The sequence below is a fragment of the Nisaea acidiphila genome, assembly GCF_024662015.1.
In the GTDB taxonomy this organism is placed as follows: domain Bacteria; phylum Pseudomonadota; class Alphaproteobacteria; order Thalassobaculales; family Thalassobaculaceae; genus Nisaea; species Nisaea acidiphila.
In genome coordinates, this window is record NZ_CP102480.1 from 1,302,834 (window position 1) to 1,533,519 (window position 230,686).

A 230,686-nucleotide genomic window follows, 5' to 3' on the forward strand; every position below is an offset into this window, starting at 1 on the left:
CGGCTCGCCGGTGCTTGAAGAACTGCTCCTGAGCCTTTTCCATATCGCGAAAGCGGACGGAGTCATCCACCAGAACGAACTCGCCTATCTGGAGCGCCTCGCCGAGATCTTCGGTTTCGACGAGACGGCCTTCCAGCGCATCCGCGCGGTCGCGGGCGACAAGGACGCGGAGGACCCCTACAGCGTGCTCGGCATTGCCCACGACGCGGAGGACGCCGAAGTGAAGCGGGTCTATCGCACCTTGATCCGCGAACATCATCCGGACCGGCTGATCGCCGAGGGCTTGCCGGAGGAATTCGTCGCCGCCGCAACGGAGAAGATGGCCGCCATCAATGCGGCTTACGACCGCATCACCAAGCAACGCGGCATGAGCTGATCCATGGCCCGAGCCTCTTCCGCCCCGCCGCTCGTGGCACTTCGGGGCGCGCGCCTGACATTGGGCGAGCGCGTGCTCTTCGAGAATGCTGACGTAACAGTCGCCAAGGGCGAGCGCATCTGCCTTGTCGGACGCAATGGTTCCGGCAAGTCGACGCTGCTCAAGTGCCTCGCCGGCATGGTCGATCTCGACCAGGGCGAACGCTTCGTCCAGCCGGGCGCCAAGATCGCCTACCTGCCGCAGGACCCGCCACTGCCGAAGGGAGTTCCAATCCGGGACCATGTCGCGGGCGGCCTCGCATCGGCGCCGGGCGAGCATCCTGCGGAATATCTCGTCGATGCGATCATGGCGCATCTCGGGATCGACGGAGAGCGCACGACGGACGGACTCTCCGGCGGAGAATCCCGCCGGGTCGCACTCGCCCGCGCCCTTGTTTCCGAACCGGACGTGCTGCTGCTGGACGAGCCGACCAACCACCTCGATCTGCCGACCATCGAATGGCTCGAAGACGAGCTCGCCGGCTTCAAGGGCGGCATCCTGCTGATCAGCCACGACCGGACGATTCTCGGCAAGCTCTCCAACCGGACCTACTGGATCGACCGGGGCGAAGTGCGCCGGAACTCCGACGGCTTCGCCGCCTTTCCCGACTGGGCGGACAAGGTACTGGCCGACGAGGAAGCAACCCAGCGCCGGCTCGACAAGCAGATCGCCGAGGAGACCCGCTGGCTCCGCGAGGGCCTGACCGCGCGGCGCAAGCGCAATATGGGAAGGGTCCGCACCCTGCTCGGGATGCGGCGCGAGAAGGCGGAACGGATGAAGCGCCCGGGCCTCGTCAATATGAGCGTCGGCGACGCCGAACAGGGCGGCCAGCTGGTGATCGAGGCGAACCATATCTCCAAGGCCTTCGCATTACCCGACGGCGGCGAGAAGGTGATCGCGACGGACTTCTCCACAATCGTGCGCCGCGGCGACCGGATCGGGCTCGTCGGCGCCAACGGCGCGGGCAAGACAACGCTGCTGAAAATGCTGATCGGCGAAGAGAAACCGGACAAGGGCCGGGTGCGCGTCGGCTTCGGTGTCGAGGCGGTCTATTTCGACCAGTACCGCGAGGCGCTCGACGGAGAGGCAACGCTCTGGTCGACGCTCTGCCCGGGCGGCGGCGACACGATCTTCGTCCACGGCAAGCCGAAGCACGTCGTCTCCTATCTCCGCGACTTCCTGTTCGAGGAACGGCAGGCCCGCGCCCACGTGAAGAACCTCTCCGGCGGCGAGCGTAACCGTCTGCTGCTGGCCAAGCTGTTCGCCGCGCCGCACAACTTGCTGGTGCTCGACGAACCGACCAACGATCTCGACATCGAAACTCTCGACCTCCTGCAGGAGGTCCTTGCCGAATATGAAGGCACCATCATCCTGGTCAGCCATGACCGCGACTTCCTCGACCGGGTCGTGACCTCGGTCATCGCGGTCGAAGGCGATGGAAGGATCGAGGAATTCGTCGGTGGCTTCAGCGATTACGCGGCTTTGCGCCGCCAGGAAGAGCCGGAGCCGGCATCCGCGCCGAAGAAGAAAGACAGCAAACCCGCCGCCGCGACGGAGAAACCGGCGCAGGCGAAGACCAAACTGAGCTACAAGGATCAGCGGGCACTGGAAATTCTTCCCAATACGATCGAGAAGCTTGGAACGGAAATCGCCGCATTAGCGGACAGGCTCGCGGATCCGGATCTCTTCACCCGCGACCCGGACGCCTTCCAGAAGGCGAGCAAGAGACTCGAGACGGCACAGGCCGAACTCGACGAGGCCGAAACGAAATGGCTTGAGTTGGAGGAAATGCGCGAAAATCTGGAGAAAGCCCGCGCTTCATGAAGCCACTCGACATTCTGATCGGCGTCATCGTCATGGTCGTCTGGGGGATGAACTTCGCCTTCGGCAAACTCGCCATGGCCGAGTTCCCACCGATGATGCTGATCGGGCTGCGCTATCTCCTGACCGCGCTCCTGCTCATCCCCTTCCTGAAGCCCCAGGGCATGAAATTCGCGCATATCTTCGCGCTTTCGATGACCCTCGGGGTGCTGCATTTCGCCTTCATGTTCACCGGCCTCCAGGGCACCGACGCCTCGCTCGCTGCGATCGCGGCTCAGATCCAGGTGCCGTTCGCCGTAATTCTCGCGGTCTTCTTCTTCCGCGAGCGGCCGACCCGGAAACAGATCCTCGGCATCGCCGTAGCCTTCGTCGGCGTCGCCATGCTGGCAGGCGCACCGAAGACCTCGAGCAGCCTGTTCCATCTCGGGCTCGTCATCGTCGCCGCCCTGCTCTGGGGGCTCGCCCACATTCAGGTGAAATGGATGGGCGCGGTGAATCCCTTCGTCCTGAACGCCTGGATGTCGGTGCTGGCGGCTCCGATGATGCTCGTCGCATCCTTCGCCATCGAGGACGGCCAGTGGGAAGCACTGCAGAGTGCCGGGTTCGCCGGTTGGGGCGGTGTGGTCTACATGGCGCTCGGCGTCACCATTTTCGGCTACGGGCTCTGGTACCGGATCCTGCAGAAATACGACGTCTCGCAGACCATGCCCCTGACCATCCTCGCCCCGCTGGTCGGGGCCGGTGCGGGAATCGTCATCCTCGGGGAACATATGGACGCCTTCCAGCTCGCGGGCGCCGCGCTTACAATCGTCGGTGTCGGCGCCGTCACCACGGGCGGCAAGGCGAAGGCGAAAGTGGAGGCCGAGGGTTAGGGACGAGATGACGGGCGTGCCAGAGATATTCGACCGCCCCTCCCCGAACCGCGATGCGCGGCCGGACGGAACCCAGATCGATATTCTGCTGCTGCACTACACCGGTATGCGGACCGCCGAGGCTGCGCTGGAGCGGCTCACCGATTCCGCCGCCAAGGTCAGCGCGCACTACCTGATCGAGGAGAACGGCACCTGCTGGCGCCTGGTCGGCGAGGAACAGCGCGCCTGGCATGCCGGCGTTGCCTCCTGGGCCGGCGCGAGCGACATCAATGCCCGCTCCATCGGGATCGAGCTGGTCAATCCGGGCCATCAGTTCGGTTACCGGCGATTCCCACCAGCGCAGATGCAGAGCCTGAGCGCGCTTTCCCTGGACATCATCGCGCGCCGCGAGATCCCGCAATCCCGGGTGCTCGGCCATTCCGACGTGGCGCCGGAGCGCAAGGAAGATCCGGGCGAGCTGTTCGACTGGGCCGGACTCGCGAAATCCGGCGTCGGTCTCTGGCCGGAGCCGTCACCCTCCAGCCGGTCCGATATGGCGTTCGAAGAGGCGATGCGGCTACTTTCTCATATCGGCTATGCAGCGCCGGAGACCCAGGTCATGAACGCGGGCGCGCGCAATATTTTGCTAGCGTTTCAAAGGCGTTGGCTCCCATCGGACCTGACCGGCGCACTCACGCCGGAGACCGCCGCCCGCATCCGGGATGTCCATGCGGCCCACAATCCTTCCTAGGCGCATTTTTTGCGCATGAAACTTCTTGCATTGCGCCGTCGAAACCGTCATATGGGCCCCACGACGCGCGCACGTGCCACTGGCCCAGGCATCACAGCCCCAGCAGGTTAAGCAACGACGAGGCGTCCTTTTTGTAACTCAGGTCCGATGCGGGCCGGTTCCGAGAGGGAAGCACCGATGCTTGAGCCGAAACGCGGCGTTGCCGCCGTTCAGCACTCCGACAACCAGAATTCCTCCATCCAGCTCGTCGAGCCGGCGCGTATGCCCGTAGCGCGTGCCGTCTCCATGGTATCGCCGCGCCTCGCCGACTATTTCGCCGCCGAGGCGATCGACGGCCCACGCGTCGCGGTGGATCTGGAGCTGGTCGAGGCCCGCTACAACACCTTGGCCGCCGCCTTCCGCGGCGCCGACATCTTCTACGCCATCAAGGCGAACCCGGCGCCGGAGATCCTCGATCGCGTCGCCGCGCTCGGCGGATGCTTCGATTGCGCGAGCATCGGCGAGATCGAGCTGGTGCTGTCCCGCGGCGTCAGCCCGAACCGGATCAGCTTCGGCAACACGATCAAGAAGGAGCGCGTCATCCGCCAGGCCTTCGAGTACGGCGTCCGCCTCTTTGCCTTCGACAGCATGGCCGAACTTGAAAAGCTGGAACGCTCCGCTCCCGGCGCGTCGCTCTTCTGCCGCATCCTCGCCGAGAATGACAGCGCCGACTGGCCGCTCTCGCGCAAGTTCGGCTGCTCGGTCGCCATGGCCGGCGACCTGCTGATCGAGGCCGACCGCCGCGGCATGGACGCATACGGCGTCTCCTTCCATGTCGGCTCGCAGCAGAAGAACCCGCGCGCCTGGGCCCAGGCCCTCGGCGATGTCGGCCGCCTGATGGCGCGCCTCGACGCCGCCGGCGTCGGCCTGCGAATGATCAATCTCGGCGGCGGTATGCCGGCGACCTACGACAACAGCACTCCGACCGACCTGCTGGAATATGGCGCGGTCGTCATCGCCGCCGTGCGCGAGCAATTCGGCACCCGTCCGCTCGATCTCATCATCGAGCCCGGCCGTGGGCTTGTCGGCGATGCGGGCGTGATCCAGGCCGAAGTCGTGCTCGTCTCCAAGAAGGACGACAGCGCCGCGCCGCGCTGGGTCTATCTCGATATCGGCAAGTTCAACGGCCTTGCAGAGACCATGGACGAAGCCATCCGCTACAAGATCGTTACCCTGCGCGACGGCGCGCCGGAGCCGGTCGTGCTCGCCGGCCCGACCTGCGACAGCGTCGACGTGATGTACGAGAAAAATCCGTATCCGATGCCGTCCGACCTTCAGCCCGGCGACAAGGTCTGGATCCTCGGCACCGGCGCCTACACGACGACCTACTCCGCCGTCGCCTTCAACGGCCTGCCGCCGCTCGAGAGCGTCTGCATCTGACGGTCCGGCGGAACGTCATCCCGTCATACCCCTTCAGTTGTCATTCCCGCGAAAGCGGGAACCCAGAGATCCAGGGCACAGCTCCACGCTCTCTGGGTCCCCACTTGCGTGGGTATGACGACCCTTGGGTGTTTGATCACTCCATCACCGCCAGCACCACCGGCTGGGTGGCGCGGCCGAGATAGCCGCACGTGTCGTAGAGATCGCTCGTGGTTATGCCGAGGCCGCTTGGGTTCCAGTGCGGCTCGGAATCCACCGCGAGCCACTCGCCCGCGATCGGGCGCTGCAGATGGATCGTGATCTCCGGGTTCGGGAACATGACATTGTTCTCGTCAACCCAGTCCGGGCGCGAGAGGCCCGTCGCCCAGTCGGCGAGCGAGAGCACACGGCAGAGGCCGCCCATATCTTCCACCACCGGATTTATGTGGCGCATCCAGATCCGCCCGCTCTCCTCGCGCCGCATCTCGCAGGCCTCAAAAAACCATGGCGCGTCCGTGACACGCCCGACATGGAAGGGCGCACCTCCGACCTCGGCCGGGAGGAGATCGCGTTCGGGAATGAAGGAAAGCGGCTCTTCGGCAAGAAAGAGAGCCGAGGCGGTCGCGCAGAGCTTGCCGCCAGCCATCAACTCGGCCGAGAGCTGGAGCGACCGGCGTCCCTGGCGCAGGGTGCGCACAGAGATATGAATCGGCTCCATAGGTGTCGGACGCAACAGGGAGAGCGACATCTGCAGCCCGGCACCCGCGCCCAGTTCCACCGCCCGCGTCTCCATCTCGGCCGCGAGCAGCCCTCCGGAGACACCGCCATGCAGGCCAGGAAACGGACCTTTGGCGAGGGGACCGGGAACCCAGTTTTCGCCGTCGAAAATGCAAACGGGGGAAGCTTTCATCCGGAAAGCTTCCCCCGTTGCAGGAATGAGGTCCAGTGCCCGGACGGAACGGAAGCGTTCGTCCGGGACCGGCTTGTGTGAGGGTTTATTCGGCCGCGACGGCGACGCCGGTCGCGTGGGCGCGGACCGTCGCCTCGTAGGCATCGACCAGCGTGCGGGTCATCTCGCCCGGGGTGAAACCGTAGGTGCCGATCTTGCCAACCGGCGTCACCTCGGCTGCGGTGCCGGTCAAGAAGCACTCGGTCGCGCGGGTCATGTCCTCGGGACGGATATGCCGCTCGACGACCTCGTACCCATTATCCTTGGCGAGCTGGATCACCGTGCGGCGGGTGATGCCGTCGAGGAAGCAGTCCGGCTTCGGCGTGTGCAGCCGGCCGTCATCCATCAGGAAGAAGATGTTGGCGCCGGTTGCCTCCGCAACATAGCCGCGATAATCGAGCATGAGCGCATCGTGGAAACCGCGCGCCTCGGCATCGTGCTTGGACATGGTGGCGATCATGTAGAGACCGGCCGCCTTGCTGTTGGTCGGCGCGGTGTCGGGGGCCGGACGGCGCCATTTGGCGATGTCCAGATTGATCCCCTTCATCTTCGCTTCCGGGTCGAAATAGGACGGCCATTCCCAGGCGGCGACGGCCAGGTGAATGGTGTTCTGCTGCGCAGACACACCCATCATCTCGCTGCCGCGCCAGGCGACCGGACGGACATAACCGTCGACGATACCCATCGAGTCGATCACCGCCTGCTTGGCATCCTCGATCGCGTCCACGTCGTAGGGGATCTTGAAACCGAGAATTTCGGCGGAGCGGTGCAGGCGCTCGGTATGCTCGCGGGACTTGAAAATGCGTCCGCTATAAACCCGTTCGCCCTCGAAGACCGAACTGGCATAATGCAGCCCGTGGCTCAACACATGGAGTTTGGCGTCGCGCCAGTCCAGAAGTGCACCATCCATCCAGATGGCGCCGTCCCGATCGTCAAAAGGAAGCAGGCTCATGAGGTTTCATCCCGGCAAGCTCCAAAGCCTAACCCGTTCGATTTATTCAACTTGACGGGCGCTTTGGATAGATTGTTACCCAAACACGGGCCGAGAACTAACATTCAGAAGGAAATATGTCAACATGGTTGACGTAAAAAGTATGGCCAATCCGCTCTTCCTCAGGGAGGAGGAGTTGCGACAGGGCATAGAGATGCTGTTTTTCGCCTATCGCGACTTCACCGGCGAGCCGGACGCGATCCTCGGCGAACTCGGTCTTGGGCGGGCACATCACCGGGTGATCTATTTCGTCGGACGCAATCCCGAAATCACCGTCACCGACCTTCTGAAGATCCTCAAGATCACCAAACAGAGTCTCTCGCGGGTGCTGAGCCAGCTCGTGAACGAAGGCTATATCAACCAGCAGACCGACCAGGGCGACCGGCGCAAAAAGCTGCTGACCCTGACGGAAAGGGGCATCGATCTGGAGCGAAAACTAACCGCAAATCAGCGCGCCCGCATCGCCCGCGCCTACCGGGCCGCCGGAGCCGAGGCCGTGCAGGGTTTCCGCGAGGTGCTCCGCGGCATCATCGATCCGGTCGATCAGGAGCGGTTCGAAATCGTCAACTCGAGCATGCCCGTTCCCCGGCGCAGGAAAGGCTAGCGGCAATGTCCGCCGCCGAGGACGATCTCCCGCATATTCTCGTCGTCGACGATGACAGCCGACTGCGCGAACTGCTCACGCGCTTCCTTTCCGAAAACGGCTTTCGCGTTACCGCCGCCGGCGATGCCGCCGACGCGCGGCGCAAGCTTGCCGCCATAGAATTCGATCTGATCGTGCTCGACGTGATGATGCCGGGAGAGACCGGGTTCGATCTGACCCGCTCGCTGCGCAAGACACGGGAACTGCCGATCCTGCTCCTGACCGCGATGGGAGAGGTCGAAAACCGGATCGAGGGGCTGGAGACCGGCGCCGACGACTACCTGACCAAACCCTTCGAGCCGCGCGAGCTGCTGCTGCGGATCCGCACCATTCTGAGGCGCACGCGCGCCGTGCCGGAAACCGCCGAGCAGCAGAGCCTGGTCGCCTTCGGCCCCTACAGCTACGACCGTGCGCGCAACGAGCTCACCAAGAGCGGAGAGACCGTGCACCTGACCGAGTCGGAAGCACTGCTCCTCGGATGCTTCGCCCAGGTGCCCGGCCGCACCCTCAGCCGTGAGGACCTTGTCGCGCGGAACGCCGTGAACGGACACGAACGGGCCGTCGACGTGCAGATCAACCGGCTCCGCCGCAAGATCGAGAAGGATCCGAAATATCCGCGCTTCCTGCAGACCGTGCGCGGCAAGGGCTATGTCCTGAAAGCCGGCCCCGCCGGAAGCTGAATCGCGCTTCGGCCGCTCGTCTATCCCAGCGGGTCGATTTCCCCTAACATGCCCGCATCCGGCTCCGCCGGAAGGTGAGAACAGAAAGAGCTCCGTCCGCCTGATGGCAACGCTTGCCGAAAACCCACCCCGCGCCCGCAAACAGTCCTGGCTGAAGCGCCATATGCCGAAGACCCTCTTTGGCCGGGCGCTGGCGATCTTCCTGACCCCGCTGATCCTGATGCAAGCGATCTCCACCTTCGTCTTCTACGACCGGCACTGGGACACGATGGTGCGGCGCCTGGCGACGTCCCTTGCCGGCGAGGTCGCCATGCTGGTGACCGAGGTCGAGGAGGATCCGAGCCCGGTCGCCCTCGCCCGGATCGACCGCAAGGCCCGGCTCAATCTCGGCCTGGTCGTGACCTACCGGGCCGGTGCCATCCTGGAAAACCGCACCGGCGATCCGCTCTTCGACCCGACGCTGCGGCAGATGCGTCGCTCCATGGAAGAACATGTCCGCCGTCCCTTCAATGTCGACCCGGATGCCGGCGAGCGGCAAATCGCCATCGAGGTGCAGCTCCCGGGCGGCGTGCTTGAGGTGCTGGCACACGAGAAGCGGCTCTACAGCTCGACGACTTACATCTTCGTAATGTGGATGCTGGGCAGCGCGCTGATCCTCTTCGCCATCGCGCTCATCTTCATGCGCAACCAGATCCGCCCGATCCGCCGTCTCGCGATCGCCGCACGCGCGTTCGGTCTCGGGCGCGAAGTGCCTGAGTTCAAACCGGAGGGCGCGAAGGAAGTGCGCCAAGCGGCGGAAGCCTTCCAGCAGATGCGAGCCCGCATCCGGCGCCAGATCAAGCAGCGCACGGACATGCTGAGCGGGGTCTCGCACGATCTGCGCACACCGCTCACCCGGATGAAGCTCCAGCTCGCCATGCTCGGCGACGACACCGCGGTGCGCGAACTGCAGGCCGACGTGCAGGACATGGAGCGGATGGTCGAGGGTTATCTCGCTTTCGCCCGCGGCGAAGGCACCGAGGCGACGGTCACGACCGACATAAAGTCCCTGCTCGGGGATTTTGCGATGGGTGAGCGCCGCGGGGGCATGCCGCTCGAACTGGAAATGACGGACGCGCCCATTCCGCCGCTTGAGCTGAAACCGCAATCGGTGAAACGGGCGCTGGCGAACCTCGTCTCCAACGCCCGCCGGCATGCGAAGACCGTCCGGATCACCCTGCAGGCGACGGAAGACGCGTTCGAGATTTTTGTCGACGATGACGGCCCCGGCATTCCGGAAGAGGATCGCGGCCGGGTCTTCAAGCCGTTCTACCGCGGTGATCCCTCGCGCAACCCGGAGACCGGCGGCACGGGCCTCGGCCTCACCATCGCGCGCGATATCGTGCACAGCCACGGTGGCGAGATCGGGCTTGAAGAAGCCCCGCTAGGCGGATTGAGGGTTCGGATCCGGATCCCGGTCTAGAACAGCCGCCCGCCGTTCGGCACCTTCAGGTCCGGGCCGAGCAATACCACGCCGCCCTCCTCGTCCGGAAAGCCGACGACGAGGCATTCGCTCATGAACTTGCCGATCTGTTTCGCCGGGAAATTCACCACGCCCGCGACCTGACGTCCCTTGAGTTCTTCGGGTGTGTAGTGCTTGGTGATCTGGGCCGAGGTCTTCCGCGTGCCGATTTCCGGGCCGAAATCGACCCATAGCTTGATCGCCGGCTTGCGCGCCTCCGGATAGGGTTCGGCATCGATGACCGTGCCGACGCGGATATCGACCTTGAGGAAATCCGAATACTCAATCGTCATGCTCTACTCCCGTTTGGAAACGGACCATAAGCCGCGTGTCCGAAGCCGTGAAGCCGATTTCCGTTCCGGCGCGATACCGCACAAACAAAGAGCCGCCGGCATCGGAGATGCCGGCGGCTCTTGGTCAGGTCTCGGGAAGGGGAAAGCTTATTTCTTGCCCGCGAGGCTCTGCAGTTCGTCGAGGCTCTCGGTGATGCGCTTGTTCAGCACGTCGAAAGCTTCCTGGTTCGACTTGGCGAGCATCTCGGAAATCTCGCGCATGTTGGAGACGGTCTGCTCGATCGTCTTCTTGACCGCTTCGGCCTGCTTGGCGACGCGGTCCTCCGGAGCGCCCTGGGACATCAGATCCCCGAGGGCCTTCTGGGACTCTTCAACCGCCTGCTGGAACAGCTCGGCCTGGCGCTTGCCGATGGCCTGCATGCCTTCCGCCGCGAGCTGATTGGCGTTGGTGATCGCCTCGATATTCTTCTGCTGGGCGTTCATCAGCGCATCGGCGTCGATGCCCGGCATCTTGAAATCGGTCATGATTTTCTGGAAGTCGACATTGAAGAAGGGATTTTCTTGCTTGGCCATTGGACGTCTCCACTTTGGTGATCATCTATCGCGCGCAGTCCGCAGCTTAACCCTGCGATGAATTACTGCAATGCAGCACGACTGTCGCCCGGCGTGATCCGCGATATATCGGGATTTTTAGTGAAAATGTCAAGCATCATGTTGCAATGCAACAAAACCGTCGCTTGCATGAAATACCGAATTTCCCGAGGGGATATTCAGCGCCCCGAGGGTATGGAAGCGACGAATTCGTCCAACCTGCGCAACCGGCCGTCGAGTGTCGACATGGTCGGGCCGAGATCATCGCTCTCGTCCTCCATCCACACCTTCAATACGGAAAGATAGAGCGCCCCCAGCACCTTACGGCGAATGCATCCGAACGGCCCCCGCGCCCCGAGTCCGCTCCGGTGCAACACGTCCCCCATAGCCGAATGAAGCCGCGGCGCTCCGCCGAGAGCCATGCAAGGATCGGAACAGGCCGCTTTGAGGAGCGCAACGTAGCCCGGACGGTTCTCCTGCAGCAGTTCGATCCGGGTCATCAGCGCGTCAAAAAGTCGCTCTGGCGCCGGCAGGTCCGGATCATCCGCATCAGGGTCGATGGCCGCTATCGCCTCCCTGTCGAACCGGTCGGCGATCGCGTCGAGCAAAGCCCGCTTGGTCCGGTAGCGGCGCTCAAGATCCGCGGCAGGCAGATCTGCGCGCTCCGCCACGTCGTGGAGATCCATCGCCCGCCAGCCTTTTTCGCCCGCTACGGCCAAGGCTGCGTCGAGAATTGCGTCGTTTTCGTCGGATGCCATACTTCGTCTCTCCGCACTCCCTTATTCGATATGGGACGCGGAAAGAGCGAAGCAAGAAAAGTGGGTCAGCCGGCGAGCTCGCGGGACCGGTCCGCGGCGGCCTTCAGCGCCCGCTCGAAAACCGGGCCGATACCATCCTCGGCCATCAGCACCTTCAGGGCTTCCGCCGTGGTGCCACCCGGGCTGGTCACGTTCTGCCGGAGTTGCGCTGCCGGCTCGTCCGAGAGACGAGCCAACTCGCCCGCTCCGGACACCGTCGCCGAGGCAAGCCGCATCGCGAGATCGGCGGGCAGGCCGAGTTTCTCACCAGCCGCGGCCATCACTTCGATGACGAGGAAGACATAAGCCGGGCCACTGCCCGACACAGCCGTGACGGCATCGATCAGATCCTCGTCTGGCACCTCTACTGCCTCGCCCACCGAGGATAGCAGGTCGCCGGCCAGATCCATCTGCGCCTTGCTTGCCGCCGAATTGCCGACATAGGCTGTAATACCGCGGCCGACAGCGGCCGGCGTGTTCGGCATGGATCGGATGATCGCCGCCCCCGCACCAAGCAGCTTCTCAAAATAGCCGATCGTCTTACCGGCCGCGATGGAAAGGAACGCGGTCTCCGGGCCGATATATCGCGAGAGCGGAGCCGCTTCGTCCATCACCTGCGGTTTAAGCGCCAGTATCACCATCCCGGGATGAAAGTCCGTCGGGATATCGTCCTGGTCGCGTACGATGGTCACACCATCGATATTCTCGAAATCTTTCGTCGCGGCTTCCGCGCGCTCAACCACGCAGACCCCGTGGGCGGCGTAGCCTTTTTCAAGCCAGCCTTGAAGAAGGGCACCGCCCATTTTGCCGCATCCAAGCAGCAGGAGAGATTTGTTCATTTGGAGTTATGCTTCTCCGACAACATCCAGCAAGGAGGCCTGCATCGCCTCTTCCGCCGATTTGCCACCCCAGATCACGAACTGGAACGCGGGGAAGAAGCGTTCGCATTCGGTCAGGGCGACGTCCACCAGATCCTCAAGCTGCTCGACGCTCGCCGAATGGGCGCCGCGCAGCAGGCTGGTCTGACGGAACATCGGCGTCCCGTCCTCGGTCGAGAGGTCGAAATGGCCGAGCCAGAGTTTTTCGTTGATCATCGCGAGCAGGGAATGGACCTCGCGCCGCTTCTCAACCGGAACCCGGCTTTCGAAGATGCACGAGAAGTGAAGGGCGCCCATATCCTCCTGCCAGAGGAAAAAAAGCCGGTAATCGGCCCAGCGGCCCTGGATTTCGACTGCGAGTTCGTCACTGCTTGCACGTTCGTGAGCCCAGTCGTTGGCTCCAACAATTTCCTCCATCAGGTCTAACGGGTTTCGGGGAACTTCAACCGTTTCGACGTAAGTCAGAGACATACTATCAAACCCCCTCTGAGAGGTGCGCTGTCCGGCGCTCCGGGACGATCGTAGACAGGGAAGCTTGGTCTAGCGAACCGCCCCTGACAGCACGACTAGATCTAGCGTGATGCCAATCGCCAAGCACCACGAGAAGTAGACTCTCATTTGAGAGTCACGCGATCAACCTATATTTCGTGGGTCGCCACGGAAAACTTGGTATATTTAGTTTTCTTTACAAAACAGGAGTTTATTTGTCTTTCGTCCCATTTTGGGTTGCCGGCTTGGCAGAAGCCGCTGTTTTGGCCTGTTTCGGCGCCCGCCGGGCGGGTTTGGCCTTGCCTTCCTTCAGCCCGGCCAGTTCCTTCTCCAGCGCAGAAATCCGCTTTTCCAGCGATTCCTGCGCCGCCCGCGCCGCGGCAGCCTGCTCCCGCACCGCGGCGAATTCCTCGTAGGTAACGAGGTCATGCTCGCCGAGGAATCGCTCGAACTGCTGGCGAATCATCTGCTCAAATTCTTCGCGGACCCCAGCCGCCGCCGACATCGCCCCGTTCGCCATCTTGGCGAGGTCGTCGAAAAACCTGTTGCTCGTCTGCATCGGAGGCTCCTTCCGTCCGGCTTCAGCGGCTTCCGGCCCCAGACCTACTACTTTCGAGCTTGCGAAAGCAATCCGCATCGGGCCAGAACACCCATATGGTGTCATGCGCCATGGCAAGGAAGGCATCGGTCCAATTGCCGCGGCGAGGAAGGAAGCGGACATGATAGTTGTCACCGGCGGCGCCGGCTTCATCGGATCGAACCTGGTGGCCGCGCTGAGCGAGCGCGAAGATACCGCCCGCGACATCGTCGTCTGCGACACGCTCGGCAGCGGCGAGAAATGGCGCAACATTGCCAAACGCGAACTTGCCGACCTGATTCCGCCGGAAGATCTTTTCGCCTTTCTCGACGCGCACAAGGGCCTGGTCCGGACCGTGTTCCATCTCGGCGCCAGCTCCTCGACGACGGAGCGCGATGCCGATTTCATCGTGAAGCAGAATTTCCGCACCTCGGTCGATCTCTGGAAATGGTGCGCCGAGAATGACGCGAGCCTGATCTATGCCTCCTCGGCCGCGACCTATGGCGACGGCGCCGAAGGTTTCGACGACGATGCCAGCATCGACGGCCTCTCCGGCCTGCAGCCGCTCAACCCCTATGGATGGAGCAAGCATCTGTTCGACCGCCGCGTCGCCCGGCTGATCGCGGAAGGCCGCAAGGCGCCAAGACAATGGGCCGGCCTCAAGTTTTTCAACGTTTATGGACCGAACGAGGCGCATAAGGGCGGCCAGCAGAGCGTGGTGGCACAGATCTACCCGCGCGCGGCGGCCGACCTGCCGGCGATCCTCTTCCGCTCGCACCATCCGGATTACGAGGATGGCGGCCAGCTCCGCGATTTCGTCTGGGTCGGCGACTGCGTCGACGTCATGCTCTGGCTGCACGATTCGCCGAACGTTTCCGGCCTTTTCAACCTCGGCACGGGCCAGGCGCGCTCCTTCGCCGATTTGGCCCGCGCGGTCTATGTCGCACTCGGCAAGGATCCGCGGATCGACTTCGTGGACACGCCCGTCGAGATCCGCGACCGCTACCAGTATTTCACCCAGGCCAATATGGACAAGCTGCGCACGGCGGGTTACCCGGGCCAGTTCACCTCGCTCGAGGAAGGCGTCCGGCGCTATGTTCAGGGTTTCCTCGATACCGAAGACCCCTATCGCTAAACGCCGGAGCGCGACGTCATGGAACAGACGGTCCTGCAGTTCCCGAATATCGATCCGGTGATCTTCTCCATCGGACCGTTCGCGGTCCGATGGTACGCGCTCTCCTACATCGCGGGTCTGATCCTCGGCTGGCGCTATTGCGTCTTTCTCTGCCGCCGTTCCCCGCGCTTCATGGAGCCGAAGGCGCTTGACGACCTGCTGGTCTACGCCACCTTCGGCGTCGTGCTCGGCGGCCGGGTTGGCTATGTGCTGTTCTATAACCCGGCTTACTATTTCGATAATCCGGCGCAGATCTTTCAGGTCTGGCAAGGCGGTATGGCGTTCCATGGCGGCATGCTCGGCACCGTCCTCGGGCTTGTGATCTTCGCCCTTCGGCGTGGCATCAATCCGCTCGCCGTCGGAGACATGGTCGCCGCCGCGGCGCCGATCGGCCTCTTCTTCGGCCGCATCGCGAACTTTATCAATGGCGAGCTGTTCGGACGGGTGACCGACGCGCCCTGGGCCATGGTGTTCCCAAACGGCGGGCCACTGCCGCGCCATCCGAGCCAACTCTACGAAGCCGCGCTTGAAGGTCTCTTGCTGTTCTCGATCCTCGCCTGGCTGATCTGGCGTACGGATATACGGCGCTATCCCGGTGCAGTGGGCGGGCTCTTCCTCGCCGGCTACGGCTGCGCGCGCTTCACGGTCGAGTTCTTCCGCGAACCGGACGCCCAGCTCGGCTATCTCTTCGCCGGTGCGACCATGGGTCAGCTGCTCTCGTTGCCAATGATTCTTGCCGGTCTCGCTATCGCGCTTTGGGCTCGCCGTCGCCCGGCCATTTCCGAGGGCGCATGACCGCCAATCCGCTTTCGGAACACCTGAGAAAGCTAATCGCCCGCAACGGCCCGCTGACCGTTGCGCGGTATATGGAAGAGGCCCTGCTGCATCCGGAGCACGGTTACTATACAGGCCGCGAGCCGTTCGGACGGCAGGGCGATTTCATCACCGCACCGGAAGTCAGTCAGGTCTTCGGAGAACTGACCGGGCTCTGGTGTGCCGCGGCCTGGCAGCAGATGGGATCGCCGGGGAAGATCGCGCTCGTCGAGTTCGGCCCCGGACGCGGTACGCTGATGGCGGATGCGCTCAGAGCCACGCGCATCGTGCCTGGTTTCGCCGATGCGCTCGATATCCATCTGGTCGAGGCCAGCCCGCGGCTGCGCGAACTCCAGCGGGAGACCCTGGCGGGCGTGGAGGTCACCTGGCACGAGACGCCAGACACCCTCCCCGCCCGTTCCGCTCTGATGATCGGCAACGAGTTCTTCGACGCACTGCCGATCCGCCAACTCGTGTTCCGGGCGGACGGATGGAAGGAACGCTGCATCGGCTGGGACGACAAGGAATCCCGCTTCGTCTGGACGGAGCAGCCGGCGGAGCCGGGACTTGCCGCACTGGTCCCGGCATCCGCAGGGCACCCACATCCCGGCGCCGTCTTCGAGATTTCCATCGCCGCCCGCGACCATATGAGCACAATCGCCGCGCATCTCGCGGCGCAAGGCGGCACGGGGCTCTTCATCGATTACGGACACGGGCGCAGCGCCTACGGCGATACCTTCCAGGCGGTGCGGGCGCACCGGCCGGTCGACGTGCTCGACGCGCCCGGCAGCGCTGATCTCACGGCACATGTCGATTTCGACGCTCTCCAGATCCGCGCCCATGCCGCCGGCTGCACCTGTTTCGGCACGATCACGCAGGGCAACTTCCTGACCGCGCTCGGTCTTGAAGCGCGCACGGAGCAGCTGCTGCGGAACGCGACGGACAGTCAGGCTGCGGCACTCCGCAGCGGCGCGCGGCGCTTGATCGAACCCGCCGAAATGGGCACGCTGTTTAAGGTTATTGCGGTCGCCGCGCCGGACATCGACGAATTGCCGGGATTCGGGCCGCCGAGAGACCTGGCACGGACGTAAAGGAGCCTTTCGAGGGTGATCCAGCTAGACGAGTTGAATTCAGGCAAGATCCGTCATGCCTTCTACTCCCGACGCGGCGGTGTCAGCCAGGGGATTTACCGTTCGCTCAATTGCGGGTTCGGCTCCGGAGACCAGCGCAAATCGGTCGCCGCGAACCGGGCGCGAACCATGGCGGCGCTCGATTGCGACCCGGACATGCTCTTCACCTGCAACCAGGTGCATTCCGCCGATGTCCATGTCATCGACAGTGACGAACGCCCGGACGAACCGCCGCGGGCCGACGGGATGGTAACGGCGCGAAAGAACGTCGCACTCGGCGTCCTGACCGCGGATTGCGCGCCTGTCCTGTTCGCCGATCCGGGCGACATGATCATCGGCGCCTGCCATGCCGGCTGGCGCGGCGCGCTGAACGGCGTGATCGAGGCGACGGTCGAGGCGATGATCGAACTCGGGGCTCGGGCGGACAATATTCAGGCTGCCGTCGGTCCCTGCATCGGCCGGGACTCCTACGAGGTCGGGCCGGAATTCCCGCACCCCTTCCTTGAGCAGGACCGCAACAACGCCGCCTTCTTCTCGTCCGGCACCCGCGAGGGACATTACCAGTTCGATCTCTCGAACTATTGTGTCTCGCGCCTCTCCAGGCTCGGACTGGGGGAAGTGTACCGGCTCGATTGCGATACCTGCCGGGACGAACCGAATTTCTTCAGCTACCGGCGATCCCGCCTCCGCGACGAGCGGGATTACGGGCGGCAGCTCTCGACCATCGTCATTTCGGAGTAGCGACGTGCTGCATTTCACCGAGGAAGAGCTCGCGGGGCGCCGCGCGCAGGCCATCGCCCTTATGGAAGAACGGGGGCTCGACGGCCTTCTGATGTTCCGCCAGGAGAGCATGTTCTATCTGACGGGCTATGACACGTTCGGCTTCTGCTTCTTCCAGTGCCTCTATCTCGGCGCCGACGGAAGGCTGGCTCTGATCACTCGGGCGCCCGATCTCCGCCAGGCCCGGAACACGAGCATGATCGGCGATATCCGGATCTGGGTCGATCGCGACGGCGCCACGCCGGCGACCGAGCTGAAAGCGATGTTGAGCGAGTTCGGCTGCGCCGGAAAGACCCTCGGGATCGAGTACGAAGCCTACGGCCTGACCGCACGCAACGGAATGGCGGTGAATGCCGAGCTCGACGGCTTCTGCACGCTGAAGGACGAATCCGAACTGATCTCGGAGCTCCGGGTCGTGAAGTCTCCGGCCGAACTTGCCTATGTACGCCGCGCCGCCGAACTCGCGGACGACGCGCTGGCGGCAGCCCATGCGCTGACCGGACCGGGCGTCTTCGAGGGCGACATCCTGGCTGCCATGCAGGGCGCGGTCTTCAAGGGCGGCGGCGATTATCCCGGCAACGAATTCATCATCGGCTCGGGATCGGACGCCCTGCTCTGCCGCTATTTCACCGGACGCCGAACGCTGGCTGAACAGGACCAACTGACCCTGGAGTTCGCCGGGGCCTACCGGCACTACCATGCCTGCATGATGCGGACGATACCGGTAGGGCCGGTAGGGCCGGTACGGGACGCCCAGATCGACATGCACTCAGCCTGCGTCGAGGCGCTGGAGGCCTGCCGCGAGGCGCTCCGGCCGGGGAACATCGTCGGCTCGGTCTTCGATGCCCATGCCGGCGTGATGGACCGGCGCGGCTACCGGCATGCGCGGATGAATGCCTGCGGCTACTCGCTCGGCGCCGTCTTCGCGCCGATCTGGATGGACTTTCCGATGTTCTACCACGGCAACCCGGTCGAAATCCGGCCCGGCATGGTGTTCTTCGCCCATATGATCCTGATGGACAGCGAGGCGGATCTGGCGATGAATGTCGGTGAGACCTTCATCGTCACGGAGGACGGCAACGAACGCCTTTCCAGGATGCCGACCGATCTGGTCTGCCGTTGACGAAATCCGCGGGAGCGCTCGGGCGATGCCTCATCTCCACATACTCTTCGCCGCCACTCTGCTCGGCTTGCTTGTAAGCTGCGTTCTGGTCGTTTAATCCGCCGCCCATGATTGACAGCAAAATCTTCCGGCCCGGCCGTACCAAGTCCATCGCGGCTCTCGCGCTGATGATTCTGGCGCTCTCCGGATGCGGCGACATTCCCCGCCCATTCGGCCAAGAAGCCTACGACAAGCATCACAACGACTTCCTCTTTGTGCAGGAGGCGGCCGGCATTCACGTTGAACCGGTCGACGGTCCGGTCGAATGGGTCGGCAAGGCGATGGCCTCGGCCATGTCAGAGGCGCTGGTCGAGCACAGCGTTGTGGCCAGCGACCGCGCGCGGAACCGCAGCAGCTACGTCCTGAAGAGTTCGGGCTATCAACAGATGCGCGATAGCGGACCGCCGGAACTCATCATGAAGTGGGTGCTGAACGATCCCTCGGGCGAGGTAATCGGCGAGAAGTCCTTCACTTCGGTGCCCCCGCTCGCCTTCTGGGAGACCCCGGAGCCGGCGCATTTCAAAGACATCGCCGACCAGACCGCACCGGAGGTCGCCGCCTGGCTGATCCCGGCGCTCGGCCCGCAACTCCTGGGCGACCTGCCGCCTGTCTATCTCGACCTGATCGACGGACCCGGCGGGCCCGGCAACGGGATACTGCGCCAGACCATGTTGCGCCAGCTTCAGTCGCGCGGCGTGGAGATCGTCGAGAGCAGCGCCATTCCGGAAGGCGCTCTCACGCTCGACGGCCGGATCGACATCAAGCCGCTCGACGGCAAAACGGATCGTGTCGCCATTTCCTGGCGGCTCGCCGATGCCAGCGAACGGGAAATCGGTACTATCGATCAGAGCAACGCCGTTCCCGCAGGGACAATGGACGAGTCCTGGCTCGGCGCCGCGCCGTTGATCGTGGACGGCGCGCTTGAGGGGCTCATGCCATTGCTCAAAGCCTATAAGCGCCAACGAATAGGCGGGAATGCTGTCACAAAGCGGCAATAACCCTTGCGCCATTTCGACCCGCGCTGATATGGTCCGCGCGCTTTCAGAGATGCCGATTTCCTGAGCATCCGGCTCAGCTCGATAGGGACTTCGCCGCACTTTCCCAACTCGCGACCACAGGGCACGAATGTCAGACGTTCGTATGAAGATACTGGCCTGCAACAGCAACAGGCCACTGGCGGAAGCGATCGCCGCCTACCTGAACATGCCGTTGACGAAAGCCGACATCCGGCGCTTCTCCGACATGGAAGTGTTCGTCGAAATTCAGGAGAACGTGCGCGGGGAGGACGTCTTCGTCATCCAGCCGACCTCCTATCCGGCGAACGACAACCTGATGGAACTTCTGGTGACGCTCGATGCGCTGAAACGCGCATCGGCCCGGCGCATCACGGCGGTCATCCCCTATTACGGCTACGCCCGCCAGGATCGGAAGTCCGGCTCCCGGACGCCTATCTCCGCCAAGCTGGTGGCCAACCTGATCACCACGGCCGGCGCCGACCGGGTGCTGACCATCGATCTTCATGCCGGTCAGATCCAGGGCTTCTTCGACATTCCGACCGACAACCTCTTCGCCGCCCCGGTGTTTCACAAGGACATCACAGAGCGCTACGGCGACGAGCAGATCACCATCGTCTCGCCTGACGTGGGCGGCGTGGTCCGGGCCCGCGCCCTCGCAAAGCCGCTCAATGCCGACCTCGCCATCATCGACAAGCGCCGCGAGCGCGCCGGCGTCTCCGAGGTCATGAACATCATCGGCGACGTGAAGGACAAGCGCTGCATCCTGGTCGACGACATCGTCGATAGCGGCGGCACGCTCTGCAACGCGGCTGAGGCGCTGATGGAATCCGGCGCGGTCTCGGTCGACGCCTATATCACCCACGGCGTGCTGTCCGGCGGCGCTGTCGCGCGCGTCACCTCCTCGCCGCTGCAATCGCTGGTCACCACCGACAGCATCGCGAGCACTGAGGCGGTCCGCGTGGCCCGAAATATCCGCCAATTGTCGGTCGCGCCGCTGCTCGGTGAGTCGATCCGGCGCGTGGCCGAGGAGCGCTCGGTTTCCAGCCTCTTCAACTTCTGACCGGTCCTGCATGGGACGCGGGTTTGCCCGCGTCCTAAAAGGCTGGCTTTTTCCACCGAAAGCCACTAAAACGCCCCGCTCATCCGTTCCGCTTGACGGGTCGGCACCCCTGGAGGTCGGCCGTGGGCGGAACTTTGTCTATTGGAGATACACAATGTCTGACGTGATCGAACTGAGCGCCCAGACGCGTGACCGGGTCGGTAAGGGGTCCGCCCGTGCCGCTCGTCGCGCGGGGCTCATCCCGGCCGTAATCTATGGTGATAAGAAAGACCCGGTTTCCGTGACCCTGGAAGAGCGGACACTGACCAAGCAGCTGCATCAGTCCGGTTTCTTCTCGACCCTGATCGACCTCGAGGTCGACGGCAAGAAGCACCGTGTCCTCGCACGTGATGTCCAGCTGCATCCGGTGACCGACCGTCCGGAGCATGTCGATTTCCTCCGGGTCAGCGCGAGCTCCACGATCACCGTCGCCGTGCCGGTCGAGTTCATCAACGAAGACAAGTGCCCGGGCCTCAAGGCCGGCGGTGTCTTGAACGTCGTGCGTCACGAAGTCGAAGTGAGCTGCCGTCCGGATCAGATGCCGTCCGCTCTGACGCTCAACCTCGAAGGCTGGAACGTGGGCGACAGCATCCACATCAGCGCCTTCGATCTGCCGGAAGGCGTAACGCCGACGATCACCGATCGCGACTTCACCGTCGTCACCATTGCCGCGCCGTCGGCGATGAAGGGAGCTTCCGAAGACACGGATGAGGAAGCCGGCGAAGAGGCCGAAGCCGAGGCTGCCGAAGAAGGCGAGTCCGAGGACTGATCCGCCACGTAACGCCGCGCTGGACACGGCGCGGCGTTTCGGAAAGGGACCGTGCGATGTTTTTGTTCGTTGGCCTTGGCAATCCGGGGCCGAAATACGAGCTGACGCGCCACAATATCGGCTTTCTCGTCGCCGACGAGATCGCCTCGAGCTACGGCTTCGGTCCCTTCCGTTCCCGCTTCCAAGCCCTTACCGCCGACGGCTCCGTCGGCGGTGAGAAGGTCCTTCTGATGAAGCCGACCACCTATATGAACGAGTCCGGCCGCGCGGTCGGCGAGGCGGTCCGCTTCTTCAAGATTCCCCTAGAGAACGTCATCGTCTTCTACGACGAGATCGACCTCGCACCGGGCAAGATCCGCGTGAAGCGCGGCGGCGGGGCGGGCGGTCACAACGGCATCCGCAGCATCGACGCGCATGTCGGCAAGGATTATTGGCGCGTCCGCCTTGGCGTCGGCCATCCGGGCGACAAGAACCGGGTGAAGGACTATGTCCTGCACGACTTCGCCAAGGCGGAACAGGAGGGCTGGCTTTCCAAGCTGGTCCCCGCGGTCGCCGACGAGGCCGACCTGCTGGTGCGCGGCGAGGATGGCAGCTTCATGAGCCGGGTCAGCCAGGCGGTTTTCCCGCAGCGCCCGAAACCGCCGAAACCGAAAAACCTGCCCAAGGCCGAAACGGCCGGCGGCGCCGAAGACAACAGTCAGGATCGATAGTCATGGGCTTCAAGTGCGGCATCGTGGGCCTGCCGAATGTCGGCAAATCCACCCTCTTCAACGCGCTGACCGAAACCGCGGCGGCGGAAGCGGCGAACTATCCGTTCTGCACCATCGAACCCAATACCGGCCGCGTCGCGGTGCCGGATCCGCGCCTTGACAAGCTAGCCGCCCTCGCCGGCTCCAAAGCGATCCTGCCGACGCAGCTCGAATTCGTCGACATCGCCGGGCTGGTCCGCGGCGCCAGCAAGGGCGAGGGTCTCGGCAACCAGTTCCTCGCCAATATCCGCGAGGTCGACGCCATCGCCCATGTGCTGCGCTGCTTCGCCTCGGACGACATCACTCATGTCGAGGGTTCGGTCGATCCACTGCGCGACGCCGAGACCATCGAGACCGAGTTGATGCTCGCCGACCTCGAAAGCCTGGAGCGCCGGGTCGCGCCGCTGGAGAAGAAGGCGAAGTCGGGCGACAAGGACGCGAAGGTCCATGTCGCGATTATGACCCGCCTGCTGGATGCGCTGCGCGACGGCAAACCGGCCCGGTCCATCGACGACTGGAGCACTGAGGAAAAGAAAATCGTCGCCACCCTGCAGCTGCTGACCACCAAGCCGGTGCTCTATGTCTGCAACGTCGATGAGGAAAGCTCGGCGGACGGCAACGAGTATTCCGCCAAGGTCTTCGAGATGGCCGAGAAGGAGGGTGCCGTCGCGGTGGTGATCTCCGCCGCCATCGAGTCGGAGATCGCCCAGCTCGGCACCGCCGAGGAAAAGGCCGAGTTCCTGGAGACCCTTGGCCTTGAGGAAGCCGGCCTCGCGCGCCTGATCCGCGCCGGCTACAGCCTGCTCGACCTGCTGACCTTCTTCACCGTCGGACCGAAGGAGGCCCGCGCCTGGACCGTCGGACGCGGCGCCAAGGCGCCGAACGCGGCCGGTGTGATCCACACGGATTTCGAAAGGGGCTTCATTCGCGCCGAGACCATCTCCTACGACGACTTCGTCGCCTGCGGCGGCGAACAGGGCGCCAAGGATGCCGGCAAGATGCGGGTCGAGGGCTCGGAATACCTGGTGAAGGACGGCGACGTCTTCCACTTCCGCTTCAACGTCTGACCTCCCGCGAGCCTCTACGCCGCTCCAGGGGCTGGCGCCAGCTTGCCTCGTGCCAGCGCCAGGAAGATCAGCCCGGTTCCGAACATGATCAGACTGTAGGTCGCAGCCGGGATCACATAGGCACCGCCTCCGAAGAGCAGCACGCCCACCGCGATGGCGAGCGTCCCGTTCTGCAGCCCGCATTCGATGCAGATCGAGATGCGCTGCGCCTGCCCGCTCCCGAGTGCCCGGGCGCCGAGGAAGGCAAGCAACATCATGATGACGTTTAGAGTCAGCGTCACCAGACCGGCTTCCGCGAAATAAGCGACGACGTTGTCGCGTTCCTGGAGGATCGCGCCCGCCAGCACCAGAACGAAGAAAGCTGTCGAGAGCTTCGTCGCAAACGGCGCGCACCGTTCGGTTACCGCGGGTGCGAAGCGCCTAATCAGCATGCCGAGCAGCACCGGTATGGTCACGACCAGAAAAATGCCGAGAGCGGTCCTGCCGATAGAGACCTCGCCTGCCAGCGCCTCTCCTACGATCCGCTCGTGAGACATCGCGAGGACCAGCGGAACCGTCACCACGCTCAACAGACTGGCGATGGCGGTCAGCGATACCGAGAGCGCTACATCACCCCGGGCGAGAGAGGTCAGATAGTTCGAAGTCACGCCGCCGGGCGCCACCGCGATCAGCATCACGCCCATCGCGATCTCGGGTGTCAGAGACCACATGGTGACCAGCAAAAACCCGACGGCCGGCAGCAACAGCAACTGGAATGCGATTCCGGCGAGCATGTCCCGCGGCTGTGTCAGAAGACGGCCGAAATCCTCTACCCGAAGGCCGAGCCCCAGGGTCAGCATCATGAAGGCAAGCACCAGAGGCAGGACGATATCCGTGACGATTCCCATTGACCCCTCCGGTTCTTGATCTGAGCGCCGCACTCTCGGTAACGGAAGATCCCGCCTTGTGAGGGGGCTCGCCATTCGGAGCACATTCGTCAATGCCCCAAAATCAGGCGCGAAATCAAGGTCCGCCGTGCACGACGACCGGCACGCCCTCTCCCGGATCCGGCGCCTCGAAATATCCCGAGATAAGGTCGAACTCCGCGTCTGTCGGGGCGAAGGGATGCTCACCCATAGCATTGCGCCCTCGCATTCGAGCCTTACAGGATGCCTCCGGCAGATCGAGGTAATGCAGTAGCGCAGGCACCTCCGCAGCCTCGGCAATGCCGCGCATCCAGCCGCGCAGTTTCCGCGTGTTCGCCGGGAAATCGAGTGCAACCGAGTTGCCCGCCTTCAGAAGCGTGACCAGATGCGACGCAAGTACCGTGCGCAAACGGGCCGAGTAGCGGATGTAGTCGTCGAAACTCTCCATCTCGGGCCCGAAGAGGCCTTTCATCCAGTCGTCCTCCGAGATTAGGAGAGCGCCGGACTGTTCGGCGAGACGTTTGGCGAGCGTGGACTTACCGGCGGCGATCTTGCCGCAGAAAAGATGCAGTGTGGTGGACATGGCGCTGTACCGGAGTGCCGGGCGCGATCGGCCCGGATGCGGATCATTCCGCAAGGGTTAAACAGGAAATGCTAACGACCCGGCCTGAACCTTCAGACCGGGCCGCTAATAACTCGGCGCGCCACGATGGCCGCCGCCCTGTTTACCAGCGCGTACATTCCTCCTGATTACCCGACCCGGATCGCGCCGTCACGCGGAAACCGCTTTGCGCGGTTCCGCTCCGGGCACTAGAGTCCGCGCCGAGCGTTTCCAACAAGGGAGGGACTGATGGGCGAATTCATTCAGCTGACGGCGTCCGACGGGCACAAGTTCGACGCCTATCTCGCGCAGCCGAGCGGCAAGGCCAAGGGCGGGGTCGTGATCGTGCAGGAGATCTTCGGTATCAACGCGCATATCCGCAGCGTCGCCGACGATTACGCCTCCGAGGGCTATCTCGCCGTCGCGCCTGCGCTGTTCGACCGGATCGAGCCGAAGATTGAGCTCGGCTACGAGGCGGAGGATATCGAGAAGGGCCGTGACTACAAGGGTCGCTGTTCGGACGATGCCGCGCTGCTCGATATCGCCGCGGCGCAAGGCACGGCGGCGGCGGCCGGTAAGGTCGGCGTGGTCGGTTATTGCTGGGGCGGCTACCTCGCCTGGCTCTCAACGACGCGGCTCGACGGCTTCGACGCGGGCGCCAGCTATTACGGCGGCGGCATTGGCTCGGTTGCGACCGAGAAGCCGAAATGCCCGGTGATCTTTCATTTTGGCGAGAACGATCACGCGATCCCGATGGAAGACGTCGAGAAGGTCAAGGCCGCGCATCCGGAACTCGCGGTCAATCTCTATCCGGCCGGTCACGGCTTCAACTGCGACCACCGCGGCAGCTACGACGCGACCAGCGCGAAGATCGCCCGTGAGCGCACGCTGGAACTGTTCGGCGACAAGATCGGCTAAGCCCCGGCTTGGCCCTCAGCACCCGGGCAGCACATAGTCCTTGAACTGCTCTCGAAGCTCACGCTTCGAGAGCTTGCCCGTCGCCGTGTGCGGCAGCTCGTCGACGAAGACCACATCGTCCGGCAGCCAGAGTTTCGCGACCTTGTCCGCGAGGAAATCCTTCATCTCCGCCGCCGACATTCGCGCGCCGTCCTTCAGCACGGCGACCAGCAGCGGCCGTTCCGACCATTTCGGGTGCGACACCGCAATAACCGCGCACTCGGCAATGTCCGGATGAGCGAGCGCCGCGCTCTCCAGGTCGATCGAGCTGATCCATTCGCCGCCGGACTTGATCACGTCCTTGGTCCGGTCGACGAGGAAGAGAAACCCTTCCGGATCGATCCTCGCCACGTCTCCGGTCTTCAGCCAGCCTTCTTCGTCGAACGCGCCTTCCGACGCATCCTCATCGTTGAAATAGGCGCTCATGATCGCGGGGCCGCGGACATGCAGCTCCCCGAAGGCAACACCGTCATGGGGCAGGCGCGCACCGGCTGCATCCACGATCTTGAACTCGACCCCGAACATGCGCCGGCCCTGGGCGGTTTTGAGATGCATGCGCTCGGCTTCCGGCAGGGCCCGGTGCCGGGCCTTGAAGACACCGACGGATCCGACAGGACTCATCTCGGTCATGCCCCAGCCATGGATGACATTGACGCCGAAATCGCGTTCAAACTCCTCGATCATTGGCTTCGGCGCAGCCGAGCCGCCGATCAGCACGTTCTCGAAACCCTCCGGCTTTCGTCCCTGCTTGCGCATTTCCGCGAGCAGGCCGAACCAGACCGTCGGCACTCCCCAGCTCGTATTGACCTTTTCCTGGTCCATGAAAGCGAAAAGACCGGGCCCGTCGAGCCGTGCTCCGGGCAGGACGAAGGTCGTCCCGACCAGCGGTGCCGCGAAAGGCAGCCCCCAGGCATTGACGTGGAAGAGCGGGACCACCGGCAACAGGGACCGTTCCGGCCGGAGCCCGATCTTCTCCGCCACCGCGAGCAGCCCCATCGTGTGGATCAGGGTGGAGCGGTGCGAATAGAGCACGCCCTTCGGATTCCCTGTCGTCCCCGACGTGTAACAGAGCCCCGAGGCCTGCCGCTCGTCCAGTTCCGGCCATGCGATCGTGTCCGGCTGCCCGCTCAGCAGCTCCTCGTAGACGAGGACGTCGAGATCGGTCTCCGGTAAATCCTCCCGCGCGCAGAGAACGACATAGCGCAGGTCCTTCGGCAACCGGTCCGCCAGCTTCTCGACCAGCGGCAGGAAGCTCGTTTCCAGGAAAAGGATCCGGTCCGCAGCATGGCCGACGATATAGATGATCTGGTCCTCGAAGAGCCGCGGATTGATGGTGTGGCAGACGGCGCCGATACCGGAGATCGCATAATAGAGCTCGAAATGCCGGTAACCGTTCCAGGCGAGCGTTGCGACCCGGTCCCCATCCTTGATCCCCAGCGCTTGCAGCGCGTGCGCAAGCCGGCTGACCCGGCGGTGCGCATTGGCATAGGTGTAGCGGTGCACATCCCCCTCGACGCGCGCCGATACGACGGATGCGTCCCCGTGTATCTCCGCGGCAAAATCGAGGATGCTCGGAACCGTCAGCGGACGGTCCATCATGTTCCCTGGCAGCATTCGTTTCCTCCGGCGCAGGCCGGGCTCTCCGGCCCGGTCCGATGCGTGTCGGCGCCGAGTCTAGCAAGCGCGGCAGAGACTTGAACAGAGGCCCGCATTGCCGCCCCGGGCGCGAGGCGCCATAGTTCCGGCAAACGGAGCCGGACGGGAGAGGCTGCAATGGAACATGCATCATTCGCTGCGGGAAACGTCGCGCTCGTGACGGGCGCCGCGCTCGGGATCGGCCGCGCCGCGGCACTGAGATTCGCCCGGATGGGCCTCCGGGTCTGCATGGTCGACCTTCCCTCAGCAGATTTCGACGAGAGCTTCGAAGAGGTCAGTTCGGCGGCATCCGACGAGGTCGCTGCGGTTCCCACCGACGTCTCCGACCTTGCCGCGATGGAAGCCCTCAAGGACTCGGTGCGGCGCCATTTTGGGCGGGTCGATATCCTGATGAACAACGCCGCTTCGCGGGCCGGGCGGGGCTTCGACGCCGATCTCGCGGACTGGCGCCGGCTGGTCGAAGTCAATCTCTGGGGCGTAATCCACGGCGTGAAATGCTTCCTGCCGGAGATGGGCGCGGATGGAAATCCGGGCGTGATCGTGAATGTCGGCTCCAAGCAAGGGATCACCAATCCGCCGGGCCACCCGGTTTACAATCTGAGCAAGGCGGCGGTGAAATCCTACACCGAGAGCCTCGCGCACGAGCTCAGGACCAACGGCCCCTCCTCGGTGACGGCGCACCTCCTGGTGCCCGGCTGGACCACCACCGGCAAAAGCGAACACAGGAAAGGCGCCTGGATGCCGGAACAAGTCGTCGATTACATGCTGAAAGGAATCGAAGCTGGCAGCTTCTACATCATCTGCCCGGACGACGAGGTTTCGGAGCAGGAAGATAGACGCCGCATCCTATGGGGCGCCGGGGACATCACCGAGAACCGCCCCGCCCTCTCCCGTTGGCATCCCGACTTCAAGGCCGCATTCGAAACCTTCGTTCCATGAGCCAGCATTATTTTACCATCTGCGCGATCTTCCGGGACGAGGCGCGCCACCTTGCCGAATGGATGACCTTCTACGAATTGCAGGGCGTCGATCACTTCTTTCTTTACGACGACCAGAGCGTCGATGACAGCAAAGCCGCCATCCAACCATGGCGCGACCGGGGCATGGTAACGTATCTGCGTGTTGGAGGTGGGTTGCGAAGGCAGGCCGGCGCCTATCAGCACTGCCTCAAAAACCACAAAACGAAGGCACGCTGGATCGGATTCTTCGATCTCGACGAGTTTGCGTTCTCCCTCGACGGCAAGCCGCTCCGCGACTTTCTTGCCGCCAACGAGAACATCCCGGGCCTGGGTCTCAATTGGGCGATGTACGGATCTTCAGGCTTCGAGACACAGCCGACGAGCCTTGTAACGACGTCCTACCAGCTCCGGGCGCCGATCAAGTACAAGATCAGCGACCCGGAGCTGCTGATCCCGGGTAAGCCCAGAACGGAGCTTTCGAGCTATCTCCATCCCGGCGCGCACATAAAGAGCATAGTCAATACGGCCGAGGTCGAAGCCTATGTTTCGCCGCACAGTTTCTCCTACCGGAACGGAGCTCATGCCGTTGATGCCACGAGTCGTCCGATCCGGGACACACCGTTCAACGCCTTCACGGAGGAGCCGCTCGCCGGCCCGATGCGGGTCAATCACTACTGGTCGCGTTCGCTTGGAGAGTTTTCGGCCAAGCTGGAGACCCCTAGGGCCGATTCCGACACACTGCGCTACAAGGAGATGGCCCGCTTCAAGGAGGTCCACATGAGCATGGAGTACGATCCGGCGATCCTGCCGGCCGCACATGCAGTGGCCGAGCGCCTCGGCCGTCCGTACGCCCCCGGAACGGAGGAAGACTGGATGGAGCGCCTGCAGTCCGAGAATGATCGGCGGAGCCGCGCCTAGGAGCCCGACACCTCGATCACGGTACGCCCGCGAACGCCACCCTCGAGGATCTTTTTGCCGAGATTGGGCAGGTCCTCAAGCGTGTGCCGCTCGATCATGTGATGCAGCTTCTGCATCGGCAAGTCGGTGGCGATCCGCTTCCATATCGCGAGCCGGCGCTCCTTCGGGCAAATGACCGAATCGATGCCGAGGATGCTCACGCCGCGCAGCAAAAAGGGCAGGACCGTGGTGTTCAGCTCGTTGCCGCCGGCAAGTCCGACAGCCGCAACCGCGCTGCCGTATTTCATTTGCGTCAGTACATTCGAAAGAGTGGTCCCGGCCACATTGTCGATGCACCCGGCAAACCGTTCGCCCGCGAGCGGCCTCGACGGCGCCTGGGCAAGTTCGGCACGGTCGATCACCTGCGAGACGCCGAGATCCATCAGGTAATCCGCCTGTTCCGGCCGGCCGGTGGAGCCGGCGACCGAATAGCCGAGATTGGCAAGGATCGCCGTCGCCACGCTGCCGACGCCGCCGGCGGCGCCGGTCACCAGGACGTCGCCCCGATCCTTTTCGAGACCATGCCGCTCCAGGGTATCGACGGACAGCATCGCGGTGAAACCGGCCGTGCCGATGGCCATCGCGTCATCCAGACCGATCCCCTCCGGAAGTTTCACCAGCCAGTCGCCCTTGACGCGCGCCAATTCGCCATAGCCGCCCCAATGGACCTCGCCGACCCGCCAGCCGGTCAGCACGACCTTGTCGCCCGGCTGGTAGTCAGGATGCTCGGAACTCTCGACAATGCCGGAGAAGTCGACGCCCGGGATATGCGGATAGTCGCGCACCAGCCGGCCGATCCCGTTCATTACCATGCCGTCCTTGTAGTTCAGCGTGGTATAGGCAACCCGCACCGTGACATCGCCCTCGGGCAGGTCCGCGACCGGAACCTGCTCAATTGCGGCCGAAACCTTCTTGTCCGCCTCGCGCAGCAGGACCGCCTTGAAAGTCTCGCTCATTCCCATCCCCTCTTCTGAAATGGCCGTCGCATGGCGACCCGTTTGCCGATCGGAAATCCCGTCGCTTCCCTGAGCCAAGCATCCCGAAGCGCGGCCCCCATCTCCTCCTCCGGCACAATGCCGAAACCGAGGCGCTGATAATAGGGGGCATTCCAAGGCACATCGATAAAGGTTGTCAGACTGATCTGAACGATCCCGCGACCGGCGAAAAAGCGCTCGACCGCGTTCAGGATCGCGGCGCCCCGCCGCATCCCCGCGAAGTCCGGATGCACGTCCAGTTCACGCAGATGCAGGCTGTCCCCAAGCAGCATCAGATGCCCGGCCCCCACAGGCCGGTCCTGTCCGTCTACCGAGACCCAGAGATGCCACCGGTCCTGCGACGCGGAGAGCTCCGCGGCATCGTCGACCGGATCCTCGGCCGCCCAGACATAGGGCGTTTCAAGAAAGCGGCGGCCCGCAGCCCGCTGGACTTCCCGGACATTCTCGATCTCGTCCGGGCGCGCCAGCCGGCAGGGGCCGCCTTGCATTGCATTCATGGAAAGCCGGTTAACGCAGCGGTTCGAGGATGGAGACGTAGTTCGCCACCGCGGCCCCGCCCATATTGAAGATACCGCCGACCTTGGCGTCCTTGACCTGCATGTCGCCGGCATCGCCGCGCAGCTGCATGGAGGTCATGACATGCATGGAGACGCCGGTGGCACCGATCGGATGGCCTTTCGCCTTAAGCCCGCCGGACGGGTTCACCGGCAGCTTGCCGTCCTTGTAGGTCCAGCCTTCCTTGACCGCGCGTGCGCCCTCGCCCGGCGCGGTCAGGCCCATGGCCTCGTATTCCAGCAGCTCGGCGATGGTGAAACAGTCATGGGTCTCGACGAAGCTGAGATCGTCGAGCGTCAGGTTCGCGGCGCCGAGCGCCTGCTTCCAGGCCTGGCCGCAGCCCTCGAACCTGATGATGTCGCGCTTCGACATCGGCAGGAAGTCGTTGACCTGCGCCGCCGCGCGGAAGGCGATCGCCTTGTCCCGGCCGAGCGCGGTCTCGACGTCGGTCAGGACCAGAGCCGCCGCGCCGTCGGAGACGAGCGAACAGTCGGTGCGCTTCAGCGGGCCGGCGACGAACGGGTTCTTTTCCGACTCGTTGCGGCAGAACTCGTAGCCGAGATCCTTGCGCATCTGGGCATAGGGATTGTGCACGCCGTTCGCGTGATTCTTGGAGGCGATCAGGGCGAGCGCGTCGGACTGGTCGCCGTGGCGCTGGTAGTAAGCCTGGGCGATCTGGCCGAAAACCCCGGCGAAACCGCCCTCGATGCCGGCCTCTTCCTTCAGATAGCTCGCCTTCAGCAGCGTCTCGCCGATCTGCTTGCCCGGCAGCTTGGTCATCTGCTCGACGCCGACGCAGAGCACGACGCGCGCCTGCTTCGCGGCGATCAGATTCAGGCCCTGATGCACGGCGGCACTGCCGGTCGCGCAGGCATTCTCGACCCGGGTCGCAGGCTTGAAACGGAAATCGTCGGAACTCTGGAAGACAAGACTCGCGGTGAAGTCCTGCGGCGAAAACCCGCCGTTGAAATGGCCGAGATAGACGGCATCCACGTCCTTCGGCTCGAACCCCGCATCGGCGACGGCCTCGGCCGCGACCTTGACGATCATGCTCTCGACATCTTCGTCCTCATGTTTGCCGAACGGCATATGGGACCAGCCGACGATACATCCGGTCATGTGACTTTCTCCCTGAGTTTCTGCGCCGCAGATACGGCTTTCGATCTCCCTAGCAGAAATCAGGGGGCGAGTCCCAAACTACAATGCTGCGGTGCGACATGTGTTCCGTGCCGGAGCGGAACAAAATGCGGCGTCACCCCAGCTCGATGATAGAAATGCCGATCTTGGTGTTCAGCGCATGGATATTGTCCCGCAGGGTCGAGAGCGGCGTGTTGTAGGTCGCGGCGCTGCCGGGCTGGATCGTCGCCTCGGTATTGAACGGACCCGCCTTGGATTGCTGATCGTTGAGCGCGATCTGCTTCGCGATTACAGGCAGGATTTCACCGACGCTCTTGTCGATTTCGGCCGCCTGGCTCTTCAGCCTGTCCGTCAGAGTCGTCTTCGCATTGCCTTCGGCCAACGCCGCGGCGGTCGCCAGCTCCTCCCAGGTGGTTCCCAAAAGGAGAAGCGCGTTCAGCATTTCCTTCAGGGTCGGGCTCTGTCCTTTCAGAATGGCGCCCGGAACCAGCTTTCCGACCTCTGTCTTGATTTCGGCCCATTCCGCCGTAAAGGGCGGGGGCGTTCCTGAACTCGGCTTCGGCGGCGTGTTGTAGGTGAAGCCTGTGACCGCCACCGAGCCGGTGAAGTTCTGATCGACAAATTGCTGCACGTTCGCCATGTCTCGTCTCCGTCTTCGGATTGTCAGAACGGCAGATAGGCGATGACCACCGCCCGGTCGTCCTCTTCGACTGCCGCGCCCCAGGGACGACGCGGAGCATTGGTCACATGCGGCGCCGCAAGCGTGTTCGCGTCGACATGAACCGCAGCGGCGACGGCCTGCCGGATCCCCGCCGCGACGTCCATCTGATAGTCCGTGTACTGGATGCCGTGTGCCGTCTTCTCCGCCGTCAGCCAGTGTGCATTGACGAACTGCTCGAAGTCGTCGTTCCACTCGCCGATCATGTAGGCGAAGCGCGTGCCCTGCGGGTATGTGTTCATGAAGGTATCCGCCGAGTTGAAATCGAGCGGGTTGTCTGTGCTCCCGCCCTTATCGACAGTGACATTTTGATTGACCGGAACGATATGGCTCAGGAACCAGGCGACGCCCGCCACCTGCCGTTCCAGACTCTTGGTGTCGTCGTGCGCGAGATTCATCTCACTCTCCCAATAGTCCCAGAACGCGTCCTGCACAGAGTTTATGGTCACCGGATTCTGCGGAAAGACCTGGTTGAAGAAGAACCCTACCAGTCCCCCGAAGTTCGAATCGTTGAGGACGCCGCAGAGCGAACAGAATGCGCAGTTGAGCTGGGCCACCGCCGTGTTGGTGGTGTTGTTGACAGGATTTGTGACAGGCATGCTCTTGCCGCTCCCGATCAATGCCATTTGAAAGGGAGACGTTCCTGCGCCGTTCCTGTGAACTTCACTCCGAACCGGCGGTGAGATCCTTCATGAGAAAACTGGTCTCCAGATCGCACCCGAGATGGATGTCGAATTCGGGTCCCTTGGAAACGAGTCCGTATCCGAGATGGCGGTAGAGCGACAGCGCTCTCGCATTGTCGCTGAGTACCGATATCGTCACGTTGTCATATCCCCGGTCGGCGATCCGTTTCTCCAGATCCCGGACGAGCGCGGTCCCGATACCGGCGCCTTCATGCCCGGGCGCCACCCAGATATCGGAGATATGATTGTCGCCGCGTTCCGTCGCGCCGAGCCCGGCGACGACACCTGCGCGCTCGGCGATCAGGATCTGCTCCGGTATCTCGCGAACGAAAGACGCGAAACTCTCCTCGGTCACCCGGCCGCGCGCCTCAGCGGGCACGATCGGCGAAATGCCTTTCAGCCAGGCGGCATATCCCGCCTGACCCGCGGCCGCCGCATCCCCGGCGCTTGCGGGCCGGACCCGCAGGCTCACAGGGTCTCGACGAAACGCACCGGCTTCCCAGAGGGTCCGCCGACCAGTTCGTCCTCACGCATGACGAACTTGCCGCGCACCAGAGTCGCCATCACCCAGCCGGTCACCTGTTTGCCGTCATAGGGCGTCCAGCCGCATTTGCTGGCGATCCAGTCATTGGTGATGGTGCGCTTCGCCTTCAGATCGACCAGCGCGAAATCGGCGTCGTACCCCGATGCGATCCGCCCCTTGCAGGCGATGTTGTAGACCCGCTGCGGGCCCGCCGAGGTCAGTTCGACGAGACGGCGAAGCGAGAGCCGCCCCTCGTGCACATGATTCAGCATGTTGACCAAAAGTGTCTGCACCCCGGTCATGCCGCTCGGGGTCTGGGGATAAGGCTTCGCCTTCTCTTCCAGCGTGTGCGGCGCATGGTCGGAGCCGATCACGTCGACCACGCCCTGCTCAATGGCGCGCCAGAGCGCCGCGCGGTGCCGTTCCTCGCGCACCGGCGGGTTCATCTGGGCGCGGCTACCGAGCTCCTCGTAGCAGTCCGGCGCGACCAGCGTCAGGTGGTTCGGCGTCACCTCCACGGTTGCGACATCCTTGTTCCGGGCGAGGATGTCCATCTCCTCCGCCGTCGTGACGTGCAGGATATGGACGGGGCGCCCGGCCTCGCGGGAAAGCTTCAGGATCCGGTTGGTCGCGCGGACCGCGGTCTCCTCGTCGCGCCAGATATTATGAACCCGGGGATGGCCTTCCGCTTCGGCGATATGCTTGCGCTCTTCCAGCCGGTACTCGTCCTCGGCATGGACCGCGAAGCGGCGGCGCCCGTCGGCGAGGATCTTCGCCAGCGTCTCGTCGTCCTTCGCCAGGAGCGTGCCGGTCGAGGAGCCCATGAAGACCTTGATGCCGGGACAACCCGGCAGGTTCTCGTATTCGTGCAGCTTGCCGACATTCTCCGCCGAACCGCCGACGAAAAAGGCGAAATCGACCCAGCCACCCTTCTCCGCGCGGGCAATCTTGTCCGCATGCGTCTCCGGCGTCAGGGTCAGCGGATTGGTGTTCGGCATCTCGAAGATCGCCGTCACCCCGCCCATCGCCGCCGCCATGGTGCCGTGCGCGATGTCTTCCTTGTGCTCGGCGCCAGGCTCGCGGAAATGCACCTGGGTATCGATGACGCCGGGCAGGACGTGCAGGCCGGTCGCATCGAACACTTCCGGCGCGGAATCCGCATCGTAACTGCCGAGCCCGGCAATCTTGCCGTCCTTCACCGCAACGTCCATCACCTCGATCGCGCCGGGCGTGGCGACGGTGCCGTTCTTCAGGATCAGATCGTAAGAGGTCATGGGGCGGGCCTTTCGGACGATTCACGGATGGGAGCGCTAGCGATACCCTCCAACCGGGCCTCCACACAAGCACCGGTCTCCATGCCTTCGGCGACTTATGTGTGCCGCGTCACTTTCGAAGATGCGAATAACGTCGGAGACTGCACCTGGGGATATGAGACCTGACCGGACCTAGCCTGGGGAACAGACAGCATGACATTCGAGACGAGCGGCTCGGGAAGCATGGGCGCGACCGCAAGCAGCGAGCCGAAGACTCACACTCTGGATTTCGATACCAGTGACAAGGGAAGCCTGATCGGCCTTCACCTCGTAAATGTGATCTTCATGGCTCTGACACTATTGATCTACCGCTTCTGGGCCATCACGCGAGTGAGACGGGCACTCTGGCCACGGATGCGGCTCGACAGTCTGCCGCTCGAATACACCGGCACAGGGCTGGAGATCTTTCTCGGCTTTCTGAAGGTTTTCGTCCTGATCCTGTTGCCATACGGCATTTTCTCGAACTGGGCGAATTCCAACATCGTCAATCCTGAACTCGGTTTCAGTCTCGGATTCGCGTTCTTGTCATCTCTGAGCCTGCTCGGACTAGCCTTTCTCTATGCAGCCGGACGCTATCTCGCGTACCGCTACCGCATCAATCGCACGCAATGGCGCAGCCTTCGGGGGTCTGTTGACGGAGCGGCCTATATGTATGGCCTGATGTCGATAGGTTGTTACTTTCTGGTCTTCGTCTCATTCGGTGTGCTGAAACCCTGGATGGACGTCAAACTGCTCCAGTACAGATGGGATCATACGAAATTCGGTGGCCAGCAATTCTGGTTTGCCGGAACAACGGAAGGCCTCTGGCGACCGTACCTGCTCTTTCTGCTCATGAACCTTGTCGTGCTTGCCGCATTTATCAACATCGACGGCTCAAGGATAACCATTGGCTTCAATTTTGACTTCAGCACCGAGGACAGCACATCATCGGTCCATTGGCAGAGCGTCGGGATTGTAATGATCGGAGCGACCTGCTCTGCTCTCGCTTACCTGAATTATCAGATCCAGTTTTGGAAAAGAGCTGCCAGCAGAGTCACGTTCGGTGCGGCTCGGTTCAGCTTTGCGCCGAAGCTTCACCAGGTTCTGGGCCTCTATGTCGGCAACTGGTTCATTGTGTGCTTCACGTTCTGGATCCTGCTTCCCTTCATCTGGCTCCGGAAAGGCACTTTCCTTGCGCAGCATCTGGAAATCGTGGGCGATCTGAATCTGGACAAGCTCGTACAATCGGACCTCGACACGAATACGACAGGCGAAGGCCTTCTTGGCGACTTCGACATTGCTTGATCCATGACTTCACATTTCTTCGACGGTAGTTCGGCCAGACACTACGAAATCACTCCTGAAATCTGGCCGGGCGGAATCTCCTTTGCGACCGAGCGCGGCACCCTTGCCTGGCGTTACGAGGATTTGATTCGGCTCTGGGAATACCGGCCGACAAGCCATCTTGCCTTCACCCATCGCCAGCATCAGGACTCGCGCCTTATCATCGAGGAACCGGAGCAGGTCGCGGCGGTCGGGAAACATGCGCCGGACCTGATCGACCGCAAGAAAGAGGGTATGCGTTCCCTTCGCATTCCAGCCTTGCTCGCCATCGGCGTCCTCGTGGTCATTGCGGCGATCTATTTCCTGATCCCGCCGGTCACTGACACGATTGCGCGGATGGTGCCTTGGTCGGTCGAAAAGGCCCAGGAGCCGAGTCTCGCCAGTATCGAAAGCTTCCTCGGCAAACGCTGCAATGCGGGTCGTCCGAATGAGATTTTGACGGCCCTGACGGATCGCCTGGTTGCTGCTTCCGGGTTCTCGCATGCGATCCGGGTAGATGTGTTGAACAACAAGATGGACAACGCATTCGCACTGCCCGGTGGGAGAATCGTCGTCATGCGCGGAATGATCATTCGCGCGCAGGATCCTGGCGAGTTAGCAGCAGTGTTGGCGCACGAGATCGGGCATGTGGCAAACCGGGATCTCACAGAACGCTGGATACGCGATCATGCGATCGGTATCGCCTCGTCGCTCCTCCTGGGCTCGGATGCGGCTGGATCTTTCGGCGATACATTGTTACAGGCCGGGCTCGGATTTTCGTTCTCCCGTGCGGATGAGGCGGCGGCAGATGCATACTCCATAAGGCTGTTGAACCGCATGGACCTGAGCACCGGCGGGGGCGCCGCTTTCTTCGAGCGACTTGCGGGAAAGGGAGGGCTTGAGAACGCACTCCCGAGTTATTTCAATACCCATCCTGACAGCCGGGAACGCGCCAGGTTCCTGCGAGAAAACGGGACAGGAACGAAACAGGCGCTCACACCCGACGAATGGCTCATCCTGAAGCGAATCTGCGATGAAACCGATTAGAGCGGTTTTCCGGCCTTCTCTTCCTTGAGCTCGTCGAGCCGGTCCTTGATATGCGGCATGTGAGGATTGATCTCGAGAGCGGCGGTGAAGGCCTTGATGGCGCCGTCGGCGCTTTCCAGCTGCTGATAGATAAGCCCAAGCCCTGAGAGCGCACCGAAATGGCGCGGCTCCAGTGCCAGCGTCCGCTCGATATCGCGCACCGAACCAGCGAAATCCCCGGTGAAATAAAGCAGGGTCGCGCGTTTGTTCCAGGCTTCCGCGAAGTCCGGCGCGACCTCGATGACCGTGCTGAAGATCCGAATGGCATGTTCGAGCTGCCCCGCATTCATCAGCAGGAGCCCCTCGTTGAAGCGCATCTCGGCTTCGACATCGGCATCGAGCTCCAGCCAGATGCCCCAGATCTCGCGCTCGATATAACGCGCGTCCGTAACCGAGGTGACTGTCTTCAGCTCCTCGAACAGGGTATCCAGGCGCGGATCCTTCTGGTCCGCCGCGGCCGGCGCGGCGCAAAAAAGCAGGGTGAGTGCGGCAAAGAGCAGATTGCGCATATCCTCAAGGTAGCGCAGCCGGCGTTCCTGCCAAGTCCCGGCCGATCACATCCTGTCGAGCACGTCCGGTTTCGGCCCGCCTGTCGCCCAGTCGAGCAGCTCGACCGTATGCAGGATCGGCACCTCTGTGCCGGAGCCGATCTGTGTGATGCAGCCGAGATTGCCGGCCGCGATCACCTCCGGTTTCGTCTTCGCGATATTGGCCATCTTTCGGTCCCGCAAACGGGCCGCGAGCTTCGGCTGCAGCATGTTGTAGGTCCCGGCCGACCCGCAGCAGAGGTAGCCTTCCGGCACATCGCTGACGGTGAAACCGGCCCGCTTCAGAAGCGCCTGCGGAAGGCTCTTGATCTTCTGGCCGTGCTGCATCGAACAGGCGGAGTGATAGGTCACCCGCATGCCGTCGCCCGCAGCCGTTTCCGGCAGGCCGATCTCGGTCAGCAGTTCGGTGACATCCTTTGCCTTCGATGCGATCCGCGCGGCCGTCTCCGCGTAGGCCGGATCCTCGCGCAACAGGAAGCCGTAATCCTTCACCGTCGTGCCGCAGCCGGAGGCATTGATCACCACCGCGTCGAGACCGCCTTCTTCCGCCTCCAGTGCCGCCCAAGCGTCGATATTCACGCGGGCAGAGGCCATGGCGCTCTCCTCCTTGCCCATATGGTGGGTCAGCGCGCCGCAACAGCCGGCAGTCTTGGGCACCACCACCTCGACCCCGAGCCGCGTCAGCAGACGGATGGTCGCGTCGTTGATCGACGGCGCCAGCGCCCGCTGGGCACAGCCGGCGAGCATCGCGACCCGCATCTTCCGCGCGCCCGCGGCCACATGGGTGCCTGGCTTGTCGAGCGGGCTGCGCACCGGGAACCGTTTCGGCGCGAGCGACAGCATCGCCTTGATCCGACCGCCGAGCGCGTCGCCGAACAGGCCGGCGAAGGGCCGCATCATGGCGGCGCCGAGCAAGGCGAAGCGGAAACGGTTCGGGTATGGAAGCAGGAAGGCAAGCAGGGCCCGCAATCCGCGGTCGAGCAGCGGACGGCGGTAAGTTTCCTCGATATGGGTCCGGGCATGATCGACCAGGTGCATGTAATTCACACCGGACGGACAGGTGGTCATGCAGGAGAGACAGGAGAGACAGCGGTCTACATGCCGAACGACCTCGTCGTTGGCCGGCTTGCTGTTCTCGAGCATGTCTTTGATCAGATAAATCCGGCCGCGCGGACTGTCGAGCTCGTCACCAAGCAGGACGAAGGTCGGGCAGGTCGCTGTGCAGAAGCCGCAATGCACGCATTTGCGCAGGATGGACTCGCTTTCCCGGGTAGCGGGGTCGGCAAGCTGGGCGAGAGTGAAGTTCGTCTGCATCCGTCTCAGACCCCCGCATACATGCGGCCGGGATTGAGGATCTGCTTCGGGTCGAAGCTCTCCTTCACCCTCCGGCTGAGTGCCGCGACCGGTGCTGGCTGCGGATGGAAAACTGGGACTGCCGCGCGAACGTCAGTTGTCGCTCTGACCAGGGTCGCGTGACCGCCGACAGCATCGACCGCCGTCCTTACTTCTCTTGCCGCGGCATCGGTCGAGGCCGGGAGCTGCAGCCAGATCAGGCCCCCCGCCCAGTCCGAGAACCAGGCGGCCCCGTCGAGCTTCGAAAGTTCCTCGGCGACACTGGCACCCGCCGATGGCGGCACCGAAATGCGCCAGACCGGGTCCTGCACCGGTGTGGCGAGATATTGCACGTCCCGCACCTCGAGCCAGAAACTGCGGCTGTTCATGGTGTGCAACTCTTCGATTGCGCCGAAGCCGGCGAGTTCCGCGCGCAGATCCGCGCAGCGGCGTTCGACCGAAGGGCCGAAACCCTCGATGCGCAGGGCAGTAACCGACCGGCCCGCATCCTTGATATAGGAAACGGCGGATTTCGCCGCGAGATCGGCGGGCACGTGCGCGGCGGCGGAAACCTCGTGCGCACTGTTCATCGCTGCGCTCATGGCTTTCACGGCCTCTGCCGGATCCAGTCCCAGGACCAGCACTGTGTAGACTTTCTCCGGGCGCGGCAGAACCTTGACGTCGATCTTCGTCACGGCGGCGAGCGTGCCATAGGAGCCGCAGATCAGCTTCGGCAGATCGTACCCGGTAACGTTCTTCACCACGCGCGCGCCGGATTTGAACTGCTCCGCCCGGCCGCTCACCGCCTCGAAACCCAGCAGATGATCGCGGGCCGAGCCGGACTTGATACGCCGCGGCCCACCGCTATTGATCATCAAAGCCCCGGCGAGGCTGCCTTCTGAGGAGGTGCCGCCGAGAAGGGCTGTCAGATCCATCGGCTCGAAAGCGAGCATCTGGTTGTGTTCGGCGAGAAGTTTCTCGATTTCGGCCATCGGCGTCGCCGGACCGGCGGTCAGAACCAGTTCCGCCGGCTCGTAATCGATCACGCCCGCGAGGGCGGAAAGATCCAGCACCGTTTCCGCCTGAAACGGCCGCCCGAGCGCCCGCTTGCTTCCACGTCCGACGAGCTCGAGGGGTTCGCCGTTCGCGACCGCCCAGGCAACCGCCTCCTCAACCTGCCGCGAATCCTCCGGCTTCAATGTAGACGCCATATCACTCCAAATTCATGCGCGGGTGGCCCCCGCGGCCGTTAGTTCGTTTTCTCGTCGCCGTCACCGGCGTTGCGACTGCGCTGCAGGTCCGGATGCAGGGACTTTCCGAGAATATGCTCGTCCTGCCCGAACACGTGGGCGCCGGAGCCCACAATCAAGGGGTCAGGCCCCCGCACCACGCGCCGGTCCTTATTGTCATAGGGCAGCGTGGAGAGGAAGTGCTGCATGCAGGCAATCCGCGCGCGCTTCTTGTCGTCCGATTTGATGATCGTCCAGGGCGCGTCGGCAGTGTCCGTATAGAAGAACATCGCCTCCTTGGCCTCGGTATAGTCCTCCCATTTGTCGAGGGAGGCCTTATCGATCGGCGACAGCTTCCACTGCTTCAGCGGATCCGTTTCCCGTGCCTTGAAGCGGCGGCGCTGCTCGGCCTGGGTCACCGAGAACCAGTATTTGTAGAGACGGATGCCGGACCTGGTCAGCATCTGCTCAAGTACCGGTGTCTGGCGCATGAACTCGAGATAATCGTTCGGCGAGCAGAAGCCCATGACGCGCTCGACCCCGGCGCGGTTGTACCAGGAGCGGTCGAACATCACGAGCTCACCGCCGGTCGGCAGATGTTCGATATAGCGCTGGAAGAACCACTGGTTCTTCTCCCGCTCGCTCGGCTTGTCGAGCGCGACCACATGGGCGCCGCGCGGGTTCAGATGTTCCATGAAGCGCTTGATGGTTCCGCCCTTGCCGGCCGCGTCGCGCCCCTCGAACAGGATGACCACTTTCTGCCCGCTCTCCTGGATCCAGCGCTGGGCCTTCAGCAGCTCGGCCTGCAGATTGGCCTTCTGGCGCTCGTAGACCGCCCGCTTCATCTTCTCCTTGTACGGATATTCGCCGGTCTCGAAGATCCGGCGGATATCCTCGGGCGAGTGGCGCATCTCGGAGAGATGGTGCAACGCGACCGCCGTCTCCTCGTGCGCCTCGTCGCTATATGTCGGTTTCGCCGGAACTTTCCGGGCCACTCTTGGCTTGCGCCCTGCCGTGCCATTGGCCTTGCCCGGCACGGCCGAAGGCTTCGATGCGTCGGTCATCGTCGATCTCCCTTTTCCACCGGTCCCCATGACAATGAATAGGCGCCCACAATCGCGGGCAGGCATTGATCGAAATCAAAAACGCGGAATGTCCTGAAATGGCATTTGCCCGCCGGATATATGCATGCGGCCAAGCTCGGCGCAGCGATGAAGCTGCGGGAAGACCTTGCCCGGGTTCAGGAGTCCCTCCGGATCGAAAGCGCATTTGACCCGCTGCTGCTGATTGAGATCGCTCTCGGTGAACATCTCGCCCATCAGGTCGCGCTTCTCGATCCCGACCCCGTGCTCGCCGGTCAGCACGCCGCCGAGCTCGACGCACGCGGTCAGGATATCGGCGCCGAAGGCCTCCGCGCGCTCCAGCTCGCCTTCCTTGTTCGCATCGAACAGGATCAGCGGATGCAGGTTTCCGTCGCCGGCATGGAAAACATTGGCGACCCGGAGATTGTGCTTCTTCGACATCTCGCTCATGCGGCTCAGGATCTCGGGGAGCTGCTTGCGCGGGATCGTGCCGTCCATGCACATATAATCCGGCGTGATTCGGCCGACAGCGGGAAAGGCCGCCTTGCGGCCAGCCCAGAAATTATTGCGTTCGTCCTCGTTCTCGCTGATCCGAGCTTCGGTCGCGCCATTGGCCTCGGCGATCTCCTTGACCCGGCCGATCAGGTAATCGACCTCCACTTCCGGGCCGTCGAGTTCGATGATCAGCAGCGCTCCGGCATCGCGCGGATAGCCCGCATGGACGAAGTCCTCGGCCGCGTTGATCGCCGGATTATCCATCATCTCCATGCCGCCGGGAATGATCCCCGCGCCGATGACGTCGGCAACGCAAGCCCCGGCCGCCTCAGCCGTCGGAAAGCCGACCAGCACCGCGCGTGCGGTGGTCGGCTTGCGCAGGATGCGGACGGTGATCTCGGTCACGACGCCGAGCAGTCCTTCCGATCCGGTGATCAGGCCCAGGAAGTCGTAGCCGTCGGCCTCCAGGTGCTTGCCGCCGAACCGCAAAATCTCGCCGTCGATGGTGACGAACTCGACGCCGAGCACGTTGTTGGTGGTGAGGCCGTATTTCAGGCTGTGCACGCCGCCGGAATTCTCAGCGATGTTGCCGCCGATCGAACAGGCGATCTGGCTTGAGGGATCCGGCGCGTAATAGAAACCATCATCTTGAACCGCGTGGGTGATGCCGAGATTGGTGACGCCCGGCTGGGTCACCACGGCCCGGTTCTCGTAATCGATCTCAAGGATCCGGTTGAACTTGCCAAGTCCGAGCAGCACCCCGTCGGCCAGCGGCAGGGCGCCGCCGGAGAGTCCGGTTCCGGCACCTCGCGGGACCACCTTAACGCCAGCGGACTTGCAGTATTTAAGGATACGGGCGACCTGCTCCGTCGTTTCCGGCAGAACAACGATCATCGGGAGCTGGCGGTAGGCGGAGAGACCGTCCGTCTCGTAGACCCGCATCTCGTCGTCTGCGGTGATCACCCCCTCGCCGGGCACAATGGCGCGCAGCGCGGCCGCGATTTCCTCGCGGCGTTCGATTACGGACCGGTCCGGTTCCGGCATCTGCATTTCGCTCTCCTGAGGTCTTTTTCAGCCCACAATAAGACCGTCCAACCCAAGGGGCAATCTGACGTCGATATTCCGGCAGGCAAGATTACATCCCGCGATGCGGAATGGAGAATCCGGATATGAAAAAGGCGGCGGTCCTTGCGGACGGCCGCCTTGATCGGATCAGGCCGGGGCGGTTAGCCCTGGCGTGCCTTGAAGCGCGGATTCTGCTTGTTGATCACGTAGGTCCGGCCCTTGCGGCGGATGACGCGACAATTGCGGTCCCGCTTCTTCAGCGTCTTGATCGAATTCGCGATTTTCATGACACGAGTCCAAAAAATCCTGTCTGGAGGACCTTCCGGCCCTCGGGAAGCGGGGAACATATGGTGGTGGATGGAGGATGTCAACGCCTGATCCCGGAAAAATCGGCCCGGAACGCAGGCAGGTCAGGCTCAGCCTTTTACCGGCTTCAGAGCGAAATAACGATGCAGCTGAACCTCGCCCGCTTCGAGCAGCGCCGCGAGCCGCGCCCAGCGCTCCACCTCGCCCATCAGGATCGGGAGCTGGTTCTTGGAGGCCTTGATCTTACCTTCCTGATAGCGGTCGATGAAGCTCTGGAAAGCGCGGGTCATATAGCCGTGATAATCCTTGCTGATATCCTCGGAGACCCGGACATCCAGCCCCAGGGCCTCGATCTCCTGATGATAGCGGTCGACGGTCCAGAGATGGATCGGGAACGGGTCGCTCTCGATCCATTTCTTGAGCGACGGCGACGGATCCTTGTCGGACGCCAGCATGAAATCCGTGAGAGACAGCTGCCCGTACATTCGCATCGCACGTTTGATGGTCCGCAGCATCCTGGTCTTGTCTTCCGTACGAAACAGAAACTCGCGGGTCAGGATGCAGTCGAAACTATTCGCCTTCAGCGAGATCTTCGCCGGATCGAATTCCTGCAGCTTGATCTTCGATCTGACCTGCGACATGTCGATGTTGCGCTGGGATATCTCCGCGAGTTCGGGAACATTCTCCAAAAGGGTCGCGTAGCAGCCGAACTTACTGGAAACGGCGACAGTGCCGCCACCCATTCCGCTGCTGATATCCAGCAGGTTCATCTGGTTATCGAGCGCGAACGGTTTGGCGAGCGTGAGCACGTGCTGAGGGCCGCCGGGCATGTTGAAGCCCTTGCCCCAGATGGTCTCTATCATTTCGATGGTCTTCGGATGCCAGGGACCGAGAACCTCTTCCTCGACCACTTCCTCTTCGGGCTCGTATTCGACCTCGAAGTTCGGCTCCTCAACCGACAAGGCGCGCAGAATTTTGTACCAGGCGCGTCTTACGCGCCGGACAAACTGCGGCCCTCTTGTCGCCTCAGCCAAATGATCCCCCCCGGTCCAAAAGAAACAGGCTCGCTATTCCAGACGTGTTTAGACCCTGAATTTTTTAACAATTTATTGATCCTAAAGCGAGCCGCTCACATCACACATACATTTTTACTCGCAAAGAAGAAGTCTTACTTAATGACACCGCAAGACTTCGGCAAAGAAATTTCGATTGTACGCGGAGGCGTAGCGCCAAATGTCCCATCAGGCGATACGCACGATTGACGCCGGTTCCGCGAATCCGGCTATGCTCCGCGTCCGTCAGACCACAATCAGGCTAAGATCATGTCTTCAGATTTCGAAGAAACGTTCCGCGGCGATGTAAAAGCATGGGAATGCGACGTCGTCGAACATTTCACCGTGGCGTACTACTACGAGAAATTCGAGGCAGCGGCCTGGCGTTTTCTCCGGGAAAGCGGCGTCGACCCGCGCGAGGCACGGACCACCGACTGCTATACGCGTTATCATGCCGAACTCCGGAAAGGCGATCTCTTCCATATCGAAAGTGCTCTGATCCAGACCGGCCTTAGGCCGGTGATCGCACACAAACTCTATAATTCCGATACCGGCACCGTCTGTACCACCATGGAACAGACGTTGGACGGCGCCTCGCTTCCGGGCTCAGCCGCCCATTGGGACGGACCGGTGCGTGAAGAACGGGCACCGGTGAAGGACAGCGCGACCTGGGTACGCGCAGGGACCGACGTTGTTCGGCCGAGCGATCTCGATTGGACCGGCAAGCTTGGCCTTGGCGGCCTGATCCACCAGTTCTCGGGCTCCGGGTTCCACGCTCTCGCCTCAATCGGCCTCAGTCCGACCTTCCTCCGGGAGAACCGGCGCGGTTTCTCGACTTTTGAATTTCAGATCGAGATGGATCACTGGCCCGAAGGTGGCGACCTCGTCCATGTCGAGAGCACGGTCGCGCATGTAGGCTCGTCCTCGATCCGTCTTGTACACCGGCTCATCGACACGACGCGCGGCAAAAGGCTCGCAGAACTCGGCCAGTTCGGCGTGCTTCTCGATCTCGATACGCGCAAACCGACACGGCTTCCGGAACCGGTCCTGGAAAAGGTCCGGGCCCTGGTCGGCGGCTGACGCTCAGCCGTTCAAAAAGGCTGCATCCGACCTGAGTTCGATCAGGGTCGGCCCGGCGGCGGTAAAGGCTTCGCCGAGGGCCCGGCCGAATGCGTCACCGCTTTCGGGGCAGGCGTAGGCGCAGCGGTAGCCTTTCGCAAGGGCCGAGAAGTCCGGTACGAGCAGGTCGGTGCCGAGCGGCTGCACTCCGGCACCGATCATGTGATCCCGGATCTCTCCGTAGCCGCCGTTGTTCCACACCACCACCGGGATCGGAAGGCGCAGTTCGGCCGCGACAATCAGTTCCTCGGCGGTGAAGAGGAGACCACCGTCGCCGGCAATAGCCATCACCGGCCGGTCCGGCACCCCGAGCTTGGCTCCGATCGCCGTCGGGACACCTGTCCCGAGCGTTCCGAAACCGTTGGGAAAGTGCCATCCGTTGGGGTGGTCGATGCGGAAATAGGACGCGCCGGTATAGGCAACCTGCGTCGAGTCGAGGGAGACAAAGCAGTTCTCCGGCAGATACTGCGCCAGCAGATCGAGCATCCGGCGGCGGTTTGCCGTTACCGGCACCTCGTGCCCGGCGAGATTCTCTTCCCGCAGCCGGGCGGCACGCCCTGCCCCATCCGCCGACGGCGCTCCCGTGAAGGCGCGAGAAAGCGCTTCCAGACTCATCTTCGCATCGCCGAGGATCGAGACGTCGGGCCGGAAACTCCGGACCAATTGCGCCGGATCGATATCGACCCGGATCAGGCGGCGTCCCAGACGGATCTCCGGAGTCGGTGCCCAGAAGCTGGTCTCGGCCAGTTCCGTACCGGCGGCGAGAACCAGATCGGCGTCCGCGAGCGCCTTCTGTGTCGCCTGGAGCTCAAGCGTGGCCCCGGCGCTGAGCGCATGAGTCTCCGGCACCGCTCCCTTCGCCGCCGTCGTGGTGACGATCATCGCGCCGGTTTTCCCGGCCAGCTCCAGTGCTTGCGGTCCGCACCACTTGGCGCCGCCGCCGAGAAGGATGACTGGGGCCGAGGCTTCCGAGAGCAGCTTTGCCGCCTCTGCAATCGCAGCGCTGTCCGGCGCCGGTTTCGGCGTGCGGGGCCAAGCGGAAATATCGATATCGCAGGGAGTGTCGAACAGGTCCCTGGGCACCTCAATCCCGACTGGCCGTGGCCGGCTGCTGTCGAAACGGGCGAAGGCCTGCGCGAAGATTTCCGGCAGGTTCTCGGGAGCGCGGAGCTGATGATTGAACGCGGTAACTGTACGAGCCGCATCGTGTTGATCGGGCATCTCGTGCAGAAAGCCCTGCCCCATGGCGAGTTCGTTGCTCTTGTTCGCCGCGGCGACGACCAGCATGGGCACGGAATCCGAATAGGCTTGCCCGATCCCCGTCGTCGCGTTCAGCAATCCCGGCCCGGTGATGACCGAGCAAGCGGCCGGCCGGCCGCTCGCCAGCGCATAGCCATAGGCCATCAGCGATGCGCCCTGCTCATGGCGAGGCGTCACATGACGGAGCCCGCTCGCCGCCAGTCCCCGGTAAAAGGCGACCGTATGCACGCCCGGGATCCCGAAAATCGTATCGATCCCGTAGCTTTCCATCAGTCCGACGATCGCGTCGGCGCAACTCTTCGCGGACATTCCGCCCCCTTGCCGTCTCTCGATTGGCGCCGCATTGGCCGTGATCCCTGCGCCGCTTGACACTTCACGCGACCCTAGCCGCCGGTCTATCGTCGGCAAAACAACAATTTCTTATGTCCGCATAAGCCGATCTGCCGGGGAGAGACCGCATGAACACCGATATCCGCCAAGCCCGTATCGACCTCGCCTGCTCCCTGCGATGGGCGGCGCGCTATGGTCTCAACGAAGGGGTCGACAACCATTTCTCGCTCGCCCTTCCGGACGATGACGGCGTGATGCGCGGTAACCGCTTCCTGATCAACCCGTTCGGCTGGCACTGGTCGGAGGTGACCGCCTCCTCCATGGTGCTCTGCGACGGCGACGGCAACATCCTGGAAGGCGACGAGACCGTCGAGGACACCGCCTTCTTCATCCATAGCGAGATGCACAAGGCGGTGCCGAGCGCGGTCTGCATCATGCACACCCATCAGCCCTACGCGACCGCCCTTACCCTGCTCGAGGACGGGCGGCTGGAGATGTGCGAGCAGAACGCGCTGATGTTCGACGGCCGGATCGCTTACGACGACGAGTATGGCGGTCTTGCGCTCGACGAGAACGAGGGTGCGCGGATGGCCAGCAAGATCGGCAACAAGTCGGTCCTGTTCCTCGCCTGCCACGGCGTCATCACCACCGGCCCGACGGTGCAAGATACCTTCAACGATCTCTACTATCTGGAACGTGCCGCGAAGTTCCAGGTGCTGGCCAAGTCCACCGGCCGGAAGCTGCGCTCGATCCCGGAGGAAACCCGCGCCCATACCCGCCAGCAGGCCTCGACCGAGAATGCCCGCGTCGCAGATCGCCACTTCAAGGCACTCCGTCGCATGCTGGAGAAGGAAGAGCCCGAATTCCTCAACTGACCGAAGCCGGCCGTCAACGAATACGCCTTTATTTAGAATGAGTTGAAAGAAATTAAGGCTTTCGTTGCATATTGAATGGTGGCACGATCCCCCTTCCTCTTGAGCCGGAAGGCTCTACGGCATGGGGCCGAGATCGATGGACGGGCACGGGAAAATCGGGGGGAGCAGAGCGGTTCTGCGGGTCGAGGGCCCGCCGCCTTACCTTGCCGCGTTGCACGACAGCACCGACCACCGCAGCTTCTACGACAGCTCCGACAATTGCGCCCTCGTCCTGGATGCTATCGCGAAAATAGTCGGCAGGTTCCGGATCGCGCTCCTTACGATCGACGTATTCGACACCGCTCTGCTTCGCGCCCGGAAGTCCGAAGCGGCAAGGTTCCGGAGCGCAGCCGAGCGTTTTGTCCGCGCGGCGGCGGCCAAGGCTGAATCTCCGGGCTTTTCCGCCAATGATGCTTTTCTTGCCCGCGTGACCGCCGCACGCGCGGCGTATGCAATGCGACGGCCGGGCGCCGAGGATTGCGACCCAACTTTCGACACCATCGCGGCGGGCGCCTGCGCCCTGCTCGGCCAGCCTGACCTGACCCAGCTCTACATCGAGACGGAGATCGAAGCCGAGATCGAGGATGTCATGCTCAATCCGCTGATCCCTCTTATCGAACGGCGCTTTCCCCGGTTGCGCACCGCCTTTCTCTCCGACACGTATCTGGAAGGCGTGCGGGTGAGCCGGATACTGGCAGCGAAGCTCCGCACGCGAAAACGCCCCCGGACCTTGTCCTCGGCCGACGGGTACGGGAGCAAGGCTGCTGGCACGCTCTTCGATCATGTCGAGCGGAGCTTACGTATCGAGCCGGCGCACGCCCTGCACCTCGGCGACAATCTGCAAAGCGACTATCTGAGCGCGAAACGGCGCGGCTGGCAGGCACTCCACCTGCCGGTTCCCGAAGCCGAACTGAATGCCCGTCGCGTCTGCTTCGAGAAAGCTGTCGGACGCACTCGATCAACCGACGGTGCGCTTCGCCGCGAGCTGGCATTCGTGCCATGAAGAAACAACGACCGACACCGGCCCAATTGACGCAATTCGGACACGACCTCCTCGGTCCGATCGTCAATCTCTATTTCCTAAGACTGCACGCCCATCTTCTGCAAACGGATCCGGTAGCGGACCGCATCCTGTTCCTGCTCCGCGCCGGACTGCGTCTGAAATCCCTCTACGAGATATGGCTCGCATGCAGGGACCTGGCGTTGCAGGAGCATGTTCATTTACTTCGCACCTCGCGGCTGATGGCCGTCAAAGGCACCTATGCGGCCAGCCCCTCCCTCGCCCTGACCGCCCTTGGCTCAGAGCTCGAAGGAGAACCGCTCGACCGGATCGTGCGTGGCCTGCTGCGCGCGGAACAATCCCGGGAGACGCCACTCTCCATCCCGGAAGTACCCCCGCAGCCGCTGCACGATTTCCTCCAATCAGACGCTCCGACAGCGGAGCGGGTGCGCCGGCATCTGCGCCGTCAGTCACGCCTCTTTGCCGATTATGTCGAAGCCGTCGCAGGCTCTGCCGAACGGCTGCTCTTGATCGACACGGGATGGCGCGGCACGCAACAGCTCCTGTTCGAGCAGGCGTTCGACGATTGGCATTGGTCCGGGCTCTATTTCGGCTGCATCGGGCGCGCCAGCATATCGGGCGAACAGCCCGCGGCGATGACCGGGCTGATGTTCGACACCCCGCTCTTCGACCCGGACCAGCCCGCCTCCATTCTGCTGCAGCACCGGCACCTGATCGAAAGCGTTTTCGAGCCAAACGTTCCATCGATCGAGCGCATCGACCACAGCGATATAGATCGCGCCAGAAAAGGACGCTCCGAAACGATTAGGGAGAAACGGCTTGCGGACCCCGCCTTTGACGGCGTGTGCGCCTATCTCCGGAAGTTTGCGACGGCATCTCCCACGGAAGCCCTGGACCGCTACGAGGGCGCATTGCGGTCTCTGTCGCGCCTGATCTCGGAGCCGGACACGGCGGCAATCGCGTTGCTGGCCCGCAAACCGCGCTCGCTCGATCTCGGCCGGACCGGCGCCGTCGGCGCTCTCCTGCCGGCATGCGACAGGTTTCCGGAAGACAGTCCGGAGCAAAGAGTCGAGGACTCGCTCTGGCCTCCCGGTCAGGCCGCGCTCGAATTCAGCGGACAGCGCCGCCTGCGCGTGCAGCGCCGCTTGCTCGAAAAGATAACGCTGCCCGCCGCTCCGAAGACCGAAGACCGTGTCGCAATCGTCACCCGGACAAAGGATCGTCCGCTCCTGTTCCGGCGCGCCGCCGAGAGTGTTTCCCGCCAGAGCTACGGTAACTATGTCTGGGTGGTGGTGAATGACGGCGGAGACCCGGGTCCCGTCCGGGACATCCTCTCGGAAACAGCAATCGACCCGGCCCGCATCCTCTTTTGCTCCTTCGACGACAGCCAGGGCATGGAGGCCGCCTCGAACGCAGGCATCCGGAATAGCCGGTCCGACCTGATCGTGATCCACGACGACGACGACAGCTGGGAGCCCGACTTCCTTGCCCGAACAGTCGGCTTCCTCGGCGAGCATGAGGCTCTCTATGACGGCGTGGTCACGCACAGTACCCACGTGACCGAGGAAATCAGCAACGGCTCTGTCATCGAACGCGATCGCAAGCCGTTCAATGGCTGGCTCTCGACCGTCCAGCTCGCGGAAATGGCTGTCGCCAACAGTTTCCCGCCGATCGCCTTCCTCTATCGCCGCGCACTCTGGGAGCGGCTCGAGGGATATGACGAGAGCCTGCCGGTGTTGGGGGACTGGGACTTCAATCTGCGCTTCCTGCTGGAAGCGGATATCGGCGTTCTGGATGCGCCGCTTGCCAACTACCACCACCGCACCGGCACGACGGCAAAGGACACTTACGCAAACTCCGATCTCGCGGCCAGAAATCCGCATATCGCCTACAACGCGCTAATCCGGAACAAGTATCTGCGCGGCGGGGCGGCTGACCCGAAGCTCCGGGCGCTGGCCTCGCTGATGGGAGATGCCTATCTGCAGGAAGACCTCCGCGCGCGGATCGAATCCGTCAGGCCGGCGGCGATGCGGCCGGGAACCTGTGAGGACGTCGCGGCCTTGAGATCCCGCCTCACGGCGCAGCGGAACGAACTGCACCGTGGCCGGATCCTGCTGCATATGACCGTCTCGGAGATCATTCGCTCCCGCGGGCTCTCGATCGGCGTCGACGAGATGATCCGGCAGCTATCCGGCCTTGCCGACGAATATGCCGAGACCGCCGGATTATCCGCCTCCACCGGACGGCAAGCGGACTGGACCGGGTCGAGATGAGCATGGGCAAACTTACATCGAGCGCCTTTCTACACGCGCCGCGGGACAGCTCTCATGCGATGGAAGACCGGTTGAAACGGGTACGTACGGCTCTTGCGAGCTGCACAGGACTGGACCGGAACCAATTGCCGCCGGACAACATGATCAACCGGATCGGATATTCGGGGGTTCCACAGTTCCTTGCCGCGCAGAGTATCCATTTCGAGGAGATGGTACAGCGCGGCCGGATCGAGCCGGACGAAACGGTGCTCGATCTCGGCTGCGGTTGCGGCCGGCTTGCCACTCCCTTCGCCCAATATCTCGACGGCGGCACCTATATCGGGATCGACGTCTGGCGCGAGGCGCTCGACTGGTGCCGCGGTACGGTCAAGGCCCGCAGCGGCACAATGCGCTTCATCGAGCGGGAAACCGTGAACAAATACTCTTTCGAGATCCGAAAGCCGATCTCCCGAAACAGCTATCACCTCTCCGAACTCCAGCACGAACAGATCGGTTTCGCCTTCGCGATCTCGCTCTTCACCCAGTTGCAGCAGCGCGACAGCCTCAGCTATCTGTCAGAGCTCGCGCGCGTCCTAAAACGGAACGCTTGCGCCTATCTCACCGCCCATGTGATCGACGACTTCTTCTTCGATTACGTCCGCCGAACCGGACGGCACCGCGCAGCAACCCAGGAAGAACCAGGTTGCTACTACGCCTATGAGGGGCAGGAGTTTTTCGCAGGCTACACGTACCGTACCTGGACCCGCATGATCGAGGACAGCGGCCTCAGGATCGTCGGATACGAGCCCGGTCATTGGGCCGGGAAACCAGGAGCTTTACATCATCAGGACACGTTTCTGGTGATCCCGCTGGGCTACAGAAAAGAATAACCGGCGCCGGCCCGGCGGCAATTGGGGGAGGTGAGACATGGCATCGCTGCCCGGAGGGTTCGACCCGGCATTGAACCTGAATATCGATACCGAACAGAGCATTCTGATCCGGGATTTCCTGGACCAGATCGGCGTTTCGGAAAGCTCCGTCGAAGAATTCACAGCTCCGGGCTCCGACGTGGCTGATGGAAGCGAGGGGCTGACGCCTGTGCTTCTTCCGGCAGACATGCCCTATGCCGCTGCCAACGTGGCCGCCGACCAGCAGATTTCGATCATATTGAATCCCGATGCGTCCGACGGATCGGTCCTGATCATCCAGGGCGAAGGTCATGCCCGAATCCGCGGCGGCGACGGGAACGACAAGATCCAGGGCGGCAGCGGCAACGATACCGTCACCGGCGGCCTCGGAGACGACCAACTCCGCGGCGGCGCGGGAGACGATGAGGTCTTCGGAGGCATCGGCGACGATCTCATCTACGGCAACAAGGGCAATGACACCATCGGCTCCGACGAAGGTGCGGACAGATTCTTCGGCGGCCAGGGCAATGACGAGATCGCCGGTGGCAACGATGACGATATCCTGGCCGGAAATCGGGATGCCGACTTGCTCTACGGCAATTCCGGCTTCGACATTCTTTACGGCAACCAGCAGGACGACACGCTCTTCGGCGGCGCCGGCGACGATACCCTCTATGGCGGCCAGAACGCGGACACGCTGATCGGTGGACGGGGAGACGATGCTCTCCACGGAAATCTCGGGGGAGACCAGTTCGTTTTCCAGAGCAACAGCGGGGTCGACGTCATTTACGACTTTGTTGCCGGTACCGATATGATCCTCGTCGCCTCGAACATCAACGGGCTGCAGGTCACCGAAGCCAGCGATCTGTTGGACCGGATATCGAGCGATGCGACCGGAAATGCGGTGATCGATTTCGGCAGCGGAAACCTTGTCACGATCGACGGGTTGAGCGCGACCGATCTCGCAAACGACATTGCCTCTTACATCACGATCAACTGAGGAAGGGCAGACCGTTCGCAACGGACTCGCATACGACCACAACCGGAAGATGTAAATTTTTAGTGGTTTTATCGGTGGATATTTCACTATGAACAGCACCGCTCCAGACGCCGGATCGTACGATCCGGCCGCCCGCTTACTTCTCGCGAAATGCGCTCCAGGGCTGGCGCTCGGCCTGGCTCTGAGTTTCGCCATTTCGCTGACGATGTTCATTCCGCCGCTCTATATGTTGAAGCTTTTTTCCGACGTCACGACCAGCGGAAGCATCGCGACAGTGACCGGCCTCTCGATCCTGGCTCTGGGTGCCGTGCTGCTGTTCTGCGTCCTCGATTACCTCCGACACTGCACATATCACCGCCTCGCCGCCTGGTTTGCGCTCCGGTTGGGAGAACAGATGCTCGAGCCGATCGCGGCCCGTGCACTCGACCGTTCCGAAACCGCGACCGGGTTGATCGGCGACGTCAATCTCGTACGGGATTTCGTCTCGGGCGGCGCCCTCACCGCCGGTCTTGAGCTGGTCTGGACGCCCATGTTCTTTTTCGCGCTCTTCCTTCTGCACCCCTATTTCGGCTGGCTCGGGCTCGCCTCCGGAGCCGGGCTGCTGACACTGGCCATCGTGAATGAATTGCTTACCCGGCGGGCCGCTGCGGAAACGACCGCGAGAGCAGGCGCCGCCTATCGGGAAATCGGCAGCGCCCTGAACTTCCCGGAGACCCTGGAAGCGATGGGCATGCTGCGCCGCCTGGGCGGGCGCTGGCGGAAGCTGAACCTCGCGATGATTACGGCAAACATCCGCTGCGCCCACCGGCATTCCATATCGATGAGTGCGGCCAAGGGGCTCCGCATGAGCCTGCAAATCGCCGTGTTCGGCGGCGGCATGCTGCTGGTGATCGATCAGTCGGCGAGCGTCGGGACCTTGATCGCGGCCTCCATCATCCTGGTCCGCGCGCTTGCCCCGTTGGAGCAGTTGCTCGACCGCTGGCGGCTATGGGGCGCCGCCGGTGGCGCCATGCGTAGATTGAGTAAAGCGCTGGACATGCCGCCGAGGATCGTGCGCGGGACGATGACGCTGCCCCGGCCCTGCCGGTCGCTGGACCTGAAGAGGGTTGTTTTCGTCCCGCCGGGCAGCAGGCAACCTGTCATCCGGGGCGTCTCTCTCCACCTGGAATTTGGCAGCTTCGTTTGTATCGCGGGCGCTGCAGCTGCGGGAAAGACGACCTTGCTTAAACTCATCGCAGGGATGTGGGTGCCGTCCGCAGGGGCGCTGACCCTCGACGGTCATGACACGCACAGTTGGAACCGCGAGAATTTCGGGCGCCATGTCGGCTACCTGCCGCAATCGCTGCAACTCTTCGGTCCGAGCGTTCGCGCGGCCATTACGCGGCTGTCCGAAGACACGTCGGATCAAGTCATCGAAGCGGCAAGACGCGCCGGTATCCACGACGCGATCGGCCGCCTGCCGAAAGGCTACGACACGGACCTCGACACCGCCCTGCCATTGTTGAGCGACGGGCAGCGCCAGCAACTCGCCATCGCGCGCGCCTTCTATGGAAGTCCCGCCTTGCTCCTGCTAGACGAACCGGACGCAAGCCTGGACCAAGCTGCGGCCCAGGCGCTCGCTGCCAGTCTGCGCGCCTTCGCGAGGCAGGGACATCTCGTGCTCGTCTCCAGCCATAGAACGGACATGCTGCGGGCGGCCGATACAGTCGTTCTGCTCGACCAGGGAAGCGTCCTCAAGATCGCTTCGCCGCGCCCCGTATCCCAACAACGGGAGCTTCCCCTCCAGGCAATTCCGGAGATGGCCCCCACCCCGGAAACGGTCGAGGCATGACCGATCTCGCCACGACCCGGCTTCCGGACAGACCGCGTGTCGGGCGGCTCGCGCTCGGGGCTCTGCTGGCGATCCTCCTTTTCGTCGCCGGGGTCGCACTCTGGAGCCGTCTGGTTCCGATAAACGCCGCGATCCTCGCCGACGGCCGCATTACCGTGCAGTCTTACAGAAAGGACATCCAGACCAGAGAAGGCGGCCGTATCGACCAGATCCTCGTAAAGGAAGGCGCTGCCGTTTCAGCCGGCGACCCGCTGCTCCGTCTCGACCCTAGTCAGGCCTGGAGCGAGCACGACATCATCCGCGATCGGCTGATGCAGACCCTGGGACGCACTGCGCGTCTCAACGCAAGCCTGATCGGCGCCGACGCACCTGACTGGCCCGCAGAGCTGACGGGTGACCACGCCTCGCCGGAGAGTGCACGTGTCATGACGATCGAAGCCACCCTGTTCGAAGCCTGGGAGCGGGAGCGCGCGGGCAAGGAACGTGTGCTGGAGCGCAGGATCGCCGAGCTGCGCGAGGAGGCCGCCTCTCTTGCCGCGGAACTCCGCTCAACCGACCGGCAATTGCCGATGATCGAGGAGGAAACCGCCGATGTCGCAACGCTTCTCAGCAAGGGGCTTGAGCGCAAACCGCGCCTCCTGGCCCTGAAGCGCGCTCGTGAAAGCCTCATCGGAGAGCGGAACGCGCTCCGGCGGCGCATCGCGCAGGCCGAGGAAAACCTGGCGGCGGCGAAGCTCAATCTCACCGCATTTCGCAGCCAACAGAAGACCGAGCTTGCGGAGGCCCTGACAGAGGCCTCGAATGAAATCGCCACACTCCGCCAGCAGCTGAAGAGCGCGCGCGACAGATTGCGCAACACGGAACTCCGGTCGCCGGTCGCGGGCGAAATCGTCGACCTCGCGTTTCATACCGTGGGCGGCGTGGCCGCGCCCGGCGAGACGATCATGAGCATCGTGCCCCGTGCCGACGAACTGGTGGTGGATGCCCGCGTGCGGGCGGGAGATATCGACGGGATCTATCGCGGCCAGCTCGCAGAAGTCCGGATCGGCGCCTACCGCTGGCGCAACCGCCCGCCGCTCGCCGCCCGCGTGATCCGGGTCTCGGCCGACCTGCTGGAGGATCCGGCGACCGGGCGGCAGTATTACGAGGCCCGGCTCCGCTTCGAGGCCGGTGGCGAGACCGCCGACCTCAAGACCGGTATGGCGGCGGATATCGCCTTCCTCACCGAGGAGCGCACCGCCGCCGATTACCTTCTGGGCCCGGTCGGCCGGGAGCTGTTCCGGGGATTCCGGGAGCCTTGAAACTCAAGCGTTGCCGGTCAGATATTCCATCGCCGCCTGGGCGCCGCCCTTCTTGTGCGGCACGCCGGCGACCGCGAGGCCCATCTCGACGCCGGAGAGCGTGCCCATCAGCATCAGGTCGTTGAAGTAACCCAGATGGCCGATGCGGAAGACCTTGCCCTTCACCTTGCCGAGACCGGAGCCGAGCGACATGTCGAACTTGTCGAGCACCACCTCGCGGTACTTGTCGGCGTCGTGGCCGTCCGGCATCAGCACGGCTGTCAACACGGGGCTGTATTCATCTGCGTTCTGGCAGAGCACCTCGAGGCCCCAAGTCTTCACTGCGCGGCGGGTCGCCTCGGCCCAGCGGTCGTGCCGGGCGAACACGTTCTCCAGCCCCTCCTCCATCATCATGTCGCAGGCCTCTTTCAGGCCGTAGAGCAGGTTGGTGGCGGGGGTGTAGGGGAACCAGCCGTCCTTGTTCATGCCGATCTGGTGCTGCCAGTCCCAGTAGGACCGGTTGATCGTCGCCTTCTCGGACGCCTTCAGCGCCTTCGGGCCAACCGCGTTGAAGCTGAGGCCCGGCGGCAGCATGAGGCCCTTCTGCGAGCCGCTGATGGTGACGTCCGCGCCCCATTCGTCGTGCCGGTAATCGGCCGAGCCGAGGCCCGAGATCGTATCGACGAGGAGCAACGCCGGATGCTTCGCCGCGTCGATCGCCTTGCGCACCGCCCTGATGTTCGAGGTGACGCCGGTCGAGGTCTCGTTATGGACGACGCAGACGCCCTTGATCTCGTGCGCCTTGTCCGCCTTCAGCCGCTCCTCGATCGCCGCCGCGTCGACGCCGTGGCGCCAGTCGCCCGGAATGACTTCCGGCTTCAGGCCGACGCGGGTCGCGAGCTCGGACCAGAGGGTGGAGAACTGGCCGGTCTCGAACATCAGCACCCGGTCGCCGGGGTTCATGGTGTTGACCAGAGCCGCTTCCCAGGCGCCGGTGCCGGAGGACGGGAAGATCACCACCGGGCATTCGGTCTTGAAGATCGGCTTCACCTTCGCCAGCACCTCGTTCGCCAGCTTCTGGAACTCGGGGCCGCGATGGTCGATGGTCGGCTGCCCGATGGCGTGCAGGATCCGGCCGGGGACATGACTCGGTCCCGGGATCTGCAGGAAATGGGGGCCGGACTTGTAGGTCATTGCTCTTCTCCAGAGGATGGGATCACGCCAGCGCGCGGTCCAGGATGGTTGCGACATGGACCGCCTCGCGGGCGGCGCCGTCCTTGATCTGATGGCGGCAGGAGGTGCCGTCGGCGACGAGCACGGTGTCCCCGTCGGCGGCGCGCACGGCGGGCAGCAGGTCGCGCTCCGCCATGGCCATGGAGACCTCCAGGTTCTTCTTCTCGTAACCGAAGGCGCCGGCCATGCCACAGCAACTCGAATTGATCACTTCGACTTCCATGCCGGGCACGAGGCGCAGCGCGCTCTCGACCGCGCCCATGGCGGCGAAGGCCTTCTGATGGCAGTGGCCGTGCACCAGCGCCTTCCTGGCGACCGGTTTGAAACTGGCGGAGATCTTTCCCGCCTTTTGCTCGCGGGCAATGAATTCCTCGAACAGCAGCGCATGCTCGGCGACGAGATCGGTCTCCGCGCCCGGAAGCATCGCCTTGAACTCATCCCGGAGCGTGAAGAGGCAGGAAGGTTCCAGCCCGACGACGGGAATGCCTCGGCGGATATAGGGCAGGTAGGCGGCGATCATCCGGCGCGCTTCCGTTTTCGCCTCGTCTACGAGACCGGAAGCGAGAAAAGTCCGGCCGCAGCAGAGATGGCGCCCACCCTCTGCGCGCGGATCGACGACATGCACCCGGTAGCCGAGACGCTGCAGCACGCGCAGGGCGGCGCGGAGATTCTCCGGCTCGAAATAGGTGCTGAAGGTATCGTTCAGCAGCACCACGTCACGCCCGTCGCTCTCGTCCGGATCGCCCCCCTCCGCCTCGGCCCCAGAGAACGGCGCATCGCTCCAGACCGGCAAGCTGCGCTTCGCGCTGAAGCCAAGCAGCCATTCGGAGAGTCCCTTCAGACCCGGCACAACGTCACGGGCATTGGCGAGATAATCGAACCGCGAGGCCGCTTCCGCATAGCGCGGCAGATAGGAGACCAGACGATCCTTTAGGCCTAAACCATGTTTCTTGCGATAGTGGTGCAGGAACTCGACCTTCATCCGCGCCATGTCGACGCCGGTCGGGCATTCCCGCTTGCAGCCCTTGCAGGAGACGCAGAGCTCCATCGTCTCCTTCATCTCCTCGGAGACCAGCGCCTCGGGTCCGAGCTGGCCGGAGAGCGCGAGGCGCAGCGTGTTGGCGCGGCCTCGCGTCAGGTCCTTCTCGTTCTGCGTCGCGCGGAAACTCGGACACATCACGCCCGCGTCGCGTTTCCGGCAGGCGCCGTTGTTGTTGCACATCTCGACGGCGCCGGAGAAACCGCCCCACTCGGACCAGTCGAGCGCGGTCTCCAGCTTCATCGGCGCGTAGCCCGGCTTGAAACGGAAGAGCGAGCGGTCGTCCATCTTCGGCGGATTGACGATGCGACCCGGATTCATCGTGCCGGCCGGGTCGAACGCCTGCTTCACGTCGCCAAACGCCTTCACCAGGCGCTGGCCGAACATCTTCTCGTGGAACTCGGAGCGGACGATGCCGTCGCCATGCTCGCCGGAGTGCGAGCCCTTGTATTCGCGGACCATGTCGAAGGCGGCCTCGGCGATCGCGCGCATGCGCTTCACGTCGCCTTCCTCCTTCATGTTCAACACCGGGCGGACATGCAGGCAGCCGACGGAGGCATGGGCGTACCAGGTACCGTGCGTGCCGTGGCTCTCGAACACTTTCGTCAGCCTGTCGGTAAATTCCGCCAGATCCTCAAGCGGCACGGCGCAGTCCTCGATGAAGGAGACCGGCTTCCCGGCCTGCTTCATCGACATCATGATATTGAGACCCTGCTTGCGTACCTCGCCGATGGTTGCCTGCAGCCTCACGTCGGTCGCATCCACGACCGCGTCCGGATAGCCGAGATCGGCCATCAGGACTTCGAGCTCGCGAAGCTGCGCGACACAGGCGGCGTGATCCTCGCCGGCGAATTCGACCACGAGGACAGAGTCCGGCTCGCCCTTCACGAACTCGGCGATCATCGGCTTGAAGATCGGGATGTCGCGCGCGAGCTCGATCATGTTGCGGTCGATCAGCTCCACCGCGTGCGGCTTCAGCTTTACGATGTGCTGGGTCGCGTCCATCGCCTTGTAAAAGGTCGGGAAATGACAGACGCCCATGACCCGGTGGGTCGGGATACGATGCAGTTTCAGCTCGATCTGCCGGAAGGCGGCGAGCGTGCCTTCCGAGCCGACCAGCATGCTGGCCATATTGTGCCCTGCAGGATCGACCGAATTGATGTTGTAGCCGCCGACCCGGCGCATAAGCTTCGGGAACTTCTCCGCGATCTCCGCCGCCTCACGTCCGGCGATGGCACGCATCTCCTGCACCAGGTCGCGGTAGCGCGGCTCAGCCTCGATGGCGCCGAGATTGCCCGGCACCGGGCCGAAATGGAGCTGTTCCCCTGTCGGCAGCACAGCGTCGATGGAGAGCACGTTGTCGACCATAATGCCGTAATGGATCGAGCGCCCGCCGCAGGAATTGTTCGCCGTCATACCGCCAATGGTGGCCCGGCTGGCGGTCGAGACATCTACCGGAAAGAAGAGGCCGTAGGGCTTCAGTGCCGCATTCAGATGATCCAGCGCGATCCCCGGCTCGACCACGGCGCGCATATTCTCCGGGTCGATCTCGACGATGCGGTTGAGATGCTTGGAACAGTCCATCACCAGCGAGTGGTTCACGGTCTGTCCGCACTGGCTGGTGCCGCCGCCGCGCGGCAACAAGGAGACGCCGGCCTCCCGGCCGATCTCCATCGCTGCGATCAGATCGTCCTGGGTGCGCGGCACGACCACGCCGACCGGCTCGACCTGGTAGATCGACGCGTCGGTCGAATAGCGCCCGCGGGAGAAGCGGTCGAACAGCACTTCTCCTTCGAGCGCGCGGTCGAGACGCGCGGCCAGAGTCCCGTCATGTGACGACGCGGCGGTCATCTCTTGCTCCTGACATCAGCGATGGGCGAAGTCTGGCGGCTACTTCCACCATGACAAATCGACTTCCACGATGCGGCAGCATGCCGGATCTGTCAGTCGCGCGCGTGCGCCTTTTCGAAGTCCCATACATCGCCGAAGCCCATGGTGCGGGAAAAGGCTCCGAAATCGTCCAGCTTCTGCGACGCGCCAAGACTGGATCCGGTTTCCTTCAGACGCCCGTAGACGGAGCGGAGCGCCGCTCCCATGGCAAGGAACCCCGTGCCCGGATAGATCGCCATGGAATAGCCGAGACCGGTATATTCCTCGGCGCTCAGCACCGGAGTCTTGCCGCCCTCGACAACATTGACCAGCAGTGGCTTGTCGAAGCTGGAACAAATCTTTTCCATCTCCTCGACCGATTCCGGCGCCTCGATGAAGAGGATATCCGCCCCCGCCTTGGCGAAAGCCTCGCCCCGGCGCAGCGCCTCGTCGAGACCGTAGTTGGTCCGGGCATCGGTACGGGCCACGATGGCGAAGTCCGAACTGTCCCGGCTTTCCGCCGCGACCTTGATCTTTTCGACCATATCCTCCAGCGGGATCACCTTGCGGTTCGGCGTATGGCCGCATTTCTTCGGAAATTCCTGGTCCTCGAGCTGGATCCCGGCCGCGCCCGCGCGCTCATAGCCGCGCACCGTGTGCTGCACGTTGAGCAGCCCGCCGTACCCGGTATCTCCGTCCGCAACCAGCGGTGCGGAGACCGCGTCGGCCAGTACCTTCACGCGGCCGACCATGTCGGTATAGCTGGCGAGGCCCGCATCCGGCAGCCCGAGATGGGAGCCGACCGCACCATAGCCGGTCATATAAAGCGCCTCGAAGCCGAACTCGTCGGCGATACGGGCGGAAATACCGTCGAAAATACCGGGGGCAATCAGCAATTTGCCCGGCTCAATCAAATCCATCAGCCGCGTCACGGCGTCTCCTCTCGATCTCTGGGTTCGAACCCTTGTTAACCGAACGATAGCGAGCCAAACTGCCGACGATCAATCCTCGCCCTTTCCACTGTCGGAAAAACTGCCTGCGCGGATTGCCCTCAATGCAACCACGGTGCCCCATGACCCAGGACCTCCTTGCCCCCGTGCTCGCCCGTATCGATGACGGTCTCGACGCGTCGGTAGACCGGCTCGTCGATGTACTCCGCATCCCCAGCATCAGCACCGACCCGAAATACGATCCGGACGTCCGGCGCGCCGCAGAATGGATGGCGGGACAGCTGACGGAGACCGGTTTCGACGCAGCGGTGCGTGATGCGGACAAACACCCGATGGTGGTCGGCCACATGAAGGGGCCGGAAGGCGCGCCGCATATCCTCTATTACGGCCATTACGACGTGCAGCCGGCCGACCCGTACGAGCTCTGGGACAGCGACCCGTTCGAGCCTGCCATCGTCGAGGCCGAGCGCGGCAAGCGGATCGTCGCCCGCGGCGCGGTGGACGACAAGGGCCAGGTGATGACTTTCATCGAGGCCTTCCGCGCCTGGATGGATGTCCACGGCTCCCTGCCGATCGGCGTCACCGTTCTGCTGGAAGGCGAGGAGGAGAGCGGCAGCGAGAGCCTCGAGCCCTTCATGACCGCCCACAAGGACGAGCTCAAGGCAGATGCCTGCGTCGTCTGCGATACTGGCATGTGGTCCGTCGATCAGCCGGCCATTACATACATGCTGCGCGGCATCGTCTCCATCGAGGTGAAGATCAAGGGCCCGAGCCGGGACCTGCATTCCGGCATGTATGGCGGCGGCGTGATCAACCCGATCAACCTGTTGGCAAAGATCCTCGGCGATTTTCACGACGAGAGCGGTCGCATTCAAATCGAGGGCTTCTATGACGATGTGCTCGCGGTCGGCGACAACGAGCTGACGCAGTGGGAGGGCCTCGGCTTCGACGAGAAGGCCTTTCTCGGCGAAATCGGCCTGTCCACCCCGGGCGGCGAGAAAGACTACTCGGCGCTGGAAAGGCTCTGGGCCCGTCCGACCCTGGACATCAACGGCATCACCGGCGGCTATCAGGAGCCGGGCGGCAAGACCGTGATCGCCGCCGAGGCGTCCGCAAAGATTACCTGCCGCCTCGTGCCGGACCAGGATCCGGAGAAGATCATCGCCGGGCTGAAGAAGTTCGTGTCGGACCGGCTTCCGGCGGACTTCACGCTGGAGATCGTACATGCGAGCGGCTTCCCGGCCCGCCGCGTGCCGACCGACTCCCCCTACCTGCAATCCGGGCTTGCCGGGCTCAAGGACGAGTACGGCAAGGACGCCCTGCTGATCGGCTGCGGCGGCTCGATCCCGGCCGTCGGCTCGATCAAGGATCTCCTGGGGATCGACAGCCTGCTGGTCGGCTTCGGCCTTGAGGACGACCGGGTGCACAGCCCGAACGAGAAGTTCGAGCTGGTCTGCTATCACCGCGGCATCCGTTCGAATGCCGCGATCATGGCGCGGCTGGCGGGGATCAAGGGTTAAGCAACTTCTTTTCTGCATATCGACCGGGCGCCGCGGAAATGAGTCCGCGGCGTTTTTCACTGGTATTTCCGTGGGATATGAAGTATTTCCCGATTTCGAACTTGGAAACGGATCACGATGATCACGAAGGCCAGAGAGCTGCGACGAGCAAACCCGCGACGACGACGTATCGCCGCGCGTTTTGCGCTGTCCGTCACCACGCTCTAGGCCGATCCCCTCGCGGACCGGCCGCCATCAGGCCGGAAGATCCGTCCCATGATTGTCATCGAAAAAGAACAGGCCGCCGACTCGGCCGCCATCGAATCCCTGCTGGATGTCGGCTTCGGCGCCGACCGGACGGGCAAGACCGTCTACCAGCTCCGCCAAGGCCCGGCCCTGCCGGATCTCAGTCTCGTCGCGCGCACGGGGTTCGAGGCGGGTCTGGGCGCCTCGATCCGCTATTGGGCGATCGATGTGGAAAATTACGGGGAGGTTCTCCCCGCCCTCGTGCTCGGTCCTCTGGTGGTCGACCCGGCCCTGCAGGGCAAGGGACTGGGGCGCACCCTCGTCGCCCGCTCGCTCGAGGAGGCGGACCAAGCGGGCTGGAACCTCTGTCTCGTGGTCGGCGAACCCTCCTATTACGAGCCCTATGGATTCATCCCGGCGGAGCCTTACGGGTTCGAGCTGCCCGGTCCGGTGGAGCAACGGCGTTTCCAGGTGCGTGGGGCACCTGCTTTGCTGGAGCGGCTCCACGCCGCCCCGGTCTCGCGTCCGGTCCGGCCTTGGAGCGGAACGGCAAAGGGCGTAGAAGAACTCACCGGCGCGATCCGCGCCGCCTGACCCTCTGCCGCAGCCAAGGCCATCCAGTTTCATGTTCGAGTCCGATCTCTTCGGGTGGGAAGCCCATATCTGGGCCGTCGCCGTCGCGGCCACCCTGCTCGGCGGAATCGTCCGCGGCTTCACCGGCTTCGGCTTCGCGCTCATCCTCATCAGCACACTGCTGCTGGTCGCGGACCCGGTGACCGTTGTTCCGCTCGCCCTGATCCTCGATCTGCTCGCGGGTTTCACGCTGCTGCCGCAGAACTACCGCGAGGTGCACTGGTCCGGCATCCGCCTGTTGGTGCTCGGCTCGATCCTCGGCGTTCCCATCGGGTTCGCCTGCCTTCTGCTGGTCGAGCCGGAGCCGATGAAGATCGCGATCTATCTCGGCATTCTGGTCTCGGTGGTCCTGATCGCGCGCGGCTTCAAGCTCGCCGCCGTTCCGGGCAAGGCGATGATCGCTGGAACCGGCGTGGTCTCGGGGCTGATGTCCGGCGCCGCCGGCATTCCCGGCCCGCCGATGGTGCTGCTCTATCTCTCCTCGCCACTGCCGGTCGCGATCACCCGCGCCACCGGCATCGCGTTCTTCATCTTCGTCGATATCCTCGCCCTGGCCCTTGCCGTCTATAAGGGGCTGATCGACGCGGACATGCTGATCCGGTGCGCCTCCCTGGTTCCCGTCATGGCGATCGGCACGTCCATCGGTCACAAGTTGTTCGGCATCACCCGGCCGGAAACGGTGAAGCAGGCCGCCATCGTCCTGCTGGGCGCTCTGGCGATTGTCGGCATCGGCAAGGTTCTGATAGTTTAACGTCGCCAACCATTTGGCGCCTCCGACACCCACCGGTGACCCGAATGCCGACCCTCTATCACCTCTGGATTTCCCCCTTCAGCCGGAAGATCCGCGTCATCCTTGGCGAAAAGAAGATCGAGGCCGATCTCAAGGTCGAACAGATCTGGGACCGGCGCCCGGAATTCCTCGCCATGAACCCGGACGGCACCGTGCCGGTCTTTGTCGACGATGACGGCACGACCGTTGCCAATTCGGTGGCGATCTCGGAATACCTGGACGAGACCCGGCCCGAGGTTCCCCTGCTGCCCGGCGATGCCGCCGCGCGGGCGGAGATTCGCCGGCTGGTCGCCTGGTTCGATCGAAAGTTCAACGAGGAAGTCACGGAAATGCTGGTTGGCGAGAAGCTGATGAAGCGCTTCCTCGGCACCGGCGAGCCCTCCAGCGCGGCGATCCGCGCCGGTCACATCAATATCGCCACCCACCTCGCCTATATCGGCTTTCTCGCGGAGCGGCGGAACTGGCTTGCGGGTGACCATTTCAGCCTCGCCGACATCGCCGCCGCGGCGCACATATCTGCTGTCGACTATATCGGCGACGTGCCATGGGAAAAGTACCCGGAAGCCAAGCAATGGTATGCGAGGGTCAAGTCCCGCCCGAGCTTCCGCCCGCTGCTCTCCGACCACATCCCGGGCGTCCGCCCGCCCGCGCATTACGCCAATCTGGATTTCTGAGCCAAGGTTGGATTTTCCGCAAGGTTAACGGATTTGCTCGCGCTTCACGGCGCGAGATCCCACCCTGCGGTGGCCGCCAGGCCGAGACTGGATTTGGAGACTCCGATCAGCGTGATGGTCCCGCCGTCCGACGTGGTGATCACCGTGTTGCCGCCGCTGTCGGCCGCGCTGTAGGTGAGGCCGCTCTCGAATGCCAGTGTGTCCTCGCCGGCGGTGAAGTCGCTGACGGTATCGTTGCCCGCCTCGAACTCGAAATAGAACGTATCGGCCCCGCTGCCGCCTTCGAGCGTGTCGTCACCCTTGTTGCCGGCGAGGAAATCGCTTCCGTCTCCGCCGGAAACAATGTCGTTGTCCTGGCCGCCATAGAGCTGGTCGTCGCCGAGATTTCCGGCGAGTGTGTCGTTCCCTTGGTTGCCATAGAGGATGTCGTTGTCCTGTCCGCCATAAAGCGCATCCTCGTTCTCGCCGCCGAACAGGGTGTCGCCGCCGCGGTTGCCATAGAGCACGTCGTCGTCGTTGTTTCCGAGCACGGTATCGCCGTCCTGGCCGCCATAGAGCGTGTCCATGCCGCCGCCGCCGAAGACGCTGTCCGCACCCTGGTTGCCGTAAAGGATGTCCTCGCCGTAGCCGGAGCCGATCGTGTCGTCCCCGCCGCCGCCGGCCAGCGTGTCGTCCTCCGCGCCGAGCGAGATGAACTGCTGCGCATCGTCGCCGACGACATAGTTCTGGCCCGCTCCGCCGGTGACGGTGGCATTGCCCACGATGGCGGCGAACTCGATATTGTCGAGCTGCAGGGTGGAGCCGGACGGCAGGCCGGAGGTGTCGATCACGAAGGCCTCGGCGCCGCTTGAGCCCTGGCCCGTGAGCTGCACGGTCTGCGCCGTGCTGTCCGTCGAGGAGAAGGTGATCGAACGGATGTCCATCTCCGCGCCGGAATTGCCCGCAAGGAACGTCTGGCCGTGGCCGTCGAGGAAACTCTGCTCGGCGCTGTCCGGTTCCGTCGCCTGGATCTCGCCGGTCAGCGTGGTCCCGGCGGCGCCGGAGGCTTGTGCCGTCGAGGTCCCGGAATTGGTCAGCGCGACCCCGCTCGGCAGCGTCACGGTCACGACATTACCGTTGCCGGTGCCTTCCACCAGCGCGCCGGTCGCCGTCGATCCGCTATTGTTGACCAGCGTCCTGCCCGTTGCAGAGCCCGCCGTGTCCGCCGCCGTCTGGTTCGTCACGGACAAACCACCGCCGGAAGAGCCGGATGAGCCAGAGCTGCCCGACGAGCTTGTCGCTGTGGTGAAAGTGAGCGTGGTATTGCCGCCGGAGAACGACGCTCCGATCGCGAGACTGCCGCTAGTTCCGGAAAGGTTGAGCGTATTGCTGCTGCCGAGATCCAGCGTGCTGCCGAGATTTGTCCCGTTCAGGCTTGAGAGGTCGGTTCCGGTCACGACGATGCTGTCACCGATTGCAATGCCGGAAATCGTGTCTCCGTTGAATTCGGCTGCGCTACCAGAGTAGGTGTCGTTTCCGTCTCCGCCGAACAGCACGTCGGTCCCCGCGGCACCGCTCAAGATGTCGGCACCGTCGCCGCCGCTCAGGGTCTCGCCCTCGGCGCCTCCGACCAGGGTATCGTTGCCGGTGCCGCCATCCAGGTAGTCCGCGCCGCCGCTCGAACTGAGGACATCGTTGCCTGCCCCGCCGTAAAGCGTATCCGCAACGGTGTCGGTGCTGCCAGAGTTGCCCTGGAGCGTATCGTTGCCGGTGCCGCCGTATATCAGGTCGCTTCCGCTACCGCCCAGCAGCGAATCATTGTCGGCGCCGCCATAGATCACATCATCGCCGCTACCGGCACTGATCGTGTCGTTCCCCGCATCGCCGTAGAAGGTGTCGTTGCCGTTGGTATCCGTGAAGAGATCGTCTCCGGCCCCGCCATAGGCGAGGTCGTTGCCCTGCCTGACATTTACGACGTCGTTCCCGCTGGTTCCGGTGATCGTGTCGGGATCGGCGCTCAGGCTGATCGGGGATATGTTCGTCAGCGTGAGGTTCGAAAGGTCGAAATTACCGCCGCCCGAATCGGGCAGAGAGAGCTTAACTGTGCTCGTATTGCTGCTCTGGATCGTAGTGGTACCCATCGATGTGATGAGGCTTTGATTAAACACCGCAGTCGAACCGCCGACGAACTGGATCGTGCTCCAGCCGGAAAGATCGCCGGACCCGATTTCGGTGACGGTCGCAGTTCCGCCGAACGAGAAAATCAGAGTGTCGGTTCCGCCGCTGCTGTTGGTAAGCGTCGCCGCATTGTTAATATGGGCGTTCGCGCTAACAGTCAGTGTGTCATTGCCGGCTGTCAGCACGGTTCCGACGGTGATGCCAGAGCCGGTGTTCGGATTGAAGCCGGCAGCGCTAGTGGTCAAAGTCGCCATTCAAAGTTCCCCAGTATTTCTCGCGCGACCGCCTCGCCCCGCACGTCCGCCTCTGATTTCCGATTGAGAGACCTACCGACATTGCCGCCGTGCAAGACACAGCGACCCATTCTCACGCACGCCAGGAGGCCTCAAGAGTGGCGCAAACCTACATACTTCTGGTTATCAGAAAGTTAACTCGAACCTCGGTGAGCCTTCATATTCTTGCCGTTTTCTCTCGAATTTCTTATTTCACGATTGAGCTTCCCATACCGTGCGAAATGTTTGGAAAATCATGCAGAACGTTCAGAATATGTGAGTTATTGTGCGTCTCGTCTTGTCCGAAACCGCCGACCGGAGTTAAATGACAAGCGAGTTTTACGACTTGAGTGGAAAATGGGAAAATCACTGCGATCACCCAAGCATCTATCATTAGTTGAATTCGATAACATGTCATGGATTGTGCCGTTTCCAAACACCACACCGCTCAGGTCTCAGATCCCGTTCCTCACGCAGTGTTTGAAGTCTCCGGCGTCCCGGAGAATGAGCGCTTCGATATCTGGCGTGAGAGCATTTCCTGCATCTTCGAAGTCGAGGCACCCCGGGATGTCCGGAAAGAGAATTTCGAGGCGTCCGTGGATGCGAACATGTTCGGTTCCGTCATGCTCGCCCGCACCCAGACGCGGCGTCAGGACTGGATTCGCAGCCCGTCGCTGATCGGCCGCGACGGCATGGATCATTTCATGGTCCAGCTTTACGAACGCGGAAGCCTGACCTGGGAAACCAGCAGGGGCGAGTTCGCGTTTCCCGAAAACGGCCTGGTCGTATTCGATCTCGCTCAGGACGCCGCCTGCCGTTCGAACAATTTCTCGAACCTTTCCCTGATTGTCCCGCGGTCGATGCTCGAAGACCAGATTAAGGCTCCGGACGACCAGCATCTGAAAATCCTATCGGGCACGGAGCCCATGGTGCAGCTCCTGCGAGACCACATGCTCTCCCTGAAGCGTCTCTCTGCCAAAATGACCGCACGGCAAGCCATCGAGATCGCACCGGCCACGGTCGGTCTGACAGCCGCCTGCCTGAACGCCGCGGTCACCGAAGAGCCGGCGCAGAGATCTGGCGTCGCGCTCGCTCAGATGACCGTTGTACGCAGATTGATCGAGAACAACCTCTCGCACCCGGATCTTTGCGTGGACTGGATCGCGCGACATGCAAATGTCTCCAGGGCAAAACTTTACAACTTGTTCGAAGGGTACGGCGGCGTTGCGAATTACGTACGCGATCGCCGCCTTCGCAGGGCGCTTCTGGCTCTTGTCGACCGCAAAGCGCCCCGGAGACCAATCTACGACATCGCCCTCGAAGCCGGTTATGCCAGCGACGCGTCTTTCACCCGCGCGTTCCGGACGAGGTACGGCCTGTCCCCTAAGGAGGTTCGCCAACACGGCATCACAGGAGAAATCTTAGCCGCCGGCACACTGAAACCGGACCGCCGCTACGAACGCTGGCTCCACCACCTCTCGGCTTAGTTCCGACACACCGCCGCTCAATTGAGCGGCGCTCTCAAGGCCATCGCGCCAAGGTCACTGCACCACGACATCCATCTCCTCGATCCGCGCCCGCGCAGCAGTGGCGGCCGATGTCTCCGGCGCATACTGAATCACCGCGAGCCAGTCCGCCCGTGCTCCCTCAAGATCTCCCTGGTACTGGCGCAGGATCCCGCGTTCCAGAAGCGCGTCAGGGTCGTAAGGCAGCAGCGCGAGCACCGTCTCGACTTCCTTCCAGGCATCCTCCAGCCGGTCCAGCTCGCGCAGCGCGACGGCCCGGTAGGTGCGCGCAGCAGTGAGATCCGGGTTCAAACGGATCGCCTCGTCCAGATCGCCGAGCGCTTCCTCGAAACGTTCAAGGTCCATGAGAGAGACCGCGCGGTCGAGCCAGAGCTCCGGGTCGCCCGGCGCGAAGTCGAGCAGGTTGTTCTGGATTTTCAGCGCCTTCTCGGCCCGCCCGGCGAGGTACCAGGCCTGCCCGGCCTGCATCATGATATTCGCGAGCAGGCCGGTCCGCGCGGTCCCGAGATCGGTCGCGAGCCGCTCCAGCCGGGCGGCGGCCTCGTCATATTGGCGCAGCTCGAGCAGTGCGACGGCGATGCAATGCCGCGCCGGAAACCCGCCGCCGAGCTTATGCCAGACGAGCCCACTGCGATAAGCGTCCTCCGGGCGCTCCCGGGCGAGCTGCATGCAGGCCGAATATTCTTGTTCGTGATCGATCTCCTGCGCCACCGACTGCCCGCCGAAGACGAGCAGTCCAAGCAGCGCCAGGAGCGGGATCAGGCGGCCGCGTCGCACAGCGCGGCCACAGTTTCCTTGAGGATCGCGATGTCCCGGTCGGTCGAGAGCCGGTGATCGCCGTCCTTGATGTAACAGATCTGCACGTCCTCGCTCTCGACATTCCCGGCGATTTTCAGTGACAGCTCGAACGGCACCGCGTCATCGCACATGCCGTGAAGCAGCCGGACCGGAACGGTGATTGGCATCTTCTCCCGCATCACCAGGTGGTTCCGGCCATCCTCGATCAGCTTCATGGTGATGGTGTAGGGCTCGTCGCTGTACTCAGACGGCTCGTAATAAACCCGGTCGCGCAGGAGGGTCTGCTTCACCTCTTCGGAGAAGCCGGCCCACATCAGGTCTTCGGTGAAATCTGGTGCCGGTGCGATACCGACCAGGGCCTCGATTCGGTCCGAACGCTGCAAGGCCGCCTGCAGCATGATCCAGCCGCCCATCGAAGAACCGACAAGAACGAGAGGCCCCTCCGTCACTTCGTCGATCAGGTAAAGCGCGTCGGAGAGCCAGGTACCGATGCAGCCGTCCTCGAACTTGCCGGAAGACTGCCCATGCCCCTGATAATCGAGGCGCAGGAAAGCCTGGCCCCGCGCCCGCGCCAGTTCCTCCAGCGCCATCGCCTTGGTCCCGGTCATGTCCGACATGAAACCGCCGAGAAAGACGATTGTGGGTCCAAGTCCGTCCAGTTTGTGATAAGCGAGTTTCGCGCCTTCGGGCTTCTCGGCATAAAGCGGGGAAGGTATCTCGGGCTGCTGGGTTTGCTCTGTCATTGTGGTAAACTTTTCAACAATGAAAACTGAAAGCTTGGAACGCCGGTGAACGACGGCCCGTCCATGAGGCCTAACATACCGAACCTTCGCCAATCGAGCGGCGATTTCGATATGTTCCGCCGCCCGCCCCATGACAAGAAGCCGGTGGTCCTGCAAGTCCTCCCCGCCCTCGTCTCCGGTGGGGTGGAGCGCGGCACGATCGATGTCGCAAACGCACTCGTGCAGGCGGGGTGGGACGCTCTGGTGATTTCCGCCGGCGGCCCGATGGTACACGAACTGACCCGTGTCGGGGCACGCCATATCGAACATCCGCTCGGTTCCAAGAACCCGATGAGCTGGCGGCAGAATTTCGACTGGCTTGTCGATGTCATCCACAACGAGAATGTCGATATCGTCCATGCCCGCTCACGCATGCCGGCCTGGATTGCCTGGCGCGCGGCACGCAAGAACCGGGTGCCGTTCGTCACCACTTTCCACGGACGCTTCCCGGACAGCAATCCGCTGAAGAAGCTCTACAACTCGGTGATGGTCCGGGGCGACCGGGTGATCGCAATCTCCCATTTCATCGCGAGCGAGATCGAGCGCCGCTTCGGCACAGGCAGCGACAAGTTGCGGATCATCCCGCGCGGCGTGAACACCGACCTCTACGATCCGGACGGTGTCTCCGCCGAACGCATGATCAAACTCAGCCGGGAATGGCGTCTGCCCGACGGCGTGCCGGTCGTCGTCCTGCCCGGGCGGGTGACCCGCTGGAAAGGCCACGAGGTACTGATCGAGGCGCTAACCCGTCTCGGCGACCAACCGGTGCATTGCATCATGGTCGGCTCCTACGACGGCAAGGAGAGCTACAAGGCGGAGCTTGAGGAGAAGATCGCGAAGGCCGGGCTGACCGCCTCCGTGATGTTCACCGGCCCGGCGAAGGACCTGCCTTGCGTCTACAAAGTCGCGGACGTGGTCGTTTCGGCCTCGATCGATCCCGAACCATTCGGGCGGGTGATGATCGAAGCGCAGGCGATGGGACGTCCGATCGTCGCGACGGACCATGGAGGCGCGCGGGAATCCGTGCTGCCCGGCGAAACCGGTTTTCTCGTGAAGCCGAACGATCCGGACGCGCTCGCCACCGGCATCCGCCAGGCGCTGTCCCTCAACGCGGATCAACGGGCCGCGCTCTCGGCCAAGGCCATCGCACATGCCCGAGAGCACTACATGACCCGCGACATGTGCCTGCGCACCCTCTCCGTCTACGAAGAAGTCCTGCCCAAATCGCCCAATGCCGGCAGATAGCACCTTACGCCGCATCCTGGTTATCAAGCTCGGCGCACTCGGCGATTTCATATATGCCGTTGGCCCGATGCAGGCGATCCGGCGCCACCATCCGAACGCGGAAATCACGCTGCTGACACGCCCCGCATATGCGGAACTCGGCGAGCGCACAGAACTGTTCGACCAGGTTTGGACCGATCGGGAACCGAAGCTCTGGAACCTGCCTGGTCTTATCGCCCTAAGGTCGCGCCTCATCGGCGGCCGCTTCGACCGGATCTACGATCTGCAGACTTCCGACCGGACAGGCCTCTACCACCGCCTCTTTTGGCCTGGTAACGCCCCGGAATGGTCCGGCATCGTTCCCGGTTGCAGCCACTATCATCACTACAAGCGCCCGACACTGATCCACACCCAGGACCGCCAGCGCACCCAGCTCGAAATTGCCGGTATCGAGGATGTCCGGGCTTCGGACCTTTCGTTCATGACAAGCGATATCGCACGCTTCGGGCTGCCGGCCGATTTCGCGCTGCTGATCCCCGGCTCCTCTCTGAAGATGGCGGTCAAACGCTGGCCGGCGGAGTTCTATGGCGCCATCGCGAAACAGTTCGAGGAGCAAGGACTCCTGCCGGTTCTGATCGGCGGGACAGAGGACGCGGACGCCATCGCCACGATCAAGTCCATTTGCCCGACCGCACGCGATCTCTCCGGTCAAACGACCCTTTACGACTTGCCGGAGCTCGCCCGGGCCGCCTGCCTCGCCATCGGCAACGATACGGGCCCCATGCATATCGCGGCGCTCGCCGGCTGTCAGACCGTGGCAATCTTCTCGACAGGCAGCTTTCCCGACAAGGCGGCGCCGCGCGGCGACAATGTCCAGCTGCTGGTTGCGGAATGCCTTACCGAACTCTCCGTAGAGACCGTAACGCAAGCTTGCGAAAATCTCCTGACGAACAGCTCCGCACGCATTTGACGCGCCCGTGACAGATCGTGTCTCGCGCGATCTTCCGCGAGCCGACAGACTTCAACGGGTCTATCTGACACTCTGCGGAGATTTGGCATGGGACGCTTGGGCGGTCTGTTGTTGGCTGTGTTTCTCCTCTGGCCGGAGATTACGGCCGCGCAAGTCGCCTCACCTTCCGACGGTCGCCGCCCAATCGACCTCGCCGTTCAGCTCTTCTCCGACGATCCCTCGGAGCGGGAGCGCGCATTCGACCGGGTGCGCGCGAGCGGAGACAGGAAATTCATAGCGCCGATCGTGCAATGGCTCCGCTTCTTCGGACCGCAGGAAATTGCACTTGAGGTATTGCGCGAGCTCAGCGGCGAAGATGCCGGCGACGCATGGCACGACTGGCAGTTGTGGATCGAAACCCATCCGGAAACCGGAACGATGCCGGCGTTCGACCGCTTCAAGGCCTCCGTGCTGAGCCATATCGACCGGAACTTCCTTCTGTTCGTCCAGCCGGGCGTGAAACACGAGATCCGGCTGGAGGAGATCACCTGGGGCGGCGTTGCCAAAGACGGCATTCCGGCCCTGAACGACCCACAACTGATCGCACCGGACGATGCGACCTATCTCACCCCCGGCGAACTCGTTTTCGGCGTCGAGATCAACGGCGATGCCCGCGCCTATCCACTCCGCATCATGGACTGGCACGAAATGTTCAATGACGTGATCGGCGGCGTCCCGGTCGCGCTGGCCTATTGCACGCTCTGCGGCTCCGGAATCCTGTTCGAAACGAAGCTCAAAAACCGCACGGAGCGCATGATCTTCGGCTCATCCGGCCTGCTCTACCGGTCGAATAAACTGATGTACGACCGGGGCACGAATTCGCTCTGGAACCAGTTCACCGGTAAGCCGGTCGTCGGCCCGCTGACCGGTTCGGGCATTGAATTGAAGGTGCGTCCGGTGGTCATCTCCACCTGGGCCGAATGGCTCCGCCGCCACACCGAAACGAAAGTGCTGTCGCTCGATACCGGGTACGAGCGCGACTACCGCCCGGGACGGCCGTATGGACAATATTTCGCGTCCCCCGAGCTTATGTTTCCGGCGGCGGTGCACGACGGGAGGCTGAAGGCGAAGGACTACGTCTTCGTCATCCGGCTGGGAGCGGAGAAGAAGGCCTGGCCGCTTGCGATCTTTGCCGACAGCCCGGTTATCAACGACAGCTTCGCCGGACGCAATGTCGTCCTGATCGGCGACATGGACAACCGATCGGTCCGTGCCTATTGGCGCGACGACGATGTTTTCTCCGCCGCCGGCCCCGATCAGGTCGAAGGCAAGAATGGCCAATGGACTGTTACCGAAGTCGCGCTCGTTGCGTCAGATGGCCGAAAACTCGACCGGATCGGCGGGCATGTCGGCTTCTGGTTCGCCTTCCAGAATTTCCTTGCCAGCGCGCCGCTGGCGGAACGGCCTTGAACTTCTCGCGCAGCCCCGACCGCCCAGTTGCTGGGTTCACCGCTGCGGCTCGTGTTGCGAGAACTTGCGGCAGCGCGCACGCAGCTCATCCTCGGAAAAGATATCCACGCGGGGCGCCTTGCCGAAATATCGATCTGGATCGCGCCCGGGCGGCAATGCGATAGCGTTTGCACATACGACCCTGGATAAATCGTCGATCGGCGCCCGCTTGAAATTCGGCGATGAGTAGATCCGGAACGAGAGTACGGAGATCCGATACCCGAGACCGAGTAACTCCGTGGACCATGATAGATCCGTATCTGCGTCTCCCGCTTCGACGCTCAGGAACGGAAGAAACTTGCGGATCGTCCTCCATCCGCCTTCGAATACGGACGCTTCGAATCCCTCGACATCGATCTTGATGAAATCGCAATGCGCGAGATCCAGCCCGTCGATTGTCGTTACCGGTGTCGGGACAAGACTTCCGGGAATGGGCTCTTCGCCGGAAGCAAATGACAGCGCACCGAAATTGAGGTGGGGAATATTGGCCACATCCGGATTGAGGAACGATACCTCGCCGGGCTGGCTCGACATGGCAACGCGGCGCACATCGACATTGCCGCAACCATTCGCCGCAAGGTTATGACGTAACAGCCCTGCCGCGAAAACGCTCGGCTCGAACGCGAACACACTCCCGGTAGAACCGACAAGCGACGAGAACAGCAAGCTCATCAGCCCGATATTCGCTCCGATATCGAGCACGCTCATCCCGCGCTCGACGATGGATCGGTACGTCATCATCTCGCCGTAGCAATAATCGCCGCATCTGAGCAGCGCCTCTCGCAAATAGATGTCCGTGACGGGAAACGCGACCCTGCCGACACGGGTCACCGTGCTCACGCAATTGTCGAAGCAGGGATCGATTTCGGGCATTGCGGGGTCTGGCTTTCGGAAAGAGGGATCTCTACCCGAATGCTATAGAGCGGCCGAGTGCCGGGAACAATATCGGCGGGCACACAGATTTCCAGGGCCAGTCCACCCTTGCGATTCTGAAGCCCAGGCGCTACATAGCCCATCCACGCATAACGGTAGACCTGCGGACCCATGTGGCATCCGATCCAGACGATCGTGACTAGTTAGCCGTTTCGGCCTGGCCGGCCGAGACGGCATACGGATATGGGGCATCCTCCCCAACCATGGCCTTCCCCATTCGTCACGACACGTACCAGAGTTAAAAAGGGTCTATACCCATGCCTGCCATTACGCTTCCCGACGGTTCCATCCGGTCGTTCGACGCTGCCGTCACCGGCGCGGAGATCGCGGCCGATATCGGACCGGGCCTTGCCAAGGCCGCGATCGCGGTCCGCATCAACGGAAAACTCTCCGACCTCTCTCTGCCCATCGCGGACGACAGCGAAGTCGCGCTCGTCACCAAGAAGAACGACGAGGCGCTCGAGCTGATCCGGCACGACTGCGCCCACATCATGGCCGAGGCCGTCCTGGAACTCTATCCGGAGACCCAGGTCACCATCGGCCCCGCGATCGAGAACGGCTTCTATTACGACTTCTATCGCGAAGAGCATTTCACGCCGGACGATCTTGAAAAGATCGAGCAGCGGATGCACGAGATCGTCGACCGCGACGAGCAGATCACCCGCGAGGAATGGGACCGGGACGAGGCGGTGCTGCACTACAAAAAGGTGCACGAGCCGTTCAAGGTCGAGCTGGTCGAAACGATCCCCTCGGGCGAGACCATCAGTTTTTATCGCCAGGGCGGGTTCCTCGATCTCTGCCGCGGCCCGCACATGCCGTCGACGAAATATACCGGCCACGCCTTCAAGCTGATGAACGTGGCCGGCGCCTATTGGCGCGGAGACAGCAACCGCCCGCAGTTGCAGCGCATCTACGGAACCGCCTGGCCGGACCAGAAGCAGCTCGACTCCTATCTCCACATGCTGGAGGAGGCCGAGAAGCGCGACCACCGTAAGCTCGGCCGCGAGCTCGATCTCTTCCATATTCAGGAAGAGGCGGTCGGCTCGGTCTTCTGGCATCCGCAGGGCTGGACCCTCTACCAGACGATCGAAGACCATATGCGCAAGAAGCTGGACCGCGCCGGATATCAGGAAGTCCGGACGCCACAGCTGATCGACCGCTCGCTCTGGGAAGCCTCTGGTCACTGGGACAAGTTCCGCGAGAACATGTTCACGGCCAATGCCGAGGACGACAAGGTGCTGGCGCTCAAGCCGATGAACTGCCCGGGCCACGTGCAGATCTTCAAGCAGGGCCTGAAGAGCTATCGCGACCTTCCTTTGCGGCTTGCGGAGTTTGGCGCTTGTCACCGCAACGAGCCGTCCGGTGCGCTGCACGGCATCATGCGGGTGCGGGCCTTCACCCAGGACGACGCGCACGTCTTCTGCACAGAGGAGCAGATCACCGAGGAGAGCGTGAAATTCTGCGAGCTGCTGTCGGCGGTCTACAAGGATTTCGGCTTTACCGACGTACGGGTGAAGTTCTCCGACCGTCCCGAGGTACGCGCCGGCGACGACGCGATCTGGGACAAGGCGGAGCAGTCACTCCGTGATGCCTGCGACGCCGCCGGCCTCGACACCACGCTGAACCCCGGCGAAGGCGCGTTCTACGGCCCGAAGCTTGAATTCGTGCTGACCGACGCCATCGGCCGCGACTGGCAGTGCGGCACTCTGCAGGTCGATTTCGTGCTGCCGGAGCGGCTCGACGCCTCCTATATCGCTGAGGACAGCAGCCGCAAGCGTCCGGTCATGCTGCACCGGGCCATTCTGGGATCGATGGAACGCTGGATCGGCATTCTGATCGAACAGTATGCCGGCCGCTTCCCGCTCTGGCTCGCCCCGGTGCAGGGCGTGGTGGCGACCATCACCAACGACGCGGACGGCTATGCCGCCGAGGTGATGGAGAAGTGCAAGGCCGCCGGACTGCGGGTCGGGATGGACCGCCGGAACGAGAAGATCAATTACAAGATCCGCGAACATAGCGAAGCGAAGATCCCCGCGATCCTCGTCGTCGGCCGCCGCGAGGCGGAGGAAGGCAAGGTCGCGCTCCGCCGTCTCGGCGGCAAGGCGCAAGAAGTCCTTGCGCTTGACGAAGCCATTACTAGACTTAAGGATGAAGCATCGGCCCCGGATCATTTGTGATCCGGGCCGGTTTTTCGTGCCTCATACGAAACCGAAACAGTGAATGAAGGAGGCGTTAGATCGCCAGACCACCGTTTAATCAGCCGCCGGCCAAGGACGGCCCGCGGGTGAATCATGACATTACCGTCGATAAAGTCCGCTGCATCGATCCCGAGGGAGAAATGCTTGGCGTCATGACCGTTCAGGACGGCATCCGGCGCGCAGAGGAATTCGGCCTCGACCTGGTCGAAGTTTCTCCGAACGCGGATCCGCCGGTCTGCAAGATCCTCGACTATGGCAAGTACAAGTACGAGGCGCAGAAGAAGAAGAACGAAGCCAAGAAGAAGCAGAAGGTCATCGAGATCAAGGAAATCAAGCTGCGTCCGAATATCGACGAGCACGATTTTCAGGTGAAGATGAAGAACGTGCGCAAGTTCATCGGCGAGGGCGACAAGGTGAAGGTCACCATGCGGTTCCGCGGTCGCGAGATGGCGCACCAGGATCTCGGCATGGACGTTCTGAACCGGGTCCGCGACGAGATGGAAGAAGCTGCCAAGGTCGAGTCCTATCCGAAGATGGAAGGCCGGCAGATGATCATGGTCATCGCCCCGCGCTGATCCGCGCCCGCGTTTCGACACCTCTTGGCATCCAAGGCCCCGCTTCGGCGGGGCCGTGCTATTTCAGGCCTTTTCCCTGTGCCCTTCGCTCGCGTCGCCGGAAAACCCGGATCAGCCCGCTGCGTCATTTTCGCACTGGTCTCGGCGCGCCCGGGTTCTATGTTGAAACCGTTCTAAAATCCAGACCGACGGGAACCGCGCATGGCCTTCGCCGAGAGACATTTGCCCACCGACCATCCCGCCCTCCCGGACGAGAAGATCGGCGTCCTGCTGCTCAATCTCGGCACCCCCGATGCGACCGACTACTGGTCAATCCGGCGCTATCTGAAGGAGTTCCTTTCCGACGGCCGGGTGATCGAGCTGAACCCGCTGAAATGGCAGATCATCCTCAATCTCTTCATCCTGCCGACACGGCCCTTCAAGACCGGTCACGCCTATGAGCAGATCTGGCTGAAGGAGAGCGACGAGTCCCCTCTCCGCCTCTACACCCGTAATCAGGCAGAGAAGCTCGGAACGATGCTGGCGGCGAAGCACCCGAACATCGTCGTCGACTGGGGCATGCGCTACGGCAACCCGAGTACGGAGAGCCGGATCCGCGCGCTGCAGGAACAGGGCTGCGCGCGCGTGCTGCTGGTCGCCCTCTATCCGCAATACAGCGCCAGCACCACGGCGACGGCCTATGACAAGGCTTTCGAGGCGCTGATGAAGATCCGCTGGCAGCCGGCGATCCGCACCGCGCCCGCCTATCACGACCACCCTGCTTATATCGATGCGCTGGCGGCTTCCATCGAGAGCCATCTGAAAAGCCTCGACTGGACCCCGGACCTGCTCATCACATCCTATCATGGCCTGCCGGAGCGCTATTTCCGCAATGGCGACCCCTATCATTGCCACTGCTTCAAGACCACGCGCCTGGTGCGCGAGAAGCTCGGCTGGGCGGGAGACCGGATGATGGTCGCGTTCCAGTCCCGCTTCGGCAAGGAGGAGTGGCTGAAGCCATATCTGCAGGACACGGTCGAGGAGCTGCCATCAAAGGGCGTGAAGAACCTCGCGATCATCTGCCCCGGCTTCTCCGCCGACTGCGTCGAGACGCTGGAGGAGATCAATATCGGCATCCGCGAGACCTTCGAAGAGGCCGGCGGCGAGAAATTCACCTATATCCCGTGCCTGAACGACACGGAGGACGGGACGAAGGTGATCGAGGCGCTGGTGGAGAGTGAGCTGGCGGGATGGGTTTGAGGGATTAGCACCACAGAGTCGACGCAAAAGACCAATCGCAAAAGATGAGCAATTATACACTTTACAATGTAACATTGCACGCAATACCTTGCCTCCACGCAAAAGAGACAAACTGCGCAAACACGATCTGGATTCCGCCAATATTTTTTAACTGATAACTCAGAATTATCATATGATTGCGTTCATTGGCCATCACCCGAAAGACAAACGCAAGACTTCAAACCATAGTCAGATATTATCTAAAATCATTCAGCATGCAAGTCATCTTAAAGTCGAGCGAAATAGTCTTGTTTTCAGCGGCGGATCAAGGGAGTTAGTCAGTAATTTCATTCGCGACAGCTTAGAGGTCTACACAAATCTCTCGGGAGAAGACGTGTGTGTTATCTGGGTGTCGCTCAAGCCATTGATGTCTATGGCCATGATCCTTCAGATTGTCGGATCGTCATTGGTTCGTGCCGCTGGATGGTTCGACCAGTCTAAGGGCAATGACTGCAAAGAAAGCCTAGTCTTTCTAGACCTTCCCGGTGATGTCGATTGGAAACCAACTCCGCCCAAGGCCCTGCGCAATCTTCTCCCCTTCGTCGCGGGAAAGCATGTTATCTTTGTTGTCGAGCCCCCCGTCAGAGGCAGGATTGCCGACGCTGAGACCGCTGATGTGGTAAAGTTGCTCCAGGATTTGGGCGACTATCCCATGATGCACAGGGTTGACACCTTTGTTGTCAATTGCGATCCGCAATATCCTCTCCAGCTGAGTGATACCGGGATTGTGCCGTCTCAGCCTGAGGTCTCAGACGCTGCTAGATCCGCCGGCCCAGGGCCTGATGCTCGCCTTCTGGAGCGCATAGGACTGCGGTCCGGGGACTTGGTGCGACCGATGTATCTTTTGGCACATCCCGCCCATGCAAGGGTGTTCCAATTCATCGCGGATAGCATCAATGCGACCGACCGCGATCTTGAGGACTTTCGTGACCCTTCTCTCGTGCGCGTGCTGCAATCGGGCGCGCTAGATCTCACCGAGCAAGCCGAAAACCTGGTCCGTTCGCGTTGGCTACCACGCGGCGACGCCGAGGCGTCAGATGCGATCGCCCGAGCGAACGCATCGCGAATCCTATCCTATGATAGTCCTATGCTTCTGCAATCGACTAACGGTGATCTGCAAGACCTACTGAGTAGAATCCCTGAGCATTCAGCTCCGTTTATCTTGTGCTCCGAACTGGTTTTCGGCGTATTCAGGCATCATCATCGGACGATCGATGCCGTCGCCGCCTACGCCAACGATGTTCATTCAAGGATCCAGGCGATCAAGACAAACGAGCATCAGGTCCAAGCTCTGGTGAACTATCTTGGCCGCTTTATGCTCGACGAACACTTTCCATTCAGCCCACATCTCTTCAAAATATTTGAAGATCTCTCCGCCAACCTATCCCTTAGTCAGATCGACCGATCTGAAATGACGGCAGATGCGATCGTTGCTAGCTCCCGCACGCTTTATAAAGTCGGTTATGTCTTCGATCGTCTCGTCTCTATGCGGAAACTTCAGGCCTCGACCCCAGTTCGGTCACGTCTTTATGGGAATGCATCGAAGCCCATGGCGTCGTACCGGCCAAAGTCGCCGGTCGAGGCGGCGCGTATCGCTTTTCGGCGAGGAGCCGCACTTTGGCATTCGAACGATCCAGAGGCCGCAGCCGAGGTGTATCGCAATGTCATCGGGGAGCTGGAGTTGGTGGGCGCGGACGGCGGCGTCGGCACTATTGCGTCGGAATGGTCAGTTCTGCATTTCTACGACCTGCTCGCGGCCCGGTCGGGCGGAGCTACATCTGTAGACGAAGATATTCGGCATTTGGAGCGGCTGCGACGATTGAGCGGCATTCCGGCTCCGGTGCCAACGTTGAAGTCCTTCTTGGTTTCCGGACTCTTGGAACCATTCTGGTTGCCCGGCCAACCTGCATATAAGCATCAGGCCATTGCGATTCATTTCACACGGTTTGATTTCTCGGCTGCCGCGCGCATCGCCAGATATGTAATCGACACAATGCGCACACCAGTACTGATGTGTCCCGTATCAAGCGCCTCTGGGCAACCGGTGGCCCCAGACCCGGCGATTCTCCGCCATGTGGTGGTCGGAGCGTCGGACAGCGGCGATGGCATCGCGGAATTTCTAAACCGCACGCACCCGACACTCTCAAAATTCTATCACGTCCGGATGGACGAGGAGTTTGGAGTTCCAGTCCAGTTTGTTCACGAAGGCATGACGTTTGTCGCGCTGTTCGGATCAGGAGTGAATGGCATACAGGATGCTTGGGTACGTTTTCTGGACAACGCGATCGCACACCAGTGGGAGGAGGAGAGGCTTATGCTAGAATCCATTGGTACGGCCGTATTGACACGCATCCTGACGGATGCATCGTCTGAGTTGTGTAAAGCGTTCATCGAGCGGATCAAGCAATACGCTCGGGCTGTCGAAGGAACAGAGCCGACCTCTCCAAAGGTGGACGAGTTTGAGGCCCGCCTTAACCGCCTTGAACTTCAGATCCGGTCTGGCAAGGCCACAGATGTAACGCAGGTCACTGCGATACTCGATGTTGAGAGCCTATCGCCGTTGCAACAGTCGCGATACGCACACGCAACCAGTCTCTCCACCGTGGTCGGGGTCGTAGGCGCAACACTTGATGACCTGGAGTTCAAAGTCCTGGCCGTCGAGGATGTAGAGAGCATTTGCGCAATGCTACTGGGCTTGCTCAATACCGTGGAGCCCGCCTTAGAAGCGCAGCGTCACCGCGACTTGGTTATCCAATACCAAGCGTCGCTTCGTCAGAAGCTCGCAAAGATGCATGACATGAGACAGTTGGCACGAACCAGCGGCGCTGCGTTGGCGATGTCGGAGACCTCGTCCATCGCCTCGGAAACGCTCGTCGTTGGCAAGCATCTTGTGAGCGACCTGCTCAAGGCCCTTCCACGAGGTTAACCGCAATTCTCAAAGCTTTTAGAGGCTGCGGATGGAATGCAGAACCCGTTGTGGTGCGCGGTTGAGCTTGTGAAAGCGAGCCGTTTCATATCCTTCGGCGCGATGCACCCCGGCACGGAAGCCGTTCAACTTCTCCTGATGGACTGTCATTTGATTGTAGTACTCATGATTCTGACTTTCGAAAATACGAATCAGTTCTCGCTTTTCATCCGCGACACTGCTGATGTCGACAAAATAGTCTGGCGAAAATGACTGACCGGTCCTCAGCACAGAATTGTAAGTATCGCAATAAAGCAACCTAACATCGCAGTACTCCCGCGGCGTCTTGAGAATTGCGTGATGGACGATGTTGGCGCACATCTGATGCTCGGGGTGAATGTCCTGTGGGTGATGGGTAATAAGCGTCCCTGGGCGCCGGGAGATGATCAGCTCCGAGACCTTCGAGGAAGCGGCGTCCACGTCAATGTCACTGAAGGAGCGGTATTCCAATGGCCAAAGCGTGTGGTTCGGAATACGCGCAGACGCACACTCAGCTTCACGGTGTCGGATATCGTTCCCCGTCAGCAAGACCAGATCGACGGCACAGCCATGCATCGCATGGACGAGCACGGTACCCCCACTCCAGATTTCGGCATCGTCGGCGTGGGCCATAACAAGGAGCAGGTCACCAAACCTTGCACGTGTCTCCGCATAGTCGAGGATTGTGTTCAACACCTGTTCAGCGGTTACCGCAACCTGGTAGACGGTCTTCTGACGATCGAAGATTGGGTCAATCTCGACTTGGTCGATTGCCAGACCACGGCGGTGGATCTGGAACACGAGGTCCAGGTCAGCGCCCATGTCGTCTCTCAATCTTTCCGTCGCAATATCCATCCGATTGAATAGATAAATTCCGGAGATCGGTTGCTTGAGAAACGCGAGGTCCGGAAAAAAGCGCCTGATTGCGGGGAGCACTATCAGCAGTGTCGATAAACGAGGTTTCCTAGAATGATCCCAGAACGTTTTTACTAATCGAGCGCCGGCCTCGTATCGTTTGACGCTATCCTCGACCCATCTAGCTGGGACTTGGTCGATATCGCCATCTGTTCTGAAGATGACATCGTTGTGAGCGGCATTGATACCGGCCCTGAACGTGTTGCCGAGGCCGGGTGCAGCGGAGAAGACCACCCTGGCGCCAGCAGATCTAGCTATGTCAGCCGTATCATCGCTTGTGGCGCAGTCTACGGCAACGACCACGTCATTCACACTTCCAACAGAGAGGAGACTGGATACAGCGCTCTTGATCGTGGCCGCCTCGTTGAGAGCCGGAATAACGGCGGAAACATTCAACACGACTACCTCGATAATTCTGAGTTATCGCATCAAAGCCCTCCTCAATCCCTCGTCCGTGGCCGCCGCGTAGATTTCCGTCGTCGCGATCGACGCGTGCCCCAAGAGCCGCTGCACGTATCGGATGTCGACACCCTTCTCCAGATACTCGGTCGCCGCAGTATGGCGGAGCATGTGCGGGGTGATCCGCCTCGGCAGCCCAAGCGCGGCGGCCTTCTCTTTCAGGAGTGTGCGGATATAGCCCGGCGCGGCCGGACCGCCACGGGCATTCACAAGAAAAACCGTGTGTTCGCGGGCCAATGGCCGCGCTGCACGCGCCCTGAGATAGGAGGCAACGCCGTCACAGATCTCCTCGCCGACCAAAAACACTCTGCGCTCGCGGTTCCCCTTTCCGCGGATACGGATTGAGGCGTCCTCAAGATCGATATCTGTAATTTGGATCGCGCACAGTTCCCCGACCCGAATGCCGGTGACCAGAATGAGCCGGATGGCGAGGTCGACGGTCGACCGCTTATGGGCCTCTCCGGATTGAGCGCGCCCGGCTGCCGACACCATGATTCCGGCCGTGAGCTCGCCGAGTTCCCCCTTACTAAGATTGCGCGGTAACCGCCGTCCCAGGCGCAGCGCGAGCTGGAAACGGTGAAAGGGGTTATCCTCGATGACTTCCAACCGCTCGAAATAGGCGAACAGGACCTTCAACGCGGCAAATCTGCGCTTTGCCGTCGCCGGTTTCAATCCCCGGGCATCCCGCATATGTGCGAGGAAGGCCTGCAACCGCTCCGGCGAAATCTCACAGAGATCCGGGTCCTCGCGTAGCGACTTCCCGAACTCGCCGAGATCGATCCGATAGGCCCGCAGGGTGTGGTCGCTGAGGCCTTTCTCGAGGCGGCAATGCTCAAGGAAGCGCTCGCAGGCGCGCGAGAATTTCATTCTGTCCCCCAATCCCAAACGGCCGCGAGCATACGCAAGGATGCATTGCATCGGAAGTCGGCTCGGAATCAGGGGGATAGGCGTCCCTCCGGCAGGACACCGTCTATCGGCTCCCGTCAAAAGGCGTGAAAAAGCTCACCGTAACCAGTCCCGGCTCGCGTCGAGGCGCCGAAAGAAATCAAAATCGGTACCTGCGAAACCTCCGCTTAAGCGAGCGAGGAGGACATCACCTGACTTCCCTGGCTGATCGGCACGAAAGACGGAATGAAATTCGTCCAAGAGCCGGTTGAGCGTGAGCACCGGGGCTGATCTGAACGGTCTGTTACGGCAGATGCCGGACAATCCTACGCGAGTTAGCTATTGAAGTGCCCCATCGACCTCGGCCAGACTTTCTCGCGTCATAACAGCCGCAGACCCGCCCGGGAACTTTAACTGCGGACCCGCGACAGAGAGTACAACCCGGATCGCCGGCGCGTTAGGTGCGATTGCCACCTTCCCCGGGATCCGACCCGTTCGGGAGATCCGCGATGATCGAGATCAACGCTCCGCGACTGCTTGCCGATCTCTACGAGTTGCGCAAGATCGGCGCCTACAAGACCGGCGTCCATCGGCCGACACTCTCGGAAGACGACACGACCGCCCGCTACTGGTTCGCGGACAAGCTGAAAGCGATGGGCCACTCGGCTGAAATCGACGGGGTCGCGAACGTGATCGGCCGGGCGCCGACGGACGGCCCGTGCCTGCTCGCCGGCTCCCATCTGGAAACCCAGAACCATGCGGGCTGGCTCGACGGCGCGCTCGGGATGATCTACGCGCTGGAGACAGCCCGCGCGGTCTCGGAGAGCGCCGCCCATGCAGGCAGCGGCGTCGACGTCGCCGCCTTCGCCGATGAGGAAGGTCATTTCGAGAGCATGTTCGGCAGCCGCTCCTGGGTCGGCGAACTCGCAGAGGAAACCATCGATGCGGCCCGCGATCAGACAACGGAAATGCCGCTGCGGGAAGCTCTCGCCAAAGCCGGCCTTGCCGGCAAGCCACGCCTGCAAATGCCTCGTGAGCGATACCTCGCTTTTCTCGAGGCCCATATCGAACAGGGCGACTGGCTGGAGGCTAACGATCTGACCATCGGGATAGTGACATCCATCGTCGGCACCTGGCAGGACCGGATCGTCATCGACGGCACGCAGAACCATGCCGGGACGACACGAATGTCGATCCGGCGCGACGCAGGGGTCGCCGCCACCCGCCTGTTGCAGGCGATCGAACGCGACTTCCCTAAGGTGGCGGGCGAGCGCACTGTCTGGACCACCGGCCGCATCACACTCGAGCCGGGTGCCCGGGCGATCGTTCCCGGACGTGCGGAGATCATGTTCCAGTACCGGGACGCCGATGAGGCGATCATGCAGCGCCTGCATGAGTGCTTGCTGGAACTGATCGCCGAAGAAAACGCGACCGGACCATGCAATGTCCGTCACGAGGTGATCGGACATGCCTCTCCGGCGCATATGGATCCGACGGTGCAAGCCGCCTTCACAGAAGCTGCGGAGCGGCTCAATCCGGGCAAGCACACCATGATGCCGAGCGGCGCCGGACACGATGCGCGCGTGCTTTCGCGTCACCTTCCGACGGGCATGCTCTTTATTCCCAGCATTAGCGGCGTCTCACATCATTGGTCGGAGCACAGCACGGACGAGGACATCGTGGCCGGCGCCCGGGTCTTTGCCGCCGCGGCCGGCGAACTGCTATCCGCAGCCTCCGGATGACAGGTGAATTTCGTTTGGACCGGCACCTTGATGCACATTTTCCCGCGCAGGCCGACAATTTCGAGAAAGTTGAAAATTAACCGCACATTATTTTCAAATCGCAAAACAATTACTCAAATGCGATTTAAAATTACCCAAAACACTCAAATACTTATTTCGCTTTTCTATAGCCATTTTTCATAAATCCACTATCATAATTGTGAAATAGAAATGCGACTCCGTCATCATTTCAGGCAAGGAGCTGCCGATGTTCGGGTTCGGCAAAGAAAAGACCGCCGAGGAGGAAGCTGAGCAACGCCGTATCGAGGCAATGAAGGTCTCGATCGAGAGTGCGTTGCTGCAGATGAAGAAGCAAGCTGAAGCAGGGCTTACGGACCGCTGCGAGGCTGGCGCGAAGCGCCTGAACGAGGCGCTTAAGAATCCGAAGCTGCCGAAGGAATACGCAAAGCAGGCACGCGACGGCGTAGACCGGCTGCTTCTGCACGCCTTCATGAAGGCCACCGCGCTTGCCTCCAAAGAGGCGATCGATGCCGGCAAATCGGACGATCTCGAAAAGCGCACGGCGAAAATCAAGGAAGCACGTGAGAAACTGTCGGGTGCGATGAAGTACAAGGCGCCACAGGATTTCAAGCAGCAGTGCGAACGCATGCTGGAAGTCGCCATGATGTCCGGCGGTGTGAAAGCCAAGGGGCCGACCAAGGCGAAACCGCTTGATACGGCCCCTAAAGTGGAGAACAAGGCCAAACCGGTCGATACCGCGCCTCCGACGCCAAACAAAGCCAAGCAACCGGCCAAAGACAAAAAGCGCGGGGTCAAGCCACTGCACGACTACGAAAAACCAGTCGGCGTTTAATACAGCGGCACCTGCCCATTCCATGTTTCCGATCTGAGGACTCATCTGAGTCCGGACATTTTTCTCGCCACAATGAATTCTTCCATATCAATAATACGCCCCCACTTCATCGACACACCGTAAATTTAATTTAATATTTCCCCCAAAATACCCCTCAGAATGATATATTTTTACTTACGTTCTGCTGGTTTTTTGGATTTTTTTCTCCAAACGTGATACAATATTCTAAAAATAAGTGATGTTTTCCTATGATTACATAAAGGAAAGAAATGGTTGATAATAACAATACTGTGGAGGAATCCGAACGCCGCCAGATCGTAGAGATCCAAATCACGATCGAGAGTGCGATCTATCGACTCAAGAAGCTTGCCGATGCCGGGTCTACGGCCAAATGCAAAGAGGCGACGGACCATCTACTCGTGGCATTGAAAAACCCGAGGCTTCCTCGAGCCTTCTGCAACGAGAGCCGGAACGCGATCAATGCGCTTATGCAGCACGCCTTCATGAAAGCAACCGATCTTGCCTCAAAGGCGGCAATGGAGGCCGCGATGCAAGACGACCCCGAAAGCCGGGCGGCCTGCATCAAACTGGCTCGCGAGAATCTGCGTGGCGCGATGAAACATAAGGCACCGAGGGAATTCCAGCTCAAATGCGAGCGGATGCTTGAAACCGCTTTGCTTACCGGCGGCGTCAAAGCTAAGGGGCCAACCAAAGCCAAACCGCTTGACGCCGCCATGGAAAACGCCGGTGGTGAGAAAGACGGTCGAGCAAGCGAGACAGCGCTTATGGAGCACAGCGCTATTGCAGAATCATAAGGCGCATTGGCAATCGGCAGCACGTTCCGACAACCGCACCAGACCTAGTTTAGTATCGTTGACGTCAGCAGAAGCGGATATCCGAATATTTTTCTCGCCTTTATGTAAAAATTGATATAATATTTACCCATCATTAACCATGCACCATCAACAGAAAGTTGGAGGGATGCAGATGTTCGGACTTAATGAGACCAGAACGGTCGAAGACGATGCGGCAATCCGCCGAATCCATACGCTAGCGCCCGCGGTCAACGGCGCAATATCCCAGATCAAGAAGCGCGCGGCATGCGGCCAGGTCGAGAGCTGCGAGGCCTCGGCGAAGAGCCTGAAGGACGCGATCCGCAGCGCGAAATTACCCGAGAATTATACCGACGAAGCCAATGCGGCCATCGACGCACTGATGCTGGAAGCCTTCATGAAAGCGACCTCCGTGGCGGCACGAGCGGCGATCGAGGCCGGTCTTGAAGACGAGGTCGAGCGGCGCGCGATGAAGATACGCGAAGCTCGCGTCAAGCTGGCCGGCGCGATCCGCTACAAGGCTCCTGAGGATTTCCGGCGCAAATGCGAGATGATGCTTGAGACCGCCCTCTTCTCGGGAGGGGTGCGGGCCAAGGGTCCGACACGGGCGAAACCCGGCGGCTCGATGCTTGAGTCAGCGGCCGTGGCCTGAAAAGCACAACAGACGGCGCAGGCCCGGCCCACGCAGGGTGGATGGGCTGGGTCAGTATTCCGGGAAACGCTCCCGCATGACCTGCTCTTCCTGCCGGATGCGCAGGAAGAGGATGACGGCATAGACGGGAAGGCCGACCGAAAGGGTCGTGAACGCCTGAAGCGTCAGCGCGAACCCGATCAGTTCGGGAACGATGTTCAGATAGTAATTCGGATGCCTCACCCGTCTGAAAAGCCAGTTGGTTTCCAGATGGTGATCCTCCGCGATGTAGAGCTTCACCGTCCACACCCTGCCGAGCGTCCGGATCACCCAGAAAAGCGCACACATGGAGAGGGCGTATACGGTAAGCCCGGTCCATGTGATCCAGGAAGCCGGAGCAGGCTGCAAGATGGCTTCCGTTATTGCGGCGGCATAGAACGCCGCATGGGCGAGCGCCAGAACCTTCGTCGTTACGGCGCCATGCTCGACCGCTCCGCTCAGCAGCAGTCCCCGTTCGTTCCGGACCGAGATAGCAAGGCTTCCAAGACGCAGCAGAACGGCGGCGACAACGAAAGCGATCGTATATGGCATGGCAGGCACTCGATGATATTCGGATACGGGCTACGGACGACACCGGACATGCCCCGTAGTCTGGACAGGTAAGTGCGAGCCGGAACGGATTTCCCGTTCCGGCCAATTTTTTCTGCCCCAGCAGCAAATCGGACTTATCCGCGGATCCGGCCGCCAGTCGCTTTCTCAACCTGGGCGACGATCTTCTGGCCGACGGTCTCGATCTGCTCGTCCGTCAAGGTCGCATCGACCGGCTGCAGGGTCACCTGGATGGCGAGCGACTTCTCGCTCTCGCCAAGGCCCTTGCCCTGATACTCGTCGAAAAGACGCACGCCGGAGATCAGGGCCTTGTCGGCCCCGGCCGCGGCGCGGACCAGCTTCTCAGCCGGAATGTCCTTTTCCACCACGAACGCGAAGTCGCGGGTCAGCGGCTGGAAGGGAGAGAGCTTCAGGAAGCTCTTGGCCGAGCCCTTCGACTTGGGCGTCGGCACCTTCTCGAGGAAGATCTCGAAGGCCACCGCCGGCCCCCTCACGTCCATCTCCTTCAGCACCTTCGGATGCAGCTCGCCAAACCAGGCCAGCACGTTCGGACCGAGACGGAGCGCGCCGGAGCGGCCCGGATGGTACCAGGCAGGGGCATCAGTCGAGACCTGCAGGTTGCCCGCCGGAGCATCGAGCGCCTCCAGCAGTGACACCACATCGGCCTTGGCGTCGAAGACGTCGACGGCACGCGTGGAACCCGCCCAGTCCTTCGGACCGGTGCGCCCGACGCGGATGCCCGCGATCACCTTGGACTGGCCTTTCGGGGTCGCATCCGCATATTGCGGCCCGACCTCGAACATGGCCGCGTCGCTCGCGCCCATGTTCGCGTTCCGTGCCGCGGAAGCGAGCAGGTTCGGCAGAATCGACGGACGCATCACGTCGAGCTCGCTGGAGATCGGGTTGACCAGCGTCAGCTCCGCCGCGCCGCCGCCGAAGAGTTCGGCCTCGCCGCGCGAGAGGAAGGAGAAGGTCACCGCCTCCAGCATGCCGCGGGCGGACAGCACGCGCTTCGCGCGGCCCTCGCGGATCTGCTCCTTGGAGAGCGCCGGCTCCGGCACCACATGGCCGGTCTCCATGGAAACCACCGGGATCTCGTCATAGCCGTTTATCCGCAGGACCTCCTCGACGAGACAGGCCTCGCCCTCGACGTCGCGGCGCCACGGCGGCACCACGGCGCTGAGCGCCTCGCCGCTGCCGGAAACCTCGAAGCCGAGATCGGTCAGGATCCGCATCGCCTTCTCTTCCGGAACGTCGATGCCACCGAGCGAGCGGATGCGGGAATGACGCAGCGTGATGGTGCGCTTCCAGTCCTCCTCCTGGCCGTGGACGACCAGCTCGCTCATCTCGCCGCCGCAGATCTCCTGCACCAGCTTCGAGGCGAGATGCACGCCCCAGGTCGGGCCGGTCGGATCGAGGCCGCGCTCGAAGCGGTAGCGGGCATCGCTCAGCACATTGAGCTTGCGCCCGGTCATGGCGACCGAGATCGGGTCGAAGATCGCGACCTCGAGATACATGTTCACCGTCTCGTCGGTGCAACCGGTGCGCTCGCCGCCCATGATCCCGGCCATGTCGTCGATGCCGTGCTCGTCTCCAAGTACCAGCATGCCGTCCTCGAAGGTATAGGTCTTCTCGTTCAGCGCCTCGTAGCTCTCGCCTTCCTTGGCGAGACGGATACGGATCGCGCCGCCGGAGACCTTGTCCGCGTCATAGGCATGCAGCGGGCGGCCGACATCCATCATCATGTAGTTGGTGATGTCGACGAGACCGGAGATCGGGCGGAGGCCCACAGCGGTCAGCCGGTCCTGCATCCATTTCGGGCTGGGGCCGTTCTTCACGCCCTTGAAGTAGCGGCCGACCACGTAGGGGACCAGCGACGGCTCCGGCACGTCGACGTCCCACTTGATCGGGCTCTCGAACGTGCCTTTGACCTCCGGGATATCCAGCGGCTTCAGCTTGCCGAGACCGGCCGCGGCGAGATCGCGGGCGATGCCGCGGACACCGAGGCAGTCCGCCCGGTCCGGGGTGATGGCGATGTCGATCACCGGATCGTCCAGCCCGGCATAGTCCGCGAAGGAGGCCCCGACCGGCGCGTCCTCCGGCAGGTCGATGATGCCGTCATGATCCTCGGAGAGCCCCATCTCGCGTTCGGAGCAGAGCATGCCGTTGCTCTCCTCGCCGCGGATGACGCCCGGCTTCAGGTCGACGCCGGTGCCCGGGATATGGCTGCCGGAGGGGGCGAAAACGCCTTTCATGCCGGTGCGCGCGTTCGGCGCGCCGCAGACCACCTGGATAATCTCCTTGCCGGTATCGACCTTGCAGACACGCAGCCGGTCGGCGTTCGGGTGCTGCACCGCCTCGACCACATGGGCGATGGTGAAGGGCTTCAGCTTCTCCGCCGGATTGATCAGTTCCTCGACCTCGAGGCCGAGCATCGGCAGGGCGTCGCAGATCTCCTCGAGGCTGGCCTCGGTCTCGAGATGCTCTTTCAGCCAGGACAGCGTGAATTTCATCGGTTGAGGCCTCCGGCCAGAGACGGGACATCGAAAGGCATGAAGCCGTAATGCTTCAGCCAGCGCATATCGCTGTCATAGAAGGGACGCAGGTCCGGAATGCCGTATTTCAGCATGGCGATGCGCTCGATCCCCATACCGAAGGCGAAGCCCTGATACTCGTCCGGGTCGATGCCGCAATATTGCAGGACTTTCGGATGCACCATGCCGCAGCCGAGGATCTCCAGCCAGTCGTCGCCGGCGCCGATCTTGAACTCGCCGCCCTTGCGGGTGCAGCCGATATCGACCTCGGCCGAGGGCTCGGTGAAGGGGAAATAGGACGGGCGGAAGCGCACCGGCAGATCGTCGACGCCGAAGAAGGCGCGGCAGAAATCGATCAGGCAGCCCTTCAGGTGGCCCATATGGGTCGCCTTGTCGATCACCAGCCCCTCGACCTGATGGAACATCGGCGAGTGCGTCGCGTCATGGTCGGAGCGGAAGGTGCGGCCCGGGCAGATCACGCGGATCGGCGGGGTCTTGCTCTCCATGGTGCGGATCTGCACCGGCGAGGTATGGGTGCGCAGCACGCGCGGCGTCCCGCTCTCGTCCGGCGGCAGATAGAAGGTGTCGTGCTCCTGCCTCGCCGGATGCTCCGGCGGGATGTTGAGCGCGGTGAAGTTGTAGTAGTCGCTCTCGATATGCGGACCTTCCGCGACGGAGAAACCCATCTCGGCGAAGATCGCGACCAGTTCCTCGGTGGTCTGGGTCAGCGGATGCACGCGCCCCGCCTCTTCCGGACGCGGCGGCAGCGAGACGTCGATCCGCTCGGCAGCCAGCCGCGCGTTCAGCTCGGCATCCTCGAAGGCGGTCTTGCGGGCCTCGATCGCGCCCTGGATCTCGTCCTTCAGGCGGTTCAGCGCCTGGCCGGTTTCCTTGCGCTGCTCGGGATCCAGCCCGCCGAGCTGTTTCATCAGCCCGGTGATGCGGCCCTTCTTGCCGAGCGCGCTGACCCGAAGCTCCTCAAGCTGCGCGAGATCGCCCGCCGCCTCAACGGCTCCGGCGAGTTCCGCTCTCAGTGTTTCGACGTCCTGCATGATCCTCTTTTCACCTCGCTTGGGAGACTGCTCCGATCCGGCGCGGGTTCCTTAAAGCAAAAGGGGCCCGGCTAAGGCCAGACCCCTTTTCAACTCTTTTACCGATAGGCGGGCCGGAAGGTCCGGCATGCCCCGTATTAGTCGGCTTTTCCGAGCGCGGCCTGGGCTTGATCGACCAGGCTTTTAAACGCCGCCGGCTCGTGGATCGCGAGATCCGAGAGCACCTTGCGGTCGAGCTCGATGCCAGCCTTCTTCAGACCGTTCATGAACTTGGAATAGGTCAGGCCATGAGCGCGGACACCGGCGTTGATGCGCTGGATCCAGAGCGCGCGGAAATCGCGCTTGCGGACCCGGCGGTCGCGGTAGGCGTACTGAGCCGCCTTCTCCATCGCCTGCACGGCGACGCGGAAGACATTCTTCCGTCGGCCGTAATAGCCTTTGGTCTTGTCCGTAACCTTCTTGTGGCGGGCGTGAGCCGTGACGCCCCGTTTTACACGTGCCATCTCTGCTGCCCTCTCTTAAGCGTACGGAAGGAACTGTTTGACGATGCGTGCATCGGCGTCGGAGAGGATCATCGTCCCCCGGGCCTTGCGCTTCATCTTCTGGGTCTTGCTGGACAGCTGGTGGCGCTTGTAGGCAACGTTGCCGCGCACCTTGCCGCTGCCGGTGAGCCGGAACCGCTTCTTGGCGCCGCTCTTGGTCTTCATCTTGGGCATTTCGATCTCCGTTTTTGGCGGTTTCTCTCTGCCGGCCAGGCATGCCCTACAAGCCATGACGCGGCGCTGCCCCGCGCATACGCGTGGGGAGGCGGGTTTATACAGAGCGGGGACGGGAGAATCAAGCGATCTCTGACATACAGGCCGAGGGTCAGTACCGGACGCGAACCGCGAGCGTGAGCAGAAAGGAAATCGTCGCACAAGCTGCGATGACGGCGGCCATCGGAACCACGGTGCCGTCAAAGACCGGGCCGGTGAGCACGATCATAAGCCCTCCGGTGAACATCTGAAGGGTCCCGCCGAAAGAGGATGCGAGCCCGGCATTGCAGCCATGCTCGTCAAGTGCCATGACAAGCGTGGTCGGATAGACCAGGCCGAACCCGGCGAAAGCAAACAGCATCAGGGCGGCAACCAGGTACAGCGGCGCCTCAGTCGCGAGCGTGACGGCAAGAAGCGACAGCGCGGAGGCGGCGAAGATCCCGGTGCCGCCGCGGATCACGCGGCCCAGCGGAAAACGTTCCGCCAGCAGTCCGGCGACCTGCGAGGCGCCGATGAAGCCGATCGCATTGACGGCGAAAGCCAGGGCGAACTCCGTCGGGCCGAGACCGTACTGGCCGCGATAGACGAAGGCGGCGGAGGCGATGAAGACGAAGAAAGCCGAAATGCCGAACGCGCCGATGAAGGTGTAGGCGAGGAAGTTCCGGTCCTGGAGCAGTTCGCGAACTCCGCGCGCCAGCACGCGCAGGTCGAGCGGCACGCGCATGTCCCGTCGCAGCGTCTCGGGAAGGCCGAGCATGGTGATGGCAAGACTGAGGACGGTTGCGGCGGAAATGATCCAGAAGATCGCGCGCCAGCCCGCCGCGGCCACGACGATGCTGCCCGCGAGCGGCGCAAGCATCGGCGAAACGGAAATGACCAGCATGATCAGCGCCATCAGCTTGGTCGCCGCGGCGCCGGTATAGAGATCTCGGATGATCGCCCTCGGCAGAACCATAAGGGCCGCGCCTCCGAGTCCCTGCACGAAGCGCCAGGCAACCAGCTCCAGCGACGACCCGGAGAGCGCCGCTCCCGCCGACCCGAGCAGGAATACCGCAAGTCCGACGAGCGTCGGGATCTTGCGCCCGGCCTGATCGGCCCAGGGCCCATAGATCATCTGCGCCACGCCGAAGGCGATGAAATAGGCGGTGATCGTTGCCTGTATCTCCGCCTCGCCGACACCGAAATCGGCCGCGATCTCGGGCATGGCCGGCAGATACATGTCGATTGCGAACGGCGCCACCAGAGACAGCAGTCCGAGCACAAGGGCGGAGCGCCAGAGGCCCTGCGTCATTTCATTATTCCAGGATCAGAAGAATGCGTACCGCGGCAACCGGCCGCGAAGGCGCGCATCTATACATAATTAAATGAGGTGTATCGACCGCTTTCTCGGCGGGACCGGCGCACGGCTGGAAAAATGCCGCTGGTTGCAAGCGGCCCGGACGGTCTGGTCCTAGCGGTCCTCGGTCCCGTTTGCCGCCAGCCGCAACTCCCGCAACGTGCCGGTCAGCTCGACCATTCGATTGGAGACGACCACCTGCTTCCTGTCCCCGGCCGCGACGGGACAGATGACACGCTCCCAGTCGCAGGGCGCACGGGAATGAACGTAGGGATTGCGGCAGAGCAGTATCGATGACCTCTCCACCGCCTCCAGATACTGCGAGCGCAGGAACGGACCGACATCCTCCCCGAGATCCGAGACCCATTTGCCGGTCATGTCGAAACCGGTGCGGCTCGCGATCTCGCTGCCGTACAGGCGGTAGCGGAAGTCCTCCCGGTCCGGATCGAGTTCGAGGATCATGATATTCCCGACCCAGTCACGCAGTTTCTCGATCGAAAAATCGTCCCGCGCGGCCGGCTCGCCTGGCGTTTTCACCTTGAGACAATAGTCGAGAAAGGAGACCGAGCCTTCGTGATCCGGCCGCTTTTCATCGGTTTCCGGAAACCAAACGGAGAATTCGCTCGGATCGATCAAGGGCGCGCCTCCCAGTTTTTCTGCGCTCCGGCCTTCTCAAGTCAAAGATTGCTTGCATCGGCGTTTTCCGGAAAGAAAATTAGCGGGCCACGCGCGCGGGCCCGCCGAGCACAGCGCGGGATCGTTGACCTCCGCCCCGCCGCGCCCTAGCTTCCGCCGCACAAATCGTAACCGAAGGACAAGATCCATGACCTCCCTGATCCCCGTCGAGATCGCCGAGAACGCCCGCGCCTGGCCGTTCGAGGAAGCGCGGAAAATCGTCGCGCGGCTCGGGGGCGAGAAACCGGAGAAAGGTCACGTGATTCTGGAGACCGGCTACGGCCCCTCCGGCCTGCCGCATATCGGTACTTTCGGGGAAGTGTTCCGCACCACCATGGTGCGCCGCGCCTTCGAGCAGCTCGTGCCGGACGTGCCGACCAAGCTGATCGCCTTTTCGGACGATATGGACGGTTTCCGCAAGGTGCCGACCAACCTGCCGAACCAGGAGATGCTGGCCCAGTATCTCAACAAGCCGCTGACCCAGGTGCCGGACCCGTTCGGCACGCATGAGAGCTTCGGCGCACATAACAACGCGCGGCTGCAATCCTTCCTCGACAGCTTCGGTTTCGAATACGAATTCATGTCCTCGACCGAGTGCTACAAGAGCGGCATGTTCGACAAGGCGCTGCTGGAGACCCTGCAGCGCTATGAAGAGATCATGGCCATCATGCTGCCCACCCTCGGGGCCGAGCGGCAGGCGACCTACTCGCCGTTCCTGCCGGTATGTCCGACCAGTGGCAACGTCCTCCAGGTACTGATCGTCGAGCGCAACACCGATGCCGGAACCGTGGTCTACGAGGATCCGGAGAGCGGCACCAAGGTCGAGGTGCCGGTCACCGGCGGGCATTGCAAGCTGCAATGGAAATGCGACTGGGCGATGCGCTGGCACGCGCTCGGCGTCGACTACGAGATGTCCGGCAAGGACCTGATCGACAGCGTCAAGCAAAGCTCGAAGATCTGCCGGACGCTCGGCTCCCGGCCGCCGGAAGGCTTCAATTACGAGCTCTTCCTGGACGAGAACGGCGAGAAGATCTCCAAGTCCAAGGGCAACGGCCTCTCGGTCGAGGAATGGCTGCGCTACGGCTCGCCGGAGAGTCTCTCGCTCTTCATGTTCCAGCAGCCGAAACGCGCGAAAAGGCTCTATTTCGACGTCATTCCGAAGAACACGGACGAGTATTTCCAGTTCCTCGACAAGCTCGCCGAGGAGAGCGACGACGCGAAGAGGGTTGAGAACCCGGCCTGGCACATCACGCAGGGCAAGGGCCGCGGCAATGCCGAGCGGGTGCCGCTCAGCTTCGGCCTGCTGCTGAACCTCGCCAGCGTCTGCCATGCCGAGGACAAGTCGGTGCTCTGGGGCTTCATCGAGCGCTATGCGCCGGGCGCGACGCCGGAGAGCCATCCGACGCTCGACAAGTTGGCGGGCTACGCGGTGAACTACTATCAGGACTTCGCCCGCCCGGCGAAGCAGTACCGCGCGCCCTCAGATCTCGAACGCGCCGCCTTCCAGGACCTCGTTTCCGAGCTGAAAGCATTGCCGGCCGACGCGGACGCCGAAACCATCCAGACCCAGGTTTACGAGGTCGGCAAACGGCACGAGTTCGAGAACCTGCGCGACTGGTTCAAGGGCCTCTACCAGGTCCTGCTCGGCCAGGACCAGGGCCCGCGCTTCGGCAGCTTCATCGCGCTTTACGGACGGGATGAAACCGTGGCGCTGATCGAGAAGGCGCTCGCGGGCGAAGACCTCGCGGCCTGATCCGGTCAGCAATCACCCCATAGAAAAGGCCCCGTCCTATCGGACAGGGCCTTTTTCATTGATGCATACGGATCGGATCAGAAGCGGTAGCCGATGCCGATGCCGAAGACCCACGGGTCGAGATCCGCGTCGACATTGATCGGGCCGCCTCCGAGATTGGTCGTAATCGTGGTGTCGAGGAAGATCTTCTTCACATCGACGTTGAGCGACCACGGGCCGGAGATGGCGTAGTCGAAGCCGGCCTGGAGCGCGTAGCCGAAGCCGTCGTCGTAGGAGATCGACTGCGCCGAGCCCGGCTTCTCGTCATAGAAGAACGTGTAGTTGATGCCGGCGCCGAGATAGGGGCTGAAACGCTCCTTCGGCAGGAAGTGGTATTGCAGCGTCAGGGTCGGCGGCAGCAGGCGGACGGAGCCGAGATCGACATCGGGGCTCTTCCAGTTCAGATCGTGCTTGGTCGTCGCCGCGATCAGTTCGAGCGCGATATTGTCCGTGATGAAATACGAGAAATCGACTTCCGGCACGTAATCGTCGTTCAGCTCGCCCTTGCCGACTGTCAGGTCGTTGGACGAGGTGGACTCGTCCGGCAGCATGGCGATGCCGCGTGCGCGGATCAGGAAATCGCCCGCCTGCTTCGGCTTGAATTCCTCGGACTGGGCGAGCGCCGGGCCGCCGGCGGCGACGAGCGAACCAAACACGGCGACGGCGGCGGCCAGCGCCATCCATTTCCCCGGGAGAGTCATTGATCTGTCCTCTTATTGCAGAATTGCTGCGGCGGAAAGTGCGCCGCAGCATCGCCAGGGGCCTTGATCCAGATCAATGGCAGGATTGATTTATACAGTTGTTTTTGAACGATTATTTACTGATCAAAATCAATTCAAATGTGAAAAAACAGCCGCGGCTTCGCTAACCGGACCGTTGCGGCGCGAGACCAGCCAGCTCCGCCTTGATCGCCCGCGCGAGATATTTCGAATAGATCCGCCCCTGCGCGAAGCTGCCGCCGGTGTACCAGAGGCCGGGCTGCGGCGTCGGGGTCCACATGTTGTTCAGTTCCTGGATCTCCGGGTCAATGTCCCAGACCTTGCCGACCCGGTCCGCGACCGCGTCGCCGAACAGCACGCGGGTCATGTGGTCCTGGCCCTTGTAGCCGGTGGCGAGCACGATCAGGTCGGCCTCTCTGAGTCCGCCATCCGCCATGCGCAGGCCCCCGGCCTCGAACCGCTCGATATCGGCATACTGGATCAGGCCGATCCGGCCCGCCGCCATCAGGTCGGAGGCGCCGACATTGAAATAGTAGCCTCCTCCCCGAGTACGATATTTGAGAGGCCACCCCGTGCCGCCCTCGCCGAAATCGAGCCGGAAGCCGACCTTCTCCAGCCCGTCGAGCAGCGGCTTGTCGATCTCCCTCACCTTGTCGGTGATGATCTTGTGGGCGATGCGGACCACCGGGAAGGGCGTCGCGAGATTGATCAGGTCGCGGTCCTCGCGGCTCGGCCCCTCGCCCCAGTAGATCCTGTCATAGAGCTGCGCGCTCGGCTCGATATTCACGATCAGGGTCGGGCTGCGCTGGATGATGGTGACCTCGGCGTCGTTGCCTTCGAGATCCTGCGCGATGTCGTGCGCGCTGGTGCCGGTGCCGAAGATGTAGACGCGTTTTCCCTTCCAGTCCTTGCCGGCGGTGAATTGGCTCGAATGCAGGACCGGGCCCTTGAAGCGGTCGAGGGTCGGGATCTTCGGCACGTTCGGCGCGCCGCTGACGCTGGTCGCCATGACGATATGGCGCGGCCGCATGGTGCGCTCGGAACCGTCGGCGAGGGTCAGGCGAGCGGTCCAGCAGCCGGCCGCCTCCTCCCATTCCGCACCCTCGAAGCTGGTTTCGGTCCAGAAATTGATGTCCATCGCATCGACATAGGATTCGAGCCAGTTGGCGATGCGGTCCTTCGGGATGTAGGTCGGCCAGCCCTCGGGAAAGCGCATGTAGGGCAAGTGGTTGCTGTGGATGTAATTGTGCAGCCGCAGCCCGTGATAGCGCAGGCGCCAGTTATCCCCGACCCGCTTCATCCGGTCGACCACCAGCGTGTCCACGTCGAGCCGGGCGAGCCGGGCCGCCGCCGTCAGCCCGGCATGGCCGCCACCGACGATGAGCACCTCGGGATCGCGGTCCGCATAGGCGCGCTCGGCCGCGCGCTTGTCCGCCCAGTTGGGACCGTGGAATTTCGGATTGAAGGCGGGGTCGTCCTTTTCCTCGAAGATCCGCGCCTCCTCGTAGCCCTTCAGGTCCTCCAGCGTGGTCGCCAGGGTCCAGGCGCGCGGCATGTCCGCCGGATACCTGAGACGCACGAGGCCGAGCCCGACGCCTTTTTCCGTTTCGAAAGAGAGGATCGCCTCGATCACGGACTCGCCCGCCCGCTCGACGATGCGCGGCGGCTCGTGCCCCTCGGCGACGGAAAGCGGGCCGAGCCCCTCCAAACCCGCTTCCGCGGCCAGGCGTTCGCCGATCGCGGGGCCGCCGGAGACCGTCCTCTGCCGTCCGGAGAGGATCAGCACGTCGCGCCACTAGCTCTCCGCTTCGAAGAGCGTCGCGAGCTTTTCGACATTGCCGGCCGCGAGCGCCGCGTTGAAACCGGCGAGCCAGTCCTCCAGCGCCGCCGTGACGGCGCCATCCGCCATCAGGTTCATCGGACGTCCTCCCATATGTCTTTTTGGGAAAGACTAGGGCTGGCCGGAATGGCTGTAAACGCGGGTGGAAGGCGATTTCACAAAGCGAAGATCCCCGGGTTGCGGAACCGACGCCATCCCAATATATGTTATATTATAACATTACATAATGGAGAGACCCGTGGCCGATACCCGCCTTCCCGTGACCGTGCTTTCCGGTTTCCTCGGCGCCGGCAAGACCACACTGCTGAACCGCATCCTCAACAACCGCGAGGGCCGCCGTGTCGCCGTCATCGTCAACGACATGTCGGAAGTGAATATCGATGCCGACCTGGTGCGCGCGGGCGGCGGCGAGCTCAGCCATACCGACGAGACCCTGGTGGAGATGTCGAACGGCTGCATCTGCTGCACCCTGCGCGACGATCTCCTGGTCGAAGTGCGCCGGCTCTGCGAGGAAGGCCGGTTCGATTACCTGCTGATCGAGTCCACCGGAATCGCCGAACCGCTGCCCGTCGCGGCAACCTTCGAGTTTCGCGACGAACACGGGCAAAGCCTTTCCGATCTCGCCCGGCTCGACAGCATGGTGACCGTGGTCGACGCGGTTAACCTGCCGCGGGATTTCGCCAGCCACGACGCGCTCGCCGATAGGGGCGAGACCCTCGGCGAGGAGGACGACCGTACGCTCGTCCACCTTCTGACCGACCAGATCGAATTCGCCGACCTCGTCGTCATCAACAAGGCGAGCGATGCCGGGCCGGAGGCCCTCCGCGCCGCGCGGCAGATCGTGCGCAGCCTGAACGGCGACGCGAAAATCATCGAGACCGACTTCGCCGAGGTGGAGACGGACGAGATCCTCGATACCGGCCGCTTCGATTTCGAGAAAGCGCACGAGCATCCGCTCTGGCTGAAGGAGCTCTACGGCTTCGGCGAGCACGTGCCGGAAACCGAGGAATACGGTATCGGCTCCTTCGTCTACCGGGCGCGGCGGCCGTTCGACCCGTCCGAGATCCATGAATTGCTGAACGGCCCGCTGCCCGGCGTGATCCGCGCCAAGGGGCATTTCTGGATCGCGACCCGGCCGGAATGGGTGGCCGAGTTCTCGCTTGCCGGCGCGCTCTCCAGCACCAGCCCGCTCGGCACCTGGTGGGCCGCGGTACCGAAGGAGCGCTGGCCGGACCATCCGCAGTTTAGGGGCTATGTCCGGGACAATTGGGCCGAGCCCTTTGGCGACCGGCGGCAGGAGATCGTCTTCATCGGCGCCGGGATCGACTGGCCGATGTTGAAGGAGCAGCTCGACGCGTGTCTGGTGCCGGAGGAGGAGTGCGGGGACCTCCTGTCTCTTCAGACGCTCCCGGACCCGTTCCCCGAATGGGCAAAGGCGGACGCCGCCTGACGGTTTCTACCCGAGTTTCTCCATCACTTTCTCCGCGATCGCCAGCGAAGAGGTGAGACCCGGGGACTCGATACCGTAGAGATTGACCAGTCCCGCCACGCCATGCTCGTCCGGGCCCTGGATCATGTAGTCGGCGGCCGCCTCGCCCGGCGCCTGGATCTTCGGGCGGATGCCGGCATAGGCGGGTGTCAGGCTGTCGTCGGGCAGGCCCGGCCAGTATTTGCGCACGGCGTCGTAGAAGCTGTCGGAGCGGCGCGGGTCGACGTCGTAGTCGATCTCGTCGATCCACTCCACGTCCGGGCCGAAACGTGCCTGACCGCCGAGATCGAGCGTCAGGTGCACGCCGAGTCCGGCCGCTTCCGGCGCCGGGTAGATCAGACTGCTGAACGGCGCCGAGCAGCCGGTGAGCTGGTAGTAGTTCCCCTTGCAGAAATGCTGCGGCGGGATCAGTGCCGGCGGGAAGCCCTCGAGATGGCGCATGACGGTCTGGCTGTGCAGCCCGCCGGCGACCACCACCGTCTTCGCCTTCATCGTGAGGCCGTGCAGTCCGCCGACATGCAGCTCGATGCCGTCCTCCGTCACCTTGCCGCCCTCGAGCGGCGCCATGAAGGCGATCATGCCGCCGTGCTCTTCCAGGTCGCCCTGCAGGGCGAGCATGTAGGCATGGCTGTCGATCACCCCGGTCGAAGGCGACCAGAGGGCGGTGACGCAGCGCAGCTCAGGCTCGCGCGCGGTCACCTCGTTGTGGGAGAGGAATTCGAGATCGTGGACGCCGTTCTGCTCGGCGCGCTCCTTGATCTGCTGCAGGGCCGGGATCTGGTCCTCGGAGGTGGCGACGATCAGCTTTCCCATCTTCTTGTAGGGCACGCCGTGGCTCTCGACGAACTCGTAGAGCATATGCTTGCCGCGGACGCAGACCTCGGCCTTCAGGCTGCCCGGCGGATAGTAGATCCCCGCATGGATGACCTCGGAATGGCGCGAACTGGTCTCGGAGCCGATCAGGTCGTGCTGCTCCAGCACGATGACGTCGCGCCCGGCCATCGCCAGCGCCCGCGCCGCCGCGAGGCCCACGACGCCCGCTCCGACCACTACTGCATCTACCGGTTCCGCCACACTTTCCTCCACGTTTCTTGGTTCGTCACCCCGGCGAAGGCCGGGGCCCAGGGATCGTAGAGTCGTTTCCGTCTTCCCCTGGGTCCCGGCCTGCGCCGGGATGACGGTCTTTTTCCGTATCCAACCCGTTAAAACGGCACCTCGTCCGCGTCAATCGGCTCCGCCGGAACGGGTGCCGTCCCGAAAAAGCCACGGGTCTCGGCGACCGCTTCCGCGAGCCCGCAGCGGCGAACCTCAACCCCTTCCGGAAAGGCCCCGAGCAGGCGCGACGGCATCATAGGGTCGAGCAGCACGAAGACGCCGCGGTCGTCCGCCCGGCGTACCAGCCGTCCGAAGGCCTGCTTCAGCTTCAGCCGCGTCAGCATGTCGGTATAGGTGCCTCCGCCGAAGGCCGAGCGCCTCGCCTTGTAAAGGATGTCCGGACGCGGCCAGGGCACGCGGTCGAAGACGATGAGGCGGAGCGAGTTGCCTGGCACGTCCACCCCGTCGCGCACCGCGTCGGTGCCGAGCAGACAGGCGTTCTCCTCGGCCCGGAAAATATCGATCAGGGTGGTGAGATCGAGCCCGTCGACATGCTGGGCGTAGAGCGGCAGGTCGGCCTCGTCGATATCCCCGCCGATCCGACGGTGCACCTCGCGCAGCCGCTGGATCGCGGTGAAGAGGCCGAGCGCGCCGCCGCCGGAGGCAAGAAACAGCTCCCGATAGGCCGCCGCGACCTGCGCCATGTCGTCCTTGCGCACATCGTTGACGATGAAGACCTTCGTCTGTGCCGGATAGTCGAAAGGCGAGGCGACGGCCGCACGCACCGCCGGCGCTTCGAGCCAGACCGCCCCCGTCCGCTCCTCCGCCGCCTGCCAGTCGCGGAACTCCTCGCCCGTGCCGTCACGCAAGGTAGCCGACGTCATCAGCACACCCTGCGCCTGCTTCACCACCGTCTCGGCGAAGGGCCGGCCCGGATCGATCCAGTGCCGGTGCAGGCCGATATCCATGTCCCGCCCGTCGCTGCGCTCGATCTCGAACCAGTCGGTGAAAGCCTCCGGCGTGTCGTGCGCCAGCGCCTTCAGCATGTCGCGCCAGGCACCGAGGGTCATCTCGCCGCGTCTTTGCAGGGAACGTGCGACGGCCTCGATACGGAGCCGGATCGCGCTTTCCAGCTCGTCCGCATCCGCGTCGAGCCGGTCCTCCAGCCGTTTCTTCAGCTGCTTGATCGGTGTCAGGATGCGGGCCAGCGCCGCGTCCAGCGCCTCGGCGGCCTCCAGCAGTCCCTCGACCGGCGGATGGGTCTCGGTCTGCATCGAATAGGGACTGTCCGGATGGTCGGTGCGGGCATAGACCTGGGCGCGGACCAATGCGAGGAAACGCTCCGTCTCGCCACGCGTCTCGCCTTCCGCGATCCGGGTCATCCAGCCCTCGCCCGGCAACACGCGGGCGGCATGGAGCGCGGCCTCGAGCGCCTCCAGCGCCTCCTCGTCATCGGCGATCAGATCCTCGACCCGTTTCTTGAGCCCCCGGGCGCGCCCCGAGCGCCGCCCCTCGGCACCGATCAGCCAGCGCCGCAGCTCCACCGTCTCGATCGCCGTCAGATGGGCGGAGAAGGCGCTGTCCGCCGCGTCAAACACATGATGCCCCTCGTCGAACACATAGCGGGTCGGCAGCGCGCCGTCGTCGATCCCGCCGAGGGCAGCCTGGATCATCACCAGCGCATGGTTGGCGACGACGATCTCGGCCCTTCGCGCACGTCGGATCGATTTCTCGATGTAGCATTTGGAATAATGCGGGCAGGCTGAATAGATGCACTCGCCGCGCCGGTCCGCGAGCCCGACCGTGCGCCCGCGCCCGAGCAGGTCGGCAAGCCAGGCCGGAAAGTCTCCGCCCTGCACGTCCCCGTCCCGCGTCGCCTCGGCCCAACGCGCCATCAGGCCGAGCGCGGTGCCGTATTGCGGCATGGTCGGCAGCGTGTTCACCGCCTCTTCCAGATTGAGCAGGCAGAGGTAGTTCTCCCGCCCCTTGCGCACCACCGCCTTCAGCGCCTTCCTGACCGGGTCGGGATAGAGCCGGTCAAGCTCGCCGTCGATCTGGTGCTGCAGGTTTCGGGTATAGGTCGAGACCCAGACCGCGCCCTCGTTCTTTTCCGCCCAGACGCTCGCCGGCGCGATGTAGCCGAGGGTCTTGCCGACGCCTGTGCCTGCCTCGGCCAGCACCACGTTCGGGCGCCGCTCCTCGTCGCGCGGGGCGAAGGCGAATGCGGCGGCGGAGGCATAGTCCGCCTGGCTCGGCCGCGCCTCGGCATCGCCGCCGAGCAGGTCCTTCAGACGTCCCCGCGCCTCCTCCTCCGTCACCGGCTTGTTGCCCGCCGGAGGCTCCGGCGCGTGTTCCGACCATTCCTCGAGGCGGCGCCAAACCTGCAGCCCGCTCGGCCGCACCGCGCCCGGCGGCGGCAACTCGCTCGCGCCGAGCGCATAGAGCACGGTCTCACCCCAGGCCCAGCCGCAATTGCGCATGGTCTCGGCGATCGGCCGGGCGCTCGGATCGCGGCTCCGCTCGGAGAGTTCGCCCAGTAGGGCCGCCGCCGCGTCTCGCAGCACCAGCGCCTCGTCCTCATGGTCCTCGGGCAGCGCCAGCAGCAGCGCCTGTGCGAGCCCGCGCGGGGTCGGCAGGCAGAAGGCGGCAGGACGCACAAAGGCGAAGAGCTCAAGCACATCCACCGCCTCGAAGCCGTCGAGACGCAGCCGCCGGGCAATCGACCGGGCATGGGCGACGAGGCAGGGACCGGCGCGCAGACGGCGGGCAGCCTCATCGTGGCCGATCTCCTCCAGCTCGCCGTCCGGGCCAAGCCAGATCGCGGCGCGCGGCGCGAGCACGAGGCTCGGCAGCGCAGGCAGGCGGATCTGGCGGTCGGGGACGGTCATCCCCACCCTTTATCAAGGCCGCGCCGGGTTTGCCAGAACAGCGTGGAGCCTGCATTCTGGGTCCGGGCGAGGTGAGAGAGACGCATGCACGAGAACAAGCCGGTCACGGATCCGAAGGCGGTGGAGATCATCCAGTGGCTGGTCTATCAGTCCTGGGAGAAAGTGCCGAACGAACAGCTGATCGCCGCCACCGCGGAGCGTCTTGTGGAGGCTGGGATTCCGCTCGATCGCTGCCGCGTCGCCATGTACACGCTGCATCCGGAAGTCGGCTCCCTGCTCTTCGATTGGGACCGCGCCGGCAATCTCCCGGAAACCGGCCGCCGGGAGGAGATCGCCTATACCAGGGACGAATCGGAGGAGTGGAAGGCGAGCCCGCTGCGCCACATGATGGCGACCGGCACCCTGCAGATGCGGCGCCGGCTGACCGGCCCGGGGGCCCAGCTCGATTTCCAGGCGCTTGTAGATTTTCGCGACGAGGGCTTCACCGATTACTACGCGTGCATGTTCGGCGGCACCGAGGCGCTACGCCTGATCAAGGAGGGCGAACGGAGCTGCGGCGCCATCCTGCGCTGGTCGAGCCGGCACCCCGACGGCTTTTCCGATCGCGACATCGCCTTCATCGACGCCATCGTGCCGGCCCTCACCTCCGCGATCCAGGCCCATCTCGACCAGGAGATCGCCGCCAACCTGCTGAGTGCCTATGTCGGCCCGCTGGTCGGCGCGCGCATCCTGAAGGGAGAGATCCGGCGCGGCATGGCCGAGAGCCTGAACGCCGTCCTGATGATCGCCGACCTCTCCGACTTCACCAGCGTCAGCGATATCGTCTCCAAGGAGGAGATGGTCTCGGCCCTGAACCGCTATTTCGACGCCATGCTGGAGCCGGTGCATGCGGCGGGCGGACAAGTGCTGAAGTTTCTCGGCGACGGTTTCCTCGCCATCTTCCCGCTCTCCCCCGGATTGGAAGCGGAAACCGCGTCGCACGCGCTGGAGGCCGCGAAAGCGGCCCTGGCGGCGGTCGACGAACTCGCCGAGACCGAGGCGGATCTCGAGCGCCCGGCCATGGGGCTCAACGTGGCGCTGCATCTGGGCGAGGTCATGTTCGGCAATGTCGGCTCGCGCAACCGGCTCGATTTCACCGTGATCGGCCCGGCAGTGAACGAGGCGAGCCGGATGGAGAGCCTCTGTCGCTCGCTCGGCACCGACATCATCCTTTCCGAGACCATCGCCAGTCTCCTGCCGGAGGAGACTCGCCTGCTGACGCGGATGGAGCTGCGCGGCGTGAAGGGCGAGCGCGCGCTCTACGCCCCCGCCGAACCTCTGCAGGCCGCAAAATGAGCGAGCCCCGCCTCGACGAGACCGACCGCGCGATCCTGGACTATATCCAGCGCCACGGCCGTGCCGCCTATGCCGAGATCGGCGCCCATGCCGGGCTCTCGGTCTCCGCCGTCAACGAGCGGTTGAAGAAACTGCAGGCGGCGGGCGCGATCCGCGGCTACGGTGCTGTCCTGGAGCCGGCGGCGGTCGGGCTCGACGTGCTCGCCTATGTCTCCGTGCTGATCGACTGGAGCGCGCATAACGCGTCCTTTCTCGAAGCGGTGCAGGCCATGCCGGAAGTGCTGGAATGCCACCATGTCACCGGCGACTGGTCCTACCTGCTGAAGATCCGCACCCGCTCCAACGACGCGCTGGAGGACGTGATCTCCAACCGCATCAAGCTGTTGCCGGGCGTGACCCGCAGCCAGACGGTGATCGCGCTGAAATCGCCGAAGGAAAGTTCGGTGTTGCCGGTGAACGTGAGGTCGGAAAATTAGAATTGGAACCGTGGCAAGAAAACCTAAGGCTGCTTGGCATCGCCTTCATCTTTGTTGGCTGTGGTGTCTTCATTTACTCAAAAGCACGCATTTCGATATTCAATTTCAGAAACCGAAACACAGACCATGAGTATGATCCGCGATATCCGTTTTTTCTGACCGAGAAGGCTCGCGCAATGCACGACGCCGAGACTCGGCACGGCTGCATTGTCTGGCTTCTTTTTCTGATTGGAATCACACTAGCGACCTGCTCTGGCGAAAAGTGGTAGCTAGGCTTTGCCTGAAATGGGCGACGGTGTCCTTGAGGTCAAACCATTGACCGTCGTCCCCCCGGCGCCCAGAGATCATAGAGATCGAATCTCGTTCCCCTGGTCCCGGCCTGCGCCGGGATGACGGGCGGGAACGCTCACTTCTTCTCCACGAATTCCCTGAGCGGCCCCATCGTGGTCATCGCGCCGCCGTCGGGCGTGCTCCAGACGCCGAAGAACATCGGTCCGAGTTCGGTTTTCACGGTCGTCACCGCCGCCGATCCCTTCGCTGCGTCGTGCTGGATCCGGATGTCCTGTCGCTGCCCGTTGACCTCCTCCGCGAAACCGGACGAGACGTGGTCGAGCCATTCTTGCGCCACATCGAACGCGACGCGTTCGGCCTGAAAGGCACATTTCAGCCGTCCCGGACGGGAATCCCGGACGAGAATCAGCTTGCGGCCCGACGGGCCCGACATCGTCCATCGCGTTGCGTTCGAGCCAACTTCCGGCTCGATATGCCGGCCGGCGACCTCATCGACCGCGGCGGAGATTTTCTCAAGGTCGTAGGTCGGATAGCGCAGGCAGAAGGTCTCGGCCATGGCGATCGCCGTGAAATCTCCGGATCCGGACTGTGCCTGCGCCGCGCCGGCCACAAGGCCGGCGGAATAGTGGCGCTGGCTTGCCGCAACGGCATCGCCCGCTCCGAGCAGCGGTACCAGCAGCGAGACGCATGCCGCGGTTCGCACGAAAGGCTTAAAGAAAATCAAGGTCAACTCCGCTCATTGCGACAGGCGAACGGCGGCCACACGAATGCTCATGAAGGACTGAAATCCGGGCGTCGGGTCGGTCGCGCCGCCCCGTGTCAAAACAGTCACTAAAGGCAAACTGGCGCGAGTGTTATGCGGCCGGTTCCTATTCCCCATCTGGGCCCGAGCGGGCACGATACCAGAAAAAACATGCTCCGAGGAGGACCGGCCCGAATGTTTCCGACGCTCGACAGCGTGCTCGCACTGCTGGCCATGGCCTTTCCACTGATGGGCAGCCCGGGACCCGCCATCGTCGCCATTACCGCGAACGGGGCCGCCTTCGGGATCCGGGCAGGCCTGCCTTTTCTCTTCGGCATCTATGCCGGAGTCTTCACCGTGCTCTGCCTGACCGCGAGCGGGGTCACCGGCCTGCTGCTCGCCCTGCCCGGGGTCGGTCCGGTACTGGTGATGGCCGCAGTGCTCTACATGCTCTATCTCGCCTACCGGATCGCCACCGCACCGCCGCCGGGCATGCACGGAACGGACGATCCGGACCCGCCGGGCTTCGGCGCCGGGATCGTCGTCTCGCTGACCAACGTGAAGGCCTACACGGTTTTCACCGCGCTCTATGCCGGCAATATCCTGATCGAGAGCGACCCGATCCGGGACACGCTGACCAAACTCGCCATCCTTACCTGCGTCATGCTGTTCGTGAACGGCTCCTGGCTGGTCTTCGGCGGGATCTTCGCGGGCTTCATCCGCTCGCCCAGGATCGGGCGGGCCTTCAACATCACCATGGCGATCCTGTTGCTCGTCTCCGTGGCGCTTGCCGTCATCCCCCGATGAGGCGATAGGATAAGGTTACTGACCTATCCGCCGCCGATTGGACCGGCCCGTGCACATCATCCTGTTCGCGCTCTCCGCCCTGATCTGGGGGACGGGGGCCTATGTCACGACCCTGCAGGCCGGACCGGTACCGGTCCCGGTCTCCGTTGCCTACCGCATGCTTCTGCTGGCGGGTTTCATGCTCGTCGTGTTGCTCGCGACCCGATCGCGCCTCCGCGTCGCGGGACAGGACGTGCCATGGATCGCGGCGCACGCCGCGACCTTCTTCGCGCTCAATTTCATCTGCTTCTATTATTCGACGCATCTGATCCCGAGCGGCGTCGCCACCCTCGCGCTCTCCACCTCCCCGATCTTCGCGACCGTGATCTCCTTCATTCTCTTCCGTGAGACGATCAGTCTGCGCGCGCTCGCCGGCATGGTGATCGGCATGGCCGGGCTCGCCGTCATCGTCTCTCCAGACCTCGCGAAGCTCTCGGCCGGCAGCGACGTCCTGCGCGGCATGCTCTGGGCTCTCGGCGCGGCCCTCGGCACAGCGATCGGCACCATTATCGGCGCCCGCAACCAGCGGCGGGGAATATCGCCCTACACGGCCAATTTCTGGGGCGGCATCGGCGGCGCTTCGATTTGCCTCGCCATCGCGCTTGCGAGCGGGATGGAGATCACCATCGAGCCGACGGCGCTCTATCTCGGCTCGCTCGTCTATCTCGGCATCGTCGCCTCGGCGGGCGCCTTCCTGATCTTCTTCGCCCTGGTCGCCCGGGTCGGACCCGGCCGCGCCGCCTATACCTTCACCACCGTTCCGGTGGTGGCGCTCGCCATGTCCGTGCTGCTGGAGAATGTCACGCTCGGCCCGCTGATGATCGCGGGCACGGCGATGATCCTGACCGGCAACGTACTGGTGCTGAAGCGCTAGCCCGAACGCCGGCGCTCCTCCTCGAGCGCCCGCTCGTCCCAGGCCTGGACGAAACGCATCTGCCCGGAATTGATCTCCAGTGCGGTCAGCACCCCTGTTTTCACCGCGCCGCTATCGATCCCGATCCGGTGGTCATGCACCAGCGGCTCGCCATGGTTCCATTCCACCGTGTGGCCGTGCACCACGGTCAGCTCGAACGGCCAGACCTCCGGGTTCAGGAAAGGGTCGCGGATCCAGCAGAGCGTCTTCAGGGTCTGGTTTGACAGCGGCTGACGGGGATCGATCCCGGCATGGACGAAAAGATAGTCATCGACCCGGTAGGTCACAGACATGGACATGATGAATTCCAGCACCGGATCCGGAAGGCGGCGGCGCGTCTGCATGATCATGTCCCGCGCGCCGACCACGCGGTTGATGCCGAAACTGCGCCAGGTCTCCTCCCCGCCGTTAGCGGCCCAAAAGCGGAGATCGTCGTCGTCGAGGCTGCCGTCGACCGCCTGGCGGAGCCAGTAATCGTGGTTCCCGAGCAGGCAGACATCCGTAACCGGGCGTTTCGTGAACGCCCCAAGTCCGCCGAGCGCGAGGCCGAGAACTTCGAGACTCGCCGGCCCGCGGTCGATCAGGTCGCCGAGCAGGATCGCCGTCACCTGTTCCGGCTTGATCCGCGCGACATCCTCCGCCACCGCCTCGAACAGCGCGGTCAGCAGATCGGCCCGTCCGTGCACGTCGCCTATGGCGATCACCATATGTCCGTTCGCAACCGGGCGCGGGACCTCGCGCCACTCGTAGCGATGGATTTCAGATTGCGGGTTCAGCTGCCCCTCCAACGGGTTATGATCGGCGCCGGCATACGGACCGGCGGCACGTGCCGGTCCATAGGGCAACAATGACAAGTCTGTGTCTAGGGACCAAATGGCCGCAATCCAGCGCACCGATCCGAACATCGTCAGTCATTTCCCGCTGGTGCTCGGGGCCGCTCTTTTCGTCCTTCTGCTGCTCCTTCCACCGCCGGGCGGTCTGCCGCCGGCCGCCTGGCACACGGTCGCGGTCGCCGCGCTGATGGCTGTCTGGTGGATCGGGGAGGCGGTGCCGCTGCCGGTCACCGCCCTGCTGCCGATCCTGCTCTTCCCCTTGCTCGGGATCGCCGATCTGAAGGAGGCGGCGGCGCCTTTCGCACATCCGGTCGTCTATCTCTTCCTCGGCGGCTTCCTGCTCGGCGCGGCGATAACCTCTTCCGGCCTGCATGCCCGGATTGCGACGGCGATCCTGCACCGGACCGGCACCGGCAGCCGCCGGCTGGTCGCCGGGTTCCTGCTCGCCGGCGCCCTGCCCTCGATGTGGATCAGCAACACGGCGAGCGCGATCATGCTGCTGCCGGTCGCCCAGTCAGTGCTGGACGGCGCGCCGGTGCGGCTGCGCAAGGCGCTGCTGCTCTCCGTCGCCTATGGCTGTTCCATCGGCGGGCTTGCTACGCTGATCGGCACACCTCCGAACGCGATGCTCGCCGCCTTTCTCGACCAGAGCTACGGCACACCGCTCGGCTTCGCGAAATGGCTCGCCATAGGCCTGCCGATCATGCTGGCGATGCTGGTGCTTGCCTGGCTGGTACTGACACGCTTCGCGTTCGGGCCGCTGGAAGAGCTGGAAGCCGACGCCCTGCCGCATCCGGGACCAATGACGGCCCGCGAAAAGCGCATCGCCGTCGTGCTGGCGATCGCCGCCCTCGCCTGGATCTTCCGCCCGACGATCAGCTCGTTCCTCCCGGCGATCAGCGATACGGCCATCGCGCTCGCTGCCGGGCTCGCGCTCTTCGTCGTCCCGGCGGGCTCCGAAAAACGCGCCCTGCTGAATTGGGACGAGGCGCGCGCGATCCGCTGGGGAATCCTGGTGCTGTTCGGGGGCGGCCTTTCGCTGGCCAACGCGATCAGCGGCAGCGGACTGGCCGAAGCGCTCGCGGGAACTCTCTCCGCGGCCGTCGGCTACCTGCCGGACGAGGCCGCTCCGGGCCTCTCTGCCGCCATCGTTCTGTTCGCCACAGAGCTTGCCAGCAATACGGCGTCGGCAGCCGCCTTTCTGCCGATCACGGCGGAACTGGCGGAAGCGCTGGGCCTGCCGCTTTTGGCGATGCTCGCGCCCGTCACACTGGCCGCGAGCTGCGCTTTCATGATGCCGGTGGCAACGCCTCCGAACGCCATCGTCTTCGGCGCCGGAGGGCTCCGGGTCGCCGACATGGCGCGAGCGGGGCTCTGGATGAATGCCGGCGCGGTCATGCTATTGACCGCGCTCGGCTGGATACTGATCCGCGCCGGGATCTAGATCCGGTTGACCGCGCTCATCACGGCCCGGATCGGCGCCATGGTGATCGAGGTATCGATGCCGACTCCGAAAACGCTCCGGCCCTTCTCGTCCGGCACGGTCAGCTCGATATAGGCCGCCGCCTCGGCGCGAGAGCCGACAGAACGGGTGTGCTCGGTATAGTCCTTGAGCCGGAAATTGAGGCCGAACTCCGTGCGCAAACCGTTGACGAAGGCCGAGATCGGGCCGTTGCCGTCCGCCTCGATCGTGTGCTTCTTGCCAATGTGGTCGACAATGGCGGTGATGTGCTCACGCTCGTTCGAGCCTTCGATCGGTTTCGAGGAGAAGGAGACCAGTTCGTAAGGCGCATCCTTCTGCGCGATATACTCATCCTGGAAGGTCGACCAGATGGTCTCGCTGTTGATCTCCTTGCCGGTCGCATCGGTGATCTTCTGCACCACCTGGCTGAAATCGGCCTGCGCCGCCTTCGGCAACTTGATCTTGTAATCGGTCTCGAGCAGGTAGGCGACACCGCCCTTCCCCGACTGGCTGTTGACCCGGATGATGGCCTCGTAGTCGCGGCCGATATCCTGCGGGTCGATCGGCAGATAGGGCACTTCCCAGTGCGGATCGTTGCTCTTGCGGATCGCCTGCATGCCTTTGTTGATCGCGTCCTGGTGCGAGCCGGAGAAGGCGGTGTGGACCAGCTCGCCCGCATAGGGATGGCGCGGATGGATCGGCAGCTGGTTGCAATATTCCGCCGTTTCCATCAGCTCGTTGATGTTGGAGAAATCCAGTTCCGGATCGACGCCCTGGGTGAAGAGGTTCAGGCCCAGGGTGACGATATCGACATTGCCAGTCCGCTCGCCATTGCCGAACAGGGTGCCTTCGACCCGGTCGGCACCGGCCATGACCGCCAGCTCCGTCGCCGCGACGCCGGTGCCCCTGTCGTTATGCGGATGCACGGAAAGGATGATCGCGTCCCTGCGCGTGAAATGCCGGTGCATCCACTCGATCTGGTCGGCATAGATGTTCGGGGTCGACATCTCCACCGTGGACGGCAGGTTGATGATGACGGGGTTTTCCGGCGTCGGCTGCCAGACATCCATCACCGCCTCGCAGACCTCCAGCGCGTAGTCCAGCTCGGTGCCGGTGAAGCTTTCCGGAGAATATTGCAGGCGAACCTTGGTGCCGGCGTCTTCCAGGCGGGCGAGACGGTCCTTGACCATCTTCGCGCCCTCGACGGCGATCTGCTTCACGCCCTCGCGGTCCTGCTGGAAAACGACCCGGCGCTGCAGCTCGGAGGTCGAGTTGTAGAGATGGACGATCACGCTCTTCGCACCCATCAGGCTCTCGATGGTGCGCTCGATCAGGTGCTCGCGGGCCTGGGTCAGGACCTGGATGGTCACGTCGTCGGGGATCAGGCCGCCCTCGATGATCTCGCGGACGAAATTGAAATCGGTGTCGGAGGCGCTCGGGAAACCGACCTCGATCTCCTTGAAACCCATCTCGACCAGGGTCTTGAACATGCGGTGCTTGCGCGCGCTGTCCATCGGGTCGATCAGGGCCTGGTTGCCGTCGCGCAAATCGACGCTGCACCAGGTCGGCGCATGGTCGATGATCTTCGAGGGCCATGTCCGGTCCGGCAGATTGACCGGCTGGTAGGCTTGGTATTTTTCGATATGCATCTGGTTCATCACTTCAACTCCCTCGGAGCGGCGCGCTTTTCCCTGCTGCGCCTGCTCGCGGTTACATTCAAAATCCGTTCCTGAATGCGCCCGATGCCGGAACCTCTACCCCGAAACGAGGCGGAAAGGCTATGATTTGTCTTGAAAATGTGATGTCGGGATGGAGGCCATCCTCAGCGCATCAGCACGGTTCAAGCATACACGAGCGACGTGACCCGGTCTCTCTAGAGAGCCGGGAACCTAAGTCGAAGTGCGAGGCCGAGTTCCGTGTGCGTCAACATAACGCGCGAAACTAGTCAAAATCCGGTGTATCAGTCAAGCTGAGAGCGTGCGGATTGACCTGGATCATTAATCCAGGTCGGAAAACGCGAGATAAACAGACCGCACAATCAATGGGAGAGAGAGGCCGTGAACCTCTTTGACATCTGCCAGGACAAGCTGAACCGGATTAAGGCCGAGGACCGCTATCGGGTCTTCGCCGATCTGGAAAAGCAGGCGGACAAATATCCGTACTACAAGCACTATCGCGACGGTCGCGTGGAACAGGTGCTTGTCTGGTGCTCCAACGACTATCTGGCGATGGGCGGCAGCGACCTGTTGGTGAACGCAGTGCACGAGGCGGTCGACCAGACCGGCGTCGGCGCCGGCGGAACGCGGAATATCTCCGGCACCAGCCATTACCATGTCGAGCTTGAGGCGGAACTCGCGGACTGGCACCGGAAGGAAGCTGCGCTGCTTTTTACTTCGGGCTATATCGCCAACGAGGCCAGCCTTTCGACCCTGCTCAGCGCCTCGCCGAACATGGATGTGTTCTCCGACCAGAAGAACCACGCATCCATGATCCAGGGCATCCGCAAAGGCACGGCTCGCCGGCACATCTTCCGTCATAACGACCTGGAGCATCTGCGCGAACTTCTGGAAGCCGCCGATCCCGAAAGCCACAAGATGGTGGCCTTCGAGAGCGTTTATTCTATGGACGGCGATATCGGGAAAATCGAAGAGATCTGCGATCTCGCGCACGAGTTCAATGCGATCACCTATCTCGACGAGGTCCATGCGGTCGGCATGTACGGCCCGCGCGGGGCCGGGATCGCGGAGCGGGACGGCGTGCTCGACAAGGTCGACCTGATCGAAGGGACGCTCGGCAAGGCGGTCGGGGTGCATGGCGGCTATCTCGCCGGCCCGGCGCATGTGCTGGACTATATCCGCAGCGTTGCCCCCGGCTTCATCTTCACCACCTCACTGCCCCCGATCACCGCGGCCGCAGCGGCGGCCAGCATCCGGCACCTGAAGGTCAGCGGGCAGGAACGGGCGATGCAGCAGCGCCAGGCGGCGCGCCTGAAGCAGGCCTTCGCCGATGCCGGTCTGCCGGTGATGCCGTCGGAAAGCCATATCGTGCCACTGCTGGTCGGCGACCCGGCCAAGGCGCGCGATTTCTCCAACCGGCTGCTTTACGATCACAATATCTATGTGACCGCGATCAATTATCCGACCGTGGACAAGGGGACCGAGCGCTTGCGCTTCACCCCGACGCCGCGCCACACGGACGCGATGATCGAGGATCTGGTCGATATCCTGGTGCCGATGTTCAACGAGGCCGGGATCCGGAAGAGGGCCTAGTCGCCACGTCTTCCGCGAAACATCGCATCGCGGACCTAGCTATATCGATTTCGCAGGTACGGCATGAATCGGGCTGCCTTGAGATATTTCTGATTCATGTCATCCCGTAACGGCTGCCGAACCGCGAGCTTGCTCGCCGTGTGTACCGTGTCGGCGCGCAAATGCTGGCCGTCGAAACGGTCGCCTTCGAGCCCGAGGAGTACGGATATCTTCATAAACGTCCGGAGAGGATCGCGGGTCAGTTGTTCGTAGTCGATTGCCATGACCCGACCCGGCCATTGCGCCGCGAGCATTTCTGATCGCTTCCTGACGTCGTCAATGAAGTCCGCCAGGGTCGAGTCTTCGTAACAGATATCCCAATCGCTTTGGTACTTCTGCATGTAGTTGCTGAAAAACACGCTTTCGGGATTTCTGTTTATAATCAGAATCTTGGCATTCCGGATCTTCTCAAGGATGAAATCCGCCAAATAGATATTGTCCATCAGCTTGTTCAGAACAATCTTCGCAGGCACCTTCAGATCGCGCAGGGTGAGCGCGGGCTTTCCAGCTAATCCGGCGGCCAGGCATTCCTGAACTTCCGGAGATTCACCGACGGAGGCGACCCCTTCCATACTGAGCAGCATCAGTTCAAGCAACGTACTGCCGGATCTTGGAACACCGCAGATGAAGACATTCTGAACATCGCCGCGCTGCCCGAAATACCAGTCGCGGCGCTGCCAGTGCGGCCGGAGATGTACGAGGCGATTTTTCCTCTCGTTCCACTGATCGAGTATCGCCGTCCGGGAGAGCCCACGGGTTTTGCGTTCCCGCGCATTCCCAAGCCGCGCGAGCGCCACGGACCGCTTCACCTCGCCACGCCGTAGAAATATGCGGGCCAGAGACAGTGCCGATCGTGCGCTCCTATCCCGCCTTACCTGGGCCAGTAACTCCGGAAGCCCGAGTGCCGGACTGTCCACCAATGCGAGTTCGGCATATTCCAAACGGGTTCGGGTATCTCCCGGCATTAAGAGGATCGCCCGAATGAGATGACGTCTAGCGCGCCCCAGATCGCCCGTCCTGGTGCACCAATCGCTTAACTGACAGCAGATGTCTCGACAGGTCTCTTCAGGCATCGGGTACCGGAGGGCGGCTTCGAGACCGATGATGGCGTCGGACAGCGAGTTTTCCTGAAATGCACCAATCGCTTTGCGAACGATATCAGCGACCTCATCCGGAACGTTGGCCTCTTGCGCCATCAGACTTGATCGACCTCAGAACATCCTATGTCCACAAGTCCTCGCCGGGACTTCTCACGCACGGTTACAGCCAAGGGTTTGTCAAAGTCAAACCCCGAGCTTTTCCTGCACCAACTCTGCGTTCGCATCGAGCTCGGCACTCGTCCCGGACCAGACGACCTTGCCTTTTTCGACGATATAGTGCCGGTCGGCGATCCGTTTCAGATCGTCGATATTCTTGTCGATGACGAGGATCGCCTGGCCTTCTACTTTCAACCGCTCAAGACAGTGCCAGATCTCCTTGCGGATCAACGGCGCCAGTCCCTCGGTCGCTTCGTCGAGGATCAGCAGCTTCGGGTTCGTCATCAATGCACGGCCGATGGCGAGCATCTGCTGCTCGCCGCCGGAGAGCAGGTTGGCCATCGAGGTGATACGCGCCTCCAGCTCCGGGAACATGGTCAGCACGCGCTCGACGGTCCACGGATCCCGCGCACCGAAACGGTTCGCCGCGGTCGCGACGAGATTCTCTCGCACCGAGAGGTTCGGGAAAACCTGGCGCCCCTCCGGTACGAGGCCGAGCCCGTGCCGGGCGATCAGATGCGCCGGCGCGTTGGTGATCTCGTCATTCTCGAAGGTGATGCGGCCCGCCGCAGGGCGGACGATGCCCATGATGGAATTGACCGTCGTGGTCTTGCCCATGCCGTTGCGGCCCATGAGCGTGACCACCTCGTTCGCACCAACCTCAAGGCTCATGCCGAACAGCACCTGGCTGGCGCCGTAGAAGGTCTCGATTGCCTCAATTCTCAGCATCACGCCACCTCGTCGCCGAGATAGGCCTGACGCACGGCCTCGTCGTTGCGGATCTCCTCCGGCGTCCCGGTGGCGATCACCCGGCCATAGACAAGCACCGAAATCCGGTCCGCCAGGGTGAAGACCGCGTCCATATCGTGCTCGATCAGCAGCATCGTCTTTTCGCCCTTGAGACCGCGCAGGATCTCGACCATGCGCTGGCTTTCCTCCACGCCCATGCCCGCCATCGGCTCGTCCAGCAGCAGCAGCTTAGGGCGGGTCGCCAGCGCCATCGCGATTTCGAGCTGGCGGTGCTCGCCGTGAGACATTGCCCGCGCCACGTCATGTGCCCTGTCGGCCAGATCAACAGCGGCAAGCGCCTCCATCGCCGGTCCGGTCAGCCCGGTCTCCGATCGTGCCGGTCTCCAGAAACGGAAGGAATGGCCCGCATGCGCCTGCACGGCGAGCGCCACATTCTCCAGCACGGTCATATCGAGCATCAGGCTGGTGATCTGGAAGGAGCGGGCGAGCCCGAGCAGGGATCGCTTGTAGGCAGGGGTCGTCGTGATGTCCCGGCCGCCGAAGCGGACCCGCCCGCCATCCGGCGGCACCTCGCCGGAGAGCTGGGAGATCAGCGTCGTCTTGCCGGCGCCGTTCGGTCCGATGATGGCATGCAGCTCCGATTCCCGTACATCGAGGTCGACATGATCGGTCGCGGCGATCCCGCCATAGTTCTTGTAGAGGTCCCGGACCTCGAGGAACGCGCCGCTCATGACTTTGCTCCGAGTCCGATCCGCGCGCCGAGCCAGCGGAACATGCCGTTGACCCCGCCCCGGGTGAAGATGACCACGAGGATCAGCATCGCCCCGAAGGGGAAGTGCCAGTACTGGGTAAATCGGGAAAGGTATTCCTCGAGCAGTACGAAAACGGCGGTGCCGAGCACGGGGCCGAAGAGGCTTCCGGCGCCGCCGAGCACGACCATGAAGATCAGCTCTCCCGAGTGCACCCAGTCGCCCATCTCCGGAGTGATGAAATAGGTGAAGTTGCCGAGCAGCGCGCCCGCATAACCGCAGAGCGCTCCGGAGATCACATAGCAGACGAGGCGGTAGCGATAGGTCGGGAAGCCGATTGCCTGCATCCTGCGCTCGTTCCCCTTGGCGCCTGAGATCACCATGCCGAAGCGGGAATGCACAATGCGGTGCACCAGTCCGAGCGCCAGCACGAGGGAAACGAGAACGAAGTAATAGAAGGTCAGACCGTCCTCGATATCGAGCAGTCCGGCAAACTCGCTGCGCTGGTCGATCACGAGGCCGTCGTCGCCGCCATATTCCTCGATCGAGACGAAGGTGAAGAACACCATCTGGGCGAAGGCCATGGTGATCATGATGAAATAGACGCCCTTGGTACGCAGCGCGATGGCGCCGGTCAGCAAGGCGACGATGGCCGAACCGAGGACCGCAATGACGATATGAGTAAAGCCGTCATAGATCCCGTAATAGGCCGGGATGCCGACCGCATAGGCGCCGATCACGAGATAGGCCGCGTGACCGAAGCTCACCATGCCGCCATAGCCGAGGATCAGGTTCAGGCTCACCGCCGCGATGGCGAGGACCATCAGGCGCAGGAACAGATCCATCAGGAAGGCGTTGTCGACCCACTCGGAAATGAAAGGCAGCGCGGCCAGGAAAGCCAGAGCCGCGAGCATGACGTAGGCCGGAAGGCCCGTCCGGAAAAGAGATAACATGGCTCAGCGCACCTTCGGCGGGAACAGGCCCTGGGGCCGGAAGGCGAGCACCACGGCCATCAGCACGTAGATCGCCATGGCGGAGAGCGCCGGCGCCGAGGTCTCGGCATTCTGCGAGGACATGAAGAGCTTCAGCAATTGATCGAGGAAGGAACGCCCCATCGTGTCGATCAGCCCGACCAGCATCGCGGCGACGAAGGCGCCCTTGATCGAGCCGATGCCGCCGATGATGATCACGACAAAGGCGACGATGATGATCTCGTTGCCCATGCCGATACTGGCTTCCGTGATCGGGGCGATCAGCATGCCGGCGAGTCCTGCGAAGGCGGCGCCCACGGCGAAGACCAGCGCGAACAGCTTGCCGATATCGACGCCGAGCGCCATCACCATGGTGCGGTTGGACGCACCGGCCCGGATCAGCATCCCGATGCGGGTATGCGCCACGAGGAAATAAAGCAGCGCCGCGACGGCGAGCCCGGCGCAGATGATGAGAATACGGAAGGTCGGGAAGGTATGGCCGCCGACCAGATCGACATGCGTGTCGAGGAAAGCCGGCAGCGGGATCGCCATACCGGTCGGTCCCCAGATGAAATCGACCGCAGTGTCGAAGCAAAGGATCAGGCCGAAGGTGGCGAGCACATGGTCCAGATGGTCGTGCGTGTAGAGCGCACGCACCACGATCAGTTCAACCAGCCAGCCCAGCAAGGCCGTCAAGGGGAGCGCGAGCAGCACGCCGAGGATGAACGAGTCCGTCACCTGGGTCAGCGTGGCGCAGAAATAGGCGCCCATCATGTAGAGCGAACCATGCGCGAGATTGACGAAATCCATGATCCCGAAGACCAGCGTCAGCCCCGCGGCGAGCAGGAACAGCAGCACGCCGAGCTGAACGCCGTTCAGCATCTGAATTGTGAAAAGTCCCCAGTCCACCAGGATACCCCTGTTCTTGTGCCGTTCGGCATTGTCTTTTTGCCGGCGGTTTCCGCCGGAATCCGAAACCGGCGAAGCGCCTGCTCCGCCGGTTCCACGTCACCCGCAGCGGGTGATCACATCTTGCAGTCCTTGGCGTACGGATCCTGGTGGTTCTCGAGCACCGTCTTGACGATCTTGGTCGTCCAGACGCCGTCCGCATCCGCGACGACCTCACGCAGGTAGAAGTTCTGGATCGGGAAGTGGTTGTTCCCGTAGCTGAACTTGCCGCGCGTGGACGGGAAGTCGGCCTTCTCCATAGCGGCCCGCATGCCGTCCATGTCGTCCAGGTTGCCGTTAACCGCCTCGACCGCGCTTTTGATCAGGAAGATCGTGTCGTAGGACTGGGCCGCATAAAAGGACGGGTAGCGGCCGTATTTCTTCTTGAAGCCTTCGACGAACTTCTTGTTCTGCGGGTTGTCGAGATCCGGCCCCCAATGCTGGGTATTGAGCGAGCCCATGACACCACCGAGATTGCCCGCCTGGAGCTTCGGCAGAGCGATCGAGTCGACAGTGAACACAGTATAAAGCGGCAGCTCGCCGAGCAGGCCGGCCTGCTCATACTGCTTGATCAGAGCGCCGCCCGCCTTGCCCGGATAGAAGACCCAGAGCGCTTCCGCTCCGGAAGCCTTCGCCTTCGCCAGTTCGGCGGAGAAATCGAGCTGCGCGTCCTTGCCCCATTTGGTGAGATCGCGGCCGACCACCTCGCCTTTGAAAGTCCGCTCGACACCGGCGATCATGTTCTTGCCGGCGGCATAGTTCGGCGCCATCACGTAGACCGACTTGACGCCGTTCTGGTTCAGCACCTCGCCCATCGCCATCGGCGTCTGGTCGTTCTGCCAGGAGGTCGAGAAGAAATTCTTGTCGCATTGCTTGCCCGCGACCTGCGACGGCCCCGCATTGGAGCTGATCAGGAACTTGCCGGCATCGAGAGCCGACTTCTTCGAGGCGAGCAGAACGTGTGACCAGATGAAACCGGCGACGAAATCGACATCGTCCTTCTTCACCAGCTTATCGACTTTCTGCTTGCCGATCGGCGGCTTGAAACCGTCATCCTCGATGATGAGCTCGACATCCAGACCGCCCATCTTGCCGCCGATATCCTCGACCGCGAGATTGACCGCATCGACCATGTCCTGACCGATGACGCCAGCCGGGGTCGTGATTGTGGTGACGAAACCGATCTTCACCTTGTCGGCCGCCACTGCCGGCGCAGCCAGCAAAGCTCCCAGGGCCGCAAGGGCCGTTATTTTTTTGTACATCGCACAAAGCCTCCCAGTGTGATGCGGCAACTATGCCACAGCATCGATATGCAACATAGTGCACACCAGCATCCAAAGGTGCATTATACGTGTATTCTTGGCAATCCCGATCCCAAAGGGCATCGCGCATCGCTGCACAATGCGGGACGGTTCAGCGGGGATCAGCCCGTTTCTTCCGCTATGTCCTTGTCCGGGTTTTCCGGCGCCGCGAGTGGAATCACGACGGATACTTTCGTGCCTTCACCGGGAACCGACGCGACGGATACCGTTCCTCCGAGAACAGTGTGCACGATCGAATAGACGAGATGCATCCCGAGACCGCTTCCTCCGCTACCGAGCTTCGTCGTGAAGAACGGCTCGAACACGCGGCGTGCGACATTCGGGGACATCCCCTTGCCATTGTCGCTGACCAACACTCCGAGCGTCCCCGCCTCGGTCATCTCCGCCAGAATCCCGATTTTTCCCGGTCGGTCCCCGATATCGTCAAGTCCGTGCAAGATGGCGTTCTGGATCAGGTTGATCATCACCTGACCGAGCGGCCCCGGATAGGAGTCGAGTTCGATGTCCTCCGGCACCTCGGTCGCGAACTCAATCCGCTGGCCGGAGACGGTCGCTTCCATCGTGGCGACGATATCGCGTGAGAGCTCCGCGAGGCTGAAAGTACGGCGTTTATGGCTCGTCTGGTCGACTGCCACCTGTTTGAAATGCGAAATCAGGTCCGACGTCCGCTCAAGCCCGCGCTGGATGATGCCGAGTCCTTCCTTCATTTCGGTCAACACGCGGGAGAAGAGCGCCTGACTGATCTTTTGCGCCGCGTAGGCGTCGTCAAGCTCCTTCAGTGACCTGGTCAGTTTGGTCACAACGGTGTAGCTCGCACCGACCGGAGTGTTAATCTCATGGGAGATCCCGGCCACCAGTCCGCCGAGCGAGGCCAGACGTTCGGACTCGATCAGCTGGGTCTGTGCCTGCTTCAACTCGGTAATATCCGTGGTCGACCCCTGAAAACCGACGAAGTTTCCATCGGACCAGACCGGGCGCGCATTTATCCGCACGATACGCTGTCCCGAGGGATGGGTTCGAACGATCTCGATGCCCCGCACCGGGCTGCGCGACTCCAGCTTTGAAACGAACGCGTCCCATGCCTCGCGCTGATCGACAAACCTCTCCTGCTCGGTGACGAGCGAAGTGAGCGGATGGCCGATATAGTCCTGCGGGTCACGGCCCGTCTGTTCGAAGAAATTGTCCGAACACCAGGCGAGTTTGAGCTCACTGTCGAGTTCCCAGAGCCAATCGGCCGATGCGGACGCGATATTGCGGAACCGCTCCTCGCTGCGGCGCAACTCCCGGGTTCGCATCCGAACGGTCTGCTCGAGACTTTCGTTCAGGTTTTTCAGCGCCGATTGCGCCTGTACGAATTCGGTGATGTCGTAACGCATGCTGGCAACGCCTCGGACGGCGCCGTCAGGTCCCGAAATGGGGAAATTGACCACTCGGAACTCCGTTGCCGGCGCACCGGACTCCGGAACGTAGGTGTAGTCGTACGTTACGGATCCGTGGGTCGCCACGACGCGAAGCGCCGCATCCCGAAACTTTTCCGAGGCCTCCATCCGGTCGCTCTTCGCCAACACCCCGTCCACCGTTTGCCCGAGAATGTCGTCGATGCGCAGACCGAGTTGGATGGCGGCTCGTGTGTTCGCCCGGATGAACCGGCCTTCGAGATCGCGCACGAGAATGCCGGAATCCGTATTCTCGAAAATGTCGGTCATTACCGCTTCGGCATCGCGCCGTGCCGCTTCCGCCTCGACGCGCGGAGTCACGTCCAGCAAAACGCCGAAGGTCCTTTTCAGCCTGCCCGTGTCGTCGAAGTCGAACTCGCTTGCCACGAGAATATGCGCGGTCGAACCGTCTGTCCGCTGGACCCTGATTTCAGCTTCAAACCCGGGCTCGCCATCGGCGGTCTGCGCACGCATCTTGTCGAAAAACGAACGGTCGTTGGGATGGACCCGGTCGCGCGCCTCCGAGAAAGTCAGAAAATCGTGACCGACACAGTCATAGATGCTTTGGGCCTGTTCAGAGAAATACACCCGTTTTTCACCGGGCTCGTATGTCCAATGCCCGATTACGCCGAGTCTTTGCGCTCGCCGAAACGATCGGTCGCTATTCTGGACCTCAAGCTCAAGCTCCTTTTGCTGAGTGATGTCCTGATGTACCGCAAAGAGGGATTCAACCGATCCGTCGTCTCCGAGAACCGGCTCGAACTGAAGCCGTACATGGTGACATTCCGAGCGCTCCGAGCCGAGCCTGAGGTCGACCGTCGCGGCTTCCGCGGTTTCGAACGCTTTCGCGCGGGCCTCGTCATATGCGGCAAGATCGTCGGCGAAGATGTGGGAGCGGATCCCCTCATGGGAAATTTCACTCTCTGTCATGCCGAGCATTTCGCGCATCGGGCCAACGATACGAACGTTCCCCGAAGCAGGATCCACACTCGAATAACCGACGCGCGCAAGGTTGCGCATCCGATCCAGGATTGTCGTCTTGTTCACCGCATGCGCAGCTTCCGCCTTACCCCCAGGCTGATGCACCGTCTGCCCGCTGTCGGGACAAAAGCCTATTCCCTCGAAAACCGTATTGCCGGCTTCACCGGACACCGAAGCCCGACCGATGAGAGACACCCTGCAGCCTGATAGCCCATCGGACAGGACCGCCGGCAGGCCACGGAACGGCACGCCGTTTCTCGCGGCTTCGAGCATTGCAGGGAGGAGCGTGTCGCCGTCCGCATTCTCAGGCCGGCCGAAGCGCGGCTTTCCAAGCAGACTTTCCGGATCCAGTCCGGTCAGGAGGTTGAAATTGTCGGACAGATGGCTGAGGCGCCCCCGATCGTCGGCACGCCACTCGAAGAAAAGATCTCCGGTCATATCGTGGCGCTGCGTGACCGCCTTTTCGCCCCCCATGCCGATCCCCTCTTCGACACGAACGCCGGCAACCGTCAGGCCGTCACCAGGTTCTCGTCACCGTAAGTGGTTCTGATATCGATCATCGTGGGGAGATTATCCACGAAGACGTCAACGAGGTTTGGATCGAAATGCTTCCCGCGCTGCTCGCGGATCAATTCCACCGCGTCTTCGACCTTCCATGCCTTCTTGTACACACGCTCCGACGTGAGAGCGTCGAATACGTCCACCAGTCCGACGATCCGGCCTTCGATCGAGATCGCGTCCCCTTTGATATCGTTCGGATAGCCGCCGCCTTCCCATTTCTCATGGTGCTCAAGGGCAATTTTTGCGGCGAGCTGCAGGATCGGCATATCGGACGTCCGGAGCATCTCGTAGCCGATGACGGTATGCCGCTTCATGGCTTCCCACTCGTCCAACTCCAGCTTTCCGGGCTTGCACAGGATGGCATCGGGGATACCGATCTTGCCGATATCGTGCAGCGGAGCGGCACGGAACAGGAGTTCAGAATCGGACGCGGAAAGTCCGATCTTGTCCGCGATCACACGCGAATATTGCGCGACACGCGAAACGTGCCTGCCAGTCTCTCCGGAACGCGTTTCGACCGCCTCGCCGAGGCGCAGAACGATTTCGCGTTGGGCGCGTTCCGTCTGGTCATGCAGGCGCAGATTCTCGAATGCCGTCAGAACCTGGCTGATAAAGACCTCGACAATCTGCGCGTCCGGCCCTTCCAGCGATTGAAGTTCCGGTAGGAAAAGAAGACTGGTCTGTCCTCCACGACCGACGATCCCGGCCAGCAATGCATCCTCGCTCCGGCAAGTATGAATCCCGGCTCCGCGGGTCGCCAGTTCCCGGACGAGCTTCTCATCTTCCGCGCCGAGAGCCATATCGGACAAACTCCGGGCATCCGCCACAGCACCATGACCGGCGATCACCTCGTAATCCTCGACCGACTTGCTGTTGTGTTCCGCCACGGCGAGGACCGCGGAGGCCCCGATTTTCTCTCCTGCCCCGCGATGCATGTTGGCGATGGACTCAAGATTCTCGAGGATGCCGTCTGCGAACCCGGCCAGCGAGGGCTGTTCGAAGAGCGCGGTCGAGGCTTGCAATACCTTCATCAGTCCGCGCCGGCTTTGCTCCATCGCCAGAAACTGCTGGTAGGACCGCAAACCGGCATAGGCGAGGGAAAAAAGCTTCTGCGCGCTGAGTTCGGTCTTTTCCTTATAGTCGCTGATATCGTAATCGGTGATGACACTCTGTTCCGGAGCATGCCCTGGCTGCCCGGTGCGAACGACCAAGCGGATCAGCTTGTTGTCCATGTCTTCGCGGATGTAACGGATGAGGTCGAGACCTGCGTTCGGCGTTTCCATCACGACGTCTATGAGTGCCAGGCCCACATCCGGGTTATCCGCCAGGACCTGTTTCGCCTCGGCAGCAGAATATGCGGACAAAAGCGACAAGGGACGCCCTTCGACCTCGACATCGCGCAAGACGAGTGACGTCGTCGCGGCAACATCGTGATCGTCATCGACGATAAGAACCTTCCAGGGCTCGGCCGACGCGGCAGAGTCCTCGGGTTCGTCGACTAAGAAGTCGAGAATGTTCAGATCTTCGTTCGACATGCCGATTCCAGGCAGACTGTCGCCGCCGGCTACTTTCCCCTAATAATCTCATGCCCGGATTTTTAGGCCGAAGCAATCTTTCCCTAAATCCGTACCTGCAAAAACTGAATTAACGATTAACAGCGCATGCAGGCCGAACCGGAACAGAAGTCCGACCAGACCTCCGCCAGCTTACTCTCGACATTGCGGGTATACCGCGCCTGATCGCAAAGCGCCGAGGAGGCGACGGCGGCGCGTAACGACTGCCGGATGCGCGCCAACCGCCCCGCATCCGCTGCCAATGCGCGCGCAAGACCGACGAAATCCGCCCGGCTCTCCACCGCCCAGTTCGGAAAACCGGCGTTGCTGAGATGGCTGAGGGAATGACGTCCCGCAAAATGATCCTGGGTCGCCAGCGTCACCACCGGCACTCCCATCCACAAAGCCTCGCAGGTCGTAAGGCCGCCGGAATAGGGCAATGTGTCGAGTGCGATATCCACCTCGCCGTACCCGCCGAGAAATTCCTCATGGAAGCGGTTGGTTTCGAATGACAAGCGCTCCGGCGCGATCCCTTCCTTGCCCATGACGGCCCGAATGCCTGCCTGCACTCCAGGATCGTCAAAACCGCGATAGGACAGCAGAAGGCGGGAAGCAGGCACCGCTTCCATGACCGCACTCCAGAGTCCCAGCGTGTCGTCCGTCAGCTTGGCGGGATTATTGAAGCAGCCAAAGGTTACGTATCCGTTGTTCAGCACTGGCGCTGGCGCGACGGCCGGAGCGGTCGGCGACGGGTAGAAGCAGATGTAATCGTCCGGCAGGACCAGCCATTTCTCGGTATAGAATTTCTCCGTGCCGGGCACCGTCTGGTACCGGTCCGTCACGAGGTAGTCCATCGTCGAGAGCCCGGTCGTTCCGACATACCCCATCCACGTCATTTGGAGGGGGGCGGCCCGGCGGGCAAAAAGGCGCATCCGGTTGCCGGCGGAGTGCCCGGCGAGATCGAAGAGGATATCGACCCGATCCTCCATGATGCGCTGGCGCAACTCTGTATCGGGAATGCGGCCGCTATCCAGCCAGACGTCGGTATTCCGGCGCAGCTCCTCAGTGAAATAATCGCCCTCGGCAAGATCTGAATAGATCGTGACCCGAAACCGCTCCCGGTCGAGATGCTTCAGAACCGGGAGCAGGAAGAAGCCGACGGGATGGCGCTTCATATCCGGCGAAAGAAATCCGAGGTGAATCTCCCGGCCCTCGGATAGGTCGACCTCATAAGAGAGAGGTTCTTCCTCGGGAGCCATGTGTTCGGCCCAGCTGCGATGGCGCCGGTAGAGAGATTCAGCGGTCACGCCGGTTTCGTAATTATGTCCCATGACGAGGCCGGACTGCACATTTCCAGCCTCCGGATAAGCGACGGCCGCCCATCTGAGGCACCGTTCGGCCGCAGCGTGTTGGCGCGACTGCCGATGACCGTTGGCGAGGCCGATGAACATGTCATGATTTACCCCACCGACGATCATTGCAACGCGTGCCGCCTGAACCGCCAGGGTGTAAGCCCCCTGCTCCGAGAGATATTTCGTGAAGTTGACATGCGTCTCCGAACGCGCCGGATCGATACGGCGCAATTTCCGGTAACCGTCCAGTATCCGGTCGCGGGACATCCCCATTTCCGCGCGCAGCACGAGCAGATTACCCAGCGCTGTCTGATTGCTGGGATCGAGTAACAACGATCGCTGGAAGCAGAGGTCCGCAGACGCTTTCCGGTCGGCACTATGCAGACCGTTGCCGAATGACAGCCAAGCGTCAGGGCTGGAGCGGTCGAGCACCGTCGCGCGTTTGAAATTCCTGAGACGCTCGTCGATTTCCCGAACGCCGGAGGACGCATTCGCAAGTCGGGTGTAGCTCCCACCGTCCGCCGGACCGAGCAGCAGGCTGCGCAAGAGATCCCCGGCGGCGTTCGCATTTTCCCCTTCAGCGATCTTAACGAGGGCGAAACGCTTCCAGGCTGTGTCGTCCAGCGGGTTCAGGCAGGTGACGCGGGCGAGCATGTCCCTGCCCGCCGCCCTGTCCCGGGGCACGGTGAGTTCCGCCAGATGCCGTAGCTGGGCCGGGTTTCCCGGCTCCGCAAGGACGCATTTGCGGACCAAACTGCGGGCTTTCTCCGGCAGACGGACGCGGATCAGGTTTGCCCAGTCGTTCATGGCCGAAAGATTGCCTGGATCGCACTCGACCGCCGCCGCGTAATTCTCTTCCGCCACCGAGAGATTTCCCGAAGACGCTTCCGCAAACGCCAGCATCTGATGAAAGGAGCTCTTGCGCGGTTCGAGTGCAAGCGCCCGGCGCAATTGAAGCGCTCCGGTAACGGGATCTCCCGACGCCGTGGCGGCATCCCCGGCCAGCGACAGCACAAGGGCGATCGGCGGGTGCACGGCAAGTACCGTGCGATAGAGCCGGACAGCCTCTGCCAGGTGACCCGCCTGATGCCGCTGGAAGCCGTCATTCACTAGCGCCTGCAAGTCCAAGCCCGATTGCTCCCTTCAGCTCCGCTCTACGTTTCTAACGTGCCTGAGGCAAGTTAGCAGAAGGTTTTTGCCTTGTGGGAGCACGACTTGTCAGAACTCGCGCGGACGGGGCATCATCGCTCCCAGCAATTTATCCCTCCGGTTCCCGGTTCCGTCGGATTACCAATTTCATGCCAGCCTCCCTCCTCCAAGCCCTCGTCTCCCCGGCCACCATCGCCCTCGTCGGCGCCTCGAACACAGAAAGCAAGCTGACGGCACGCCCGATGCGTTTTCTGCGCCGCCACGGCTTCGAAGGCCGGATCTATCCGGTGAACCCGGCCCGCGACACGGTACTTGGCGAGAAGGCCTGGCCGTCCGTCAAAGCCGTTCCTGAACCTGTGGATTTCGCCTATATCCTGCTCGACGCGGATCCCGCCATAGAGGCGCTTAAGGACTGTGCCGCTGCCGGTGTGCGGATCGTCGCCATACTGGCCGACGGCTTCGCGGAAGCCGGTGAGGAAGGCGCGCGCCGGCAGGCCGAGGTCCAGCGCATCGCCGAAGAAACCGGCATGCTCGTCATCGGCCCCAACTCGATGGGCGTTGTCCATACCGCTTCCGGCTTCGCGGCAACCACCAACGCGGCCTTCGGCGCCGAAACCATCGGCCGCGGTCGGCTTGCCGTGATCTCGCAGAGCGGCAGTGTGATCGGAACCCTGCTCAGCCGCGGAGCCGCCCGCGACATTGCCTTTTCGACATTCGTTTCCGTCGGGAACGAGGCTGCCGCGGGGATTGGCGAGGTTGGCGAAATCCTCGTCGATCACGACGGAACGGACGGTTTCCTGCTGTTCATGGAAACAATCCGGAACCGTGCGGCACTGGCCCGCTTCGCCGCCAAGGCGCATGCGGCCGGAAAACCCGTGGTCGCCTATATGATCGGGAAATCCGAGGAGGGGCAGGCACTTTCCGTCTCTCATACCGGCGCTCTCACTGGATCGGCGGCAGCCGTGGATGCGCTGCTGCGCAGTCTCGGGATCCGTAAGGCAGAGCAACTCGAGACCCTTCTGGAAGCGCCGGGTGCCTTGGCGAAGGCCCGTCTGCAACCGGGCCGACCGAAGACCGCGACCGTGATCGCGACCACCGGCGGCGGCGGCGCCATGGTCGTCGACCAATTGAGCGCCCGTGGCGTCGAAATCGCCGGCGCAAGCACTTCCACGAAAGCGCATTTCGCAAAGCAAGGCATTCCGAGCGGCCACGGCAAGCTGGTCGACGTCACGCTGGCGGGAGCCCGCTACGAGATCATGAAGGAAGCGGTCTCGACCCTGATCCGCGACCCGGAGACCGGCGTGCTGATCGTCGCCATCGGCTCATCGGCGCAATTCGATCCGGAACTGGCGGTGAAACCGATCGTCGACGCGGTCTCCGAGGCGTCGGATGACGCGGCGCCGGTGCTCGCCTTCCCCCTTCCGCATGCTCCGGACAGCATGCGGCTGCTGGAAGCCGGCGGCGTCCCGACCTTCCGTACCGTGGAGAGCTGCGCCGAGACCGTGGCGATGCTGATGACCGGGGCGGCCCAGTCTGTTGCACCCGCAATGCCCCTTCCCGCCGCCGCCACCGCTCTGATCGACGCTCTGCCGTCCGGCACCGCGGATGAAGTCAGCTCCGCAGCCATATTCCAGACCATGGGCCTCACCGGCCCGGGCCAGACCGTGCTCGCACCGTCGGAGGGCGTTCCGGAAGAACTGCCCGTCTCCTTCCCGGTCGTCGCCAAACTGGTCTCGCCGGACCTGCCGCACAAGACCGATGCCGGTGCAATCAAGGTCGGGATCAAGGACCGGGCGGAACTGATCGACGCCATCATGGAAATGCGCGGGTCCGCCGAGCGATACCATCCGGGTTTCCGGCTGGCCGGCATCCTCGTGCAAGAGCTGGTCAGCGGCCTCGGAGAAGCCCTGATCGGCCTCTCCCGCGATCCAGTGGCAGGACCGGTCGTGACCGTCGCGATGGGTGGCGTGATGACTGAAATCTACCGCGACAGCGCCGTCCGCCCGGCACCGGTCAGCGTCGACGGCGCCCGCGAGATGATTCGCGAGGTGAAGGGGTTCGAGCTGCTGCGCGGTTTCCGGGGGCGGCCGGAAGGCGATCTGGAAGCCCTCGCGGAAACGGTCAGCACCCTTTCCCGGCTAGCCGCGGATTCGCGGATCGAGGAAGCCGAGGCCAATCCTGTACTGATTATGGAAAAGGGCGTCGGCGTCGTCATGCTGGACGCGCTGATCCGGACCTAGTCCGCTGCACAATATCGTTGCCAAGCCATTCTAAGCGCCGCTGCGACCGCGTCGGCATAATGCGTCCGGTCGCAGAGCGGCGAATCCGCAACTCTCTGCCGGAGAGTTGCGCGAAGATCCGCCAGACGCCCAGGATCAGAGCCGAGACCGCAAGCGACCTTGAAGAAGGCCTCATCGCTATCCGCCACCCACTCCGGAAACCCGGCATTGGTCAAATGACTGACGGAATGCCGCCCGGCGAAATGGTCCGCCGTCGAGAGCGTGACCACAGGCACTCCCATCCAGAGCGCCTCGCAGGTCGTCAGGCCGCCGGAATACGGCAATGTATCGAGCGCGATGTCGACCTCCCCATATCCCGCGAGGAACGCCTCGTGAGAGGCAAAAACAGAGAAGCGAATTCGCTCCGGCTCAATCTTCCTGGCCGACAGAAACTCCCTGATCTCCCGCTGCAATCCGGGATCGTTGAATCCGCGATAGGCAAGCAGCAGCTCCGAGCCGGGGATTTGCTCGAGGACCCGCCCCCAGAGATCCAGGCTCCGGTCAGACAGTTTGGCCGGATTGTTGAAACTCCCGAAGGTGACGAAACCGTTCCTACCCGCCGGACTTGGCGCCACCTCGGGCGCCTCGGGCACCGGCTCGAAGCAAATGTAGTCGTCCGGCAGGACCAGCCATCGCTCGCCGTACCAATCCTCGGTGCCCGGTCTTGTCTGAAAACGGTCGGTGACAAGGTAGTCCATCGTCCGGAGACCGGTCGTGCCGACATACCCCATCCAGGTCATCTGCAATGGCGCCGCGCGCATCGCGAACATTTCCATGCGATTGCCCGAGCTATGCCCGGCGAGATCGAACAGGATGTCGATGCGGTCATCGAGGATCCTCTGCCGCAACGGTTCGTGCCCGAGCCCTGCCGTATCGCGCCAATGGTCGGCGCGGGTACGGAAATCCGAGGTCAGATCGTCCCCCTCGCCGCAATCGGAATAGAGAAAGAGCTCGAAGCCTGCCCGGTCGAGTTGGCCGAGCAGCGGCTTCATGAAGTATCCGACCGGATGCCGCCTCAGATCCGGTGAAAGGAACCCCAGCCGCAACTGTCGGTCCGGCCTCTTGTCGACATCGTACCCGAGGGGACGCTCGGAAGCCGCCCAGCGCTCTGCCCAGTCCCGGTGCGCGCGATAGAGCTGCTCTGCAGTCACGCCTGCGCTGTAGCTCAAATCCATAAGGCGCGTCGATTTCAGGGCCGCATTCTCGGGAAAGAGCAGTTCGCTGCGCCGGACCTGACGCATCGCCGCTTCAATCCTGCGGGTCTGCCGATAGATCCCGGCGAGCGCCGCCATCGAGGCACGTTCGAACCGCCCGGAAACAAGGCTGCGGCGAACATAACGCTCAGCCTCGCTGTTTTCACCGCGATCCATATGGAGTTTCGCGATATTTGCGAGTGTGCGCTCGCGCAGAGGGGCAAGAGCGAGCAGTCGGCGGTATCCTCGCCTCACCGCATCGGCGGGTGTATTGCGCTCGGTCAGAATTACGAGACGGTTCGCATATGCATCGGCGTGCCCTGGCTCCAGAACAGCGACCCGGCGATACGCGCGTTCGCCCCTCTCGGGCGACTCTCCTCGATAGCAGGCGTTCGCGAGCCCGAACCAAGCGGTAAGATCCGCCGGCGCAAGCATCGAAGCACGCCTAAATCGCGGGACGGCAGCAAGTATCTCGGAGGTCGACGTCGCGAGCCAGCGATACGCCTCAGAGTCTTCGGGAGCGACGAGGGCGGCGTGGCGGAATGCATTCTCGGCATTCGCCTCATTCCCTTTGGCCGCCAACCCGACCAGACCGAGCCCGCGCCATGCCGGCGCATCTCCCGGCGCAATGCGCAGAGCGACCCGGTAACTCCTGCTGCTACGCTCCGGATTTGACGCCGCGTCCGCCTCTCCGAAACGGCGCCATGCCTCACCGAGATGGGGGACGAGCAGAACGAGCCGGCGCAGAACCGCAGATGCCGCCGCCGGATCGCGGGCGCGCGCAACACTGGCCCAGTCGCTCAGAATATCTAGATTGCCGGGCTCCGCGCGGAATGCCCCTGCATAGGCGCGCTCCGCATTGCTGAGATCGCCGGCCATCGTAGAGGCATAGGCCAGCAACTTATGAAACACGCCCTTACCCGGCTCGACCGCGACCGCGCGCCGGGCGACCCGCGCGCCATCTCCGGGCGCGCCGCCATGTACCATCGCCTCCGCCGCGAGCGAGAGAATCGATGTCATGGACGGGCGAATGAGCAATACGCGTCGGTACAGTACGAGCGCTTCGGCGAACCGGCCGCTGCGATGCAGCGCCGCGGCGTCATTCACCATTGCCTGCAGATCCACGCTCTCGCCCCTCCTCCACGCTTTGGCCGGAACCCCGAGACCAGTCTAATACTTTCTCGGAAGGGTCAGATTCAAAGCATTAAGTGCGCACGAGCGCATGGCCGACGAAGGCAGACCGATGAATTCGAGGAGAGAAACTGGTGCTGCCGGAGTGATTTGAACACTCGACCTCTCCCTTACCAAGGGAGTGCTCTACCCCTGAGCTACGGCAGCGTTTTTCGGCAAAAAGCCGGGCGGCGAGGGAGGCCCCTCGCGAAGCGCGGCGGAACATGCCACAGGCACTTGAGAGGTGCAAGCACGTTTCTTGGCTGGAATTGCGCGCCGTCCGTGGGCACTCTCAGGCCATGGCCAAATCCCCGAAAGAGCCGGAGTCCGGCGCCCCGAAGAGCGAGGCGGAGCTGCGTGCGGAACGCCGCGCGGCGGCCCTGCGCGCCAATCTGCATCGCCGCAAGGCCCAGACGCGCCAGCGGGCCGACGGACCCGCAGACACGCGGGGCGAGAGCGGCTCCGGCGATTCGTGACGCGCCTTGTCCGCGCCGCCTGGCACGGAACGTCAAAAACCTGCCCCATTCTATGGGAATTCTCGAAAGCGGCGGGGTTGAGAGACCGCGCCACGATAAAGTAAAACGGTGCGGGGCCGGTGCTTGCGAGGGACCGCCTCCCTTTTGAGAATGGGGACATTCATGGACAAGTTGGTGATTCGCGGCGGCACTCCGCTCAAGGGACAGATTCCGGTCAGCGGGGCGAAGAACGCCGCCCTGCCGCTGATGGCCGCAAGCCTGCTGACCGATCAGCCGCTGACCCTCACCAACATGCCGAAGCTCGCCGATATCCGGTCCATGGGCGCGCTGCTCGACCAGCACGGGGTGAAGCGCAGTACCCAGGACGAAGCCGGCGGCGGGCAGACGGTCGATTTCCACGCCGTGACGATCGAGAGCACCACGGCGCCCTACGATCTCGTCCGCAAGATGCGCGCCTCGGTTCTGGTGCTCGGCCCGCTGCTCGCGCGCTGCGGCGAAGCAACCGTCTCCCTGCCGGGCGGCTGCGCCATCGGCAACCGGCCGGTGGACCTGCATCTGAAGGGACTTGCCGAGCTGGGTGCGGAGGTCGCACTCGAAGGCGGCTATGTGAAGGCAGAGGTCCCGTCCGGACGCCTGCAGGGCGGCCGCGTGGTTTTCCCGATGGTCTCCGTCGGCGCGACCGAGAACCTGATGATGGCGGCCAGTCTCGCGGACAGCGAGACGGTGCTGGTCAATGCCGCGCGCGAGCCGGAGATCACTGATCTCGCGGAGTGCCTGATCGCCATGGGCGCGGAGATCGAGGGCCACGGCACCGACACCATTCATATCCAGGGCAAGGACAGACTAGGCGGCGCCATTCACAAAGTTGTGCCGGACCGGATCGAGACCGGCACCTATGCCATGGCGGCGGCGATTACCGGCGGTGATGTGGAACTGACCGGCACGACCAAGGGACTCCTGGACAATGTTTTCGAGATCCTGCGCGAAGCGGGTGTGACGATCGAGGAAAGCGACCGCTCGATCCGGGTCAAGGCGGAGCGCGGCAAGCTGCGCGGCGTCGATGTCATGACCGAGCCCTTCCCCGGCTTCCCGACCGACCTGCAAGCCCAGTTCATGACCTTGATGTGCGTCGCCCGCGGTGCCTCCATGGTCACCGAGACGATCTTCGAGAACCGCTTCATGCATGTGCCGGAACTGAGCCGCATGGGCGCGAACATCAACGTGCATCACGCTTCGGCACTGATCCGCGGCACCGACCGTCTGATCGGCGCGCCGGTCATGGCGACCGACCTGCGCGCCTCGGTCAGCCTGGTGCTGGCCGGCCTCGCGGCGGACGGGGTGACGGAAGTGAACCGGATCTATCATCTCGACCGCGGTTACGAACGGCTGGTCGAAAAACTGAGCGCCTGCGGTGCCGACATTCAACGTGTCGCCGCCGAGGCAGGCGAGGAATTGACGGTCTAGATAATCTGGGCGGCGGGGGCCATGGTATCACGAGACGTATCACTACTGGCGGCGAGCGACCGGCCGTTCCGGGTCCGTGCCGAGGATGCGGACGACCTCTCGGTCGTTGCCGCCTACCTGCAGGACGCGCTGCTCCCGGTCTCTGAGATGACCTACGAGCCGAATGACGGCCGTTTCGTCATGGTGGTGCAGCGCTTCCGCTGGGAGACCGCGCCGGAAGACGGCACGGTCCCTGCGGACGGCGATACGCTCTATGCCGAGCGGGTCCATTGCGGCATCCGCTTCGACGGCGTCAGCCGGGTGCAGACCCACGGCTTCGAGCGGAGCAAGCGGGACCGGATCCTGAACCTCCTCACGGTGCATCCCTCGGACGGGCAGATCGACCTCGCCTTCGCCGATAACGTGACCATTCGACTCGCAGTCGACCGCATCCTGTGCCATATCGAGGACCTCGGCGAACCTTGGCCGACCGTCTTCACGCCGTCCCATCCGCAAGAGGATGCAAAACCGGCACCGGCGGACGAGGCCTCGGGCGCCTGATCGGACTGCCGCCCGGCACGGTTGGCGGCAGGCAAGATAAGACAGGAGAGACGCGGTGAGCGCGAACCAGCCATTGATCCTCGCCCTGCCGAAGGGCCGGATCCTGAAGGCGATCACGCCCATTCTGGAACGGGCGGGAATTGAGCCGGAAGACGACTTCTTCAACGAGTCCTCGCGGCGCCTGCAGTTCCATACCAACGACGCGGATCTCGAGATCATCCGCGTACGCAGCTTCGACACGGCGACCTTCCTCGCCTTCGGCGCCGCCCATCTGGCGATCGCCGGCAGCGACGTGCTGATGGAATTCGACCATCCGGAAATCTACGCCCCGGTGGATCTCAATGTCGGCCATTGCCGCCTCGCGGTCGCCGAACCGGCGGAACTCGCCGCGAAGGAGAACCCGCAGCACTGGAGCCACCTCCGGATCGCGACGAAATATCCGAACGTCACCCGGCGCCATTTCGCAGCGCGCGGCGTGCAGGCGGAATGCATCAAGCTGAACGGCGCGCTGGAACTGGCGCCCGGCCTTGGGCTCTGCCGCCGCATCGTCGATCTGGTGGAAACCGGCTCGACCCTGAAGGCGAACGGCCTCGTCGAGGTCGAGCAGATCGCCGCCGTCAGTTCCCGTCTCGCCGTCAATCGCGCCGCGCTCAAGACACGACCTGGGCCGGTGAAGGATCTGGTCGACCGTATCGGGGAGGCAGCCCTTGCCGCGTAAGTTGATTGCGGGAGCGCCGGATTTTGAGGAGGCGTTCGAAGGCCTCGTCAATTCCAAGCGCGAGACCGACAGCGATGTCAGCGACACCGTCGCCGGCATCATCGCCGACGTGATCGCCCGCGGCGATGCGGCGCTGATCGAGCTGACGCAAAAATTCGACCGGATCGATCTGGCCAAGACCGGAATTGCAATTTCGGCGGAAGAGATCGCTTCAGCGCGGGCGGCCTGCTCGCAGGAAACGCTTGCCGCGCTGGAAAAGGCGGCCGAGCGGATCGAGGCCTTTCACCGGACCCAGGTCCCCACCTCCATCGATTATGCGGACGCGGACGGCGTCGGTCTGGGACTACGCCACACGCCTGTCGACGCGGTCGGGCTCTATGTGCCGGGTGGCAAGGCCGCCTATCCGAGCTCGGTGCTGATGAACGCCATCCCGGCGAAGGTCGCGGGCGTTCCGCGCCGGGTCATGGTGGTGCCGACGCCGGGCGGCGAGATCAGCCCGCTGGTGCTAGCCGCCGCCGAGATTTCAGGCATCACCGAGATCTACCGGGTCGGCGGCGCGCAGGCCGTGGCCGCGCTCGCCTACGGGACCGAAACCATCCGTCCGGTCGACAAGATCATCGGCCCGGGCAACGCCTATGTCGCCGCAGCGAAACGCCAGGTCTTCGGCAAGGTCGGGATCGATTCCATTGCTGGACCGTCGGAAATCCTGGTTGTCGCCGACGCCGAGAACGATCCCTCCTGGATCGCCATCGACCTCCTGTCCCAGGCCGAGCATGACGAGGTTGCGCAGGCGATCCTGATCACTGACGACGCAGACTTCGCGGCTAGGGTGGAAGCCGCCGTCGCGGAGCATCTCGCGACCCTGCCGCGCGCCAATATCGCCGGCGCGAGCTGGAACGATCACGGCGCGGTCATTGTCGTGAACGATCTCGCCGACGCCCCGGCCCTGGTCGACCGGCTGGCGCCGGAGCATCTGGAGCTCGCGGTCGAGGATCCGGACGCGCTCGCCGGCGAGATCCGTCATGCCGGCGCGATGTTCCTCGGACGTCATACGCCGGAGGCCATCGGCGACTATGTGGCGGGACCGAACCACGTACTGCCGACGGCGCGGACAGCACGCTTCTCCTCCGGCCTCGGCGTGCTCGACTTCCTGAAACGTACGACCTGGGTGAAATGCGACCCGGCGAGCCTCGCCGCCATCGGTCCGGCTGCGGTGACGCTGGCGGAGGCGGAAGGGCTCGGCGCCCATGCCCGCTCGGTGGCGATCCGCCTCGGAGCAGCCGCCGAATAGGCGGGAGTGAACCATGGTGCGCGATTTCGGCGACGGCCCGATCGAGGATGACGACGAGGAGGGCCGCGCCAATGCGCGCATCTCCAAGATCGAGCTCGACGAGCGCACCGTGGTCCGGCGCAGCCCCGAAGTAGAGCACGAGCGTGCGGTCGCGATCTACGACCTGCTGGAAGAGAATTCCTTCGCCCCCGCGGGCGACGAGGATGGCGGCCCCTACGAGCTGAAGCTCAGGATCGAGGAGAACCGGCTGCTTTTCGACATTTCCGATCCCGAGCGCGGCGGCAATTACCAGATCTGGCTTGCCATGACGCCGTTCCGGCGCGTGGTGCGGGACTATTTCAAGATCTGCGAAAGCTATTACGACGCCATCAAGCACCTGAACCCGTCCCAGATCGAGGCCATCGACATGGGCCGGCGCGGGCTGCACAACGAAGGTTCGACGCTGCTGAAAGAACGCCTCGCCGGCAAGGTCGATATCGATTTCGATACCGCCCGGCGCCTCTTTACCCTCATCTGCGTCCTTCACATCCGGGGGTAAGCCGCAGATGTCGGACCGCGCCATGCCCCCCGAGCCCCAGTCGCCGCTGGGTGAACCGATCCGGGAGCCGAGCGCCGTCCTCTTCGCCTGTACCCAGAATGCGGTGCGCTCGCCGATGGCCGAGGCGATCATGAAACATCTGATCGGGATGAAGGCCTATGTGGATTCCTGCGGCGTGCGCAACGGCGATCTCGACCCGTTCGCGGTCGAGGTGCTGAACGAGATCGGCATCGATCTCTCGCGCCACGCGCCGAAGAGCTTTGAGCAGATGGAAGACGATTTCTTCGATGTCATCGTTTCGCTCTCGCCGGAAGCGCAGCATCGCGCGATCGAGCTGACCCGGACCATGGCCTGCGACATTGAGTACTGGCCGATGCTGGACGCGACAATCATCGAAGGCTCCCGGGAGACGCGGCTCGACGCCTACCGCCATGTGCGTGACGAGTTGATGCGCCGGATCAAACAGAGATTCTCGGCGCTGATGGATAAAAATGCGGGCTCCGGCTAAGCGCTTCGCAGTGCTGCCATGAAGAGAAAAGACCTTGACCCCGCCGGGCGCCCGGCGCACTTATTGCCGCAATCTTCGGACGCTTGAAGGAGTAGGAATGCCGAAAGAAGACGTAATTGAGTTTTCCGGAACCGTTTCGGAATTGCTTCCGAACGCCATGTTCCGGGTGAAGCTGGACAATGACCACGAAGTGCTCGCCCATACCAGCGGCAAGATGCGCAAGAACCGGATCCGCGTGCTCGCGGGTGATCGGGTAAACGTGGAAATGACCCCGTACGATCTGACCAAGGGTCGTATCACCTTCCGCTTCAAATAAGTCTTCCGAGGTGACGGCCATGTCTGGCCCCCTACGATTGCGCGCCCCTTCCGGCGCGCATTTCGTTTTGGCCTCGGCCTCGCCGCGCAGGCTCGACCTGCTCGGCCGTATCGGGCTCGTGCCCGATCACGTCAGCCCAGCCGATATCGACGAGACCCCTAAGAAGGGCGAATTGCCGGACGCTTATGCCGAACGCGTCGCCTGGGAAAAGGCGCATGCGGTCGCGCAGAGTCATCCGGAGGCCTTCGTGCTCGCCGCCGACACCGTCGTCGCGAGCGGCCGGCGCATCCTTCCCAAGGCGGAAAGCGAGGAACAGGCCCGCGCCTGCCTGAAACATCTCTCGGGCCGCCGCCACCGTGTGATCGGTGCTATCCGCCTGATCGGCCCCGAGGGTTTCACGCGCAGCCGGATCTCGGTGACCACTGTCGCCTTCAAACGGCTGACGAAAGAGGATATCGAGACCTATATCGCCTCCGGCGAATGGGACGGCAAGGCCGGCGGCTACGCCATCCAGGGCCTCGCCGCGATCCATATCCGCTTCCTCTCTGGCTCCCATTCCAACGTCGTCGGTCTCGATCTTCACGAGACTCACGCCCTCCTTGCCGGATGCGGTTTCCGCTATGGTGAGGGCGATGCGTGAGCCCGACCGCCTGATCGTCGACAGATCCCCCGGGGAGACCCGGATCGCCGCGCTTGCGGACGGCATTCTCACCGATCTCTGGGTCGAGCGCACCGGCCTGCCAAGAAGCCGCCGGGGCGAAATCGCGCTCGCCCGTGTTACCGCCGTCCGGCCCGAACTGAACGCGGCCTTTCTCGATATCGGCAAGGGCGAGGCCTTCCTCAATCTCGGCAAGAGAAAAGCGCCTGCTGAAGGTGCGCTGCTGCCGGTCACCGTGACCGCGGACGCCGCCGGCCGCAAACAGGCGCAGGCCTCGCGCCAGATCTCGCTCAGCGGCCGCTTCATGAGTCTCCGCCCGACCGAGAGCGACCTTTCGATCGCCGGCGCCATCAAGGCCAAAGGCAAGCGGGACGCGCTGAAGGAGATGCTTGAGCCCGGCCGCCCGGCGGATGTCGGGCTTCTGGTGCACGAGAATGCGGACGGTGCCGAAAAGCTTCAGCTCATTGCCGACCTGACCGGGCTTCTGAAGGAGTGGAAATCGGTCGAGGACGCGATCGCCGCCGGGGACGGCCCCAAGCCGATCCGCCTGGCCCCGAGGCCGGAAGAGACCGCTTGCGTGCTCTTCCCATCGGCACCCGTCGCGGAGAGCAGCGGCGGCACCGGTTTCGAGGCGGACGATATCGACACGCAGATCGAACGCGCGCTCGCCCGCCGCCTTGTCCTGCCGAACGGCACCGCGCTGACCTTCGACGATACCGAGGCGCTGGTCGCCATCGACGTGGATCTCGCTGGCGCGGCGCGGGCGCCGAATGGCTGGGCTCGCCTTTTCGAGGAAATGGCCCCCTCTATCGCTTCCGAGATCCGCCTCCGCCGCCTCTCCGGCCTCGTCCTGATCGATTTCCCCCGCCTCTCGCAGAAGAGCGACAAGGACCGGATCGCCGCCGCGATGCAGGCGGCTTTCGAGGGATGGCCGCTTTCTGGCGGCGACAACGCGCAGCCGCCCCAGGTGCTCGGCTGGACCCGGAGCGGCGTTCTGGAAGTCACCGTGCAGCGCGTCGGCCGCAGTCTCGCCGAGGACTATCTCCGCCCGGCGGAGCGCCATCCGCGCGCCGCGACTGTTGCCCTCACGGCCCTGCGACGGCTGTTGCGCGAGACCAACGGCATCGCCCGCCCGGAAATACTCTGCGCGCCCGATATCGCAGACTGGCTCGCCGGTCCGGGCGCGGAAGCGCTGGCCGAGGTAAACCGCAAGCTCGGAGGCGCCTTGCAAGTGACCGCGCAGCCGGACTATGCCTTGGAGCGGATCGAGATCGGTCCGGCAAGGCGCTAGGGGAAACCGGATGGCGGATATCAGCGATTTCGAGAAGAGCAAACGCAAGCGCAAGGCCGGCTGTGCGATCTGCGGCAAACCGATCGACAAGGCCTTCCGCCCGTTCTGCTCCGAGCGCTGCAAGACCATCGATCTCGGCCGCTGGCTCGGCGGCGAATATCGTCTGCAGACCAACGAGGAACCGGACGAGGCGGAGTTGCTCGATCTGGCGCAGGCGATGGAGGAGCGGCGGGAGCGCTAGGCCGCCTGGCACCAGAACTGGTACATGGCGAGGAAGCTTTCCGGATACTCCCGCTCGATCTTGTCCCAGTTCGCCGGATCGGTCGCCGACGGATCTTCCGGGAAGCGCTTCAGATAGAGCTCCCGCAGTGCCACCGAGGCCGTTTCCACGCCGACTAATTTCAGGTCCAGTTCGGCCACCGCGGCGCCGATCTCCGGCCAGGTGAAGCGCACCTCGCGGCGATGGAAGAGCAGGTCACGGCAGCCGCTGAGGGAATAGAAGTCTCCCGTCTGCCAGACGATGGCGGCCGGGTCGCTTTCCGGCAACAGCAGCGCGTCGCGCCGCCGGTCGCGGATCTCGGCGGCGATCTCGTCTTCCGCGGTGGCCTCGATCTCCGCCCGGAGCTTGGCAAAGCGTTCCCGTGCAATCTCGCTATAAAGGGCGACCCGCATCAGCCCGCCCGGTTTCAGCAGCCCCCGAAGGACACGCCAGCCCGCCAAGGGGTCCGCCATGTGGTGCAGAACGCCGGAGCACTCGATCACGTCGAACCGCTCCTCCAGCGCGCCGAGCCCGAGAATGTCCGCCTGCGCGAAACGAATGTTCGTCCGGCCCAGGTCCTGCGCCATCCGTGCAGCGTAACCGAGCGAGCGGCGGCTGAGATCGACCGCGGTGACCTCGACCCCCTCGTAGCGCGCGGCGGTCTGGATCGCGTGCCGCCCGGTACCGCAGCCGGCAACCAGCAGCTTCGGCGCCCTGAGGTCTATTCCGTCGAAGCGCATCGCCGGGAAGCGGTCGCGCTGATGGGCCTCGAACGACTTGCGGCGGATTTGTCCGTCGACACTGCGCCAGCGCGGATAGGGGTGGGTCTCGTACTGGTCGCGCACCTTCTCCGAAATCTCGTCCGCGATCGGCGTCAGCGCCGAAAGCGCGGTGCCGAGAATGCGTTCCTCCTCCGGCTCGCGGACCGACCGGTCAAGGATCAGGCCCGATCCGATACCTTCCAGAGCGGCGCATGCGGCGGGAACCGAAGCAATGTCACGATAGAGCCCGAGCAGTATCGCCTGCTCCGGCGTCAGCCGATCCAGCGCCAAAAGCGCTCCTACGGCAACCGCCTCCTCTTCCGTCTCGCACCAGGCGTATTCCGACGTCATCGCCTGCAGGAAAAGCGGTTCGGCCGACTTCGGGTTTACCGCGCCGTGCAGCAGCAGGCGCCGCCGCTCCGCTACCATCCAGGCCTCCAGGCGCGGATCGGGCAATGTCGTCCAGGACAGCAACGCGGCGAGCAGCGGATCGTCCGGCAACGGTGGCGGAGGGCCGCCACCCTCGCGATACCAGCGCCAGGCCACCTCGGCGCCTTTCGCGATGGCGCGGTTCGCCAGCACAAGCGAGAGCGCCGCCGGAGCCAATCGTTGTAGGTCGATATCGCGGCGCTCGAACATTGCGAGCAGGATCGTTCGGAGCGCCGGATCGGGCTTCGCAAACCGGAGACCGGCAAGTGCGTCCAGCATCTCCGCGAGAAACCCCGCCTCGGGTGCCTTGCGGTGCGCGCTATCGAAGTGACGGACCGCCGCCGCGCCGTCGCCCGTTTGCAGCAGGGCACGCGCCAGGTTCGCTTCCGCGACCGCATAGTCCGGCTTGAGCTTGAGCGCCCGCCGGTAGGCCTGCACGGCTTCCTTCGGCCGGCCCGCCGCCTTCAGGGCGACGCCGAGATTGTTCTGCAGCTCCGGCTGGTGCGGATTGAGCTTCGCGACCTCTCCGAAGATCGCCGCCGCCTCCGCCGGACGGCCCTGACGCATGAGCTGCGAGGCCTCGCGCAGCCGCGACATGGGATCGCGCGCGTTCACCGATCAGCCGTCGATATGCAGGTCGAAGGCGATGCTGATCCGCTCGCCGCCGCCGCGGAAGGGAATCGTGCTGTGCCAGACATAGGAGGGGAAGACCACCGCCATGCCGAGCTCCGGGCAGATCGCTTCCAGCTTGCGGGTGCCGCGATAGGGGATGCCGTAGCCCGGCCGGTTAAATTCGAGCCAGCCGGCACGCTCCGGGTCGTCCGGCCGCACCGTTTCGGGCACGGCGGCGTAATAGGTCCCGCTCAGCCAGCCGGCATTGTGGATATGCGCGCTCTGGTGTCCCTCGTCGCCGAGGATATTGGCCCAGATATTCACCGCGTAGCCGTCGGGAATACGGGCAAAGAAGGGGTGGGACGGGTCCCGGGAGAGCCCGGCGATATAATCGTTCAGTCCGGCTGCCAGCATCTGCTCGAACGCGGCTATGGCCGGGCCCTTTTGATCGAAGAGTTGCGGCACGAAGGCGCCGCCTCGGATCGCCCGCCGCAACGGGTCGAGGTTGCCCGAAATGTTAGGGTGGTTGCGGATCTCTTCCGAAAGCGCAGCGTTGAACCCAACGTGATCCCTATAGCCTCCGGGGACCGGGAAGCGGATCGGCCGCGTCGCCGATCCATGCGCGATCAGACGGTCGACCTCGTCATACCGCCCGAGCTCCTCCAGCGCGACCGAGCGGTAAGCGGTTGCGCGGACATGGTTCGGGTCGCGGGCGAGGACACGGTCCGTCGCGGCGAGCGCACGTTCCGCGTCTCCCTCGATCAGAAGCGCTTGTGCGAGATTGTTGGCGGCGGGAACGTTGCCCGGCTGCCCCGCGAGCGCGCGGCGGTAGGCCTGTTCCGCCGCACCATATTCCTTATCGAGCTGGAACTGGTTTCCAAGCCCGACGAACGGTCCGGTATTCTCCGGCCCCGTGACGAGCGACCGGCGCCATGCCGCGTTGGCCGCCTCCGGCTCTTTCCGCGCGTCCAGTACGTCGCCGCGCGCATTCCAGGCCTGCATGAAATCGGGCGCCGCCCGTGTGGCGGTCTCGGTCAGGCGGTCCGCCTCGTCCAAGCGGCCTTCCTTCAGATGGATCCGGGCCCGGAGTGTCGCCGCGGGCGGATTCTCCGGAGCCACTTCGAGAATCCGGTCATAGATCTCCGCCGCCGCCGCGGTGCGGCCGGCATTCTGGTGTTGGATCGCAAGCGACAAGGCCTCGGACAACTGCATCTTTCGGGTCCCTCCCCGGCAAGCCTGTCCTTGGATAGCGCCGATGGGAGAGGTCATCAAGCGGCCCGGAAAAAAAGCACGGATTGGGCGCTGGACAGCCTCGTTTATATCTTCTATACACCTGCCTCTCGCCGGTTCGGCAGCGGCTTCGCGGTCGGATCGCAAGTGTGCCCAGGTAGCTCAGTTGGTAGAGCAGCGGATTGAAAATCCGCGTGTCGGTGGTTCGAATCCGCCCCTGGGCACCACTTTCCCTCCCGAACTCCAAAACAATTTCGCCTGTCGCCAGGCCGCTGTAGCGCGCCGGATGGTTTTGGATTTCTAGCCACTTGGTTTTGGATTTATCCGCTCTTCTGAGTCCCGGAACGCGATCACTCTTCAAAGGTCACTAATTGCTCCCGGAACGACGGAACCAAGTCCTCCTTAGGCACGTGATCGCCAACCTCCTCTAACAAATCGAAGTATATGAACGGCTCGCCTTTCGCCCGGTGGGTCATGTAGGCCCTGATTTGGTCAGAAACCAAAAGCCAAAACGCCATACCCTGGTCAACGGCGTTGCATAAGGAAGCGCCCGTAGCAGTAAGCATTCTTGAAAAATGCAATAATCGTTCCTCAGTTAAACCGTCGTCGGCTTCTCGGGAAAAGTCTGAGATGAGGGTGTTGCGGCTCGTGGAAACGTCTTCAATTTTTTGCATTGTTCCCATAGCTCGGTGAGCAAATAACGAAAGTGGCGGCATTTCCTTGTTGAGCGACGAGTACTCCGAAGCGTCCGGGGGCGACAAAGCCGCTATTCGCTCCATGCACACATAAAAATGTTGTAGCGAACTCGCCAAGCTGCGCAGATCTTGATATTTCTCTGCGCGGTTCGTCAGAGGCGTGTTGACGATGTTTTCCGTCGCTCTTTCTACCTTTTCAACATCCCAGGCCAAATCGCTGGTAAATTGCATTTTAACATTCGCCAGAGTCTCGATATTTGACGCTGCGGCCATATTGAGACGATTTAGCGCGTCCAGCGCAGCTCGCCATTTTGCCTTCGCTTCCGACTTGGAATGCACGCGCTGCTGTAAGAGAAATGCCCCGATACCCAACGCAAAACCTAAGAATGAACCAATCGCCGTCTGTGTCACACCTAACCAAAACTCTGACATTTGTTCTCCCCCCGGCCACCTGATCAGATAAATGGCACGAGACCACGCTCGTTAGGAACACTGACATATGCTCTCAGGAGATGGTCGATTTAAGGTGGCTCGGCAGAGCCTAATTTCAGAGCCGACCACCTAGATGATTCTAGCAAAACTATCATAAACTCGTGCCTTATCCCGTTCCCGCTACGATCCCATCTGACGCGCGGCTTCTCGGTTCGTGAGCCTCTGATCGGTCGCATGATATCCATCGAAGAGCTCGACGAGGCGAAAGGGACGAACCTTGCGGCGAAAGCCGGCTGGGCGTTCTTCGGGCAAATCCTTGCCGCCCCTGTCGGCCTCTTTGTCGGAGCTGCCCTCGTGGGCAATGGAAAGCAGGTCTGTTTTGGGGCTGAACTGACGGACGGGCGCTTCATCGAACAGACCGGCCCGGCGACATTTTCCGCGCCCGCTTCAATCGCTCAAGCCTCGTCGTTCGAAGCCGCCGGTTAGGCTTCAAGGGACGCTCAAATAACTTTCAACTTAGCTTTCATCTTCCAGCCGCGAACCTGAAACCTGGTTTCATCTGCCGCCCGGAATTCCCCCGTTTTCTGTTTTCCGTACTCCCAAGTCCATTTGTCGCAGCGCTGTTCCATCTGGCAATTTACACCTTCGCGCCGGACCGCTGTGACACGCGACAACCCTTTGGTTTTGTGCCGGTATTTCCCGCTTCGTCTCGCAAAATCCCGCTTCCGTTTCTTACAAAACCAAGTGTCTCAGTACAGCCGCGACGTGAGCGATGTGTATTGCTTCCACGATGAGAACAGATTTTCCGCGATGCAGCATTGTTTTCCGCATTGCAGCATACAGGTTGGCTTCACCGGTCCCCTGCGATAAGCCACGCCTCCAACCGATAAACCTGCCGATTTGTGCGGCATGCATCGGGTTGGAGACATGCAATGAAATATGATTTTCGCGGGGCGGAGCCGAACCGGCGCCATATCGGCCCGGGCGATATCCGCGCCGCAACGCCCGACCGCCCGCTGGTCTGCCTAACCGCCTATACCGCGCCCGTCGCCGCCTATCTCGATCCGGTCTGCGACCTGCTGCTGGTCGGCGATTCGCTCGGCATGGTGATCTACGGCATGGACGGCACCGTCGGGGTCACACTCGATATGATGATCGCCCATGGCCGCGCCGTGACCAGACGGGCGCGCCATGCCTGCGTCGTCGTCGACCTGCCGGCCGGCAGCTACGAGGACGGGCCGGGGCAGGCGCTCGAAAGCGCACGCCGCGTCATGGCCGAGACCGGGGCCGATGCGGTAAAGCTTGAAGGTGGCATCGCCGTCGAGGCCTCGATCGCCGCCCTGGTCGGGGACGGCATCCCCGTACTCGGCCATATCGGCCTGCTGCCGCAGCATGCGGAAGAAGGTTTCAGGATCCAGGGGCGCGGCGAGGACGGCGCCCGCCAGGTGCTGGAGGATGGCCTTGCCGTCGAGCGCGCCAGCGCCTTCGCCGTCGTCATCGAGGGCACGGTGGAGCCTGTCGCCCGCCGGGTGACCGAAGCACTCTCCATCCCGACCATCGGGATCGGCGCCTCCGCCGCCTGTAGCGGCCAGATCTTGGTCACCGACGACCTGCTCGGTCTCTATGACGGGCACCTTCCGAAATTCGCCGAACGGTACGCCGATCTCGCGGGCACGATCCGCGAAGCGGCGCAGCGTTGGACGGATGACGTACGCAGCCGGGCCTTTCCGGCCGAACGCAACACCTACGCCGAGAGACCGGCGGGAAAGGTTTGAACGATGGAAATCATTCGCACCAAAGCTGATCTCCGCGCTCGTGTGAGCAACTGGAGAAGCGCCGGCGAGACAATCGCCCTGACACCGACAATGGGGGCGATCCACGAAGGCCATCTCTCGCTCGTCCGACTCGGTCTCGAACGCGCGAACCATTGCGTCGGAACGATCTTCGTCAACCCGAGGCAATTCGGGCCGAATGAGGATTTCGCCACCTATCCGAGGGACGAGGAAGGCGATTTCGCCAAGTTCGAGGCCGCCGGCTGCGACGCGGTATATGCGCCGGCACCCGACCAGATCTACGGGACGGACTACAAGACCGAAGTCATCGTGCACGATATTTCGGATTTAATGGAGGGCGCGAGCCGACCCGGCTTCTTCACGGGAGTTGCGACCGTCGTCTCGAAGCTCCTCATCCAGGCAATGCCGGATATCGCGATTTTCGGCGAGAAGGATTTCCAGCAGCTCGCCGTCATCAGGACCATGGCCCGCGACCTTGATCTGCCAATCGAGATCCTGGGGGCACCGACAGTCCGGGAGCCGGACGGTCTCGCCCTCTCCTCGCGCAACGCCTATCTGGACGAGAGCCAGCGCCGTATAGCCCCGGCGCTCCATGAGGCAATGATCGCCGCCGCGGCAACCGTTCAGAACGGCACGGCTCCCGAAATCGCAGCCGATCAGGCACGGAAAGCGACCCTCTCCGCCGGGTTTCAGGAGGTCGACTATATCGACATCCGCGACCAAGACAGTTTTCTGACCGCCACCGCGCCCGGCGATAATCTCCGGATCTTCGCCGCGGCGCGCCTAGGCACCTGCCGCCTGATCGACAATCTCGGGATCTGACGAGTTCGGCTATTCCGGCTATTCTCCCTTTTGAAGCCGCGTGCAAGCGGCAGCGAGGGAGAATAGCCGATGGCAATAGAAACGCCGAACTACCCGGACCATGCGCGCCTGGGAGCGCTCGACTCCCGGATGGTGGATCCCGACTGCCTCGACTGGGTTCCGACCCGGTTCGAGGGCGTCGAGATGAAGGTGCTGATGGAGGACAGGGAGAGCGGCCTAATGACCGCGCTCTTCCGCTGGCAACCCGGCGCCATGCTCCCGCATCACGAACATGTCGATATAGAGCAGACCTACATGCTGGAAGGCCGGCTGGAAGACGAGCAGGGCTCGATCGGGCCGGGGGAATATGTCTGGCGCCCGGCCGGAAGCCGACACGTCGCGCGGGCTCCCGAAGGTGCGCTGATGCTCAGTATCTTTCACAAGCCGAACCGGTTTCTCGACTAGCTCTGGATATCGGCTCGAAGAAGATCGCGGCAGCGCACGAACAAAGCTTCAGAATATTTTATTGTGCCGCGACAGAGACCTGCATCGTTAAGGCCTGTGTCTCGACAGGCCTGAATCGCAATGCATTCTGACGCTACGAACAATCCCGCAAACATTTTAGACAAGCATAATCTATTATAATTACTCAATATTTTATTCGATTAATCTTGCTCGATCAGAGTCGTCGATTAATTTCCTGACAAAATTATTACTTTTAACAGCGCTTTGCTTGGCAACTGAATGTCGAATGGCGACAAAAACTCTACCGACACTATCCTAGACGGGTCCGAGCTCACGCATCCCGAACATCGCGCGCTCTTCGAGCACTGGATGGCACATCGGCGCGGCGATCTGGTCCCGCTGCGGAGCAGCTTCGACCCGCTCGCGTTCCACCGTTCGATGCCCCGGATGGCAATCATCGAGCGCGGCGGAAGTGCGGACAGCCCAAGTTTCCGCTACCGGCTGGCCGGCACCGAGATCGTGCGTCGCGCGGGGCGCGATCCGACCGGGATGACTTTCGAGGAGCTTTATGAGGGCACCTATCTGGAGACCGCGAACCGCACCTATCGCGAGGTCATGGCGTCCGGACAGGCGCATTTTTCCCACCGGATCTATCCGACGGGCAAAGATGCCGGATATCTCTACTATGACCGGCTCATCCTGCCTTACAGCTCGAACGGCAGCGAGGTCGACCAGTTCGTTCTCTTGATCGTCGTTATCGAACAGGATGCGCCGAAGCAGCAGGCCGGCAGCTTTTCCTTCTTCGGCAGGAAACGGAACGCCTGACCGACTCCCCGCGCCCAAAATGAAAACGGGCGCCGAAACGGCGCCCGTCCTCAGAATTCGGGTTGTCAGACGGCGCTCAGAGCGCTTCGTCGACCCACTGCTGCAGCTGCGCCTTCGGCATCGCGCCCATCTTGGTCGCCGCGACCTGACCGTCCTTGAACAGGATCAGGGTCGGAATGCCGCGCACGCCATATTGCTGCGGGGTCTGCGGGTTCTCGTCGATATTGATCTTGGCGACGGTGACCTTGTCGCCCATCGACTGCGCCATCTCCTCGAGCGCCGGTGCGATCGCCTTGCAGGGGCCGCACCATTCGGCCCAGAAATCGACCAGAACCGGCTTGTCGGAATTCAGAACGCTGTCGGAGAAACTGGTGTCGGTGACTGCAATCGTCGACATGGGGGCTTCCTCGTTTGCCTTGTCTTGCATGCCGGGCTCCCACCCTCGCATGAGAAGTGAATCTAGGAAGCGCCCGCAATCACGTCAAGACAGCCTGCCCCGCCCCAGCATTTCCGCGGCGGAAAGAGCCTCGCCACTAAACGGCACGTGCCCCCGGCGCGTGTGAGTCGAGGAGTCCCGGCGGCAGTTCGGTCAAGAACGGCCCGTCGGTCCAGAGCAGCAGACAGCGCACGTCGCGGTCCTCGAACATGCCCGCCAGCAGGACCCGGTAGGCCGCCATCTGGCGCAGGTAGATCACCGGCACGTCCTGCAGGCGCTCCGGCGGCGGCCGGTTGGTCTTGAAATCGACGACGGTCACGCGGTCCGGCGCGACCAGCAGCCGGTCGATCTGCCCGGAGACGATTGTGACGCCCCCGTCCCCGATCGCGACCTGCCCGACGATCGGTACCTCGGCCCTGGAATTCTCCGCGAAAAGGCCCGACCAGTCGGGATGCTCCAGAACCCCCATGACCTCGTCCAGATAGCGCGCGGCAAGTTCAGGCGCGAGATCGTGCAGCGGCCGGGCGAGGAAAGAAGCTCCCGCCGCACGGCGGTGCTCCGGAGGCAGGTCCGGCAACACCTGCAGCATTCGGTGCATTAGCTGGCCGCGCTTGAAGCGTCCCTGATCCGTCGGGGACAGCGGTGAGCGCAGGGCCGGTTCGGGATCGCTCGGGCGCGACGGCATCAGCGGGCGCGGCGGCACCGGTTCCGGCGCCGGCTGCGACTGCGCCCAGTCGGGCACCGGCCGTCTCGCCTCGGTTCCGGAAGCAACCCTGACGGGCGGCAACACATCACGTTCCTGCGGCGTTTCGTGGCGAAGCAACGGCAGGTCGGAGCCCGATGCGGCGCTGACCGTTCCGTCCTCGATCTCGGATGCGAGACCGCCCATGGCGCCACGGATCAGATCGTACCAGTTCCCTTCCGGCGCACGCTGTTTGGTGGCCCAGCCGGCGACATAGAGCCGGTCCTCGGCACGGGTCATCGCGACATAGAGCAGACGCCTGTATTCTTCGTTGCGCTTGCGCTCGGCGGCTTCCTTGGCGCCGATACTCGCCGCCGCGTCCTCCGCCCTGGCCGGGGCGCAGAGCGGGACCGGGACGCCGTCCCCCGACTCCGCCCAGAGGATCTTCGCCGTGCCGCGCGGAACCTGCATGGTGTCCGGCATGAAGACGATCGGCGCCTGCAAGCCCTTCGACCCGTGCACGGTCATGACGCGCACGCGGCCGCCCTCGCCGCCTTCCATGTCGCGCTTGATGTCGCTCTCGGAAGCCTCCAGCCAGTGCAGGAAGCCCTGCAGGGAGGGCACATGCCCGCGTTCGTATTCCAGCGCTTGGGCGAGGAACTCGTCGAGCGGGTCCGCCGCCTCGATGCCAAGCCGCTCCAGAATCCGCCGCCGCCCGCTCGGCTCGCCCTCGGCGAGGATGCCGGCGAAGAGCTCGTAGGGCGGCATGGTGTCGGTCCGCGCGAGATAGGAGGTGAGCAGCTCGTCGGCGCGGGCGAAGGAAGTCTTCTCTGGCGCGCGCCGCCGCAGCTCGCGCCAGAGCCGCCCCTCCTTGCGGTTCCAGGCGAGCTCGAACAGCTCGTCCTCGTCGAGCCCAATGAGCGGACTTTTCAGCACTGTCGCCAGCGTCAGGTCGTCTTCCGGCAGCAGCAGGAAACGGCCGAGCGCGATCAGGTCCATGACCGCGATCTGGTCGCTCAGTACCATGCGGTCGACACCGGCGACGTCGATATCCCGCTCCTTCAGAGCGCGTACCATCTCATGCACGAAGCCGCCGCGCCTGCGCACCAGCACCATGATGTCACCGGGACCGATGGAGCGGCCCTTGGAAGACAGTATCTCGCCCCTGTCCATCCACGAGCGGATACGGCCCGCAATCGCTCCGGCGAGCCGGGAGGCCGGATTGTCGAGCCCACGCTGGGCAAGCGGCAGGGCCCAGCTGCCTTCCTCCTCGCTCTCGGCCGGCAGGAAGGGCGGCCAGACTTCGACCAGGCTCGCATCGCCGCCGCGCGAAACGCCGTGGCGGATCGAGAGCAGTTCGCCCTCCTCGTCCGCCTCGAGCACGCCCTCGCCCGCGGGACGGCTGTTGAACAGCCGGTCGACCAGTCCCAGCACCGCCGCGCCGGAGCGGAAGGAGACCTCGAGATCGACCGAGGCCCAGGTGCCGGACGCCGCCTCGATGCGCGCGGCGAAATGCCGGCGCATGCGGAGGAACCCTTCAGGGTCGGCGCGCTGGAACGAGAAGATCGACTGTTTCACGTCGCCGACGGCGAAGATGCTGCGCCCGGCGTCGCGCGCCTCCTCGTAGGCGCCTGCGCCGGCGAAGAACTCCTCGGTCAGCGCCTGCACCACCTCCCACTGCTCGGGGTTCGTGTCCTGCGCCTCGTCGATCAGGATATGGTCCAGCCCGCCGTCGAGCTTGAACAGAACCCAGGCGGCAACGCCGGGCCGCTTCAGCAGGTCGCAGACCGTCGCGACAAGATCCTCGAAATCGACCAGCGCCCCGCGCCGTTTGCCCGCCTCGTAGCCGTCCAGCACGGCGGCAGAGATGCGCAGCACCGCCGATGTGCGCTCGGCGAGGCCATGGGCGTTCAGCAGCTCCTTCAGCGCGATCAGGCGCTCGCCCTCGCGGGCAAGCACGGTTTCGATGTCGGAGAACAAATCCACCGCCGCTTTCGTCGCCAACCTTTTCCGGAGATCTCCGTTGCCGGTCAGGAAGACGCCGCAATAGCTTTCGAAAAGCTCCGTCCGGCGCTCGCCTTCCGCCGCTAGAAAGTCCGCGAGGGCCGCGCCGCGCTCCATGTCGGTCTTGCTGCTCTCCACCAGCGCTTCGGTGGCGCGACGGAGTCCGACCAGATCGAGTGCACTGTCCGTAAGACCGTCGCGCAGCACCGTATCGGCGGTCTCGTCGGCAGGCAGATCGAGATGCGTCCTCAGCGCCGCGTCGATCTTATCCTTCCCACCGATAGCCTCGATGAAGCGGGCGAGCCGGGCGCGCTCCTGCAGCAACTCGGAAACCAACCCGTCGAAAGTCTCCTCTGCGAAACGGCGGTTGATAAGCCGGAGCGCCTGTCCGAGCACGCTTTCCGGATCGGCGGCGGCCATGTTCAGCACCCGGTCGCGCGCGTCCCAGAGCCGTTCGGCGGCGGTGCGGTCGTCCATGACCTGGAAATGCGGCGGCAACCCGGCCTCGAGCGGGAAGCGTTTCAGCACGGCCTGGCAGAAGGCGTGGATGGTCTGGATCTTGAGACCGCCGGGCGTGTCCAGCGTGCGGGCGAAGAGCCGGCGGGCGAGCGCGATCTGCTCCTGCGCCGGCTGGCGGCCGAGCAGCTTCTCCAACTGACCGCTGAGGTCCGTCTCGCCGGTGACCGCCCATTCCGAAAGCTTGCCGGAAATGCGCGCGGACATCTCGGCCGCCGCCGCCTTGGTGAAAGTGAGGCAGAGGATACGCCCCGGATCGGCGCCCGCAAGCAGCAGGTTCAGCACCCGGTCGGTCAGCACCTTGGTCTTGCCGGTCCCGGCCGACGCCGCGACCCAGACCGAAGCGGCAGGGTCCGCAGCCCGGCGCTGCGCCCGGTCGGCCTCCTGGATCACCGCTGTCGGATCGTGCTCCGCCATCTCAGGACAGCTCCCCGCCGGCGGACCATTCCTTCACCCGCGCCAGATGCTCGTAGTCGGAATAACGCGGCGCATATTCCGGCGCCGGACGCGAGCGGTAGGGCGTTTCCGGATCGTCGAAGGTCCGGATCAGGTTGAGCAACCCTTCCTCGGCCTCGGTCACAAGCGTCTCGATCGCCGCCTTGATCGCCTTGCGCTCGCCCGCCGGATCGCCGCCGCTGAGACGCCAGTACTCGAGCGCGTCGACCGCACCTTCTGGCAGCCCCTCGAAACCGCCCATGGAGAGGATCAGCGCTTCCAGCGGGAGCTGCGGGGAGTATCCGGCCGTCACCTGGCTTTCCGTCGGTGGTGCACCGGTCTTGAAATCCACGATCGCGTAGCCGCCGTCGGCCAGCCTTTCGATGCGGTCCGCCTCGCAATTGAGATCCACCGGATCCTTCAGACCTCGCACGGTGACGTGGCCCTTCTTCTCCGTCCAGATCGCGGCGATGCCGGACCGGCGGACGCGCTCCGTCTCGACGAACCACTCGGCGATGCGCTCGAAACGCGGCCACCAGAAGGCCTGCACCGAGGGATGCGCGATCTCCCGTGCGAACTCCCCCCGCCCGATCTCGATCAGGCGCTCCAATGCGCCCGGCGGAATATCCTTCGGGAACTCGTTGGTGAAGAGTTCCAGCGCCCGGTGGATCATCGTGCCCCGGTCCGCCGCGCCCGGATCGGCGTCGAGCGGGTCGAGCGAGCGCAGCCCGAGGACCCGCTTGGCGTAGATCGCATAGGGATCGCGCACCCAGGTCTCGATCTCGGTGACGGAGAAGCGGCGCGGACGGGCGTCAATTGGAGGGCGCGGGGTCGGTGGTTTTACCGGGTCGAGTTTCGCCGGTCTGTCCAGCTCCTGCTGCCAATGCGGATAGTCCGCCAACGGGCAGCGCACCTTCTCGGTCAGCTGCAGCGCGCGCAGCACGGTCTCCATGCGGAGCCACCAGCGCGAGGCGACCGTCGGAGCGCCCTCGACCCGCTCCGCCCGTGTCAGGACGACCTCCGGCGCGGACGCGGCCATCTGGAAATCGTGCGCCGAGAGGCCGATGCGGCGCTCCGGCGCGGGGAGGCCGAATTCCGCGCGCATCGGCCGGCTCATCCAGGGGTCGGCGCCGGGGTCCGGCGGCCAGGTGCCTTCGTTCAAGCCGCCGAGGATCATCAGATCGTATTGCTGCAACCGGCCTTCCAGCGGACCGAGAATGGCAAGACGCGGATGGGTGCCGTAGCGCGGCCGGTGCACGCGGCCGACCAGCAGCGCCTCCAGCAGCGAGAGATAGTCGCGTCCGTCCAGCGGCGGGAAATCACGGGCCGACTCAGCAAGCTCGGCGAGGAAGTTCGCCGCATCCTCGCCCGCCTCTCCGGCCCAGAGCCGCTTGTCGCCGCTCTCCTCGTCCGTCGCCGCCAGCGCCTCGGCGACCGCGTTGTGGGCGGAGAGCAGGTCGATCAGCGAGATCTCATCGCTCCGCAGCAGGCCGGAGAAAAACGAGATCGGTTCGGCGAGACGATCGATCCAGGCGCGCATGTCGTCGCGATCTTCATCAGCGAAGGCTTCGTCCAAAGCCGCCAGCAGGCCTCCCGGTCCCGGCGCCGGGCGCGGGCCGCGCAGCACTTCGCGTTCGAGCGTACGCACCCTGCGGCGAAAACGCGGCTGCGCCATGCCGCCGGCGGCAAGCGGGTGTTTCAGGGCGGCGAGCAGCGGCACCGGCGCGCAGGCTTCCACCGCCATGTCCGCCGTCGCCAGCCAGAAGGTCATCGGCAGGGTGGCGGCCAGCGGCTGCCCCGCGGAATCGTCGACCTCGACTTCCCAGCGCCGGAGCGCTGCCTTCACCCGGCGGGCGAGTACCCGGTCGGGCGTCACCAGCGCGGCGGTGCGGGTCTGGTCCTCCAACGCCTCGCGCAACATCAGCGCGATGGTCTCCGCCTCTTCGTGGTGGCTCGGGCAGCTCAGCACGGAGAGCCCCTCGGTGCCGCTGGAGAGCAGTTCCTGGTCCGTCTCGGCGAGGCGTCGCCAGGCTTCCGTTGTCTCGGCGGGCCGCAGAACTTCCTGGATCAGCCGCGCCCGTGCGGAATGGGTCTTCCGTTCAGCGGCGACCGGCCAGATTTGCACTTCCTCGCGTCTCTTGCCGAGACGCTGCAGCAGGAGGGCGAGATTGTGCTGGGCGTGGCCGCTGTCGCCCTCGATCGCGCTCCAGGTCGCCGCGTCGGCGTCCCGGTCGAGGCCGGGCAGAACAACCGAGCCGCGCGGCAGCCCGAGCACCGCGCCCATCAGGCGCGCCGTCGCCGGGATACTGCCGGTCGAACCGGCGACGATCACCGGGTCTTCAGGCGGGCTCCCAGCCCAGAGCGCGGCGAGCCGGTCGACCAGCGCCGCATGGCGGAGCGGCGCTTCCATCGCCCCCTCCTCCGCCAGCATCGCCGGCCAGAACTCGGTCGCGATGGAGAGGAATTCCAAAACCTCCTGCCAGTGCGCCGCATAGCGTTCGCGCGCGAGCCCGGCGAGCCCCTCGTACCTGACTTGTTCGGTATGGACCTGATCGAGAAAGCGCGCGAGTTCGCCCGCGAGCAGCGCCGCATGATCCACTCCGGCGGCATGGATCGCAGAGCCGCTGTCCTTGCGTTCGAGGAAGCGCTGGACGAGCTGGGTCAGGAGAAGCTGTCGGCGGAGGCCGGGAACGGCGGGCGGCAGGTCGCCCGCGGCAACGGCGCCGTCGAGCCCGCCGAAAGTGCCCTCTTCATCGTCGATATCGCCGACGGGGCGCATCGCCGGCAGCAGCATGGGGCGGCCGTTACCGAGCCGGAGGAAGCTCTCTCGCAAGGTCCGGACTGCACGGCGGGTCGGCAGCAGGACCGACATGCGAGCGAGTACCATCGGGTCCTCGCCGGCCTCCTCCCAGAGGCCCTTCGCCAGCGTATCGGCAAACCCGTCCGTCGCCGCGATGGCATAGAGCCCGCCGATCCCCATGGAGCCTCCCTTGCTGGCGGATCTCAGAAGAACGGCACGTCCGGCACGTGGCCCTGGGCATAGAGCCGGCGCGCGGTCTCGAGATCCTCGTTGGTGCTGATATGATACCAGAGGCCGTCATGCAGGGCACCGTAGAGCCGTTCCGCCTCCTGGGCCTTGTCGTAGAGCCGGTTAAGTGAGAAGGCCCCTTCCGGCGCCCCCTCGAAAAGCCGCGGATGCAGGATCGAGGCGCCCATATAAGCGTAAGGCGCGACACGGCGTTCCTCACGCCGCGAGAGGCGGCCTTCGGGGTCCATGGTGAAATCGCCATAGCCGTGCCAGCCGGGGACCCTCGAGAAAGGATGCAGCAGCAGCAGCCCATCCATCTTCTTGTCGTCCCATGCCTCGGCCAGGCGAGACAGGGTCGGTTTCATCGCATCGACCCACAGGCTGTCGCCATTGATGACAAAGAACGGCGCATCGCCGAGCAGCGGCAGCGCCTTCACGACGCCGCCTCCAGTCTCGAGCAGCTCCTCTTCCCGGCTGAAGGTGATCGACACATCCGAGCGCTCCGCCAGATGCGCTTCGATCTGCTCGCCAAGATGAAAGGTATTCACGACCACGTTCTTTACGCCGACGGCGGCTAGGCGATCGAGGATGTGATCGATAAGTGCCTTGCCGTCGACCTCGACCAGCGGTTTTGGGGTCTTGTCCGTCAGCGGCGCAAGCCGCGTCCCCTTGCCCGCAGCAAGGATCATCGCGGTTTCCGGGATGGTCGCCTTCTTGGTCTTCAGTCTGGTGAGCAGCATGTCGGTGGGAAGTTCCTCAAGCGGCGCGTCCGCCCGGCGGCGGTGTCACGCGGTGATTTTCCGGCACATGTTTTTCAATCCATTCCCGGACAGGCGCAAGAGCCTCGTCGGAGAAATTCTGCAGAGTGAAGCGCCACATCCGGTCGATGAAACGGAGATAGGAGTGATTGCCCAGATGTACGGACTGGCGGGCAAAGCCACCGATATTCTTGAGATGCCGCTGGGCGCCGAGCACGTTGTAAGACCTCAGGAAACCGTCCCTGTCAGTGATCTCCGTTGCCGCACCGAAGAATCGCGCGCGTACTTCGTCCGCCACTTCGTCTGAAACATCTCGCCGACAATCCTGCAGCAGGGAAACGAGGTCGTAACTCGCGGGGCCGATGACGGCATCCTGGAAGTCCAGCAACCCGCACGCAGCCAGACCCTGCCGGTCCGCAAGCACCATCATATTGTCGACATGGAAATCGCGCAGCACGAGGACTTCCGGGACGGAACGCACCGACGGAAGGACGCTCCGCCATGCCTCTGCATAAGCCTCACGCGCATCGTCACCGATGGGCAGACCGAGACCTCGCCGGAGATACCAATCGACGAACCTCATGGCCTCGTCGAGCAGCTTCTCGTCGCTATAGGCGGGAACGCGATCTCTGATACCCGAAATGTCGCGCTGCACCAGGTCTCCGAGCACATCCCCGGCGAGTCTGTACAGCTCGCCCTCGCTATAGCCGGCTTCGAGCGCCCGGGTAAAGGTCAGGTCCCCCATATCCTCGAGCAGCAGAAAGCCGGCAGTACGATCCTCCGCCTCAATCCGCGGCACGCTGTAGCCAAAGCCGGTCAGGATGCCTGCAATCTCGACGAACGGGCCGACATCCTCCTTGTCCGGCGGCGCATCCATGACAATGGCCGCGCGCCCATCAGCACGGGTCAGGCGGAAATAGCGGCGGAAGGAAGCATCTGCCGCGAAAGCGATCTCCGTCGCGTCCCGCCAGCCTGCTTTTTGCCAGAATTTCCGGCGTGCGGGCGCACGCGGATCCGATTGGATTTTGTCACTCATTCTATCCACACGACGTCGAAAACAGCTTCGTCAAAAGCCTCTTCATAGTCCGGCCGAAGCCGTTCCGGAAGAGAGAGGGCGACCGCGCGCTCGCCGTCTTCCGCCGGATCTCCATCGCATATCTCGAAATGCAGCACCACCGCATCCGGTGGCGCGAAACTTCCGAGCCGGTCCGGCCATTCCACAAGACAGATCGCCGTCTCGAAGGCCTCGTCCAGTCCGAGTTCCAGGATCTCGTCCGGGTCGCCGATCCGATAGAGATCGGCATGCCAAATCTCGACCTCCTGCCCACCTTTATCAAAGGGGCCATATTGCTGTACCAGCGTGAAAGTGGGACTCGGGACTTCCTCGTCGTCCCCAAGCAGGTAGCGGATGAACGCTCGGGCGAAGGTGGACTTGCCGGCGCCGAGACCGCCCGAAAGCAGGAAACAGGAGCCGGGGCCGGCGAGGTCGGCGCAGATCCAGGCAAGCGCTTCCGTCTCCTCCTGGCCAGCGATATGGAGGCCTGCGGCCGCAAGTGATTCGCTCACAGCGAGAGCTCGTTCGCGAAGGTCGGATTGGCGTCCGGCAGCACCGCACGGAGCGGGAGCAGGCATTTGATGCAAAGCCCCTCGTTATCGACTTGTTCGAGCGACAGGGCACCGCCGTGCAGTTCCACAAGCCGACGGACGAGCGGCAGGGCAAGGTCCGGCCCCTGAGACCTGGATCCGCGCTCTACGCCGGAGAAGACCTCGAACAGCATGGTGCGCAATTCCTCGGGCACGCCATGGCCGCCCTCAAGGATCAGGAACTCGAGATGCTCGCCGTCTTCCCTGATTCTCAACGTGATGTTTTCTTCCGCTTCGGTGAACTGGAGCGCGCTCGAAATCAGGTTGAAGAGAATCTGGCGCAGACGGCGGTCGTCCGCTTCGATCGTACTGACGTTGTCCGCGATCTCGATTCCGATCTCAACGCCCTGCATCCGCGCCCGTTCCTCGACGAGCGTGACGGCAGCACTTACCACTTCGCGGACATCGAGTTCCTTTGTGTCCAGGGTAAGGTAGCCGGCCTCGATCGACGCCAGGTCAATGATGTTGCCGATCAAGGAGGAGAGCCGTCCCGACGACTCGAGTATAGCCTTCAGGTACTCGCTCTGCCGTTCACTGACATCGCCGACATACCCGTTGTCGAGCATCTCGGCAAAACCGATGATCGCGTTCAACGGCGTTCGCAGTTCGTAGGACACATTGGCGATGAACTCGCTCTTCAGCCGGTCGGCCGTTTCCAGAGCTTCGTTCCGGTCCTGCAGGGCGCGCTGCACGTTCAGCGTGTCGGTAACATCGAGAAAGTTGACCAGCGTTGCCCCGTCAGGCAGCGGGACGAAGGAATAGTCCAGCGCCGTTCCGTCCGGACGTTCGGTCCGACCGTGCTCCGCATCCCGGTCGGCGAACCGTGCTGCGAATTCCTGCTTGTAGTTCTCCCAGACCGCCTCCTCGACGGGCGGGAACAGCGGCCGCATCGCCTCGAGTACGTCGGAGACATGCAGCGACTGCTCGTGGAAATCCGGATCGAGATCCCACATTCGCTGGAAAGTCGGGTTGGAGAGCGTCATGCGGCCATCCGCCCCGAACACCACGACCCCTTCGGCCAGGTTGTCGATGGTCTCGCGCTGCACTTCGTTCAGGGTGTTATAACTGCGTTCCAATGCGAGACGGTCGGTCACATCCTCGAAGGTCAGGAAGAGCCCACCGAAGGGGTGCGGCATCACCACCATGCGCAATGTGCGGTCGTCCGGCAGGAAGAAAAAATCTTCCAGCGGGTCGATCAGGCGGGTGAAGAGACCGTTCCAGTGGTCCCGGTAGGCCCGGAAGTCCGACTGTTCCGGTAGCCGCCGAAGCTCGCGCAGGAGCTCAAGGAACTCCGTGATGGTCGGATCCGCATCGAGCTGGGAGGGATCGACCTGCCAGAGGTCCGCGAAAGCGCTGTTGAAGAATTTGAGGCGCTTGTCCGGCCCGAAGATGGCAATCGCCGTGGAAAGGCCTTCCAGCACGTCCTCATGCGCCGCAATATGCCGGGCGATCTCGGCCTGCGCCTCCTCGAGCGACGTCACGTCGATGGCCCAACCGACCGTCCCCCGTCCGTCGGGGCTCGGCGCTTCGGTCACCTCGTAAAGGCGACGCTCTCCGTCAACGACAATGAAGCGACTCTCCGAAAACGGCGCTCCGAGACGGCGCGTGCGGCGTGAGGTATCGCGTGCGGATTCCGAGTCTAGATCGATCACATCGGCCGCGATATTCGCGAATCGGACCCGCATGTCCTCGTCCCGTTGCCAGAACGGGATGGTCTGAAGGTTCACGGCGGCGAGCAGATCTTCCGTCTTGCGACGCCACTTCCGGCTGTCGTCCTCCGCCCCGTCTCGCGCCGAAACCTCTTCGGAGATATCTACGACGGAGAGCGCCGCGCGGCGCAGAGCCCTCTCACCGGCGGGGATCGGAATCCCCGAAACGCGGACTATGCGAGCACCGTTGCGAATCCCGGACTCGAAACGAAACGCCTTGCCTTCCGCCATCAGCCGCGTAACGGCAGTCACAAAACGGGCGCTCGCCCCACCGGTCAGAAGTTCCGAGATCGAATCTATCGACCCTAGTTTGTCGATATCGGCACGCAGCAGAGATCCGACTTCCGGGCTGACGTAGCGCAGCGCCGAACCGTCACCTGCGCCGTCCGTCGCGACCAGCCCGATCAGCCCGACTCCCTGGCTCCCGAGAGCGGTGTCGCGACCGTCGAGCCGGCCGGTCAGTGTCTCCAGGTCGGCGCACAATCCGGCAATGCGCTGTTTGTAGACGTACTGCATGACCGCTAGGCCGACGGCCAGGGCAAAGAGAAAAGCAAGTGCGACCGAAGTCAGGGGAACCGAAGCGATGCTGTTCGAGAGGCTATCGACCATGCCGTCTGCCGCGCGCGCTTCCGGAACCCGGACAGCGAGACCGGCAAGACTGCCGAGGATAACGGAAAGGATCGCGTGCCTCTTCATAACCTCACGTTACGCGCCCGGCGGACTCGGCTCAAGCAAAGACACCCGAGCTTATCGATTGTTCCCAAAGAGAAAACTGTAAGCGGTCTGGTCCAGGCCGACGGCCGGAAGGCCGGCTTCCGTCAATACGTCCTCCAGCCGCGCGTTGGCTTCGCGTATTGATGTCTCGGTGGCCCCGTCGAGCAGGACAATCCACTCCGGGGTTTGCCCGGGCGGAACCGGTTTTCCCTGGGCCTTCAGGCCCGTGTTGGAAACCTCGATATCGTTTTCCGCCAGGCAGCCCCCCAGCATCTCCGGCATGGCAGAGAGCTCCGGCAGGAGTGTGTCGGCCAGGAGGGCCCGGAGCTTTTCCATGAGACCGGCTTCCGGGAAGAACCGCGTCACGCCCAGCCAGCCTGTGAATCCGTGGGTCTTGTCGACTGTGATCGAGGCGGTCAGCCGGTCAAATTTGGTGAATCCCGCCATGACCTTCTGGCTCCACTCGCTCTGGACTGCCAGCCGCGCCATGTAATCCGGGTCTGCCAGATCTTCCACTTTCGTCGTCTCGTAGCTGGCGAAGTATTTCACCCGCGCTTCCGGGTCGACCGCCACATATCGCCGAGCCCTGTGAAAGCCGGGCATCCAGACCCGTTCGTCGATATGCTCCCGATTGTACCACTCGTTGAACTCCGCCTCGTCCTCCGGTGCGACCTCGGTGAAGGTCATCAGCATGCCGGTTCCGTACAAAGCCATGAAAACACGCTCCTCTGATTGGCGTTCGTTCAGTCGGCGGCGAGGATCGCCGCACTATCGAGATTGCGGGCGATCTCCTTCACCACGTCCCAGCCCTCGGCGACATGGCGGTGTTCGGTATTGGTCTGGCCGATCGAGAACCGGATCGCGGCCTGCCCCCGCACCTTATTCTGCGTCAGGTAGATCCGACCGTCGTCATTAATGCGCTCCAGCAACACGGCGTTGATGCGGTCGAGCCCCTCGCCCTCACGGACATCTTTGGGCCGGTAGCGGAAGTTGATAAGCGCAAGGGAACGCGGCGCGACGATCTCGAAGTCCGGCTCGGCCGCTATCCAACGCTCCAGTTCCGCTGCCAGATCGATGTGGCTCCGGACGATCCGGCGGAGTCCGTCAGCACCGTAGGAGCGGATAACCATCCAGAGTTTCAATGCACGGAAACGCCTGCCAAGCGGAACGCTCCAGTCGCGGTAATCGATGATCTTCCCCTGTTCCCGGCTCTTCAGGAATTCGGGGAGAATCGACAGTGTGCGAACCAGCGCATTCGGATCCCGAACATAATGGGCGGAACAATCGAAATTCGTCAGCATCCACTTGTGCGGATTGAAGACCAGACTGTCGGCATATTCGATCCCATCCAGCATCCAGCGCTGCTCCGGCAGCAGCCAGGCGGTGCCGGCCCAAGCGGCATCGACGTGGAGAAAGATATCATGTCGCTCGCAGATCTCCCCGATCGCCCTGAGTGGGTCAACCGCGCCGACACCGGTCGCGCCGACAGAGGCTACCACACAGGTCGGAACGCAACCGGCGGCGATATCGGCCTCGATCTGCGCTTCGAGAAGTTCGGGACGGAGAGCAAAACTCTCGTCGACATCGATGGCGCGCAGGTTTTCGCGCCCGAGACCGATGATCTTGACGTTCTTCTCCGTCGCCGAGTGGGTCTGGTTCGAGGTGTAGACAGTGAGCTTAGGCTGCGCACCCAGTCCTTTCTCGTTCGCTTGCCATTCCGTCGCTTTCTCCCGTGCGGTCAGCAAGGCACAGAGGATGGCACCCGACGCCGAATCCTGAATCACGCCGGTCAATCCGGCCGGAAGCCCCGTCATCTGCCGAAGCCAGTCCAGCACCTTTGTTTCCATCTCGGTCGCAGCCGGGCTGGTCTGCCAGAGCATGCATTGCGCGCCCAAGGTCGCTGTCAGCATTTCCGCAAGAACCGACGGCGGGGAGCTGTTGGCCGGGAAATAGGCAAAGAATCGAGGGTGCTGCCAGTGGGTGATGCCGGGCATCACATCCGTTTTGAAGTCCTCGAAGATCCGGTCCATCGGCTCGCCCTCGGCGGGAGGAGCGTCGGGCAGCGTCGCCGCAATCTCGCCCGGAGCCGTCTGGGCCCTGACGGGATACTGTTCGACCGTTTCCATGTAATCCGCCATCCAGTCGACGAGTTCGTGAGCATGGCGGCGGAAATCTTCAGGGGTCATCGTTCGAACGGGAGGGTGGTTGCGGACCCGCAGAGATTAGTCCGTTCGCGGAGGTCGTGTCATCGCCCCTCTCGAAGAAACACGTTCAATAACTTAACAAAATTTTAGCAAAAACCTCCCTACAATCGGCGCCAAGCGTTGGGTTCCGGCTATTCTGCTGAATAAGTCCACTCTCCACGGGACCGTCTGTTCGTGGGTTCCAGCGCGGCAAGACCGGAGATCTCTGTCCGCATGATGAACACCGCTTTCATAGAACTTGCAGCCAACAAACATCGCGACGAGATGAATTTCCGCGCGCTCAGTCTCCTTGCCTATTGGTACAGCGCCTGCGGGGATCGTTCCGTGCCCGACCGGCATGCTTTCGATCCGATAGCACTCAGGGACTGGCTTGGTTTCATCAGCATCTACGAGCACGCCCCCACTCTGTCCGATTTCACCAACAGGCTGGAAGGCACGCTGATCTCGGATATGACCGGGCAGGACTGGACCGGGCAGAAGGCGTCCGATGTCGACCGCTCCTTCGGGTCGAAATTCGGGGACGAACTGTCGGAGGTACTGGAAACCTGCACCCCCTCGATCGATATCGTTCCGATCTTCCAGAAACGCTACCGGACCGCCACGAAAATCCTGATGCCGGTCGCGGGCAAGGGGAACGACAAGGCGAGCCAGGTATTTCTCGCAATGTTCCCGAACTGGTGAACCCAGCCTGTTAATTGCGCAGCTCCGCGCTAGCGGGGCACGCTCTGTTCTTCGCCCCATTCCCGGCGCACCGTCGGATCTTCTTCGGCGCCCCAAAACTCACCCCTCAAGCCTGAGAAACCGTCCGCCGGAAGCAGCTTCTTCGAGGCCCAGGCGGCCATCGCCCGCACCAGCGGTGACGGGTCACTCAGGAGCGGGCGGATGCCGGAGATCATGTTTGTGTCGCCGCTGTTCCCGCAAGCAATCAGCACGTTGCGCAAGAACCGGTCGCGCCCGATCCGTTTGACCGGCGAGCCGCTGAAACGCGCCCGGAAACCGGCATCGTCCAGCTCCAGAAATTCGTCGAGCGGCGGCAGTTCCAAATCGTCTCGCGCGGCGAAAGCCGCCTCCGAAGCCTGTTCAGCGAACTTGTTCCACGGGCAGACCGCAAGGCAATCGTCGCAGCCATAGATCCGGTTGCCCATCGCCTCCCGGAAATCTGCAGGGATGTGCCCTTTATGCTCGATCGTCAGGTATGAGATGCAGCGCCTGGCATCGAGCGCGTACGGACGGGGAAAGGCGTCTGTCGGGCAGATATCGAGGCAGCGGGTACAATTGCCGCAATGATCGCTTTCGGCCACGTCCGGCGTCAATTGCATGTCTGTGAAGACCTCGCCGAGAAAGACCCAGGAACCGTGCTCGCGGGAGACCATGTTGGTGTGCTTGCCCTGCCAGCCGAGCCCGGCTCGCGCCGCCAGCGGCTTCTCCAGCACGGGCGCGGTATCGACGAAGACCTTCACCTGGCAGCCATATTGCTCGACCATCCAGCGCGCGAGCCGTTTCAGGCGCTTCTTGATCAGGTCGTGATAATCTTTGTTGCGGGCATAGACGGAGATATTCGCCCGGTCCCGGGCATCGAGATTCTCCATCGGATCGTGATCCGGACCGTAATTCTGCGTCAGCACGACGACCGAGCGCGCGCCGTCCCAAATCGCCTTCGGCGCGATGCGGCGCTCCAGATGGGTTTCCATCCAGGCCATGTCGCCATGTTCGCCACCCGAGACGAATTCGCGGAGTCGGTCCTGTTCGCGAGTGCCGACCTCGGCGCGGGTAATGCCGGCAGCGGAGAACCCGATGGCGGCCGCTTCGTCCTTGATGCGCTGCTCTGGCTTGATCCGCCGTTCCGGCTCCATCCGCGCTCCGTCAGAGAGGTTCGATATCGCCCAATGCCTGTTCGGTCCGGAAAGCCGCCGCATGTTCCTTCAGCCGTCCGCCCTCGATGGCGGAACGGAGCCCGGCCATCACTTCCTGAAAGTAGGCGAGATTGTGCCACGTCAGCAGCATCAGGCCCAAAACTTCCCCGGTCTTGAACAGATGATGCAGGTAGGCACGTGAATAATCCCTGCAACAGGGGCAGGCACAGCCGGGATCGAGCGGGCGCGGATCCTCCGCATGGCGCGCATTGCGGATATTGACCGTGCCGCGCCTTGTGAAGGCCTGCCCGGTTCGCCCGCAGCGGGTCGGCAGCACGCAATCGAACATGTCGATGCCGCGCTCGACCGCGCCGACCAGATCGTCCGGCTTGCCGACGCCCATCAGGTAGCGAGGCTTGTCCTCCGGCATACTCGGCGTGGTGAAATCGAGGGTGGAGAACATCGCCTCCTGCCCCTCGCCCACCGCGAGACCGCCAACGGCATAGCCGTCGAAGCCGATCTTCGTCAGCGCCTCGATGGACTCGTGACGGAGATCCTCGAACACGCTTCCCTGCACGATCCCGAAGAGGCCGTAGCCGTCCCGGTCGACGAAGGCATCACGCGAGCGCTGCGCCCAACGCATCGAGAGCCGCATGGACTCCGCCGCGTCTTTCTTTTCCACCGGGAAAGGCGTGCATTCGTCAAAACACATGGTGATGTTGGAATCGAGCTGATGCTGGATCTTCATCGAACTTTCCGGCGTCAGCTCGTGCGATTTCCCATCGACATGACTCTGGAAGGTGACGCCCTGCTCCGAGATCTTCCGGAGCTTGGAAAGAGACATCACCTGGAAGCCGCCCGAGTCCGTGAGGATCGGTCCGGACCAGTTCATGAACCTGTGCAATCCACCGAGCTTTTCCACCCGCTCCGCACCGGGACGCAGCATCAGGTGATACGTGTTGCCGAGCAGGATTTCCGCACCGGTCGCCTTCACCGAATCCGGCAGCATGCATTTCACAGTCGCGGCAGTGCCGACCGGCATGAAGGCGGGCGTCTCAATGGTGCCGTGTGCCGTGGTCAGGCGGCCGCGCCGGGCGGCGCCGTCCTTGCTGATCAGTTCGTATCCGACGGTCATGTCGCACCCACCGAGCGTTTCAGGAGACAGGCATCGCCATAGGAGAAGAAGCGGTAGCCTTCCGCCTTGGCGTGTTCGTAGGCGTCCAGGATCCGCTCGCGTCCGGCGAGCGCCGAGACCAGCATCAACAGGGTCGATTTCGGCAGATGGAAGTTCGTCAGCAACAAGTCGACGATCCTGAAGCGGTAACCCGGCGTGATGAAGAGGCCGGTCTCGCCGGAAAAGTCCGGAAGCGTACCGTCCTCTCGGGCCGCGCTCTCGAGCAGGCGCAGACTGGTGGTGCCGACGGCGATCACGCGGCCGCCCGAGGCCCTCGCCCGGTTGATCCGCTCCGCCGCATCGGCGGAAATCTCGCCCCACTCGAAATGCATCTTGTGGTCGTCGGTATCCTCGGCCTTCACCGGCATGAAGGTCCCGGCGCCGACATGCAGGGTGAGCGCACAGCGCTCGACCCCGGCGGCGTCGATCCGCTCGATGAGCCGGTCGGTGAAATGCAGCCCGGCCGTGGGCGCCGCCACCGCGCCGTCCCGTGCGGCGAACATGGTCTGGTAGGAGGCATCGTCGTCGACGCTCTCGGCCTCGTCCCGCTTGATGTAGGGCGGCAGCGGCATGGAGCCGACGCGCTTCAGGGTCTCGATCAGAGCGGCACCGCTCTCCGGAAAGCGGAATACGGTCTCGCCGCCGTCGCGCTTTTCGATCACTTCGGCTTCAAGTTCGCCCTCAAAAAGTACTTTGTCACCGACCCGGCAGCGTTTCGCCGGACGCACGAAGGCAGCCCAGGTTCCGTTGTCCTCTGCCTTGTGCAGCGTCGCCTCGATCCGTGCCTCGCCCCGCCGGCCGACCAGCCGCGCCGGGATCACGCGGGTGTCGTTATAGACAAGGATATCGCCCGCCCGGAGCAGGTCCGGGAAATCGCCGACCGAACGATCGACGATCCCGTCCCCCGATAGGTCGAGCAGCCGCGCACTATCCCGCGGTTCCGCGGGCCGGGTCGCGATGAAGCGCTGCGGCAGGTCGTAATCGAACAGGTCGACATGCATGGGGCGTTGTTACCCGGCGGCGTCCGCCGCCGGTTCCGCTCGCTGGAAACGTTGCGGCAGGACGGCGATGAAGGCCCGGAACGGAACCAGCAGAACCGCGGCCATCGCAAGCTTGGCGCCGTAGTCGCCGATCGCCCAGGTCACCCATGGCAGCCCGGTCGCATAGAAGGCCAGAGAGAAAAAGAGTGCGGTGTCCAGCGCCGACGACAGCAGCGAGGAGACCAGCGGCGCCTTCCACCAGCTCTGGCGGCGCATCTTGTCGAACACCCAGATATCGAGCAGCTGCGCAGCCAGGAAGGCGGTGCCGGAGGCGAGCGCGATGCGCTGGTCGGCGAACCAGAGCGACAGGGCCACGCCGAGCGCAAAGCCCGCATAGACGACCTTGCGGGCCGGGCCCGGGCCAAAGATCCGGTTCACCAAATCGGTGACGAGAAAGGCGATCGGATAGGTCAGCGCGCCCCAGGTCAGCCAGTCATTGATCGGATAATTCACCGCGATATTGGAGACCAGGACGACGATGCCCATCGCGGTCATGCCCGCGATCAGACCGGCGCGGCCGAAAACCGCAGCTTCGGAAGTGCTCATGGATGAGCTCCTTTTCTGTTCCCGCCGGCACAGGAAGCCGTACCAGCCGATGAGTCCTGCCGGTACGGGAAGCCATACCGGCCAAACAGTGCGGCGGTTCATAGGGCCTCGACGACTTTTTGTCGATGCAAAAGGCGCATCCGGAAATCTGATATGCATCAATACCTGTACCGGTCACTGCGCTCGGCTTCTCGGAAAGGCAGAAATCGGATATATTTCAATCCCATCCACCGGATTCGCTGCATACGTGCACTTTGACCCTTCTTAGCGGCATGTTTTCATCGGAGAGAGGCAGAAGGCCCTGATGATCTCCCTTGCTAGATCTCTGACAGCTTTGGCAGTCATCGCGGCGGCCCTGTGTTTGCTTTCCCCCGTCGATGGCAATGCCCAAGGCACGGGGGCAGCAATCGATATCGGCCTCACCGCCGAAGAACGGGCCTGGATAGCCAGCAATCCCGAAGTTTCCGTCGCTTACGATCCGTTCTACGCGCCTTACAGCTTCATCGGCACGAAAGGAGCCATAACCGGTTTGGCGCCTGAACTGTTCACGCGGATTGCCGAACTGACGGGCCTGAAATTCTCTGCCGCGCCCGTGCGTGACTGGCAGGACATCCTGGACAAGGCGCGAGCCCGCAAAATCGACGTGGTCGCGACCATTGTCGAAACGGAGGAGCGCGGGAAGTTCCTGAGCTTCACAACCGCCTTCCTGCCGACGCCGTTGGTGATCATGGCGCGCACCGGCGACTACGGCATCCTCGGTCCTGATACGCTCTCCGGGAAAACGGTTGCCCTGGTTCGCGGCTATTCTTCGACGGACAGGGTTCTTTACGATCATCCGGACATAATCACCCGCTATGTCGATTCTCCGCTCGAAGCTCTGCAAGACGTCTCCGTCGGCCGGGCGGATGCATATGTTGGCGTCGTTGGGGTCAACGCCTACCTGGCGCGCCATCACGGCCTCGCCAATCTTCGTATCGCATCGGAATACGAGCTGGAGAGCAGCATACAGGGATTCGGCGTACGGCCGGACCGGCCCCTGTTGCGGAGCATTCTGCAGAAAGCGATCGAGTCCTTCGGGGATATCGAGCAGACCGAAGCGTATCGCAGATGGGTGCCGCTCCTTCAGACCGTGGTCGAGGAGACCAGCAGCACCCCCTTCGAACTGACCCAGGGCGAAGAACAATGGCTTCGCGACCACGGCCCGATCCGCATCGGCACGAATGTCAATTGGGCCCCGATGGACTATACCGATGCGAACGGAACCCCGGAGGGCATCGGCGCGGGGTTCATCCGCGCCGTCGACCGGCGGCTTGGCGGCGTTATCGAAATCGTCCCTGGTCCATGGCCGGAGATCTACGCCGCCGCCGAAGCCGGTGAACTCGACGGGGTGGCCGGAATCTCGCCGACGGCGGAACGTGAGCGGATCTTCCGTTTCACCGAACCTTATATCCGGATCCCGCATGTCATTTTTGCGCCGGTCGACATGCAGCGGCTGCCGTCGCTGGATGCCCTTTGGGACAAGCGGGTCGCGATCGAAGAAGGCTTCTTCCTCGGCAAATTAATTGAACGCCGGTTCCCGAAAGCCGAGATTCTTCGCTACGGCAGCACGAACGAGGCCCTGACAGCAGTCTCGAAAGGCGAAGCGGATGCCTATGTCGGCAACCGCGCAGTCGCGAATTACGCGATCCATGCGCTGCTCATCGGAAATCTGAAAGAACATGGAACGATCTCGGAGACCTCGTCGGTCAATGCCTTCGGTTTCCCCAGGCAAAACGAAAAGCTCCGCGACATTTTCCAGAAGGCGCTCGACAGCATCACCGTCAGGGAAAGGAGATCTATCTCCGGCGCATGGGTCGCACCGGAGCGGGAGCAGGTTCCTTTCACCCTGACTCCAGCCGAGCGTGAGTGGCTTCTAAGGCACCCGACCATCCGCGTCGCGGGAGACCGGGAATATGCGCCGATAGAATTTATTGGCGAGGACGGCACCTACCAGGGCCTTGCGCCTGACTATCTGCGAAAACTGTCCGAACTGCTCGACGTCAATTTCGTCTACGACACAAAGTCGGACTGGGACGAAGCCTTGCGCAAGCTGGAAAATCGCGAACTCGACATCGCGTCGGCGGCCGCCGCGACCGATAGCCGCCGGCGCTACGCCGATTTCACCGCGCCCTATCTCCGGCTTCCTGTGATGATCTTCGGCCGGCGCGGGGGCTTCTTCGCCGCCGATCTCGGCGATCTCGAAAACCGGACGGTTGCCGTGGTCCGGGGCTACGCGGCGACGGAATATCTACTGGAACAGCATCCGGAGATATCTTTTGTCCCGGTTTCGACAGTCGCGGCAGGCGCGGAACTTCTGCTTTCCGGTCATGTCGACGCGTATGTCGGAAGCATCCTCACGACCAGCCATGCCATCCGAGAGGACGGCATGAACGCCCTCATGGTCACCGGCAAGACGCCCTTCTCGGTGAATCTCTCCATTGCGGTGCGCAAGGACTGGCCGATCTTCACGAACATCCTGCGCCGCGCGATCAACCATCTTTCGTCGGCGGAGCGGACAGCGATCGTCAACAAATGGATCGGCCTCCGGATCAAGGAACCGCTCGACTTCCGGCTCATGCTGCAAATCAGCCTCGCCGCCTTCATCGTCCTCGCGCTCGCCGCTGCCGGGATCTGGACATTGTGGCGCCGGACACGCGCCCAGGCGGCCGAACTCGTCCAGCGCAACGAGGCGCTTGCGGAGGAATCGCGCTCGCGGCTTGCCGCCCAACATATCGCCGAGCGCACCAATCTCGAGAAAGACCATCTGCTGGCGAACGTGTCTCACGAGCTCCGCACCCCGCTGAATGCCATCGTCGGCTACACGGAGCTGCTCTTCGCCAAGTTTGCGAAAGAGCCGACCGGCGGAAAGATCTCGGAATATTTGAGCGCGCTCAAGATGGCTGGCGGACAGCTGCAGACCATCGTCCAGGATCTGCTGGAAATGACGGTCAAGCCCGGAGATGTCGAGCTGCGGGAAGAATCGGTTCCGCTGGACAAACTGTTTTCCAACGTCAAGAGCCTTCTCGACGTCGCGGATGGGCCGGACAGCCCCATTGTCTCCTGGCCCGATCCGTTGCCATTCGTCGTTACAGGGGATATGCAACGCCTTTCCCAGGTCCTGCTGAACCTGCTCGGTAACGCCCTCAAGTTCTCGCCGCCAGGCAGCGAAATTACCGTATCAACCCAACTGCAAAGCGACGGAGATCTCGAGATCCGTGTGAAGGACCGGGGCATCGGAATCGCTCCGGAGCTGCTCGACGAGGTCATGGCACCGTTCGTCAGAGGCGAAGACCCGTTCGTGCGTGCCTCTCAAGGTTCCGGGCTCGGACTTTCGATCAGCAAGTCCTTTATCGAGGCCCATGGCGGTGCGCTCGGTCTGGAAAGCATGAAGGGGCGGGGCACCACAGCCGTGATCCGTCTGCCGAAGAGCCGGGTCGCACGTATTGCCGCCTGACCGTGACGCCGGAAGAATAGTTCTTCAGTATCCGGGAAAAACGGTTCAATCTTTGGCATTCACGGCAAATTCGGCACGAAAAATTTTATCACTCTTATTTTTGTTTCCTTGAGGGCATTAATTTGCTGCCTATTTCCATAATTAACATCTCCACTGGAACCATTATCTTCTTCGCATTCCCTGGTTCATGGAGAAAAGAAATGGCCCAGACAACGATACGCACCCCGAGCAGTTCCGAAATCGTCGCCGGTATCGCCGCCGGAAAGCGCGAGCGATCCGCTGCCCTCTGGGCGGTTTTCTCGGGGTTTGTCGCCCTCGTGCGCCAACACTTCGTCTGGCGCGAGAACATGCAGCGAATGGCGCTGAGCAACCGCTGCCCCGATTGCAGCTGCTGAATACGGACAATACGGACAGTCCAGACACTTCATTCCGGGACGAGATGCTTTAAACCTGAACCATTCCGAAATCGCATGCCATCTTTGCTGCGATGCAATATGGCGATATGGATCGGGATCTCGTATATTCGGACCGTGGGAAACGCAGAAGCCAAGCAGCAAGATTATCGGGCGCGCCTAGAGACAGGAGCACTGTAATGACTGCGAAGAGCCCTATGATTCAACGCCAATCCATCGATTTCGGTGAAGTCGACCGTTACATCGCCGCTGGCCGCGCGGAGCGGTCCAAAGCGGTTCACGAAGCCCTCCGGACGCTCGGACGCGGCATCGCGACGCTGTTCGACCTTCATGCGGCAATGCAAAAAAAGGTCAGCTTCGAGCCCACCGTCAAAGTGGCCCCGAAGCACTGATCCAAGAGACCGGTTCGGGGAACCGCCCCTTCAGGCGGTTTCCCGGAGCTTGAAGCGCTGGATCTTGCCCGTTGCCGTCTTCGGCAATGTGTCGGCGTAGATGATCCAGCGCGGGTATTTGTAGGTCGCCAGATCGTTCTTCACGAACGCGGTCAGGTTTTCCGTCAGTGCATCGCTGGCTTCGACCCCCTCGCTCAACACGACGAACGCCTTCGGCTTGATTAGCCCGTCATGATCCGGATGGCCGACCACTGCGGCCTCAAGCACGGCCTCGTGCTTCAGAAGTGCGCCCTCGACCTCGAAGGGCGAAACATAGATCCCCCCAACCTTCATCATGTCGTCGTTGCGCCCGCAATAGGTATAGACGCCATTTTCGTCCGCCACGTACTTGTCGCCGGTCCGCGTCCAGGGGCCGCGGAAAGTATCCAGACTCTTCGCCCGCTGGTTCCAGTACATCACGGCCGCAGTCGGGCCGGACACCTCCAGCACGCCCATTTCTCCGGGCTTGCAGACGTTTCCCTCGTCGTCGACCAGCCGCAGCTCGTAGCCGGGCACCGCCTTGCCTGTGGCACCGGGCACGACCTCGCCCTGCCGGTTGGAGAGGAAGATATGCAGCATCTCGGTGGTGCCGATGCCGTCCAGGATCTCGGTCCCGACGCGCTTGCGCCAACGGTTCAGCAATTCCTCCGGCAACGCCTCGCCCGCGGAAACGCAGAGCCGCAGCGCGTGATCGCCCTGTTCCGGCAAATCCTTGGAGGCGAGCAGCATGCCGTAGAGCGTCGGCACGCCAAAGAAGACCGTCGGTTTGTTCTCCCGGATGATCCGGGACACCGAGGCGGGATCCGGCGGCCCTTCCAGCAGGATCGCCGTCGCGCCGACCGCAAAGGGAAAGGTCAGCCCGTTGCCGAGCCCATAGGCGAAGAACAGCTTCGCCGCCGAGTAAACCGTATCCGCTTCGGAGATACCCAGCGTCTGAACAGCATAGAGCTCGGCGGTCAGCATCAGGTGCGAATGCAGATGCACGGCGCCTTTCGGCATTCCCGTCGTGCCGGAGGTATAGAGCCAGAAGCACATATCGTCCGGCGTGGTCTCCGCCGGCGCGGTATCGTCGCCGGGGGTCTCGAGAAAGGCCGCGAAAGAGCCCTCACCCTCGCCGCCCGACACGATCACATGGCGCGGCACCTCCGCCTCGCCGAGGACCAAATCTTTCAGATTAGCCGAGACGAACAGCGCTTCGGCCCGGGAATCCGCAAGGATATAGGCATAATCCCGTGCCGCGAGCCGCGTATTCACCGGCACGGGGATCGCCCCGGCCCGAATCGCTCCGAGAAACGCGGTCGGAAAGTCGACGCTGTCATGCAGGGCAAGGACGACGCGCTGCTCAGGCAGCACGCCCGCCGCCCGGATCGCATTGGCGAACCGTTCGACCCTTTCCGCAATGTCGCTGTAGGTGTAGCTGCCACCGCCATCGATGACCGCGATCTTGTCCCCGCGTCCGGCCTTCAGATTGCGGCCGATAAGGTCCTCTGCCGCGTTGTAAAAACGCGCCGCCCCGGCGTCCTGCGCCATATATTCCTCCCGAATTGGCCAGATACGGCCATGTTAGAAAGGGCGCCGTTCGATCGGCGCTCCGACTTTTTATGAAAGATCTGCGCGAGACCCGAAGGGATCAGGCCGCCGCCCGCGACTCCGTCGCGGCGATCCAGCCACCGATCCACTCGATCGCCTCGTCCTCGGCAAGAGCGCCGGAATTCGCATCGTGGATATGCCGCTCGACCATCCGTTCTGCGCCGCATTCCGAGAGAATGGCGTCGAACTTCTGCCCGGCGAAATTGAAGGTATCCTCGTAAGTCGTGTCGCCGAGGCCGAAGACGGCGAAGCTGACCCGCGACAGGTCGGGCTTGTCGGACACCAGGGCCTCGTAGAACTCCGTACCGTTGTCGGGGATCTCGCCATAACCGTAGGTCGCGGTGCAAATGATGAACTGTCCGCCCTCGTCGAACACTTCCGGACCGAAATCGCCCATCAGCATCGCTTCCGCCTCGAAGCCCCGCTCCTCCAGGACATCGACCATTTCCTGGGCGCAGAGATCCGCCGTACCGCCTTGCGTGGCAACGAGAATTTTCACCGTCATGCTTTTGCAGCTCCTCTTTGGCCGATCCGCGATACGAATAAGTGACCTAAATCAGACACGCACTATAATTCATGTTATGGTGAGGCGCAAAGAATGATAATTCAGGTGGGACCGGTTCGTTGATGTCCGGCAGAACAGACGCGAAAGTCCGTGGCGCCCCCATGAGGCAGAGAACACAGAACGAGGCACCGCCCCGCCGCAGCACTCTCGGAATCGAGGATTACCTCGCCCGCCTCGGCGACCGCGTCCGTGCCGCGCGTGCGCGGCGCGGCATGTCGCGCAAGATACTGGCGCGCGACAGCGGCGTTTCCGAACGTTATCTCGCCCAACTCGAAAGCGGACGCGGGAACCCGTCCGTCGCGGTCCTGCATCAGATCGCCGACGCGATGGACATGTCCGTGATGGAGCTGGCCGACCCGCATGGCGGCACCGATCCGGCGCTTGCGGAAATCCTCTCCCTGCTCTCCCCGCTCGACGGGGGCGAGCTCGCGGAAGCCGCCCGGCTGCTGGAACAGCGCTTCGCCGGCAGCAGCACACGCGGCAACCGCATCGCCCTGATCGGCCTGCGCGGCGCCGGCAAGACCACGCTCGGCCGCGCTCTCGCGGAGAAGCTCGGCGTGCCTTTCATCGAGCTTAACCGGGTGATCGAGCAGGATTACGGCGCCAGCATCGGCGAACTGCTCTCGCTTTCCGGCCAGCCCGCCTTCCGGCGCTACGAGAACCGCTGCCTGAACCAGATCCTGACCGATTACGAGGAAGCGGTGATTTCCACCGGCGGCGGCATCGTCGCCAATCCCGAGACCTACACCATGCTGCTCCGCCGGGCGCACACGATCTGGCTGCAGGCGAGCCCGGAAGAGCACATGCAGCGGGTCGTCGAACAGGGCGACATGCGGCCGATGGAACAGAACCGCGAGGCCATGACCGACCTCCGCGCCATCCTGGAAGCCCGCGCCCCACTCTATGACCGCGCCGAAGCGAACGTCGACACGGCGGGCGAGACGCTGGAGACCAGCCTGACGAAACTGACGGAAACCGCACGCGGGCTGATCGGCTAGGCGAACGCCCCAATATCCACCGGCAGCCGCTTCTGCCCCCAGGTCCCCGGCTTTTCCTCGAACACACCCGCGAGCTTCGTGCCGCAATTGGTGCAGCAGCCCTTCGCATCCAGATTCCAGTCCGAGAGCACGTACCAGTCGCGGCCGATCACCCGTTCGCCGCAGCCGCTGCAATAGGTGCTCTGGCGGCCGAGATCGTGCACGTTGCCCGTATAGGCGTAGCGCACCCCGTTGCGGAGCGCGATGCGGCGGGCACGGGCCAGGGTGTCGAAAGGCGTGCGCTCCTTGTCCAGCATCCGGTAGTCGGGATGGAAGGCGGAGAAATGCATCGGCACGTCGGGGCCGAGCGTCTCGACCACCCAGCCGGTCATCTCGTCGAGCTCCCGCTCGCTGTCATTCTCGCCGGGGATGATCAGGTTGGTGATCTCGAACCAGATATCGGTCTCCTCGCGGAGATAGACCAGCGTGTCGAGCACCGGGCCGAGCTCGCTCTTGGTCACCTGTTTGTAGAAGTCTTCGGTGAAGGCCTTCAGGTCGACATTGGCCGCGTCCATGTGGCGGAAAAAGGCGGGACGCGCCTTTTCGGTGAGGTAGCCCGCCGTCACCGCCACGTTCTTCACCCCCGCCTCGCGGCAGGCGACGGCGACGTCGTCGGCGTACTCATGGAAGATGATCGGATCGTTATAGGTGAAGGCGACGGAGCGGCAGCCGAGCTTGGCGGCGGCGCGGGCGATGGTCTCCGGCTGGGCTTCCGCCTGCATCGCGTCCATCTCGCGGCTCTTCGAGATGTCGTGGTTCTGGCAGAAATTGCAGGCGAGATTGCAGCCAGCCGTGCCGAAGGAGAGCACCGGCGTGCCCGGCAGAAAATGGTTCAGCGGCTTCTTCTCGATCGGATCGACGCAGAAACCGGAGGAGCGGCCGTAGGTCGTCAGCACAATCCGGTCGTTCTGCCGCGCCCGCACGAAACAGAGCCCGCGCGCGCCCTCCTTCAGCTTGCAGTAGCGCGGGCAGAGCTCGCACTGCACCCGCCCGTCATCGAGCAGGCTCCAGTATTCGGTCTCGACAACCGGGCCTTTGCCTTTCAATGCGGGCGGCGCGGTCTCGCCGAGGCTCGGCGCCACGTCCGTCACAGTCTCGTTCACCAGCTCTCTCTCCCGGCGGGTTCGCGCCCGCCTCTTTGGCCGACTATACTCCGATCCCGCCCGTTCTGAGAAATCCCGAGGCCGCCTTGTTCGCCACCCTGATCCTGCCAATCGCGCCGATCTTCCTGCTGATCGTACTCGGCCACCTGCTCCGGCGCGGCGGCATTCCGAGCTTCGAGTTTTGGAACCTGAACGACAAGCTGGTCTACTGGGTGCTCTTTCCCTGCCTGCTCTTCAACAAGATCGCGACGCTCGATTTCTCCGGCGGTGAACTGGGGGAGCTGGCCGTCGCGGTCTATGCCGGTTTCGCGGCGGCGATCCTGTTCTCGCTCCTGCTGCAGCCCTTCTTTCGCGGAGACAAGCCGCTCTGGACCTCGATCCTGCAGGGCTGCGCACGGCACAATACCTTCATCGCGCTCGCCGTGGCGGAGCAGGTGTTCGGCGGCGAGATCCTCGGCAAGGCGACGCTGGTGACGGCGCTGTTGATCCCGGTCACCAACATCGCCATCGTCAGCATCATGGCGGTGGCGCTCGCCCGGCGCGAGGGCGGCAGCCTGCTCGCCGCCGTCCTTAAGGATCTCGCCCGCAACCCGCTGCTGATCGCGGTCGGGCTCGGCTTCGTCTGCAACGGGCTCGGCCTCGAGGAGATCCCGGTGGTAACGCAGATGACCACGATCCTCGGCGCGGCGGCGCTGCCCATCGTGCTGCTCTGCGTCGGCGCCAATATTCGCGTCAAGGCGATGGCGGCGGATCTGCGCACCATGAGCATCGCCGTGATCGGCAAGATGGTCGTCTTCCCGGCCGGCATCCTCACCGCCGGGATGGCGATCGGGCTGGACGAGAGCCTGTTCCTCGCCGCCATGCTGTTCGGCCTCTCGCCGACCGCGGCCTCCGCCTACACGCTTGCCCGCGCGATGGGCGGCGACGCCCCGGCGATGGCGGGGATCGTTACGGTCCAGACCGCGATCTCCTTCCTCTCCATGCCGGCGAGCTTGCTGCTCCTGCAATATCTGCTGGCGCAATAACCCTCCCGTTCGCGCCGGCCCGTGCCTATATTCAATAAATGGAACAGATGATCGAAAGCAGCGGCGCCGTGCGCGCGCCGCAGGTGGCGGGCGGCTTCTATCCGGGCGCTGCGGACGCCCTGGAGAACATCGTCGCCGATTGCCTCGGCAAGGCCGCCGCGACGCCGGTGCCCGAGGCGAAGGTCGTGATCGCGCCCCATGCGGGCTATGTCTTTTCCGGCCCCATCGCCGGCACCGCCTTCAAGCCGCTCACCGCACGGCGCGGCATCATAAAACGGGTCGTCATCATCGGCCCGGCGCATCGGGTCGGCTTCAAGGGGCTGGCGACCACCAGCGCCGATGCCTGGGCGACCCCGCTCGGCACCGTGCCCGTCGCCTGGGACGCGGTACAGACCCTGCTCGCCCAGCCCGGCTTCCATGTCGCGGACCGGGTGTTCGAGAACGAGCACAGCCTTGAGGTCCATGTCCCCTTCCTGCAGCAGGTGCTCGGCAATTTCGAGATCGTGCCGATTCTGGTCGGCGATGCCGGAGCGGCGCAGGTCGCGCAGGCGCTCGATGCCGTCTGGGGCGGCCCCGAGACGCTGATCTCGGTCTCCTCCGATCTTTCGCATTTCCTCGATTACGACAGCGCCCGAAAGCTCGACCGCGAGACCATGCGTCGGATCGAGCTGCTGAAGCTGGAGGAGATCGACGGCAAGGGCGCCTGCGGGCATCGCGCCATCGCCGGCGCGCTCTCCCTCGCCCGGCGGCACGATCTGCGCATCACCGGGCTCGACACGCGCAATTCCGGCGACACGCAGGGCGGCAAGGACCGGGTCGTCGGCTACGGTGCGGCTGCGATGGAATATGCCGGCAGCGCCCGGCTTTCGGAGGCCGACCGCGAACAGCTGATCGAGGCGGCGCGCTTCTCGCTCCGTTTCGGCGCCGAGAACGGGCGCCCGGCGGACGCTCAGCTCGGCGCCAACCTCTCGCCGAGCCTGACCGCCATGCGGGCGAGCTTCGTTACGGTGAAGATCTCCGGAAAGCTCAGAGGCTGCATCGGCAGCGTGATCGCGCACCAGCCGCTGCTGCTCGACGTGATCGGCAATGCCTACAAGGCGGGCTTCGGCGACCCGCGCTTCCCGCCGCTGACGCTGGAAGAGCTTGAAAGCGCCGATATCGACGTCTCCATACTCTCCACCCCGCGCGGTCTCGCGTTCAGCGGCGAGAAGGACCTCGTCGCGAAGGCCCGCCCGGACGTGGACGGTCTCATCCTGCAGGACGGCAACAAGCGTGGCATCTTCCTGCCGAGCGTCTGGGAAGGCATCCCGAAGGCGGAGGATTTCATCCGCAACCTGAAGCGCAAGGCCGGGCTGCCGATGGATTACTGGTCGGATGATATCCGGGTCTTCCGTTACACCACGGAGGCTTTTGGGGCACCGTATTCTGAGACACCCGCATAGCCTTGGCACATCGCACGCGGACGTTGGGGGACATCGCATGGCTTGCAAGATCATCGGAAATGCGTGGCATATCCATTACGTGAACGCCCGCGGCGAGCTTGAGGCCGTGAAAGGCGCTTTCGAGACCGCCCTGACGGATGCCCATCGGCGTATTTCGGAAATTACTGAGCCTCCCGCGGTCGACTTTCTGGTCGAGTCCGTCTGGACGAGTTCGGTCATCCCCGAGCGCGGACATCTCGGTCGCGCCAATGACAGTCTCGTCACTTTCTGGCTGGCATTGGACCATCCAGTGTTCAAAGACAATCTCGGCGAACCTCTCGCACGCTCGATCGCCCATGAGATCAATCACGTGATGCGCTTTCGGGCTGCTGGTTTTTCCTCCACCTTCGGACAGCTCTTGGTCAGCGAAGGCCTCGCGGGCCGGTTCGTCGAAGAACTCTATTCCAACAAACCGGAGCCTTGGGAGCAGGCTCTGACGCGAGCTGAATTGGCCGGATATGTGGATAGCGCCCTAGACCAATTCGACGCGTCGACAGTCTACAGGCAGTCCGAGATCGACGTGAACGAATGGATGTTCGGCACGGGCAAGCTCCCGCGCTGGCTTGGCTACACGCTCGGGTACGAGATGGTAGGCGCTTATCTCCGAGAGCGGCCCGAGCTCCGGGCCTCGGACCTGCTCTCGATCCCAAGCGCCGACTTCAAGCCTATGCTCGCGGGACTTGCCTCCTAATCCGGCTTCCCCGGCAGGGCCACAAGCTCCTTCGACCAGACCGGAAGCGGCGCCTCGAAGCCCCGGACCCGGTATTCGCCGAGCGGCTTCAGCCGGTCCTCCGGCTTCGATTTCTCCGCCACGCCGGCATCGGCGAGCACCGTCGCGCCGACTTCCTTGGCCAGCACCTCGAAGCGGGCGGCGCGGTTCACCGTATCGCCATAAATCGTGAAGGCCTGACGGCGGTCCGAACCGACACGGCCAGTCGCGATCGGACCCGCGGCGAGCCCGATGCGCACCCGGAAGCCGTTCTCCTCCGCTGCCGCCAGCAGATCCGAGGCCGCGTCGAGCGCCGCCCGCTCCGGATCCCGGATCTCCAGCGGCGTGTTGAAAGCGGCCAGCAGACCATCGCCGGTAAAGCTGATGACGACGCCCTCATGCGCCGAGATCGCGTCGGCGGCATCGGCGAGGAATGTGCCGAGGGTCGAGATCACCTCGGCCGGATCGCGTCCGTCGGCATATTTGGTGAACTCCTCGATATCGAGAACCAGGGCAACGCCGTGTCGGACTTGCGGCGTCAGGGCCCCCCGGTCGGAGGCGAGCCGTTCCGCGATGGTCTCGGGAACGAAACGGCCGAAGGTCCGCACCATCTGCTCGCGCGCGATCTCGGCCGCGACCTGCGCGAGGAAGACCCGGCGCGCGCGATGGACCGCGAGGGCCAGGATCATCGCCGCGATCAGAAGCAGCCCGGTCTCCTGGATGCGGCTGCCATAGCCGACGAAATCCGGGGAGAGGAAGACGGAGAGAAACTGCGCCTCGGTGGCTTCGTGCGGCAGGTCGCTCCAGGAAATTCGCTGTTCCATGCCGGCGATCGCGATCCCGAACGAGCTCCACCATCCGGCAACGGAGACCAGTCCGGACCAGGCGACCAAACGCCAGGAAAGGGTCAGGCACGCCATGGCCAGCAAAGGGAAGAGGAAATAAATCCCGAAGGAACGGAACGCGATCACCTGCGGCAGGCCGGGCGCGGAGCTGTTGACCGGGATAACGACGAGAAATGCGCAAACCCCGAGAATGTCGATGGCATAGAGCGCGTATTTGACCCACCAGCGCTCGAAGCGGGTTCCGATCACGGAATAGCTCGCAATGCCGATCAGCGCATAGAGAGTGAGCGCCGTCAGCCCGAGCGTGCTCGGGGTGGCCCCGACGGCGTTCCAGGCGGAAATGAACCAGACGATCCCGGCGGCGACGGCTGCCGTCCGGCACAGTATGGCCAGTTTCAGCCCCTGCCGCTCCGCGAGCCTGAGACGCGCGAGCGCCCTTCGATCCACCATGTTCCCGCCTCCTCACGAGGCGCGGATGCGCCCCAGACAGGGAACTTGGTCATGCAGGGCTCAGACCGCAAGCGCTCCGGCGAGCGGCGTCATCGGATGGGCCGCCGCGGACGGTCCGCCGGGGCCGACCATCGCGCCCAGCGGGCAGGCATACATGATCGGATAGGTGGTCGGCGGCCAGCTCTCGGTCGGCGCGACCTTCTTGAGCGCCTCCATCGTCGCTTCGTCGAGCCTTGCGTCGGCATAGATCGTGTCGATGGCGCCGAGATCGACCCGCGGCGCGTCGAGCGCAGCGGCGAGGTCCATGCCGAAATCGTTCACGAAGGAGCAGAGCTGGAACACCGCCGGCATGATCTTGCGACCGCCCGAGGCCCCGAAACCGAACCAGGGCTCGCCGTTCCGCGTCACCACCGCGGGAACCATGTTGCAGAGCGGCTTGGTGTCCGGGACGAGCGAGTTCGGCCGGCCCGGGCGCGGATCGAACCAGTTGATGCCGTTGTTCATCATGATCCCGGTCTCCGGGAACAGCAGACGGCTGCCGAAGCGGGAGAGCAGGGTCGTCGTGATCATCACGATATTGCCTTCGGCATCGGCCGCCGCGATATGGCTGGTGCAGCTCCGGTCGCCGTGATCGCCGGCATGGCCGAGATTTTCCAACCGGTACTCGTAGGCGGCCTTCAGGGTTTTCGCGTAGGCGGCGTAGGTCTCAGCATCCGGCGCGGCGCCGGAGAAAGCGGGCAGGTCCGTCAGGGCGTCCGCGAAGCTCGGACCGGCGGTGAGCCCCGAGGGAACGTGGTAGGTGGCGCCGCCCCGCGTCATTGAGATCGGGTCCTGGATTTCCGCCTCATAGGCTTCGAGATCGGCCATCGAGAGCGTCGAGCCGAAGCGGGCGGCGTCCGCCGCGATCCGTTCGGCGATCCGGCCGCGATAGAAACTCTCCGCGCCGTCCCGCGCCAGCTCCTCCAGCGTATCGGCGAGCTTGCCCAAGGGAATGTATTTCGGCGACGGGTCGGCAGTCATCGCCGGCGGGCAGCCGTTCGGCAGCCAGATCTCCGCGCTGCTCGGATATTGCCGGAGCGTGGGCATGTCGGCCCCGCACATCAGTGTCGTCCACCAGGTCACCCGATGCCCGCGCCGCGCCATCGCCGCTGCGGGGGCGACGATCTCCGGGAGACTCTTGCTGCCGAATTTCTCCAGCGCGAGGGCATAGCCCGCCACCGTCCCCGGAACGGCGATGGAATGCGGACCGTTAACGTTCCGGTCCCCGACCACCGCCGGCCAGCCGAACAGGTCGGCGCCGGTGCCCTCCGCCAGTGGATAGCTCGCCGGGTCGAGCCCCTTCGGGGATTTCATCGCGAAATCGACGACGCGGACCGCCTTCTCCCTCGCGGAATAGAGCGTGATGAAGCCGCCGCCGCCGAGACCGCTCATCCAGGGTTCCGCCACGGTGAGCGCGAAAGCGGTCGCGACCGCCGCGTCCATCGCGTTGCCGCCGGCCTCAAGCATGGCCTGACCGACCGCCGCCGCCTCGACATTCTGCGAGGCTACCGCGCCGCGCTTGCCGGTTGCCGACGGCTTCTCGGCACGCCATGTCTCATAGACCCGCTGGGACGCGGCGACGGAAGCGGGAACGCTCATTGGAATACTCCGGGCACGAGGATTGCATGGCCGCAAGAAGCTGCGACATGCTGAGTGTGATAGGGACTAAGGGCAGAAATCAATTATGCGCATCAGAAAGGGTGATGTTCCGATGACCGGTCGCGCGTTTCGTAACGGGCTTGCGCCGTTCGCACTGGTTGCCGTCCTCGCTGGATCCCAGCTCCTGACGGCACCGGCCGCGGCGCAGAACCGGAGCACGGAAGAGGAGAACACGGCGCCGGAAGGCATCAACGACGCCGATTGCGCCAAGATTCCCGGCGGCAACGCGCCGGTGAACATCCTCGCCCGGATCGAAGGTCACATGGCGGTCGAGAATCTCGAATTCACCTATTTCGACAAGAAGCTGTTTCAGCTCACCCGGCAGGATTTCGACTATCTGAAGCGGCTGATCCCCTATTGCCGCGAGCAACCGACGGATCAAACGAACTACATCATCGACCGGCTCGCCGACCTCATTCTGGAAGCGCAGGAGACACGGCAGAAATCGATCGACTGGATCGAGAAGACCAAAGACCAACTCGAAAGAATGCCGGCGAACAAGGACTCCATCGAAGAGGTCCATAATATCTGGACCGAGCTGCAGAACCGCCGGCTGGAGATGACGGACGCGGACGCCCGCTTTTTGATGGCCAAGATCGACGCGACGCGGGACCGGCTCTATCGGGAGGCCGATATCGCCGCGCCGGGCAAGGTGCGCCAGGACCCGCAACTCCAGATCAGCCCCTTCCTGCCCGAAATACCGAGCGACGAGCGCAAACCCGATCCGGGCTGAGACGGCTCTCTTCTCGATTTTCCGCGTGCCAACGAGGCAGCACCGCGACAAACTCCCCCCGCGGAAACGGATACCCAGGGGAGGGAGCACATGTCGGGAAACGGCAAGACCGCTATTGTAACCGGCGCCGGATCGGGCGTCGGACGGGCCGTGGCGCTGGCGCTGCAGGGCGCCGGATACAATGTCGCGCTGGCGGGACGGCGCCTCGATGCGCTGGAAGATACCGCAGGAATGGCCAAGACCGGCGGCGGCGCCATGCTTGCTGTGCCGACCGACGTCGGCAAGGCGGCCGAGGTCGACGCCCTGTTCGACTCGGTGAAGAAGAGTTTCGGGCGGCTCGATGTACTGTTCAACAATGCCGGCATGGGCACGCCCGCGATCCCGATGGACGAGCTGACGACCGAGCAGTGGCAGGCCGTGGTCGACGTCAACCTGACCGGCTCCTTCCTCTGCGCCCAGCGCGCCATGCGAATGATGAAGGAACAGAAGCCGCAGGGCGGGCGGATCATCAATAACGGCTCGATCTCGGCCCACGCGCCGCGTCCGAATTCGGCGCCCTACACCTCGACCAAGCATGCGATCACCGGCCTCACCAAGTCGATCTCGCTCGACGGACGTCCCTTCGACATCGTCTGCAGCCAGATCGATATCGGCAATGCGGTCACCCCGATGACCGAACGCATGGTCGAGGGCGAGGGCGTGCCGCAGGCGAACGGCTCGATGATGGTGGAGCCGCGCATGGACGTCGCCCATGTCGCCAGCTCGGTGCTCTACATGGCTGGCCTGCCGCTCGAGGCGAATGTCCAGTTCATGACCGTGATGGCGACCAAGATGCCGTTCGTCGGCCGGGGCTGACGGAGACCTCTAGAGGAAGTCCCGCAGCATCGCCACGAGCGGGACATCGGCGGGGGGCATCGGATAGTCGGCGAGCCGCATCGGCCTCACCCACTTGACCGCCTGCCCCTCGCGCGGCCGCACGTCCCCCCACCAGCGGCGGCAGAGATAGAGCGGCATCAGCAGGTGGAAATCGTCATAGGCGTGCGAGGCGAAGGTAAAGGGCGCGAGGCAGCTTTCCTTGGTGTCGATGGAGAGTTCCTCGTGCAACTCCCGGATCAGTGCCGCCTCGGGGCTCTCACCCGCATCGACCTTGCCGCCCGGGAACTCCCAGAGGCCCGCCATCGACTTGCCCTCGGGACGCTGCGCAAGCAGGACGCGCCCGTCCGCGTCGATCAGGGCCGCGGCCACGACGAAGACGACCGGCTTCACTGCACCGCGGCTCATGCCGGCGCCCCGCCGGAGCGGGCGAGCCAGTCCGCGCGCCGCATATTCAGCTTCACCATCTCGACGGCATCCCCGAAATTGGGTCGCTCGACCTCGATGCGTCCCACATCGGTCAGCCCGCATTTCTCCATCACCCGGATCGAGGCGGGGTTCTGGGGCATCGCCGCGCCCCAGATGTTCCGAAGCCCGAGCGAACCGAAACCGAAATCGAGCAGCGCCGTGAGCGCCTCGCTGGCATAGCCGCGTCCCCAGGCGGCCTTGGCGTACCAATAGCCGAAATGCGCCGTCTCCTCCGGGTCGAACCGCAGGTCTACGGTCCCGAGGATGGCCCGCGTCGCTTTATCCAGCACAAGGTAGTAGTGCCCGTTGCCTTCGGCCCGCCCGCTCCGCGCCCGCTCGATATAGGCATCCGCGTCCGCGCGCCGGTAAGGCCAGGGCACGGAGGTCAGGAACTTCACGATATCGAAATCGTTCATGCGCTCGAAGAGCGCGTCCCCGTCCGCGAGCTCCGGCTGCTTGAAGGCAAGCCGCTCCGTCGTCACCGCTTCCATCTCTGGGATTCCTAGCTTCGGTAATCCGCGTTGATGCTGATATAGCCGTGCGTCAGGTCGCAGGTCCAAACCGTCGAACGCCCGCTGCCGATCCCGACATCGACGTCGATACCGATCTCCTGCCCTTTCAGATGAGCGGCGACCGGCGCCTCGTCGTAATTCGGATCGCGCATGCCGCCGACAGCGATATCAATGCCGCCGAAGCCAATCCGGATCTTCGAGACGTCGATCGGCTGTTCCGACTTGCCCACCGCCATCACCACGCGGCCCCAGTTCGCGTCCTCGCCGGCGATCGCTGTCTTCACCAGCGGCGAATTGGCAATGGCCAGCGCGATCTTGCGTGCGGACGCGTCGCTCTCGGCTCCGGAGACGCGGACCTCGATGAATTTCGTCGCCCCTTCCCCGTCGCGGACGACCAGGATCGCCAGCTCCCGCAACACGCTCTCGAGCGCCTGCTTGAAGCCATCGAGGGCAGCATCCTCGATGCCGGACGGCGGCGCATTGCCGGCCTTGCCGGTCGCGAAGAGCAGCAGCGTATCGCTGGTCGAAGTGTCGCTGTCGACGGTGATCGAATTGAACGTCCGATCGGCCAGGGGCGGCAGCAGCGCCTGCAGAAGACCGGCCGGGATGGCGGCATCGGTGAAGACGAAGCTCAGCATGGTCGCCATGTTCGGCTGGACCATGCCGGAGCCCTTGGCGATGCCCGCGATCGTCACCGTCTTGCCGCCGATTTCGGCCGTCGCGCTCGCCCCCTTGGCGAAAGTGTCGGTGGTACGGATCGCATTCGCCGCGCCGTCCCAGTCGGAAGCGGACAGAGCGCCGACCGCGTCCGGAAGTTTCGCGGTGATTTTCTCGTGCGCCAGGATCTCGCCGATCACCCCGGTCGAGGCGACATAGATCTCGTCGGGAGAACAGGACAGCAAAGCCGCCGCGGCGGAAGCCGTCTCGCGCACGGCGGCCGCACCGGCGGCGCCGGTGAAGACATTCGCATTGCCCGAATTCACCACCAGTCCGCGTCCGCTTCCTTTCGGCAGGATCTCGCGGCACCAGGCGACGGGCGCACCCGGCGTGGTGGAACGGGTCAGCACTCCCGCGACGGTCGTCCCTTCGGCGAGTTCGACCAGAAGAACGTCGTTCCTGTTCTTGTACTTGATCCCGGCCGCCACCGAAGCGGTCCGGACACCGGCGACCACGGGCATTTCCGGAAAGGAGTCCGGCGCGAGCGGGGAAACCTGATCGGACATGGCTGACGTCCCCTTGAAGCAGCCGTTACTGGAGCGCCGAGCCGTCAGGCCCGAAGCGCATGATCTCGACACCGTTGCGGAGCCCCTCGACCGTCTCGGCGAGGATCTCGCGGGTCAGCTCCTGCGCCAGCTGCGGCTGCATCTGCGCGAAGCTCGGCGGCTCGACGGCGCGGCGGTCCTCGACCAGGATCACGTGCCAGCCGAACTGGGTCTGAACCGGATCGACGGTAAAACTGCCCGGCTCCAGCGCGAAGGCCGCCTCGGAGAACGGCGCGACCATCGCTTCCTTGGTGAAATAGCCGAGATCGCCGCCGTTGCTACCGGATGGCCCCGTGGATTTCTCCTTCGCCAGCTCGGCGAAATCGGCGCCTTTCTTCAGCTCCTCGATGATCGCCCGCGCTTCTTCCTCGGACGTGACCAGAATATGACGCGCCTTGACCTCCTCGCCCTGGCTCGCGCTGTCGGCGATCTGCGCTTCGTAGCGCGCCCGGAGTTTCTCTTCGCCGACCTGGGCCGAAACCTTCTCGGTCAGGAAGACCTCGGAGATGATCTCGGTCTCGGCCTGGGCGACCCGGGCCTTCACGTCATCGCGATCCTGCAGACCCGCCTCGCGCGCCGCATTGGCGATCAGCCGCGCATCGATCGCGCGGTCGAGCATCGGCGGATAGATCTGCTCCATCGGCGCCTGCTGGTACTGCTGCGGCAGCTGCTGGATCTGGGCCAGGATCTCGGCAAGGTAGATCGGCTCCCCATTGACCGTGGCAACCACGGTCGTCGCCGGGTCGATGGCGGCCTGTTCGGCCGGAACCGTCTTGGCCTCGGCACCTGTCTGCTGGGCCTGCGCCGGAACGGCGACAGCGGCCATTGCGGCGAACGCCGCCGGGATCAGCGCGGTCTTCAGGAAGCCCGTCTTCCGCGGGATGCAATTCTGGATCATTTCAGCGCCTTTCGCCGGGCCGCTCCGCCCGTGCCTGCTCTCGAAAATCAGCTGCGGCATCTACCCGCCGCGCGGTGAGCAGCAGCCCTATCAGATCGCCCATAGGGCGGCAAGGCGCCTTTCATAGGCAAGTGCGGTCAGGCCTGCCGGAAGGGAAGGATAAGATCGAACCCCAGCCACTCGGCCGGGGAACGGTAATCGGAAAAGTCGCTGTTGTCGGCGCGGATCAGCACCATGGCGCCTTCGGTATCCTCGCTGCCGCCGAAATGCGGCAGATCCCGGCGCACCGTCTCGATGATCCGGTTCGCGATCACCGCGCCATGTTCGCCCGTGTCGATGAAGATCCCGGGTTTGGGCTCGTGCACCGCCGCCTCGCCGCGGACGTCGAACATGACCCCGGTCGCGCTGAAATCGATCCGGTCGAGAAACGCCGCGCCGCCGATCGTGATATCCGCGGCGCCGCGCAACTCGTCATAACGCGCCGAGATGTTCTCGAAGGCCAGCCCCGTCGGCAACTGGCCCTGCTCCCCGTTCTTCCGGAGATAGAGTTCCCGCGCCGGACGCACCGCCGCGAGGGCGGCGATATGAAAGCGCCGCTCCACGTCGTGCGCCGCATTGTCCGGCACCTTCATCAGACCGTGCACGACCAGCCCGACATTCGTCACCGCGCGCCGGATCAGGCTGCTCAAGTCCTCCGTCAGCAGGACCGCGGTGGAGTGCGAGATCAGGACGTCGTCATTCTCGCGCGGCGCGGCGTGACGCGCGGCCCCTCCATAGGCTTTCGCCGCATAGGGAGACGGCGCAGCCGAGGCGTGCCCGGCGAGATCTAGCGAGTCCTGCGACAACCGGACGTCGACGCTGTCGTCCCCGTGATGTCCCTGATCGTGTTCGGAATCGTTATCGCGCGGATGCTTGTCGTTGCGGCGCGGGGTGACGCGCTGGTTCAGCGCCTCTCCGGCGACCGGGCGGCTTCTCCGCAGAGTCGTGGGCGCGACCACGCCGGACGTATATCCGGTGATACGGTCAACCATTCCGTCCACCCTTTCTAGGCAACGCAAACGCGAATTTACAAATTTTAATCGAAATTAATTTTACTTTCAATACTCCGCGGAAATCCGCGAAATCGACCATCCCGGATGCGCCTCAGCCCTCCCCCAGTCCGGACGGAACAGCCGACAATGTTCGCAATCTATCCAGCGCATCCATTTCCCGCCCGTCCGGCACGAACAGGTGATCGTGGAAGAACCCCGACACCGGATTGACCCCCATTCCGAGCTCGGCGAGCGCGGAAGTAACACGCGCCAGAAAGCCGACCGCCTCTAGCGCGGAATGCACTTCGAGCGTGATCATCCGGCACGGAAACGCGTATTCGAGCCCCGCCGCCTCCGCCTCGTCCTTCAACAGAACGAGCGTCAGCCCCTCCTCCTCGCGAAATGTCATGCGGGGACTGACGCCCGCCGGGACGCTTTGCCCGGAAACGGTCGCGAAGACAAAGACGCCCTCCGCCAGTCTCGGCGACATGGCCGCGATCAGGGTGTCGAGATCGGTCTCACCGGCCATTATTCGCTCCCGTTCTCCAAAACAAAGACACCAAAATTAGTTGAGTAGTGCGCAGAATTAAGGGGACACATGACTCATTTCCGGCAGAATTAAGGGGACACATGACTCATTTCCGCCGCTGTCCCTCTCATACCTCCCTCATGGCACGTTTGGCGCGCGTGGTCGTGCCCGGTCTGCCCCATCACGTCACCCAGAGGGGCAACCGGCGGCAGACCACTTTCTTTTCCGACGCGGATTATGCGGCGTATCTGGAGATACTGGCCGAGGCCCTGACGCGCGCGCGCGTCGCGCTCTCTTCCTACTGCCTGATGCCGAACCATGTGCACCTGATCCTCGTGCCGGAGACGGAAAGCGGGCTTGCCGCCGCCCTCGCAGAGGCGCACCGGCGCTATACCCGCCAGGTCAATCTCCGGGAGGGCTGGCGCGGCTATCTCTGGCAGGGCCGCTTCTCCTCGTTCCCGCTCGACGGCGCGCACCTGCTCGCGGCCGCGCGCTATGTCGAGTTGAACCCGGTCCGCGCCCGACTCGCCGCCCGGCCGGAAGACTGGCCCTGGTCGAGCGCCCGCGCCCATCTCGGCATGATCGAGCCGGGCGGGGAAACGGCCGCGGACCGCATTCTGAGCGGCGACCTGCCGGAGGCAGTGGGCGACTGGCGGAGTTTTCTCGCGGGCGGCATGGAGGCGGAGACGGCGGAGGCGATCCGGCGCCATGAACGCACCGGACGGCCGCTCGGAAGCGGCGGCTTCCTGAAGGAGCTGGAGCGGCGCCTCGGCCGGGCTCTCGCGAAACGAAGGCCGGGACCGAAACCGAAAGGCGCCACGGAGGAGGCCTGAGGCAGGCGCGGAATTACGTAGTGTGTCCCCTTAATTCTGTCGTAGTGTGTCCCCTCAATTCTGTCCCCTTAATTCTGTGTGTCCCCTTAATTCTACTTAACTCTAAAATTCCGCACCATCTCATTCACTCACTTTCGAAACCAAATAAGAAACCATCAACACTATAACAATAAAAATCATCGAGTTTATGAGGCGGCCAATTTTATTTTTCATATTGTTTGCTTTATGGGTTTTGCTTCTCAAATTATAAAATGGCAAATAATCGTCAGTTCCTTTGTTTTTTATATTATATATAAGCAAAGTAAAAAAAGAATACCCAATCAGAAAAAATACAGAGACAAGGCAAGTACTGGAAATTAGTAAAGCATAGAATTTCATCGCTCCCGCATCCCCTCGCTCGCATAGCGCAGCACCGGCTGCAGCACGTATTCCAGCACCCGTCTTTCTCCCGTCAGAAGGTCCGCCGCCACGCTGCCGTAGCGCATGTAGTTGAAGGCGTCGATCTTCACCGCGGCGCGCTGGCCGACCTCGATGAAGCCGATATCCCGGTCGGTCACCGCCGCCTCGAAGGCGCGCAGCAAGTTGAAGCTCCGCCGGACGGGCCGTCTCCGCACAGCTCTGTTTCGACAATCCGACACCAGCGATCTCACATGCCCCTTCGTTCTTCCCGCATATTATCCGGCGCATCTCCGGTCGTCGCTGAGAAAGTCCCGGCGGACGGAACGCCGCACGGTCGTGCGCCCGCGTTGACAGGGATTGCACTTCCCCCTATCTGTCAGCCACCCGGTAAATGGCCGGAAACCTGATTCCATCTCAGAGGTCGGCATGCTCGGCGCACTCGCCAAGGCCATCTTCGGCTCGGAAAACGAGCGGACACTGAAACGCCTGCAGAAGACCGTCGATGCGGTCAACGCCCTGGAGCCGGATTTCGCGGCGCTCGACGACGCGGCTCTGGCGGCGAAAACCGGCGAATTCCGGGAAAGGCTGAAGGGCAGCGAGAATCTCGACGACATCCTGCCGGAAGCCTTCGCGACCGTCCGCGAGGCGGCCAAGCGGACCCTCGGACAGCGGCATTTCGACGTCCAGCTGCTCGGCGGGCTGGTGCTGCACCAGGGCCGGATCTCGGAGATGAAAACCGGCGAAGGCAAGACCCTGGTCGCCACCCTGCCGGTCTACCTGAACGCGATCGAGGGCAAGGGCGTCCACGTCGTCACGGTGAACGACTACCTCGCCAAGCGCGACGCCGGCTGGATGAGCCAGGTCTACGAATTCCTCGGGCTCTCCACCGGCTGCATCGTGCACGGGCTGACGGATGCCGAGCGCAAGGCCGCCTATGCCGCGGACGTCACCTACGGCACCAACAACGAGTTCGGCTTCGACTATCTGCGCGACAACATGAAGTTCCGCCTGGAGGACATGGTCCAGCGCGACTTCAATTTCGCCATCGTCGACGAAGTGGACTCGATCCTGATCGACGAGGCGCGGACGCCGCTGATCATCTCCGGCCCGGCCGAGGACAGCTCGGCGACCTATACCGCGATGAACGCCGTTATCCCCGGCCTCGTTCCGGAGGATTACGAGAAGGACGAGAAGCAGCGCACCGTCGCCTTCACCGAGGCGGGTCAGGAGCATATCGAGGAGCTGCTGCGCGACGCGGGGATGCTCGAGGAAGGCGGTCTCTACGACATCGCCAATATCTCGCTGGTGCATCACGCCAACCAAGCGCTCCGCGCGCACCATCTCTTCGCCAAGGATACGGACTACATCGTCAAGGACGACAAGGTCGTCATCATCGACGAGTTCACCGGCCGCGCGATGGAAGGCCGGCGCTATTCCGAAGGCCTGCACCAGGCGCTCGAAGCCAAGGAAGGCGTGACGATCCAGAACGAGAACCAGACTCTCGCCTCCATCACCTTCCAGAATTATTTCCGCCTCTACCCGAAGCTTGCCGGCATGACCGGCACGGCGATGACCGAGGCGACCGAATTCGCCGAGATCTACAAGCTCGAGGTCGTCGAGATCCCGACCAACGTGGAGATCGCCCGCAAGGACCACGACGACGAGGTCTACCGGACCGCGGAAGAGAAGTGGGACGCGATCATCGACACGATCGACGAATGCCGCGGCAAGGGTCAGCCGGTGCTGGTCGGTACGGTCTCGATCGAAAAGTCCGAACTGCTCGCCGAGCTGATGAAGAAGCGCAAGATCCCGCACCAGGTGCTGAACGCGCGCTTCCACGAGCAGGAGGCCACCATCATCGCCCAGGCCGGCCAGCCGGGCGCGGTGACTATCGCCACCAACATGGCGGGCCGCGGCACCGACATTCAGCTCGGCGGCAATGCCGACATGCGGATCATGCTCGAACTCGGCGAGGAACCGGACGCGGCGAAGGCCGAGAGCATCCGAGGCGAGGTCGAAGCCTCCAAGAAACAGGTGCTCGATGCCGGCGGACTCTATGTGATCGGCACCGAGCGGCACGAAAGCCGGCGGATCGACAACCAGTTGCGCGGCCGTTCCGGCCGTCAGGGCGACCCGGGCGCCTCCAAGTTCTTCCTCTCGCTCGAAGACGACCTGATGCGCATCTTCGGCTCCGAGCGCATGGACGGCATGCTGCAGAAACTCGGCCTGGAGAAGGGCGAGGCGATCGTCCACAGCTGGATCAACAAGGCGCTGGAAAAGGCGCAGCAGAAGGTCGAGGCGCGGAACTTCGAGATCCGCAAGCAGCTGCTGAAATACGACGACGTGATGAACGATCAGCGCAAGGTCATCTTCGAGCAGCGCAAGGACATCATGCGCGCCGAAGAGGTCGCCGCGACGGTCGCCGACATGCGTCACGAGGTGATCGAGGACGTGGTCGCGCGCTGCATCCCGGAAGGCGCCTATTCGGAGCAATGGGATATTCCCGCGCTGCATGAGGAATGCCTGCGCCTGCTCGGCCTCGACCTGCCGGTCAAGGACTGGGCGGAAGAGGAAGGGATCGCCGACCAGGAAATCCTCGAGCGGATCACCAAGGCCTCCGACGAGGCGATGGCCAAGAAGGCGGCGAATTACGGCCCCGAAGTCATGCGGATGGCGGAGAAGAGCCTGCTGCTGCAGATTCTCGATCAGCAGTGGAAGGAGCACCTCCTCTCGCTCGACCACCTGCGCCAGGGCATCAACCTGCGGGCCTATGCCCAGAAGGATCCGCTCAACGAATACAAGCGCGAGGCCTTCAACCTGTTCGACGGAATGCTGACCGGCCTCCGCCAGACCGTGACCGGCGTGCTGTCCCATCTGGAAATCCGCGTCCAGGCCTCTCCGGAGGAAATGGAAGCGCGGATGGCGGCCGAGCGGGCGGAACGGGAAATGCACGAGGGCCGCGAGGACCCGGCGCTCCAGTCAGGCGGCCAGAACGCCGACGGAGAGACCATGGTCCGCAGCCGGCAGAGTGCCGCCGCGATCGATCCGAACGATCCGGCGACCTGGGGCAAGGTTCCGCGCAATGCGCAATGCCCCTGCGGCTCCGGCAAGAAATACAAGCAATGCCACGGTAAGATCTGACCGCATCGGCAGCCGCGGCTCAGCGAACCAGGGTGACTACCTTGCCGCGGTCTCCGGAGACCGGTGCGTCGTCGAGGCCGGCAAGCACCAGATCCACTTCTCCGCTGGCCGCCCCGAAGGGCAGACAGATGATACGGATGCCCGCGCCTGTCGCGACCGCCGGCTCCCGCCGTTCCGCGCAAGCCCGGATACATTGGACGATCGCGGACGGCAGTTGCGAATTCGATCCGGTGGTTGCCCCGATCGGATTCCCGCCGAGCAGATCCGAAGCCGCGTCTCCGGCAAATTCAATCTGAAAGCGTGCCCGGTCCTCGTAGGCGAGAAGCACGTAAGGCATTTCGTCGACAAGATCGGACAGAAACAGGTCTTCCGAAAGCGGCAGCCCGGAGCCTTTGCGCGCGTACTCCCAGTACGCCCTCAAATCCCTCAGGATCCAGCTCGTCCGTCCGCTCGGCTCCGCATGCCGTTCTGGCGTGAAATCCAAGATCATAAGCCCTCCTTCGGCGTTGCCAGCGCCGTGGCTATGGACGGTGGACAACGATTTTTTCGCTGTTCCTGCCGTTCTCAGCCAGCCCCCACTTGACCTATGCAGACCCCGATCAACGTGCCTGAACGCATTCTGGAAATGATCCGGATCTTGCCCCTCATCATGAAGACGTCGCACCAGATCGTATGTGACATGCCCCACAGCCGCAATGTGCGGCACGCGAAGAAAATGTTTTTCAATCATGTGGATATCCCGCTGCAAGGGCGGGATCAGGAAGAGGAATTCGCGATCTTTTCCCGGACGGCCGCGATCCTCTGGATACAGGCCGGCCGCGGCGCAGCGACCGTCAGATCCTCGAAAGCGATCACGCGCAGTTCCGGGCCGCAGAGAATGAGAAGCTCTTCGCGATGCAGAAGGAAGTCCGGATTCGACGGTCGGCCGAACGCCTCGTTGCCCATCGCAAATGTCTCGTAGAGCAGCAAACCGCCAGGTGCGACCGCACCGATGATGTCGGTCATTATCGGACGGTGCAGGTAGTTGGTGACGATCACGCAGCCGAAGGTTCGCTCCTTGAGGGGCCAGGGCCGGCCGGCCTCGAGATCAGAGGCCACCAGTTCGACCCGGGCGTCGGCGGCCATGTCCGCGACGCGCGAAATATCCTGGTCCAGCAAGACGACCGGATTTCCACGGGCACGGAAGAACCGGCCATGTCGACCCGATCCGCAGGCGACATCCAGGACTTCGGCTGTCTCCGGGACCTGCTGCGCAAACCGGATCACCCACTCGGACGGAGCGGGTATCGGCCGGGCCTCCGAACTTGCAGCGCTCATTCCGCGGCTTCTGCGGAGGATACGACGGGAACCACCGCGCCGGAGAAACTGCAATCCGGAACCGCAAGACGAAGGAAGACCGGCCCCGCGGCCTCGACAGGCGTGACCGATCCGGGATCTTCGCCGGGAAAGGCAGCCGCACGCATTCCCGTCTGCATGGCCCCCGGATCGACGGCATTAATCCGCAGGCCGAATTTCCGGTTCTCCGCCGCATAGGCCCGCATCATCGCTTCAAGGCCGGCCTTGCTGGCGGCATAGGCGCTCCAATCCGCATGCGCACCGCGTGCCGCACCTGAAGTGACGAAGACGCACCGCCCCGCATCCGACAAGGACAAGAACGGATGCAGCAGGTGCAGAAGCCGGAGCGGAGCCGTCAGATTGACGGCGATCACCCGGTCCCAGGCCGCATCTTCCAGTTCCGGGAGCGGCTTCAGGTCGCCGAGCTGGGCCGCGTTCAGGACCAGAATGTCGAGCCGGCTTCCCAGCTTCTCGAGCGCCGCCATCAGAGCGGTCTCGGCCTTCCCGTCCCGCGTGGAGAAATCCACCGCAACCGGAATGGCGGAGCCGCCATCGGCCGCGATCTCCGCGCAACGGGCTCTGAGCGCGGCTTCGTCCCGCGCGGCCGCGACGACGGTGGCACCTGCGCGGGCATAGGTCCGCGCGACTTCAGCGCCGATGCCGCGAGAGGCTCCGGTGACCAGCGCGACGCGTCCGGCAAGCGGTCTGTCTGCCTCGTGGACGGCTTCCGCGAGCTTCTGCTCCTCGGCAATGATGCCGAGCTCGCGGCTGATATCCTCCAGCGCCGCCTCCAGCGTGTCGACGATATCGTCGACCTGCTCCCGCGTGACGACGAAGGGAGGCGCGATCAGCAGCGTGTCCCGGACCGCCCGGACGATGATCCCGCGCGCCTTCAGGTTCTCGCGGCAAACAGCGGCGACCACACCCGGCGGATCGAACAGCCTGTGCGCGGCCTTGTCCTGGATCAGCTCGACGGCCCCGAGCAGCCCGAGCCCGCGAACCTCGCCGACCAGCGGGCGTGTTTCCAGCCGCTTCAGCGTTTCGCAGAAATACGGCCCGATCTCCTCCCGCACCCGTTCCACCAGCTTCTCGCGCTTCAGGATCGCGAGATTTTCGAGCGCGACTGCCGCCGCCACAGGATGACCGGAATAGGTAAAGCCATGCGCCAGTCCGCCCTCGGCGTCGCGCAACACCTCGGCGATCGGGTCCGAGACCATCAGAGCGGAAATCGGCTGATATCCGGAGGAGAGCCCCTTCGCGAGTGTCATGAAATCCGGGCTGAGGCCGAACAGCTCGGCTGCCGACCAGGCACCGAGACGGCCGAAGGCGCTGATCACCTCGTCCAGCACGAAGAGCACGTCATGGCGCTGGCAAATGTTCTGCACCTCGGCGAGATAGCCTTCCGGCGGAAAGATCAGGCCGCCCGCGCCCTGGATCGGCTCGCAGATGAAGAGAGCGACATTCTCGGCGCCCAGCTCTTCGATCTTGCTCTCCAATGCGCGCGCCGCCTGGGCCGCGAACGCGGCCTCGGGCATGTCATGGCCGAGAAGAAACCGGTACGGCGCCTCGATATGGGCGAAGTCCGGCAGTCCGGTGCCGCCCTGGGCGTGCATCGCGCCGATGCCGCCGGCGCTGAGCGCGGCCAGCGTCGAGCCGTGATAGCCCTCCTCCCGGCCGATCACGATCCGCTTCTGCGGCTTGCCTTTCTGTTGCCAGTAGTAGCGGGCCAGCCGGATCGCACTGTCGCAGACTTCCGAGCCTGAATTTGCGAAGAGCGCCGTATTGAGATGCCCCGGCATCAGTTCCGCGAGGGTCTCGGCGAGTTCCGCCGTCGGGCCCGTCGTGGTGTTGAAGAAGGTGTTGTAGTATGCCAGCCGCTGCATCTGCTCGGCGGCGACGTCTGCCAGTTCCCTGCGGCCGTATCCGACATTCACGCACCAGAGGCCGGCGAGCGCATCCAGATAACGGTGGCCCTGATCGTCCCAGAGATAGCAGCCCTCGCCGCGCTCGATCACGGTGGCGCCACCGGCGGCCGCGAGTTCCCTGTTGTCGGTAAAGGGATGCAGGTGATGCGCGGCGTCCCGTTGCCCCAGCGTCCTGCCGTCCGTCTCGCTCATTATTTGCCCCCCGCGCAACGACAGACTGGCTAATTAGCAATTATTACACTATTTCGACGGCATGCTATTCCACACTGTCAGAACGATTTTGGATCTGATGGATGATCAAGTACAGACTTCGGTGCGACGCGGAGCATAGCTTCGACGCCTGGTTCCGCGACAGCGCCGCCTACGACAAACAGGCCGGCGCCGGACTGCTGACCTGCCCGAATTGCGGTTCGGCGGCGATCTCGAAGGCCTTGATGGCGCCGAGCGTAAACAGCTCGAAGAAAAAATCGAACCGGCAAAGCGCGGAAGAGACCATGCCGGCCGTCAGCCAGATGCCACCGGAAATGGCCGCCATCCGGGAGAAGCTCGTCGCGCTCCGCAAGGAGGTCGAAAGCAAGTTCGACTATGTCGGCAAGGAATTCGCCGAAGAAGCCCGCAAGATCCATTACGGCGAAACGGACCCGCACGGGATCTATGGCGAGACAAGCTCCGACGAGGCACAGGCCTTGATGGAAGAGGGCATCGAGTTCACCCCGATCCCCTGGGTGCCGAAGAGCGACGCCTAGCCGTTCGCCCCCGGTTTCACCGCCAGCATCGCGTAATTGATCGCGAGATCCGACGAGCGCGAGAAGCTGTCCGCGAGCGGATCGAAACGGATCCCGCTACGCTCCGTCACCGTGAGGCCGGCCTCCGCCAGCAGGTCGCGCAATTCCTCCGGCGTAAGGAACTGCCGCCAGTCGTGCGTTCCGGGTGGAACCCAGCGCAGCAGGTATTCGGCGGCGAACTTTCCGAAAAGCAGCGACTTGCCGGTCCGGTTCAGCGTCGTGACGAACACCGCGCCGCCCGGGCGGACCAGCTTCGCGAGCGAGGTGGCGAAGAGCGAAGGATCGGCGACATGCTCGATCACCTCCGACGCGATCACGGCGTCGAAGGCCTCGGGCATTTCCTCGGCGAGCGCCTCGGCGAGCGAGACCCGGTAGTCGATCTCGAGCCCGCCCTCTTCCGCATGGAGAGCGGCGGTGCGGATCGTCTTTCCCTCCGCATCGATCCCGGTCATGGACGCCCCCAGCCGGGTTAGCGGTTCGGAGAGCAATCCGCCGCCGCATCCGATATCCAGCATCCGCAAACCGGCGAACGGTCTCGCGGCCGCCTCATCGCACGAGAAGTGGTCGCCGATCCATTCACGAATCAGCTCAAGGCGGACGGGCGTGAACTTGTGCAGCGGCGCGAATGGCCCGCGCATGTCCCACCACTCGTCCGCGACCGCGGAGAATCGCCGGACGTCTTCCGGATCGATCGTGCTTCTCGCCATGCTCTTCTCAATCATGGGTACTCCGTCTAGCGCGCTTGCCCGGGATGCGGCGTGTCGTTATGTATAGCCCCGCCCGGGGCCATTAGGAATGTTCGCGTTCCGGTATTGGGCATTGGGATACACTCCTGAAAAGCGGAACGAAATGGCGCGTATCGTGCAAAAGTTCGGCGGCACGTCGGTCGCCGACATTGAGCGCATCAGAAATGTAGCGCTCCGGGTGAAAAAGGAAGTCGACGCGGGCAACGAGGTGGCGGTCATCGTCTCCGCCATGGCCGGCGTCACGAATCAGCTTGTCGGCTATGCGCGCGAGATGAGCGTGCTGCACGATGCGCGGGAATACGACACCATCGTCTCCACCGGCGAGCAGGTGACCAGCGGCCTTCTCGCAATGGCGCTGCAGAATCTCGGCATCAACGCGCGCTCCTGGCTCGCCTGGCAGCTGCCGTTCCGCACCGATGGCGTGCACAGCAAGGCGCGGATCGAGGGCATCGAGACCGGCGAGATCGTCCAGCGCTTCGAACAGGGTCAGGTGGCGGTGCTGGCCGGTTTCCAGGGGCTCGGCCCGGACAACCGGATCACCACGCTCGGGCGCGGCGGCTCGGACACGTCGGCGGTCGCGCTGGCGGCGGCGCTGAACGCAGACCGCTGCGATATCTACACGGATGTCGACGGGGTCTATACTACGAATCCGAAGATTGTCCCGTCGGCACGGAAGATCGACCGGATCACTTACGAAGAAATGCTGGAACTGGCCTCGCAGGGGGCCAAGGTGCTGGAGACGCGCTCCGTCGCGCTTGCCATGCAGCACAATGTCAGGCTCCAGGTGCTCTCGAGCTTCGTCGAGGCGCCGGGTACCCTGGTCTGTGATGAGGATGAGATCGTGGAACAGAAAATCGTCAGCGGCATCGCCTACAGCCCCGAAGAGGCAAAGGTCACCGTGCGTCACGTGCCGGACCGGCCGGGCGTCGCCGCCTCCATTTTCGGCAGCCTCGCCGATGCCGCGGTCAATGTGGACATGATCGTCCAGAACGTGACCGAGGACGGCAACACCACCGACATGACCTTCACCATCGGCAAGACCGATCTGGAGCGTGCCCAGCAGGTTCTGGAGAAACTGCGCGACGAGCTCGGCTTCAAGGAAGTCAATGCCGACCCGAACGTCGCCAAGGTCTCCGTCGTCGGCGTCGGCATGCGCTCGCAGCCGGGCGTCGCCAAGACCATGTTCCGCACGCTGTCCGACAAGGGGATCAACATCCAGGTGATCTCGACATCGGAAATCAAGGTGAGCGTCCTGATCGCCGCGGAATATACCGAACTCGCCGTACGAGCCCTGCACACCGCCTACGGCCTCGACGGACCGCCGGCCGGCTGACCCGATGACGGCGGCGGTCGAGCATAACGGCTTCGGCCGCAACTCCCGCTCCATGTTGCGCCGCCTGCGCGACGTGATGGCCGAGGCGCGCGCGCCGCAGGAACGTCTCGACAGCATCACCTCGATCATCGCCGCCGACATGGCGGCCGAAGTCTGCTCGGTCTATGTCCGGCGCGCCGACAACCTGTTGGAATTATGCTCGACCGAGGGCCTTAACCAGGATGCGGTTCATCGCACCCTGATGCATTTCGGCGAGGGTCTCGTCGGCGACATCGCCGCCCGTGCACAATCCCTCGCACTATCGGACGCACAATCGCATCCCAAATTCGCCTACCGTCCGGAAACCGGCGAAGAGATCTACCAGTCGCTCGCCGGCGTGCCGGTTATGCGGGCCGACCGCCTGCTCGGCGTGCTCGTGGTACAGAACCGTTCCCGCCGGCAATATTCCGACGAGGAGATCGAGACGCTCGAGACCTTCGCCATGGTGCTGGCGGAACTGCTCGCGAACGGCGTGCTCGGCGAGCAGGAGAACCGCAACGACGCGGCGCTCCGGCTGACGGGGCAGACCGTCGCTCCGGGGATCGGGATCGGCATTGCCCATTTCCACCGCCAGAGCGCGGCGATCCGCCGGGTCGTCGCCGACAACCCGGCCGTGGAGAAGGACCGGCTCGAAAGCGCGATGGAGGGCGTCCGCTCGCGGATCGACACGCTGCTGGCAGCCCCCGACCTCGCCGAGGCCGGAGAGCACAGGGACGTTCTGGAAACTTTCCGGATGATTGCCCACGACCGTGGCTGGCTCGCCCGCATGAACGATGCGATCGACAACGGCCTCACGGCCGAAGCGGCGGTGCAGCGCGCCCGGGCCGACATGCGCGCCCGGCTCGGCTCGGTCCAGAATCCCTACCTGCGCGAACGCCTCGCCGATTTCGAAGATCTCGCGAACCGGCTGATCGCGCAGCTCGCGGACGAGGACGAGACCGGCGAGGGTAATGGAACGACGGTCACCCGCGATCAGCCCTACGTCGTCGTCGCTCGTTCCATGGGCCCGGCCGAGCTGCTCGACTATGACCGTCACAATCTGAACGGTCTTGTCCTGGAGGAAGGGTCGGCCACGGCTCATGTGGCGATCGTCGCCCGTGCCCTGGACATCCCGGTGCTCGGCAACATTCCGGGCCTGCTGAGCGAGGTCAATCCGGGCGACCGCCTGATCGTAGATGCGGATAACAACCAGATCCTTCTACGCCCGACGGAGGACGTGGAGGAGTACTTCCATACCGGTCTGAAAGCGCGCGCGGAGACCAGGGCGCGCTATCAGGCCCTGCGTGACCTGCCGGCGCAAACGCTCGACGGCGTTGATATCTCCCTGCTGCTGAATGTCGGGCTCATGTTCGACCTGCAACAGCTGGACGCGACGGGCGCGACCGGGGTCGGCCTCTACAGGACTGAAATCCCGTTCATGGTCCGGCGCGACATTCCGGACGTGAAACAGCAGACGGACGCCTATCGCCGGGTCCTCGAGGGTGCCGGAGGGCGTCCCGTAACCTTCCGCACGCTCGACGCGGGCGGCGACAAGCATATCCAGGCCTTCGACCATGATCCGGGAGACAATCCCGCTCTCGGCTGGAGATCCCTGCGCATTTCGGTCGACCATCCGAGCCTGCTCCGAAACCAGCTCCGCGCCATCCTGCGTGCGGCCGACGGCGCGCCTGTCGACCTGATGTTCCCGATGGTCTCGACAGTGGGCGAATTCGATGCCGCCCGCTCGATCCTCGACCGCGAACTCGAACATGCGATCCGCGGAGGCGAGAAACTGCCGTCGAACCTGCGCCTCGGCAGCATGCTTGAGGTCCCGTCCCTCGCCTGGCAACTTCCCGAGATCTTGTCCCGGGTCGATTTTCTTTCTGTCGGCAGCAACGACCTGCAGCAGTTTTTCTTTGCGGCGGACCGCGGAGACCAGCGGGTCACCCACCGCTACGATCCCGTTTCCGTACCTTTCCTCCGGCTTCTCAAACAGATTGCAGATGCCTGCGAAGAATACGGCAAGCCATTGACTCTCTGCGGAGAGATGGCCGGATCGCGGATCGGAGCGATGGCGCTCGTCGGAATCGGCTATCGCAGGCTTTCGATGGCCGCAGCCTCTATTGGCCCCGTAAAAGAAACAATAAGAGCAATCAATTATAGCGATTTGGAAACATTTATATCTAATTTATTGAAATCACGGGAAGGTCGTCTCGTCGAGCATTTGAAGGCGTTCGCACGCGACCATCAGGTGCCCGCCTGAGTCTTCAGATCGAAAAATCCGAATAGAACGTTGATTCATCGAACAATTTAATCTACCTTGGCATTTAATGCTTGGTTACCCCGTGGTGTCTCTGCGAGTTTTACTGAATAGTCGCTCCAGAAATAGCATGGTCAGGCGGATGATTTATTCGCGGGCAATTAGGTCGTGGATGAGATGAGCACCAAGGCGAAGTTGAGACTCCGGCACATCGAAGATGCCGACAAGTCAAAAGTCGCGGACGCCGCGTCTGAGTCGGCGGCCCCGAAACTTGTCGCTTCTGCGCCGCCTGCATCCAATGCCAAGCAAATCAAGAGCTTGAAGAACGAACCGGTCCTGGCGCACGAAGACGAGATGAGTTCCTCGGTCGGCGGGACCCTGAGACGCGGACGTCAGGAAAAGGATCTTTCCCTTCAGGACGTGGCGCAGCAACTGCGCATCCAACGCAGCTACTTGCAGGCACTCGAAACCGGCGATTTCGACAATCTGCCGGGCCTGACCTACGCAATCGGCTATGTCCGCAGCTACAGTCAGCTCGTCGGTCTCGATGCCGAGAAGCTGATCACCGATTTCAAGGCCGAGGCGAAGAAGCTGCAGGAACCGACGCAGCTCTCCTTCCCATCCCCGGCCCCCGAAGGCAAAGTTCCGGGCGGGGCGCTGATGTTCGTCGGCGTTCTGCTCGCGGCCCTCAGCTATGGGGGCTGGTATTATTTCTCGACCTCCGAGACCAGTGTCTCTGACCTGACCCCGACGATCCCGGATCGCCTCGCCTTCCTGCTGGAAGAGCCGGCCATCGAGTCCGGCGCGTCAGAGCCCACTGCGGTCACCGCCGAGACCGCTCCGGCCGCAAGTGTCGCGGCTCCGGCGGAGCCGGCACCCGAAGAGACGACGACAGCAGAGACGGCTCTGGCAACGGATGCTCCGGTTGCAAATGTCGATGCCGAAACGGCCACCGACACCGCTCCTGAAGCGGAACAGGTTGCCTCTGCGTCTCCTGAGGCAACCGCCGCCGCAGAGACGGTATCTGAAGAGAAATCTCCCGTCGCACTTGCGCCGGCGCCGCAACAAGAGACCGAAACGCCGGAGCCGGTCGCGACGGCGTCCGCTCCGACAGTCGACGTTCCAGCTGCGCCGGTAACGCAAGCGGCACGACCGGCAACCGCGGCCGAACCGGTGTCGGCCGACGCCGCAACGGACACGTCGACTCTGGAGCCGGCAACAGAAATAGCCAGCGTTCCTGCAACGGCGCCGGCGTCCGCTCCGGCAGACATTCCGGCCGTGCCCGACGTCAGCCGCAGCAGCTCCGAGCCGTCCGCGGTCAATGCGGAAGCGGCGGCAATCGATTCAAAGCCGACCCCGGCGCCCACGGCTTCCAGCGAAGGTCCCCGTATCGTCATCAGTGCGACGGACGACAGTTGGGTCCAGGTGCGCGGCTCCGACGCGACTCCCCTGTTGACCCGTATCCTGCGCAAGGGTGAGCAGTACGAGGTCCCGGCCCGCAGCGGCTTGCGGCTCTTTACCGGCAATGCCGGCGCCCTCAAGATCTCGGTCGACGGAACCGAAGCACCGAGCCTGGGTCCGTTCGGCAAGATCGCCCGGAACGTCCCGCTTGACGCGAGCCTGCTGACCTACACAGTCTCCGACTGAGCCCCTGTCCCGGCGGGACCCAGCCCCGCCGAAACGTCATGAAGGCGCCGTTTACCCGCGGCGCCTCATTGCTTTATAAGTCCCGAAACGCCATGTCGCAGTGAGCGACGAAAGCGAGCGGATCTATCCCATGAGCGTGCGGCCCTACCGCGACATCGACCGACGCAAGTCCCGTCAGATCTCCGTCGGAAACGTGCTTGTCGGCGGCGATGCCCCGATTACCGTACAGACCATGACGAACACGCTGACCGCCGATGCAAAGGCGACGATCGCGCAGATCCAGGCTTGCGCGGACGCCGGTGCCGACATCGTGCGGGTCTCCTGCCCGGATGAGGCCTCGACCGCGGCGATGCCGGAGATCGTCAAGGCGAGCCCGGTTCCCATCGTGGCCGACATTCATTTCCACTACAAACGCGCCATTGAGGCCGCCGAGGCGGGTGCCGCCTGTCTGCGCATCAATCCCGGCAATATCGGCAGCGCCGATCGGGTGCGCGAGGTGGTGAAGGCCGCCAAGGACCATGGCTGCTCGATCCGGGTCGGCGTGAATGCGGGCAGCCTCGAAAAGCATCTGCTGGAAAAATACGGAGAGCCCTGCCCCGAAGCCATGGTGGAAAGCGCACTCGACCACCTGCGCATCCTCGAAGACAACGATTTCTTCGAGACCAAGATCAGTGTGAAGGCGTCCGACGTCTTCCTCGCCGTCGCGGCCTATCAGGGCCTCGCGGACGCCTGCGACTATCCGCTGCACCTCGGGATCACCGAGGCCGGCGGTTTCCGCATCGGCTCGGTCAAGAGCTCCATCGGCATGGGCATGCTGCTCTGGAGCGGGATCGGCGACACGATCCGCGTCTCCCTCTCCTCCGATCCGGTGGACGAGGTGAAGGTCGGTTTCGACATTCTGAAGTCTCTCAACCTGCGCCACCGCGGCGTGAATGTGATCTCCTGCCCGTCCTGCGCCCGCCAGCAGTTCGACGTGATCAAGACCGTCGAGGTCCTGGAACAACGTCTGGCGCACATCACCACGCCGATGACCCTTTCGGTGATCGGCTGCGTGGTGAACGGTCCCGGCGAAGCGCGGGAGACCGATATCGGTTTCACCGGCGGCGGCAAGGGCACACATCAAGTCTACATCGCCGGGCTGCCGCACCATCGCCTGAAGGACGACAAGATCGTCGACCATCTGGTCTCTCTCGTAGAAGAGAAGGCGGCGGAGATCGAACGGGAACTGGCTACGGAAAAGAAAGCCATCGCGGTTCCGCCGGCCGCGTCCTGACCCGGAAGAGCGTTTTCCGCGCCGAAAATCACCGCATCCGTTTGAATCCGAGCCGATTTCGCGGCATAAACCGAGCCGCCCGCACGCATCTCGCCGCGGGCGCGTTTGAAAGGACCTGACCAATGGCGAAACTGCAACCCGTTCGCGGTACCCACGACCTTCTGGGCGAGGACGCGCGACGGCATCGTCATGTGGTTGAGACCGCGCTCGGGACCGCGGCCCGCTACGGGTTCAGCGAGATCCAGACCCCGATCTTCGAATTCACTGAAGTCTTCGCCCGCACGCTCGGCGAGACCTCGGACGTGGTCTCCAAGGAGATGTACACCTTCGAGGACCGTGGCGGTGACAGGGTCACCCTGCGACCGGAGGGAACAGCCGGCGTGGCGCGCGCCTTCATTTCAGAGGGTCTGACCCAGGATCTGCCGCTGAAGCTCTTTTATCAGGGCCCGATGTTCCGCTACGAACGACCGCAGAAGGGCCGCCAGCGCCAGTTCCACCAGATCGGCGTGGAGCTTCTCGGCGTTCCGGCGCCGCAGGCCGATATCGAGGTCATCACCGTCGGCGCCGACATTCTCGACGCGCTCGGGATCTTCGACGGCATCATCCTGGAACTGAACACGCTCGGCGATACGGAAAGCCGTGGCGCCTACCGCACCGCTCTGGTCGCCTATCTGATGGATCACCGGGACGGCCTTTCGGAAGACAGCCTGCGCCGGCTCGAGGTCAACCCGCTGCGGATCCTCGACAGCAAGGACGAGGGAGACCGCGCGATCGTCGCCAACGCGCCCTCCTTCGGCGACTATCTGAACGAGGCGAGCCGGGACTTCTACGGCACGGTGAAAGAGGGACTCGACACGGTCGGTATTCCCTACCGGCAGAACGACCGCCTTGTGCGCGGCCTCGATTACTATTGTCACACGGCCTACGAGTTCGTGACCGACAAGCTTGGCGCCCAGGGTACCGTTATGGCCGGTGGCCGGTATGACGGGCTGGTCGAGACCATGGGCGGTCCGTCGACCCCGGGCGTGGGGTGGGCGGCAGGGATCGAGCGCATTGCCATGATGATCGACGCGCCGGCAGCCCCGGCACGGCCGGTAGCGGTGATTCCCGTCGGCGCGGAGGCCACGATCACCGCCATCAAGCTCAGCCATGACTTGCGCAAGAGCGGTCTTGCTGTCGAAATGGGCTATTCGGGCAACCTTGGAAAGCGCATGAAGCGGGCCAACAAACTCGGCGCCAGCCACGCCGTCATTCTCGGCGAGACGGAACTCGAAAAGGGAGTCGCGACCGTTCGGGACCTGGATACAGGCTCTCAGACCGAAGTCGCGCTGGACAGGATCGGGGACCATCTCAAAGCCGGGTCCTAGCGAGGTTCGGCATTGGCGGACCGTCCCGCTTCCCCGCTCTTTCAGGACCTGCACCGTTTCGCCGTCGTCGGCGTCAACCACCGGACCTGCCCGGACGCGATCCGCGAACAACTCTTCGTCGCCGACGAGGAGCTGCCGGTGGTCCTGCGGTCACTCCGGGTCTTCGGGATCGAAGAGGCGATGCCGCTTTCGACCTGCGACCGGGTCGAGGTGGCGGGTGTTTTTCCCAATCCCGAGGAGGCCCGCAGTGTGATCGCGAGGATCCTCTGCGCGCCGGTCGGTCTCGATCCTGCCCTCTTAGAGCCTCTGCTCTATCGGCATGTCGGCGGCGACGCCGTCGCCCATTTGTTCCGGGTCGCCGCCTCCCTCGACAGCCAAGTCATCGGGGAGCCGCAAATCCTCGGCCAGATGCGCGCCGGGCATCGCCTCGCCCGCAACCTGAAATCCTCCGGTCCGCTGCTCGACGCGACCATGAGCGCAGCGTTCGAGGCCGCCCGACAGGTTCGTCGGGAAACCCGGATCGCCGAAGGTCCGGTCTCCATCGCCGCAGCGGCGATCACCATCGCGCGCGACGTCCACGGAGCTTTGGACAGGACCCGCGCCCTGCTGCTCGGCGCGGGCGAGCTTGGCCTGATTCTGGCCGAGCAGCTACAGGAGGGTCACGAGACGCCGGTGACTGTCATGGACAGGATCTCGCGGCGCGCGGAAGCGACGGCGAAATCTATCAATGCCCATCATCGTCCATTCGAGGAACTCTCGGCAGCGCTGTCAGAAGCGGATATTGTCATCGCCGCCGTCGGCGAGGGCCGCACTGTACTGACCGCCGAGATGGTCGAAAGCGCCTTGCAGAAACGGCGTTACCGCCCGATCTTCCTGGTCGACCTGTCCGTGCCAGCGGATGTCGATCCGGCGGTCAATCGGATCGACGAGGCCTTCCTGTTCGATCTTGAGGATCTCGAACGCACGGCGACCGAAGGCAAGAATGCGCGCCGCGCAGAGGCGGAGCGCGCCCGTGAAATGGTCGAAAAAGCCGTCGCGCGCTTTCTTTCGGACCAAAGCGGGCGAACAGCCGCCCCAGCGATCGTGCGCCTCAGAAACCATTTGGAAGCGATGCGGACAAATCTGCACGAGGAACAGCCGAACCTTTCTGCGGAACAGGCGACGCGGCTCCTGCTGAACCGCATCATGCACGGGCCGTCGGAGCATCTACGCCGGCTCGCGGCTTCCGAGACACTGGACGACAGGACAATCTCCACTCTGGTGGAACTGTTCGGCCTCGAAGAAGAACAGGGAGAAAACGAGTGAGCCTGCAGGCAAATCTCGAAAGGGTGCTGGCCCGCCACAAGGAACTGGAAGCAATCCTGGCCTCCGGCGAGGATATAGGCTCGCAGGACATTGCCAAGCTCTCGCGGGAACTCTCCGAACTCGCGCCAGTCGCCGAGAAGGTCACCGAGCTGACGGCCATGCGGAAGGAACTCGACGACGCCCGCGTACTGCTTGAAGACCCCGATATGGCGGAAATGGCGGGCGAGGAAGTCGAAAGGCTGGAGAAGGAGCTTCCGGATCTTGAGCGAGAGGTCCAGGTTCTGCTTCTGCCGAAAGACGAGGCGGACGAGAAGAACGCGATTCTGGAAGTCCGCGCGGGGACCGGCGGCGACGAAGCCGCGCTCTTCGCCTCCGACCTCTTCGGCATGTATCAGCGTTATGCCGCGCAGAAGGGCTGGAAATTCGAGATCATGGAGATCTCGGAAAACGATATCGGCGGCTATAAAGAGGCGATCGCGGAAATCAGCGGGCGCTCCGTCTTCGCCCGGCTGAAATTCGAGTCCGGAGTTCACCGCGTACAACGCGTCCCGGTAACCGAATCCGGCGGGCGGATCCATACTTCCGCCGCGACCGTCGCCGTTCTGCCGGAAGCCGAAGACGTCGATCTGGAGATCGAGGACAAGGACCTGCGCGTAGACGTATTCCGGGCAAGCGGCGCCGGCGGCCAGCACGTGAATACAACGGAAAGCGCGGTCCGCATCACCCACCTGCCCTCGGGCATCGTGGTCTCGCAGCAGGACGAGAAATCCCAGCACAAGAACCGCGCCAAGGCGATGAAGATCCTCCGCGCACGGCTCTACGACCACGAACGCCAGCGCCTCGCCAGCGAACGCGCGGCGGACCGCAAAGACCAGGTCGGCAGCGGCGACCGCTCGGAGCGCATCCGCACCTACAATTTCCCGCAGGGCCGCGTCACCGATCACCGCATCAATCTGACACTTTACAAGATCGACAAGGTGATCGCCGGCGAGGCCCTCGACGAACTGGTCGACGCATTGACCGCCGAAGACGAGGCCGCGCGTCTCGCGGCCCTCTCCTGATGTCTCCCGGCGGAGATGGGAACGGGGCCTCGATAGGCGGACTGCTCTCTGCGGCAACGCGGCGGCTCGCCGCGGCCGGTAGCGGCTCGGCCCGGCTTGACGCACGCCTGCTGCTCGCCCACGCCTTGGGAGCGGACGACCGCTTGCATGGGCATGAAGACGAGCCCGTCACACCTGACGGCGCGGCGCAGTTCAATGTCCTTCTGGACCGCCGGCTTGCCGGGGAGCCTGTTTCCCGCATCCTCGGCAATCGGGAATTCTGGAGCCTTGAGTTCGAGCTGTCTCCGGCAACACTCGACCCGCGCCCGGACAGCGAAACTCTGATCGACGCGTTGCGCGAACTCCGCCCGGACCGGAGTGCCTCACTGCGTATCCTCGATCTCGGTACCGGAACCGGATGCCTCCTGCTCGCGGCGCTGTCGGAATACCCGAACGCGGAGGGTGTGGGCGTCGACATCGATCCCGAATGCGTCGCCATTTCCGGGCGAAATGCGGAGAAACTATGTCTTTCCGACCGCGCACGAATGATCCGTTCCTCCTGGGCGCGGGACGTGACCGGAACGTTCGACATCGTTCTGTCGAACCCCCCCTACATTCCGTCACCGGAGATTGAAAACCTGCAACCGGAAGTGCGCCTTCATGACCCGCTTCGCGCGCTTGACGGAGGGTTCGACGGACTGGATGCGTACCGAAATATCGCGGAAAACCTTGCATCTCTGCTTAACAGAGATGGCCTCGCGCTGTTCGAATTCGGAGAGGGCCAGGGTCCAGAGGTTGCGCGCATCATGGAAGCGGCGGGTCTCTCCGTCGCGGGGTTCCGGAACGATCTCGCGGGCATTCAGCGCTGCATTCAGGTACGCCGAAACTGACCGGTTGCGAGAATACGCCTTGCTGCAATGCGGGAAATAGAACTTGGAAAGGCCGACCTAAACCGGTAGTCTCCCTTGCATGCAACAGGTGCCGAGGGGGCAGACTTGTTGCTGGAAACCATCCCGGTATGACGCGAATGCTTTGGCTTGGACTTAGTCCAACCGATGGCGACCGGATGTTTCGATCCGACACACGGTGTGGATCGGTGTTTTTGGCTCGGGCGCCATTATTGGCTCCCCAAACATAGCGGCAAAGAAATCGACCATGAGACAAGGTCCACATTCGAAGCGTGGGCGGGGTCGCGGCGGAAATCGCCGTCCAAATGTCCCCAACAGGAATCAAACGTTCGACAGCAACGGACCGGATGTCCGGATCCGCGGTAACGCGCATCAGGTTTACGAGAAGTACCTGACGCTTGCCCGGGACGCGACCACCTCCGGCGACCGGGTGCTCGCGGAAAGCCTCTATCAGCATGCGGACCACTATTTCCGCATCTATAGCGCCTTCAACGAGGAGAACGAGGCCCGCCGCAACGCGCAGCAGCAGGACAACGCACCTCAACAGGATCCGCAGCAAACCCGTTCCGACGAGGACGGCGAGAGCGAGTCGTCCAACGATCAGGTCCCGGCCCCGTCCGACGACGATCAGGCGGCGGCACGTAAGACTCGCAGCGAACGTCGCCAGGATGCGGAAGCGGCCGAGCAGGCGGATCAGGAGCGCACACCGCGCCAGCCGCGCCGCCGCCGTAACAGCAATGGCACCGGTTCCGAGCCGCAAGCGGCCAATTCGGATAACGACTCCGCACTGCGCGCCATGCTCGGCGCCAGCGAGTCCGGCATGCCGAAAGACGAGTCCGGCGAGGCTGAAGCTTCGGAAGAGCCGAAGCCCGTCCGCCGCCGCGGCCGCCCGCGCAAGGTTGCGGAGCCGGCCGAACAAAGCCTCCCGCTCGCCGGCGAGGACTAAGTTCCTTCAAATATCAAGCAAAGCCGGCAAGCCAGATGGTTCGCCGGCTTTTCTTTTGCCGGAAACGCTTTCCGGGCTCAGAGCGTCTTGCTGAATATGCGCGAGGTCGAGCTGATGCTGTAACCGATGCGCTCGTAGAAGGCATGCGCGCCGGTGCGTCGCATGTTCGAGGACAGGGTGATCGAGGTACATCCGATCTCCCCCGCGAGACGCTCTGCCTCGGCCATCAGAAAGCGGCCCGCACCGCTGCCGCGGGCGCTCTCGTCGACGACCAGAGCCTGCACCACAAGCGCCCTCCCCTTTTCGATCGAGGGGCGGTCATAGCAATGCAGAAAACCCACCAGTCTTTCGCCGGAAAACGCTCCGAAGGCATGATGCCCGGCGCTCGTCAGGACCAGCCCCATGCGCGGCGCGGCGGTTTGCGCGTCGAGTTCGTAGCCGAGCTGCACAGAGAGTGCCGACACGGCCGCCGCGTCACCGGGCGTTAGGCGGCGCAGGGCGAGCGGCGTCATTCCGGATTGCCGGACTGCATGGCGCTCACCCGGCGACAGGCTCGACCGGATCCCCGACCTTGATCGTCCCGCTCGAAGTCACATCCACGTAGATGCCGCAATCGGTGTGGCCGAAACCGTTCTGCAGATCGCGCGGGATGGTGAGGTCCCGCTCCGCCGTTGCCGGATCCACATTGGTCGCCGCACAGCGTCCGATGCGTTCGGCCACAGTCACTTCGGCATCGCCGATCCGCACCTTCTTACCGACCCAGGTGAATTCCTCCCAGGCCGGCACGCCTTCAATCAGGATATTGCCCCGGAAGCGCATCGGATCGACCTTGCGCCCGACCACGCGTTCGAGATCGCGCACGCTTTCCAGATTGATGATCGAGACGAACGGGACCTTGACGTCGGAATAGGGCTGCTCGCCGCTTTCGACAATGCGCGGCTGGCCCCGGCTTTCCTTCGCCATGAAGGCGGCGAAGAACTGTTCCAGGACCGTCCGTCCATTGACGTCGGAGAGTTTGCCGCTGGAGACGTTGCGCCCCTTGCGCCAGATTTGAAGCACTTCGCTTGCCTCGTCGAAGCGGGCCTCGAGTTGGGCGAGCTTTTCGTGAAGGGCGAGTTGCAGGAAATTGGCCTTCGGCTTCCAATCGCGGTCGCCCGCCTCCACACGCCGCGCCGAGGCGCCGTGCAGGATACCGAAGCGCCGGTCGTTGGGGAGCATGCGTCCTGCCTCGAGCGGGACGCTCTCCAACGATTCTCCGGTCATGCCTTTGACGGGGAATCGATAAATCTGACTGACTTTTCCCATAGTGCACCGCACCATAAATAGCTTCGAAGACCTGTCAACACGGGAACGGAACACCCCTTGCGGCGGGCGTGGCACTACCCATATCTGACATGCGGGTTCCAGACGCCGCCGAGCGGGTCATGGAACCTTCCAAGTCAGGAAGCAATCGGCGATGCTTAGGGTCACCGGGGCTTTCTGAAAAGAGGCTTCAGCGCCGCCTCATGGGGCGCACGGAGCTGTATCGGCAAACCATGCGGTACGAAGGAGATATCCGTTGGATTTCGAAAAACTCTCGGAGCGCATGCGCGGATTCCTGCAATCGGCGCAGACCCAGGCTCTAGGCGCGGGACATCAACGCCTCACCCCAGAACATCTTCTGAAGATCCTGCTCGACGACAAGGAAGGCATGTGCGCCAACCTGATCGAGCGTGCCGGCGGCGACGCGAAAGCGGCGCGCACGGCGGTCGAGGCCGAACTCGGCAAACTGCCGAAGGTCGAGGGCGGCGGCGCCGGCCAGGTCTATCTCGCGCCGGAATTCGCCCGCCTGCTGACCCAGTCGGAGGAAATCGCCGAGAAAGCCGGCGACAGCTTCGTCACGGTCGAGCGCATGCTGCTCGCCATGGCGATGGCCGAAGGCACGGCCGCCTGCCGCATCCTGAAGGACGCGGGCGTCACGGCACAGGCCCTCAATCAGGCCATCAACGAGGTCCGCAAGGGCCGCAAGGCGGATAGCGCGACAGCGGAAAACTCCTACGACGCGCTGGAAAAATACACCCAGGACATGACCGAGGCCGCGCGCTCCGGCAAGCTCGACCCGGTGATCGGCCGGGACGAGGAAATCCGGCGCACCATTCAGGTCCTCTCCCGCCGCACCAAGAACAACCCGGTGCTGATCGGCGAGCCCGGCGTCGGCAAGACCGCGATCATCGAGGGCCTCGCCCAGCGCATTGTGAACGGCGACGTGCCGGAGCCGCTGAAGCAGAAGCGCCTGCTGACGCTGGATCTCGGCGCGCTTATCGCCGGCGCCAAGTTCCGCGGCGAGTTCGAGGAACGTCTGAAATCCGTGCTGCAGGACGTCTCGCATTCCGAGGGCGACATCATCCTCTTCATCGACGAGTTGCACACGCTGGTCGGCGCCGGAGCGGCGGAAGGCGCGATGGACGCCTCCAACATGCTGAAGCCGGCCCTGGCACGCGGCGAGCTGCACTGCGTCGGCGCGACCACTTTGGACGAGTACCGCAAGCATATCGAGAAGGACGCGGCGCTGGCGCGGCGCTTCCAGCCGGTCTTCGTCGAGGAGCCGAACGTGATCGACACGATCTCGATCCTGCGCGGCCTGAAGGAGAAGTACGAGCTGCACCACGGCGTGCGGATCACCGACAGCGCCCTGGTCTCGGCGGCCAATCTCTCGAACCGCTACATCACCGACCGGTTCCTGCCCGACAAGGCGATCGACCTGGTCGACGAGGCGGCCTCCCGGCGGCGCATGGAGGTAGATTCCAAGCCGGAGCAGATCGACGAGCTCGACCGCAAGATCATCCAGCTCAAGATCGAGCAGGAAGCCCTGAAGAAGGAAACCGACAGCGCCTCCAAGGACCGGCTGAAGAAGCTCGAGGGCGAACTCTCCGAGCTGGAGAAGAGTTCCGAGGAGCTCACCAAGCGCTGGCAGTCCGAGAAGGAAGTCGTGACCGGCGTCCAGAAGGTGCAGGAGAAGCTCGACAAGGCCCGCATGGAGCTGGAGACCGCCAAGCGCGAAGGCAATTTCGAGAAAGCCGGCGAGCTGATGTACGGCGTGATTCCGGATCTCGAGGCCACGATTGGCCATGCCGAGACCGCCTCGGCGGAAAAGATGGTCAAGGAGGAAGTGACGGACCGCGACATCGCGTCGGTCGTCTCCCGCTGGACCGGCGTGCCCGTCGACAAGATGCTGGAGGGCGAGCGCGAGAAGCTGATCCAGATGGAGGACAACCTGCACAGGCGGGTGATCGGCCAGGACGAGGCGGTTGCCGCGGTCTCCAACGCCGTGCGCCGCGCCCGCGCCGGGCTGCAGGACCCGAACCGTCCGATCGGCTCCTTCCTGTTCCTTGGGCCCACCGGCGTCGGCAAGACCGAGCTCACCAAGGCGCTTGCCGAGTTCCTCTTTGATGACGAGCAGGCCATGGTCCGGCTCGACATGTCGGAATACATGGAGAAGCACTCGGTCAGCCGCCTGATCGGCGCGCCTCCGGGCTATGTCGGCTATGACGAGGGCGGCGCGCTGACCGAGGCGGTCCGCCGCCGGCCCTACCAGGTCGTGCTGTTCGACGAGGTCGAGAAGGCCCATCCGGACGTGTTCAACGTACTGCTGCAGGTGCTCGACGACGGCCGCCTGACCGACGGCCAGGGCCGCACCGTGGACTTCCGCAACACGCTGATCATCCTGACCTCCAACCTGGGCTCCGAGTTCCTCGCCGCGCAGGGCGAAGGGGAATCCGTCGACGAGGTGCGCGAGCAGGTGATGGAGGTGGTCCGCCGGGCCTTCCGGCCGGAATTCCTCAACCGTCTCGACGAGACCCTGCTGTTCTCGCGGCTCGACCGCTCGAACATGACCAGCATCGTCGACATCCAGCTCGGCCGCCTGCGCAAGCTGCTGGACGACCAGAACATCACGCTGGAACTGGACGAGGCCGCGCTGAAATGGCTGGCGGATACCGGCTACGACCCGGTCTACGGCGCCCGGCCGCTGAAGCGGGTGATCCAGCGCTCGCTGCAGAACCCGCTGGCCAACCAGATCCTCGAAGGCACGGTGCCCGACGGCGCCAGGGTGACGGTCACGGCAGAGGACGGCCGCCTGATCATCAACGGCAAACCGTCCGCTCCGGAAGAGGAAGTCCGGATCGAGGCGGCGGAGTAAGTCACCCTGACATTGAAGAGAAACGGCCCCTTTCGAGGGGCCGTTTTGCTATCCCCGCTTCTCCAGCAGGAACCAGGTCATGTCGTCGGCCGGGAAGTTCGGGTCGCGATGATACATGAAGCCGTAATCGACGAGCGCGAGGTCCGGGAAGCGGTCCAGCAGGTCGCCGGCGAAGTCGCGCTTGAAGAGCCGGTCCTCGTGGCCGCGATAGGGGATCGCGACCGGGGCCGGGTTGTAATATTCCGAGACCGCGATATAGCGCCCGCTCGCCGCGTACATGTTGTCGTAGACCCGCGGCAGCTCGTCCGGATTAATATGGATGAGCACGCCGGAGGTGAAGGAGAGATCGTGCGGTTCGCTGACCTGGGGGTCGAGGATCGAGCCGTGATGGACATTGAGACCTTCCTGGCTCTGCAGCGCCTTCACCGCTTCCGGGTTGATCTCGATGGCCGAGAGCTTCGCCTCCGGCAGCAGGGTGCGGAGCGCCAGCATGTTGAGGCCGATATTGGCGCCGAACTCGACTACGGACCCCACCGTCCCGGCCCGCGAGAGGATGCGCGAGAACATCGTCGTGCGCGAGGCGAGGATCGCCGCGTCCCGATTGCGGTCGATATAGGCATTGCCGAACGCACCGGCCCAGAAGGCTTCCTGTTCGGTGCGAAAGTTATCGGTCATAGGATCTTCTCCTGACGTCGCGTCTGGCACTCACGCCTGCTCCGGATAGGCGCCGTCCTCATTCTTTACCGGTTTCGGCTTGGCCGCGACCACCCGGTTGATCTCGACCCAGTCCGGATGCGCGTCCAACAAGGCCAGCACATCCCTGTAGCCGAATTCCGGGTTCCGCGGATAGAGCGCCTCGATGATCCGGCGGACCAGTTCGAAATCTTCCGGCTGGTCGACTGTCCAGCGCTGCCCCTCGATCGGCGGATCCTGTCGAAGCCTGCGGCAGGCAAAGCGCTCCGGGTGATTGTAGATGAAGGGGGTTACATGCTCACGCTCCTGGCATTCCGTGGCTTCGAGATACGCCGCCATCAGCGCCGCGGCGCGCATCACCTCGGCATCCAGTCCGTCCGGTAGAGTTCCGGTGCCCGCGTTCGACACATAATCCAGAGGCGGATCGCTTTCGAGCAAGGTCGAGACCACAATGTCGACCAGTTCCGGATCGAGCAGCGGGCAATCCGCGGTCAGCCGGACTACGATATCGGCACCGGCCATTTCGGCCGCGCCGGCATAGCGGGACAACACGTCGTCCTCCGAACCGCGCCACAAACGCAGGCCGTTGCGTGCCGCGAAATCCGCCACCGGGTCGTCGGTTGCGTTGGTCGTGGTCGCCAGCACGATCTCGTCGACGGTGCGGCAGCGGCGGACACGTTCGATCTGGTAGCCGAGCAGCGGTGTGCCCAGCACTTCCCGCAGCACCTTTCCCGGCAACCGGGTCGAGGTCATGCGCGCCTGGATAATCGCAACGGTCTTCATGCCCCGCCGGCCCTCCCGGTCAATTCGAGCATGGCGTCTATTACCCGTTCCACGCCTCTTCCGTCGACCATTGTCGATGCGGCACGGGAGAGGCCTTGTCTTGCGCCGGCGTCCCGCAGCAGCCGGACGAGTTCCGTGACGACACGCTCACGCGCGCAGTCGCCGAGGCGGCCGAGATAGACCGCCGCGCCTTCCGCCGCCATGCCGGCGCCGACCGGCTCCTCGACGGGAACGCTGGCGCCGAGCACCATCGGCGTGCCGTGCAAGGCCAGTTCCCCGACCGCAGAGCCTGCCGAGGAGAGTGCGATGTCCGCTGCCGAGATCAAGGACCCGAGATCGCGAACGCCCGTGTGGTATGTGATACTGCCCGACACAGACGCCGCCGGACGCCACGGATTGGCCGGACCGATCACCGCATCCACGCGCCCCTCCCCGATCTCCCCGCGCTGCAACGCGTCCCGCGCCGCCTCCGCAAGCATCTCGAGATACCGGTTCGGGTCGGCACCGCCGACCAGAACGAGGACCCGCTCCGGTATATCCCGTATCGCCCGCTTACGGACGTCCTGCCGGAGGTCCGCCCGGATCAGCGCGTAGCGGGGACCGGCAAGGACGCGGACCCCGCTCCAGGCCGCATAGCTCTCCTCGCGGGCCTGGACATTCTGGTTCAGCAGAAGATCGACCGGGAAAGGCGCCAGTGCGGCCGCATCGTCAATGAGCAGGACCGGTGCGCTCCGGCGCGCGGCCGCGACATAGTCCGCGCCGGCGAAAGGACCGTCGACGACCAGCCAATCCGCCCCGAGCCGCGAGACCGCGAGAGCCAGTTCCCCGCCATCGTCCGAAGCGGCAAGCATCCTGAAATCGATTCCGGCCCGCGCCAAACGGTCCGCGACCTGTCCGGGCAACTCTCCGCCGGAAAAGACCGCGGCCTCTCCGCCCCGTGCGCGCCAGCCTTCGGCGAGGGCGAAGCAGCGCATCACATGGCCGAGCCCGATCCGGGCATCGGCGTCGGCGCGAATTGCCAGCACTCCAGGTCTCACCCTTCCGCCGTCCCTTCTATCCCCCGGTAAAAAAAGCTATTCTGGCTTTAACCAAAGCCCCTGTCACGGAAACCATGGCGAAAGATTTCAAGATCGACGGCCGACCGGTTGGACCGGAACATCCGCCCTATGTGGTCGCGGAAATGTCCGGCAATCATAACGGGGAGATTGGGCGCGCCCTCGCCCTGATCGACGCTGCGAAAGAAGCCGGCGCGGATGCCGTGAAGATCCAGACCTATCGGGCCGATACCATCACCATCGACCATGACGGCCCCGAATTCATGATCCATTCGGGGCTTTGGGCCGGCCGGCGCCTGTTCGAGCTGTACGAGGAAGCCCATACCCCCTGGGAATGGCACGCAGAGCTTTTCCAGCACGCACGGAAGATCGGGATCACCCTCTTCTCGGCACCGTTCGATCCGACCGCGGTCGAGCTGCTGCAGAGCCTCGGATGCCCGGCCTTCAAGATCGCCTCGCCCGAGATCGTCGATCTCGATCTGGTCGAGCGCTGCGCACGCACCGGGAAGCCGCTCATCATCTCCACCGGTATGGCGAGCTTAGAAGAGATCGAGGACGCGGTCGCGACGGCCCGCGGAGCCGGCGCAAAGGATATCCTCGTCCTGCATTGCATCAGCGGCTATCCGACCCCGGTCGATCAGGCGAACCTCGCCACGATCCCGGACCTCGCATCCCGGCTCGACGTTGCCATCGGACTGTCCGACCACACCATGGACACCGTCGTCGCCGAGGCCGCGGTCGCAATGGGCGCGGTGTTGGTGGAGAAGCATTTCACCCTGCGGCGCGCGGATGGCGGAGTGGATTCCGCCTTCTCGCTGGAGCCGGAAGACCTCGCGACACTTGTGCGCAACTTGCGGACCGCCTTCGATGCTCGCGGCAAACCGAATTACCGGCCGACCGATGCGGAGAAGGAGATGCTCTCCATGCGCCGCAGTCTCTATGTCGTGGCCGACATCGCGGCCGGAGAGGCTCTGACAGAGGCTAATATCCGCTCGATCCGGCCGGCAAACGGACTGCCGCCCAAATATCTCCGCCAGGTGATCGGCAAGACGGCGACGCGCCAGCTGAAGCGAGGCGAACCGCTGGCCGCCGACATGGTCAGCGGATTTGCGACCTGACCAGGACCGATGCAGCATTCTGATATACCGGCGGCACTTAATGCGGCTCTGACGCATCACCAGCAAGGACACCTTCGGGAGGCGGCCGCGCTTTATCAGGCGATCCTGCAGATCGCACCACAACACGCCGATACACTGCACCTGTTCGGCGTATTGATGCATCAGAGCGGACAGGACGGGACAGCGAAACATCTGATAGGCACGGCGATCGAGATCGACCCCAAACGCGTGGAGTATCACGGCAACCTGGGCCGGGTGCTCCATTCGGCGGGAGAAACCGCCGATGCCGAGAAAGCCTATCGTGATGCCCTGGCGCTCGACCCTGAATTCGTCGACGGACTCTCCAACCTCGGCGGCCTGCTGCTCGAGAAGAGCGAGGTGGAGGACGCGCTCGCACTTCTGCACAAAGCCGTCGAACTTGCGCCGGAGCACGGCAATGCCGTCATGAATCTCGGTAACGCGCTGCGCGCCGATGGCGCCATGGCGGCGGCAGAGGCGGCGCATCAACGGGCAGCCGCATTGCTCCCCGATTCCGAACGCGCGCATCTCAACCTGGCAACCACGCTGCTGGATCTGAACAAGCTGGAAGCGGCGGATCGCGCCCTGAAACGTAGTCTGCTTCTCGCTCCAGCGCTGGTCGAGAGTCTCAACAACCTCGCTTATCTCCAGATCAACTTCCCTGATTTCGTCACCGCCCGGCGCTGGTTCGAACGTGCCATTGCGGTCGAGCCTCTCTATGCCGCGCCACGTTCAGGCATCGCGGAATGCGCCTATTACCAGCTCGATATGGAAACCTGCCTGGAGCATTCTCGGATTGCAGTGGAGCTCGCACCGCACGACCCGCAAATACGCTCTCGCCATGCTTTGCGCCTCCTCGCGACCGGGCGCCTTGGCGAGGGCTGGGACGAGCGGGAATGGCGCCTGAAACGTGCCGACAGGGTTCGCCGGATCGGCTTGCCTCCGCTCTGGGAGGGAGAAGATCTGAAAGGCCGCCGGATCCTCGTCTGCGCCGAGGAAGGTGTCGGCGACGAGATCCTCTATGCCGGCTTGGTAAGCGAGCTGCTAGCTGACGGCGCCAGTGTGGTGCTGGAGTGCGATGAACGTCTGGTACCGGTTTTCAGGCGCAGCTTCCCATCGGTGCTGGTACATCCCTATGCCCGAGCCGGAGACAGGTTTAAGCCGGTGCAGCACTACGAGTGGCTGCCGAAGGACAGCCCGGTAGATTTTGCAATCGACGGCGGGAGCTTGCCGAAGTTCTTACGCCGCACCCTCGCCGATTTCGATCGACAGCAGCCTTACCTGAGTCCCGACCCGGTCCGTACAGCCCGCCTCGCCGAACGGCTCGCCGCCTTGCCGCAAGGACCCCGGGTGGGATTTGCCTGGCGTTCTAAAAACACGGGAGCCTATCGGAACATCCACTACACCGAACTACCGGCCTGGCGACGGATGCTGACCGATCCGGACCTTCAGATCATCTCGATGCAATACGGCCGGGGCTGGCAGGCGGAGATCGACAATGCACGCGCCACGTTCGGCGCTCGGATCACCGTGCTCGACGACCTGGATCTCACCGACGATTTCGACGACATCCTGGCCCTTGCGAGTGCCGTCGACGTCGCCGTCTGCCCGAGCAGCACGCTCGGCTGGGTTGGCGGCGCGCTCGGCAAACCGACCTTCGTCTTTCACCCCGTGCCGCTTTTTGTCCGCTACGGCACAGATGGTTTTCCCGGCTTTCCGAGCATGCGCAGCTTCCCGAAGACGGTCGATGGGCCTTGGAGCGGCCCGGTTGACGCGATCCACGCCGCGCTGCGCGCGTTCGGGACTTAAACCATGTCCGCAACCGTGCTCTCTCTGGACCAGGCCTTTGCTCTGCACCGGCGCGGCGATCACGCCGCAGCAGCCGCCGCCTATCGCGTCCTGCTCGGCCCCGAGCCGGAGAATGCGGCGCTCTGGGAATATCTCGGCATCGCCAGTGCCGAGCTGAAACACAGGGACCGCGATACGCTCCTCGCCCTCGGCCGGTCGCTGATCCTGGCACCGAGCGGCGCCTCGGCGCTGTTCAACTATGCCGCATATTTCGTCCGGACCTCCTCCGATCCGCTGGCACTCAAATGGTTCCGGCGCACGACCGCTGCCGCCCCCGGCAAGGCCGAGCATTGGATGCAGCGTGCCAACACCGCGATCCGCCTCGGCCGCAACAGCGAGGCAATGGCGGCGCACAGCCGGGCGACCCGTCTCGATCCGCATGATCCGCACAAATGGGAACAGCGCGCCACGCTGCTCCGGCGCGCGGCCCGGCGCGAAGCGGCTGACCGGGTGACCCGCGAGGGACTTGCTCTCAATCCCGGCGCCGCCAATCTCTGGGCGGCCCGCTCGGCAGTGTTTTTCGAACTCGATGTGATCGACGAGGCGCGGGAGGCCGGAATGCGGTCGATTGCGGCCGACCCCACGAACCCGGACGGCCTCGCGAACCATGCGCAGGCACTCTACCGGGCCGGCGACGTGCCGGGCGCGATCCAGCGCGCAACGGACGCCCTGAGGCGGGCTCCGGACAATCCTGTGGTTGCCTTCAATCTCGGTCTCTACATGCTCACCGCCGGCCATATGACCCAGGGATGGCGCCTTTACGACGCGCGTCTCGTCCCGACAGTCGCGCTCCGCCGGGGATTGCCGGCGACAATCTGGAAGCCCGGCGGACCGGGGCGCAATCTGATCGTTCCGGCCGAGCAGGGGCTCGGCGACGAGGTGCTGTTTTCCAGCTGCTTTCCGGAGCTGGAAAAACGCCTGGAAGACGGCGCCCTGGCTTCTGTTACCGTGGAAGCAACGGATCGTCTGCTCCCGCTGATGCGGCGCTCTTTCCCTGATTTCCATTTCTTCGAGCGGATCCGCAAACCGGAGAACCGGCTCGATCCCGCCAATTACAGCACCATTGTCCGCGAGACGGGCGCGGATTGCAGCGTCATGGCGGGCTCCCTTCCGGGTCTCTTCCGGCCGTCGCTGGACGCCATGCCGGAGACGGCCGGTTATCTGGTGCCGGACCCCGAACAGGTGGCGCGCTGGCGGACGAGGCTCGCCGAGATAGGGCCCGGCCCCTATCTCGGCCTGTCCTGGCGCTCACGCGCCGGGCGCGATCTCGGCGCGATCTATTATCCCGGCGCCGGGAATCTTTCAGACCTTCTCTCGATCCCCGGTCTCAGCTTCGTGACCCTGCAATATGACGAGGACGAAGCGGAACTGCAGGCGATCGAGCGCGAGAACGACGTCGAGATCACCCGGCCAGAGGGCCTCGATCTCACCAACGATCTCGATGGGGTCTCCGCCTTGATCGCCGCACTGGATGCCGTGGTCTCGCCGCAGAATCTCGTCCTCAGTCTGACCGGGGCACTTGGCGTGCGCGGATACACCATGCCCCACACAGTGAACTGGGTATCTCTGGGAACCGACAGCATGCCGTTCTATCCGTCGATCCGGCTCGACCGCAGGCGCGACGAGGAAGGCGCCGATTGGGGACCGGTCATGGCCCGGCTCGCAGGGTGGCTGAAACGGGATCTCGCGCTCTGATCTAACGCGGCGCAGCCGCCTCCGCGGCAACGCCCGGCGCACGGGTCCGCTTTGCCTCGCGATAGGTGATGTAGAGCCCGCTGGAAACAATGATCCCGGCGCCGAGCCAAGTCATGGCGTCCGGCAAGGTGCCGAAGATCAGATAGGTCAACAAAGTCGCCATCAGGAGCTGGCCGTAATTGAACGGCGAGAGCAGCGAGGCCTCGCCGAGCCGGAAGGCCTTGATGACGAAGAAATGCCCGAGCCCGCCGAGAAAGCCGACCAGTGCGAAAAGTCCGTAATCGAGCGCATTGTCCGGCAGCTTGTAGTCGAACGGCAGCACGAAGCTCGGGATCAGAGCGCCGATCAACGCGATATAGGTGATCGAGGTCTCCGCCGAATCGCTGCTCGCGTATTTCCGCGTCAGCACCTGGTAGACCGCGTAGAAGAAGGCGGTCCCGAGCACGCAGAGCATGGCCCAATGGCTCTCCGCCCCGCCCGGCCGGATGATAATCAGCGCCCCGCCGAAGCCGACGAGCACCGCGACCCAGCGACGCCATCCGACCTTCTCGCCGAGGAACGGGACGGCGAGCGCGGTGACGATGATCGGCGAAGTGAAATTGATCGAACTCGCGACCGGCACCTCGATATGCCGCACAGCGAGGAAAAAGAGGCAGGTGCAGACGAACATCAGCAGCGAGCGAAAAATATGGACGCCCGGCTTCTGCGCCCGGAGCAGCGAGAGGCCGCGCCCGGGCAGGAAGATCGCCAGCGCGAAGAGCAGATGGCCGACATAGCGGGCCCAGACGATCTGCGTCGTCGAGTAATCGGCGGAAAGATAACGCACGAGCACATTCATGCAGGGCAGCACGGTGATCGCGGCGAGCATGAAAAGGACGGCGGTGGCGAAAGGCCTGGCGAGCGGCGCAGGAGCCGCCGCAGCTTGGTCGGATATCATGGCCCCAAGCCTAGGCGCGGCAGGGGCGGCGGGCAAATTCCAATGCGTCAGCACAGTGCCCCTCAAAGGTGCACGAGTTCGCGCCTCAGCCTTTGAAGGTCGCCGGGGTCACTGTCAGATACATGGCATTGAGCGCGGTATCCGGATGCCGCCCCTTCTCCCGAAAGCCGACCCGCTTCAGCGCGATGATCGCCGGCCAGTTGTCCGGATGCGGGCAGACGACGATGCGGTCGATCTCGGGATCCCGGAACACTTGTGCGACGAGCGCCCGCAACATGCGCTGGCCGATCTTCTTGTTCACCATGTCGGTCTCGCCGATCAGGAAGTCGATCGTGCGGGTTTTCCGGGTCACGTCGGAGACGGAGGTCCAGCGCGGGTCGCCAAAGGCCTCGTAAACGTGGGCACAGCCGATCGGGCGTCCGTCGATCTCCGCGACGAAGAGGGCGGTCTCGGTATCCTGCAGCGCCGCTTCCAACGCTTCTGCCGCGAGCGAGAAGACGCGGTGCGACCAGCGCGCGACATGCGGCGCGACGAGCCAGCGCCGGATCGCCCCCTCGTCGGCGATCCCGGCCGGCCTGAGAACGATCTCTTCGCCGCTATCGGACATCGGCGCCGAGAGCCGCCACAGTCGTCAGGTCCTTGCCTTTGGCGGTCCGGGCAGCACGGCGATCAGGATTGAGCCTGAATTCGACATAGGCGACGGCACGGGTCACCACGAAGACCAGCGTCAGGTAGAAAACCGCGGCAATCAGGAAGATCTCAAGCGGCTTGTAGGTTTGGGAGATCATCTTCCGCGCGATACCGGTCATCTCCAGCAACGTAATCGTACTCGCGAGCGAAGTGGATTTGATCATCAGGATGATCTCGTTGCCGTAGGCCGGCAGGGCCTGACGGATCGCCTGCGGGAAGACAATGCGCCTGAACCGCATCAGTGCGTTCATGCCGCAGGCCTTGGCCGCTTCGATCTGGCCGAACGGCACCGAGAGGATGCCGCCGCGGATGATCTCGCTGGTATAGGCGCCGGTATTGAGAGTCAGGGCCAGGATCGCGCACCACCAAGCCTCACGCAGTACGGGCCAGAGGAAGCTCTCGCGTACCGCTTCGAACTGGCCGGTCCCGTAATAGATAAGGAATATCTGGACCAGCAGCGGCGTGCCGCGGAAGACGTAGACGAAACCATATGCGAGCGCTGAAATCGGTCTGAAGGACGAAAGCCGCAGCAATGCGATGCCAACGGCAAGGAAGAAACCGAGGAAAAGCGAAATTCCCGCAAGCGCCATCGTCACCGGGAGGCCGTCGAGGATTTTCGGGAAGGCTTCCGCCATCAGATTGAAATCCATCGCTCAGGCCCTCCGGACGCCGCGGTTGGCCCAGATCTCGGCGAGGCCGAAGCCTTTGTTCGAGAATGCCGTCAGGACGAGATAAAGAATCCCCGCCGTCAGATAGAAGGTGAAAGGCTTCTGGGTCGATCCGCTGGCAACGGAGGCCTGCCGCATGATCTCGACGAGGCCGACGACGGAAATCAGGGAGGTGTCCTTCAGGGTCAGCTGCCAGACATTGCCGAGACCGGGCAGCGCATAGCGCGCGACCTGCGGAACCATGATCCGGCGAAACAGAAGGAAGCGGCTCATACCGCATGCTTTCGCCGCCTCGATCTGCCCTTTCGGGACGGAAAGCACGGCGCCGCGGATCACTTCCGTCGCGTAGGCGCCGGAGATCGTACCGAGCGCGATCGTGCCGATGGCGAAGGCATCCAGTTCGATATATTCGTCATAGCCGAACACGCGGGCCACGGCCATGACCGCCATGCTGCCGCCGAAGAACAGCAGGTAGATGATCAGCAGGTCGGGTACGCCGCGTATCAGGGTCGTGTAGGTCTCGCCGATGAAGCGCACGAGGATGTAGCGCGAGAGCTTGAGCGCGGCGCCGAACATGCCGATCACGATGCCAAGCAGGAAGGCGGCGCAGGCGACGGCGAGCGTCATCAGCATGCCGCGGACCATCTCGTCGCCCCAGCCGTCGTCGCCCCATTGCAGAAGCTGCATCCATTCAGGCATTCATTGCGCCTTTCCGGCTCTTCTTCTCAACGACACGGCCGCCCCGGAAGGCGGCCGTGCGTGTTTTCAGGTTTCCCGGACGATCAGTCCTTCGGCGTGCCGTCGAAGCCGAACCACTTGGTGGAGAGCTTCGAGATCGTGCCGTCGGCGATGGCCGCGTCGATGGCCACGGTGAACATGTCGGCCAGTTCCTGGTCGTCCTGGCGGATACCCGCGCCGACGCCGTTGCCGAACGGACCGCCGTCCATCTTCGGACCGGTCAGTTTCATGTTCTCGCCCTTTTCGCCTTCCAGCAGCGGCACCCAGTAGGAGAGCGAGGCCAGCGCGGCGTCGATCCGGCCGGCGGCCAGGTCGAGATCGAGGTTTTCCTGAGTGTCGTAGGTCTTCACGGTCACCGTGCCGGCCATGTATTCGTTCAGGAAGTTCTCGTGCGTGGTGGAGATCTGCACGCCGACGGTCTTGCCGTTGAGCGCAGCCTTCATCTTGTCGAGAGCGGCCATTTCGCCGCCATCGACATCAGCAAGCGAAATGGTCGGCAGACCGGCATCGAAGCTCGCCAGCGGGCTGGATTTCAGCACGACGAGGGAGGCCGGGGAGCCCATGTAGTTGCGCGAGAAGGTGATGACTTCCTTGCGCTTGTCGGTGATCGACATGCCGGCCATGATGGCGTCGAACTTGCCCGCCTGCAGCGCCGGGATGATGCCTTCCCAGGCGGTCTGCAGCAGCTCGCACTGCACCTTCATGCGCTCGCAGAGATCGGCATAAAGGTCGACCTCGAAGCCCGCCAGCTTGCCGGAGCTGTCGGTGAAGTTCCACGGCGCGTAGGCGCCCTCGGTCGCGATCCGGACCTTGCTGCCTTCCTTGAAGTCCTTGGCTTCGGCCGCACCGCCGAAGGCGATGGAGGCGAGCGCCAGTGCAGTCAGAAAACGCTTCATGTGTAAGCTCCCGTTTGGTTCCCTGTCGGTTGTTGAAGCGGCCGCTACCGGTTCCGTTTGACGAACTGGCGGCACCGTTCCGATCGCGGGTCGTCGAACACCTGTTCGGGCGGTCCCTGTTCTTCCACACGCCCCTCGTGCAGGAAGACAATCTCGTTCGAGACGTCGCGAGCGAAATCGATTTCGTGGGTGACGATGATCATGGTGCGCCCCTCTTCCGCGAGCTGGCGCATCACCAGAAGCACCTCGCCGACGAGTTCCGGGTCGAGCGCGGAGGTCGGCTCGTCGAACAGCATGACCTGCGGCTCCATGGCGAGCGCGCGTGCGATCGCACAGCGCTGCTGCTGGCCGCCGGAAAGATGGCTCGGATACTGGTCCCGCTTGTCGGCGATCCCGACTTTCTGGAGAAGCGCCTCGGCGCGCGCGACGGCTTCCTCGCGCGGCACTTTCAGGACATGGACCGGCCCCTCGATCACATTCTCAAGAACCGTCATGTGGGTCCAGAGGTTGAAGTTCTGGAACACCATGGAGAGCCGCGAGCGGATCCGGTCGACCTGACGCATGTCCGCAGGCTGCTGCGTGCCGTTCGGTCCGGGCTTCATGGCGATGGTCTCGCCGTTGACCGAAACGATTCCCTTGTCGGGAATCTCGAGCAGATTGATGCAGCGCAAAAAGGTGCTCTTGCCCGAACCGGAAGAGCCGATCATGGAGATCACGTCACCTTGGCGGGCCTCCAGAGAGACCCCCTTGAGCACTTCAAGGCCGGCAAAGCTCTTGTGCAGATCCTTGACGACCAACGCAGCCGACGCGGAGTCCGGCGCGTGCGCTACAGCCATGTTATCGCAATCCTAACGGTGACAGTCAGGCGCAGCATAATGGCCATTCCAGAACCGGCAAGATTAATGTCACGAAATCGACATCAATTTCGACGGCACCGGATTCCTCTTCGCCTACCCCCCGAGCGCCTTGATCCGCTGCTCAAGCATGCCGCGCGCCGGTGCGTTCGGTCCCATTTTTTCCAGCAGGGCCGACCACAAGCGCTTCGCGGTTGCAGCATCGCCTTCGTGGGCGGCGACGAGGCCGCCGTAGAACAGGCCGTCCGGGCTGTCCGGCGCAATCTTGCGGATATGACCGACCAGTTCGACGAACGCGCCGGTGATGCCGCTTTCCGGGGTTCCCGGCGGGAACAGAGCCCGGGCATAGTTCAGCTGGAGCTGCAGATCCTCCGGCGCCAGCCGGGCCGCGTTCGCGTGCGCCTTCAGCGCGTCCTCGCTCCGGCCAAGCACGTCATAGGCACGGGCGAGACGGGTCCAACCCTCAAGATCGTCGGGTTCCTCCTCAAGCCTGCCCGCCAGCCGCTCGACCATGGACTGGATCATCGCCGAACGATCCTCCGCGCTCATATCCTGCGCCGCCTCGACATCCTCTCGGGTCGGTCCCGGCGCGGAGGCGGTCGGCGCACGCGCCGCGTCCATCGGCGCCGGCCGCGGATTTTTCTCGGCCTCGGCCGCGCGCAGGGCCGCGACGTCGATCCCGGCTTCCGTGCCGACATCGTCGATCCGCTGGGTGACCAGTGCTTCCCACGGCGCGCCGGGCGGGGTATCCGCCTCCAGCGCGATCCACCATTTCAGCGCCCCGACCAGATCCGCCGCCTGGCTGCGGGCCAAGCCGAGATAATAGCGAGAACGCGGCTCCTCCGGCTGAGCAAGGTTGACCGCGCGGAAATCATCGACCGCACCGGGCGGAACCATGCCATCGGCCGCCAGGACCAGCGCCTCTCCCCGGGCCGCGCGGAGCTGCAGATTGTCGGGAACGAGCTCGATCGCCTTGCCATAGGCCGAGACCGCATCCCGATACCGCTCGGTGACCATGTAGGAGCGCCCGAGCAGTGCCCAGCCATCCGCATCCTGCGGGTTGGCCTTCAGCTTCTCCTCAAGACCGCTGACCATGTCGGAGACGCCGGGCTGCGCGGCGGCGGATTGCGGCGCGGCGGCCGGCTGCGCGCTCCGGGCCAGCGGCGCGGTACCCGCGCCGTCCGTCCGCAACGCGAGCGGCCGGTCCGGCATGCCGGGACGGCCGACGGAGACATAGCTCAACAGAGCTCCGGCCGGCAGAAAGAAGATCACCAGGACCGCGGCGGCAAGACGGCGTTTGCGGATGGCGGCCGCCGAACCGACAGCACTTTCCTCGTCCCCGGAAGCCGCCGCCAGCATGCGGCGCTGCACTTCGATCTTCGCCGCCTCGAAATCCTCGTTTGCGAGCCGTCCGGCCTCGAGATCGCGTTCCAGTTCCTTCAGCTGGTCGCGATACACCGCGAGGGCCTCATCGGACTCTGGTCCGCTCTCACTCTCATCGGCGCTGGCCGAAAGAACCGGCCAGAGCAGCAGCAGAATGGTACCGAATGTCAGAACTCCGGCGACAACCCAAAATACCATCAGGCTTTCCCGTCCTGCTCTTCGAGAAGGGCTTCAACACGCCGCTTTTCCTCGTCGCTCAACGGCGCCGGGGCGACACTTGCGGTATCGCTACCGCGACGGCGCAGCAGAAAGATGGCAACGCCGATCGCTCCGAGCAGGCCCACCGCGAGCGGCCCGTACCAGAGCACATAGGTCGACATCTTCACCGGCGGCTTCAGCAGCACGAAATCGCCATAACGCTCGACCAGGAACTCCTTGATCTCGGCATCGTCGTCACCGGCCACGATACGCTCGCGCAGCAGCACGCGCAGATCGCGCGCCAGCCCCGCATTGCTGTCGTCGATCGACTGATTCTGGCACACGAGGCAGCGGATTTCCTTGCTGAGTTCCCGTGCGCGCGCTTCCTGAGCCGGATCCTCCAGCATCTCCGAGGGATTCACGGCCAGGGCGGGAAGCGCCAACCCGCAAAGAAAGAGAGCGAGAACAAGATTGCGCATCATCCCTCTCCCCTTCGCAACTGCTCGACCATCGGCAGGATCGTGTCCTTCAGCGCCTTCCCGGTCAGCGGACCCACATGGCGGTAGCGGATATGGCCGCCGGCATCGACGACATAGGTCTCCGGCACGCCATAGACTCCCCAGTCGATCGCCGCGCGGCCGTCGGCATCGACGCCGATGCGTCCGAACGGATCGCCGAGCTCGCGCAGCCAGCCGATCGCGGCATCGGGCCGGTCCTTGTAATTGATCCCCACCAGCGGAACGGCGCCCTCCGCGGAGAGGCGCATCAGGATCGGATGCTCGGCCCGGCAGGGACCGCACCAGGAGGCGAAGAAATTCACCAGTTTGACCCCGCCCTTGAGATCCGCGGGCGCGACGCCGGGCTTGCTTTGCAGCAGCGCCGGCAGGTCATGCCCCGGGGCCGGTTTGTCGATCATTACGGACGGCAGGATGCGCGGGTCCTTCTTGGTCAGGATCGGCACGGTGAAATATCCGGCGATCACCGCGAAGATCAGCAGCGGCAGCAGATAGAGCAATCGGGACATGTCAGTCGGCCCCTTCCGCCACGGCCGGGCCGCCCGGACGCCGCGTCGAGCGCTTTGGCGCGCCGACCCTGAGGCGCCGGTCCGAAAGCGAGAACAGCCCGCCGATCACCATCATGAGAGCACCGACCCAGATCCATGGAACCAGAGGCTTCACCCAGACCCGGACGATAATGCCCTGGGCCGCACTGCCCTCGCCGATCGCGACATAGAGGTCGCCAGCGATACCGGAGCGGATCGCCGCCTCCGTCGTCGGCATCTGCTGCACCGGATAGAGCCGGCGTTCCGGGTGCAGGACCGCGAAAGGCGCGCCGTTCTTGCTGACGCTCAGGGTCGCGGTATCGGCGAAATAGTTCGGTCCCTGAGTCCGGTCGACGCTCTCCAGCACCAGCTCGTACTGGCCGAGGCTCAGGGTATCCCCGGGCTTGGAATTGACCACGAGCTCGCGGGTCCAGTTGGTCTCCCCGGTGGCGCCGCAGATGAAGATGGCAATGCCGATATGGGCGAGGCTCATGCCATAGGCCGCGCCCGGCAAGCTGAAGACACGGCGCAGACTGTCGGTCAGCGGCACGCGGAACAGGCGGATGCGTTCGGCCAGCTCCGTCACCACGCCGCCGGCGACCCAGGCGGCGAAACCGAAGCCGAGAACGGGCGCCAGCGGCGCATCGTCCGCAAGTACGAAGATCCCGCCCGCGACGACCACCGTGAAGAGCGCGCTCACCCAGAGCTTCTCGATCGCAACGCGGAGATTCCCGCGCTTCCAGGGCAGCAGCGGGCCGATCGCCAGCAGGACCAGAAGCGGAATCATCACCGGCACGAAGGTCGCGTTGAAGAACGGCGCCCCGACCGAG

205 protein-coding genes and 2 tRNA genes (2 of these 207 only partly in view) are annotated in these 230,686 nt (G+C 63.4%); 99 read left to right on the forward strand and 108 right to left on the reverse strand.

The window, feature by feature from the left end; genetic code table 11:
• The 5 genes from NUH88_RS06020 to NUH88_RS06040 all read left to right on the forward strand — a co-directional run.
• Positions 1–376 carry the 3' portion of a TerB family tellurite resistance protein gene (locus NUH88_RS06020; protein ID WP_257770624.1) on the forward strand. It extends 368 nt beyond the left edge of the window, so the window shows 376 of its 744 coding nt (coding positions 369–744); the start codon falls outside the window, past its left edge; the stop codon is at positions 374–376.
• Between the two features lie 3 nt (positions 377–379).
• Positions 380–2,239, forward strand: a complete 1,860-nt coding sequence (locus NUH88_RS06025) for an ATP-binding cassette domain-containing protein (protein ID WP_257770626.1) — start codon at positions 380–382, stop codon at positions 2,237–2,239.
• Complete coding sequence (locus tag NUH88_RS06030; protein WP_257770628.1) at positions 2,236–3,108, forward strand: DMT family transporter; 873 nt, start codon at positions 2,236–2,238, stop codon at positions 3,106–3,108. Before NUH88_RS06025 ends, NUH88_RS06030 begins: the two co-directional genes overlap by 4 nt.
• A gap of 7 nt (positions 3,109–3,115) precedes the next feature.
• Entirely contained in the window at positions 3,116–3,838 is a 723-nt protein-coding gene (locus tag NUH88_RS06035) for an N-acetylmuramoyl-L-alanine amidase (RefSeq protein WP_257770629.1), read from the forward strand.
• Between the two features lie 285 nt (positions 3,839–4,123).
• Positions 4,124–5,257 carry a type III PLP-dependent enzyme gene (locus NUH88_RS06040; protein ID WP_257772153.1) on the forward strand — a complete coding sequence of 378 codons (1,134 nt, stop codon included), beginning with the start codon at positions 4,124–4,126 and terminating at the stop codon, positions 5,255–5,257.
• Positions 5,258–5,393: 136 nt separating this feature from the next.
• On the opposite strand, the gene NUH88_RS06045 is transcribed toward NUH88_RS06040, so the two are convergent.
• Both NUH88_RS06045 and NUH88_RS06050 read right to left on the reverse strand, forming a co-directional pair.
• Positions 5,394–6,146, reverse strand: a complete 753-nt coding sequence (locus NUH88_RS06045) for a thioesterase family protein (protein WP_257770630.1) — start codon at positions 6,144–6,146, stop codon at positions 5,394–5,396.
• 85 nt (positions 6,147–6,231) lie between these two features.
• A complete protein-coding gene (locus NUH88_RS06050) occupies positions 6,232–7,137 on the reverse strand; it encodes a branched-chain amino acid aminotransferase (RefSeq protein WP_257770631.1) in 906 nt (301 codons plus the stop codon).
• Between the two features lie 124 nt (positions 7,138–7,261).
• Between NUH88_RS06050 and NUH88_RS06055 the strand changes: the two genes are divergently transcribed.
• The 3 genes from NUH88_RS06055 to NUH88_RS06065 all read left to right on the forward strand — a co-directional run bounded on the left by NUH88_RS06055 (position 7,262) and on the right by NUH88_RS06065 (position 9,961).
• Positions 7,262–7,780 carry a MarR family winged helix-turn-helix transcriptional regulator gene (locus NUH88_RS06055; protein WP_257770633.1) on the forward strand — a complete coding sequence of 173 codons (519 nt, stop codon included), beginning with the start codon at positions 7,262–7,264 and terminating at the stop codon, positions 7,778–7,780.
• 5 nt (positions 7,781–7,785) lie between these two features.
• Positions 7,786–8,499 (forward strand): response regulator, encoded by a 714-nt coding sequence (locus NUH88_RS06060; protein WP_257770635.1) that lies wholly within the window; start codon positions 7,786–7,788, stop codon positions 8,497–8,499.
• 103 nt (positions 8,500–8,602) lie between these two features.
• A complete protein-coding gene (locus NUH88_RS06065) occupies positions 8,603–9,961 on the forward strand; it encodes an ATP-binding protein (RefSeq protein WP_257770637.1) in 1,359 nt (452 codons plus the stop codon).
• Here NUH88_RS06065 and NUH88_RS06070 read toward each other — a convergent pair.
• The 6 genes from NUH88_RS06070 to NUH88_RS06095 all read right to left on the reverse strand — a co-directional run bounded on the left by NUH88_RS06070 (position 9,958) and on the right by NUH88_RS06095 (position 13,607).
• On the reverse strand, positions 9,958–10,293 hold the full coding sequence (locus tag NUH88_RS06070; protein ID WP_257770639.1) for a tRNA-binding protein: 336 nt from the start codon (positions 10,291–10,293) through the stop codon (positions 9,958–9,960). The two genes, NUH88_RS06065 and NUH88_RS06070, sit on opposite strands and share 4 nt — an antisense overlap.
• Positions 10,294–10,440: 147 nt before the next feature.
• Positions 10,441–10,866 (reverse strand): phasin family protein, encoded by a 426-nt coding sequence (locus tag NUH88_RS06075; RefSeq protein ID WP_257770640.1) that lies wholly within the window; start codon positions 10,864–10,866, stop codon positions 10,441–10,443.
• A gap of 197 nt (positions 10,867–11,063) precedes the next feature.
• The gene (locus NUH88_RS06080; RefSeq protein ID WP_257770642.1) at positions 11,064–11,642 is read right to left on the reverse strand and encodes a TetR/AcrR family transcriptional regulator; all 579 of its coding nucleotides are present in this window, start codon (positions 11,640–11,642) and stop codon (positions 11,064–11,066) included.
• Positions 11,643–11,707: 65 nt separating this feature from the next.
• A complete protein-coding gene (gene proC, locus NUH88_RS06085) occupies positions 11,708–12,520 on the reverse strand; it encodes a pyrroline-5-carboxylate reductase (protein ID WP_257770644.1) in 813 nt (270 codons plus the stop codon).
• A 6-nt stretch (positions 12,521–12,526) separates the two neighbouring features.
• Positions 12,527–13,030 (reverse strand): type III secretion system chaperone family protein, encoded by a 504-nt coding sequence (locus NUH88_RS06090; RefSeq protein ID WP_193186720.1) that lies wholly within the window; start codon positions 13,028–13,030, stop codon positions 12,527–12,529.
• 229 nt (positions 13,031–13,259) lie between these two features.
• Positions 13,260–13,607 (reverse strand): accessory factor UbiK family protein, encoded by a 348-nt coding sequence (locus tag NUH88_RS06095; RefSeq protein ID WP_257770648.1) that lies wholly within the window; start codon positions 13,605–13,607, stop codon positions 13,260–13,262.
• Between the two features lie 160 nt (positions 13,608–13,767).
• Here NUH88_RS06095 and rfaD point away from each other — a divergent pair, with 160 nt between their 5' ends.
• The 10 genes from rfaD (at position 13,768) to ychF (ending at position 23,384) form a co-directional block, all read left to right on the forward strand.
• On the forward strand, positions 13,768–14,760 hold the full coding sequence (gene rfaD / locus NUH88_RS06100) for an ADP-glyceromanno-heptose 6-epimerase (protein WP_257770650.1): 993 nt from the start codon (positions 13,768–13,770) through the stop codon (positions 14,758–14,760).
• 18 nt (positions 14,761–14,778) lie between these two features.
• Positions 14,779–15,594 carry a prolipoprotein diacylglyceryl transferase gene (lgt, locus tag NUH88_RS06105; protein WP_257770652.1) on the forward strand — a complete coding sequence of 272 codons (816 nt, stop codon included), beginning with the start codon at positions 14,779–14,781 and terminating at the stop codon, positions 15,592–15,594.
• A complete protein-coding gene (locus NUH88_RS06110) occupies positions 15,591–16,703 on the forward strand; it encodes a class I SAM-dependent methyltransferase (RefSeq protein ID WP_257770654.1) in 1,113 nt (370 codons plus the stop codon). The genes lgt and NUH88_RS06110 overlap by 4 nt, the downstream gene beginning before the upstream one ends.
• A 15-nt stretch (positions 16,704–16,718) precedes the next feature.
• Positions 16,719–17,483 (forward strand): peptidoglycan editing factor PgeF, encoded by a 765-nt coding sequence (gene pgeF, locus NUH88_RS06115; protein WP_257770655.1) that lies wholly within the window; start codon positions 16,719–16,721, stop codon positions 17,481–17,483.
• 4 nt (positions 17,484–17,487) lie between these two features.
• Positions 17,488–18,645 carry a M24 family metallopeptidase gene (locus NUH88_RS06120; RefSeq protein ID WP_257770657.1) on the forward strand — a complete coding sequence of 386 codons (1,158 nt, stop codon included), beginning with the start codon at positions 17,488–17,490 and terminating at the stop codon, positions 18,643–18,645.
• Positions 18,646–18,752: 107 nt separating this feature from the next.
• Complete coding sequence (locus NUH88_RS06125; RefSeq protein WP_257770659.1) at positions 18,753–19,682, forward strand: hypothetical protein; 930 nt, start codon at positions 18,753–18,755, stop codon at positions 19,680–19,682.
• 142 nt (positions 19,683–19,824) lie between these two features.
• Positions 19,825–20,760 (forward strand): ribose-phosphate pyrophosphokinase, encoded by a 936-nt coding sequence (locus NUH88_RS06130; RefSeq protein ID WP_308220097.1) that lies wholly within the window; start codon positions 19,825–19,827, stop codon positions 20,758–20,760.
• Positions 20,761–20,914: 154 nt separating this feature from the next.
• Positions 20,915–21,568, forward strand: a complete 654-nt coding sequence (locus NUH88_RS06135; RefSeq protein ID WP_257770663.1) for a 50S ribosomal protein L25/general stress protein Ctc — start codon at positions 20,915–20,917, stop codon at positions 21,566–21,568.
• 56 nt (positions 21,569–21,624) lie between these two features.
• Positions 21,625–22,278 carry an aminoacyl-tRNA hydrolase gene (gene pth, locus NUH88_RS06140; RefSeq protein WP_257770665.1) on the forward strand — a complete coding sequence of 218 codons (654 nt, stop codon included), beginning with the start codon at positions 21,625–21,627 and terminating at the stop codon, positions 22,276–22,278.
• A gap of 2 nt (positions 22,279–22,280) precedes the next feature.
• Entirely contained in the window at positions 22,281–23,384 is a 1,104-nt protein-coding gene (gene ychF, locus NUH88_RS06145; RefSeq protein ID WP_257770667.1) for a redox-regulated ATPase YchF, read from the forward strand.
• 14 nt (positions 23,385–23,398) lie between these two features.
• Here the strand turns inward: ychF and NUH88_RS06150 are convergent, their stop codons facing one another.
• Both NUH88_RS06150 and NUH88_RS06155 read right to left on the reverse strand, forming a co-directional pair.
• Positions 23,399–24,271, reverse strand: a complete 873-nt coding sequence (locus NUH88_RS06150) for a bile acid:sodium symporter family protein (RefSeq protein WP_257770669.1) — start codon at positions 24,269–24,271, stop codon at positions 23,399–23,401.
• A gap of 115 nt (positions 24,272–24,386) precedes the next feature.
• Positions 24,387–24,872, reverse strand: coding sequence for a P-loop nucleotide/nucleoside kinase family protein (locus NUH88_RS06155; RefSeq protein WP_257770670.1), 486 nt, complete (start codon positions 24,870–24,872; stop codon positions 24,387–24,389).
• A 267-nt stretch (positions 24,873–25,139) separates the two neighbouring features.
• Here NUH88_RS06155 and NUH88_RS06160 point away from each other — a divergent pair, with 267 nt between their 5' ends.
• Positions 25,140–25,808, forward strand: coding sequence for a dienelactone hydrolase family protein (locus NUH88_RS06160; RefSeq protein ID WP_257770671.1), 669 nt, complete (start codon positions 25,140–25,142; stop codon positions 25,806–25,808).
• Between the two features lie 15 nt (positions 25,809–25,823).
• Here the strand turns inward: NUH88_RS06160 and NUH88_RS06165 are convergent, their stop codons facing one another.
• Complete coding sequence (locus NUH88_RS06165; RefSeq protein WP_257770672.1) at positions 25,824–27,461, reverse strand: long-chain-fatty-acid--CoA ligase; 1,638 nt, start codon at positions 27,459–27,461, stop codon at positions 25,824–25,826.
• 159 nt (positions 27,462–27,620) lie between these two features.
• On the opposite strand from NUH88_RS06165, the gene NUH88_RS06170 reads away from it, so the two are divergent.
• Together NUH88_RS06170 and NUH88_RS06175 are read left to right on the forward strand one after the other, a co-directional pair.
• Positions 27,621–28,442 carry an SDR family NAD(P)-dependent oxidoreductase gene (locus NUH88_RS06170; RefSeq protein WP_257770673.1) on the forward strand — a complete coding sequence of 274 codons (822 nt, stop codon included), beginning with the start codon at positions 27,621–27,623 and terminating at the stop codon, positions 28,440–28,442.
• Positions 28,439–29,380, forward strand: a complete 942-nt coding sequence (locus NUH88_RS06175) for a glycosyltransferase family 92 protein (protein ID WP_257770674.1) — start codon at positions 28,439–28,441, stop codon at positions 29,378–29,380. Before NUH88_RS06170 ends, NUH88_RS06175 begins: the two co-directional genes overlap by 4 nt.
• On the opposite strand, the gene NUH88_RS06180 is transcribed toward NUH88_RS06175, so the two are convergent.
• The 7 genes from NUH88_RS06180 to NUH88_RS06210 all read right to left on the reverse strand — a co-directional run bounded on the left by NUH88_RS06180 (position 29,377) and on the right by NUH88_RS06210 (position 35,304).
• The gene (locus NUH88_RS06180; RefSeq protein ID WP_257770675.1) at positions 29,377–30,375 is read right to left on the reverse strand and encodes an MDR family oxidoreductase; all 999 of its coding nucleotides are present in this window, start codon (positions 30,373–30,375) and stop codon (positions 29,377–29,379) included. The genes NUH88_RS06175 and NUH88_RS06180 overlap by 4 nt on opposite strands.
• Positions 30,372–30,911 carry a GNAT family N-acetyltransferase gene (locus NUH88_RS06185; RefSeq protein ID WP_257770676.1) on the reverse strand — a complete coding sequence of 180 codons (540 nt, stop codon included), beginning with the start codon at positions 30,909–30,911 and terminating at the stop codon, positions 30,372–30,374. Before NUH88_RS06185 ends, NUH88_RS06180 begins: the two co-directional genes overlap by 4 nt.
• Positions 30,912–30,921: 10 nt before the next feature.
• Entirely contained in the window at positions 30,922–32,088 is a 1,167-nt protein-coding gene (locus tag NUH88_RS06190) for an acetyl-CoA acetyltransferase (RefSeq protein WP_257770677.1), read from the reverse strand.
• A gap of 133 nt (positions 32,089–32,221) precedes the next feature.
• On the reverse strand, positions 32,222–32,746 hold the full coding sequence (locus tag NUH88_RS06195; RefSeq protein WP_257770679.1) for a hypothetical protein: 525 nt from the start codon (positions 32,744–32,746) through the stop codon (positions 32,222–32,224).
• Between the two features lie 23 nt (positions 32,747–32,769).
• A complete protein-coding gene (locus NUH88_RS06200; RefSeq protein ID WP_257770680.1) occupies positions 32,770–33,423 on the reverse strand; it encodes a hypothetical protein in 654 nt (217 codons plus the stop codon).
• 64 nt (positions 33,424–33,487) lie between these two features.
• Positions 33,488–33,979, reverse strand: coding sequence for a GNAT family N-acetyltransferase (locus NUH88_RS06205; RefSeq protein WP_257770682.1), 492 nt, complete (start codon positions 33,977–33,979; stop codon positions 33,488–33,490).
• On the reverse strand, positions 33,976–35,304 hold the full coding sequence (locus NUH88_RS06210) for a dihydroorotase (protein ID WP_257770683.1): 1,329 nt from the start codon (positions 35,302–35,304) through the stop codon (positions 33,976–33,978). The genes NUH88_RS06205 and NUH88_RS06210 overlap by 4 nt, the downstream gene beginning before the upstream one ends.
• Positions 35,305–35,496: 192 nt before the next feature.
• On the opposite strand from NUH88_RS06210, the gene NUH88_RS06215 reads away from it, so the two are divergent.
• Entirely contained in the window at positions 35,497–36,627 is a 1,131-nt protein-coding gene (locus NUH88_RS06215; protein WP_257770684.1) for a DUF898 family protein, read from the forward strand.
• 3 nt (positions 36,628–36,630) lie between these two features.
• Positions 36,631–37,692, forward strand: coding sequence for a M48 family metallopeptidase (locus NUH88_RS06220; RefSeq protein WP_257770685.1), 1,062 nt, complete (start codon positions 36,631–36,633; stop codon positions 37,690–37,692).
• Here the strand turns inward: NUH88_RS06220 and NUH88_RS06225 are convergent.
• The 7 genes from NUH88_RS06225 to NUH88_RS06255 form a co-directional block, all read right to left on the reverse strand.
• Positions 37,689–38,240, reverse strand: coding sequence for a tetratricopeptide repeat protein (locus NUH88_RS06225; protein ID WP_257770687.1), 552 nt, complete (start codon positions 38,238–38,240; stop codon positions 37,689–37,691). The two genes, NUH88_RS06220 and NUH88_RS06225, sit on opposite strands and share 4 nt — an antisense overlap.
• Positions 38,241–38,285: 45 nt before the next feature.
• Positions 38,286–39,593: a glycolate oxidase subunit GlcF gene (gene glcF / locus NUH88_RS06230; RefSeq protein WP_257770689.1), complete on the reverse strand. Its 1,308-nt coding sequence runs from the start codon at positions 39,591–39,593 to the stop codon at positions 38,286–38,288.
• Positions 39,594–39,598: 5 nt separating this feature from the next.
• A complete protein-coding gene (locus NUH88_RS06235; RefSeq protein WP_257770691.1) occupies positions 39,599–40,822 on the reverse strand; it encodes an FAD-binding protein in 1,224 nt (407 codons plus the stop codon).
• Positions 40,823–40,860: 38 nt separating this feature from the next.
• On the reverse strand, positions 40,861–41,904 hold the full coding sequence (gene ppk2 / locus NUH88_RS06240) for a polyphosphate kinase 2 (RefSeq protein ID WP_257770692.1): 1,044 nt from the start codon (positions 41,902–41,904) through the stop codon (positions 40,861–40,863).
• Positions 41,905–41,979: 75 nt separating this feature from the next.
• Positions 41,980–43,467, reverse strand: coding sequence for an FAD-linked oxidase C-terminal domain-containing protein (locus NUH88_RS06245; RefSeq protein ID WP_257770694.1), 1,488 nt, complete (start codon positions 43,465–43,467; stop codon positions 41,980–41,982).
• Between the two features lie 176 nt (positions 43,468–43,643).
• Positions 43,644–43,769, reverse strand: a complete 126-nt coding sequence (ykgO, locus tag NUH88_RS06250; RefSeq protein WP_193186635.1) for a type B 50S ribosomal protein L36 — start codon at positions 43,767–43,769, stop codon at positions 43,644–43,646.
• A gap of 129 nt (positions 43,770–43,898) precedes the next feature.
• Positions 43,899–44,822 carry a methyltransferase domain-containing protein gene (locus tag NUH88_RS06255; RefSeq protein WP_257770697.1) on the reverse strand — a complete coding sequence of 308 codons (924 nt, stop codon included), beginning with the start codon at positions 44,820–44,822 and terminating at the stop codon, positions 43,899–43,901.
• Positions 44,823–45,110: 288 nt separating this feature from the next.
• On the opposite strand from NUH88_RS06255, the gene NUH88_RS06260 reads away from it, so the two are divergent.
• On the forward strand, positions 45,111–45,920 hold the full coding sequence (locus tag NUH88_RS06260) for an acyl-CoA thioesterase (RefSeq protein WP_257770698.1): 810 nt from the start codon (positions 45,111–45,113) through the stop codon (positions 45,918–45,920).
• A gap of 3 nt (positions 45,921–45,923) precedes the next feature.
• On the opposite strand, the gene NUH88_RS06265 is transcribed toward NUH88_RS06260, so the two are convergent.
• Positions 45,924–47,528, reverse strand: a complete 1,605-nt coding sequence (locus NUH88_RS06265) for a 5-guanidino-2-oxopentanoate decarboxylase (protein WP_257770700.1) — start codon at positions 47,526–47,528, stop codon at positions 45,924–45,926.
• A 149-nt stretch (positions 47,529–47,677) separates the two neighbouring features.
• Here NUH88_RS06265 and NUH88_RS06270 point away from each other — a divergent pair, with 149 nt between their 5' ends.
• From NUH88_RS06270 to NUH88_RS06300, 7 genes are all read left to right on the forward strand, one after another.
• Positions 47,678–48,424 carry an aldolase gene (locus tag NUH88_RS06270; RefSeq protein ID WP_257770701.1) on the forward strand — a complete coding sequence of 249 codons (747 nt, stop codon included), beginning with the start codon at positions 47,678–47,680 and terminating at the stop codon, positions 48,422–48,424.
• Positions 48,425–48,545: 121 nt separating this feature from the next.
• Positions 48,546–49,466 (forward strand): hypothetical protein, encoded by a 921-nt coding sequence (locus NUH88_RS06275; RefSeq protein ID WP_257770702.1) that lies wholly within the window; start codon positions 48,546–48,548, stop codon positions 49,464–49,466.
• On the forward strand, positions 49,463–51,757 hold the full coding sequence (locus NUH88_RS06280) for a glycosyltransferase family 2 protein (RefSeq protein ID WP_257770703.1): 2,295 nt from the start codon (positions 49,463–49,465) through the stop codon (positions 51,755–51,757). The genes NUH88_RS06275 and NUH88_RS06280 overlap by 4 nt, the downstream gene beginning before the upstream one ends.
• A 2-nt stretch (positions 51,758–51,759) precedes the next feature.
• Entirely contained in the window at positions 51,760–52,626 is an 867-nt protein-coding gene (locus NUH88_RS06285; protein WP_257770704.1) for a class I SAM-dependent methyltransferase, read from the forward strand.
• Between the two features lie 37 nt (positions 52,627–52,663).
• Positions 52,664–53,644, forward strand: a complete 981-nt coding sequence (locus NUH88_RS06290; protein WP_257770706.1) for a calcium-binding protein — start codon at positions 52,664–52,666, stop codon at positions 53,642–53,644.
• A gap of 88 nt (positions 53,645–53,732) precedes the next feature.
• Positions 53,733–55,475: a type I secretion system permease/ATPase gene (locus NUH88_RS06295; protein ID WP_257770708.1), complete on the forward strand. Its 1,743-nt coding sequence runs from the start codon at positions 53,733–53,735 to the stop codon at positions 55,473–55,475.
• Positions 55,472–56,776: an HlyD family type I secretion periplasmic adaptor subunit gene (locus tag NUH88_RS06300; RefSeq protein WP_257770709.1), complete on the forward strand. Its 1,305-nt coding sequence runs from the start codon at positions 55,472–55,474 to the stop codon at positions 56,774–56,776. The genes NUH88_RS06295 and NUH88_RS06300 overlap by 4 nt, the downstream gene beginning before the upstream one ends.
• A 3-nt stretch (positions 56,777–56,779) precedes the next feature.
• Here the strand turns inward: NUH88_RS06300 and NUH88_RS06305 are convergent, their stop codons facing one another.
• The 3 genes from NUH88_RS06305 to NUH88_RS06315 all read right to left on the reverse strand — a co-directional run bounded on the left by NUH88_RS06305 (position 56,780) and on the right by NUH88_RS06315 (position 61,828).
• Positions 56,780–57,949, reverse strand: coding sequence for a pyridoxal-phosphate-dependent aminotransferase family protein (locus NUH88_RS06305; RefSeq protein WP_257770710.1), 1,170 nt, complete (start codon positions 57,947–57,949; stop codon positions 56,780–56,782).
• 22 nt (positions 57,950–57,971) lie between these two features.
• Positions 57,972–60,878: an FAD-binding and (Fe-S)-binding domain-containing protein gene (locus NUH88_RS06310; protein WP_257770711.1), complete on the reverse strand. Its 2,907-nt coding sequence runs from the start codon at positions 60,876–60,878 to the stop codon at positions 57,972–57,974.
• Positions 60,879–60,970: 92 nt separating this feature from the next.
• The gene (locus tag NUH88_RS06315) at positions 60,971–61,828 is read right to left on the reverse strand and encodes an isocitrate lyase/PEP mutase family protein (protein ID WP_257770713.1); all 858 of its coding nucleotides are present in this window, start codon (positions 61,826–61,828) and stop codon (positions 60,971–60,973) included.
• Between the two features lie 140 nt (positions 61,829–61,968).
• Here NUH88_RS06315 and NUH88_RS06320 point away from each other — a divergent pair, with 140 nt between their 5' ends.
• From NUH88_RS06320 to NUH88_RS06335, 4 genes are all read left to right on the forward strand, one after another.
• On the forward strand, positions 61,969–63,366 hold the full coding sequence (locus NUH88_RS06320) for a dipeptidase (RefSeq protein ID WP_257770715.1): 1,398 nt from the start codon (positions 61,969–61,971) through the stop codon (positions 63,364–63,366).
• A 255-nt stretch (positions 63,367–63,621) separates the two neighbouring features.
• Positions 63,622–64,185: a GNAT family N-acetyltransferase gene (locus NUH88_RS06325; protein WP_257770716.1), complete on the forward strand. Its 564-nt coding sequence runs from the start codon at positions 63,622–63,624 to the stop codon at positions 64,183–64,185.
• A 31-nt stretch (positions 64,186–64,216) separates the two neighbouring features.
• Positions 64,217–64,975, forward strand: coding sequence for a sulfite exporter TauE/SafE family protein (locus tag NUH88_RS06330; protein ID WP_257770717.1), 759 nt, complete (start codon positions 64,217–64,219; stop codon positions 64,973–64,975).
• Positions 64,976–65,019: 44 nt separating this feature from the next.
• Positions 65,020–65,688 (forward strand): glutathione S-transferase family protein, encoded by a 669-nt coding sequence (locus tag NUH88_RS06335; protein WP_257770718.1) that lies wholly within the window; start codon positions 65,020–65,022, stop codon positions 65,686–65,688.
• A 44-nt stretch (positions 65,689–65,732) separates the two neighbouring features.
• Here NUH88_RS06335 and NUH88_RS06340 read toward each other — a convergent pair whose 3' ends face one another.
• Positions 65,733–68,099 (reverse strand): beta strand repeat-containing protein, encoded by a 2,367-nt coding sequence (locus NUH88_RS06340; protein ID WP_257770719.1) that lies wholly within the window; start codon positions 68,097–68,099, stop codon positions 65,733–65,735.
• 494 nt (positions 68,100–68,593) lie between these two features.
• Here NUH88_RS06340 and NUH88_RS06345 point away from each other — a divergent pair, with 494 nt between their 5' ends.
• A complete protein-coding gene (locus NUH88_RS06345; RefSeq protein ID WP_257770721.1) occupies positions 68,594–69,604 on the forward strand; it encodes a helix-turn-helix domain-containing protein in 1,011 nt (336 codons plus the stop codon).
• Positions 69,605–69,658: 54 nt separating this feature from the next.
• Here the strand turns inward: NUH88_RS06345 and NUH88_RS06350 are convergent, their stop codons facing one another.
• A complete protein-coding gene (locus tag NUH88_RS06350) occupies positions 69,659–70,420 on the reverse strand; it encodes a tetratricopeptide repeat protein (protein ID WP_257770722.1) in 762 nt (253 codons plus the stop codon).
• Entirely contained in the window at positions 70,402–71,184 is a 783-nt protein-coding gene (locus tag NUH88_RS06355) for an alpha/beta hydrolase (protein WP_257770724.1), read from the reverse strand. The genes NUH88_RS06350 and NUH88_RS06355 overlap by 19 nt, the downstream gene beginning before the upstream one ends.
• A gap of 63 nt (positions 71,185–71,247) precedes the next feature.
• On the opposite strand from NUH88_RS06355, the gene NUH88_RS06360 reads away from it, so the two are divergent.
• The 3 genes from NUH88_RS06360 to NUH88_RS06370 all read left to right on the forward strand — a co-directional run bounded on the left by NUH88_RS06360 (position 71,248) and on the right by NUH88_RS06370 (position 74,866).
• The gene (locus NUH88_RS06360; RefSeq protein WP_257770726.1) at positions 71,248–72,468 is read left to right on the forward strand and encodes a glycosyltransferase family 4 protein; all 1,221 of its coding nucleotides are present in this window, start codon (positions 71,248–71,250) and stop codon (positions 72,466–72,468) included.
• Complete coding sequence (locus NUH88_RS06365) at positions 72,455–73,417, forward strand: glycosyltransferase family 9 protein (protein WP_257770727.1); 963 nt, start codon at positions 72,455–72,457, stop codon at positions 73,415–73,417. Before NUH88_RS06360 ends, NUH88_RS06365 begins: the two co-directional genes overlap by 14 nt.
• An 87-nt stretch (positions 73,418–73,504) precedes the next feature.
• On the forward strand, positions 73,505–74,866 hold the full coding sequence (locus NUH88_RS06370; protein ID WP_257770729.1) for a DUF3179 domain-containing protein: 1,362 nt from the start codon (positions 73,505–73,507) through the stop codon (positions 74,864–74,866).
• Between the two features lie 36 nt (positions 74,867–74,902).
• Here the strand turns inward: NUH88_RS06370 and NUH88_RS06375 are convergent, their stop codons facing one another.
• Positions 74,903–75,736, reverse strand: a complete 834-nt coding sequence (locus tag NUH88_RS06375; protein ID WP_257770732.1) for an FkbM family methyltransferase — start codon at positions 75,734–75,736, stop codon at positions 74,903–74,905.
• Positions 75,737–76,095: 359 nt separating this feature from the next.
• On the opposite strand from NUH88_RS06375, the gene thrS reads away from it, so the two are divergent.
• The 4 genes from thrS (at position 76,096) to NUH88_RS06395 (ending at position 82,815) form a co-directional block, all read left to right on the forward strand.
• Positions 76,096–78,015 carry a threonine--tRNA ligase gene (thrS, locus tag NUH88_RS06380; protein WP_257770733.1) on the forward strand — a complete coding sequence of 640 codons (1,920 nt, stop codon included), beginning with the start codon at positions 76,096–76,098 and terminating at the stop codon, positions 78,013–78,015.
• A gap of 107 nt (positions 78,016–78,122) precedes the next feature.
• Positions 78,123–78,611, forward strand: coding sequence for a translation initiation factor IF-3 (gene infC, locus NUH88_RS06385; protein ID WP_257770735.1), 489 nt, complete (start codon positions 78,123–78,125; stop codon positions 78,609–78,611).
• Between the two features lie 201 nt (positions 78,612–78,812).
• The gene (gene hemH, locus NUH88_RS06390) at positions 78,813–79,850 is read left to right on the forward strand and encodes a ferrochelatase (protein ID WP_257770737.1); all 1,038 of its coding nucleotides are present in this window, start codon (positions 78,813–78,815) and stop codon (positions 79,848–79,850) included.
• Positions 79,851–80,022: 172 nt separating this feature from the next.
• On the forward strand, positions 80,023–82,815 hold the full coding sequence (locus tag NUH88_RS06395; protein WP_257770739.1) for a hypothetical protein: 2,793 nt from the start codon (positions 80,023–80,025) through the stop codon (positions 82,813–82,815).
• 18 nt (positions 82,816–82,833) lie between these two features.
• Here NUH88_RS06395 and NUH88_RS06400 read toward each other — a convergent pair whose 3' ends face one another.
• Entirely contained in the window at positions 82,834–84,147 is a 1,314-nt protein-coding gene (locus NUH88_RS06400; protein WP_257770741.1) for a glycosyltransferase, read from the reverse strand.
• Between the two features lie 21 nt (positions 84,148–84,168).
• Positions 84,169–85,074 (reverse strand): tyrosine-type recombinase/integrase, encoded by a 906-nt coding sequence (locus NUH88_RS06405; protein ID WP_257770743.1) that lies wholly within the window; start codon positions 85,072–85,074, stop codon positions 84,169–84,171.
• A 527-nt stretch (positions 85,075–85,601) separates the two neighbouring features.
• Between NUH88_RS06405 and NUH88_RS06410 the strand changes: the two genes are divergently transcribed.
• From NUH88_RS06410 to NUH88_RS06425, 4 genes are all read left to right on the forward strand, one after another.
• Positions 85,602–86,834, forward strand: a complete 1,233-nt coding sequence (locus tag NUH88_RS06410; protein WP_257770745.1) for a hydantoinase/carbamoylase family amidase — start codon at positions 85,602–85,604, stop codon at positions 86,832–86,834.
• A gap of 247 nt (positions 86,835–87,081) precedes the next feature.
• A complete protein-coding gene (locus NUH88_RS06415) occupies positions 87,082–87,687 on the forward strand; it encodes a hypothetical protein (protein WP_257770747.1) in 606 nt (201 codons plus the stop codon).
• A 269-nt stretch (positions 87,688–87,956) separates the two neighbouring features.
• On the forward strand, positions 87,957–88,502 hold the full coding sequence (locus tag NUH88_RS06420; RefSeq protein WP_257770749.1) for a hypothetical protein: 546 nt from the start codon (positions 87,957–87,959) through the stop codon (positions 88,500–88,502).
• 172 nt (positions 88,503–88,674) lie between these two features.
• Positions 88,675–89,172 (forward strand): hypothetical protein, encoded by a 498-nt coding sequence (locus NUH88_RS06425; RefSeq protein WP_257770751.1) that lies wholly within the window; start codon positions 88,675–88,677, stop codon positions 89,170–89,172.
• A gap of 51 nt (positions 89,173–89,223) precedes the next feature.
• Here the strand turns inward: NUH88_RS06425 and NUH88_RS06430 are convergent, their stop codons facing one another.
• From NUH88_RS06430 to NUH88_RS06460, 7 genes are all read right to left on the reverse strand, one after another.
• Complete coding sequence (locus NUH88_RS06430) at positions 89,224–89,742, reverse strand: isoprenylcysteine carboxylmethyltransferase family protein (RefSeq protein WP_257770753.1); 519 nt, start codon at positions 89,740–89,742, stop codon at positions 89,224–89,226.
• 134 nt (positions 89,743–89,876) lie between these two features.
• Positions 89,877–92,273, reverse strand: coding sequence for a phenylalanine--tRNA ligase subunit beta (gene pheT, locus NUH88_RS06435; protein ID WP_257770755.1), 2,397 nt, complete (start codon positions 92,271–92,273; stop codon positions 89,877–89,879).
• Positions 92,270–93,346 (reverse strand): phenylalanine--tRNA ligase subunit alpha, encoded by a 1,077-nt coding sequence (gene pheS / locus NUH88_RS06440; protein WP_257770756.1) that lies wholly within the window; start codon positions 93,344–93,346, stop codon positions 92,270–92,272. The genes pheT and pheS overlap by 4 nt, the downstream gene beginning before the upstream one ends.
• 137 nt (positions 93,347–93,483) lie before the next feature.
• Positions 93,484–93,849, reverse strand: a complete 366-nt coding sequence (gene rplT / locus NUH88_RS06445) for a 50S ribosomal protein L20 (RefSeq protein WP_257770757.1) — start codon at positions 93,847–93,849, stop codon at positions 93,484–93,486.
• A 15-nt stretch (positions 93,850–93,864) separates the two neighbouring features.
• Entirely contained in the window at positions 93,865–94,062 is a 198-nt protein-coding gene (gene rpmI / locus NUH88_RS06450; protein WP_257770759.1) for a 50S ribosomal protein L35, read from the reverse strand.
• A 151-nt stretch (positions 94,063–94,213) separates the two neighbouring features.
• On the reverse strand, positions 94,214–95,392 hold the full coding sequence (locus NUH88_RS06455) for a multidrug effflux MFS transporter (RefSeq protein WP_257770760.1): 1,179 nt from the start codon (positions 95,390–95,392) through the stop codon (positions 94,214–94,216).
• Positions 95,393–95,551: 159 nt separating this feature from the next.
• Positions 95,552–96,073: a PAS domain-containing protein gene (locus NUH88_RS06460; protein WP_257770762.1), complete on the reverse strand. Its 522-nt coding sequence runs from the start codon at positions 96,071–96,073 to the stop codon at positions 95,552–95,554.
• Between the two features lie 187 nt (positions 96,074–96,260).
• On the opposite strand from NUH88_RS06460, the gene NUH88_RS06465 reads away from it, so the two are divergent.
• Positions 96,261–97,865: a lysine--tRNA ligase gene (locus NUH88_RS06465; RefSeq protein WP_257770764.1), complete on the forward strand. Its 1,605-nt coding sequence runs from the start codon at positions 96,261–96,263 to the stop codon at positions 97,863–97,865.
• A gap of 77 nt (positions 97,866–97,942) precedes the next feature.
• On the opposite strand, the gene NUH88_RS06470 is transcribed toward NUH88_RS06465, so the two are convergent.
• From NUH88_RS06470 to NUH88_RS06480, 3 genes are all read right to left on the reverse strand, one after another.
• A complete protein-coding gene (locus NUH88_RS06470; RefSeq protein ID WP_257770766.1) occupies positions 97,943–98,605 on the reverse strand; it encodes an OmpW/AlkL family protein in 663 nt (220 codons plus the stop codon).
• 163 nt (positions 98,606–98,768) lie between these two features.
• Positions 98,769–100,409: a flavin-containing monooxygenase gene (locus NUH88_RS06475; RefSeq protein ID WP_257770768.1), complete on the reverse strand. Its 1,641-nt coding sequence runs from the start codon at positions 100,407–100,409 to the stop codon at positions 98,769–98,771.
• 9 nt (positions 100,410–100,418) lie between these two features.
• Positions 100,419–100,541 carry a hypothetical protein gene (locus NUH88_RS06480; RefSeq protein WP_257770769.1) on the reverse strand — a complete coding sequence of 41 codons (123 nt, stop codon included), beginning with the start codon at positions 100,539–100,541 and terminating at the stop codon, positions 100,419–100,421.
• A 160-nt stretch (positions 100,542–100,701) separates the two neighbouring features.
• Between NUH88_RS06480 and NUH88_RS06485 the strand changes: the two genes are divergently transcribed.
• Complete coding sequence (locus NUH88_RS06485; RefSeq protein WP_444329687.1) at positions 100,702–101,913, forward strand: GTP-binding protein; 1,212 nt, start codon at positions 100,702–100,704, stop codon at positions 101,911–101,913.
• A 6-nt stretch (positions 101,914–101,919) separates the two neighbouring features.
• Here the strand turns inward: NUH88_RS06485 and NUH88_RS06490 are convergent, their stop codons facing one another.
• Positions 101,920–103,026, reverse strand: a complete 1,107-nt coding sequence (locus NUH88_RS06490) for an NAD(P)/FAD-dependent oxidoreductase (protein ID WP_257770771.1) — start codon at positions 103,024–103,026, stop codon at positions 101,920–101,922.
• A 128-nt stretch (positions 103,027–103,154) separates the two neighbouring features.
• Entirely contained in the window at positions 103,155–105,935 is a 2,781-nt protein-coding gene (locus NUH88_RS06495) for an ATP-dependent DNA helicase (RefSeq protein ID WP_257770772.1), read from the reverse strand.
• Positions 105,936–106,019: 84 nt separating this feature from the next.
• Between NUH88_RS06495 and NUH88_RS06500 the strand changes: the two genes are divergently transcribed.
• Together NUH88_RS06500 and NUH88_RS06505 are read left to right on the forward strand one after the other, a co-directional pair.
• Entirely contained in the window at positions 106,020–107,270 is a 1,251-nt protein-coding gene (locus NUH88_RS06500) for an adenylate/guanylate cyclase domain-containing protein (RefSeq protein WP_257770773.1), read from the forward strand.
• Positions 107,267–107,746 (forward strand): Lrp/AsnC family transcriptional regulator, encoded by a 480-nt coding sequence (locus tag NUH88_RS06505; protein ID WP_257770774.1) that lies wholly within the window; start codon positions 107,267–107,269, stop codon positions 107,744–107,746. The genes NUH88_RS06500 and NUH88_RS06505 overlap by 4 nt, the downstream gene beginning before the upstream one ends.
• 406 nt (positions 107,747–108,152) lie before the next feature.
• Here NUH88_RS06505 and NUH88_RS06510 read toward each other — a convergent pair whose 3' ends face one another.
• Positions 108,153–108,761, reverse strand: a complete 609-nt coding sequence (locus NUH88_RS06510; RefSeq protein ID WP_257770775.1) for a hypothetical protein — start codon at positions 108,759–108,761, stop codon at positions 108,153–108,155.
• Positions 108,762–108,974: 213 nt separating this feature from the next.
• Between NUH88_RS06510 and NUH88_RS06515 the strand changes: the two genes are divergently transcribed.
• Positions 108,975–109,586 carry a LysE family translocator gene (locus NUH88_RS06515; RefSeq protein WP_257770776.1) on the forward strand — a complete coding sequence of 204 codons (612 nt, stop codon included), beginning with the start codon at positions 108,975–108,977 and terminating at the stop codon, positions 109,584–109,586.
• Between the two features lie 49 nt (positions 109,587–109,635).
• Positions 109,636–110,499 carry a DMT family transporter gene (locus NUH88_RS06520; protein WP_257770777.1) on the forward strand — a complete coding sequence of 288 codons (864 nt, stop codon included), beginning with the start codon at positions 109,636–109,638 and terminating at the stop codon, positions 110,497–110,499.
• Here NUH88_RS06520 and NUH88_RS06525 read toward each other — a convergent pair.
• Positions 110,496–111,392, reverse strand: a complete 897-nt coding sequence (locus NUH88_RS06525) for a metallophosphoesterase (protein ID WP_257770778.1) — start codon at positions 111,390–111,392, stop codon at positions 110,496–110,498. The two genes, NUH88_RS06520 and NUH88_RS06525, sit on opposite strands and share 4 nt — an antisense overlap.
• Before the next feature lie 19 nt (positions 111,393–111,411).
• Between NUH88_RS06525 and NUH88_RS06530 the strand changes: the two genes are divergently transcribed.
• A complete protein-coding gene (locus NUH88_RS06530) occupies positions 111,412–112,815 on the forward strand; it encodes an SLC13 family permease (protein WP_257770779.1) in 1,404 nt (467 codons plus the stop codon).
• Here the strand turns inward: NUH88_RS06530 and leuA are convergent.
• Positions 112,812–114,491: a 2-isopropylmalate synthase gene (gene leuA, locus NUH88_RS06535; RefSeq protein ID WP_372743548.1), complete on the reverse strand. Its 1,680-nt coding sequence runs from the start codon at positions 114,489–114,491 to the stop codon at positions 112,812–112,814. The two genes, NUH88_RS06530 and leuA, sit on opposite strands and share 4 nt — an antisense overlap.
• A gap of 399 nt (positions 114,492–114,890) precedes the next feature.
• On the opposite strand from leuA, the gene hemA (NUH88_RS06540) reads away from it, so the two are divergent.
• Positions 114,891–116,102, forward strand: coding sequence for a 5-aminolevulinate synthase (hemA, locus tag NUH88_RS06540; protein ID WP_257770780.1), 1,212 nt, complete (start codon positions 114,891–114,893; stop codon positions 116,100–116,102).
• Between the two features lie 35 nt (positions 116,103–116,137).
• On the opposite strand, the gene NUH88_RS06545 is transcribed toward hemA (NUH88_RS06540), so the two are convergent.
• The 9 genes from NUH88_RS06545 to NUH88_RS06585 all read right to left on the reverse strand — a co-directional run bounded on the left by NUH88_RS06545 (position 116,138) and on the right by NUH88_RS06585 (position 129,148).
• Positions 116,138–117,337 carry a sulfotransferase family protein gene (locus tag NUH88_RS06545; RefSeq protein ID WP_257770781.1) on the reverse strand — a complete coding sequence of 400 codons (1,200 nt, stop codon included), beginning with the start codon at positions 117,335–117,337 and terminating at the stop codon, positions 116,138–116,140.
• A gap of 87 nt (positions 117,338–117,424) precedes the next feature.
• On the reverse strand, positions 117,425–118,126 hold the full coding sequence (locus tag NUH88_RS06550) for an ABC transporter ATP-binding protein (protein ID WP_257770782.1): 702 nt from the start codon (positions 118,124–118,126) through the stop codon (positions 117,425–117,427).
• Complete coding sequence (locus tag NUH88_RS06555; protein ID WP_257770783.1) at positions 118,126–118,878, reverse strand: ABC transporter ATP-binding protein; 753 nt, start codon at positions 118,876–118,878, stop codon at positions 118,126–118,128. Before NUH88_RS06555 ends, NUH88_RS06550 begins: the two co-directional genes overlap by 1 nt.
• The gene (locus NUH88_RS06560) at positions 118,875–119,849 is read right to left on the reverse strand and encodes a branched-chain amino acid ABC transporter permease (RefSeq protein ID WP_257770784.1); all 975 of its coding nucleotides are present in this window, start codon (positions 119,847–119,849) and stop codon (positions 118,875–118,877) included. Before NUH88_RS06560 ends, NUH88_RS06555 begins: the two co-directional genes overlap by 4 nt.
• A 3-nt stretch (positions 119,850–119,852) precedes the next feature.
• Entirely contained in the window at positions 119,853–120,776 is a 924-nt protein-coding gene (locus NUH88_RS06565; protein ID WP_257770785.1) for a branched-chain amino acid ABC transporter permease, read from the reverse strand.
• Between the two features lie 116 nt (positions 120,777–120,892).
• Positions 120,893–122,077, reverse strand: coding sequence for an ABC transporter substrate-binding protein (locus NUH88_RS06570; RefSeq protein ID WP_257770786.1), 1,185 nt, complete (start codon positions 122,075–122,077; stop codon positions 120,893–120,895).
• Positions 122,078–122,238: 161 nt separating this feature from the next.
• Entirely contained in the window at positions 122,239–125,028 is a 2,790-nt protein-coding gene (locus tag NUH88_RS06575) for a PAS domain-containing sensor histidine kinase (protein WP_257770788.1), read from the reverse strand.
• Positions 125,029–125,063: 35 nt separating this feature from the next.
• Positions 125,064–126,650, reverse strand: coding sequence for an HD domain-containing phosphohydrolase (locus tag NUH88_RS06580; protein ID WP_257770790.1), 1,587 nt, complete (start codon positions 126,648–126,650; stop codon positions 125,064–125,066).
• 116 nt (positions 126,651–126,766) lie between these two features.
• Positions 126,767–129,148: a tetratricopeptide repeat protein gene (locus NUH88_RS06585; protein WP_257770792.1), complete on the reverse strand. Its 2,382-nt coding sequence runs from the start codon at positions 129,146–129,148 to the stop codon at positions 126,767–126,769.
• Between the two features lie 170 nt (positions 129,149–129,318).
• On the opposite strand from NUH88_RS06585, the gene NUH88_RS06590 reads away from it, so the two are divergent.
• The gene (locus tag NUH88_RS06590) at positions 129,319–131,409 is read left to right on the forward strand and encodes an acetate--CoA ligase family protein (RefSeq protein ID WP_257770794.1); all 2,091 of its coding nucleotides are present in this window, start codon (positions 129,319–129,321) and stop codon (positions 131,407–131,409) included.
• On the opposite strand, the gene NUH88_RS06595 is transcribed toward NUH88_RS06590, so the two are convergent.
• Complete coding sequence (locus NUH88_RS06595; RefSeq protein ID WP_257770796.1) at positions 131,406–133,766, reverse strand: tetratricopeptide repeat protein; 2,361 nt, start codon at positions 133,764–133,766, stop codon at positions 131,406–131,408. The genes NUH88_RS06590 and NUH88_RS06595 overlap by 4 nt on opposite strands.
• Before the next feature lie 138 nt (positions 133,767–133,904).
• Positions 133,905–133,979, reverse strand: a tRNA-Thr gene (locus tag NUH88_RS06600).
• 131 nt (positions 133,980–134,110) lie between these two features.
• Here NUH88_RS06600 and NUH88_RS06605 point away from each other — a divergent pair.
• The 11 genes from NUH88_RS06605 to NUH88_RS06655 all read left to right on the forward strand — a co-directional run bounded on the left by NUH88_RS06605 (position 134,111) and on the right by NUH88_RS06655 (position 141,852).
• Positions 134,111–134,287 (forward strand): hypothetical protein, encoded by a 177-nt coding sequence (locus NUH88_RS06605; RefSeq protein WP_257770797.1) that lies wholly within the window; start codon positions 134,111–134,113, stop codon positions 134,285–134,287.
• A gap of 162 nt (positions 134,288–134,449) precedes the next feature.
• A complete protein-coding gene (gene murA, locus NUH88_RS06610; RefSeq protein WP_257770798.1) occupies positions 134,450–135,751 on the forward strand; it encodes a UDP-N-acetylglucosamine 1-carboxyvinyltransferase in 1,302 nt (433 codons plus the stop codon).
• A gap of 21 nt (positions 135,752–135,772) precedes the next feature.
• Positions 135,773–136,291 carry a DUF2948 family protein gene (locus NUH88_RS06615; RefSeq protein WP_257770799.1) on the forward strand — a complete coding sequence of 173 codons (519 nt, stop codon included), beginning with the start codon at positions 135,773–135,775 and terminating at the stop codon, positions 136,289–136,291.
• Positions 136,292–136,346: 55 nt separating this feature from the next.
• A complete protein-coding gene (gene hisG / locus NUH88_RS06620; protein WP_257770800.1) occupies positions 136,347–137,009 on the forward strand; it encodes an ATP phosphoribosyltransferase in 663 nt (220 codons plus the stop codon).
• Positions 136,999–138,300: a histidinol dehydrogenase gene (hisD, locus tag NUH88_RS06625; RefSeq protein WP_257770801.1), complete on the forward strand. Its 1,302-nt coding sequence runs from the start codon at positions 136,999–137,001 to the stop codon at positions 138,298–138,300. Before hisG ends, hisD begins: the two co-directional genes overlap by 11 nt.
• Before the next feature lie 13 nt (positions 138,301–138,313).
• A complete protein-coding gene (locus NUH88_RS06630; protein ID WP_257770802.1) occupies positions 138,314–138,838 on the forward strand; it encodes a UPF0262 family protein in 525 nt (174 codons plus the stop codon).
• 22 nt (positions 138,839–138,860) lie between these two features.
• Positions 138,861–139,346, forward strand: a complete 486-nt coding sequence (locus NUH88_RS06635) for an arsenate-mycothiol transferase ArsC (protein ID WP_257770803.1) — start codon at positions 138,861–138,863, stop codon at positions 139,344–139,346.
• Positions 139,347–139,443: 97 nt separating this feature from the next.
• Positions 139,444–139,662 carry a translation initiation factor IF-1 gene (infA, locus tag NUH88_RS06640; RefSeq protein WP_257770804.1) on the forward strand — a complete coding sequence of 73 codons (219 nt, stop codon included), beginning with the start codon at positions 139,444–139,446 and terminating at the stop codon, positions 139,660–139,662.
• Positions 139,663–139,681: 19 nt separating this feature from the next.
• The gene (locus NUH88_RS06645; RefSeq protein WP_257770805.1) at positions 139,682–140,302 is read left to right on the forward strand and encodes a Maf family protein; all 621 of its coding nucleotides are present in this window, start codon (positions 139,682–139,684) and stop codon (positions 140,300–140,302) included.
• A complete protein-coding gene (locus NUH88_RS06650) occupies positions 140,295–141,611 on the forward strand; it encodes a ribonuclease E/G (protein WP_257770806.1) in 1,317 nt (438 codons plus the stop codon). Before NUH88_RS06645 ends, NUH88_RS06650 begins: the two co-directional genes overlap by 8 nt.
• Positions 141,612–141,621: 10 nt before the next feature.
• Positions 141,622–141,852, forward strand: a complete 231-nt coding sequence (locus NUH88_RS06655) for a DNA gyrase inhibitor YacG (RefSeq protein WP_257770808.1) — start codon at positions 141,622–141,624, stop codon at positions 141,850–141,852.
• Here NUH88_RS06655 and NUH88_RS06660 read toward each other — a convergent pair.
• On the reverse strand, positions 141,849–143,657 hold the full coding sequence (locus NUH88_RS06660; protein WP_257770809.1) for a class I SAM-dependent methyltransferase: 1,809 nt from the start codon (positions 143,655–143,657) through the stop codon (positions 141,849–141,851). The genes NUH88_RS06655 and NUH88_RS06660 overlap by 4 nt on opposite strands.
• Positions 143,658–143,678: 21 nt before the next feature.
• Complete coding sequence (locus NUH88_RS06665) at positions 143,679–144,884, reverse strand: putative 2OG-Fe(II) oxygenase (protein ID WP_257770811.1); 1,206 nt, start codon at positions 144,882–144,884, stop codon at positions 143,679–143,681.
• 169 nt (positions 144,885–145,053) lie between these two features.
• On the opposite strand from NUH88_RS06665, the gene NUH88_RS06670 reads away from it, so the two are divergent.
• Positions 145,054–145,129, forward strand: a tRNA-Phe gene (locus tag NUH88_RS06670).
• 123 nt (positions 145,130–145,252) lie between these two features.
• Here the strand turns inward: NUH88_RS06670 and NUH88_RS06675 are convergent.
• Positions 145,253–146,029 (reverse strand): hypothetical protein, encoded by a 777-nt coding sequence (locus NUH88_RS06675; RefSeq protein ID WP_257770813.1) that lies wholly within the window; start codon positions 146,027–146,029, stop codon positions 145,253–145,255.
• Between the two features lie 234 nt (positions 146,030–146,263).
• Here NUH88_RS06675 and NUH88_RS06680 point away from each other — a divergent pair, with 234 nt between their 5' ends.
• The 5 genes from NUH88_RS06680 to NUH88_RS06700 all read left to right on the forward strand — a co-directional run bounded on the left by NUH88_RS06680 (position 146,264) and on the right by NUH88_RS06700 (position 149,913).
• Complete coding sequence (locus NUH88_RS06680; protein WP_257770815.1) at positions 146,264–146,515, forward strand: hypothetical protein; 252 nt, start codon at positions 146,264–146,266, stop codon at positions 146,513–146,515.
• 446 nt (positions 146,516–146,961) lie between these two features.
• A complete protein-coding gene (gene panB / locus NUH88_RS06685) occupies positions 146,962–147,804 on the forward strand; it encodes a 3-methyl-2-oxobutanoate hydroxymethyltransferase (RefSeq protein WP_257770817.1) in 843 nt (280 codons plus the stop codon).
• A gap of 3 nt (positions 147,805–147,807) precedes the next feature.
• A complete protein-coding gene (gene panC, locus NUH88_RS06690) occupies positions 147,808–148,644 on the forward strand; it encodes a pantoate--beta-alanine ligase (RefSeq protein WP_257770819.1) in 837 nt (278 codons plus the stop codon).
• Positions 148,645–148,713: 69 nt separating this feature from the next.
• Entirely contained in the window at positions 148,714–149,088 is a 375-nt protein-coding gene (locus tag NUH88_RS06695) for a cupin domain-containing protein (protein ID WP_257770820.1), read from the forward strand.
• Between the two features lie 279 nt (positions 149,089–149,367).
• Positions 149,368–149,913 carry a PAS domain-containing protein gene (locus tag NUH88_RS06700; protein ID WP_257770821.1) on the forward strand — a complete coding sequence of 182 codons (546 nt, stop codon included), beginning with the start codon at positions 149,368–149,370 and terminating at the stop codon, positions 149,911–149,913.
• Positions 149,914–149,989: 76 nt separating this feature from the next.
• Here NUH88_RS06700 and trxA read toward each other — a convergent pair whose 3' ends face one another.
• The 9 genes from trxA to NUH88_RS06745 form a co-directional block, all read right to left on the reverse strand.
• Positions 149,990–150,340: a thioredoxin TrxA gene (gene trxA / locus NUH88_RS06705; protein ID WP_257770822.1), complete on the reverse strand. Its 351-nt coding sequence runs from the start codon at positions 150,338–150,340 to the stop codon at positions 149,990–149,992.
• Between the two features lie 106 nt (positions 150,341–150,446).
• Positions 150,447–153,968: a double-strand break repair helicase AddA gene (gene addA, locus NUH88_RS06710; protein WP_257770823.1), complete on the reverse strand. Its 3,522-nt coding sequence runs from the start codon at positions 153,966–153,968 to the stop codon at positions 150,447–150,449.
• Position 153,969: 1 nt separating this feature from the next.
• Positions 153,970–156,966: a double-strand break repair protein AddB gene (addB, locus tag NUH88_RS06715; RefSeq protein WP_257770824.1), complete on the reverse strand. Its 2,997-nt coding sequence runs from the start codon at positions 156,964–156,966 to the stop codon at positions 153,970–153,972.
• A gap of 23 nt (positions 156,967–156,989) precedes the next feature.
• Positions 156,990–157,754, reverse strand: coding sequence for a nucleotidyltransferase family protein (locus NUH88_RS06720; RefSeq protein WP_257770826.1), 765 nt, complete (start codon positions 157,752–157,754; stop codon positions 156,990–156,992).
• Between the two features lie 16 nt (positions 157,755–157,770).
• Positions 157,771–158,808 (reverse strand): aminoglycoside phosphotransferase family protein, encoded by a 1,038-nt coding sequence (locus NUH88_RS06725; protein ID WP_257770827.1) that lies wholly within the window; start codon positions 158,806–158,808, stop codon positions 157,771–157,773.
• Complete coding sequence (tsaE, locus tag NUH88_RS06730; RefSeq protein WP_257770829.1) at positions 158,805–159,338, reverse strand: tRNA (adenosine(37)-N6)-threonylcarbamoyltransferase complex ATPase subunit type 1 TsaE; 534 nt, start codon at positions 159,336–159,338, stop codon at positions 158,805–158,807. The genes NUH88_RS06725 and tsaE overlap by 4 nt, the downstream gene beginning before the upstream one ends.
• Positions 159,335–161,821, reverse strand: coding sequence for a sensor histidine kinase (locus NUH88_RS06735; protein WP_257770831.1), 2,487 nt, complete (start codon positions 161,819–161,821; stop codon positions 159,335–159,337). The genes tsaE and NUH88_RS06735 overlap by 4 nt, the downstream gene beginning before the upstream one ends.
• A gap of 51 nt (positions 161,822–161,872) precedes the next feature.
• The gene (locus NUH88_RS06740; protein WP_257770833.1) at positions 161,873–162,553 is read right to left on the reverse strand and encodes a DUF4286 family protein; all 681 of its coding nucleotides are present in this window, start codon (positions 162,551–162,553) and stop codon (positions 161,873–161,875) included.
• A gap of 29 nt (positions 162,554–162,582) precedes the next feature.
• The gene (locus tag NUH88_RS06745; RefSeq protein WP_257770835.1) at positions 162,583–164,025 is read right to left on the reverse strand and encodes a pyridoxal phosphate-dependent decarboxylase family protein; all 1,443 of its coding nucleotides are present in this window, start codon (positions 164,023–164,025) and stop codon (positions 162,583–162,585) included.
• Positions 164,026–164,256: 231 nt separating this feature from the next.
• Here NUH88_RS06745 and NUH88_RS06750 point away from each other — a divergent pair, with 231 nt between their 5' ends.
• Entirely contained in the window at positions 164,257–164,724 is a 468-nt protein-coding gene (locus NUH88_RS06750; protein ID WP_257770837.1) for a PAS domain-containing protein, read from the forward strand.
• Between the two features lie 29 nt (positions 164,725–164,753).
• Here the strand turns inward: NUH88_RS06750 and queG are convergent, their stop codons facing one another.
• From queG to NUH88_RS06770, 4 genes are read right to left on the reverse strand one after another with little or no spacing between them, the layout of a single operon-like run.
• A complete protein-coding gene (queG, locus tag NUH88_RS06755; RefSeq protein ID WP_257770839.1) occupies positions 164,754–165,896 on the reverse strand; it encodes a tRNA epoxyqueuosine(34) reductase QueG in 1,143 nt (380 codons plus the stop codon).
• A 10-nt stretch (positions 165,897–165,906) separates the two neighbouring features.
• The gene (gene tgt, locus NUH88_RS06760) at positions 165,907–167,031 is read right to left on the reverse strand and encodes a tRNA guanosine(34) transglycosylase Tgt (protein WP_257770841.1); all 1,125 of its coding nucleotides are present in this window, start codon (positions 167,029–167,031) and stop codon (positions 165,907–165,909) included.
• Positions 167,028–168,071, reverse strand: a complete 1,044-nt coding sequence (queA, locus tag NUH88_RS06765) for a tRNA preQ1(34) S-adenosylmethionine ribosyltransferase-isomerase QueA (protein WP_257770842.1) — start codon at positions 168,069–168,071, stop codon at positions 167,028–167,030. Before queA ends, tgt begins: the two co-directional genes overlap by 4 nt.
• Positions 168,072–168,080: 9 nt before the next feature.
• Positions 168,081–168,656, reverse strand: a complete 576-nt coding sequence (locus NUH88_RS06770; RefSeq protein ID WP_257770844.1) for a queuosine precursor transporter — start codon at positions 168,654–168,656, stop codon at positions 168,081–168,083.
• Positions 168,657–168,960: 304 nt separating this feature from the next.
• Here NUH88_RS06770 and NUH88_RS06775 point away from each other — a divergent pair, with 304 nt between their 5' ends.
• The 3 genes from NUH88_RS06775 (at position 168,961) to NUH88_RS06785 (ending at position 172,954) form a co-directional block, all read left to right on the forward strand.
• The gene (locus tag NUH88_RS06775; RefSeq protein WP_257770846.1) at positions 168,961–172,149 is read left to right on the forward strand and encodes a transporter substrate-binding domain-containing protein; all 3,189 of its coding nucleotides are present in this window, start codon (positions 168,961–168,963) and stop codon (positions 172,147–172,149) included.
• A gap of 200 nt (positions 172,150–172,349) precedes the next feature.
• Positions 172,350–172,544 (forward strand): hypothetical protein, encoded by a 195-nt coding sequence (locus NUH88_RS06780; protein WP_257770848.1) that lies wholly within the window; start codon positions 172,350–172,352, stop codon positions 172,542–172,544.
• 197 nt (positions 172,545–172,741) lie between these two features.
• Positions 172,742–172,954, forward strand: coding sequence for an RSP_7527 family protein (locus tag NUH88_RS06785; RefSeq protein ID WP_257770850.1), 213 nt, complete (start codon positions 172,742–172,744; stop codon positions 172,952–172,954).
• Positions 172,955–172,984: 30 nt separating this feature from the next.
• Here NUH88_RS06785 and NUH88_RS06790 read toward each other — a convergent pair whose 3' ends face one another.
• Together NUH88_RS06790 and NUH88_RS06795 are read right to left on the reverse strand one after the other, a co-directional pair.
• Positions 172,985–174,523, reverse strand: a complete 1,539-nt coding sequence (locus tag NUH88_RS06790; protein ID WP_257770852.1) for a benzoate-CoA ligase family protein — start codon at positions 174,521–174,523, stop codon at positions 172,985–172,987.
• Positions 174,524–174,623: 100 nt separating this feature from the next.
• A complete protein-coding gene (locus NUH88_RS06795; protein WP_257770854.1) occupies positions 174,624–175,088 on the reverse strand; it encodes a flavodoxin domain-containing protein in 465 nt (154 codons plus the stop codon).
• Positions 175,089–175,249: 161 nt separating this feature from the next.
• On the opposite strand from NUH88_RS06795, the gene NUH88_RS06800 reads away from it, so the two are divergent.
• Entirely contained in the window at positions 175,250–176,146 is an 897-nt protein-coding gene (locus NUH88_RS06800) for a helix-turn-helix transcriptional regulator (RefSeq protein ID WP_257770856.1), read from the forward strand.
• On the opposite strand, the gene amrS is transcribed toward NUH88_RS06800, so the two are convergent.
• A complete protein-coding gene (gene amrS / locus NUH88_RS06805; protein ID WP_308220090.1) occupies positions 176,143–177,288 on the reverse strand; it encodes an AmmeMemoRadiSam system radical SAM enzyme in 1,146 nt (381 codons plus the stop codon). The genes NUH88_RS06800 and amrS overlap by 4 nt on opposite strands.
• Before the next feature lie 86 nt (positions 177,289–177,374).
• On the opposite strand from amrS, the gene NUH88_RS06810 reads away from it, so the two are divergent.
• The 3 genes from NUH88_RS06810 to NUH88_RS06820 are packed head-to-tail and all read left to right on the forward strand — an operon-like array spanning position 177,375 to position 180,485.
• Positions 177,375–178,313: an AEC family transporter gene (locus NUH88_RS06810; RefSeq protein ID WP_257770858.1), complete on the forward strand. Its 939-nt coding sequence runs from the start codon at positions 177,375–177,377 to the stop codon at positions 178,311–178,313.
• Between the two features lie 47 nt (positions 178,314–178,360).
• Positions 178,361–179,755 carry an AmmeMemoRadiSam system protein B gene (gene amrB, locus NUH88_RS06815; RefSeq protein ID WP_257770860.1) on the forward strand — a complete coding sequence of 465 codons (1,395 nt, stop codon included), beginning with the start codon at positions 178,361–178,363 and terminating at the stop codon, positions 179,753–179,755.
• A 37-nt stretch (positions 179,756–179,792) separates the two neighbouring features.
• Entirely contained in the window at positions 179,793–180,485 is a 693-nt protein-coding gene (locus tag NUH88_RS06820) for a DUF2268 domain-containing putative Zn-dependent protease (RefSeq protein WP_257770862.1), read from the forward strand.
• Here the strand turns inward: NUH88_RS06820 and NUH88_RS06825 are convergent.
• Positions 180,482–181,798 (reverse strand): adenylate/guanylate cyclase domain-containing protein, encoded by a 1,317-nt coding sequence (locus NUH88_RS06825; protein ID WP_257770863.1) that lies wholly within the window; start codon positions 181,796–181,798, stop codon positions 180,482–180,484. The genes NUH88_RS06820 and NUH88_RS06825 overlap by 4 nt on opposite strands.
• Positions 181,799–181,858: 60 nt before the next feature.
• Positions 181,859–183,436 (reverse strand): gamma-glutamyltransferase family protein, encoded by a 1,578-nt coding sequence (locus NUH88_RS06830; RefSeq protein ID WP_257770864.1) that lies wholly within the window; start codon positions 183,434–183,436, stop codon positions 181,859–181,861.
• A gap of 112 nt (positions 183,437–183,548) precedes the next feature.
• On the opposite strand from NUH88_RS06830, the gene NUH88_RS06835 reads away from it, so the two are divergent.
• Both NUH88_RS06835 and NUH88_RS06840 read left to right on the forward strand, forming a co-directional pair.
• Complete coding sequence (locus NUH88_RS06835; protein ID WP_257770865.1) at positions 183,549–184,229, forward strand: hypothetical protein; 681 nt, start codon at positions 183,549–183,551, stop codon at positions 184,227–184,229.
• Positions 184,230–184,319: 90 nt separating this feature from the next.
• Positions 184,320–185,084: an SDR family oxidoreductase gene (locus NUH88_RS06840; protein WP_257770867.1), complete on the forward strand. Its 765-nt coding sequence runs from the start codon at positions 184,320–184,322 to the stop codon at positions 185,082–185,084.
• Positions 185,085–185,093: 9 nt separating this feature from the next.
• Here NUH88_RS06840 and NUH88_RS06845 read toward each other — a convergent pair whose 3' ends face one another.
• The 6 genes from NUH88_RS06845 to NUH88_RS06870 all read right to left on the reverse strand — a co-directional run bounded on the left by NUH88_RS06845 (position 185,094) and on the right by NUH88_RS06870 (position 189,802).
• Entirely contained in the window at positions 185,094–185,510 is a 417-nt protein-coding gene (locus NUH88_RS06845; RefSeq protein ID WP_257770869.1) for a (deoxy)nucleoside triphosphate pyrophosphohydrolase, read from the reverse strand.
• On the reverse strand, positions 185,507–186,061 hold the full coding sequence (locus NUH88_RS06850; RefSeq protein ID WP_257770871.1) for a GNAT family N-acetyltransferase: 555 nt from the start codon (positions 186,059–186,061) through the stop codon (positions 185,507–185,509). The genes NUH88_RS06845 and NUH88_RS06850 overlap by 4 nt, the downstream gene beginning before the upstream one ends.
• A gap of 11 nt (positions 186,062–186,072) precedes the next feature.
• Entirely contained in the window at positions 186,073–187,305 is a 1,233-nt protein-coding gene (gene argJ, locus NUH88_RS06855) for a bifunctional glutamate N-acetyltransferase/amino-acid acetyltransferase ArgJ (protein WP_257770873.1), read from the reverse strand.
• Between the two features lie 25 nt (positions 187,306–187,330).
• Positions 187,331–188,302 (reverse strand): peptidylprolyl isomerase, encoded by a 972-nt coding sequence (locus tag NUH88_RS06860; protein ID WP_257770875.1) that lies wholly within the window; start codon positions 188,300–188,302, stop codon positions 187,331–187,333.
• A 77-nt stretch (positions 188,303–188,379) separates the two neighbouring features.
• Positions 188,380–189,273: a hypothetical protein gene (locus NUH88_RS06865; protein ID WP_257770877.1), complete on the reverse strand. Its 894-nt coding sequence runs from the start codon at positions 189,271–189,273 to the stop codon at positions 188,380–188,382.
• Between the two features lie 112 nt (positions 189,274–189,385).
• Positions 189,386–189,802 carry an ACT domain-containing protein gene (locus NUH88_RS06870; RefSeq protein ID WP_257770879.1) on the reverse strand — a complete coding sequence of 139 codons (417 nt, stop codon included), beginning with the start codon at positions 189,800–189,802 and terminating at the stop codon, positions 189,386–189,388.
• A gap of 140 nt (positions 189,803–189,942) precedes the next feature.
• On the opposite strand from NUH88_RS06870, the gene NUH88_RS06875 reads away from it, so the two are divergent.
• On the forward strand, positions 189,943–190,635 hold the full coding sequence (locus NUH88_RS06875; protein WP_257770881.1) for a transposase: 693 nt from the start codon (positions 189,943–189,945) through the stop codon (positions 190,633–190,635).
• A 374-nt stretch (positions 190,636–191,009) separates the two neighbouring features.
• On the opposite strand, the gene NUH88_RS06880 is transcribed toward NUH88_RS06875, so the two are convergent.
• Entirely contained in the window at positions 191,010–191,216 is a 207-nt protein-coding gene (locus NUH88_RS06880; protein WP_257770883.1) for a beta-barrel domain-containing protein, read from the reverse strand.
• Positions 191,217–191,460: 244 nt separating this feature from the next.
• Between NUH88_RS06880 and secA the strand changes: the two genes are divergently transcribed.
• Complete coding sequence (secA, locus tag NUH88_RS06885; protein WP_257770884.1) at positions 191,461–194,175, forward strand: preprotein translocase subunit SecA; 2,715 nt, start codon at positions 191,461–191,463, stop codon at positions 194,173–194,175.
• 19 nt (positions 194,176–194,194) lie between these two features.
• Here the strand turns inward: secA and NUH88_RS06890 are convergent, their stop codons facing one another.
• From NUH88_RS06890 to NUH88_RS06900, 3 genes are read right to left on the reverse strand one after another with little or no spacing between them, the layout of a single operon-like run.
• Positions 194,195–194,905: a PAS domain-containing protein gene (locus NUH88_RS06890; RefSeq protein ID WP_257770885.1), complete on the reverse strand. Its 711-nt coding sequence runs from the start codon at positions 194,903–194,905 to the stop codon at positions 194,195–194,197.
• A gap of 26 nt (positions 194,906–194,931) precedes the next feature.
• A complete protein-coding gene (locus tag NUH88_RS06895) occupies positions 194,932–195,492 on the reverse strand; it encodes a class I SAM-dependent methyltransferase (RefSeq protein ID WP_257770886.1) in 561 nt (186 codons plus the stop codon).
• Entirely contained in the window at positions 195,489–197,627 is a 2,139-nt protein-coding gene (locus NUH88_RS06900; protein WP_257770888.1) for an aminotransferase, read from the reverse strand. The genes NUH88_RS06895 and NUH88_RS06900 overlap by 4 nt, the downstream gene beginning before the upstream one ends.
• Positions 197,628–197,728: 101 nt before the next feature.
• Between NUH88_RS06900 and NUH88_RS06905 the strand changes: the two genes are divergently transcribed.
• Positions 197,729–198,181: a DUF1178 family protein gene (locus NUH88_RS06905; protein WP_257770890.1), complete on the forward strand. Its 453-nt coding sequence runs from the start codon at positions 197,729–197,731 to the stop codon at positions 198,179–198,181.
• Here NUH88_RS06905 and ubiG read toward each other — a convergent pair.
• The gene (ubiG, locus tag NUH88_RS06910; RefSeq protein WP_257770892.1) at positions 198,178–198,942 is read right to left on the reverse strand and encodes a bifunctional 2-polyprenyl-6-hydroxyphenol methylase/3-demethylubiquinol 3-O-methyltransferase UbiG; all 765 of its coding nucleotides are present in this window, start codon (positions 198,940–198,942) and stop codon (positions 198,178–198,180) included. The two genes, NUH88_RS06905 and ubiG, sit on opposite strands and share 4 nt — an antisense overlap.
• A gap of 127 nt (positions 198,943–199,069) precedes the next feature.
• On the opposite strand from ubiG, the gene NUH88_RS06915 reads away from it, so the two are divergent.
• From NUH88_RS06915 to NUH88_RS06955, 9 genes are all read left to right on the forward strand, one after another.
• Positions 199,070–200,299 (forward strand): aspartate kinase, encoded by a 1,230-nt coding sequence (locus NUH88_RS06915; RefSeq protein ID WP_257770893.1) that lies wholly within the window; start codon positions 199,070–199,072, stop codon positions 200,297–200,299.
• A 4-nt stretch (positions 200,300–200,303) separates the two neighbouring features.
• Positions 200,304–202,580 (forward strand): phosphoenolpyruvate--protein phosphotransferase, encoded by a 2,277-nt coding sequence (gene ptsP / locus NUH88_RS06920; RefSeq protein ID WP_257770895.1) that lies wholly within the window; start codon positions 200,304–200,306, stop codon positions 202,578–202,580.
• Between the two features lie 174 nt (positions 202,581–202,754).
• On the forward strand, positions 202,755–204,224 hold the full coding sequence (locus tag NUH88_RS06925; protein WP_257772157.1) for a helix-turn-helix domain-containing protein: 1,470 nt from the start codon (positions 202,755–202,757) through the stop codon (positions 204,222–204,224).
• A gap of 130 nt (positions 204,225–204,354) precedes the next feature.
• Entirely contained in the window at positions 204,355–205,497 is a 1,143-nt protein-coding gene (ispG, locus tag NUH88_RS06930) for a flavodoxin-dependent (E)-4-hydroxy-3-methylbut-2-enyl-diphosphate synthase (protein ID WP_257770897.1), read from the forward strand.
• Between the two features lie 122 nt (positions 205,498–205,619).
• The gene (hisS, locus tag NUH88_RS06935) at positions 205,620–206,864 is read left to right on the forward strand and encodes a histidine--tRNA ligase (RefSeq protein ID WP_257770899.1); all 1,245 of its coding nucleotides are present in this window, start codon (positions 205,620–205,622) and stop codon (positions 206,862–206,864) included.
• A 12-nt stretch (positions 206,865–206,876) separates the two neighbouring features.
• Entirely contained in the window at positions 206,877–208,169 is a 1,293-nt protein-coding gene (gene hemA, locus NUH88_RS06940) for a glutamyl-tRNA reductase (RefSeq protein ID WP_257770901.1), read from the forward strand.
• Entirely contained in the window at positions 208,166–209,230 is a 1,065-nt protein-coding gene (gene prfA, locus NUH88_RS06945) for a peptide chain release factor 1 (RefSeq protein ID WP_257770903.1), read from the forward strand. Before hemA (NUH88_RS06940) ends, prfA begins: the two co-directional genes overlap by 4 nt.
• The gene (gene prmC / locus NUH88_RS06950) at positions 209,230–210,099 is read left to right on the forward strand and encodes a peptide chain release factor N(5)-glutamine methyltransferase (RefSeq protein WP_257770905.1); all 870 of its coding nucleotides are present in this window, start codon (positions 209,230–209,232) and stop codon (positions 210,097–210,099) included. The genes prfA and prmC overlap by 1 nt, the downstream gene beginning before the upstream one ends.
• A gap of 265 nt (positions 210,100–210,364) precedes the next feature.
• Complete coding sequence (locus NUH88_RS06955) at positions 210,365–211,063, forward strand: DUF4167 domain-containing protein (RefSeq protein WP_257770907.1); 699 nt, start codon at positions 210,365–210,367, stop codon at positions 211,061–211,063.
• Between the two features lie 77 nt (positions 211,064–211,140).
• Here the strand turns inward: NUH88_RS06955 and NUH88_RS06960 are convergent, their stop codons facing one another.
• Together NUH88_RS06960 and NUH88_RS06965 are read right to left on the reverse strand one after the other, a co-directional pair.
• Complete coding sequence (locus NUH88_RS06960) at positions 211,141–211,527, reverse strand: GNAT family N-acetyltransferase (RefSeq protein WP_257770909.1); 387 nt, start codon at positions 211,525–211,527, stop codon at positions 211,141–211,143.
• 73 nt (positions 211,528–211,600) lie between these two features.
• Positions 211,601–212,383 (reverse strand): MOSC domain-containing protein, encoded by a 783-nt coding sequence (locus tag NUH88_RS06965; RefSeq protein ID WP_308220091.1) that lies wholly within the window; start codon positions 212,381–212,383, stop codon positions 211,601–211,603.
• A gap of 238 nt (positions 212,384–212,621) precedes the next feature.
• On the opposite strand from NUH88_RS06965, the gene clpB reads away from it, so the two are divergent.
• A complete protein-coding gene (gene clpB / locus NUH88_RS06970) occupies positions 212,622–215,240 on the forward strand; it encodes an ATP-dependent chaperone ClpB (protein ID WP_257770913.1) in 2,619 nt (872 codons plus the stop codon).
• Positions 215,241–215,288: 48 nt separating this feature from the next.
• Here the strand turns inward: clpB and NUH88_RS06975 are convergent, their stop codons facing one another.
• The 3 genes from NUH88_RS06975 to NUH88_RS06985 are packed head-to-tail and all read right to left on the reverse strand — an operon-like array spanning position 215,289 to position 217,741.
• Positions 215,289–215,915, reverse strand: a complete 627-nt coding sequence (locus NUH88_RS06975) for a pseudaminic acid biosynthesis-associated methylase (protein ID WP_257770915.1) — start codon at positions 215,913–215,915, stop codon at positions 215,289–215,291.
• A gap of 30 nt (positions 215,916–215,945) precedes the next feature.
• A complete protein-coding gene (locus tag NUH88_RS06980; protein WP_257770917.1) occupies positions 215,946–216,716 on the reverse strand; it encodes a cytidylyltransferase domain-containing protein in 771 nt (256 codons plus the stop codon).
• Entirely contained in the window at positions 216,713–217,741 is a 1,029-nt protein-coding gene (locus NUH88_RS06985) for a PseG/SpsG family protein (protein ID WP_257770919.1), read from the reverse strand. The genes NUH88_RS06980 and NUH88_RS06985 overlap by 4 nt, the downstream gene beginning before the upstream one ends.
• An 86-nt stretch (positions 217,742–217,827) precedes the next feature.
• On the opposite strand from NUH88_RS06985, the gene pseI reads away from it, so the two are divergent.
• The 3 genes from pseI to NUH88_RS07000 are packed head-to-tail and all read left to right on the forward strand — an operon-like array spanning position 217,828 to position 222,450.
• Positions 217,828–218,889, forward strand: coding sequence for a pseudaminic acid synthase (gene pseI, locus NUH88_RS06990; protein WP_257770920.1), 1,062 nt, complete (start codon positions 217,828–217,830; stop codon positions 218,887–218,889).
• Positions 218,890–218,898: 9 nt separating this feature from the next.
• Positions 218,899–220,716, forward strand: a complete 1,818-nt coding sequence (locus NUH88_RS06995; RefSeq protein WP_257770922.1) for a tetratricopeptide repeat protein — start codon at positions 218,899–218,901, stop codon at positions 220,714–220,716.
• 3 nt (positions 220,717–220,719) lie between these two features.
• On the forward strand, positions 220,720–222,450 hold the full coding sequence (locus tag NUH88_RS07000; RefSeq protein ID WP_257770924.1) for a tetratricopeptide repeat protein: 1,731 nt from the start codon (positions 220,720–220,722) through the stop codon (positions 222,448–222,450).
• A 1-nt stretch (position 222,451) separates the two neighbouring features.
• Here NUH88_RS07000 and NUH88_RS07005 read toward each other — a convergent pair whose 3' ends face one another.
• From NUH88_RS07005 to NUH88_RS07050, 10 genes are all read right to left on the reverse strand, one after another.
• Positions 222,452–223,387: a DMT family transporter gene (locus tag NUH88_RS07005; RefSeq protein ID WP_257770926.1), complete on the reverse strand. Its 936-nt coding sequence runs from the start codon at positions 223,385–223,387 to the stop codon at positions 222,452–222,454.
• 85 nt (positions 223,388–223,472) lie between these two features.
• Positions 223,473–223,994: a GNAT family N-acetyltransferase gene (locus NUH88_RS07010; RefSeq protein WP_257770928.1), complete on the reverse strand. Its 522-nt coding sequence runs from the start codon at positions 223,992–223,994 to the stop codon at positions 223,473–223,475.
• Positions 223,984–224,727: an ABC transporter permease gene (locus tag NUH88_RS07015; RefSeq protein WP_257770930.1), complete on the reverse strand. Its 744-nt coding sequence runs from the start codon at positions 224,725–224,727 to the stop codon at positions 223,984–223,986. The genes NUH88_RS07010 and NUH88_RS07015 overlap by 11 nt, the downstream gene beginning before the upstream one ends.
• A 3-nt stretch (positions 224,728–224,730) precedes the next feature.
• Positions 224,731–225,444: an ABC transporter permease gene (locus tag NUH88_RS07020; protein ID WP_257770932.1), complete on the reverse strand. Its 714-nt coding sequence runs from the start codon at positions 225,442–225,444 to the stop codon at positions 224,731–224,733.
• Positions 225,445–225,527: 83 nt separating this feature from the next.
• Positions 225,528–226,379, reverse strand: a complete 852-nt coding sequence (locus NUH88_RS07025; protein WP_257770933.1) for a transporter substrate-binding domain-containing protein — start codon at positions 226,377–226,379, stop codon at positions 225,528–225,530.
• 44 nt (positions 226,380–226,423) lie between these two features.
• Entirely contained in the window at positions 226,424–227,215 is a 792-nt protein-coding gene (locus tag NUH88_RS07030; protein WP_257770934.1) for an ABC transporter ATP-binding protein, read from the reverse strand.
• A gap of 114 nt (positions 227,216–227,329) precedes the next feature.
• On the reverse strand, positions 227,330–228,814 hold the full coding sequence (gene ccmI, locus NUH88_RS07035; protein WP_257770935.1) for a c-type cytochrome biogenesis protein CcmI: 1,485 nt from the start codon (positions 228,812–228,814) through the stop codon (positions 227,330–227,332).
• Complete coding sequence (locus tag NUH88_RS07040) at positions 228,814–229,293, reverse strand: cytochrome c-type biogenesis protein (RefSeq protein WP_257770937.1); 480 nt, start codon at positions 229,291–229,293, stop codon at positions 228,814–228,816. Before NUH88_RS07040 ends, ccmI begins: the two co-directional genes overlap by 1 nt.
• Positions 229,293–229,838, reverse strand: a complete 546-nt coding sequence (locus tag NUH88_RS07045) for a DsbE family thiol:disulfide interchange protein (RefSeq protein WP_257770939.1) — start codon at positions 229,836–229,838, stop codon at positions 229,293–229,295. Before NUH88_RS07045 ends, NUH88_RS07040 begins: the two co-directional genes overlap by 1 nt.
• A gap of 1 nt (position 229,839) precedes the next feature.
• On the reverse strand, positions 229,840–230,686 hold the final stretch of the coding sequence (locus tag NUH88_RS07050) for a heme lyase CcmF/NrfE family subunit (RefSeq protein WP_257770941.1). The gene runs 1,148 nt beyond the window's last position; 847 of the gene's 1,995 nt are visible here — the last part of the coding sequence; its start codon lies beyond the right edge, outside the window — the gene reads right to left on this strand; it ends in the stop codon at positions 229,840–229,842.

Bases quoted from the DNA above. Each gene is read 5' to 3' on its own strand.
- NUH88_RS06775 (WP_257770846.1), top strand. From the start codon at position 168,961: ATGATCTCCCTTGCTAGATCTCTGACAGCTTTGGCAGTCATCGCGGCG.
- NUH88_RS06340 (WP_257770719.1), bottom strand. From the start codon at position 68,099: ATGGCGACTTTGACCACTAGCGCTGCCGGCTTCAATCCGAACACCGGC.
- NUH88_RS06865 (WP_257770877.1), bottom strand. From the start codon at position 189,273: ATGGTTGACCGTATCACCGGATATACGTCCGGCGTGGTCGCGCCCACG.
- NUH88_RS06280 (WP_257770703.1), top strand. From the start codon at position 49,463: ATGAAGAAACAACGACCGACACCGGCCCAATTGACGCAATTCGGACAC.
- NUH88_RS06720 (WP_257770826.1), bottom strand. From the start codon at position 157,754: ATGCTGCTCACCAGACTGAAGACCAAGAAGGCGACCATCCCGGAAACC.
- NUH88_RS06795 (WP_257770854.1), bottom strand. From the start codon at position 175,088: ATGACGGTGAAAATTCTCGTTGCCACGCAAGGCGGTACGGCGGATCTC.
- NUH88_RS06905 (WP_257770890.1), top strand. From the start codon at position 197,729: ATGATCAAGTACAGACTTCGGTGCGACGCGGAGCATAGCTTCGACGCC.
- NUH88_RS06615 (WP_257770799.1), top strand. From the start codon at position 135,773: ATGGTATCACGAGACGTATCACTACTGGCGGCGAGCGACCGGCCGTTC.
- NUH88_RS06175 (WP_257770674.1), top strand. From the start codon at position 28,439: ATGAGCCAGCATTATTTTACCATCTGCGCGATCTTCCGGGACGAGGCG.
- NUH88_RS06895 (WP_257770886.1), bottom strand. From the start codon at position 195,492: ATGAGCGCTGCAAGTTCGGAGGCCCGGCCGATACCCGCTCCGTCCGAG.
- NUH88_RS06470 (WP_257770766.1), bottom strand. From the start codon at position 98,605: ATGACTCTCCCGGGGAAATGGATGGCGCTGGCCGCCGCCGTCGCCGTG.
- NUH88_RS06800 (WP_257770856.1), top strand. From the start codon at position 175,250: ATGAGGCAGAGAACACAGAACGAGGCACCGCCCCGCCGCAGCACTCTC.
- NUH88_RS06285 (WP_257770704.1), top strand. From the start codon at position 51,760: ATGGGCAAACTTACATCGAGCGCCTTTCTACACGCGCCGCGGGACAGC.
- pth (WP_257770665.1), top strand. From the start codon at position 21,625: ATGTTTTTGTTCGTTGGCCTTGGCAATCCGGGGCCGAAATACGAGCTG.
- hemH (WP_257770737.1), top strand. From the start codon at position 78,813: ATGGCCTTCGCCGAGAGACATTTGCCCACCGACCATCCCGCCCTCCCG.
- NUH88_RS06740 (WP_257770833.1), bottom strand. From the start codon at position 162,553: ATGGCTTTGTACGGAACCGGCATGCTGATGACCTTCACCGAGGTCGCA.
- infA (WP_257770804.1), top strand. From the start codon at position 139,444: ATGCCGAAAGAAGACGTAATTGAGTTTTCCGGAACCGTTTCGGAATTG.
- NUH88_RS06135 (WP_257770663.1), top strand. From the start codon at position 20,915: ATGTCTGACGTGATCGAACTGAGCGCCCAGACGCGTGACCGGGTCGGT.
- NUH88_RS06075 (WP_257770640.1), bottom strand. From the start codon at position 10,866: ATGGCCAAGCAAGAAAATCCCTTCTTCAATGTCGACTTCCAGAAAATC.
- NUH88_RS06665 (WP_257770811.1), bottom strand. From the start codon at position 144,884: ATGCAGTTGTCCGAGGCCTTGTCGCTTGCGATCCAACACCAGAATGCC.
- NUH88_RS06125 (WP_257770659.1), top strand. From the start codon at position 18,753: ATGATTGACAGCAAAATCTTCCGGCCCGGCCGTACCAAGTCCATCGCG.
- NUH88_RS06310 (WP_257770711.1), bottom strand. From the start codon at position 60,878: ATGACCGCCGCGTCGTCACATGACGGGACTCTGGCCGCGCGTCTCGAC.
- NUH88_RS06605 (WP_257770797.1), top strand. From the start codon at position 134,111: ATGGCCAAATCCCCGAAAGAGCCGGAGTCCGGCGCCCCGAAGAGCGAG.
- NUH88_RS06420 (WP_257770749.1), top strand. From the start codon at position 87,957: ATGGTTGATAATAACAATACTGTGGAGGAATCCGAACGCCGCCAGATC.
- NUH88_RS06465 (WP_257770764.1), top strand. From the start codon at position 96,261: ATGACCTCCCTGATCCCCGTCGAGATCGCCGAGAACGCCCGCGCCTGG.
- NUH88_RS06355 (WP_257770724.1), bottom strand. From the start codon at position 71,184: ATGACAGAGCAAACCCAGCAGCCCGAGATACCTTCCCCGCTTTATGCC.
- pseI (WP_257770920.1), top strand. From the start codon at position 217,828: ATGGCGAAAGATTTCAAGATCGACGGCCGACCGGTTGGACCGGAACAT.
- glcF (WP_257770689.1), bottom strand. From the start codon at position 39,593: ATGCAGACGAACTTCACTCTCGCCCAGCTTGCCGACCCCGCTACCCGG.
- lgt (WP_257770652.1), top strand. From the start codon at position 14,779: ATGGAACAGACGGTCCTGCAGTTCCCGAATATCGATCCGGTGATCTTC.
- NUH88_RS06130 (WP_308220097.1), top strand. From the start codon at position 19,825: ATGAAGATACTGGCCTGCAACAGCAACAGGCCACTGGCGGAAGCGATC.
- NUH88_RS06200 (WP_257770680.1), bottom strand. From the start codon at position 33,423: ATGCCTGTCACAAATCCTGTCAACAACACCACCAACACGGCGGTGGCC.
- NUH88_RS06645 (WP_257770805.1), top strand. From the start codon at position 139,682: ATGTCTGGCCCCCTACGATTGCGCGCCCCTTCCGGCGCGCATTTCGTT.
- NUH88_RS06770 (WP_257770844.1), bottom strand. From the start codon at position 168,656: ATGAGCACTTCCGAAGCTGCGGTTTTCGGCCGCGCCGGTCTGATCGCG.
- NUH88_RS07010 (WP_257770928.1), bottom strand. From the start codon at position 223,994: ATGTCCGATAGCGGCGAAGAGATCGTTCTCAGGCCGGCCGGGATCGCC.
- NUH88_RS06300 (WP_257770709.1), top strand. From the start codon at position 55,472: ATGACCGATCTCGCCACGACCCGGCTTCCGGACAGACCGCGTGTCGGG.
- NUH88_RS06515 (WP_257770776.1), top strand. From the start codon at position 108,975: ATGTTTCCGACGCTCGACAGCGTGCTCGCACTGCTGGCCATGGCCTTT.
- NUH88_RS06890 (WP_257770885.1), bottom strand. From the start codon at position 194,905: ATGATTGAAAAACATTTTCTTCGCGTGCCGCACATTGCGGCTGTGGGG.
- NUH88_RS07045 (WP_257770939.1), bottom strand. From the start codon at position 229,838: ATGTCCCGATTGCTCTATCTGCTGCCGCTGCTGATCTTCGCGGTGATC.
- NUH88_RS07005 (WP_257770926.1), bottom strand. From the start codon at position 223,387: ATGATATCCGACCAAGCTGCGGCGGCTCCTGCGCCGCTCGCCAGGCCT.
- NUH88_RS06025 (WP_257770626.1), top strand. From the start codon at position 380: ATGGCCCGAGCCTCTTCCGCCCCGCCGCTCGTGGCACTTCGGGGCGCG.
- NUH88_RS06570 (WP_257770786.1), bottom strand. From the start codon at position 122,077: ATGTACAAAAAAATAACGGCCCTTGCGGCCCTGGGAGCTTTGCTGGCT.
- NUH88_RS06065 (WP_257770637.1), top strand. From the start codon at position 8,603: ATGGCAACGCTTGCCGAAAACCCACCCCGCGCCCGCAAACAGTCCTGG.
- NUH88_RS06965 (WP_308220091.1), bottom strand. From the start codon at position 212,383: ATGGTGCGGTGCACTATGGGAAAAGTCAGTCAGATTTATCGATTCCCC.
- NUH88_RS06550 (WP_257770782.1), bottom strand. From the start codon at position 118,126: ATGCTGAGAATTGAGGCAATCGAGACCTTCTACGGCGCCAGCCAGGTG.
- NUH88_RS06055 (WP_257770633.1), top strand. From the start codon at position 7,262: ATGGTTGACGTAAAAAGTATGGCCAATCCGCTCTTCCTCAGGGAGGAG.
- addA (WP_257770823.1), bottom strand. From the start codon at position 153,968: ATGGCGGAGCACGATCCGACAGCGGTGATCCAGGAGGCCGACCGGGCG.
- NUH88_RS06210 (WP_257770683.1), bottom strand. From the start codon at position 35,304: ATGACCTCTTACGATCTGATCCTGAAGAACGGCACCGTCGCCACGCCC.
- NUH88_RS06095 (WP_257770648.1), bottom strand. From the start codon at position 13,607: ATGCAGACGAGCAACAGGTTTTTCGACGACCTCGCCAAGATGGCGAAC.
- panC (WP_257770819.1), top strand. From the start codon at position 147,808: ATGGAAATCATTCGCACCAAAGCTGATCTCCGCGCTCGTGTGAGCAAC.
- pheS (WP_257770756.1), bottom strand. From the start codon at position 93,346: ATGCAGGACGTCGAAACACTGAGAGCGGAACTCGCCGGAGCCGTTGAG.
- NUH88_RS06110 (WP_257770654.1), top strand. From the start codon at position 15,591: ATGACCGCCAATCCGCTTTCGGAACACCTGAGAAAGCTAATCGCCCGC.
- NUH88_RS06790 (WP_257770852.1), bottom strand. From the start codon at position 174,523: ATGGCGCAGGACGCCGGGGCGGCGCGTTTTTACAACGCGGCAGAGGAC.
- NUH88_RS06925 (WP_257772157.1), top strand. From the start codon at position 202,755: ATGAGCACCAAGGCGAAGTTGAGACTCCGGCACATCGAAGATGCCGAC.
- NUH88_RS06545 (WP_257770781.1), bottom strand. From the start codon at position 117,337: ATGGCGCAAGAGGCCAACGTTCCGGATGAGGTCGCTGATATCGTTCGC.
- NUH88_RS06635 (WP_257770803.1), top strand. From the start codon at position 138,861: ATGCCCCCCGAGCCCCAGTCGCCGCTGGGTGAACCGATCCGGGAGCCG.
- NUH88_RS06265 (WP_257770700.1), bottom strand. From the start codon at position 47,528: ATGTCCGCGAAGAGTTGCGCCGACGCGATCGTCGGACTGATGGAAAGC.
- NUH88_RS06155 (WP_257770670.1), bottom strand. From the start codon at position 24,872: ATGTCCACCACACTGCATCTTTTCTGCGGCAAGATCGCCGCCGGTAAG.
- NUH88_RS06835 (WP_257770865.1), top strand. From the start codon at position 183,549: ATGACCGGTCGCGCGTTTCGTAACGGGCTTGCGCCGTTCGCACTGGTT.
- NUH88_RS06160 (WP_257770671.1), top strand. From the start codon at position 25,140: ATGGGCGAATTCATTCAGCTGACGGCGTCCGACGGGCACAAGTTCGAC.
- tgt (WP_257770841.1), bottom strand. From the start codon at position 167,031: ATGACCGTCGGATACGAACTGATCAGCAAGGACGGCGCCGCCCGGCGC.
- NUH88_RS06870 (WP_257770879.1), bottom strand. From the start codon at position 189,802: ATGGCCGGTGAGACCGATCTCGACACCCTGATCGCGGCCATGTCGCCG.
- NUH88_RS06505 (WP_257770774.1), top strand. From the start codon at position 107,267: ATGAGCGAGCCCCGCCTCGACGAGACCGACCGCGCGATCCTGGACTAT.
- NUH88_RS06430 (WP_257770753.1), bottom strand. From the start codon at position 89,742: ATGCCATATACGATCGCTTTCGTTGTCGCCGCCGTTCTGCTGCGTCTT.
- NUH88_RS07015 (WP_257770930.1), bottom strand. From the start codon at position 224,727: ATGGATTTCAATCTGATGGCGGAAGCCTTCCCGAAAATCCTCGACGGC.
- NUH88_RS06560 (WP_257770784.1), bottom strand. From the start codon at position 119,849: ATGTTATCTCTTTTCCGGACGGGCCTTCCGGCCTACGTCATGCTCGCG.
- leuA (WP_372743548.1), bottom strand. From the start codon at position 114,491: ATGAACCAGATGCATATCGAAAAATACCAAGCCTACCAGCCGGTCAAT.
- NUH88_RS06040 (WP_257772153.1), top strand. From the start codon at position 4,124: ATGGTATCGCCGCGCCTCGCCGACTATTTCGCCGCCGAGGCGATCGAC.
- argJ (WP_257770873.1), bottom strand. From the start codon at position 187,305: ATGTCCGATCAGGTTTCCCCGCTCGCGCCGGACTCCTTTCCGGAAATG.
- NUH88_RS06290 (WP_257770706.1), top strand. From the start codon at position 52,664: ATGGCATCGCTGCCCGGAGGGTTCGACCCGGCATTGAACCTGAATATC.
- NUH88_RS06750 (WP_257770837.1), top strand. From the start codon at position 164,257: ATGATGAACACCGCTTTCATAGAACTTGCAGCCAACAAACATCGCGAC.
- rfaD (WP_257770650.1), top strand. From the start codon at position 13,768: ATGATAGTTGTCACCGGCGGCGCCGGCTTCATCGGATCGAACCTGGTG.
- NUH88_RS06455 (WP_257770760.1), bottom strand. From the start codon at position 95,392: ATGACGCAGGGCCTCTGGCGCTCCGCCCTTGTGCTCGGACTGCTGTCT.
- pheT (WP_257770755.1), bottom strand. From the start codon at position 92,273: ATGAAATTCACGCTGTCCTGGCTGAAAGAGCATCTCGAGACCGAGGCC.
- ppk2 (WP_257770692.1), bottom strand. From the start codon at position 41,904: ATGACCGACGCATCGAAGCCTTCGGCCGTGCCGGGCAAGGCCAATGGC.
- NUH88_RS06590 (WP_257770794.1), top strand. From the start codon at position 129,319: ATGCCAGCCTCCCTCCTCCAAGCCCTCGTCTCCCCGGCCACCATCGCC.
- NUH88_RS06030 (WP_257770628.1), top strand. From the start codon at position 2,236: ATGAAGCCACTCGACATTCTGATCGGCGTCATCGTCATGGTCGTCTGG.
- NUH88_RS06700 (WP_257770821.1), top strand. From the start codon at position 149,368: ATGTCGAATGGCGACAAAAACTCTACCGACACTATCCTAGACGGGTCC.
- proC (WP_257770644.1), bottom strand. From the start codon at position 12,520: ATGAACAAATCTCTCCTGCTGCTTGGATGCGGCAAAATGGGCGGTGCC.
- NUH88_RS06845 (WP_257770869.1), bottom strand. From the start codon at position 185,510: ATGAGCCGCGGTGCAGTGAAGCCGGTCGTCTTCGTCGTGGCCGCGGCC.
- NUH88_RS06415 (WP_257770747.1), top strand. From the start codon at position 87,082: ATGTTCGGGTTCGGCAAAGAAAAGACCGCCGAGGAGGAAGCTGAGCAA.
- NUH88_RS06405 (WP_257770743.1), bottom strand. From the start codon at position 85,074: ATGAAATTCTCGCGCGCCTGCGAGCGCTTCCTTGAGCATTGCCGCCTC.
- NUH88_RS06185 (WP_257770676.1), bottom strand. From the start codon at position 30,911: ATGAATGCAATGCAAGGCGGCCCCTGCCGGCTGGCGCGCCCGGACGAG.
- ubiG (WP_257770892.1), bottom strand. From the start codon at position 198,942: ATGATTGAGAAGAGCATGGCGAGAAGCACGATCGATCCGGAAGACGTC.
- NUH88_RS06215 (WP_257770684.1), top strand. From the start codon at position 35,497: ATGACATTCGAGACGAGCGGCTCGGGAAGCATGGGCGCGACCGCAAGC.
- prmC (WP_257770905.1), top strand. From the start codon at position 209,230: ATGTCTCCCGGCGGAGATGGGAACGGGGCCTCGATAGGCGGACTGCTC.
- NUH88_RS06270 (WP_257770701.1), top strand. From the start codon at position 47,678: ATGAACACCGATATCCGCCAAGCCCGTATCGACCTCGCCTGCTCCCTG.
- NUH88_RS06035 (WP_257770629.1), top strand. From the start codon at position 3,116: ATGACGGGCGTGCCAGAGATATTCGACCGCCCCTCCCCGAACCGCGAT.
- NUH88_RS06090 (WP_193186720.1), bottom strand. From the start codon at position 13,030: ATGTCTCTGACTTACGTCGAAACGGTTGAAGTTCCCCGAAACCCGTTA.
- NUH88_RS06530 (WP_257770779.1), top strand. From the start codon at position 111,412: ATGGCCGCAATCCAGCGCACCGATCCGAACATCGTCAGTCATTTCCCG.
- NUH88_RS06500 (WP_257770773.1), top strand. From the start codon at position 106,020: ATGCACGAGAACAAGCCGGTCACGGATCCGAAGGCGGTGGAGATCATC.
- NUH88_RS06825 (WP_257770863.1), bottom strand. From the start codon at position 181,798: ATGGTGGATCGAAGGGCGCTCGCGCGTCTCAGGCTCGCGGAGCGGCAG.
- addB (WP_257770824.1), bottom strand. From the start codon at position 156,966: ATGGGGATCGGCGGGCTCTATGCCATCGCGGCGACGGACGGGTTTGCC.
- NUH88_RS06395 (WP_257770739.1), top strand. From the start codon at position 80,023: ATGATTGCGTTCATTGGCCATCACCCGAAAGACAAACGCAAGACTTCA.
- secA (WP_257770884.1), top strand. From the start codon at position 191,461: ATGCTCGGCGCACTCGCCAAGGCCATCTTCGGCTCGGAAAACGAGCGG.
- ykgO (WP_193186635.1), bottom strand. From the start codon at position 43,769: ATGAAAATCGCGAATTCGATCAAGACGCTGAAGAAGCGGGACCGCAAT.
- NUH88_RS06735 (WP_257770831.1), bottom strand. From the start codon at position 161,821: ATGAAGAGGCACGCGATCCTTTCCGTTATCCTCGGCAGTCTTGCCGGT.
- NUH88_RS06875 (WP_257770881.1), top strand. From the start codon at position 189,943: ATGGCACGTTTGGCGCGCGTGGTCGTGCCCGGTCTGCCCCATCACGTC.
- queA (WP_257770842.1), bottom strand. From the start codon at position 168,071: ATGCATGTCGACCTGTTCGATTACGACCTGCCGCAGCGCTTCATCGCG.
- NUH88_RS06190 (WP_257770677.1), bottom strand. From the start codon at position 32,088: ATGACCGGATGTATCGTCGGCTGGTCCCATATGCCGTTCGGCAAACAT.
- NUH88_RS06900 (WP_257770888.1), bottom strand. From the start codon at position 197,627: ATGAGCGAGACGGACGGCAGGACGCTGGGGCAACGGGACGCCGCGCAT.
- NUH88_RS06370 (WP_257770729.1), top strand. From the start codon at position 73,505: ATGGGACGCTTGGGCGGTCTGTTGTTGGCTGTGTTTCTCCTCTGGCCG.
- NUH88_RS06980 (WP_257770917.1), bottom strand. From the start codon at position 216,716: ATGAAGACCGTTGCGATTATCCAGGCGCGCATGACCTCGACCCGGTTG.
- queG (WP_257770839.1), bottom strand. From the start codon at position 165,896: ATGGAGCCGGAACGGCGGATCAAGCCAGAGCAGCGCATCAAGGACGAA.
- NUH88_RS06220 (WP_257770685.1), top strand. From the start codon at position 36,631: ATGACTTCACATTTCTTCGACGGTAGTTCGGCCAGACACTACGAAATC.
- NUH88_RS07020 (WP_257770932.1), bottom strand. From the start codon at position 225,444: ATGCCTGAATGGATGCAGCTTCTGCAATGGGGCGACGACGGCTGGGGC.
- ccmI (WP_257770935.1), bottom strand. From the start codon at position 228,814: ATGGTATTTTGGGTTGTCGCCGGAGTTCTGACATTCGGTACCATTCTG.
- NUH88_RS06045 (WP_257770630.1), bottom strand. From the start codon at position 6,146: ATGAAAGCTTCCCCCGTTTGCATTTTCGACGGCGAAAACTGGGTTCCC.
- NUH88_RS06630 (WP_257770802.1), top strand. From the start codon at position 138,314: ATGGTGCGCGATTTCGGCGACGGCCCGATCGAGGATGACGACGAGGAG.
- NUH88_RS06060 (WP_257770635.1), top strand. From the start codon at position 7,786: ATGTCCGCCGCCGAGGACGATCTCCCGCATATTCTCGTCGTCGACGAT.
- rplT (WP_257770757.1), bottom strand. From the start codon at position 93,849: ATGGCACGTGTAAAACGGGGCGTCACGGCTCACGCCCGCCACAAGAAG.
- NUH88_RS06425 (WP_257770751.1), top strand. From the start codon at position 88,675: ATGTTCGGACTTAATGAGACCAGAACGGTCGAAGACGATGCGGCAATC.
- NUH88_RS06745 (WP_257770835.1), bottom strand. From the start codon at position 164,025: ATGACCCCTGAAGATTTCCGCCGCCATGCTCACGAACTCGTCGACTGG.
- NUH88_RS06975 (WP_257770915.1), bottom strand. From the start codon at position 215,915: ATGACCGATAACTTTCGCACCGAACAGGAAGCCTTCTGGGCCGGTGCG.
- NUH88_RS06050 (WP_257770631.1), bottom strand. From the start codon at position 7,137: ATGAGCCTGCTTCCTTTTGACGATCGGGACGGCGCCATCTGGATGGAT.
- NUH88_RS06650 (WP_257770806.1), top strand. From the start codon at position 140,295: ATGCGTGAGCCCGACCGCCTGATCGTCGACAGATCCCCCGGGGAGACC.
- NUH88_RS07000 (WP_257770924.1), top strand. From the start codon at position 220,720: ATGTCCGCAACCGTGCTCTCTCTGGACCAGGCCTTTGCTCTGCACCGG.
- NUH88_RS06840 (WP_257770867.1), top strand. From the start codon at position 184,320: ATGTCGGGAAACGGCAAGACCGCTATTGTAACCGGCGCCGGATCGGGC.
- NUH88_RS07040 (WP_257770937.1), bottom strand. From the start codon at position 229,293: ATGCGCAATCTTGTTCTCGCTCTCTTTCTTTGCGGGTTGGCGCTTCCC.
- NUH88_RS06860 (WP_257770875.1), bottom strand. From the start codon at position 188,302: ATGCCGCAGCTGATTTTCGAGAGCAGGCACGGGCGGAGCGGCCCGGCG.
- NUH88_RS06275 (WP_257770702.1), top strand. From the start codon at position 48,546: ATGGGGCCGAGATCGATGGACGGGCACGGGAAAATCGGGGGGAGCAGA.
- NUH88_RS06195 (WP_257770679.1), bottom strand. From the start codon at position 32,746: ATGGCGAACGTGCAGCAATTTGTCGATCAGAACTTCACCGGCTCGGTG.
- panB (WP_257770817.1), top strand. From the start codon at position 146,962: ATGAAATATGATTTTCGCGGGGCGGAGCCGAACCGGCGCCATATCGGC.
- NUH88_RS06335 (WP_257770718.1), top strand. From the start codon at position 65,020: ATGCCGACCCTCTATCACCTCTGGATTTCCCCCTTCAGCCGGAAGATC.
- NUH88_RS06555 (WP_257770783.1), bottom strand. From the start codon at position 118,878: ATGAGCGGCGCGTTCCTCGAGGTCCGGGACCTCTACAAGAACTATGGC.
- NUH88_RS06850 (WP_257770871.1), bottom strand. From the start codon at position 186,061: ATGGAAGCGGTGACGACGGAGCGGCTTGCCTTCAAGCAGCCGGAGCTC.
- ptsP (WP_257770895.1), top strand. From the start codon at position 200,304: ATGACGGCGGCGGTCGAGCATAACGGCTTCGGCCGCAACTCCCGCTCC.
- NUH88_RS06165 (WP_257770672.1), bottom strand. From the start codon at position 27,461: ATGCTGCCAGGGAACATGATGGACCGTCCGCTGACGGTTCCGAGCATC.
- NUH88_RS06410 (WP_257770745.1), top strand. From the start codon at position 85,602: ATGATCGAGATCAACGCTCCGCGACTGCTTGCCGATCTCTACGAGTTG.
- NUH88_RS06675 (WP_257770813.1), bottom strand. From the start codon at position 146,029: ATGTCAGAGTTTTGGTTAGGTGTGACACAGACGGCGATTGGTTCATTC.
- NUH88_RS06150 (WP_257770669.1), bottom strand. From the start codon at position 24,271: ATGGGAATCGTCACGGATATCGTCCTGCCTCTGGTGCTTGCCTTCATG.
- NUH88_RS06680 (WP_257770815.1), top strand. From the start codon at position 146,264: ATGATATCCATCGAAGAGCTCGACGAGGCGAAAGGGACGAACCTTGCG.
- NUH88_RS06070 (WP_257770639.1), bottom strand. From the start codon at position 10,293: ATGACGATTGAGTATTCGGATTTCCTCAAGGTCGATATCCGCGTCGGC.
- NUH88_RS06245 (WP_257770694.1), bottom strand. From the start codon at position 43,467: ATGCAGATGCCGGAACCGGACCGGTCCGTAATCGAACGCCGCGAGGAA.
- NUH88_RS06225 (WP_257770687.1), bottom strand. From the start codon at position 38,240: ATGCGCAATCTGCTCTTTGCCGCACTCACCCTGCTTTTTTGCGCCGCG.
- amrB (WP_257770860.1), top strand. From the start codon at position 178,361: ATGATCGAAAGCAGCGGCGCCGTGCGCGCGCCGCAGGTGGCGGGCGGC.
- NUH88_RS06785 (WP_257770850.1), top strand. From the start codon at position 172,742: ATGACTGCGAAGAGCCCTATGATTCAACGCCAATCCATCGATTTCGGT.
- NUH88_RS06080 (WP_257770642.1), bottom strand. From the start codon at position 11,642: ATGGCATCCGACGAAAACGACGCAATTCTCGACGCAGCCTTGGCCGTA.
- hisS (WP_257770899.1), top strand. From the start codon at position 205,620: ATGGCGAAACTGCAACCCGTTCGCGGTACCCACGACCTTCTGGGCGAG.
- NUH88_RS06480 (WP_257770769.1), bottom strand. From the start codon at position 100,541: ATGAACCTGATGGCGGATGGCGCCGTCACGGCGGCGCTGGAGGACTGG.
- NUH88_RS06170 (WP_257770673.1), top strand. From the start codon at position 27,621: ATGGAACATGCATCATTCGCTGCGGGAAACGTCGCGCTCGTGACGGGC.
- NUH88_RS06660 (WP_257770809.1), bottom strand. From the start codon at position 143,657: ATGTCGCGGCTGCGCGAGGCCTCGCAGCTCATGCGTCAGGGCCGTCCG.
- NUH88_RS06820 (WP_257770862.1), top strand. From the start codon at position 179,793: ATGGCTTGCAAGATCATCGGAAATGCGTGGCATATCCATTACGTGAAC.
- thrS (WP_257770733.1), top strand. From the start codon at position 76,096: ATGCCTGCCATTACGCTTCCCGACGGTTCCATCCGGTCGTTCGACGCT.
- NUH88_RS06330 (WP_257770717.1), top strand. From the start codon at position 64,217: ATGTTCGAGTCCGATCTCTTCGGGTGGGAAGCCCATATCTGGGCCGTC.
- NUH88_RS06995 (WP_257770922.1), top strand. From the start codon at position 218,899: ATGCAGCATTCTGATATACCGGCGGCACTTAATGCGGCTCTGACGCAT.
- NUH88_RS06325 (WP_257770716.1), top strand. From the start codon at position 63,622: ATGATTGTCATCGAAAAAGAACAGGCCGCCGACTCGGCCGCCATCGAA.
- NUH88_RS06260 (WP_257770698.1), top strand. From the start codon at position 45,111: ATGTCTTCAGATTTCGAAGAAACGTTCCGCGGCGATGTAAAAGCATGG.
- trxA (WP_257770822.1), bottom strand. From the start codon at position 150,340: ATGCAAGACAAGGCAAACGAGGAAGCCCCCATGTCGACGATTGCAGTC.
- NUH88_RS06180 (WP_257770675.1), bottom strand. From the start codon at position 30,375: ATGAGCGAGACTTTCAAGGCGGTCCTGCTGCGCGAGGCGGACAAGAAG.
- NUH88_RS06655 (WP_257770808.1), top strand. From the start codon at position 141,622: ATGGCGGATATCAGCGATTTCGAGAAGAGCAAACGCAAGCGCAAGGCC.
- NUH88_RS06695 (WP_257770820.1), top strand. From the start codon at position 148,714: ATGGCAATAGAAACGCCGAACTACCCGGACCATGCGCGCCTGGGAGCG.
- NUH88_RS06915 (WP_257770893.1), top strand. From the start codon at position 199,070: ATGGCGCGTATCGTGCAAAAGTTCGGCGGCACGTCGGTCGCCGACATT.
- NUH88_RS06235 (WP_257770691.1), bottom strand. From the start codon at position 40,822: ATGGCGTCTACATTGAAGCCGGAGGATTCGCGGCAGGTTGAGGAGGCG.
- ispG (WP_257770897.1), top strand. From the start codon at position 204,355: ATGAGCGTGCGGCCCTACCGCGACATCGACCGACGCAAGTCCCGTCAG.
- NUH88_RS06780 (WP_257770848.1), top strand. From the start codon at position 172,350: ATGGCCCAGACAACGATACGCACCCCGAGCAGTTCCGAAATCGTCGCC.
- NUH88_RS06955 (WP_257770907.1), top strand. From the start codon at position 210,365: ATGAGACAAGGTCCACATTCGAAGCGTGGGCGGGGTCGCGGCGGAAAT.
- NUH88_RS06830 (WP_257770864.1), bottom strand. From the start codon at position 183,436: ATGAGCGTTCCCGCTTCCGTCGCCGCGTCCCAGCGGGTCTATGAGACA.
- ychF (WP_257770667.1), top strand. From the start codon at position 22,281: ATGGGCTTCAAGTGCGGCATCGTGGGCCTGCCGAATGTCGGCAAATCC.
- NUH88_RS06295 (WP_257770708.1), top strand. From the start codon at position 53,733: ATGAACAGCACCGCTCCAGACGCCGGATCGTACGATCCGGCCGCCCGC.
- NUH88_RS06365 (WP_257770727.1), top strand. From the start codon at position 72,455: ATGCCGGCAGATAGCACCTTACGCCGCATCCTGGTTATCAAGCTCGGC.
- NUH88_RS06575 (WP_257770788.1), bottom strand. From the start codon at position 125,028: ATGGGGGGCGAAAAGGCGGTCACGCAGCGCCACGATATGACCGGAGAT.
- NUH88_RS06495 (WP_257770772.1), bottom strand. From the start codon at position 105,935: ATGACCGTCCCCGACCGCCAGATCCGCCTGCCTGCGCTGCCGAGCCTC.
- NUH88_RS07030 (WP_257770934.1), bottom strand. From the start codon at position 227,215: ATGGCTGTAGCGCACGCGCCGGACTCCGCGTCGGCTGCGTTGGTCGTC.
- rpmI (WP_257770759.1), bottom strand. From the start codon at position 94,062: ATGCCCAAGATGAAGACCAAGAGCGGCGCCAAGAAGCGGTTCCGGCTC.
- NUH88_RS07025 (WP_257770933.1), bottom strand. From the start codon at position 226,379: ATGAAGCGTTTTCTGACTGCACTGGCGCTCGCCTCCATCGCCTTCGGC.
- NUH88_RS06725 (WP_257770827.1), bottom strand. From the start codon at position 158,808: ATGAGTGACAAAATCCAATCGGATCCGCGTGCGCCCGCACGCCGGAAA.
- murA (WP_257770798.1), top strand. From the start codon at position 134,450: ATGGACAAGTTGGTGATTCGCGGCGGCACTCCGCTCAAGGGACAGATT.
- NUH88_RS06305 (WP_257770710.1), bottom strand. From the start codon at position 57,949: ATGACCTACAAGTCCGGCCCCCATTTCCTGCAGATCCCGGGACCGAGT.
- NUH88_RS06580 (WP_257770790.1), bottom strand. From the start codon at position 126,650: ATGTCGAACGAAGATCTGAACATTCTCGACTTCTTAGTCGACGAACCC.
- NUH88_RS06360 (WP_257770726.1), top strand. From the start codon at position 71,248: ATGAGGCCTAACATACCGAACCTTCGCCAATCGAGCGGCGATTTCGAT.
- NUH88_RS06320 (WP_257770715.1), top strand. From the start codon at position 61,969: ATGACCCAGGACCTCCTTGCCCCCGTGCTCGCCCGTATCGATGACGGT.